Source organism: Streptomyces albireticuli, assembly GCF_002192455.1.
GTDB lineage: Bacteria > Actinomycetota > Actinomycetes > Streptomycetales > Streptomycetaceae > Streptomyces > Streptomyces albireticuli_B.
In genome coordinates this window covers 7,785,975-8,016,660 of record NZ_CP021744.1, presented here as the reverse complement: position 1 = coordinate 8,016,660, position 230,686 = coordinate 7,785,975, and the positions used below count along the sequence as shown (strand labels likewise).

Below are 230,686 nucleotides of genomic sequence, written 5' to 3'. Positions count from 1 at the left end.
TGCGCGACGGGTGGGCACCTGGGCCCGAACCTCGGTGTGGTGGAGCTGTCCATCGCCCTGCACCGGGTCTTCGACTCACCCCACGACACCCTCCTCTTCGACATCGGCCACCAGGGATACGTCCACAAACTCCTCACCGGCCGCGCCGAAGGCTTCGACCGGCTGCGCCAGGCGGGCGGCCCCTCCGGCTACCTCTCCAGGGCGGAGTCCGAGCACGACGTGATCGAGAACTCCCATGCCTCGACCGTCCTGTCCTACGCCGACGGCCTGGCCAGGGCACGCCACCTCGCTGGTGACACAGGCCGGGCGGTGGTCGCTGTGATCGGCGACGGGGCGCTCACCGGCGGTATGTGCTGGGAAGCCCTCAACAACCTCGGCGGAGCCCCCGACCGGCCCGTCGTCATCGTCCTGAACGACAACACACGCTCCTACGCCCCCACCATCGGCGCCCTCGCCGACCACCTCCAACACCTGCGCGCCACTACACCTGACAGCGTGGACTGGCTCCTCGAAGCTGACCAGCGCACGCGTGGACGCACCACCGGCCCCGGCAGCGCCCCCGATACCGACCGAAGTAACGGAAGCCGCGGCAGTCGGAATACCCGTGACGGCCATGGCGGGTCCGGCAGCGCAGGACCCAGTGCCGGCGGGGAGGAGGCCGTGCTGCCGGTGACCCGCAATCTCTTCCATCTGCTCGGTTTCGCCTACCTGGGGCCCGTTGACGGTCATCACCTGCCGTCCCTGGAAGAGGCCCTGGCCATGGCGCGGAACCTGCGCCGTCCGGTGGTGGTGCATGCGGTGACGGTCAAAGGCCGCGGGTACGCCCCGGCCGAGGCGGATACGGCGGACTGCATGCACGCCGTCGGCATCCTCGATCCCGCAACAGGCCGCCCCAGCACAGCCGCCCGCACTCCGTCGTGGACAAGCGTGTTCGCCGGTGAACTGTGTGAGCTGGGGGAACGGCATCAGGAGATCGTAGCGATCACAGCGGCGATGCCGGGCCCCACCGGGCTGGCCCGATTCGCGGAGCGGTTCCCGCACCGGTTCTTCGATGTCGGGATCGCCGAGCAGCACGCGGTCACTTCCGCCGCCGGCCTGGCCCTGGGCGGCCTCCACCCTGTCGTCGCCATCTACGCCACGTTCCTGGGCCGGGCCTTCGACCAGGTCCTCATGGACGTCGCCCTGCACCGGCTGCCGGTCACCTTCGTCCTGGACCGGGCCGGGGTCACCGGACCCGACGGGCCCTCCCATCACGGGATGTGGGACCTGACCCTCCTCGGTGCCGTCCCCGGTATGCGGGTGGCCGTTCCCCGCGACGCCGCCCGCCTGCGCGAGCTCCTGGCCGAAGCCGTCACCCACACCACCGGCCCGACCGCGCTGCGCTTCGCCAAAGCTGCCGTCACCGACGATATTCCGGCCTGCACCCGGCTGGGCCCCGTCGATGTCCTGCACCGGTCCCGTACCCGGGACGTCCTGCTGGTAGCGATCGGCCCACTGGCCGGCCCGGCAGTAGAAGCCGCCCGCTACCTGGAAGGGCAAGGGATCGGTGTCACCGTGGCTGATCCCCGCTGGGTGCTGCCCGTGCCGCCCGGACTCACCGAGCTCGCCACGCAGCACCGGCTGGCGGTGACGGTCGAGGACAACACCCGCGCCGGCGGCGTGGGCACCGCGGTAGCCCGGGCGGTGGCCGACACGGGCTCCCGCGTCCCGGTGCGCATCCTCGGCCTGCCAGGACGGTTCCTCGCCCACGGCACCCGCACCGACATCCTCACCGCCACCAGGCTCACCGCCCAGGGGATCATCCACTCCGTCCTGCGCGCCCGCGCCAACCCCCCCACCCATGACAGCGGGGGGCAGTGATGTTCACCTGTCCCGTCTTCCTCCACACCCCCAGCAGGACCGCCCGGCCACCAGCCCACCGTGATCCCGCACCTGCCCCTGCCGCTGTTGCCGAGGCAGCAAGCACCGCCGCCCCGCTGCACTCCAGGCCGTCCGGCCCCGCGGGCAATGGTGCACAGAGCATGTACGAATCCCTTACCCCCGCGCCTGGGCCCGTGATGCCGGAGCGGGTGCGCCGGAACAGGGCTTCCCAGCCGGTGGCCTCCCGTGTCCTGGGCGGGAACAGCGAGGTGAGGTCGGTCGTGGTCCTGGGTGCGACAGGTTCGGTCGGCTCCCAGGCCATCGACGTCATCGCTGCGTCCCCGAGCCGGTTCCGTGCGGTGGTGCTGGCAGCGGGCGGGGCGAACCCCGGGCTGCTGGCCCGCCAGGCCCTGCGCACCGGCGCCCGCGCGGTGGCTGTCACCGACCCGTCCGCTGTCGAGGCATTCACCGCTGCTTTCGCCGCCCTGGCGCGGGCGGCAGGAACACCGCGTCACCCCTTGCCGGTGATGCTGCCGGGGACAGAGGGGCTGTCGGCGGCGGCAGGGTGGCCGTGCGACGTCCTGCTCAACGCGCTGCCCGGCGCGGCAGGCCTCCCGGCCACCCTCACCGCCCTGGAAGCCGGGAGCCTGGTGGCCCTGGCGAACAAGGAATCACTGGTCGCCGGGGGCCCGCTGATCGCCCGGGCGGCGAGGCCAGGCCAGCTCGTGCCGGTGGACTCCGAACACAGCGCGATCATGCAGTGCCTGCCCGGCTGGGCGTACGGCTGCCCCACCCACGGCATCCAGCGCCTGATCCTGACGTGCAGCGGCGGCCCCTTCCGCACCCACACCGCCGAGCAACTCGCCGCGGTCACCCCCGCACAGGCCCTTGACCACCCGACGTGGCGGATGGGCCCGCTCGTCACCGTCAACTCCGCCACCCTGGTCAACAAGGGCCTGGAGATCATCGAAGCCCAGGCCCTCTTCGCCCTCGGCTACGACCGCATCACCGCCGTCATCCACCCCCACCCCCAGTCCGTGGTGCACTCGATGGCCGAGTACGCCGACGGCTCCACCCTCGCCCAAACCGCGCCACCCGACATGCGCCTGCCCATCGCCACCGCCCTCGCCTGGCCGCAGCGCCCGCCACCCAGTGTGATCGCACCGTGCGATTGGACGGGGTCTCACACCTGGACGTTCGAGCCGGTGGATACGGACCGTTTCCCTGCCCTCGTGCTGGCCCGCCACGCAGGGAGCCTGGGCGGTAGCTCCCCGGCGGTCTACAACGCTGCCAACGAAGAAGCCGTCGCCGCTTTCCTCGCCGGCGCCATTCCCTTCACCGCCATCACCCAGACCATCGAGCACGTACTCACCCACCACGTCCCCATTCCGGATCACGATCTGACGCTTGAAGCCGTGAATGCGACCGATGCCTGGGCGCGCCACCACGCCCGCGAACACCTCCACACCGCTACCCCTGCCCCTGTCCGCCACACCAGGAAGGGGGACTGAAGATGCCCACCATCGACCTCGGCCTCCCCACCCCGTCTCCCACCACTCCGGTGCGCCGCCCCACCCGGCGAATCCACGTCGGCGATGTCCCCGTCGGCGGCGGCGCACCGGTCTCCGTCCAGACCATGACCACCACCAACACCGCCAATGTGGACGCCACCCTCCAGCAGATCGCTGAGATCACCGCCGCCGGGTGCGACATCGTCCGAGTCGCCGTCCCCACCCAGGACGACGCCGACGCCCTCCCCGCCATCACCGCCAAATCCCCGATCCCCGTCATCGCGGACATCCACTTCCAGCCCCGCTACGTCTTCCAGGCCATCGACGCCGGCTGCGCCGCCGTCCGCGTCAACCCCGGCAACATCAAGAAGTTCGACGACAAGGTCAAAGAGATCGCTGCTGCGGCGCAGGCTGCCGGGGTGCCGATCCGGGTCGGGGTGAACGCCGGGTCCCTCGACCCCCGCCTCCTGGCCAAGCACGGCAAAGCCACCCCCCAGGCCTTGGCGGAATCCGCGCTCTGGGAGTGTTCCCTGTTCGAGGAGCACGGCTTTACGGATCTGAAGATCGCGGTCAAGCATCACGACCCGCTCACGATGATCGCCGCCTACCGGCTCCTCGCCGCACGCTGCGACTACCCGTTGCACCTGGGCGTCACCGAGGCGGGCCCCGCGTTCCAGGGGTCCATCAAGTCGGCGGTCGCCTTCGGGATCCTCCTCGGGGAGGGCATCGGGGACACGATCCGTGTGTCTCTTTCCGCACCCCCGGTCGAGCAGGTCAAGGCCGGCAACCACATCCTGGCCTCCCTGGGGCTGCGCCCCCGCAAACTGGAGATCGTCTCCTGCCCCGGCTGCGGCCGCCTCCAAGTCGACATCCACAAGCTCGCCGCCCAAGTGGAAGCCGCCTTCGACGGCTTCCCCCATCCCTTGCGCATCGCCGTCATGGGCTGCGTCGTCAACGGCCCTGGCGAAGCACGCGAAGCCGACCTCGGGGTCTCCTCCGGCAACGGCAAAGGCCAGATCTTCGTCCGTGGCGAAGTCGTCCGCACCGTCCCCGAGTCGAAGATCGTCGACGCACTGCTGGAAGAAGCCCTCCGCCTGCCTTCTCCCACCCCTGTTGATGAGGATCCCGCCTCATGAATGCCTCGCCCCGCACCTCCGCGCCGACCCCGATGCTGGACCTGCGCCGTCTGCTGGAGCCTGTTGAGGACGTACTTGGCCGTTTCCTGGCCCGCAAAACGGAATCGACCGCGGCCGGCAGACACCTGGCACACCTGGTGCAGCCTCTGCAGGGGTTCGTGGATGCCGGGGGGAAGCGGATCCGCCCGCTGCTGGCGATGGTGGGCTGGCACGCCGCCGGTGCCACCGGCCACCCCGCAACCGCCCACCATCTCGCGGCATCCCTGGAACTCTTTCACGCCTTCTGCCTCATCCACGACGACGTCATGGACCACTCCGCCACCCGGCGCGGGCAGCCCACCGTTCACCGTGCGCAGGCCGACCACTACCGCCAGCACCCGCCCGGCACCGGCCTCCGGGACGAAACAGGGCGAGCTGCGGACCGGTTCGGGGAAGGAGCCGCCATCCTGATCGGCGACCTCGCCCTGGTGTGGTCCGACGAACTCCTGCACGCCGGCAACCCCACCCCCGCCCAGCTCCAGCGGATCCGCCCCCTGCTCGACGCCATGCGCACCGAGGTCACCCTCGGCCAGTACCTCGACCTCGTCCACACCGGGCAGGAAACCGCCGACCTTCACAGCGCGCTCACCGTCATCCACTACAAGACCGCGAAATACACCATCGAGCGACCCCTCCAACTCGGTGCCGCCCTCGCAGGCGCCGACCAAGCCCTGCAGGATGCCCTGTCGGCCTACGCGATCCCCCTGGGCGAAGCCTTCCAGCTCCGCGATGACCTCCTCGGCGTGTTCGGCAACCCGCAGACGACGGGCAAACCCGCCCTGGACGACCTGCGCGAAGGCAAAGCCACCGCCCTCATCGCCCTCACCCTCCAACACGCCACACCTGCCCAGGCCGACCAGCTGCGCCTCTTCCTGGGCTGCCCCACCCTCACCGACCACCAGGCCGAAACCGCCCGCCGCATCATTCAGGACACCGGCGCCGACCACACTGTCAACACCATGATCACCGAACGGTACGAACAGGCCCTGACCGCACTGGACAGCGCGCCCATCGCCCCGGCGGCCACGGATGCCCTGCGCCGCCTGGCCGACCAAGCCGTCACGAGGACCTCATGAACGACACCACCCACCACGGCTCCTTTCCCCCGCCGCGTCCTGCTGGCTGCGCCCCGTGGCTACTGCGCGGGTGTGGACCGCGCCGTGATCGCCGTCGAGAGGGCCCTGGAGCAGTACGGGTCGCCGATCTACGTCCGGCACGAGATCGTCCACAACAAGTACGTCGTGCAGACCCTGGAGAAGAAGGGCGCGATCTTCGTCGACGAGACGACGGAGGTCCCCGAGGGCTCGATCGTCATGTTCTCGGCGCGCGGCGAGGCGCCGACCGTGCACGCGGAGGCGGCCGGGAGCGGAAGCTCGCCACCATCGACGCGACCTGCCCCCTGGTCACCAAGGTGCACAAGAAGGCCGTCCGGTTCGTAGGCGAGGACTACGGCACCCTCCTGATCGGCCACGAGGGCCACGAGGAGGTCATCGGCACCTCCGGCGAGGCCCCGACCACATCACGCTGGTCGACGGCCCCGAGGACGTGGCGGGCGTCGAGGTCCGCGACGAGTCGAAGGTCGACTGGCTCTCCCAGACGACGCTCTCGGTCGACGAGACCATGGAGACGGTGGACGCGCTGAAGTAGAAGTTCCCGCTGCTCGTCTCCCCGCCGAGCGACGACATCTGCTACGCAACGCAGAACCGCCAGATCGCGGCGAAGCAGATGGGCGCGGACGCGGACCTGGTCATCGTCGTCGGCTCCAAGAACTCCTCGAACTCGGACCGCCTGGTCGAGGTCGTCCTCGGCGCGGGCGTGCGCGACGCCCACCTGGTGGACTTCGCGGACGAGATCGACGAGGCGTGGCTGAAGGGCGTGACGACGGCCGGCCTCACCTCCGGCGCGTCCGTCCCCGAGGTCCTGGTCGAGGGCGTCCTGGAGTGGCTCGCCCAGAGCGGCTTCGAGGACGTGGAGATCGTCAAGGCGGCCGAGGAGTCGATCACGTTCTCCCTGCCGAAGGAGCTGCGCCGCGACCTGCGCGCCGAGGCCGGGGTACCGGTTGAGGGAAGAATCGGGGAAGGGGTGCACGACGACTGCACAGAGCCCACCGGCGACCAGGGCGTTGAGAGCCATCAGGGGCCGACGGGGGTACGGAAAGCAGTCGAGCGGAGGAGCCGAACGTGCGGAAACTGAGTGACATCGTCCTGCCCGCAGGGTCGGTGCTGAACGCGTCGTCCCTCACCACATCGATTCCGCACCGCGTGCACGAGCAAGCCGACGAACTGGAGCACGCGTGCGCACAGTGGGCGCGGCCCTACCTCCTGCGGTATCTACGTTCCGAGGACAAGACCGAGGCATATCTGCGCCAGCGGCTCACCTTGTGGGGGCTGCTCTGCTACCCGGATACGCCCGCGGACCGGGCCTTCAACCTGATGACCACCATGGTCGTCACCACCTTGGTGGATGACACGTTCAACGATCCGCAGGTGCGAGGAGACAAGCAGCGTGCCGAGCTGCTTCGGGACGCCTACCTCAAGGTCCTCGACGGATCCCCACCACCGCCCTCCAGCCCCGTACTGGAATCCCTGCACGATTCCCTGGCCGTAGTGCTTCCGCAGATGTCGCCGGGCGTTGCCCGCCGCTACCTCCAGTCCTGGAAGGATGTCATCGACGGGTGCGCGCAGGACGCGGACACGCGGCATGCGGACCGCATCCTGGACTGGGAGGAATACCGGAAGATCCGGCTGGCGGACTTGTTCGGCTACTGGGCAGTGATCAACATCGAGTATTCCCTCCAGGCCGACGTCAGCGCCTACCTAGGGCCCGGCACACCCGTCCAGAGGGTCACCGACCTCGCCATCTGGCACATGGTGCTGGTGAACGACGTCTACTCCTTCCCCAAGGAATACGAGCTACGTGAGCCCATGAACAGCATGTGGATCCTCTTGGGCCGGGAGGAGAAGAGCATTGGCGAAGCACTGGAACGGATACGCACCCTGCTGGCCGACACCGAGCAGGAATTCGTGCACCTTTGCGACAACCTTTCCCGCAAGGAGGCCGTTATCGCCCGCTACCTCGGTGGCCTGAGACATATGGTCGGGGGAAACCACGAATTCCACCGCATCACCTCCCGGTACCAGGACCGCGGCTACGTATGGACGGGACACCGCGGCCACACCCTGCGCCTCTCCTGACGAGACCTTTGGATCAGTGGACTGCGGGGGAGCCGTGTTCATGGGTGTCGCGGTGGATTGCCTGCGCCGCCCCACGGGCTCCCCGTGCCGGACCGGCAAGGGCAAAGTGGCCATCCAGTACCACACCGCCCGCTTCCGCCTCGTGCCCCAACTCGCCAAGACACTCAGCGCGCCGACCCCCGCCGTACGTAAGCCGCGATTGGTCTGGACCGAGCCGCCCCGGCGGGTGAGCGCCGGCGCCGAACCGGTCGGACACGTCCGCCTCGGCTACGCCCGTACCTCCACCGCCCGGCAGTCCCTCGACGCACAGGTCGACTTCCTCACCGAGGCCGGAGTGACGCGGGTCTCCTCGGAGTTCTCCACCCGTGCCACCCGGCGCCCCGAGCTGGAGGCCGCCGTGAAGCTCGCCGGAGAGATCCGCTCCTCCGGCGTCGCCGTAACCCTCGTCGTCCACGAACACAAGAGGCTCGGCCGCGGCATCAAACTCGCCACGCTCGCCGAGGAGCTGGAGGCGAGCGACCGTATGTGAGGTCTGGGGAGATCCCACACGGCCACTGACAAGGCGAGTGGGACTGCTGGTCCTGCGGCGCCCTCAACACCACCCCCGACGACTGAACACCCCGCAGCCGCCACGGGCACGGCATACATCCACTACCGGAGCAGGTCCCCTGCCGGGCCGGTCCGGCATGAGGTGCCGACTCGCCTTCGGTGCTTTTGGGAATCCGAGCATTCCAGGCGAATCGATGTCCACTGTCACGATGCCGGGCAGGTAGGCGCTCTCGTTTCCGGTGAGGAGGATCGACATGCCGGTGAACTCGGGGCGTGGCAGTGCGCGGTACAGGGCGTGGCAGGCGTCGGGGCCGCCGTAGCCGTCACGGATCAGGGTGCCGACCGTGACGGCCGCGGCCGTGTCGAGATGTCGATGACGACGGAGGACAGGGCAAGGACACGACGGGAGAGGTCGGCCTGCCACGCCCGCGACTGCGGATGCAGGTACCCGGATCCTCATGCACCGCGAAACCGTGCTGGGCCCCGTCGAGCTCCATCAGCTCGGCCGAACTGTCTGGTGCAGCCGAAGGCTGCGCCGCTGGGGGGGGTGACCAGCGAGGCGAAAAGTGTGTCTTCAGAGCGTGCGTCGAGGTTGTGAAGTCCTACCTGTCGTTTTCGACGGGCGGCGGTTCGGCTCGTTCGCTCTTCCTCTCCAGTGCTCGTACGTGTCACAAGGTCTCGTTGTTGAACCTGGACATGAGATTTCAGCCCTCGTGTCTGTATGAGGCGGACGGGGAGAGGCGGCGGCACTGGGAGGTGCCGCCGCCTTGGGGAACCGGCTTAGCCGGCCCGGTTCTTCGTGTGCTTGGGCAGGAAGAACATCAGGGCCCACATCAGGGTGAGGAGGCTGCCGACCCACCACAGCACGGTGATGAAAGCGTCGCGGTTGAGTCCGGCGTCGGAGGAGCCGTCGGTGGTCGCGAAGAACACCAGGGCCGTCAGCGCGGTACCCAGGGCGATGCCCAGGTGCATGGCGGTGTTGAACAGGCCCGAGGCGGAACCTGCGTCCTCGTGCGGGACCTTGGCGAGGGACATGTCGGCGAGGGGGCCGCTGACCATGCCGAGGCCGAAGCCGATCAGTACCACCGGAGCGGTCATCCCCAGCAGGGTCAGGTCCGCCTGGCTTGCGGCGATCTGGAGTCCGTAGCCGGCCATCGCGGCGACCGTGATGAGGACTCCGGTCTGGGGAAGGCGGCGGGCGAAGCGCCCGGCGCTCTTCGCCGCAATGGTCGCGCCGGCCAGCTCTCCGAGGGAGAGCAGTACGAAGGCCAGGGCCGCGTGGAAAGGGCTCATGCCCAGTCCGCGCTGGAGGTAGAGGGTCCAGGTCATGAAGAACAGCCCGCACAGCAGGCCGTGCATCAGCTGCGCGGCCGTGCCGCCGGAGAACTGCCGACCCTGGAAGAGGGACAGGGGCACGAGAGGTGCGTTGTTCTGCTTGCGCTGCTGGTGGCGCAGGAAGATGACCAGCGTGACGAGACCGGCGGCGAGCACAGCGAAGCACCATATCGGCCAGTGGTGGAGGTGCCCCTCGGTGAGCGGGAAGATGATCAGGACGATGGCCAGTGCGGACAGCGCCATGCCGGTCAGGTCGGGCCGGTCGGCCTTCTTCTCGGTCGACTCGGGGATGAACCTGCGTCCCAGGAGGATGACGGCGAGGCCGACGGGCACGTTGACCAGGAAGACCGGCCGCCAGGAAAGCCCGAACAGGTCGGCCTCGGTGAGCAGGCCGCCCATCACCGGGCCCAGGACGTTGGCGAGGGAGAGGACCGCCCCGTACAGGCCGAACGCCTTGCTGCGGTTCTGCCCCTCGAAGGTGACATGGAGGGTGGCCAGGACCTGCGGAATCATCAGCGCCACTCCCACGCCTTGAAGCGCGCGGGCGCCGGTCAGCACGCCCGGCCCGGCGGCGAGACCGCACAGCAGCGAGGCCGTGGTGAACACGACGGTGCCCATGAGGAGGAGCCTGCGCCGGCCGTAGAGGTCGCCGAGGCGCCCGCCGGTGATCAGCCCGATGGCGACGGGCAGTGAATAGCCGGTGGTCAGCCACTGCAATGCGGCCGGTCCGGCGCCGGTCGATTCCTGGATCGCGGGCAGAGCGGTCAGCACGACCGACTGGTCGAGGATGTCCATGAGCTCGGCGGTCAGCAGTACCAAGAGGGCGATCCGGGCCGCCAAGGCCGATTTCGGGTGGTGAGGTGCTGGGCGGTCTGGGGGCTGGGTGGTGTGCTGAGGCTCGTTGCCGAGCGCGGGGGAAGGCACTGTGGGGCTCCTGCTCCAAGGAGTCGGGGAGCCCTGCCGTCAGCCGCGCCGGGGCCGGAAAACACGAGACCCGGGGCAGTCGGCAGAGCTGCACCCGGAAAATGAAGGGAAATGCGGGGGTGGGTGACGCAACTCAGGCCAGCGCTACGTCCGCCCCCGGACACGCTCAAACGATCAGAACGTGGGGAACTACGGACGGCTACTTGGCCTGGGAGATAAGTCGTCACCTCGAATCACAGCGCCGGGCCCCGGAACGGGCACAGGCGGAACTCGAAACAGGGTAAAGGCCCCTCCGGCGTCCATGCAACGCGATAACTCACACACCCCGCAGCATCCGCCCCGCCCGGGCCCGCACGGCCCGCCGCTCACTCCGTTGCTGTGCGTTCGTTCGAGCTCCTGTCGCTTTCTCGCAACCTCTTGCTTGATGAGGTCGTCGGTGCGGGTGCTGTGCCAGATGGTGCCTTCCCACTTCACGTACCGAGGTTCGGGGTCACGGAGCAGCACGGGCGTGAGACGGCCGTGAAGAGGGAGCGTGCGACCTTGGTCCTTCCGACTGCGGCGGCTGAGCCACAGCGCGCTCTTCTCGTGGCGGGCGAGCCGGTTCACCGCGAGGCCGGGCAGGGTGCCGCGGACCCGGCCGGGTGCGTAGGTGGTCAGGGGCCGGCTGGGTGGCCGCCAGGATTCGGCGGGTGCCCAGTGCGCGATGGCGTCACCGCCGCGGTCGGGCGAGCTGTAGGGATAGGTGATGCGGGTGGCGACCTCCGCGAGGAAGCGGGCCTGCTGGGCTTCGCAGCCGTCGGCCATCCGGTGCCAGTAGGGCGAGGCGATCAGCGGGGAGAGGGTGACGGCTTCGGGATAGATCGCGGCGAACAGCCGGGAGGTGCTGTAGTTGACATAGTCCTGCTTCTCCCGGTCGAAGGGGATCAGGAGGTAGAGGCGGTCGTCCCAGGTGTCCCAGGTGCCGAAGGGCTCCGGGCGCCCGTCCACGGACCAGATGCGCGCGCAGATCATGAGGGCGGTCAGCACCGCGTCGCAGGTGGCGGCCCAGCCGTAGCGACTTTTGGAGGAGCAGGTGGCGTCGACGATCTCCGGGAAGGCGGCGAGATCGACGGTGGGGTGGTCGATGTCGGGCAGGCCGATCCACCGGCCGTGCCGCAGGCAGACGTAAGCGGGTGGGGCAGCAGCCGGAGCACCCGGCCACCGGGGTGACGGGCGTCGCAGAGGTGGCAGCGCCGATCGCCTCGCACAGCGGCGCCAGGACATCGGCCGCGGCTGTTTCGGACAGGTGTGCAGGGGCGACTTCGAGCATCAGCTCCTGATCGCGTGCGTGCTGGCGGTGAGGTCGTCGACGACGCGGTGCAGCGCGGCGATCGCGGGATCCGCTGGTGGTTCGGCGGGCGGTGGGAGCGGGGCGGTGCGGACGTCACGGACGGCCTGGCGGAGCACCGCGCACACCGTTGGCCCATCGAGGGCCTGGAGGCCGCTGTGGGCCGGCGTGGCGAGGCCGCAGGTGAATCAGCTCCGCGACGGCGCTGCTGCGGGCGAAGACGGCGATCAGGGGACGCTGGGACAGGCCGTAGTCAAGCGCGGCCGCAGCGGCCGGATCGGTGTCTCGCACGCGAGACGTCTCGGTGCCGACCGGGACGGCGCCGTGGATCGCGGCCGGGGAACGGGCGACGCCCAGGAGCCGGTACGCCTGTGCGCGGCTGATGTCGAACTGCGCCTCGCAGTACGGCCTTCAGCTGCTGTGCCCGAGAGGGAGCCGGACGCGGGCGGCGTGGGCGTCGCGGACCGGACGGAAAGCACCGCCACCGAGCGCCGGACGTCGACCATCGCCTCGCGCGGCCCGTCGGTGAGCTGCCGGGTCTGCGCCGTGGTGAGCGGCCGGCCACGCCGGTTCAGCGGCGCGCTCCTGGTCTTCGTTGTCCTCGGTGTGCTCGCCCACAAATCCATCGTCCTCCGGCCCGGCGGCCACGACCAAGGCCTAGGGAGCAGGGCCTGCGAGCCGGTACCTCACAGGCTCACAGCTCGCCCCGCCCACCTGGGGACATGGCTTGTGAGCCTGATAGCCCTCACTGGCTGCGTAGGTTGCAAGGCGAGAGCACCTGTCGGCGGATTCCTCCGGCATCACCCGTCGGCTGGGAAGCCGATGAATGTCGGTGAGATGTAAGAGCGCTGGCAAACCGGGTCCTGCCGAGGTTCCCCGACCCCAGACCGTGCTTCAGAAATTGTCGTCCAGCTCGGAGCCGTCCTTCGCCTCTTGGGCGGCGTCCTCGCCCTGCTGCTGAGCCTTCTGAGCAGCCTCCTCCTGAGCGCGCTGCGCCTTGTCGGCCGATTCGCCCGCGGCAGCTTTTGCCTTCTCTGCGGCATTCTCCAAGAAGTCGCCGATGCCCATCACGTTCCTCCTGGCAGTGTTTGCGGTCCCTACTCCAAGGAGCGCACAACACAGACGGAACGTCCTCCCGGAATCGGCCATCCGGGTGAAAAGGGCCATCATCGCCGGACGGCCGACTTCATGGCAGCGCCCGGACCTTCTCATGGCGCCAAGCACACCCGTGGTCCTGATGAATGACATCACCCGCCCGTGGGAGAAGGCGCCCTCCGCGCTGAGCGACAGGTGCTCTCGCGCCCCATCAACAAAGCCACCCTCACAGGCCGGGGCCGCGCGTGACACCTGCGGCGAGGGGGTCTGGCAGGCTGTGGTGCACGGGGAGCCGTCGCGTCTCGCCGCAGGATGGGGGCCCAGGTGGCGGGGATCGAGCGTGAGCCGGCGGAGGTGCGGATACCTCGCATGGCCCTGGACGCCATGGCCGCGGCGCTGAGCGTGCAGACGGTGGCGATGCGCACCTGGCCCGACGGAATCGAGTGGACGTACCCAATGGGGACATGGGAGCAGCCGCACCTGGAGGTGGCGCTCATGCCTGGCGGTGACGAGGTGTGGCTGCGGATGTCCACCGACCGCTCCAGCGTCGTTGTGTGGACCATCCAGCAGTGGTGGGACTTCGCGGGAGAGCTGCCCGGGACGACACCTCCCGGCTGAACTCGCCGTCCGGCGCGCGCCGCTCGTTCGCCGTGGCTATCCGAGCCAGTCACGCTGAGCCGGACAGGCGGCGGAGTGGCCTGTCCACACAGTAGGTGAGGGGCAGCTCAGCCTCTTGTCGTGGTCGATGGCGTTTCGCTGAAGCGCGACAGCTGCGGCCAAGGCGGGGTTGTTGTCACCAGGATCGTCGGAAAGAATGAGGTGGATTGTCCGTCGGGCCGCGCAGCCTCGGATGCTGACGCTACGTGCGCACGGGCAGGTCACCGCTCCACAGAGGCCTGGAAGGCCGCTTCATCCTCACCAGTCGCCGATGCCTTGCACACCGGGGTTGGCCTTGACCGGCTCCCCCTTGCGACCAGCGCTCCCTATGGCCACATCCACAGACCTGATGTCCGGGAGTTCGAATGAGCGGGCCTGCTCGGCCGGAGCCAGGGTTCTCGCCCGAGAGGCTGGCCTTCTTCACGGACGCGATCTTCGCGATCGCGATGACGCTGCTGGCCGTCGAACTGGAGCGCCCGGAGGAGAGGGAACTGGCATCGGCTCGCGCGCTGGGGAGTTTCCTGGTGGACCACCGGGGCTCCTTCCTGGCGTTCGCGCTGGCGTTCGTCCTTCTCTGGTCGGTGTGGCGCCGTCACCACAAGCTGATGGACCGGATCGGCGGGCTGTCGAAGGCCTTCACAGCCTGGCACGCGCCGTTCCTGCTGCTGGTCGCGTTCCTTCCGTTCCCGACAGCGCTCATCGGCGCATCGATCGGCAATCCGCTGGCGCAGACCCTGTTCGCCTCCACCATGGCGGCCATGGTCTTCTGCGAAGCCGCCCTCAAGGAGATCGCCGGCGGCACCGGCCTGGTCACCGGCGACCCCGCGGAAACCCACCGGCACGCCGGCGACTCCTGGGGAGTCGGTCTCTGGTTCGTCCTCAGCGCCGGCGTCGCCTGGCTGTTCCCCTACGCCTTCGTCCTGTGGTGCGTCGCCCCGCTGGCCGCCACGTACGGCGGAGCGCTGATCTCCCGCCTGCGCACCGCCCCCGCGAACCACCCGGACCCGCACGACGAGGGCGTGCCGCGTACCTGAGCGTCCCATCGGGAGCATGCCGGGAAAGGCAGGCGAGACTGCGCCGGTCGGCCCCCACCTGGTAGGTCGCGGTCCAGGCCGTCCCCAGCAGCGGCATGTGGTACGTGGACGCCATGCCAGCCTCGCGGATCTCCGCGGGGTAGGTGAAGGTCCGCGTCATGACGCGCGGGAGGGGCCCGAACCGCTCGTGGGCGTGGACGGTGACCCTGGTGCCGTCGGGGTCCAGGACGTAGCGCTCCCGCAGCAGGTACAGGGGCACACCGAATGCGGAGAGCCTGACCGTGTTGTCGGCCTCGCCGAAGTCGCCCGCGTCCGGCCTCGCGACGATCGTCGAGTCCAGCCGGGACGCACCGGTGACCAGCCGCGTTCCGCACATCGCGACGACGAGCAACCGGTTCAGCCCGCCAAGGCCCCGGGCCCCAGGAACCGCCGCCACGAGGTGACCCGGAACGTGAACGTGCCACGCCACACGCCCGTTCCGACCGCGAAGTAGTAGACATGGCTGGGGGCTTCAGCGGTCATCCGACCCACCCGCCCACTGTTCCCGACACCGGACGGCCGCGTCGTCGCTCACACTCCGGGTGGTGTGGTGACCTCAGCCCGGCCATCGCCGGGGCGGCGGCGTTTCGCCAGCGTGTACGGTCACGTTGAGCAGCGTATGGCCCGTTTTGCACTCTCTGCGGGAGAATCACCAGCCCGGCAATGAGCAGACGTCCACCGATTCCGGGCCGGTGTCACGCGGTGTTCGTCCGCGACGGCTTGACGCCGCCGCAGGTACCGGTGCACATATAGGCGAACGCGGTGCCACAGCCATTGAGCTTGGGTTGGCACCAGCAATCACGGACACAACACACACAGTTGCTGGACGAGCACCAGTCACTCACACAGCTGCACCCGCACCCCGGGAGGGGGGCCGCGGGAACGGGGCCGAGCGTCGCCAGCGCCGCACGGCCCTCCTCCTGGCCGAGTGCCGCGACGGCGTCCTTCCGCAGCGATTCCAGCTCCTGGTGCAGCGTGGCGTCCACGCTGCCGGTGAACGTGGACTCGCGGCCGAAGAGCATCTGGGCCCGGTCCAGGACCCGCCGCTGTTCCGCCGTCAGGTCCGGACGTGAAGCGCGGTACCACGTGAGGTGATCCAGCCACAGACGGCTGCGGTCCGCCGGCGCGAGCGCGGCGAAGATCGCCTGACGGTAGGGCATCTCGTGCGAGGCGAACGCCTCGTACTCCCGGGGCAGGCGGGCCCGGTTCGCCTCCACCCATTTCTCCGCCGGAGACGCGGCCGACGCCTCGGACACCGGCCCCCCGCCCAGCACGGCGGCCACCACGCCCAGCCCGGCCAGCCGGACGAACCGCCCCCGGCCCATGCCCTCCGCCGGTACGTCCGGCGCCCGGCCCTCACTCCCCAGGGCGCGCAGCAGGCGTGCCGTGCTGCGCGGTCCGAGCCTGAGCGCGAGGCGCACCCCCATCGGCCAGCCTGTCCAGGCGCGCACGGGCGCTTCCCGGTCCGCGACCCGGATCAGGGTCGGCGCGTGCGGCGGGCGTGAGCCGAGGGCCTGGGTCCGCCACGCCTGGACGCGCGGATCGTCCAGCGGCATGACGTCGAGCCGACTGCCGGCGTAGCCCTTGACCTCGTCCGCCATCGCCCGGCACCGGCAGCAGGAGGAGTCGAACGCGAGCACCCAGCGCCCAGCAACCATGACCAACCCCCGCAAGACGACTGATTGCCACTTCTTTCACTACCAGTCTGGAACGGGAAGAGTTATCTCAAACGGCGTGCGGGAGCACTCCGGGGGTATCCCGAACGCGCCCCGGCGCGCCTGCCCCAGAGCGGGGAGTGGGCCCCGGATCCCGCGCAGACGCTCTCCGCGCGGATCGAACCCTCCTGGCGGTGGGGCCGCACGAGGTCGAACGGCTCGATCCCGTGGCCGTCCCAGATCCGCCGCGAGGTCTCCTCGGGGTACGGGGCGGTGGTCGAGGCCGGGCCGAGCAGCCGGGTGAGCCGCCGCCCGGGCTCGTAGGCGGGCCAGCCGGGATCCCCGTCGTGCGCGAACGCCGTCCAGGCGCGGCGGAGGCCGTCGGCGAACGCGACGGTCCCGGCGGACGGCGCGCCCTCGCCGAGCAGGCCCCGCCCGGCGGGGCTGCCGAACGTGCCGAACAGCAGCGGCACGTCGAGGCTGTGGCACGCGCCCAGGGCACCGCCCAGCGCGGGCGACCGCCCGCACAGCTCGGCGAGATAGGCCGGGCCACCCGCGGCGGAGTGCGCCTCGGCCAACCGGAGGCCCGGCACCGTCCCCGGTCATCCGTCTAGAGCAATACAGGCGGCGGTCGGTCACCGTGCGACCGTGAGAGGAGGTACAGGCGAGGAACACCCTGATCTGGGAGTTCTCGGTCCGGCCGGCGGTTCCGGAGTACGGGCGCTGGACCCCGGCCGAAAAGCTTCAGCTCACCGGCCCACGCCCGGGCATCTACACGCTCCCCACCAACGAGTTGGCCAACCGCCACGGCGAGCACCGTTGCAGCACTAGCAGGCTTCGCCGGAGTCGCAGTCGCTGTGGTGCCGTTCGGCCAGGGCCGTGATTCCTGCTGCGGCCGTGGTGGCGAGGTCGGTGATCATGGCGTCGTCGACGGGCAGGTTGATGATGTACAGGGCGGACGCCAAGGTGCCGAGCAGCAGCAGGTGGGCCATCGCGGGGGCGACGGTCCCGGCCAGCTCACCGCGGGCCACGGCCTGTTCGATGATTTCGGCGAAGATGGCCTGTTCGGCGGCCAGGAAGGTGTCCTGGAACCGCGTGTCCAGTCCAGGATTGACGGCGATCTCGCTGATCAGGGCCGGTACGAGCTGCCGGGCCGCCGGGGTGGCCATGCGGAGGTGGAACACGCGGACAAGCGCCAGCAGATCCCCGTGCAACGAGCCGGTGCCGGCCAGCGGCGGCAACTCCTGCTCGTACATCGTGGCAGCGAACGCCATCTCGGCCTTGGTCCCGTAGCGGCGGTAGATCGCCGCCTTGCCCACCCCGGCGCGCGCCGCGACCTGATCGACGGTCAGTGCCGGGTAGCCGGCTTCGTCGATCAACTCTCGCGTGGCCCGGAGGATTTTGTCATCCACGCGGCTGTCCCGGGGCCGTCCACCCCGTTGCCTTCTCGCTGTCATGCCTGCACTATACGGAACTACGGTATCGGAACTGTGGTTTCGAATATCACCGGACCCCGCTGCCCGGAGGCGGCCGCGATGAAGCCGCACCGCGTGGCTTCGCGACAAGAACGGAGAACTCGGATGATCAAGTGGGCTGGCTGGATCATCACGTTACTCGGAGCCGCACACACGATCCTCGCCCTGACGGTGGAAGAGGCCGCGCGCCACGCCGGGACATGGTTCAGCGGCGGACTGTGGAGCGAGGACCTTTCCGACATGAGCCCGGCTGGCAGCGCGTACTGGCTCAGCCTGGAAAGCTTCGGCCCACCACTCACCCTGATCGGTCTAACGGTGCTGTGGCTGAACCGCCGCGGCATCACCCCGCCGACGTTCATCGCCTGGGCACTGGGAGCCTGGACCGTCGTCGACGCCATCATCCTCCCGTTCACGCCCTGGCCGCTCTTCGCGCTCGCGTGCGTCCTGCTGCTGATCGGAGCCCGCCGCGACAACCCCGCACCCAAGGCCGGGCTTCCACGAGCGTGAACGCAGGTCACACCAGCGACAGGTGCCATGCCGGTACGAGGCTCCCCAGCAGCAAGCACACTGAACCGGCAAGAACGGCAGCGAGGAGCGGCGGCGCTACCGGAGGAAAGAGCAGCTCAATCGCCGCCCGGACTTCATCTCGGCCAACCGGCTCGCGGCACCGGGCATGGGCAAGCTCACCGTCCACGACACGCCCCTCACCCGCACGTTGTCTGATCACCTGCCGGCCGAGGCGCCCTTCACCCCCGTCTTCGCCTCCCTGACCGCGCCCGCGGGGAACGGGAGCCGGCCGTGAGGGGCAGCACAGGGAGTGTGGTGGTCACGGTCACTGATCGCCACCAGGCTCTGGCCGGGCCTGGGCCCCGCCCGGGTCACCCTTACGCGTCCTGCCGCTGTACGCCTACGCGGACAGGACCCGGCCGGCTTCACCTCTCACTGCTGGCCACTGCCCGGCCCCGGAGGGCGGGCCACTGTGCGATGGACGGCTACGCTTTCGGGCGCGGCGTCCACACGGTCGTCACCTCGCCGGTCATCTCCGGAGAACCAGACGTCCCCTTCCTCCCTCCCCCGTATCGTGCGCGGGATGAGCGACCTCCTCCACATCGGCGCATCCCCCACCGAAGCCGATGTCGACGCCTGGCACTCCGTCGTCACCGCCGCCCACGCCGCCGACCTGGCGCCGACCGTCCCCGCACCCTGCTGGAACGAGACGGCAGGTGGTCTGCGCGTGCCCAGGGTGCGCAGCCGGCACATCAACCTGGCCGTTCCTATGCCCCGTGGGGGCTCCGGGGGGTTCGCCGGGGTCGCCGCGTTGCGGCTGTTCGACGAGGCGGAGAACCGTACGACCGCCTGGATCGAGCGGCTCGCCGTCCGGCCGGAGATGCGGCGGCGTGGCATCGGCAGCCGGTTGTGGGAGGCGCTGCGCGCCGTGCTGACCGAGGAAGGGCGGACATCTGTCGGTCTGGAGATCGAACTCGGAGGTGCGGGCGAGCAGTTCGCTCTTGCGTGCGACTTTCGCTGTGCGTTGTCGCTGAGGGTGTACGTTCTGGACCTCGCCCGTGAGGACGGCGCTCCAGGCCCGTCCCTCCCCGACGGGTATCGGTTCCTGGAATGGACCGGTGCCGTCCCCTCCCAGCACGCCCCTGCCTTCGCGCTGGCACATCAGGCCATGGCGGATGTGCCACGCGGGGACTTGGCGATGAGGCCACGCGCATGGGACGCGGAGCGCGTGCGCGTCCTGCAGCAGGCGGACGTCGATCGAGGAGTGATGCTGCTGACCGTCGTGGCCCTCGCCCCGGACGGTTCGCATGCCGGGTATTCGGTGCTGGGACTGCCGTCGCCGGACGCCGTACGGGCGAAGCTGTACGAAACCGCCGTCGCACCCGCCCACCGTGGGCTCGGCCTCGGGCGCGCGGTATCGCTGCGGAACCTGGAACTGCTGAGGGAACAGCGCCTTCCGGTAAGGGAGATCGCCGGGACCATGGCCGATCACAACGAGCCGATGCGCGCGGTCGGCAAGCCGCTCGGGTACCGGCGCGAGCGGTCGATCAGGTTCTACCAAGCACGGTGGGACGGCTAGCAACCACCCGCCCCACCCACACTGGACACCCGAGACGAGCAGCCCGATCTCGCCCGCAGGCGCACCGCTCGCGAGCCGGGCAATGCCGACATGGAGGAACTCCACGCTCTTGAGGGTCGGGGCCGCTGGACCGGCTCAGGCGGTGTCGGGCCGCGATCGGTCGAACTCCCCTCTGCTCCGGTCGGCTACCGGCCGTTGCGTCCCGCCGACGGGACCGGCGAGCCCTCGTGGAAGGCGGACTATTTATCCGGCTATCTGATATATCCACCCGCCGGGGTGAACCCTCCCTCCTGGCGTTGACCTCCTGGAATCCCTCCCCCACCGTGTGAGGGCGGCTGTTTCCTGGGGAGTCGAAGCGCCGCGCTGCCGGCCGTCAGAGCGGCTGGGCGGAGGCACATCACTGTGCTATAGGAGGGGGAAATGCCATGCGTCTCTCGTACGTCGGCCGGACCGCGGTCGCGGCAGCAGCGTGCCTGCTGGTCCTGGCCGTGACACCAGGAGCAGGGCACGCGGCAGCCGGCACCAGAGTCTCGACGGCGCCGGGCGCCGTGATGCGGCTGGCGCCGAACTACAAAGTCGAGGTCGACAACTTCTCCAGTCAGGCGTTCGACGAGATCGCCCTGGCCTTCACCCGGCACAGCACATCGGTCACACAGATCCTCCACCAGTACAACGTCCCGGCGTCCAGCGTGGTCAGCTTCGACCTGGGACCGTGCGACGACGTGAAGCAATACGCGGTCAGCGGCATCGTCGGGGGCCAGCGCCTGTTCACCACCGGTGATGTCGAAGCAGACCCGGTGGGCTGCGACGACGTCGTGACCATCCGGGACAGGGCGACGGGCGTACAAGCGGAACGAGCCCAGCGGTGAGGCGCGTGACGAGGGCGGTCTGCGCGGTCCTGCTCCTCCTGACGGCCTCCTTCACAGCCGCACCATCCGCCGGGGCCCAGTCACCGCCGGCCGAGCAGAGTTACGTGGTGGACGTGATCAACCACTCCCGCCTCACCCTCGACGAGGTCAACCTGGCCGTCGCCCGCCACAGCGATCCCACCATCCGCCTGATCACCCAGCGCCGCGTCACCCCCGGGGCAACAGCCACCTTCAACCTGGGTGCCTGCTCGGACGTACGCCAGTTCGCGGCCAGTGCGTTCGTCGGCAGCCGCGAGGTGCTGCACACCGGCAACATCAACCCGAGTCCCAGTTGCCGCACGCAGATCGAGATCACGCAAAACCTGACCGTGCACCGAAAGGCGATTTCTTGACCCCTCGCATGAGCGTCCTGCTCGCCCTGCCCGCCGCCGCGCTGATCGCCGCGACCTCGGGAGTGACCTCCACCTCCGCGGCCCCTGCCGAAGTCGCCCAGGGCGAGTTCCTGTTCACCACCGCTGACAGCCACGGCCACCGCATGGCCAACCCGCCGGCCGGAAAGTGCATCAAGCTGCCGGACCAGGGCAGCACGAACGGCACCAACGTAACCAACAGGAAGGCACACATCTTCGCTACGTTCGTCTCGGCCACGGACTGCCGGCAGGAACTCGCCTCCGCTGAGAAGAACAGCGGCCGAGGAACACCATGGAGCACACCGGACTTCCGGCCGACCGCACACGCGGTGCGGTTCGACTGCGAAAACCCGTCGGTGTGCTGAGCAAGGTCGGGTACGGGCGCGGTGGCTGATGTCCCGATCACAGGGGATTCCCCGGACCCGCGCTTCCGACCGACCGGATCTCTCATCGCCGCAGGTCAGTGCTACCCGTTGTTCTCGCGGCTGATGATCCTGGCTGCCCCCTTAGCGGAGCACCCAGGCCCTGCCGGGCGGAAGGAATAGGGAACAGGGAACACGGAAGGAGTCCGGCTCTCCCCGGTGACGGGGAGGGCCGGACTTTTCACCGCCGGGACTGATCACCCCGGTCGAAGATGAGGGTCTACGTTCGCGGAACTCGTGAACAAAGCCACCCCGTCGGTGCCGACCGCGTTGTTCTCCCCGGCGACGATGCGGGCGCTGATCAGCCGCAGCTGGATGCCGTAGGCGGGCGAGTCAGGGCGCAGGTCCAGCTGGCCGGTCTCCGGGGGGCGGTCTGGGCGTGGTCGGGGAGCCGCTGACCCGCTGTCGTGGGTACTGGTCTCCAGGAGCAGGATGGTCAGGGCGCAGGACAGGTCGAGGGCGTTGTCGGTCTGGTGGTTGGTGAGCGGGCCTGGTTTCGTGTTCAGGCGTGTCAGTGCCCTCGCGGCCCTCGCGCACGAATGCCATCGGTACCCGGGTGTGAAGGAGATCGGGCATGGGGTTCCCGAACACCGACCGCGGGCGGGCGCCGCCGTGCCGCGCCGAAGGTCCCAGCAGTCCCCTTCCCTCTTTCCCTTTGTGCTCTTTCCTGTGCGGAGATCTCGATGCGTACATCAGCACATGCACGATGGAAGCGGTCCGAGCCGATGGACGACGACGAGCGCATACTCAAGGATCTCGGCTACACCCAGCAACTGCACCGGCGCATGGGCGCCTTCGGTAACTTCTCCGCTTCCCTGTCGGTCATCTCCATCATGTCCGGGGCGCTGCTGCTCTTCGGCTACGGCCTGAACAGCGGCGGCCCCGCGGTGGTGGTGTGGGGGTGGCTCGCCGTGGGACCGCTGGTGCTGTGCCTGGCCGCGGCGCTGGCCGAGATCACCTCCCGCTACCCCACCAGCGGTGGCCTGTACTACATGGCCCGTCAGCTCGGCGGTGAGCGGTGGAGCTGGTACACCGGCTGGCTGAACCTTCTGGGGCTGCTCGGCGGGATCGCGGCCCAGGACTACGGCATCGCGACCTTCACCGCGGCCTGGGCGAACTTGCAGTTCGGATTCGTGCCGACGCCCGGGTCCCTGCTGGTCCTTTTCGCGGTCGTCCTCGCGCTGCACGCGGTCCTGAATCTCTTCGGCACCCGGCTGATGAACGTCCTGACCTCTCTGAGCGCGTGGTGGCACGTGGCCGGGGCCGTCATCATCGTCGGCACCCTGGCTCTCGTCCCCTCTCACCATCAGCCGGCCGGCTTCGTGTTCTCCGAGTTCACCAACAACACCGGCTGGCCGAGCCCCTTGTACGTGATCCTGCTGGGGATGCTGCTGCCGTGCTTCGCCCTGGCCGGCTACGACACCTCGGCTCACCTGAGCGAGGAGACCCGTGGAGCTTCCCTGGCCACAGCGCGCGGGATCGTCCGCTCGGTGGCGGTGTCCTGGATCGCCGGTGGCATTCTGCTGGGCGCCTTGCTGTTCGCCATCCAGGACTACACCGGGACGCTGGGAAGCGAGACCGGGGTGCCGGTGGCGCAGATCCTCCTGGACGCTCTGGGTGTGGCGACGGCGAAGGCGCTGCTGCTGGTGATCATCGTGGCGCAGTTCCTGTGCGGCTACACCGTGACCGCCTCCGCCAGCCGCATGATCTACGCCTTCGCCCGGGACGGCGCCCTGCCCGGCTCGGCGCGCTGGCAGAAGACCAGCCGCCGTACGGCCGTCCCGGCCAACGCCGTCTGGCTCGCGGTCGGTGTCGCCTTCGTACTGGCCCTGCCGTCCCTGTACTCCGCCACGGCGTTCTCGGCGGTGACCGCGATCTCCGTCGTGGGCTTCACCCCGGCCTACGCCATCCCGGTGCTGCTGCGGCTACGCCACCGGGACCGGTTCACCCCGGGGCCCTGGCACCTGGGCCGCTGGAGCCGGCCGATCGGCTGGGTGGCAGTGCTCTGGGCAGCCGGGGTGACGGTGCTGTTCCTGCTGCCGCAGTCCAGCCCCGTCACCGCCACGAGCTTCAACTACACCTCCGTCGCCTTGCTGGTGGCCCTCACCATGGCCGCCCTGTGGTGGCACTTCGGACGCCGCTCCTACGGAGTGCCCCGCTCCGGCACGGCGAGCGCCCACGACGAAAGGCGCCCCACCACCTCTTCAGGGTCCTCTCCAGACGCGACACGTATGGAGACACCGTGACCGTTGCCCCACGGCGCACCGCCGTCCGGCACCCGCTCCACACCCGCGTACACGAGGTCCAGCACGCGGGTCGTAGCGCGTTCCGGCGCGGGCCACGAACGACGCGCCGGACACGGCACCCCGCCGGCCAGAAGGCCCAGCCGCGGCTACCGGCGGATCTGAGCGGCCACCTATCGCGAGCCTTCACCGGTCCGGTCGGCACGGCAACAGGGGGCGCGGGCAGCGCGACCGGGATCACCGGGGCGGCCTCAGCTGCGCGCCTGGTGAAGACCTGGTGAGGCTGCCACCGGCGGCTGGAGAGCCAGCCCCGGGGCCGGAGGTGGCGTCAGAATGCGAACGTTGCCGATGGCTGGGGCCGGCGTGGGCGTGCTGTCCTGTACGAGATCCCGCGCTCCCCGCCCGAGCTCTTCGGCAACCTCGCCACCGTTGGCTGACCGCCATGACGTCACGCGCGTGCTGCCGCGGCTGCCCCGCTGCGCCCTTTGAGCCAGGGACTGGACGACTTCGGGGCGACGTGGTCAAGGGAGCCGTGACGGAGCCCGCCCCGGCCAAGGCCGGGAACCAGTGCGCTGGTCAGCTCGGGGCAATGGCTTGTGGCCCATGAGGTGAGACGGGGTGCCCAAGGACCCCGTAGCCGCGTGTGGGAGCAGCTGGCGGGTGACGATGTCGCGGGCGAGGGCGTCGACCGGCCGGTTTTCCCGGAGCGCGGTGGCGCAGAGGTGTCGTAGTACGGCCGCGGGTGGCTGGGAGAGGTGCTCGCTGAGCATGCCTGCCGCCTGGTGGACCACCGGCTGCCACCACACCGCTGACGGCCAGGACGCCGAACGGGGAGCCGTCGGCCCGCTGTCGTGAGTGCCGGTTTCCAGGAGCAGGATGGTCAGGGCACAGGCCAGGTCGAGGGCGTTGTTGGCCTGGTGGTTGGTGAGCGGGCCTGGTTTCGTGTTCAGGAGTGTCAGTGTTCCGAAGTGGGCCGCGCCGCAGCCCAGGGGGAAACAGAACACGGCCCCCGCCGGCGGGGTAGCGGTGGTGGGCAGGAGTACGGGCCAGCGGCTCGGCGCGGCGGCGGCGAGGTCGGGGACCAGGACGGGGTGGGACTGCCGGAGCGCATCAGCTCCCGGGCCTTGCCCGAGGGAGATCTGCAACTGGTCGAACGACCCTGCCACAGGGCTGGAAGCCCACCAAGGCTCCAGGCGGCCCGAATCACCAAGGATCGTTGCCGACGCCTCGTCAACGCCTGCCGCCATGGTGACCACCGCTGCCCGGTCGGCAGGGCGAGCGCTGCCCAGCGCCCGTACCGTCTGGTCCAGGTGGGAAGCGATCACCGTACGCCCCTGCCGATCAGCGCCGTGCCCATCGGAGGGAGGCGGCGTGACGGGCGGGGGCAGGAAAGCAGATTTCATCAGGGGACCACTCCCAGCGCATGCCGTACTCAAAAGAGGGTGAATGCGGCTGCCGGGGTCCAGGGCGACCGGCCACCACGATGCCACGCACCCAGATGCACCACCAGACCCCAGAGCCCCTTCGCCATGCTCCCGAGGCTGTGAAGGGGAAGGATGCCTCCACTCGGGCGGCCCTGCCTCGCGCCTCTTCAGAGGGATCCCGGCGAGGGCTGCTCCTCTCCTCCGGATCGCTCCCCCTACTGACACCGCCGACGCAGAGTGGGCGGGCAGCCTTGTGCCCAGTCGATGTTTAATCTCGACAAGCTACCGAAATGACACGAACGGCCAAATAGAGCGGGATAGCGCGTTGGAACGAGGCACTCGCCCACCACGACGCCTGCGGCCCGCCGCACTGGGTCGTTTCGCAGCAGTTCCCCGCCCACTGGTGGCCTCTCGACCGCTCCTGGTTCGTCCTCACCAACTGGGACCTCAGCGCGACCGAGGTCTTCGGAAGCCCGGCTCTGATCGCCGACCTGCTCGCCGACGACGGACTCGACGCCGTGCGTCATCCGAGCATCGCCGAGGTCGAGAACAACTACGCGCAATGGCGCGAGGAGGTGGGCTGAGCCCACCGCACACGCCCTCGCACGCGAGCCTGCCGATGAGAGCGATCAGGGACGCCGGCCGGGTGGGGCACGGGCAGCGAATGATCGGGGCAGTCACGTGCCAGTACCTGAGACTCAGGTGAGAGGCAGGACGGGGGCTGCGCATGGGTCGGATCGGACGGCTTTCACTGGATGTACTTGATGGTCCACTTCTGATTCGGCAGTCCCTGGTTGTCGTTGGTCACGACTGGCGACTGGTTCGCGCCGCCCCAGCCGCGGTCGGGCTCGAGGACTCGGCCGAAGAGGTTCGCGATGCGGGCGGGGCCGGACTGGGTCGCCGGGTCGACGTACCAGAGCTGGTCGACGTTGGTGAAGCTGCTGTCACAGGTCGACAGCCAGGTCGCCCAGCCGCTCGGGCCCTGCGCGTAGCCCGCGAGGCATGTGCCGTTCCTGCGGTTCACCATGTGGTGGCGGCCACGGCCGTCGGCGACCAGGTCCCAGAGCTGGTACGCCTCCGTGGTGCAGTCCCACACGCGCGTGCGGTCGTCACCGTACGGGAAGCCGATGCAGCGGCCGGTGCCTTGGTTTCTGAACTGGAACGGGCCGACCGCAGCCGGGGCCTTCCCCGCGCGTGCCTGTGGTTCGGCCGCCCCCGCACCTGGGACTGCTACCGCGAAGGCGGCAACCAGCGCCGCCGCGAGCACGGCAAGTCGTTTGCGTGGTTTCACGAGCTTCCCCCTGTTCGACTGCCCCGAGGTCGTGAGCGCAGGTTCTCGCGCCGCACCCCACTCGAAAGGGGTTTCGCTCTGAAACACCTCTATCGGGTGAAGCGAGAGCCACTGTGGTGCGTGGCGACTCCCGACGTTCGGCATGCCCCCCGGGCGAAGGGGCGCTCGCGGAAGTGCCGGATGTTCACCGAGGCGGTACTTTCGCGAGTCAGCGGACCGGCCTACCTGCCCAGTTGGATCGATCTGCCGAAGCCCTGACACTCTCCGATCCGAACGTCCCAGCGGCAGACCGCCGGCCGGACCGTCAGTGGCCTCTGCCCAGGAGGCGAGCCGGGGCTTCTCCCGAGAACGACGCCCGGGGCCTGTTCTCAGCGGTCGAATCCCCCGGACGTGGTTCTCGAACCGCCGAGATACCTGGCGATGGGGAGAACATGGGCGCCGATGACCAACGGTCTGCCCGCCGGTGCCGTGGTTTCGAGTCTTGGCCTCCCCTTGTCGAAGTCGGCCTTGTTGGTGGCACCGTCGCCGGTCGGAACGTAGAACGGCCACAGACCGGCAGCCGCTTTGTCTTTGATGACCCGCTGGTCGTCGGAAGGGAACACGGCATCCGAGGTGACCACGCTCGTGAGTCTCTCCACGATCAGCAGCGAGGCGATCGCCCGCTGGAGCCTCCCGGACCTCTCGCCGAAGGCCATGTCCCAGTGCACCTGAGGAGGGGAAGCCCACGGTGGACTCGTGCGCTTCGTGTACGCCTCGTGGAGCTGGCTCGAGTCGTACCAGCGGGGGTCCGGATTGACCGGCCAGACCACATACGCACCCAGTTCGGCTTCGACGGTCACCACGCTTCGGGCGAATCCGGCGGTGATCGCGTCGAGCCGACCGGCGCCGGCCCACAGTCCCGAGAAGTCCGCGTTCACCCCTCCGGTCCAAGTGCCCGACACATCCCCGCTCGTTGTCGCACTGTCGAAGGAGATCGTCGCGGACCGGGAGTTGCCGAGCATGCTCAGCAACTCCCTGCTGCCGCCCAGGTACTCGGCGGGCTTCGGGGGCGGCCCCTGGTAGGAGCGAAGAAGCCTCTGCAAGGCCCTCAGGCGCACGATGTCCCGCAGTGCGGACGCGCCTTCGTTCGCGACCTCCGGGTGGTACGTCATCGCCCAGGCGTGGAAGACCTCGGGCAGCCTGTCCTCGTCCGGCTGAACCGGCAGTGTCTTGAGGTACTTGAGCCATTCCCTATGGACTCCCGCGCCGATCGCCGTCACGAGCGTGCTCTCCGGGGCGGACAGCGACTGGATCACGGCGGCGTACTCGTCGAAGAAGAACGGGCTCTCCCCTACCTGCCGGTTGAAGGTGAGGGACGCGGGCGGGACGGTGTTCTCACGGGCCCACAGGGCGACATCGGACGGCTCCAGCAAGGGCGCGGGCTGGATGAGCTGGGCGGTCGACGGAGAAGCCGGCAAGTCCTTCGACACGGCGTTGTACCAGCGGTTCTGGAGCTCGGTCATCGGGTCGGGCGGTGACGGCGGCACGGTGGGCATGGCGCTGGACCTTTCGCTGGGCGCTCCTGACCGGCCAGGGGGCGGCGGCCCCCTGACCCGTCAGGAGATCGGCGCCGCCCCTGAACAGGCGCTACTGCTCACGCGCCGCCGACGTATAGCCGAGGAAGCGGCCGATCGGCAGTACGTTGACTCCGATCAGCACCGGAACGCCGGGAGTGGATTTGGTGGTGAGCGTGGTCTCGCCCCGGTCGCTGAATTGCGTATTCGTCGTCATTCCGTACTCACCGCTACCGTTGTAGAACGGCCAGAACCCGAAGCCCGACTTGCCCCGGATTATTTGCTGATCCTGCTGGCTGAACGAGGTTCTGGCAGTGACGCTGATCTCCATGGCGTCGGCCACCAGGAGATTGACCGCGACTCGTTGGATATTCCCCGAGGCCCCGAATGTGCTTTCCCAGGTGATCGCACTGCCGCTGCGCCACGGGGGGTCACCCTTCTTGGCGTAGGCAGTGCCGAGGCCGGATGAGCCGTACCAGGCTCCGGCGTTCGTCTGGAAGCTCAGCACGTGCCCGAAGGAGGCTCTGATGGAGATCTCGCTCTGCGCGAAGGATTCGCTCAGACGCTCGGTGCTCTCACTGCCTCTCCACAGGCCGAAGAGGACGGAGCGCCGCCCGGAGGACCATGATCTGCTCACGTCCGAGCTCGTGGTCGAGCTGCGCATCTCGAAAGCCCGCTGGGGCGCTTGCGAGAGGTCCCGCACCAGGTCTTCGTAGCCCCGGGCCCAGTCCGGCGGCGCGGGCGGTCTCTGCATGTAGGGCATCAGGGCCTGTTGGGCGGAGCCGATCGGGTCGAGGATGATCGCCGCGTACGCCGACGCTCCCTGTTGCGCGACGTCGGGCGCGTTCACCATCGCCCAGTTGAAGAAGATGTCGGGGAACTGGTTCACCGGCGGTATCGGCTTCAGCGATTGCAGGTATTTCACGAAATTCTGGAAGTTCTCCTCGCCGACCTCCTGCTTGACGTCGATCTTCGTCGCCGGCCGCAGGGCGGACATGACCCCCTTGTAGTCGGAGAAGAGCTGGTTCCCACCGCTCTGGGTGTAGTTCTGGTCCAGCGAGAACGGCGGGATGTTGTTGAGGAAGGACCAGAGGAATGTATCCCCGCCTTCCGTGGTGAGAGGGGCCGCCGGCTGGAGGAGCTGGAAGGTTTGATTCGACTGGCCCAGCCCTTGGGTCAGCGCGTTGTAGAGCTGGTTCTGTACCGTGATGAACGACATGGGGCGTCTTCCCTTCGCGACGGGTTGGGCGGGAGGCAAGTCCGGAAAGCTTCCTTTTGGGGGCCGTGGTCAGTTCTTTGTCACCTAGAGAACCAGCTCGGACATGATGCTCGCGCGGGTGACGGATAACAACCGTCGTTTTTCAGGATCAGCATGTATTGGCCACGCTCACCGGTGCTCTTTGCCTACCGTGTTCACCGGGCCGCGGTGCATGTGGGCCGCGTTGATCGGGCCCGACGGCGGTCGGCAAAGTGGTGCGGGCGACGCTCGGGCTGTATCGGGTGAGTGCTCAAGAGGAAGATGTGCCGTGAGCGATGGCTGGTTGGCCCCTGGCGGAGACGTCAACAGTGCGGGGAGCAGACGGATGTGACGCCGCGTTCCCGGTGGGCCGAGGCCCGCCCCCCGGCAGTGGTGAGGCAGGCGCGGCCGGCAACCGCCTCTCCTGGCCGGCTTCGTCCGGCTTCCGGGCATCAGCAGCGCAGGCCATGCTGATGGCCGCGGTCGCCGAGGGCGTTCTGTACGGACATCAGCCGGCCGGTGTTGCCGGACGCGTCCTTGAGGTACTGGACGGCCGGGTACCGGGCCGGCTCGGTCAGGGATTCCAGCGGGAGGTCCACGCCCGGCGAAGGGTTGGTGCAGAGCGCGACCGGCTACCGTCCCGGACGGGTCGGACGAGGTAAGGGAAGATGCCGTGCAGGGGCGGAGTGTCCCTCACGGTGTCACCTCCGTGCACCGCGGACCGGCCGACCCTCCGGCACCGCGACAGGGCGGGCCACCCGAGGCGGTACAAGACCCTTCCACGGGCCGTCGCCACGGCCCGGGCACCACGCCGCCCCGCACTCCGGTTGCCGGCAGTCGGCGGTGGGCCGCCCGCCGGCACACGGGAGGCCCGCCGCCCCGGTCAGTCGGTGCCGAACTCCATCGCCGCCCGGTCGAGCATCTGGTCGTCGTCGCCCTCGACCTTGCCCCGGGAAGCGATGACTTCGGCGCCGCCTTCCGGCATCGCGCCGATCAGCCCCGTCGAGGCCGCCTGGGCGGCGCCCATGAGGGTCGCGTGCGTATTGCCGACGATGCCCAGACCCGCGTACTGCTCCAGCTTCGAGCGGGAGTCGGCGATGTCGAGGTTGCGCATGGTGAGCTGACCGATCCGGTCCACCGGACCGAACGCCGAGTCCTCGGTGCGTTCCATGGACAGCTTGTCCGGGTGGTAGCTGAAGGCCAGGCCGGTGGTGTTCATGACCGAGTAGTCCTCGCCGCGCCGCAGCCGCAGCGTCACCTCTCCGGTGACCGCCGCGCCCACCCAGCGCTGGAGCGACTCGCGGATCATGAGCGCCTGCGGGTCGAGCCAGCGGCCCTCGTACATGAGGCGGCCGAGGCGCCGGCCCTCGTTGTGGTACTGCGCGAGGGTGTCCTCGTTGTGGATGGCGTTGACCAGGCGCTCGTACACGGCGTGCAGCAGCGCCATGCCCGGGGCCTCGTAGATGCCGCGGCTCTTGGCCTCGATCACCCGGTTCTCGATCTGGTCGGACATGCCCATGCCATGACGTCCGCCGATGGCGTTCGCCTCCATCACGAGGTCGACCGGGGTGGCGAACTCCTTGCCGTTGATCGTCACCGGGCGGCCCTGGTCGAAGCCGACCGTCACGTCCTCGGCGGCGATCTCGACGTCGGGGTCCCAGAACCGAACGCCCATGATCGGGTTGACGGTCTCGACCCCGGTGTCGAGGTGCTCCAGGGTCTTGGCCTCGTGGGTGGCGCCCCAGATGTTGGCGTCGGTGGAGTAGGCCTTCTCGGCACTGTCCCGGTAGGGGAGGCCGTGGGCGAGCAGCCACTCCGACATCTCCTTGCGGCCGCCGAGCTCGTGGACGAAGTCCGCGTCGAGCCAGGGCTTGTAGATCCGCAGGTGCGGGTTGGCGAGGAGGCCGTAGCGGTAGAACCGCTCGATGTCGTTGCCCTTGAACGTCGAGCCGTCGCCCCAGATCTGCACGTCGTCCTCGAGCATCGCCCGGACCAGCAGGGTGCCGGTGACGGCCCGGCCGAGCGGCGTCGTGTTGAAGTAGGCGCGCCCGCCCGAGCGGATGTGGAACGCGCCGCAGGTGAGTGCGGCCAGGCCCTCCTCGACCAGTGCCGCACGGCAGTCGACCAGGCGGGCGATCTCGGCGCCGTACGCTGTCGCGCGGCTGGGCACCGACGCGATGTCGGGCTCGTCGTACTGGCCGATGTCGGCGGTGTACGTGCACGGGACGGCGCCCTTGTCGCGCATCCACGCGACCGCGACGGAGGTGTCGAGGCCTCCGGAGAAGGCGATGCCGACGCGCTCGCCGGCGGGCAGGGAGGTGAGGACCTTGGACATAGGAAGAGTATGCATGGTTGCGCATGAACATGCAATGGTGTCGTTCGTAAGGGCCCCGGCTCCCCCGCTCGGGGCCCCTACCGCCCGGGCCATACCCGCCCTCGCCCGTTGTCCGCCGTGCGAGCGCAGCCGCCGGCCCCCACCGTGCGGTGGCCGGCGGCGTCAGAGCTGGCTGGTGATGGTGCGGTCCGTAATCTCGGTGTCCCTGGCGAGCATCATCGCCTTGCTGAGGATCACCGAGAGCGTGCCGTCTCCCTCGAAGGGCAGATAACCCTGGTCCGCCGCCGGGGCCGCCTTGGGGACGATGCACAGGTACCGATCGTGCGGGCTGATGAGGATGTTCCCCGAGCCCAGATGGATCTTGTACGTGTGCAGGTCGCCTCTGACGTGCAGGAACCGGCCCTCGATCGTGCAGCGGCCGGCTATCGCCAGGCGCGGCAGGAGCCGGGTGAGCAGCGTGCGGCGGGTCTCCGCGCTCTGGGAGAGTTCGCCGAAGCCGTAGGAGTTCCAGTAGTCCCGGAACCGTCCCCGGGGGCCGCCGTCCTGCCAGGTGGGGTCGTTGCCGACGCTGGCCACCCCCACGAAGAGGTCGACGTCGCGCATGACCTCGCTCAGCGCCAGGGCCGGCACGTCCTCCAGGGGAACCGGCTCGGAGGGGGCCTCGCGCCAGCCGAGCCGGTACTCGCCGGAGCCCGCCTGGGCCATGTGCTGGGGTGCGTCGAGCGGGTAGAAGCGCACCTGATCCGTGCTGACGCGCAGATAGCTGCCGGACTCGGCGATGTCCGTGTCCCAGTCACCTTCGATGCCCTCGATCCAGAACTCCGCGCGCAGGCCCCAGGCGGGCAGTTCCCGGATGGCGGGCGGGTACTGGTCGTCGACAGCGAGGCGCAGCTTGTTGCGCCAGCCCCGGGCCGCGGCCAGCGAGTGGAACTGGTGCTGGCGCAGCACGTGCGAGGCGAAGCGGTTGGAGTAGCCACGGGTGGCCCGTTCCGCGCCGGTGAGCAGGTACACCTCGCGGTGGGCCTGCTTGAACGGCTGGGTGACGGCGTGCCGCTCCAGCCACTCGCGCCACGCGGTGATCGCGGCGATCCCGTGGTCGATGGGGTGCCACAGCTCGACGGTGGCGTCAGGGCCCGGCGTCACGGGTGCGTCGGTGAGGGTGCGCAGCGAGCCGTCCGCGAAGCCGCATGTCCGGCCGTCGACGGTCCACAGCAGGCGGCGGGCGAGGGTGCCGACGAGCGGGTGGTCGAGGTAGCGCTCGCGCCACGCCGCGTAGGGCAGGGTGCGCCGGGTGAGGAAGAAGCGGTCCAGTCGCTCCGCCTGAGCGCTGAGCATCCTGTCGATGTCCTTGGCCGCCGCCTTGAGGTCCTTGACGGCATCGGGGTGATCCCGGCGGACGGCCGCGGGGGCGGCCTTGACCGGCTTGCCTGCCGCGTTGTGCCAGGTGATGACCGCTTTGCCGGCCCTTACCGTCACATCGGCCGCGCAGTCGCCCAGTGTGTGCCGGGCGTGGCCGACCTCGGTCAGCCCGTAGGCGGGGACGGCCAGCTCCTCGATCTCGTCACGGCTCAGGCCCACGGCCTCGGCTCGGGCCTGGAGGGCGGTGTCGATCTGCTTCAGCGTGCCCTTGTAGGTGACGCGGGCGGCGAGCCGGGCCAGCTCGGCGAGGGCGGCGTCACCGTCCGTCCGGGAGAGGGCGAGCACACCGGCGTTGGCGACCTTCGGGCTGCGGGGGCCGGCGCCCGCCACTTTGCGTAGGGAGACCTCCACGAGTGCGCCCAGCGCGCGGGCGGTGTCCGGGTGCGGCGGCAGGCAGGACAGCAGCCAGGCGAGCCCGCGCAGCGCGTCCGCGTTGTACGGGTCGTACTCCTCGTTGACGTCGGGCCCGTACTGCCACCCGATGAGCCGCACGGTACGCGGGTGGCCCACCGGCGCGAGCCAGGACAGCAGTCGCTCCCGCACGGCGTCGGTGTCCGCGCCGAGCTCGGCGAGCAGCGCCCGGCCCTCCTGCTCCCACTTCCCCGACGGCCGCGCGGTGCGCGCGGTCGCGGCGTGCGCCAGCAGCCGCCGCCAGGCATCGTCCAGCGTCGTCAGCTCCGCCAGTACCCGGTCGGACCACGCCTCTCCGTAGTTGACCGCCGGCTCCGTCAACCCGGCGACGAGCTTCTTCTGCCGGGCGTCCGCGGCCCAGGACTGCGTCACCGTGCGCCGGAGCACGGGGACGACGGACCGCGGCAGTGGCCGGCCCGCGGCGAGTTCGACGTCGACCAGGTGCCACAGCTCGTTCACGTCGTGAGGAATGTGGTACCGGGCCAGGTCTTCCAGGTTCTGTGTTCCAGCCGTCTCCGTCATCATCCACCCACCAGTGCCACGAGCTTGAGGAAAGTGATCTCGGTGCCCGACGGGAGGTCGAGCTCCTCGTCGAGCTCCTCGACCTGCCGGTCGCCGACGAGCACGAGGAATCCGTTGCGCGCGAAGGCCGCCACCGCACGCTCGTAGCACCGCTGCGGATCGAGCCGGCGCCCACCGGCCGCCTTCGGTCCGTTGAGCAGCAGTTCGGCCTCGGTGGGCCGGATCAGGCCGCGGAAGCCCGCCGGCTCACGGGCCTGATAGTCCGCCACCTCCTCGAACACCCGACGGCGGATCACCTCACGCAGCGTCAGCCGCTCCTCCGCGATGTCGAGCGTCCGCGCCTCATTGCGGTCCCCTGCTGTCGTCTCGTCGACGAACCTCACCATTCCCATGTCGCTGAGAGTAGGAGCGACCACTGACAATCCGGCGGGACCGGTCGGGGTCGAGCCGTTGTCGCCCGAGCCGTGGGCCGAAGCCGAGTAGGGACCGGCCGCCGGCGTTCCGCAGGAGTGGTAGCTTGGGCGTATCCGACCTACTGCGCCACGCAACCCGGGTCGGGGTGGCTGTGCCTCCTCTTCTCTGCCCCCGCTCCCCTTCGACGGTTGTGGGGCCCGGCACGACGGTCAGCGGCCACCAGGTTCTCCTCGCAAGGTTCCGCATCATGGACCACGCCCTCGACAGGGCCGTACCCACCTCCCCGCCGGGGCCTCGTCCCCGCTCGCGCTCCGGTGAGCTCCCGATCCCGGATCGCCCGACCTCCGCGGCCCGGGTGGCCGGATTCGTCGCGCTGACCAAACCGCGCATCATCGAGTTGCTGCTGGTGACCACCATCCCCGTGATGTTCCTGGCCGCCGGAGGCGTCCCCGACCTGACGCTGGTACTGGCCACCTGCACCGGCGGATACCTGTCCGCGGGCAGCGCCTGTGCGTTCAACATGTACCTCGACCGGGACATCGACGCCCGGATGGACCGCACCGCGAACCGGCCCTTGGTCACCGGAGTGGTCTCCCCGCGTGAGTGCCTGGTGTTCGCCAGTGCGCTCGCTCTCGCGTCGGTCGGCTGGCTCTGGTGCCTGGTCAACCCGCTCTCGGCGGTGCTCGCGTTCGGCGCGCTGCTCTTCTACACGGTGGTCTACACCATGCTGCTCAAGCGGCGCACCTCGCAGAACATCGTCTGGGGTGGCCTCGCGGGTGGCATGCCGGTCCTGATCGGCTGGTCCGCCGTGACGGGCTCGGTGTCGTGGACGGCGGTGGCCCTCTGCCTGGTGGTGTTCTTCTGGACCCCGCCGCACTACTGGCCGCTGTCCATGAAGACCCGGGCCGACTACGCACGCGTGGGTGTGCCGATGCTGCCGGTGGTGGCCGGCATCACCACGGTGACCCGGCAGATCGTGCTGTACAGCTGGCTGATGGTGGCCATGTCGCTCTCACTGGGGCTGCTCGGCCGGGTGGGCTGGTTCTTCACCTGCGTGGCGGCCGGGCTCGGGTGCTGCTGGCTCCGGGAAGCCCACGCGCTCCACACCAGGGCCAAGGCCGGCCTCCGTGGCCCAGGGCTACAGGAGATGCGCCTCTTCCACTGGTCGATCAGTTACATCTCCCTGCTGTTCACCGCCATCGCCGTCGACCCGTTCCTCCGCTGACCGATCCGCGCTCGGCTCTCGTCCTCGTCGAGGCCGCCGGATCGGACACGTGCTCCCCGCCCGGCTGTCACGGGCGTACGACTGCGCGCGGCCTCCGCCGCCGCGCCACCGCTCGGTGCCGGTTCCCGGCTCCGGCCGGCGTCCTCCTGATGGGTCGTCCCCAGCCGGCGCAGCCCGGACAGCACGATCAGGGCGGCGCAGCCCGCCCAGCCGACGGGCACCACGAACGCGGCCTGCGGTCCGAGCCGGTCGACGGCACACCCGGCCACCAGCGTCCCCAGGGACATGCCGATGCTGAGCCCGGACAGCAGCCAGGTCAGGCCCTCGTTCAACCGTGCCGCCGGGACGAGGCGCTCCACCAGGCTGTTCGCGGTGATGATGCTGGGCGAGACGAACACGCCCAGCATCATCAGCACGACGGCGAGTTCGAGCAGGCTGCTCACGAACAGCAGCGGCACCGTGCACAGCGCCAAGGCAGCGGTGACGGCCAGCATCCGCACCGGCAGGCGTGACGTGAGCCGTAGTGCCCCCATGACGAGTCCGGCCAGACAGCTGGTGGCCGCCAGGCCGGCGAGGGCGACGGAGGCCTCGGCCCTGTGTCCGTGCTCGACGGCGAAGGCGACGCAGGTGAGGTCGAAGCCGCCGAAGACGCAGCCCAGGGCGGCGAAGGTGAGCGTCAGTGTCCGCAGGCCCGGGCTCTTGAGCACCGAGTCACCGCGGGCCGCGGTCCTCATGGCGGGTTCGGGCTCGGTGCGGCGCTGCGAGGTGACGGCGATCGTTCCCACCAGGGCGAAGATCATCGCGCATATGACCCCCGCCTCCGGGTAGACGGCCGTGGCCAGGGTGAGGGCAAGGATCGGTCCGATCACGAAAGTCGCTTCATCAGCGACCGACTCGACGGCGAACGCGGTGTGGAGCTTCGGTCCTTCCCCGTACATCGCGGTCCACCGCGCGCGGAGCATGCCGCCGATGTTGGGTATCGCCCCGGCCGCGACCACGCAGGGGAAGTCCGCCCACGGCGTCACCCCCGTGCCACTGCACACCACGAGTCCGGTGAGCCCGAGCAGCGCCACCGCCAGGGTGGGCCGCGCGGCGCGGCACTGCCCTCGGCGGTCGATGCTGCGGGCCACCAGCGGGCCGAACACGGCGATGGACACCGAGAAGGCGGCGCATACGGCGCCGGTCAGTACGTAGTCACCGGTCCGCTGCGAGAGCATGCCCACGATCCCCAGGCCGATCATGGCCCGGGGGGCACGGGCCACCAGCCCGGCCGCGGCGAGCGGCTTGGCTCCGGGCGTCGTGAAGAGGTCGCGGTACGAGCTGAGCACGAGCACCCCCAAAAAAGAGGTCGCGGTCAAGGAGACGACGCTGCCTCGGCGCACGCGGGTATCGCGGCACGGCGGTGCACGGCGACCACGGCGAAGGGCACGGACGGTGTGGCGCTCGCTCCAGGGTCACCGGGGGCGCGAGGGCGCTGCGGCGGAGTGCGCGGGGAAGCGTCTGATGGTCACGGGTGGAGTCGGCCCGGAGCCGCTCACCCACTCCATGCTGACACCGGGCCGCCGGAATGTACGGGCCCCGACGGTCGAGCCGGTGGACGATGTCCTGCCCTCCGATCGGGGGAAGGCGGTGTGGTCCAGGAGGTGCCCGGGAGGATCAGGTCCTCGGCGCGGCCGCGGGCCGCACGACATCCCTGCGGCGGGTCAGGTGTGCCTCACGCCGGGTGCATGGGGTGGGGTCTCCAGGAGCCCGGGGTCAAGTCGTGTTCACGGATTGGTGACGGGCGAATTCTGAGCCTGGTCGTACAGGTCCTCGATACGGTCCCCGAAGTAGGGCGCGAGCTGGTAGTCGAGGTTGTAGCTGTTGCCGATGTCGATGGCGTTGACGATGCCGACGCCGGTCTCCTCGTCGAAACCGAGGAACCAGGGGCTGCCCCATGCCGCGCCGCCGGCCACGGGGCAGTACAGCGCCTGCGGCATGCGCGGTGGCGGATTGGGGTCGTCCACGGAGCGGCCGCTGCAGTAGTAGAGGGTTTTCGGCTGCTGTGACCAGTAGCCGAACATGTACACCTTGGGGTGAGGGTGGATCACCTGGTTGAAGGCCACCCCCTGTCCTCCGACGGTGTCGACGAGTGATTTACCGACCGGGATGCCGACGACGGTGGCGGCACCGACGTCGAAGTTGTCGTCCGCTTTGTCGTGCCATTCGGGCAGTGAGAAGAGCTGTGTCGCCATCCACAGTCCGTACGGCGTGCGCCCGTCGTGGTAGCCGGGGGCGAAGACCCAGCTCGTGATGGACATGTCGATCAGATCGGTGCAGGAGCCTTTGGTCAGCACCACGCTCTTGTTGTGGCTCATGACGGCGACGCCGTCGCAGGCGACCTCGCCGACGACCGCGGGCGAGGTGAGGAAGACGGTGCCTACGGTCCGGCTCACCAGACCGTCGCCCTTCCACGGGCTGCCGCCGTCGGGAAAGTCCCCCGGCGGCCGGCTCCCCTTGGGCGGGTCCGGGGGTGGCGTCCGGGGGACGGTGGGCCGCACCACGACGGGCGTGGCCTGCCCGTCCGCGTGATCCGTCCGGCCGGTCGCTTCAGGGCGCGGGGATCCGGCCTCCCGTGACAGGCGCCTCGCGCCCCGCATCCGCTCGGGGGTCCAGAAGTCCAGCACCTGCTGGGGGTCCTGGTGCAGCTTCTGCACCCGGACGCCGGACACGGCCGCGGCCGGCGTCCCCGTGGAGGCGTCCCCGGCGAGCGGCAGCCCGACAGCAACACCTACCGCCATGACCGGGACGATCCATCGGGAAGCCTGGAGAACTCGCACACCCATGATGTCGGCTGCCACCCGTCTCCGGACGAGAGCCGACCGGGTGTCATCGTTCGGCGGGGCGACCGGAATCGCACTCCGTACGGACTCTCGCCCTCGGCAGCGCGCACCGGCGGCAGCCTCCCGCCATGGGCCGGCAGAGGGGTGAGCGCGTCGCGCGCGCCGTCAAGGGCGCGGCGAAGCAGGCTGCTCCGCCGCATGCCTGTCGGCGGAGTCCTCCGCCCGTTTGCTCGTGATCAGCAGGGAGAGCAGGAGAACAGCCACGCCGCATCCCGCCATGACCGCCCACGCGGGCCGGACCGCGTGGGCGAAGGTGGTGAAGCTGTTGCGGGCGGAGTTGTGGAGGCCCGTGGACAGGATCGCGCCCAGTACCGCGACACCGAGTGAGAAGCCTGTCCGGCCCATGGCCGTGAAGATCCCCGAGGCCAGTCCGGCCCGGTCGTGGGGCATGCCGGCGACGGTCATGGTCATGAGCAGGGGTGACGACAGGCCGATGCCGACGCCGAGGAGAACGTACTCGACCAGGAGAAGGACGCGGGAGGGGTCGTCCGCGAGGGCCGTCAGCAGGATCCCACTGACGATCATGGCCGTACACGCGACCACCAGGGACTTCCTCGGTCCGTAACGGGCGGCCAGCCGTCCCGCGAGGAGCGAGGAACCCCCCAGGGCGAGCGAAGGCGGCAGCATCCACAGGCCTGCCCGCAACGGCGACATGCCGAGCGCGTCCTGTAGGTAGAGCGCGCTGAGGAAGAAGAAGCCGCCGAACGTCCCGAAGAGACACAGCGCGCCGAGGACCGCGCCGCTGAACCGGATGTTACGGAAGAACCCCAGCTCGATCAGCGGTTCGGGGTGGTGACGCTCGTACACCAGGAGCCCGGCGAGGGACGCCGCGGCCACCGCCAGGCAGGTGATGACGATCGGCGAGGCCCAGCCCGCCTGCGGAGCCTCGATGATCGCGTAGGCCAGGGGGCCGAGCAGCGTGATGACCAGCACCTGTCCTACGGGGTCCAGGCCGCGTGGCCGCTCCGCACGCGACTCCGGCACACTGCGGGAGGCCACGGCCATGGCCGCGAGCCCCACGGGAAGGTTGATCCAGAAGACCGAGCGCCATCCCACGGCCGTGACGAGCACACCGCCGGCCACCGGCCCGAGGGCCAGGCCCAGGCTGTAGCCGGTCATCCACGCGCCCAGGGCGCGGGTCCGCTCGTCCTTGTCCGGGAAGACGTTGGCGATGATGGCCATGGTGACCGGGCCGAGCCCGGCCGCTCCCGCGGCCTGGAGCACACGGAACACCACGAGCCACTCCAGGGTGGGCGCGAAGGCGCACAGCACCGACGATCCGGTGAACATCATCAGTCCCACCTGGAAGATCCGCCGGTGGCCGAACCTGTCCCCGGTGGAGCCGGCCAGCAGCATCAGCGCCGCCAGCGCCAAGCTGTAGGAGGCCACGGCCCACTGCATGCCCGAGACGGACGCCCCCAGGTCCCGTTCCATGGAGGGCAAAGCGACGTTGAGGGCCGTGACGTCGATCCCGACCATGAACAGTCCGGTGCAGCAGACCGTCAGGGCGGCTCTCCGGGACCGCAGGCTGGGCAGAGGCATGGGACGACGTCCTTTCGCGGGGCCCCGGCAGTCAACCCTCGGCGGAGCACGTCCAGGATCCACTCCCCCGGCTCACGTTCGTCGCATCGCCACGGCGCGTCTCCGCCTGCGGCATGCCCTGGTCAGGTCGGCGCCACCGTGCCTGCGGAGCGGTCGGGCACGCCCGCGACGCGTTCGTCATCGCCGACGTCGCGCGCTCGACGGCCGAAGAGCTCGCCAGGTGCACGTACGCGAAGACCGTCCTTTGCCGTGGGAGAACTCGGCCACTTGACGTATCTCCCTTCACCGGAAGATCCTCCGATCGTTCCCCTCTCCTGTCCGTTCCTGTCCCCACACCATGAAACCGGAGAATTCTCATGGTACTTCCTGACCAACGCCTGACCACGAAGACGATGTCCCGGCGGGGCGTCGGCCGGCTGTTAGGAGCAGCCGCGGCCACCTCACTGCTCGGTGGTACGGGGCGCGCCGTCGCGTCCTCGTCGGGCACGGCGGACCTGGTGTTCCACAACGGCGATGTGATCACCATGGACCCGAAGCGGCCGCAGGCGACGGCCGTGGCCGTCCGGGCGGGCCGGATCGTCTACGTGGGCTCGGACTCCGGCGCCCGGGCGTTCGCCGGCAGAGGCGCCGAGACGGTCGACCTGCGGGGCCGGACGCTGATGCCCGGCATCAACGACACCCACCTGCACGCGGCGGTGTACCGGCTGAACCTCCCGCCGTACGCGCTCGACCTCGGCCCCGCCACCGCCAAGTCCGTCGCCGACATCGTCGCCGCCGTGGCAGCCGAAGCCGGACGCACCCCGGCCGGGGAGTGGATCCGTGGCTCCGGCTGGAACCCGAACCGGCTGACCGAGAAGCGGGAGCCGAACCGGGACGACCTCGACCGGGTGTCGCCCGACCACCCGGTGTTCCTCCAGGACAGCGGCTATCACGTCAGCGCGGTCAACTCCCGCGCCCTCGACATAGCCGGGATCACCGACGTCGGACCGAACGGGACCAGGAAGCCCGGCGTCGACTACGACGCCGACGGGCGCCCCACCGGCGTACTGCGCTACGGAGCGCAGGCACTGGTCCAGCTGCTGCTGCCGCCCCGCAGCCGGGAGCAGCGCAAGCAGGCGATCCAGGACGCGCTCACCCGCCTGCGGGCGGAAGGCATCACCAGCTTCACCGACCCGGGGCTGGGGCCCGGCGGTGACGGACTCGGCGGCGGCACCCAGGGCATCGAGACCCTCAACGCCTATGCGGACCTGGCCCGGGCCGGCACCCTCGACGCACGGGTGAGCGCGCTGTTCCTGCCCTGCTCCCAGTCCGGCGGATCCGCCGCGGCGGTCGACAAGGCGTTGCGCGAGTTCGCACCGCCGGCCGGTGTGGACCCCCGCCGGTTCGCGGTGCGCGGGGTCAAGCTGTTCTCCGACAGCGGCGGCGACCTGCTGGTCGCCGGCGACACCAACGAGGAGCGGGCCGCCGAACTCGCCGAGATGGTCCGTATCGCCCATGCCGCCGGCTACCAGGTAGGGGTCCACTGCTACCGGTGGGTTCCCACCGTCGTGGACGCGTTCACCGCCGCCCTGCGCCGCCACCCGCGACCCGACGCACGGCACATCGCGATGCACGGCGCGTTCGTCCCCGCGAGCCTCCTGCCCACCATGGCCAGGCACCGCATCGGCCTCGGACCCCAGGCACAGAGCTGGGCCAACGCCATCCACCAGGCGGCGCAGGGACCGGCCGGCGACGCCTTCCTGCCGTGGCGCTCGGCGGTGGACGCCGGTGTGCCGCTCCTCGGCAGTTCGGACGCCCCCGTGAACGCGCCGAACTGGCGCGCGGGTGTCCAGGCGCTGATCACCCGGCGCGGTGCCTGCGGCGACGTACACGGCCCGGAGCAGCGCCTGACCCTCGATCAGGCCCTGGCCGCCTACACCACCGCCGGTGCCTGGCAGGACTTCGCCGAGAGCTGGAAGGGCTCGGTGAGCGTGGGCAAGGTGGCCGACCTGTGCGTGCTCGGCGGCAACCTGCGCACCACGCCGCCGGACGAGATCACCGGTGTGCCCGTGGCCATGACGGTCTTCGACGGCCGGATCGTCCACGCGGCCTGACAGCGGGTACGCCCTGCCCGCCGCTGGTATCACGACCACGGGATACCGCCGGCGGGCTCCCGGGACGGGTGGGGCAGGAGCGTCGTGCGGCACCGGACAGCGTGAACCTGGTGTGTTCACCAGGCGGCCGGACCCGGAGGCCGGTGCCGTGACCGGGGTGCGTTGTCCCGCGCCACCGAGGGCCGGGCGGTGCCGTCATGGAGATCGTGGCATCGTGGCGGCATGAGCCTTGAAGTGCGCCCGGCGTCGGTGTTCGAGGACGTCCGGGCCTTGGTCGGCCCGAAGTCTCCTGGTGCCGACGTCTGCTGGTGCCTGAGCTACCGGCTCCCGTCCAAGCTCAACAACGAACTCCGTGGGCCGGCCCGCGGTGAGTACGTCGACCGGCTGTGCCGCACGCAGCCGCCTCCCGGGGTGCTCGCCTATGACGGCGACGAGCCGGTCGGCTGGGCTGCCGTGGCCCCGCGCTCGGACACGTCCTTCGCCCGCAGCCGCACCATCCCGCACGTCGACGACCTGCCGGTGTGGTCGCTGTGGTGCATCCGCGTGCGCCCCGGTCATCGCAAGCAGGGGGTCTCGCACGCACTGATCGCCGGGGCGGTCGAGTTCGCCCGCTTCCACGGCGCACCGGTGATCGAGGCATACCCTCTGGACAGCGGGGACGCCCGGGTGGACACGACGATGGCGTACGCCGGGATCCGGAAGAACTTCGAGCGCGCGGGATTCACCCACGCTGCCGACACCACCTCGGTGCTGGCCGGACATCCCCGCGTCCTCATGCGACTCGACCTGCGCTGACCCGCCGGAGCCGGCAGCATCACCGCCCTGCGGAAACGCCCTGTGCCGGCACTGCCCCCGTCGGCCAAGCCGTTGCGGCTTCCGCCCCGCCTGCCCGGTAAGCCTGCGGGCCCTGCCGTCCCGACTCCCCGCTCGGAAGACGCCGGAGCGGCCGTCGGGCTGGAGCACTCGGTCGCGATGGAGCCGTACACGGCCCTCGTCGTACAAGGTGGTGCGGGACAGCTGCGCCCAGCCGGACGGCGTGCCGGCGGTCAGCGGTGCCTCCTGGCCGGTCTACTGGCCGTGGCGGGAGCCCCAGATGAAGAGCGTGACGATGACGAGGGCGGCGATCAGGGCCCCGGTGGGCGGCCACGGGCGGGTGTTGGGGGTGTGGATGGTGTCGCCGTCGGGTGGCCCGTCGTCGTGGGCTTCGTGCCGGTGGCGGGTCCGCTCGGCCTCGGCCTTATGCTTCGTGGTCACCTCGTCCCAGGTGATGCCGCACTTGTTGCACCGATACCGATAGCCGGACATAGCACTGCCCCTTTCCGACACGAAAGTCCCGCGTCATGGCCGGGAACCCGTAGGGCTCCCGAACCCTAGTGCTACCTGCGGAGGGGCCGGAAGGAACTTCGGAGGGGTTCCCACGTTCGAGGGAGAACCCGTAACGGCGCCGTGGGAAGGGAGGGGTTCGAGGGTCTGCGGTGACGAAAGGGCAATCCTTCGTTTGAGGGGTTTACTTCTCCAGCGCTTTCCCGGGACAAGCGGTACCCGATAGCCCTAGCGCTATGACTTTCATGAAGGCAAGACATTACGCGGCGGTCGCCATCACAGCGGCGCTGGCCATCGGCGGTCTGGCATCGGCACCGGCCTCCGCCGGCACGACAGCCGCCGCGACCCCGGTCGTCCAGGCGTCCTCCGAGGCCGCTGAGAGGGCGTACGCCGCGGGGTGCGGCTGGAACGCGAGCAAGGGCGGCGAACGGGCCTACTACGAGCACTGCGCCACCAATACCAACGTGTGGATCCAGGTGAAGCGGTTTCCCCGGTCCAACTACCACCGCTGTGCGGGACCGGGCCGCACCAACCTGGACGCCGACGCCACCGGCGCCTGGTACGACAGCAATTACCGGGGCGGGCTCTGCTCCCACCCGGGGGACACCGGGCCCTGACCGGGGCGCCGGCCGTCACGGTCGGCAAGGGCCGCTCGTCCCTGCGGAGTGACGGGCGGCCCGGTCCGGAAGGCCCGCCTGGGGCCCGCGTTCCGTCGGTGTCGGCCCGTCACCTGTAGCGGCTGTGCAGGCAGGAGTCCCTGATCACGTGGGTGCGGGAGGCAGAGGTTTTCCCAGGAGACTGGATTGCCCGGCCGGCGTCGGCCGCGACAGGTCGGCGCGCGTACCTGGGGTCATCCGGGTACGGCACCGGGGTCGACGCCGGTCAGGTCACAGCTTGCGTCCCACAACCGCGCCGCGACGGCGGTGTCGGCGAGGTGGTCCCACAGCGGTTCCTGCCGGGGCTCGCCGCGCAGGCCGAAGACGCGTGGTCCCCACAGCCGGCCTCCCCGCACGGCCGGGTCGAGCACCGCGCGGACTGCGGGCCATGCGCCGGCGTGCTTGCCCTGGACGAGGAGGGCCGCGGGTGCCGCGCCCAGCCGGGCGCCGGTGGTGCGCGTATGGACCGGCGGCCGTGACGGGGTGAGGGAGTCCAGCGCGCCGCCGGGATGGACCACCACGCTCGTCACCGTGCTGCCGGCGGCGCGCAGGCGGCGGTCGAGTGCGACGCCGAAGTACATCTGCGCCAACTTGGAGCGTCCGTAGGCGCGCTTGGGCCTGTAGTCCTTCCGGGATTGCAGGTCGTCCAGATCGAGCCGCTCGGACTTCGCCGCGAAGCTGCCCATGGTCACGACGCGGGCCGCCGGCGCGGCCGACAGCAGCGGCAGCAGTCGCTGGGTCAGGGCGAAGTGCCCGAGGTGGTTCGTGCCGAACATGAGCTCGTGACCGTCCTCGGTCTCCCTGCGCGGCGGGTCGTCGAGCGCGACACCGGCGTTGTGGACCACCGCGTCAAGGCGCTCCACCTCCAGTGATTCCACCGCCGTTCCGAGCGACGAGAGGTCGGCGAGGTCCAGCCGTACGGCGCGTACCCGCGCACCGGCGACGCGCGCACGGATCGAGGCGGTGGCGGCCTCGGCCTTGGCGGGATTCCGGCTGCCGAGTACGACGGTGGCTCCGGTCGCCGACAGCTGCTCCGCGACGAAGTACCCGATGCCGGCGTTGCCGCCGGTGACCAGGAAGACGCGGCCATCGGCACGCGGCAGCCGTTGGACGTTCCACGGCGGGGTGGAGGATGCGGACGACATGGCGACGGGCTCCCTTGCTGGTGAAGGCGGCTGCGACTGCTCCGCCGGCAACTGGGCACCACGGTTCCAGCGGCCACCGACACATCGCCCAAGGATCACCGACAGTCCCGCCAGGCGGCCGACATCCCGCGTATACGGTGCCGTCCCGTCGCCGCACCGCGCGGGTGAGCGGCGCGTCGGCCGGCGGGAGCCGAAGGCGTCGCGACGGACGCCTCTATGGCCGGTGAGTGAGGTGTCCTAGATCACTGAAGAGTTTCGTCAGGAATCCGTCATTCCGGCTTCTATCACCCTACGCTCACCGAACGCGACAGGAGAACCACAGAAACGACACACCACCACAGAAAGCGAACATGAACAGAACCATCAAGAGAGCCGCGAAACTTCTCGCCGCGCCGGCCGCCGCCCTGACCCTCCTCATACCCGCCCTCGCCGCGACCGCGACTCCCGCGGCCGCCGCGACCGACAACTACACCTTCACCAACACCGACGGCACCCTCAACGCGACCGGCAACCGCGACGGCAACCAGATCTCCGTCACCCCCGACGGCACCAACTACACCAACTGGCGCCTCATCAAGCTCAGCGCCCCCGGCACGTTCAACATCGCCAGCACCTCCTCCGGCAAGTGCGTCTACGCCTCCCAGCCCGCCGTGCAGCAGTCCTGCGGCAAGGACGGCGAGCAGTGGCACTTCCGCCCCGTGGACGGCAAGCCCAACGCCTTCGGCATCGTCCGCCGCGACGACTCCACCGGCACCGAGTACTGCATGGACAACCGCGGCGGCCTCCACCTGTGGGGCATCCTCGCCCAGCCCAACACCTGCAACGGCAGCGCGAGCCAGGAATGGACGATCCCTGCGTCCAAGGCGGCCGAGGCCAAGAGCCTCGCCCTCGACTACTACGCCGACCTGTGCGCCAAGAAGACCTCCACCTGCTCGTGGACCCAGAAGTCCGAAGGGCAGCCCGAAGTCCTGCCCCGGCAGCCCGCCTCGTCGGTCTGGTTCAACGACACCAGCGGCACCATGAAGCAGGTCTTCACCACGATCTACCACTCCGGCTGGGCACAGTCGTACTCCGCGGGCCTGTCGTCCTCCGTCGGTGTCTCCACCCCGGTCCAGGCGATGATCGCCAACCAGCTCACCGCGACGCAGACCTACCAGTCCGACGAGACCACCGTGAACGGCATCGCGATCGACGTCCCGTCCAAGAACTACGGCTGGGTCGACTTCGCCGCCGTCGGCAAGAAGGTCACCGGCACGTGGACCTTCAACACCGACAACCAGCCCTGGACCACCGACGCGACCGTGACCGTTCCCGTCATCAACTCGGCGGCCGGCTCCACGATGTACGTCGCCCACACCAGCACGAACGCGCCCGGTAGTGGCACCAGCAGCGACGACATCAAGCCCACCGCTCTCGCGAAGACCGCGTCGAGCACCATGGACGTACCCGCGGGCGGCAAGCTGACCGCCCACAAGGGCGGTGTCCAGGTCAGTGACGCCAACGGCAGCACGATCGCCACGGTGCAGCCCGGCACCGTCACGGACACCAGCGGCACGACCCACAAGGTCAGTCTCGCGGTGAACGGCAACACCGTCACCCAGACCATCGAAGACGTCACCGGCGACACCATCACCGGCACGATCACGCCCCCGACCTTCTCCCTGGGCGGCGGCACCTCCACCGCGGCGGAGAAGACCGTCAAGGGGATGACGGGGGCGAAGTCCTTCATGGCCGCTCCCGCTGCCAAGAACAGCGACGAGCACGACAAGTGCATGGCCAAGAAGATCGGCACCAGCATCGTCGTCTCGGGTGCCATGGGCGCCCTGGCCGGTCCCGAAGGAGTCGCCATCGGCATGCTCCGCGGCGCGTTCACGGGCATCGCCAAGGGCGTCATCGAATGCTGACCGAGCATGTGATCTGACCGCCTGAAACGACTGTGCCCTCTGCTGCGAGCCGGCAGGGGGCACGGTGTTTTTGGCCCAGGCAGACGTGATCACCATCCATCGGCCCTATGCCGGAGCAGGGCACGTCCTCACCTGGAGCCGTGACTGTGAGAAGGTCTCCCGGATCTTGGAATGCGAACGCACAGGAAGGAAGTGAAGGTGGCGAGGGACCGGACGAGCAGCCCGCCAATGAAGGGGGTGGGGCTGAAAAGCCCCGCATTGTTGCCCAGATGGCCCTTCACCCTCGGTCTTGTCGTTCTCACGCCCCTGATCCTGGCGGGTTGCGGGTGGCTCAACCAAGGCGGGTCGGGCCTGCTGACAGCTGCCGGTGTCGTGGTCGTCCTGCCCCTCCTGGTCGTGGCCGGAGCGCTGTGCGGGGCCGGGCCCGGCACCTGTGTGGCGATCCTCGGGTTCGCCTTCGTCCTCTTCGTCGGGCCCGCGATGGACGACTATGTACTGGATCGGCGCGGCACCCGGTACGAGGCGGTGATAGCCGACACCAGCAGCTATCACAGGAAGCACGGCGCGGGGCACACCTGCACCGTCGTCCGGTCGGACGCCGGGCGGAGCCTGACCTACAAGATCGACGATTCCGACGGTTGTCAGGAGGACTTCGAGCCGGGGCGGCGCGTGACGCTGGTGGTGGACCCGGAGGACTGGCTGGCGACGCGACTGAGCAACAACGTCAACGGCCTGTCATCCGGCATGGCCTGGACCTGTGGCGGACTGCTCGCGGCCATGGAGGCCCTCATCCTCTACGGCCGCCTTCGCCGCAGGCCCCGATTCGCCTGACTTGCGGACACTCACCGCGGTCGGCCCTGCGCGCGTCGGCATTGTCCGGCGAGTCGCTCTGGGCGCGGAATTCATCAGCGCCCAGAGGGGCCTTCACTCGTCGCCGTCGTAGTGCTCGTACCGGCCGTGATGGATCACGATGCGCTCAGCCATGGCAGCGCCTCTTCTCCGCACGTGCGGGTGAGTCACGCCTATGGTGCGCCGATACGGCAACAGGCGCATCTGGGCGCTGCCGCACGCGTTCGAACACCCCGTGAGTGGAACGACGTCGGTGTCCGGGACGGCATGAGGGCGGGCCGGCCACCAGGAAGCGGTGCCCAGGGGCACAGAGGACCCGTCAACTCTTCCAGTAGTCACGGAGGGGGAGCTCGACCCAGGTGTCGGGAGGTCCGGTCACTGCGCGTGCGTCGGTGGGGCGAAGTCCCGCCCAGGCACAGGCGTGGGCTACGGCGTGGTGCTGGTGGAGGTAGGCGAGGAGGACCTCTTCGGGTGTGAGTGTGGGCACGGAGCCGTTTGGCCTCGACCGCTGCCGCGCGTTCGGCGGCGTTCAGTCCCCGCTCCCCCTCCGGGACCACGAAGAGGTCCGGCGTGGGTCCGGCCAGGCTGAGCCGTCCAGGCGACCAGCCACCGAGCACGGGGCGCCAAGGGTCGGCTCCGGCGGCCACGAGCTCTTCCACGAACTCGGGCTGACCGTCCATGAGGACTTCCCACCAAGCGATCGTCCCGTCCTTCGGCTCATCGTCGTCCAGGAGGTGATCGGCCAGGTCCGCATGGCCGGCCTGTGGCTCCCCGGAAGGCATCACCAGATGCACGATCCCACTGCTGCCGGTGGCGTCAGCGCCTTGGCTCCGGTCCCGGTGCTGAGGAACCTCCTGGTGACACTGCCGCCGCTCCCGCGCGTCGGCCGTGAACAGCCGCTGCCGCACCGCACAGCGCAGGCAGAGATTCAGCTGGTGTCAAAGCCGGCTGGCGATCCTTCATACCGCCGCCGTGTCAGTGGCGGAGTGTTCTGAAGAAGGCGCGGATGTCGTCGACGAACAGATCAGGAACCTCGAACGCGGGGAAGTGCCCGCCTTCGGCGTGCTCCCGGAAGAAGACGGCGCTGTCGCCGGGGCCGAGGACCTTGCGGACCAACGGGTCGCTGGAGAACAGCGAGGAGGCCGTGGGTACGCCTGAAGAACCGCCCCAGCCCGGGTTGTCGGCGTGGGCCAGTTCCCAGTATCTGCGACCAGCTGCGTTGCGCGGCTTCGAGCCCGGCGTGTTCCTCCGTGCTCAGGCCGTCCGGCACCGGGAAATCCTCGCCGGCCATGCCGAGCTGGAGCCAGTCACCATGAGTGTGCGCGCCGATCACCCGGTCGGCAGCAGCATCGCCACCCGGCCGGTCACTCCCGCGCCGAGGTCCCCTCGCTTTACGCCGAAGCGCTCGTAGCCCAGACGGGTCATCAGCTCTCCGAAGGCGATGGCGGTGCGCGCCAGACGGTCGTGCAGGTCATCGAGATCGGCCTGCGGGATCTGGATCCGGAATGGGCTGATGCCAGCACACATGATCATCAATATATGGCTGTTCCGGGCGGATCGCCATGAAGAGTGCGCAGGCGGCGCCGCGTCGATCAGGCCGCGTGGCCGCGCGGGGACGTCCGTTGAGTGAGCACCGAAGCGGAACCAGCGGAACTAATGGATCACCAGTTCGCGTCCTGAGCCATGTCCTTCCTGCCCGTGGCAAGAGAGAAGAACATGATCCAGGCAACCACAGGGGCTCTCCTGTCCCGCCGCGCGATGCTGGCCCTCGGCACCGGGGCGGCACTGGCAGCTCTCACGGCGAACGCCGGCACGGCCCACGCATCGGCGTCGGGCGAGGGCGAGGTCTCCCTGCGACTCGCGGAGCTTGAGCGGGAGCACGACGCCCGCGTCGGAGTCTTCGGGCACCACGTGCGGACGGGCAGAACGGTCCGTTACCGGGCCGGTGAGACCTTCCCGATGTGCTCGGTGTTCAAGACGCTCGCGGCCGCGGCTGTCCTGCGCGACCTCGACCGGGACGGCGAGTTCCTCGCCAAGCGCCTCCGGTACACCCGGCAGGACGTCGACGAGTCCGGCTGGGCTCCGGAGACGGGCAAGCACATCGCCGACGGGATGACTGTCGCGGAACTGTGCGACGCCGCGCTCACCCGCAGCGACAACGCGGCGGCCAATCTCCTGCTCCGTGAGCTGGGCGGCCCGGCCGCCGTCACCCGCTTCTGCCGCTCGGTCGGAGACCGGACGACCCGGCTCGACCGCTGGGAGCCCGAGCTCAACTCGGCCGAGCCCTGGCGCGTCGAGGACACCACCACTCCCTACGCGATCGGGCGGACGTACGCCCGGCTCGTGCTCGGCAACGCGCTGTCCCCCCGGGACCGAAGGCAGCTCACCGCGTGGCTGCGCGCCAACACCACCAGCGACCACCGCTTTCGCGAGGGCCTGCCCGCCGGGTGGACACTGGGGGACAAGACCGGCACCGGTGACTACGGCACCGCCAACGACGTGGGCATCGCCTGGGCTCCGGACGGCTCCCCTGTCGTGCTGGCGGTGCTCACCACCAAGCACACGCAGGAGGCCAAGGCGGACGACGCCCTGATCGCCGACGTTGCCAGGCTGCTGGCGACGTCCCTCGGCTGATACCCCGCCAGGAGGTCGCACTGTCCGGTTCACCATGCCGGCTCAAGCCGCGCCGGTGGACCGGGCCGCGACGCGCCCAGGCGCGCATGGCCGCACGCAGGTAATCAGCAGGAGTCGACATGTTCATACTCGCGCTCATCGCGTTTCCGTTCGCGCTTCTCGCCGGTTTCGGGCACGGCGGCCGACTCGTCCTGCGCGGCATCAGGGCGGGAGCCTGGTCCGCACCAGGTCTGTGGGGCGGCATCGGGCTGCTGGCAGGCTCCGGTGCCGCGCTGGCGTTCGCCTACGGAATGTTCGCCGGCTTCGGCGGCCTGGACCGGAGCGAAACCTGCGGCGCCTCCTACGACAGCAAGTTCGCGGGGGAGCACGACGGTGATCCGCTCTTCCCCTTGCACAGCTGGTGCGGCGCCACCCACGACCTCGTCCCCTCCTGGGTCAACCCGAGCGTCATAAGCCTCACCGCCCTGAGCGTGGTCAGCCTCGGCGTGGCCGCGGTCACCGGCGTAGCCCGTATCACCCGCACATGGGCCGCCCGACGTGCCGGTCATTCTCCGGGCGTGCACGCCCCGTAGGCGGCGCCTGGAATCGCCCGCCCGGTTCAGCGATCCGCGCCCTTCCCCGGGACCGGCAGGCGCAGGAACCCGGTCAGGAAGGCACTGGTGAGGTAGAGAGCGGCGAAGACCCACATGAGTCCCTCGACACCCAGGGGCCCGAGGAGCAGGGCCACCAGGGCCGGGCCGAGGAAGGTGCTGGCGCCCGCGCCCAGGTTCAGGGCCGACATCGCCTGCCCCTTGTGGTCGGGTGCCAGTGACGGCATCAGGGCGGACAGCGGTACGTATCCGGCGAGCGTGGCACCGAAGAGGCTCACCAGCACCACGGCCACGGGGAAGTCGTCGCCGGCCGCGACCGTCCCGTAGTACAGCAGCAGAGTGGTCACCGCGCAGCCGACGCCGCCGCACCAGGCGACCGTGCGCTGCCAGCCGATGCGGTCACCGACCACCCCGAAGACGAGGTTGAAGAAGATGTTGGTGGCGAACATCGCGGACAGCAGCCGCAGCCACTCGCTCAGGGTGAAGCCGAGCGTCTCGGTGAAGAACACCGGCAGGAAGACGAGAAAGCCGAACTGAGGCGCGGTGTTGACGGCCCGCACGACCGCACCCACCCCGATGCGGGGGCGACGCCAGATGATGGCGAGCGAGCCGGACAAGGTGGCGAGGGGGCGTTCCCCGGCTGGGGCGAGACGGCGGCGGCCGGTGGGTTCGCGGACGAGCAGCAGGGCCAGGGCACCGCCCGCGACGACCAGCCCCAAGGCGAGCCACAGCGTGCTGTAGGCGCCGACGCGCGGCACGGCGAAGCTGGCGACGAGGGAGCCGAGGGTGGGCAGGCCGCCGGTGAAGGCGAACCAGAACCAGCCGACCGCTGAGCCCAGGCGCCGCCGGGGCGTCACGGCGGTGACCCAGATGAGGAAGCCGTAGGCGAACAAGGGATAGCCCAGGCCCCGCAAGCCGTAGCTGATCAGTAGGAGGGGGAAGTCGGTCGTGGGGAGGGCAAAGAGCAGCAGGACGATCTGGAGGGCGACCCAGATGCCGAGGCCGAGCGTCATGACGCGGCGCGGGCCCCACAGGTCGCACAGCGCACCGGAGATCCAGGCGGCGACGCTGGCGGTCACGCCGTAGACGCTGAACAGCAGGGCGACCTGCTGCTTGGACAGGCCCTCGTCCAGCAGGTAGGGCGACAGGTAGCCGGACTCGACGCCGTCTCCGATCATGAAGACGAGGACGCCGACATATCCCCAGGCGAGGGCCCGGGGCAGGCCGGCGCGGTCGGTCCAGTGTCTTCGGGGGGCGCGGTCGGCCGACGATGCAGGGTCCATGACAACGGTCACGGCAACCACCTTCCGGGGGCTGTACGGGGTGGGAGGGGCGCGGCGCGGCACGGGAGGCGAACGCGTCGGTGTGCGCCACGACGAAGCGCCACGATGAAACGGGGCGGTGCGGGCGTCAACGCGGTACGGGAAAACCCTCGCGGCAGCTCAGGACGGTGGCGTGAAATCGCCGTCCGGTCCGCGTCACGCGGGTCCGGATACGGAGCGTCGGCCCTGCTCAGGAAGGTGACTGCAAGGGCCTTGAGCCCGCTCCGGTACGTGAAGTACGCGTGAATTTCACACACGTGGAGTTCACGCTGGGGAAGAGGGACTCCGGCAGTGAGCACGCCCGGCGGTGTCAGCGACCGGGGACGACGCGTACCTCGACACCCTGCTCGCGCAGCCGCCGCACTTCCGGCACGGGGGCGGCGTCGTCCACCAGGACCAGGTCGAAGTCGGTGAGGGGGGCCAGCGCGTACAGGCCCTGGTTGGCGAACTTGGTGTGGTCGACGAGCAGGACGCGCCGGGTCGCGGACGCCATCATCGCCTGCTTGACCTGCACCGTCTCCGGCGACATGTGGTAACAGCGGCCGCCGGTGACGGCGGTCGTCGACATGAACAGCACGTCGGCGCGGTACGCCTGCGCGCTCTGCGCGGCGTGCGGGCCCATGAAGGCGTCGTAGGCCGGGAAATAGGTGCCGCCGAGCGCGATCAGCGAGACCCCGGGTTCCGCGGCCAGCGCGGAGACGACCGGCAGCGCGTTGGTGATGACGGTCAGCGGTGTGTGCCCGGCCATCTGCCCGGTCAGGCCCAGGCACGTCGTGGAGTCGTCGATCATCACGATGCGGCCCGGTGCGAGGAGGTCGGCCGCGGCGCGGGCCAGCCGCTGCTTGGTCCGTGTCATGGACGTCATGCGTTCGCCGACGCTGCCGTGGAACTGCGTCGACGGCAGGCAGCTCGCCCCGCCGCGCACCTTGCGCAGCCAGCCCTGGGCCTGCAACGCGTCGAGGTCGCGGTGCACGGTCATCACGCTGACGCCGAACTCCTCGGCCAGGGCGGACGTCCGGACGAACCCCTTGGCCGTCACCAGGTCACGCAGCCGCCGGCGCCGCTCCTCCTGACCGTCCCCGCCACTCACGCCGCCGCCCCTCCCCCGGCGCACCCCCGTACCGGGTAGTCACGCCGCCACCGTCATGTGAATCTCACACGAACCTAACACGGCGTGTCCCGGCCCTCCCTTGCCCGTGCCGGTCCCGGGAAGGACCTCACATCGCGCGCGTCCCGCGGTGCGGGAAATGCCCTGTGGCTGATTGACGCCCTGCCGGGCGGCGGGTTTCGCTACGTCCGCGAACCGGCCGCCGTCCCTGGTGACGCGGCCACTGCGAAGAGGCAGGTACTCGAAGTCATGTCGGTTCTCACCATCGACGTCGGCACGTCGGTGATCAAGTCGGTCGTCTTCGACGACCAAGGCCAGGAGATCGCGGTCTCGCGCGTCGCCACCGAGGTTCTGCGGCCCGGCCCCGGCCGGGCGGAGCAGGACATGGACGCGGTGTGGGACGGCGTGGTCCGCACCGTGCGCGGCGCCCTGTCCCGGCTCGGCCCGGACGCCGGCTCCGTGTGGCTCGTGAGCCTCACCGCGCAGGGCGACGGCTGCTGGCTGGTCGACGGCCGGGGCCGCCCCACCGGGCCGGCGGTCCTGTGGTCCGACGGCCGCGCCGGCGGTCTGCTGCGGCGCTGGGAGGCCGAGGGCGTCCTGGAGGAGGCGTACCGGCGCAACGGCTCCCTCACGTGCGGCGGCATGCCCAACGCGCTCATCAGCTGGCTCGCGGAGCACGACCCGGAGCGGCTGGAGCGCTCCGCGACGGCCCTGACCGCGGCCGGCTGGCTGTTCCTCAAGCTCACCGGCGTCACCGCGATCGACGAGTCCGACGCGTCCGCGCCCTTCCTCGACCACTCCACCGGCGACTACGACCCGCGCATCGTGGAGCTGTTCGGCCTCACCTGGGCCCGCCGCCTCCTGCCGCGCGTCCTGGGCGAGGACGAACGCATCGCCGAGATCACCACGCGTACGGCCGGTGAACTGGGCCTGCCCGCCGGGCTGCCCGTGGTCATGGCCCCCTACGACATCGCCGCGACCGCCCGCGGCGCCGGCGTGGTCGACCCGGGCCAGGCCTGCGGCATCCTCGGCACCACCTTGTGCACCGAGATCGTCACCCGCGACGTCGACACCGCGGGCGAGCCCTGCGGGATCAACATCGCCTACGGGGGCCGCGAGCGCGTCCTGCGCGCGTTCCCCACCTTGTCGGGCACGGAGGTCCTGGACTGGGCCGCCCGGACCCTCGGCGTCGAGGGCCCCGCCGCGCTCGGTGAGCTGGCCTTCGGCACCGGGCCGGGCGCCGGAGGCCTCGCCTTCCTGCCGTACCTCTCCCCCGCCGGGGAACGCGCCCCCTTCCTCGACCCGCGCGCCCGCGGCACCTTCTGGGGCCTGTCGCTGGAGCACACCCCCGCCCACCTAGCCCGCGCCGTGTTCGAGGGCCTGTCGCTGGTGGTGCGCGACTGCCTGCGGGCCTCCCGCACCGAGGTCCGCGAACTGCGCCTGTGCGGCGGCGGATCGGCCAGCGACGCCTGGTGCCGCCTGATCGCCGACGTCACCGGGGTGCCCACGGCCCGCAGCACCGACACCGAACTCGGCGCCAAGGGCGCGTTCCTGACCGGCCTGGTGCTCACCGGGGCCGAGCCCAGCATGCGCGACGCGGCGGCGAAGTACGTCCGGATGCGCGCCGGCTGGGATCCCGACCCGCGGCGGAGCGCCTTCTACGACGAGCTCTACGCCTCCTTCCTCACCTGGCGCGACGCCGCCCGCTCCCTCGGCTGGTCGCCCGCCGCCGCACCCACGCACGTACCCGCCCAGACGTCGGCACCCGCACCCGTAGGGAACGCCACCCATGCCTGATCACCAGCATCCGCGGCCCGCCCCCTCCCTCCTGATCGACCCCGACGCCGTCCACCTGGGCCTCGACCTCGGCACCCAGAGCGTCCGGGCCGTCGCCGTGGACGGCACCGGCCGGACGATCGGCGCCGCCTCCCGGCCGCTGACCGGCCGGCGCGACGGCGTACGCCACGAACAGGACCCCGAGCAGTGGTGGACGGCCCTCGCCGACGCCTGCCGCGAGGCCCTCTCCGGCATCGCCCCCGAACGGGTGCGCGGCCTCGCCGTCGACGCCACCTCCGGCACGATCCTGCTGACCGACAGCCACGGCACACCGCTCACCCCCGGCCTGATGTACGACGACGGGCGCGCCCATGCCCGCACCGAACGCGTCAACACCACCGGCGCCGCGGTGTGGGAAGCCTCCGGCTACCGCTCCATGCAGCCGTCCTGGGCCCTGCCCAAGCTCCTGTGGCTGCTGGAACAGCAACCGCTGCCCACCGGGGCCCGGCTGCTCCACCAGGCGGACCTGATCACCTGGCGGCTGACCGGACAGCAGACGGCCGCCGACGCCAGCCACGCCCTCAAGACCGGCTACGACCTCGTCGGGGAACGCTGGCCGGAGGCGGAACTGGCCGCGCTGGGCGTCCCGCCTCAGCTGCTGCCCGAGGTCGTACGCCCCGGCACCGTCCTCGGCACCGTGTGCGCCGACGCGGCGCGCGCCACCGGCATCCCCGCCGGCACCCCGGTCGTCGCGGGGATGACGGACGGCTGCGCCGCGCAGATCGGCGCGGGAGCACTCACACCCGGCGCCTGGAACTCCGTCCTGGGCACCACCCTCGTCCTCAAGGGCGTGAGCACCCGCCTGGTGCGGGACCCGGCGGGCGTCGTCTACTGCCACCGAGGGCCCGGCGGTACGTGGCTGCCCGGCGGGGCGTCCAGCAGCGGCGCCGGGGTGATCGCCCGGCACTTCCCCGGAGCCGACCTCGACGCCCTCACCCGGGAGGCCGCCGCCTCCGGTTCGACCGCTGTGGCGTACCCGCTGACCGGCGCGAGCGGGGAACGCTTCCCCTTCCGCGCCCCACAAGCGAGCCCCTTCGTCCTCGGCCGGCCTTCCGGTGAAGCCGAGCACTTCCACGCCTTCCTCCTCGGCGTGGCCTGCGTGGAGCGGCTCTGCTTCGACTACCTGGACCACCTCGGCGCCCCCGTCGACGGCCCCGTCACCTTCACCGGCGGCGGCGCCCGCAACGCCTACTGGTCGCAGCTGCGCGCGGACCTCCTGGACCGCGCCGTCCGGCTGCCCGAGCGATCCGGCAGCGCCACCGGCATGGCGGTGCTCGCCGCGACCGCCTCGGGCGCCACGCTGGAGGACGCGGCGGCCGCCATGGTCCGGGTGCGCACCGAGCTGTACCCCGACCCGGCGCGCACCGCCCGCCTGCTTCCCCGCTACCTCGACTTCGTCGACGAACTGACCCGCCGCGGCTGGCTGGAGCCGGCCGTGGCGGCGCACGCCCGCAGAAAGGCCGAGCAGTGACCGACTTCCTCCTCGTACGCCACGGCGAGACCGAATGGCACGCCGAGAACCGCTACGCGGGCCGCAGCGACGTGGCCCTCACCGACCGCGGACGCCGGCAGGGCGACGCCCTCGGCACCTGGGCGGCCGGGCAGGAGCTGGACGCCGTGATGTGCTCGCCGCTGTCCCGGGCCCGGCTCACCGCCCGGCCGACCGCGGCCGCACTGGGGCTGCCCCTGCACGTCGACGAGCGGCTGACCGAGGTCGACTTCGGCCGGGGCGAGGGCCTGACACGTACAGAAATGGCCGAGGCGTTCCCCGACGAACTGGCCGCCTTCCTCGACGACCCGGTGGCCCATCACCTGCCCGGCGGCGAGGACCCCGCCGCAGCGGCCGCCCGAGCCGTGGCCTGCCTGACGGAGACCGCGCGCGACCTCCCCGGCGGCCGCGTCCTCGTCGTGGCCCACTCCACCCTGCTGCGCCTCGCCCTGTGCGCGCTGCTCGGCATCCCCCTCTCCCGCTACCGCGCCGTCTTCCCGGCCCTGGAGAACGGGGCCCTGACCGAGCTGCGGCTGCGCGAGGGGCAGGCGTCCCTGCTGCGCCTCAACGCGCCGGTCACCGCCGGCGCCCCCACCCTCGCCTGACCCCTCGTCCGATCCTCCCTGGAGCACCACCGTGACCACCACCGTCCTTGCCGCGGGCGACCACTTCGTCCTCCCCCGCCTGCTGACCGAGGAACTCCGCGCCGCCGCGCCCGAGACCCCGCTCGACGTCCGCGAGCTGACCCTGCCCTGGCCGCACACCCCCTTCGGGCAGGTCGCCGACGTCGACGAGGCGTCGGGCACGGAGGACGAGCTCATCGAGGCGCTGCGTGGGGCACGCGTGTGCGTCACTCAAATGGCACCGCTGACGGAACGGGTCCTGCGGGCCTGCCCCGACCTGGAGCTGTTCTGCATAAGCCGCGGCGGCCCGGTCAACGCCAACCTGGCCGCCGCCACCCGCCACGGCGTCGCCGTCAGCTACGCCCCCGGCCGCAACGCCACCGCCACCGCCGAACACACCCTCGCCCTGCTGCTCGCCGCCGCCCGCGGCATAGGCGACGTCCACACCGACCTCAAGCGGGGCACGTGGCGCGGCGACTACTACGACTACGACGCCTGCGGCATCGAGATAGAAGGCTGCGTCGTCGGGCTGGTCGGCTTCGGAGCCATCGGCTCGCGCGTGGCCCGCGTGCTGGTCGCCATGGGCGCGCGCGTCCTGGTGCACGACCCGTACGTGCCGGCGGAGGCGCTCGCCGGCCTGGCCGAGCAGGTCACCCTGGAGGAGCTGCTGCGCCGCTCCCGCATCGTCTCCCTGCACGCGCGCGTGACGGACGAGACCCGGGGCATGATCGGCCACGCACAGCTCGCGGCCATGCCGCGCGGCTCCGTCCTCGTCAACTGCGCACGCGGCGCCCTGGTCGACTACGACGCCGTCTGCGACGCCCTGGACTCCGGTCACCTGGCGGGCGCCGGGTTCGACGTCTTCCCCGCCGAACCGGTACCGGCCGGTGCCCGCCTGCTGTCCGCACCGGGCGTGGTGCTCACCCCGCACATCGCGGGCGGCAGCCGGCAGGTCGCGCACAAGGCGGCCCGGATCGTCGCCGCGGAGGTCGCGCGCTTCCTCGACGGCAGGCCCTTGGCTCACTGTGCCAATCCGGAGGTGAGGGCGGGCTGAGGGCTGCGCGTTCCGGAGTACGGGGGCGGGGGCGGGTGGCGCTGCGCGGGGCTTGTTCCCCAGCCCCGCCCCTTCCCGATACCGGGGCTCCGCCCCGGACCCCGGTCCTCAAACGCCGGACGGGCTGAATCGTTGCCCGGAACCGGGCGAAATCAAGCCCGTCCGGCGCTTGAGGCCACCGCGCGTCAGCGCGGCCGGGCGCCCGGGGCCCTCCCCGGTTTCGGGAAGGGGCGGGGCTGGGGGAAATCGCCCCCACGTACGGCCAGTCGGCACGGTTACGCAAGGTATCCGAAGAAAGCCGCCGTAAGGGGATATTCACTAGCGGAACGGTCATCCGGTCGGCAGCCTTGAGCCATGAACGCCCAGCCCCATGACATGCCCAGCCATTCCGGGCTCGGCGCCCCGATCGATGCCCGCTCCTTGTTCGCCCCGGAGCAGGCCGCGCTGATGACCACGCTGAGAAGCCTGGCACCCGCCGACTGGGGCAAGGAGGCGGTGCCGGGCTGGACCGTCCAGGATGTTGCCGCGCACGTCCTGGGCGACTTCTACGGGCGTCTCGCCCGGGACCGCGACGGCCACCAGGGCGGCCCCGGCTTCGCGCCGGGTGAAACGCTGGAGGCGTTCATCCACCGCATCAACCAGGAGTGGGTCGACGCCCACCGCCGGGTGAGCCCGGCCGCGCTCACCGACACACTCGACCTGATCGGCGGGCAGGTCGCCCGGTTCTTCGAGGCCACCGACCCCGGCTCACCCTCACTGGGGGTGTCCTGGGCCGGGGTCGATCCGGCGCCGATGTGGCTGGACAGCGCCCGCGACCTCACCGAGTACTGGACCCACCGCCAGCAGATCCGCCACGCCGTCGGCCAGGACACCGACCCCGATCCGCGCTTCCTGTCCCTGGTCCTGGACACCTTCATGCGGGCCCTGCCCCACACCCTGCGCGAGGTCACCGCGCCGGTCGGCACGCAGATCCAGGTACGGATCGCCGGCCGGGCCGGCGGCAGCTGGACGGTGACGGCCACCGGGGATCACTGGTCGCTCGCCGAACCGGACGCCGAACGTCCCGCCGCGCTCGTCGGCCTGGAAGCGGAGACCGCCTGGCGCCTGTGCACCCGCGGCATCCAGCCGGACAGCGCCCTGGCCCGCGCCCGCATCGACGGCGACCGCGAACTGGCCGAAGCGGCCTGCCAGATCGTGTCGATCGTCTACTGACGCCGACCGGTTCGGCGGCAGTCATACGTGGCGACGCCTGCATCCCATAGCCGCTGTCGCTGCCCAGGACGAACGTCATGGCGGCTCCCGGCCGGTACGGGTCGGGAGCAAAGAGTGCCGGCCAGGGACTGGAGCCGGCCCTCGCAGGCGAGGGTGGATTCCAGGGGGATGAGCGTACGGGCGGTGGAGTGCGGTGCGCGCAGGGCGGCGCGCACGCGCTCCGGGTCGATGAGCCCGAGCCGTGCTCACCCGAATCGGTGACTGTCGCCATATCGAGCCGGGCCCTGAAGCCTCCGGCGGCAAACTCAAGGGCCGCTCCGTTCAAGCCTGTTCGTAACGTGGCGGCGGGACTAGGCTGGGCATCGCGGCCCCGGCCCTCGGCAGCATCGAGATGTGAGTCGCTCCGAGGAGGTACGTGGTGTCCGTAGAACGCAGCACCGTCCTCACCCCCGCAGAAGCCTCCCGAGGGGCAAGCGCGCGCGTGTCCGCACCGGGCCGTCGCTCCTCGCCTTCCGGCGGGCCACGAGACCACGTGCTCATGGTCCGTGGAAGCCTGGACCTTTCCGGAGTTCCGGTGCTGCGCGAGCGTCTCCTGCGCGTATCCCACAGCCCCGGAAGCCGGCTGGTCCTCGACCTGTCCGGCGTCACCTCCTGTGACGCCCTGGGCCTTGGACTGCTCGTCGCCACCGCCCGCCAAGCCCGGCGCTCCGGCGGCGACCTCTGCCTGCTCGCGCCATGTCCCGCTGTCGCCCGGGCGCTCAAAGCCAGTGGGCTGAGCAGGCTGCTCCCAGCCCTTCCCGGTACTGAGGGGCAGCCCGGTGCCGGAGCGGACGACGGACTCGTCCCGCACCTGGGTGATCACAGACAGAAGAGCGGCCGCATCAGCGGCCGCACTGAACCCCCGGGAAGCTTCCGCGAAGAGCACCCGCCGGAAGCCGCCTGAGACCGGATCCCAGCGAGTCGATCTCCGCGGCCCTTTCCGCTGGGGTAGCAGGGGACGGGCACCAGGTTCGCTGGGACCGAACCAACCTGGACTGTCCGCTCTTCCACCCCGCGGCTTGCTCCGTCTCGTTCCCGCCTGCCCTTGAGAGCTCGTACCCTCGCCGGTGCCTGCCGGGTGGCGCCCACCCAAGTGGGCACCACCCGGGGCGTACGGGGTCAGTGCTTGAAGGCGTCCTTGGCCTTCTCGCCGGACTGCTTCAGGTTTCCCTCGGCCCGGTCCGTCCTCCCCTCGGTCCGCAGCCGCCTGCTGCCGGTGACCCGGCCCAGGGTCTGCTTGATCCTGCCGTGGAGCACCTGCTTCTTGTCCCTGATTTTCTTCGCGAGGCTCATAGAGGGCCTTCTCTCATCCGTAGGGCTCGGCTACCGCGCGTGTGATCTCCGTGCAGCCCGCCCTTCCCCTGGAGGACGGGCCTGGTGCGGATTACCTGCGGCTCCCGGCGTACCGGCGTCCACGGCCCCGGTGGCCTCGACGGTGGCGGGCGAAACCCAGGATCCAGACGATCAGCACGACGGCCGCAGCGATCCACAGCAGGGGCACGACGAAGCCGAACCCGAACAGGACCAGGGCCAGCAGGAGAAGGACGAGCAAAAAGATCATGACCGGGCCTCCAGACGGGGACAGGGAGGATTCCCTGAGTTCCGCGGGGTCCGGGCGAAGCTGGACGGGGGCGCCGCCCGGAGGATGCCCGGGCGTCGTAGCCCTACGCCGTGGTGTTCAGTCAACGCCCGGCGCCCCTGGCTGTCAACGAGCCGGCGATAATGGCGCGTTCCGGTCCCGCGACCGGGACGGGGGCCGGCGAGGTGCTCAAGGCCTCTTCGCGGTGTGGTTCTCCGCCGCGTCGGCCGGCGTGCGGGGCTCCGCACTCGCGCAAGGGGAGGATTCCCGCACCGATGCGCACCGAACGCGCCCCGCCGGGGCGCGTTCGGTGCTCGCTGCCGCCCGGGGACCCGGGTGACACCGTGCAGGCTGGCCCTCCCCGCGTCGTCCGGACAGTCGTCCGGCACCGGCCGGTTCAGGCCCTTTCCCCGGTACATGGCGGACCGCGCCGTACGGTGGCCGTGTCTGGTGGACCGTTGCTGACCGACCAGACCGAAGGCGGGGACGCCGCTCGCGCTCCGCGCGCCTTCGGTGGTACGGAACAGCGGCGCAACCACGCTGGCGACAGCACAGCGTCGGCCGACCCGGAGGCGGCGATGGCGAGTTGGACCGCCGACCCGAGCAATCCGGCGACCGCAGCGAGCGGCCGCACGTCTGCGACTGGGTTGTCGCTCAGCTGCCCGCTGTCCCGTTCCTCGACGTCAGGCCGCGTGCCAGGCGGTGAACCAGGCGACCGGCCTCGTCGCGGACGGCCTTCCTCCTCATCGGCAGTGGACGCACTTCTCGCGCTTGCCGGTGGTCACGGCAGCCAGGCGTTGGTAGCTGCTGAGGAGATGCTTGCAGCACCTTTCGATGGTGAATTGGTCGGCGTCAATGCGTGCTTGGGCGGTGACGTGACCGTTGTCGTCGAGAGCTGCGCGGAGGGACCTGAGGAGTGCGACGGGGTTGTCGGGTTCGAAGAGGTAGGCGTTATGGCCGTCGGAGAGGATGCTGGTGATGCCTCCGCTGGAGGGGTTGACCACAGGGATCCCGGAGGCCATCGCTTCGACGACGGTGCAACCGAAGGTCTCGTAGGGGCAGGCTGTGCAGAACGCGTCGCAGGAGGCGTAGAGAGCGCTGCGGTCGGCGCCGCGGACGAAGCCCAGGAGGTGGATCCGGGGTGAGGCCGCGGCAAGTTTGGCGATCTGGGCGGTGATGTCGGGCGGGCCTTCGCCGGCGATGAAGAGGGAGAGGTCCTCGTTGCCGGGGGTGGTGCTCAGCTTGAGAAAGGCCTCGATGACAAGGTCCAGACGCTTTTCACGGGCAAGCCGACCCAGGTAGAGCACGCGTTTGCCGCGGCCGTCGTAGCGAGGTGCCAGCTTGGAGAGAACGGCGGGGTCGGCGCAGTCGGCGCTGAACGAGTCGACGTCGACGCTGTCGAAGGGGACTTGCTCGATCCGCACGTCGCTGAGGCCGCCCAGAGTGTCTGCGGCGTAAGGGGTCGCGCAAATGGCGGTGTCGAAGTGGCGGTACACGTAACGCATGACGGGCGGGAACAACGAGGTCGCCAGGTGGCGCCAGACCGGGTAGCTACGGGCGAAGTTGAAATGGTCGCCTTGATACTGGGCCACATAAGGCACGCCGTGCCGTCGTGCGTAAGCGTGCCCCGGCAACCCCCACGATCCGAATACGAAGGATCGTTCAGGGTCGATGACGACCACCAGGTCCGGCGCGATCTTCTCCAGTGCGCTGTCGATCTGCGCGAGCGCGGCTCGGCGCGGGACGCGCAGCATCGGATAGGGCAGCCACGGCTTGGCGGCGTAGGAGAACAGCTCCAAACCCTGCGCGCCCGTCGTGACCCGGGTGCTGCCGTCGGTGAGTTCGGGAACCAGCAGGCATAGACGCACGTCCTGCTGCGAGGCGAACCACCGGGCTCGCTCCACATTTCCCAGCGAGATTCCGCTGACCTCAGGCGGAAAGCTCGCGGTGATCCAGGCGACGGTCATCGGGGCTGATTCGGCACGAGGAAGCAACTGAACGACCTTTCCAGCGGTATCAGGGCTCTCCCTGACTCACGGAGGTGAACCACTCCGGGGTCGGTGGAGAGCGATGTGGGGGGTTCAGCGGGCCTGTGCGGCCCCTGGCAAGCAGGGCACCTGACGTCCCGAGGGCCGCCAGGTGCCGTCCCGTTCGATGCTCTCGGTCTCGCAGATCGATCACGGCCTGTACGTGCGCGTCAGCTACCAGGGGTACCAGGCACCGTTGTACCACTGCTCGTTGGCGCTGTCGTTGTGGTGATCCATGTTGAAATCCTCGGGGTAGTTCTTGACGTGGTTGTTCGGGTAGGTCCAAATGCCGGCGGACTCGTCGCAGACGTAGTCCCAGTGGCAGATCGTCTTGACCGGGATGTTGCCGAAGGACCTGTCGGCGCCGGCGAGCGGAGCGCCTATGAGACCACCGAACGGCACGGCTCCACCGTTGGCTCCGGGAGGACCCTGACGCTTGGGGTCCGAGATGAGAATGGCGTTGACGTTGTCGAACGTCCGCCAGTTCTCGGTGACCCAGATGTGGACCACCCCGGCGCCCAAGGAGTACCCGGCCATCTTGACGTGCTGGCCCGGGCACGCGGCGCGCTGGTCGCGGACCAGCCGGTTCAGCTCATTGACGCCTGCCCGGGCGCTCGCACCATTGGGAATCTGGGTGGGGTACCCGACATGCTGCTGGATGTTGCCGTAGAAGCGGTCGTTGTTCCATGAGCTGCCCGTGCCCCCGACAACGATCGTGTAGGTGCCCTCGCACGGAGCAGCCGCTTGCGCTGTGGACTCCTGAACCACGGAAAGCCCCGTTGTCAGCAGAAGAGCGGTCAACGCGGCCGCGATTCTCCCTCGTCTCATTCGATCTCCCCATGTAGTTGGAGTACTCGTCGGCCAAGGTCGCCGAACGACCATGACAGCGGTCGATGAAATCCTGATGACCTGCGGGCACTGACGGAGCACGCGCCAAGGGCGGGCAGGCGGAGGTCCCGGCGACGATCTCGAACCAGTCCGCCCCGTGCCCGGCCACCGCCACCGCCACCGGCGACATCGATCGACTGCTCAGGCGTCGCCCCCTCGTCACTCGTTCGGTAGAAACGTATGCGCTCCCCGGTGTGGTCCGGGATGCTTCGGGCATTTCCGGGCTAGGTGCGGATCTGCACTGTGCACGGACATCAGGGGGTGCTCCATGGATCAGCAGGAGTTGTACGAACCGCCGGTGATGGTGGAGGTCGGTGACTTCGCCGATCTCACGCGCGGCGAGGCCCTCGGGTCGCAGTACGAGGGCGGATTTCCTCCCTATGAGTGGTACCTGGGGCCCAGCTGAGACCGAGGCCGTCGATCCATGGCTGGTGACGTGTGGTTCGTGGTCCTTCCGGACGGTGATTCGGGCTCGGCCGCCGCGCGGCTGCTGAGTCCCTGGGCGACCGAGGCCGTCGCTCACCACTCCGGCCGGCCGTGGGTGCTGGGCAGCTGGCCGGACGGCCATGTGACGGTGGGCGCGGCCGGGGCGCGGCGGCTGGCGGTGATCGGGCGCTGCCCGGTCACCGCCGGTGAGCTGTCCGCGCGGGCCGGCCGGGTCCGTGATCTCGCGGACGTGGAGCGGGCGGCCCGAGATCTGACGGGCAGCTTTCATCTTCTGGCCTCGGTGGACGGCCGGGTCCGGGCCCGGGGCAGCGCGTCCGGGGTGCGGCGGCTCTTCCACGCACGCGTGGGCGGGGCGGTGGTGGCCGCCGACAGAGCTGACAGACTCGCCGCGGCGGCCGCGTCCGCCACGGGGGCCGGGCCCGGCGTGGACGAGGGGATCCTGGCTCTGCACCTGCTGGCCTCGCCTCTTCCGTATCCCTTGGACGAGCGGTGCGTGTGGCGGGGTGTGCAGGGCCTGCGCCTCCGTGACTGCCTGCTGATCGAGGCGGACGGCCGGGCGCGTCCGCGGCGGTGGTGGACGCCTCCGGAGGCGGAACTCACCCTGGCGCAAGGGGTGCCCGCGGTGCGCGAGGCGCTGACCACCGCGGTGCGTGCTTGCACGGCCGGCGGCGGCACGGTGAGCTCGGACCTCTCAGGAGGCATGGATTCCACCAGCCTGTGCTTTCTGACCGCCCACGAACAGGACCGGAGTCGGCCGGAGAAGGCCCGGCTGGTGACCCTGCGCTGGCGGAGCCTCGACCCCGACAACGACGACGACGCCTGGGCGGCACACGCAACCGCCATGCTCCCCGGCGTCGGGCATGTGACACCGTCCCCCCATGAATGGCCCCTGTGGTACAGCGGTTTGACGGATATGACCGGCAGCACGGTCCCTACCGACGAACCGGGTCCCTGGGTACGCGACAGCGCCAGAATCACGACGGCCGCCCGCCTGATGACCGCCCGCGGGTCACGCCTGCACATGACGGGCGGAGGCGGCGACGAATTGTTCTCCGCGCTTCCCCCGCACCTGCACGACTACGTCCGAAGCCATCCGCTGGCGGCGTTCGCCCGCCTCCGCGCACACCGCGACTCCCAGCACTGGCCCTTGTGGCCGCTGCTGCGCCGGCTGGCCGACCGCCGGACCTTCGCCCAGTGGGTGGCGGCCTGGGCGGACAGCCTCACCGAGCCGGAGCCGCCGCCCACCACGCCGAGCCACCGCGCCCCCTCGACGGCGTGGGGCGTGGACCTGCGCATGCCCTCGTGGGCAACTCCTGACGCGGTGCGCGCCGTGCAGAGCCTGCTCCACGAGGCCGCCGGGACCGCCGAGGCCCTCGCACCCCGGCGGGGACAGCACACGGCGCTCGCCTGCGTACGGAACGGTGGGCGCGGCGTCCGCCAGCTGGACCACGTCTTCTCCCGCGAGGGACTGGCGTACGCCGCGCCCTACCTCGACGACCAGGTGCTCGACGCGGCGCTCGCCATCCGTGTGTCCGAGCGCAGCGCACCCGGCCGGTACAAACCGGTACTCGCCGCCGCGATGGACGGAATCGTCCCCGGCTCCGTCCTGCGCCGGCGCACCAAAGGCGAGTACAGCGTCGACTTCCACCACAGCCTGCGCCACAACCGGGCCGCGCTGGTGGAGCTGTTCGACGACTCGCACCTCGCCCGCGCCGGCCTGATCGACGCGGCGGCCGTCCGCACCAGCCTGCTCGGGGTCCACCCCACACCGGACGCACTGCGTTCCCTCGGCCCCAGCCTGGGCAGCGAGATCTGGCTGCGTACCCGTGCCGGAAACGTCCGCCCACCGAGCCCCGCGACCACCCTAGGGGCACCGTGAGCCTCGGCCTCACACAGTGACGGACGTCTGCGCGACGCGCCCGGAGAACGGCATGGTGCCAGGAGTACGGTCCCGGCCCGCTCCGTGGCCGGCCGAGGTGGGAGCGAGGCGGCCGTGGCCGGACGCCCGCATGTGAGCGACCGTGGGGTCCCCTCGATTTCACTCCGCGAAGGGCCTCTACGGTCGAAAGCGTCCGATGTTCCGCCGCAGATGGGAAAGATCATGATTACTGGAGTGAACAGGGCCGTGGTCTGGGTCCTGGACCAGGACTCGGCCTTGGCGTTCTTCACCGACAAGTTCGGCCTGGAGGTGCGCGCGGACGCGCCGTTGGGTGAGGGCATGCGCTGGGTCGCCGTGGGTGCCAAGGCCCAGCCGGAGGTGCAGGTCTCCCTGATGGTCCCGGGGCCGCCGATGATGGACCCCGCCTCCGCCCAGCAGCTCACCGCGCTGATCGAGAAGGGTGTCCTGGTCGGCTGCACGTTCACCGTCGCCGACTGTCACGCGGCCTTCGCCGACCTGTCCGCGCGGGGCGTGACCTTCCTCCAGGAGCCGCAGCCCAGGCCGTGGGGGATCTCCGCGACTCTGCGCGACGACGCCGGAACCGTCCACGAGATCCTCCAGCCCCACCACCAGGGCCAGGAAGCGACCGGCTGGAACCCTGACCGCGGCCGGCACGGCAGCCCGTCGCTCCGGCCGCCGGAAGGGTTCCCTCGTCCTCCCGGGCGCCCGACGGGTGGCCGCACCGACGGCCGGCGGAAACGATGACCACAACCGGGCCCTTCCGGGCCGTCCGGCAACAAGGTGGAGCCATGGCTTACGACGAAGTACTCGCCGAACGCATCAAGGAGCGGCTGGAGCCCGAGGGGGTGGTCGCGAAGAAGATGTTCAGCGGCCTGACCTTCCTCCTCCAGGGAAACGCCCTGGCCAATCTGTACGACGAGGGCCTCATGGTGCGCGTCGGCGAGGATGGAACCGCCGAAGCCCTGGCCCGCCCCGGCGCCGCGCCCCTGGTCATCCGGGGCAAGGAACAGAAGGGCTGGGTCCTGCTGGCGGAGGAAACCCTCGACGACGACATCCTGGACGACTGGCTGACCTGGGCCATGGACGTCACCGCCGAGCTCCCGCCCAAGTGAGCCACCACCGGCCGGGTCCGGAGTCACACCGGCATCACCCGGGAGAACGGCCGGGCCGGCTGTCCCGGCCGAGGCGAGCCCGCCAAGTCATCGCGCGGCGCCGGGCGGACCGCCGACCATGCCGCAGCACGGGGCGCTCCCCGGTCGATTACCGGCCGGGTTCCGCGGACCCGCCCGACCACTCCCCACACACCGGTCGAACGGGCCATGATGGTCCGGATCCGCCTGCCGGGGAGGGGTGTTGGGGATACAGGACGAAACAGCGGGGCAGCCCGTCGGCGAACTCGCGGACCGTGCCCGGGACCTCGTGCGGCGATCCACGGGCGCCCGCGCGTTACCGGCGCCGGAGGAGCCCGCGCAGGGACCGCCCGCCGCCGAACGGGACGCGCTCATCGAGGAGATCCGGCAGTTGCTGCCGGAGCTGACCGACCGGCTGCCCGGCGACGCGGTGCTCCCGGCGGTCCTCGCACGGCTGGGCGCGCTGATCGGCGCCCGCTGGACCGAGACGCGCGAGGAGGCGGACCGTAAGGAGGCCATCGCCCTGCTCCGGCAGGCGCGGGAAGGTGACCGGCTCGGCACCGAGATGCGCACGGACGCGGCACGGGACCTGCTCGTCCTGCTCGCGGGCCGGTTCGGCGCGCGTCGCCCGCTGAGCCTTGAGGCGGTGCAGAACCTCCTGGACGTCTCGGTGCCCGAGCGACTGGACGGACCCGGGTTCATGGAGGCCCTGCCCGAGTTCGAACAGCTCGCCCACGAACTCGCCGCGAGCAAGCGCGAGGGACTGCCGCAGGGCATGGCGGAGATCCTCGCCTTCCAGACGGAGTTCCACGCGGCACTCGCCGCCGGGGACGGCCCGGCGATGCTGCGCCTGGTGGGCCGGATGAACACCCTGGACCAGGGTCTGCTGGGGCCGATGGCACAGTTGGTCCAGCCGCTGATGCGCATGATGCCCGCTTCGGCGGAGGAACTGCCCTCCGCCGGCCTGCGGCCCCCCACCCAGGACGAGCAGCAGGAACTGCGGCCGCTGCTCGGCCTGATGGCCGAGATCGCCCAGCCGGGCTCGCTCTCGGCGGACCAGATCTCCGGCCTGCTCCGGGAGGCCGAGGAGCCCGCGCCGAAGACGGGCCTCCAGGTGTCCGACAGCGTGCTCGCCATGGCCCGCGCGCTCCTGGGTGCCCGTACCGGCGACGCCGGTCAGTACGAGGAGGCCCTGCGCCTGCTGCGCAGAGCCTCCGAGGAGCAGGGGCAGGACGAGGATTTCGCCTGGCTCGTGCGCGGGGTGCTGCCCGGGGTTCTCGCCGGATCCGCGCTGACCGGCGGCAGCAGACTGGACTCCGCCGTGGCCGAGCAGTTGCTCCAGCAGTCGCTCGCGCCCGGCGTCGGACCGCTGGTCGCGCAGCAGCCGCAAGGCCGGCCCGGGACCCTGGACGTACTTCGGTCGAATCGGCAGATGCTGCTGATGACGAAGCTGTCACAGGCCGCCGACGCCGAGGACGTACCGGCCCTTGAGGACCTGATCGGGGAGGCGCTCGACCTGCTGGACGAACTCGACGCCCCGGACGGGCCCGACGCGACCGGCGGGCAGGCCGAGAGCCCCGAGGCGGCGGGCGCGCAGCGGTTCATGCCGCTCTTCCTCCTGGGGTACGCCCATCTGGCCCTCGCGAAGGCCACTTCCGACGCCGACGCCCTGCGCAGCGGGAGCCACCACCTGGACCAGGCGTACACGGCCGCGCAGTCCCAGCCGTTCGCGCGGCGGCTCATGGACGCCCTGTGGGCGCCGCTGATGGCCCTCACTTCCTTCCTCGATCCGGAACCCCAGCGGGTCGCCGCGGCGGTGGAGCGCGCCCGCGAGTCCCTCCGGCACACGCCCGTCGTCGCCGACCAGCGGATCCGCACCCGGATGGGCATCGCCATGGCGCTCACCCTCCGGTACCGGGCCGAGCCGGAGCCGGCCCTGCTGGACGAGGCCCTCGCCGAGCTGGAACGCGCCCGGGGCGAGCTGTCCTCCGGCACCGCTCAGGTCGCCTCCGCGCTGTACTGGGAGCTGGCCGAGGGCTACGCCACGCGGGCCGGCGGCGGCGCCGGGCCCGATCTGGCGCGGGCCGTCGCCGACGCCCGCGACTCGCTGCGCGCGACCGCCGCCGACGTCCTGCTCCAACAGGGTGTCCAGCACGGGCTGGAAGTCGCCCGCGGCGGCGCCGCACGCGGGCTGACCGCCGCTTCCTGGGCCGCTCGGGCTGACCGCCCGGACCAGGCGGTGGCCTGTCTGGAGGCCGGCCGCGCCCTCGTGCTCGCGGCCGCGGCCGTCTCGGCCACCGTGCCGGAACGGCTCGCCGCGCTCGGTGAGGAGGAGCTGGCCCGGCAGTGGCGGAACGCCCGGCCCGGCGCGGGAGGCACGGCCCCCGGCGCGGAACCGTCCACGTTGCTGACGGCCCTGCTCGACGGGCCGCTCGACGGACCCGAACTGCCCAGTGGGCTGCGCCGCCGGGCACTGGAACTCCTGCGCGGACAAGACGAAGGGCAGGACGGACAGGTGCCCGAGGTCACCGATCTGCGGGACGCGCTCGCCCGGTCCGGCGCGGACGCGCTCGTCTACCTGCTGCCCGGTGAGAAGGACGAGGAGGGCTGGGCGCTGCTCCTGGTGCCGGACCGGCCGCCACGTGTCCTGCCGCTGCCGGCCCTGTCCGCGCGGGGCCGCGCCCCGGTCGCCGCCTATCTGGAGGCCACCGGCGTCCGGTTCTCCGCCCCCGGCGGGGCGGAGCGCTGGGAGGCCGCGCTGGACGTCCTGTGCGACTGGGCCGGTACCGGGGTGATGGGGCCGGTCCTGGACGGACTCGGCCTGTGGGAGCGGGGGCTTCACGAGGCCGGCCTGCTCACCGGGCCGGCGCCCGCGTCACCGGCCGCACCGGTCCGGCTGGCCCTCGTCGCCTGCGGGAACCTGGGCGTGGTGCCCTGGCAGGCCGCCCGGCTCACCGTCCCGGAGCGGTGGCGCGAGGCCGGTGCGCCCGCGACCGTACGCGCCTGCGAGGCGGTCGTCATGACGTACGCGGCCTCCGGGCGGGAGTTCCTGCGGGCGGCGCGCACCCGGAGGCTGCCGCTCGCCCGGGGACAGGCGCTGGTCTGTGTGCCGGCCGGTCTCGACATGGCCGAGGACGAGGTGCTCGCGGTGCACGACGCGTACTACCCGCGGGCGGCCCTGTACGGCGAGTTCGATACCCGCGACTTCGAACCGCCACCGCCCGACGGCACGCCGGCCGAGGTGCTGGGGCTGCTGGGCGCGGAGACGCCCGCGGCGCGGCCGGTCGCCGTCGTCCACCTCGTCTGCCACGGCACGGCCGGCGCGGACCCGGGCTCCTCGGTGCTCGAACTGGCCCGGCCCGCCGGCGCCGGCCCCGAGGCCGGCCGGCTGTCGGTGACGGAGCTGCTCGACGCCCCGACGGCCCCGGCCGACGCCGGACGGCCACTGGTCGTTCTCAGTGCCTGCGAGACCGACCTGAGCACCCGCGACCACGACGAGGCGCTGACCGTCACCACCGCGTTCGTGCACGGGCTGGCGGCCGACGCCGTCGGCTCGCGCTGGAAGGTCAGCGACGAAGCCTCGGCCGTCCTGATGACCGTCTTCCACCACCACGTGGCCGCCGGGCTGGCCCCGCCCGACGCCCTGCGGGCGGCCCAGCGCTGGATGCTGGCGCCCGCCGGGGCCCGGCCCCCGGTGCCGGGCCTGACACCGCACCTGCGGCGGACCGCCGCCCGCCCGGAGCTGTCCGGACCCGCCTTCTGGGGCGCCTTCATCCACCAAGGCAACCCCGCACCGGCCCCGCGCACCGACGGGCCGCACCGGCTTCCGCACCGCCCGCAGCCACACCACGGGGAAGGAGAGCCGGCCGCATGACCCCCGACGACCTGGTCGCCCTGCTCGGCGACCACTGGCCGCAGACCCTCGCGGCGCTCGCCCCTGACGAACAGGAGGAACTGGCCGGGCTCCTTCAGAACCTGGCGAGCGCCGCGGACTCCCAGGCCGTGCGGGCGACGCTGCGCCGTCTGCGGCGGCTGCTGCGTGCCCTGCCCGACGAGCACCCGGTGACCCGGGCCCTGCGGGACGGCGTCCGCTTCGCCGGCGCCCCGGACGCCCTGGAGGTGGACCGCGCACCGGTGCTGGCCCTGCTGGCGACGCTGCACGGTCCGCCGGAGCCCGACCCGGTCCACGCCCGGCTGCTGGCCGCGCCCGCCCTGCCCGCCGCCGACGTCGCGGCCGCCCCCGGCGAGCCCGGGCTGATCCGCCTGCGCCACCCGGCACTCGGGGACCGCTACCCGCGGTTCCAGTTCGCGGCGGGCACCACCCGCCCCCTGGCCGTCGTCAGCCGGATCAACCGGCTGCTCATGGCCGACCGGGACCCCTGGGGCGCGGCCGACTGGTGGCTGGGCGGCAACCGCTGGCTGGGCGGCGTACCGGCCGACCTCCTCGGGTCCGTACCCGACGAGGAGCTGGCCCGGGCCGCGCGCGAACTGGTGGAGGGCGACTGATGGCCCGCCAGATCCCGCCCACCGGAATCCCGATGGAACCGCTGACGCACCCGCTGCCGGCCGGTACCCGCCTGTGGCGGCTGCACCTGGACGACTACGAGGCGGCCGAGTTCAACCCGAGGCTCGCCCACGAGTTCTTCCGCGGCAGCCGTTTCGACGCCACCGAGAAGGACCCGTACCCCTACCTGTACGCCGCCCTGGACCCGGTGACGGCGCTGTCCGAGGTCCTCCTGCGTTCCGTCGACTTCGACGACGCCACGGGCACCCGGCTGGTGCCCTGGGCGCAGGCCTCCCGGTACCGCCTGTCGGTGCTGCGGACGACCGCGGAGCTGTCCCTGGTCGACCTCACCACGGCCGAGGGCCTGGCCGCGGTCTGGCAGGACGCCTGGCTCGTGGACTGCGAGGAGGAGGACTACGACAAGACCCGCTACTGGGCACGCCTGATCCGGGAGCACTGCGCGGGGGCGGACGGCCTGCTGTGGCAGTCCAAGCGCTGCCGCCCCCGCACCGCCCTCCAGCTGTTCGGCGACCGCTGCGGCCACGGCCCGCTCCGCGCCGAACCCGGCGTGACCCTGCGCCTGGACGCCGAGGACGACGTGCGGGAGGTGAACGCGATGCTGGAGCCGCTGCGCGCGCGGATCTCGGTCCCCGAGGGCTGACGCGTCAGGTGGACACCGGACAGTCCTCAGTGGTCGAACGTCTCGAAGGTGACGACCGCGGAGTCCTCGCTCTCCCAGCGGACTTTCACCCTCACCTCGTCCGCCTGAAGTCTGCCCGGCGGCCTGAGGATGCCGAGGGCGAGCCCTTCCTTCCGTTCCACCACGCTGTCGGTTTCCGCCCCGTCCGGCTGTATCCGCTCGCCGGAAAGCGAAGCGAGCCAGGGGCGGGCATCGGCGCGCGACATGCGGAAGGTGCCCGACTCGGTGTGGCCCGCGAGGCCGCCGCTGAGCTCGGTGCACCGTTGGTCGCTCGCGTGGTCGGGAAGTACCCAGCCCATGGCGTACATGGCCTCCGAGCAGGCCAGCGGGCGTTCTTGAAAACCTTCGTCAACGGTGTCCTCGGACCCGGTGAAGGCGTACGTCAGACCGCCCAGGGCCGCGGCCGCGGCCAAGGCGACGAGCCACAGCGCCTTACGGCGCTTCGGGCGAGGGGCGGGCGTTGACGTCTCTGCTGCTCTGGACATCAAGAAAGTATGACCCAAGCGGCATCAACACGGTTCCCACCGGACAGTCCCTGACCCTGGAACCTCACACGTTCAGGAGCTTCCAGAGCTGGTTGGGGCCGCCCTCGCACGGCCAGCTGAGGTAGCCCGCACCGTTCCCCAGTCCCCCGCGGGTGTCGAGGCTGAAGCATTTCCCGCTTCGCTTCTCGATCAATTGATAGGTGTCGTTCCCCTGGTACACCGGCCGCCACATCTGGGTGTCCGCGCCTACGCACTGGAACTGGACCACCCTTTGCCCGGTGCCCCCGTCGGCGGCGTTGACCGTGAGGCACTTACCGCTGTGCGCCACCACCAGGTAGAAGTGCGTGCCGTCACCTGTCGGCCGGAACTCCCACCGCTGGTTGGTTCCGCCGTTGCAGTCCCAGTTGAGCACTACCGCGTAGTTGTCGGCGCTGTAACCGTTGACATCTACGCATCTGCCGGACAGGTAGTTCTGGAGGTAGTGGACGCTGTTGGCCGAGGCCGAGGCCACGCTGGGGTGATGGTTCTGGGCCGCTGCGGGTACGGCAGGGGTCAACGCGAACGCGGCGGCTGTCGCGGCTATTGCCAAGCGGTGCTTGATCACGGTCTTCCTCCCGACGGTACTGCGGAGATCTCTCCTGCGGCGCCGCAGAAGCGAAGAGTCACCTGTGACCCGGAACACGATCACACGCTAATCGCGCCCGCGGGCGCCTCCTAGGCGGTGTCCGGCCAAACCCTCGCACCGCCCCCGCCCCCCGCTCAGGCCGGTGCGGGCGGACGGCCCAGCCGGACCACGCAGCTGATCCGGGGGCCCAGCCGCAGCCGGTCCCCGTCGGTCAGCGGGTACGGCACACCGGCCACCAGGTCGGTCCGGTTCAGCCGGGTGCCGTTGACGGCGCCCGGCGGTTCCTCGGTGACGGTCGCGGAACCGTCCGCCGCGACGGTCACGCCCGCGTGCCGTGCCGAGACCGTGAGGTGCCCGGCGAGCGCGACGGCGGTGCGCGGCGCCCAGTCCGGGTCGCGGCCCAGACCGACCCGCGCGCCGGGCGCGACGGTCAGGGTGAGCCCGACCTCCAGGAAGCGCAGCACGGCCGGGCCGACGGGACGGTCCGGTGGGACGGGCACCGGGTCGAGCCGGGGCGGCAGCGCGGAGGAGACCGGCGGCACCTCCTCCCAGTCGTCGAGTCCGGGCGCACTCATCCCTCTCCCGGCAGCGTCTCGATCTCGATCTCCACCTGTCCGTCCTCGGTCTCGCGGACCGCGCGCACCAGCACGGTCGCCCCCGTGCCGACCGCGGGCCGGTCGAACAGCTCGCAGGCCAGCGGGTTGAGCAGGTGCGTCTCCAGCACCATCCCGATGCCCCGGCCGCCGTTCCACAGGTCCCGGGTGCAGTACTCCGCCAGCTGGGCGCGGGCCTCGGCCGCCAGCTCCAGGTGGAGGCGGTGCTCGGCGGCCAGCTGGCGCCGGATGTTGCCGATCTGGAGGTCGAGGATCCGGCCGGCCGTCTCCTCGGTGATGAAACCGAAGACCACGACGTTGCCGCCGATGCGGTTCATCAGCTCGGGCCGGCCCACGACCGCCTCGAAGTGGTGCTTGACGTTGTTCTTCACCCTCCGCGCCAGATCCCGGTAGGGGGTTCCGGGCTCGACGATCCACTGCCGTTCCTCGGTCACCGGGTCCGTGCGCTGGACCCCGAGGTTCGACGTGAAGATCAGTACGCACTCGCTGAAGTACGTCGTGACCCCTTGGCCGTCGGTGAGGCGTCCGTCCTCCAGCACCTGGAGGAACTTGTCCAGGACACCCTTGTCCGCCTTGTCGATCTCGTCGAAGAGGATCACCCTGAACGGGTCGGCCCGCACCGCCGTGGTCAGTTCGCCGCCGGCCTCGAAGCCGACGTAGCCCGGTGGCGCGCCGACGAGCCGGTCGGCGGAGTGAGCGGCGGAGAACTCGCTCATGTCGAAGCGCAGGTAGGCCTGGTCGCTGTCGAAGAGCACCGAGGCGACCGCCTTGGCCAGCTCGGTCTTGCCCGTGCCGGTCGGGCCGGCGAAGAAGAGGGTGCCGCGGGGCCGGTGGCCGGGGCTGCCGGCCTGGGCTCCGGACAGACCCAGCGCCGCCCGTTTGAGGATGGCGAGCGTCATCGAGACGGCCGCTTCCTGGCCGAGGACACGGGCGGGGATCCGCCGCTCCCCCTCGCTGATCCGCTGCCGGATCTCCTCGCGCCGCCACGGGTTCTTCTCCACCCCGAGCCGGTAGACACGCACGGCGTCGGGCATCGCGGTGAAGGGCATGCGGCGAGCCAGCGCCAGGTTGACGCTCTCGCGCATCGCCCGCAGGGTCATCCCCGCCGCGGCCCGTGCGAAGGCGTCCGCGTGGCCGCTCTCCCCCCGCCGGGCGGCCGGCTCCCCGGGATCGGCCCCGGCCCGGCCCGCGTGAACGGTCGCGTCGGCGTGCTCGCGCTCCAGCAGCCGTGCCATCCGGCGCCGCTCGTCGGCGTCCGGCTCGGGAACGGCGATCGCACGGATCCGCTCGCTTCCGGAGACCAGCCAGTTCGGCAGGTCCCGTTCACTGTCCGTGAGCCAGATGACGGGGTTGAAGAGCGCCGGGGCGGTGCGGTCCGCGGACCGCAGCACGGCGGCCGGGCCCGGCTCGACGAGCGGGGCCGAGTCGGCCAGCTTGAGGCAGGCGACGAAGAAGTCCCGCTCGGCCTCGGTGAGCCGGCCCGGGTCGGCCGTCAGCCGCGCGGCGTGGTCGATGAGCAGGGCGACCCGCAGCGGCTCCAGCTCGCGCCCGCCGTTCGCGGGCGCCTTGCGCCGCTCGGCCCAGCCCGTCACGATCTCCCGCAGTTGCGGTGCGGCTTCCAGGAGCTGGGGCGGCCGGTGTCCGCGTCCGGCCCGTGGGAGCGTGGCCGGCCCGCTCTCCGTCAGCAGGTGCTCGACGAGGTCCCGGTCCGGTCCGGCGACGACGCAGAACCCCGAGATCTGGTCGTACTGGACGAGTGCCTGGTAGCCCTGCCCGCGCAGGGAGTTCCACAGCACCTCGACGAGCGCGTGGTGGCGGTCGCCGCCGCGGTGCCGCACCAGGTGCAGGTCGCGGATGTTGCCGTACAGGACGTACTGCGCGTGGACGCTGAGCGTTCCGGTCAGCTCCTCGATGAACAGCGGTACGCGTCGTTCCGCCGCGGCTTCCGGGGGCGGGGCCTCGGCCGCCGCGGGGGACTTGACCATGCGGTCGTAGGTGCTCATCGGCCCGTGCTCCTCCGGTCGTCGTCCACCCGTCGTGCCTTGGCACGCCCGGTCCGGTGGGCCGCGCTCCCTGGGCCGGCCGCCCGCCGCCGCTCCGTTCCCGAGGCGGCGGCGTCCAGGACGACCGCACCGTCCGCGCCCCGCACCCCGGGGACGGCCGCACCGCTCTCCGTGAAGGACACCGGCAGTTCGAGTCCCCACCGGCGTCCGGCCTCCCGCAGTTCCTCCAGGTGCCCGCGTGCCTCGCGGCAGCGCCGGGCGTCGAGGGCCAGGTCCGCCGGGCCGCGCGGGCCGGGGCGCTCCTCGTACATGGTGACCAGTTCGGTCGTGCCGTCGCGCACGGTGATCCGCAGCCAGTGTCCGGGCCACCAGCCTGCCGGTGTCAGGTCGAAGCGCCGTGCTCCGTCCGCGCCGCCGGAGCCGCCGCGGGCCGCCTCCTCCGTACCGGCCGGTGAGACGTCCTTGGTCCCGCCGGCGAGCTGGGTGACGGCCAGTCCGATCAGTTCGCGGGTGTAGCGGCACTCCAGGTCCGAGAGCCGTTCCTCCACCCGCCGGTCCACCGCGCGCTGCTCGTCGGCGTTCAGCGAGCACCCCTCCTCCAGCGCCTTGCGCAGCAGGGCGGTCTCCTCGGCGGCCGGGGCCAGCGGCGGCTCGCCGGGCGGCGCCTCGGTGAGGAGGAAGTCGAGCTGGGTGGCGGCCTTCTCCTGTGCCGCGAGCCGGGCCCGTACCGCCCGGTTGGCGTCGGCGACGAAGCGGCGCGCCTCCCGGAGGTGGATGCGGGCCTTGGCCGGCCGCTCCTCGGCGCACGTGACGGCGTGCCGTACGGCCGCCACGGCCAGTTCCGCGTCCTTGGTGTCGGCGCCCGGCTCCAGCAGGGCCAGCAGTCCGGCGCCCGATTCCTCCGCCTCCCGCCGGCCGAGCCGCTCGGCCGCGGGCGGCTGGGGCAGCGCGGCGGGTGCGGCCTCGGCCGGCTCCGCCTGCCGGTCCCGGACGGCGGCCTCGCGGCGGGAGAGCATGCGCCGGCGCCAGTCCTCGTCCTCCGGGGCATCGGTGGTGTGCAGTGCCTGCTCCATCGTCCAGCGCGCGTGGGCCGCTTCCGCGTTCCGCAACGCCGCTTCCATCGAGGCGAGTTCCCCGCGCAGGGCACCCAACGGGGTACCGGTGCAGGTGAGTGGTGGCGGCAGGTCGGGCAACGGTGGCGGGGGTGTGTCCGGCCGGGTCCGGAAGGCCGTGCGGCGCACGCGGGCCAGCAGCGCGGCGCGGCGGGCGTTGGCCCGTACGGCCGCGAAGGCGGCCGCCTCCCACTGGGCGGTGACGGCCGCGGCGACCCGCTGGCCGCGTTCCAGGCAGGTCTGCTCCTCGGCGGCCCGGACGGCCGCCGCGGCCAGCACCTGGGTGGTGACCAGTGCCGCCCGGCCCACGAGCAGTGCCCCGCTGAGCGCGCCGAGTGCGACGGCGGCCGGCTCCAGGAGTTCCTGGAGGGCGTGGCCGGCGGCGTCGAGGGCATGCGAGGCGCTCTCCTGGACACCGTCGGAGAGCGATCCGACGGTGCGCGCACCGTCCATGAGAGTGCTGTCGACGAAGCTGCCGTCCGGCAGCGAGCCGTCGGTCAGGAATCCCGCCGTCTGCTGGACGGTCCCGTCCGCCGCCGAGACGTCCGTGAAACCGGGGAGGGTGGTCGAGGTGGGGGACGAGTAGGCGACCGTCGGCAGGATGTCGATGATCGAGGGGTAGAACAGGCCGTAGCTCATCCGTTCCTCCGGGTGGGTGCGGCCGGACGCGGTGCGCCGGGCCGTCGGTGCGGACCGCCCGGCCGGGCCGGGCCGGTCGATCGGTGCGGCCGGGCCGGGCCGGGTGCCGCGCCCCGGCCCGCCCGGTGGGCCGCCCGGTCCAGCCGGGCGTCGCGGGTGTGCCGCCGCCACGCCCACCACCGCCGCACGGTCCACACGGTGAGGGCGGCGACGGTTCCGGCCGGCCAGACCCAGGGGGCCCGGGCCACGGCCCAGACGGCCAGGATCCCCCCGGCGGCCAGTACCGCGGCGGCCGCCGCCGTGCTGAGCCGGCCGCGGGAGCGGGCGGCCCGGGCGGGCCGTTCACCGGTGCGGATCACCAGACCGGCCAGGGACCGCGCGGGATGGTAGGTGTGCGGGCCGATGTAGACGGCGATCCACAGCTCCAGCGCGAAGACGGCCGCCGCGGCGGGCAGCGCGAGCATCCAGGCGAGGACGACCTCCCGCTGGTCGGCACGGCCGAGGAGGTCGGCCAGGCCGATGACGAACGTCCACGGCGCGGTGGCCACGGTCGCCCCGAGCAGGGCCCAGCCCAGCGCGGGCGGCCGGTCCAGGCGCCGCAGGACCTCGAAGCGGGCGTCGGTCTCCTGGGCGAAGAGCCGGTCCACCTCACGGTCGCGCAGCTCCGCCTGCTGCTGCTCGGCCTCCAGCCGGGCGAGCCCGGTCAGCAGGGACGCCGCCAGCAGCCGCAGCGGATTGTCGCGGTCGGCGCGCAGCGCGCGGTACCAGTGCGGCGGGGTGTCCCCGCGGCCGCGGTCCCAGGCCGTGCGGCGCAGCAACCGGGCGCTCGTGCCCTCCGGTTCGCGGGCGAGGCGCAGCAGCCGGGCATCCAGGTCGCCGCGGTGGAGCAGCCGGTCGGCGGACCTCCGCTCGCGCGGGCCGCCGCGTACGAAGAGGTCCGCGGTGGCCTGCCGCCAGTTCTCCCGGTAGCCCTGCCAGCGGCGTTGTACCTCGTCGAGGCCCTCGCCGCCGGGCCGGGCGCTCAGCAGGGGCAGCAGCTCGTGGCGGACCAGGTGCGCCACCAGTTCCCGGCTGCGGTCGTCGCCCTGTACCGCGCCCTGCTCCAGTTCCGCGATGCCCAGGGTGTCCAGCGGGACCCCGTGCCAGGAGGCGGGCAGCCGCGGCCCCATCCAGTTGAGCAGGCGCAGCGTGGTCGGGGGGTCCGGGGGGCGGTCGAGCAGGGTGCGCAGCGCCTCCAGTTCCTCGGTGTCCTCCGGGGACCGGCCGGGCGCGCCGGCGAACTGTCCGAGCCAGGCCACCAGCCGTTCGCGGCCGCGGCGGCTGTCCAGCAGGTCGTCGGCGGCCCGCCACTGGAGGTCGAACTGGTGGGCCAGTTCCTCGGTGCTGGTGACGGCGCGGCCCAGGAAGGCGAAGGGTTCGGCGGCGGAGCGCGGCGGCAGGTCGCCGGGCGCGGCGCCGCTGGTGCGCGGGGCGACGGCCGGGGAGTGGCCGGCGAGCCATCGGCCCACCTGCTCGGCGCCCCAGCGGTGTTCGGGGGCCCGGGTCAGCAGGCCGTGGCAGAGCATCAGCAGGCGTGGGTCGGTCACGAGGGGGAGTTCGGGGTCGTGGGTGGCGATCTCCGCGAGCACCTCCTCGTCGCCGCGGAAGTCGACGGGGTGGCGCCCGCCGGCGAGTTCGGCCACGACCATGCCGACGGACCACCAGTCGACGGCCGGGGTGACGGTCTGGCGGTGTGTGCTCGCCTCGGGGGCGAGGTAGAGGGGTTTGCCCTTCCAGTCGCGGCGGCGCGGGGATTCCTCGTCCCGGCCGGTGTGCACGGCCGCGCCGAAGTCGATGAGGACCAGGTCGAGGCGGTCCTCGTTCTGGGTGCGCACCACGATGTTGTCGGGGGTGACGTCCCGGTGGACGACCTCGTGGGCGTGGGCGGCGGCGAGCGCCTCGTGCAGGTGGGCGACCACCGTGCGGACCATGGGCGCGGGCAGGGCTCCGGGGTGGCGGGCGTGGTAGTGGGCCAGTGTGGTCTCGCCGTAGGAGGGGAGCAGTTCGTAGGGGTGGCCGTCGGCGATCCCGTGCTCCAGGACGCGTACGAGGTGGCCGCCGAGATCGCCGGTCAGTACCCGGCGTGCTTCCGGGTCGGGCGCGAAGGCGCGGTGGTACCACTTGAGGACCAGCGGGACCGCGGCGTCCCGGTGGCGGGCCTCGCGGTCCTTGACCCGCAGGACGACTGCCTGGGACGGGCGCCGGACGTCGCTGAGGACCTCGGTGAGGTCCAGTCGCCGGCTCAGCGAGGCGGGTACGCGGTCGAGTCCGCGGCGGGTCTCCTCGGGTCCGGGGTCGCGGTCCGCGCCGAATCCGTCGGGGTCCACTTCCGTGGGCGGCAGCGTCGTCATGGTTTCCGCCTTCCGCCGGTTCTCCCGCCGGGTGTTCCACCGATAGGGGAAATGCGCAGATGCACGGCATTTCCCGGAGTATTTACGACATCCATCCCGGAGAGACTTGGTCCGGATATCCCTTTCGCGCGCCCGGCGGCAGATAATGGGAACTGATCATTCCCAACTGTTCCTCCGCAGAGCGGCCGCCGGATCCGGTCACCGGGATTATCGTGTCGGCCATGAGCCCGGAGACTCCCGCGTCGGCGCCGGACCCGCGATCCCCCGCGGTCCCGGCCGGTGCCGAACTGCCCTCCCACGACCGCCTGACCGAGGAACTGCGCGCCGTGCGCCGCCCCGGCCTCGCCGGCCTCAGACGCGTCCGGCCCGAGGCCCTGGGGCAGGCCGCCGCCGCGGCCGGGTACGCGCTCGGCCACGCGGACGACGCCGCCGGCATCGAGGCACTGCTCCGGGCCGCCGTGCGACGGCTCGCCGCCGCACCCGGCCCCTCGCCCTCCCACGGGCCCCCCGGCCCGCCGGCCGAGGAGGCCGACGACCGGCGGGCCGATCCGCTGGGCCGGGCCGCCGCGCACACCTTCGGGCTCCTCCCCGGCCGGCGCGGCGCCTCGGCCCCCGACCGCCGCAAGGCCGCGGCCGCCGTGTACGGCGTCACCCCGAACGCTTCCGCCGGGGCCAGGAGCAGGAGGTCATCGCCGAACTCGCGGGCGCCGTCCTCGCCCTGGCCCGCGAGGCCCAGGCCGGCCCGGTGACACCCGAGCCCCCGGAGCCGGTGCCCGATCCCCCCGCCCGCGCGGCCGGGCCGACACCGCCCCCGGCCGCACTGCGCCGCATCACCGTGCACGTGTCCTCCGTGGAACTGCTGCGGGACATCGACATCCTGGTGTCCTCGGAGAACACCCACATGGAGATGTCCAAGACGTTCCGCCCGACCGTCTCGGGCGCGCTGCGCCGGGCCGCCGCGATACGCAACGCGGGCGGTGAGATCACCGACGACGTACTCACCCGGGAGCTCGCCGACTGGATGCGCGCCCACGGCCGCACCGGCCTGCCCGTGCGGCCCGGGATCGTCGTTCCCACCTCCGCCGGCGCCCTCGCGGAGCGCGGGGTGCGCCGCATCTACCACGCGGCCGTCGTGCGGCCACTCGGCGACGGCATCCGCTACCGCGTCGACCCGCAGACACTGGCCGATGCCGTCTCGGCCGTCTTCGCCAGGGCGAACGCCGAACGCGACGCGTACGACCCGCCCCTGGCTTCGATCTGCTTCCCTCTGCTCGGCGCCGGGCAGGGCGGCCTCACCCCCGTGAAAGCCGCCCGCTGGCTCCGCTGGGCAGTCCAGGAGGAGCTGAGCCGGCACCCCGGCTGGACGGTGCACTTCGTGGCCCGCCAACCCGAGCTGGCCCGGCTCCTCACGGACGCCAGCTCCGCTCCCTGAGTCGCAGCCCACGCTCTCCCAACCACCTTTCGTAGAAAGTGAGTTCCCCTCTGGCCGGCACACCCATGAGGTGGGCGGCCGGAGCCTCGCCGGGCTCCCGCCCCGCCTCCACCACCACCTGGACGGCCGGGCCCGTCACCCGCCGGCGCAGATGGGGTGCGTAGCGGGCCCGGCCCAGCGCGGTCCGCGGCAGCAGCCGCTGGTTCGCCGAACCGCGCCAGACCAACGCCGTCGGCTCGGCGATCCGGAACCGCCCCGCGACCACCGCGTCCGCGTGCCGCAGGGCCCGCAGCCTGGGCGGATCCCACTCGTCCTGTTCGTAGCCGGTGTAGACGAGGAAGTCGGCCCGCGGACCCCGTCGCGCTCCCCCGGCGCGCTCCGCCACGCTGCGCAGCAGGGCCGCCCCGGCCAGGAACCCGGCCAGGGCCGGTGCCTGTTCGAGGGGTTCCCCGCCGCTGACGGTCAGTCCGTCAGCGCCCCTGTCCAGCGCTTCGCGCCACAGGTCCAGCAGTTCGCGCACCGATGACTCCCGGCCGCCCTCCGCCGCCCAGGTGTGCCGCGACATGCATCCCGCGCAGGCCAGCGGGCAGCCCTGGAACCACACGCCGAGACGCCGGCCCGGGCCGAGCGTCTCCAGCGGGAAATGCGTCCCGTTGATTTTGATGCGCATCGCACCCTCCCCCGGTGGACGGGAATCGAGTATCAACGGAATTACCCGCTCACCGCAAACGCTTCCGGAAAATAAGCCGGTTGTTTTCCGGGCGGCAGCCGGGCGACTTCGGCGGGAGGATGTCCGGAACCGGAAAACCGTCGAATTACGGGTCCCTTTCTGCTTTCCTTCGGATACCCTCCTCCATCTGGAGCGAGGGCAGCGGAGAAGGGGGAATCCTTCATCATGATCACCACGGACCAGATCAGAGGCCCCGCGCGCCGGGCCCGGCTCGGGCAGGTGACCGCCTTCCGGGCCCGGCGGCGCGGCCGGCTCGACGCGCCCGGTCTGCGCCCTCTGCTGCCGGCGCTGCCGGAACCCGGCCCGCTCCGGGACCTCCCGGAGATCGTGACCCCGTTCGTGATGGAGGCCCGGGCGGGCACCCTGCGCGCGGTCGGCCAGTTACGCTCCCGCCTGCTACGGAACGAGCGGCGGGCGATCATCAGGATCCAGGCGGAGTCGGTGCGCGTGGTGACCCAGTACGACGTACGGGCCGAGCCCTCACCGGCCGCGCTCGCCCGCTACGGCGAGATGGTCGGGGCCTGGCGGGCCGACGCCGAAGTGTGCCGCGCCCGGGCCGTGTCCCTCACCCACGAGGCCAACCAGCGGCTGACCTGCTACTGGGACGCGGTGTGGCTGACCGTCCAGGCCGCCCGGGCCGAGGAGCGCCGGCGCGCGACGGAACCGCGCCGCGCACGACAGCGCCGGCGGCACCCACCGGGGGCACGGACACCGGAGGCGACCGGCGAGCCTGCCTGGGCGGAGCCGGACGCGCCGTCCTACCCACCGTTCACCGCCCGCCCCGCGCACTGGCTCCCCGGCCGCGTCACGCTCGACGCCACCTGGGACGACGTCGACGCGTGGCTGCTCACCGGGGGCACCCCGGCGCAGGCCCCGTCGGTGCACGCGCGCACGCCCGCCGTGGCCCGGGCGCTGGAGATCCTCGACACGCAGCCCCGGCGGGGCGGGCCGGGCGTCCCGGCCGGAGACCGGCCGCGATCCACCGCCGGCCAAGGGAGGAGAGCCCGTTGACGCCCCCTCACACGCACCCGCTCCGCGCCCGGCGCCCGGCGCGGACGGTCGCCGCCCTGCCGCTGGCCGCCCTGCTGCTCGCCGCGGCCGGCTGTTCCACCGAGAAACCCGAATCCCTCGATGCCCCCTGCGCGGTCGTCCTGGACGGTTCGGGTTCCGGTTCCGCCAAGGACGGGTTCGACGCGAAGGCCAAACTCGACGCGACGATCGTGCCGTTCATGAAGAAGCAGGGCTGCGCCACGATGGCCTTCGCACCCATCACCCGCTCGTCCAAGGCCTCCCGGTGCCAGGTCAACGACGTGGACCTCGACCCGCCCGCCAAGAGCACCGACGACGTGGCGGCCGTCCGCCAGGAGGCGATGGTCCGGGCCGTGGCGGGAGCCCGCACCATGCTGAAATGCGCGCAGGAGACCGAGAGCGGCTCCGACATCCTCGGCGGACTCGCGCGGGCCGCCGAGGCGATGCCCTCCGGGGGCGGCCGCGCGGCCCTGCTCGTGGTCAGCGACTTCGAACAGGCCGACCCCGAGTTCTCCCTGACCCCGGAATCCATCGCCACCCCCGAGGCGCGCAAGGACGCCGTCGAGGAACTGGTCGGCCCCCGAGGGGTGCCGAAGCTCTCCGGCATGGACGTCTACCCGGTCGGCTACGGCATGAGCCGCGAGGCGAAGCCCAGCGAGTACGAGCCGTTCGACGCCTTCTGGACGGAGATCATGGAGGGGAGGGCCAAGGCCCGTGTCCACGACGACTACCGGCGCTGACCCCGGGCCCACGCCCCGCCGGGCACGGTTCGCCCGCCCGTTCCGGCGCGGACCCGGCACCACGGCGGGCGACACCCGCCGCGCTCCCTACCCGACCGGGCCGCAGCGCGTTCCCCTCGTCCCGGAGAGGCCGGACCAGCTGCGCCTGTTCCGTGCCGCCCGCCGCCGCGGCACCAGGATGGCCGAGGCCGGCGCCCTGGATCCCTGGGTCCTGGGCAGCGGGGACCGCGTCCCCTACTTCGCCCAGCTGGCCTCCGTACGCGACCTCGTGCGCACCCGGCTGGCCGAGGAGCACGCGGACGAGGAGGCCCGCGAGCGCGCCCGGGAGGCGAACACCCTCTCGGCCGCCGCCGGAGCCGAGGCCGAGGTCCGCCGGCTGGAGGAGCGGCTGGCCGAGAACCTGCGCTGGCTGGACACCAACCGGGCGCAGCTGGACCGGCTCGCGGCCCGGGCCGTGCGCTGGGAGCGGTTCCGGGACGGCGTCCGGGAGCGGCTGGAGGAACGCTGGCTGCGCGCCCGGTTCGGCGACCTGGACCTCGACGAGGACACGGAGGGAGACGGCCGGAGGGACGGCCGTACGCCGGGCACCGGCACCGGTCCCGGGAGCGACGACGCGGACGACGACGGGACGGGCCCGGCACCGCCCAAGGGCCCGGACGACGAGGACTGGCAGACCCTGGATCCGAGTCCCGCGGCCGACGCCACGGCAGGCCCCGGCGCCCGCCGGGACCCGGCCGGCCACCGCCCGGCGGACCCTTACACCGACCTGCACCGGCAGGCCGACGCCGCCCAGTGGGAGGGCCTGCCCGTACGGCCCGGGCTGCCCCGGTGGATGGTGTGGAGCCTGCTGCTGGTCATCGCGGCCGTGGAGGTGCCGATCTACTGGATCGCCTTCCAGCCCTTCCACGGCTCCGGCAGCACCGAGTCGGACGCCCTGTCGGGCATGCTCGCCATCTCGGCGGCCGTCGTCATGGTGACCATCCCCCATCTCGCCGGCCGCGCCCTGCGCAGCCGGGGCGCCACCGCCTCGGCGAAGGGCATGAGGCTGCCCGCGGTGGCGCTGATCGCGGTGTGGGGGTTCGCCACCTGGGCCCTCGGCCACCTGCGCGCCAAGCTGGTCTTCCGGCACCGCGATCCGCAGCCGCTCCCCAAGGACCTCGAAGGCGTCGCCGGAATGGAGGATCTCCGGCCTACTCCGACGCTGGTGGACAGCCTGCATCTCGAACCGACCACCGTGACCTGGATGTTCGTCGCCCTGCTCCTGCTGTCCGGCGGGATCGGCCTGCTGCTCGGGCTGCTGCGGGAACACCCTTACCTCGACTCCTACCGCTCCCACCTGGAACTGCGCGCCCGTCTGGAGCGGGCCCGGGAGGCCGCCGTCGCCTCCGCCGAACGGGCCCGGGCGCTGGAGTCGACGTCCGCCGAGCGCGCCGAGCTGCGCCGGGAGGCGACCGCGGCGCGGCTGCGGTCGACGACGGAGCTGTACGAGGCCGCGGCGCACGCGTTCCTCCAGAAAGTGGCCGAGAAGTCGGCCGACCCTGCGGTCACGGAGTCCGCCATGCGCCTCTCCAACACCTGGCCACTGCTCCCCCTCCCGTCCGCCGCGCCCTGAGCCGACCGTCGCCGAAAGCGGCCGAGGGGCCGTTCCGTATCACTCCGGAACGGCCCCTCGGCAAGCCGGGCCGTCCCCGGTGCGGACGCGGCGACCGCGTCTCCTGGCCGACGAGGATCCCGCTTTCTCAGACGGGCCTGGCCGCCGTCCCAGGGACGGGCAGGCGCCGGTAGACCGAACGCTGCACGTGGTCCTTGGCCGGGCCGGTGGTACGCCAGCACACCCGCCACTCGTCACGGGAGACGACGTCGAACCGCCCTTCATAGCTGTCCGCCGCACACGGGTGGGAGACCGTCCAGTGCCCCGTACGCAGGTCCAGGTCGTGGAAGAACCGGCCGTCGGAGAACAGGACCTCACAGGTGCCGTCGGAGGCCGGTACCCACACCAGCGTGCGCCCCGCCGGGCTCGTCGAACCCTCCCAGCGCAGCTCGCCGGCCTCGGTGTGCGTCAGCCGGCCGTCGTCCGCCGCCCGGAACACCGCCGTACCGTGGAACGCTCCCTCGCGGTCCGCCGCCAGGTCGGACAGGACGCGTTCGACGGTCCACTCCCCGGTCAGATAGCCCGCCGCGTCGGGCACCGGATACAGACCTGCCTCACTCACCGGCACCGGGGCCGGAGCCTGGGCGGAAGAGCGGTCGGGAACAGAAAACTGCATCCCCTATTACACCACCCGCCTCTTACGCCATCGTGCCAGGTGAGCGAGGGGCGAAGGCCGGCGGGCGCGGTCCGGCGGCGATTTCCGCCTCACCCACATGGGCGAATCCACCGGATCCGCTGTCTGATGATCCGGTGGCACCGCTTGCATGGACGCGTCACCCAAGAGTCGCGTCCGTCAGGAGAGCACCGTGGATCGCCGCGCCTTTCACCGCCGACTGATGTCCCTGGGCAGCCTCGCGGCAGCCGGAACGCTGCTCGGAACGCCGGGCACCGCGACAGCGGGGTCGCGGTACAGAGACGCCGCCGCTCCACCGGCGGGGGCTTCCCGGCGGACGGTGGTGGAGTACGAGCTGCCGCCCGCCGAGGAGACCCACGAGATCATCAAAACGCCGGGTCACCCGATGGTTCTCGTGTCCCAGATGTCCAACAGCCGGCTGGTGAAGCTCCAGCTGGACCCCCGCACCGAGCAGGTGACGGCCGTCAAGGCGTTCCCGCTCGGCTCCTCCGACGCGATGCTGCACGGGCTGGCGGTGTCCTCGCGCCATCCCGGACGGATCTGGGCCACGCACGAGGGAGCCGACCGGCTGCTTCTGGTGGATCCCCGGGCCGATTCCCTCGACGCGGCCCCGCGCGTCGAACGTGAGATCGCCGTTCCGGACGGCGGCCGGGGGCCGCACTACGTCAGCGAGTACGGCGACACCCTGTGGGTGACCCTGAAGGGAAGCGACCAGGTCCTGGCCCTGGACCACACGCGTCCCGGCCGTCACCGCCTCTTCGATGCCAAGCCCCACCCCATCTTCGCCGCACGGCACCCGGGCAGTGGCGACTTCTACGTCAGTCAGGACGGCGCGAGCTCACTGCTGCGCATCGACCCGCGCACCGGACGCACCTCCCAGATCCCCGTCCCGGTGGAGCAGGGCAGCACCCCGGTCGGCCTGATCAACGGCCCCGGCGGCATCTGGGTGGTGCTCCTCGGCACCGCGAAGGCGGGAACCGGCGTCTTCGGCCGGATCGACGCGGACGGACGGATCGTCTGGCACCGGCTGGCCGACCCGTTGGGCCGGTCGGCGTCGCTGTTGCACCTGGCCTTCGACCCTCCGGGCACGGCCCGGGAGCCCGGACTGTGGCTCCTGGCGTCGACGATCGTCTCCGAGCAGGCCCGCGACCTCATCATCCGGGTGCGGTTCGACCCGTCCTGGGCACGCGTCACCGGCGAGGAGTACGCGGCGCTGCCGACACAGCTGTGCAAGGCACACCGCCTGCTGCCGCTGGAGAACAGCGTGCTCGCCACCGAACTGACGAGTGCCGGGGTGGCCCAGCTGATCGGCGCCCGGCACTGACAGCCGCGCTCTCGGAAGGTTCACGTCTCTCGGGGAAGGGGCGGCTGTGCGCCCCCTCCTCACGGCTTGTCCAGCGACGTCGATGACGTCAGCCGGGCGACCTCCGCGGCGCTGAGGACGAGATCCGCGGCGGCCGCGGAGTCGCGGATCGACGCCGTGCGGCGCGCTCCCGGTATGGGGACGACGGCCGGGGAAAGGGCCAGCAGCCAGGCGAGACAGACCTGTTGGGGGCTCACGCCGTGATCGCGGGCGACCTCGTGGAACGGCTCGTACGTCCCGTGCCCGGTACCGCAGTCGTCCGCCACGGGCATCTCCAGAACGCTTCTGGAGATGCCTCCGAGGGGGCTCCACGGCAGGAACGCCACCCCGAGTTCCTCGCACAGCCGCAGCTCGGGGGCGCTGTCGCGGACCGCCGGGGAGAAGCGGTTCTGTACGGATGCCAGGCGGCCGCCGAGGACGGCATGGGCCTCGCGGATCTGATCGGCGTCGACGTTGGAGACGCCGGCCGCGCGGATCTTTCCCGCGTCGAGGAGTTCCGCGAGGGCACCGACGGACTCGGCCCACGGGACCCGCGGGTCGGGCTTGTGGAGCTGGTAGAGGCCGAGCGTGTCGGCGCCGAGGCGCCGGCGTGACGCGTCGCAGGCGTTCTTGAGGTGTTCGGGCGTGCCCGTCACGGTCCATGAACCGTCTCCAGGCCTGCCGCGCCCGCCCTTGGTGGCGACCAGGACCGCTGCGGTGTCGCCGCCGTAGCGGGCCAGGGCGCGTGCGACGAGGGACTCGTTGTGGCCGGTCTCACCCGCGTGCCAGTGGTAGGAGTCGGCGGTGTCGATGAGGGTGACCCCGGCGTCGAGGGCGGCGTGGATCGTGGCGACGGCCGCGTCCTCGTCGGGCCGGCCTTCGACGGACAGCGGCATGGCGCCGAGGCCGATCGCGCTGACGTGGACCTCACCCAGGCGGCGTGCGCGCATGGCGGAAACCTCTCTCTGCAAGGGGGGCGCGGGGCGTTCGCCTCGCTGTGTGCACGAGCCTGCCGGAATGCGATCATCAGCAGAAGTAGTGACGTGCTTAACCCGTATGAAGGACAGCTGATGATCGACGTCCAGCGGCTCCGTACGCTCCGCGAGGTCGCCCGGAGCGGCAGCTTCAACAAGGCCGCGGCCGCCCTGCTGCTCACACCGTCAGCCGTCTCCCAGCAGATCGCCGCACTGGAACGGACGCTCGGCACCCAGGTCGTCGAACGCAGCACGCGGGGCGTCTCCCTGACCGAGCCGGGACGGCTCCTCGTCGAGGCCGCCGAGGCGATCTCGGCCGAGCTGTCCCATGCTCGCGAGCAGATCGACCGGCTGGCGGCGGGGCGTACGAAGCTGACCGTGGCCACGTTCACCAGCGGTGGCCACCGGCTGCTGCCGCCGGTGCTGACCCGGTTCGTGGCCGAGCACCCCGAGGTGGAACTGACCGTGCTCCAGAAGGAGCCGGAGCACAGCCTGCCGTTGGTGCGCGAGGGGCGGGCCGACCTCGCGCTCGCCTATCACTTCGACGGACCGCTGCCGGTCCGGCCCGGTGACCGTTCCGGGCTGGACTGGACGCCGCTGATGGACGACCCGATGTCGGCCGTGCTGCCGGTGGGTCACCCTCTCGCCGGCCGGGTGAGCCTGGACCTGTCCGAACTCGTGCGGGAGCGCTGGGTGATGGGGTGCATGAAGGCCCAGGCCTTCATGCACCGCTACGCCGAACTCGCGGGCTCCGAGTTGCGTGTCGCGGCCGCCACGACCGACTTCTTCTTCGCGCAGACCCTGGTGGCCGCGGGCGTAGGTGTCTCCCTCGTCCCGCGGATCGCCCTGGACCCGTCGGTCAGCGGTGTGGCCGTGATCCCCATCGACCCTCCGTGCCCCGCGCGCTACATCGGTGTGGCCACCGCCGCCCGGCGTCGCGACCGGCCCCGGCCGCACGTCGAGGCGTTGTTGACCGCCCTGGTCGGGTCGGTGTCGTAGCCGCGCCGGCCCCGCGCGGAACCGCCGCGACGAAGACCGCCGGCACCGCCTGCCTCGCCGCGCCGACGACGAGGGCCGGGAACCGTGTGCGCCGACGGTCAGGAAGCACGACCGGCCCCCTTGGCCCCAGCCGCCCCAACCGGCCGGGGGCGATATCGCGACGTCCGCGGACATCGATCAGCCCCGCCGCCCTGCGGGGCTCGCCCCCTTGCGCCGCCGAGGTGCCCGTTGCGGGGCCTGGACCGCCTCCCACAGAGGCGCCCTTTATACGCTGATTCGACCATTGGCCAGATGTATTCACTTCAGTTCAGGTGTTGTCGGCATATGCATGAAGGCCTGTCCCGCGCATGCCATGATGCCGCCCGGTTCCACGCCCACTCGTCGCCCATGTCCGGGGAGAAGAACCCATGGCGATATCGCTCGACGAGCTGCTCGGCCTGTTCCCCGACTCCGGTGAGGACTTCCTCCTGCCCGTCGACCGGCTCGGGGAGATCCCCGGCATCGGCCCGCTGCTGGAGACCTGGCTGGCGTCGTCCGACCTGACCGTGGGCGGCGCCGTCCCCAACCGCGGTGAAGTGACCGTCCAGGGCACGTACTCCTTCACCGTGGTCGAAGGCCCCTGCCCCGTCCGCGTCTCCTTCACCGTGGACGCCGCCCTGCTGGTCACAGGGATGGCCCTGGACTTCACGCTTCCGGCGACGGAGGACGACGCCGGTGAAGAGGACTCCTTCGCTCCGCACCTGGTGCTGTCCGCGAGCGGCCAGGGGCTGTCCGCCGCGCTGGTGCTGAAGTTCTCCGACGCGGACGACAAGCCCAAGGAGATGGCGTTCACCGCCACCTTGGACGGCACGACGGTGATCGGCGACTGGTCGTCCGACGACGGCCTGTCCTGGAACGACGTCGCGCACGCCATCGGCTCCGCCCCCGCCGACCTGCCGGACCAGCTGGTCCCCGTGCTGAAACAGGTCGCGTTCGCCTACGACAAGCACAAGCGGGCGTTCGTGTTCTCGGCCGCCACCGAGTACGTGCAGCTCGCCTACGCCTCACTGCCGCACCGGGCCGGAACGGGCGCCGCGGGGCCCCGGATCCGCGTCGTCCTGCTCCAGGGGAAGTACGAAGCGGGCCTCGCCGACCTGCCCTCGATCGGTGACCACGCCCCGGTCGAGGACGACCTGGTCTTCGCCGGGCTCCAGGCCTTCCACCTCTCCGCCGCGCTGAAGGCCTACAAGGTCAAGGCACTCAACGACCTGATGGCCAACACCGGCGTCAACCTGGGCCTGCCCAGCCGCAACCTCACCGCCGGCGCCTCGCTGGCCGTCACCGCCGGCGTCGCCACGACCGTCAAGAACTACGCCCTCGTCTATCCGCTGCGCCGCAGGCAGCCGGTGCCCGGTCCGGGGCCGGTACCGGCGCCCCCGCCCCGCCCGCTCGCGGTGGTGAAGGAGGAACCGGACGACATCCCCGCACAGGCGAGCGTCCCGGTCGGCGCGACGTTCGGCCCGCTGCGGGTGTCCGAGCTCGGCCTGTCCTACGCGAACGGCACGGCGCGGATCACCATCGACGCCACGGTCGACGCCGGCGGCATCGAGCTGAGCGCCTCCGAACTCGGCTTCACCATCGGCCTGGACCACGGCGACTGGACCTTCCGGCCCACCCTCAGCGGCCTGGGCCTGTCCTACGACCGCCCGCCCGTCAGGATCGGCGGCGCCTTCCTCGTCAAGGAGTCCGAGCCCCCCTACGACATGCTGTTCGCGGGCATGGCCGTGATCGAGGCGCGGTTCGCCGCCGTCAAGGTCCTCGGCGCGTACGCCCGGGCCGAGGACGGCTACCCGTCGCTGTTCCTGTACGGAGTACTCGCGGGCCGCAAGGGGCTCGGCCCACCCCCGTTCCAGGTACGCGGGATCGCCGCCGGCTTCGGCTACAACAGCTCCGTCCGGCTCCCCGCGCCCAGCCAGACCCCGGAGTTCCCGTTCATCTCCGAACTCGGTCACGGCGGTGTGGAGCGCCCGCCCCTGGAAGTGCTGGACGACCTGCTCGACGGCAGCAACGGCCGGCCCCCGTGGCTGAGCCCGGCGGCCGGTCAGGTGTGGTTCGCCCTCGGCATCGACTTCACCGTCTTCCAGCTGGTCTCCGGCCAGGCACTGGCGATCGTCGAGTTCGGCGACGACTTCACCGTCGCCGTCCTGGGCCTGGCCACGGCCGCGTTCCCCGTCCGGCGCAACTCCGGCGGCAAGACGTACGCCCAGGTCCAGCTCGCGATGCAGGCGCTGTACACCTCGCGGGACAGCATGCTGGCACTGGCGGCCGAGCTCACGCCCGAGTCGTACGTCCTCGACCCCGAGTGCCGGCTGACGGGCGGCCTGGCCTACCGCACCTGGTTCGGCGGCCCGCACAAGGGCGACTTCGTCTTCGCCCTCGGCGGCTACCACCCCGACTTCGAAAGGCCCGACCACTACCCCGTCGTGCCGCGGCTCGGCTTCACCTGGGGCATCTCCGACGTCGTCACCGTACGCGGCGAGGCGTACTGCGCGCTGACCCCGTCGGCGTTCATGGCCGGCGGCCGGCTGGAGGTGTCGTTCCACTCCGGCATCGTCGAGGCCTGGCTGGTCGCCCGGGTGGACGCGCTGATCCAGTGGAAGCCCTTCTACTTCCGCTTCGGCATCGGCGTCCGCATCGGCTTCGCGGTCGACCTGTGGCTGTTCACCGTACGCGGCGAGGTCGGCGTCGACCTCGACGTCTGGGGCCCGCCCGTGGGCGGCGTCGCGACCGTGCACCTGTGGTGCATCGACTTCGACGTGTCCTTCGGGGCGAGCGGCGAGCGCAAGCCCGATCCCGTCTCCTGGACCGACTTCCAGGAGCAACTGCCCGCACGCGACCAGATGCTGCGCATCACACCGCTCACCGGCATCCTCCCCGAGGACGAGGGCACACGCGCCCGGCGTGCGAACGCCGGCGACGACCGCTGGGTCGTCTCCGCCGACGGCTTCTCCTTCACCACGTCCACCGCCCTGCCGGCGTCGCGGGCCACGGCGGGCTCACAGCAGGTGAACGGCAAGACCCTCGACATCCGGCCCATGCGGGCCACCGGGCAGTCCTCCGTCCACCGCCTCACGGTGCTCCTCGGCGGCGACCCGTTCGACCCCTTCGACCCGGACGTGCCGGAAGAGCGCCGCTGGCGGCTCGACCCGCTCAAGGACAACGTCCCGCAGGCGCTGTGGGGCACGGGCGACCCCGACGACGAGGGCCTCCCGCCGGACCCGCTCGTCAAGGACCAGCTCACCGGGCTCGGCGTCACCGTGCCCAAGCCCGTGGACGGGCCGACACCGGGCAGGATGACCGACGTCTCCCTCGGCTTCGAGAGGCTGACCCCCAGCGACGCCCTGCCGATCAGCCCCGCGGACCGGCCCACCGGCCCCGTACCCACGCCCTGGCGGCCGGGTGACCCCACCAGCATCGGCACAATCGCCGCCGGGATCGCCACGACGACCGTGCCCGCCCGCGACGCGCTCCACGCCGAGCTGACCGCGCTCGGCGTCGCCCCGCCCTCGCACGACCGCCTGGACGGCTTCGCCGGCCTCGCGGACAACACCTTCACCGCCGAACCCATGACGCTCGGCCCCGCAACGCTCTGACACCCCCAACCGCGCGAGGGAATCCGCCATGACGCAGCCCGACGCTGCCGGGACCACCGGGGACGAGACCGAAACTCCCCGTTTCGACATCCACTTCCACGACGACCACATCGCGCCCGCCCCCGGCGGCCTCTACCGGCTCACCCTCGAACACGAGGTGTCCGGCGACAAGGTCGGAACCGACAAACTGCCGCCCGTCCAGCAGGATTTCGAGATCCGGACGCCGCAGTTCACCATCGACGCGTCCTTCGTCCACGCCCTCCACCCCGCCCCCGCGGAGGTCGGCGCCTTCGACCGCGTCCTGCCCCACCTCACGCTCAACCGGCTCATCCTGCCCTGGGAACGTGCCATCAGCCCGGACCTGGCGGGCCTGCCCTGGCTCGCCCTGCTCCTCTTCGCCGAGGAGGAGCTGCCCGGCGACCCCAAGGCCCAGGGGCGCACCGACACGAGGTCCGTCCGCGAGTTCCTCACCCCCGCGGACAGCGACGTCCTCCTCCCCCGCGTCGACCTCGACGACGTCCCGCCCGAGCTGTGGGACAGCACGTGCACCACCGTCGACGTCCCGGCCGCCCTCTTCAAGGACCTCGTACCCCGCCGGGCCGACCTGCCGTTCCTGTGCCACGTACGCAAGGTCCGGCCGTGGCAGCCGCCCGGCGCGGCGCCGGCCTCCGCCGAACTCCTGGAGACCGGCGACTACTCCGTCGTGGTGGCCAACCGCTTCCCCCGCACGGCCGGGCGCTACGCCGCCCACCTCGTCTCGCTGGAGGGGTTCGCCGACCACCTCGGCGGGGAGCAGCCCACCCGGCCCGTCGTGCGCATGGTCTCCCTGTGGTCGTGGTCCTTCGAAGCACGGCCCGACCCCACGGGCCATTTCGACGCGCTGATCCGGCACATGGCCGAGGACCCCGCGGGCCTCGGACTGCGCCTCCGCCCCCAGCGGACCGCCGCACGGTCCGCCGCCACCGACCGCCTCGATCTGGGCTACGCGCCCGTGGACTACGTCCTGCCCTCCGGGGAGCGGACGTTCAGCTGGTACCGGGGCCCCTTCACCCCGGTCGTGGCCCCGGCCGTCCCCCGCCCCGCCGAGGGTTACCGGCAGGCGGACGAGGCACTCGTCTACCTCACGGACACCGGCGTCTTCGACGTCAGCTACGCCGCCGCCTTCACCCTCGGCCGGTCCCTCGCCCTCTCCGACGACACCCTGGCGGGCGCGCTGTCGGCGTTCCGCTCCCGGGCCCGTCATATCGCCGGACGCGCGCTGATGCGGACGAGGACACCGCTGGACGCAGTGCCGGGGCCGGCGCACGAGCGCTTCCACGAGCTGATCGCCGGCGGACTGGGGAACCGGGTGCACGCCGCGGCCACCACCACGGCCGCCGACGCGGACACGCGCGGCGCGCCGGTGTCACGGCTCCGGGCCGGCGGCGTCCCCCGGCCCCCGGCCGTCGAGGCCCTCCTGGACCGGTCGCGCGACGACCGGGCACGGCAAGGGCTGCGGGCCGCGCTGTCCGCCCACCTCGCCCCGCTGATCAGCGCCGTCGACCAGGTGAAGCTGCTGATGGCGGCGCCGCTGAGCCACCTGGTGCCCGACGCGCGCATGCTGCCCCCCGAGAGCCTGCGCCTCTTCCACGTCGACCCGCAGTGGTGCACCGCCCTGCGCGACGGCGTGCTGAGCACGGGCATCGGCACCTCGCTCGACGCCGCGGTCGACGAGCTCGCCCGCGAGGCGCTGGACGAGCCGCGGCCGCTCACCGGGCTGCTCATGCGGTCCGCGCTCGTACGGAACTGGCCCGACGTCGTCATCGAGCCGCGCGTCACCGGCGGCGACGGCGAGGCGGAGCCGCTGACCGCCGTCCACCGCGTGATCATCGGACCGGATCTGCTGCTGTGCCTCTTCGAGGGTGTCCCCGACGAGGTGCGGTTCCGCGAACCGCACGAGGGCATCCACTTCGGCGTCGACGAGGGCGACCGCGTCGGGCTGCGCAGGCTCACCGAGCCGGTCGGCGAGTCGCTGGAGGGAGGGACGTTCCCGCCCGAGGGCGAGGAGGGCATCACCCGCTTCCTGCGGGCCGCCGCCGGCGGCGGACGCGAGATCCTCGACCTCGCCGCGGGCGACGACCCCCTCGTCCCCGCCATGGCCGTGGCCCTCCGGGCCGCCGGGCAGCTCGGCCCGGACGATCCGCTCTCCCCCGGCGCGTTCGCCGTGGAGCTCGTCAACGCCCCGCAGTGCATCACCTTCTCCCCCTCCGCCTCCGCCCCAGCCCTCGACCGGCCCGGCCGACAGTGAGGACCCGCACGATGAGCTCCCAGCCGCCCCTGATCGTCCCCGTCCAGGTGGACGCCTTCCTGGTCAACGACCGTGTACGAGCCATCGAACCCCCCGGTCGCTGGTACGCCGACTTCGAACAGCTCGAGGACCGGCAGCCGCCCGAGCCCGACCCCTTCGACGACGCGCCCGGCAAACCGGGGCTCGGCGTTCATGTGCAGTGGCTGCTGCCCGACGCGCTGCGGCGCGGCTTCCAGGACGGCCCGGCCGCGAAGGTGGAGTTCCCGGTCGTTCCCAACCGCTGGCTCGTGGTGCGCTACAGCCGCCCGGCGGACCGCCCCGAGGAGACGCCGGCCGCGGCGGGCTGGGTCGTCGACAGCGACTTCCTCGACGAACTCGACGGCACGAGCGCCTTCCTCGACCCGGATCCGGCCGCGGACCGCCCCCGGCCCACGCTGATCGGCCGGGCCCACGACCTGGCCGACGCTCCCTGGACCGAGCCCGAGGGACGCCGGAAGTTCCTCACGGCGATCGGGCCGGGCCTGCCGACCTTCGCCACGTACCAGCCGTACAACGAGAACGTCTTCTCCTTCCACGACAGGCTGACCGACCTCACCGGCCCCGCCCTGCTCGGCTACGCCGTCATCGGCTGGTACTCCGATCCCTCCTGGGACATCCTGCACGCACCCCCGGAGGGCGACGTCCGGGCACTGCTGGACTCCCTGCGCTGGTCCACGACCGGCACCTCGGCGGCCCCGACCCGCTCGTTCTACGCGGGGACCGCCCTCGGCCTGCACTGGGACCGCGCGGGCGCCCCTCCCCTCTCCGCCAAACCCGACATCGAGGTGGACAAGATCGATGTGGCCGTCGGCCACATCGTCACCGACGCCGAGACCGCCCTGCACCCGGCCGCGCTCGACGACCCCGAGGCGTCCCTGCTGTGGGAGGCGTTCACCTACGACCTGCTGGACGCCCTGGACGACGGCGGCGAAACGGCCCTCGACCAGGCCACCCGCCGCACCTGGTTCGACGCCGAGCACGGCGGCTACTCCTGGCGCATCGTCGACCGCCCCGCCGTCGGCACCGCCTGGCCGGCGCGCACACCGGAGCAGGCCGACGAGGAACGGCAATGGCTGGCCGAGCTGAACCAGGTGCAGGAGGAGCACGACGCCGCCTCCCGCGAGCTCGCCCACCTCCAGCGCCGCCTCTACGGCCTCTGGTGGCTGCGCGGCGGGAGCAACCGCCGGCCCGACGGCTGGGACGCGGCGTGCGATGCCGAACTCGACCCGCGGCAGGAGGGCACCCTGGCCCGGCGCGTCCAGCAGCAGCTCGACACCGTCTTCGGCACAAACGGCCTGCGCTCCCGCATCCCGTGGGGCGACACCGCCGGTGAGCTCGCCGAGGCCGTTCAGGCCTACGCCGAGGAACGCGGCCTGGCGCCGGGCCGCGAGCTGCAACGGTGCGCCGACCCCGCCTTCCACAGCACCCCCGACCCGTCGCTCATCGTGCGCGGGGCGAGGCTGGACCGGCCGCTCACCGACGAGGACGCCCTGCCCTGCCGGGCCCCCGGCGAGACCGTGACCGGCATCCGCATCGGTGACGGGACGGTCCGGCCGCCCGAGGCCCTCCCCGCTCCCCCGCTGCCCCAGCTGCCGGAGTCCGGTGTGCTGACCGCGCTCCTCGGGGAGTTCTTCCTCCTCGACCGCGCCGCCGTCACTCCCGGCGCGGCACCCGGTACGACGGCCCTGGAGGAGGCGCTCGCCCACCAGGACACCCACGTCGAAGGCACCGTGGCCCGCTGGACGCGGCCGTGGGAGCAGCCCTGGTCGCCGCTGCTCCTCATCTGGCGGACGACGTGCTACCCCACCCCGTACCGCAGCGGCGACGAGGAGAACTGGTACTTCGACGGCACCCGCTACCGCTGGAAGGGCGAGAACGTCGCTCCCGACGGGTTGGTCGGCGGGCGCGCCCTGCTCACCCCGCTGCCTCCCTTCAACACCCGCGCCCGCCTGGCGCAGCACGCCCGCACGTACCGCGGCGGACCGGTGGCCGAGCTGCGCGAGCTGCGCGACCGGGCCGAGGAATGGGACGAGCTGTCCCAGCGCATGGAAGGCGTCAACAACTGGCTGGCCCAGCACACGCCCGCGACCGGCATCGCCCCCGCCTCGGACGACGCACTCGCGCGGCTGGTCGACAACAGCCGGACCCGTGTCCCGCTGAGCGAGGTGCCCGACCCCGGCCCGGCGTCCGGCTCCGGAACGCCCCGCGAGTTCCGCCCGGTCAGGGCCGGGCAGATCGTCTTCGAGGAACTCCGTGTGATCGACCGCTTCGGCCGGTCGCTCGCCGTCATCAACGAGAACAACAAGGAGTCGGTGAAGCCGTACCGCGCCGACAGCGTCACTCCGCGGAAGACGGTGAGCCCCCAGAACCCGTACCGGTACGTCGAGCTGCCGCCGCGCCTGCTCCAGCCCGCCCGGTTGCGCTTCGACTTCGTCTCGGCCGGCGACGACCACCACCGCGTCGACGTGGACGCCGGTCCCCGGGAGGCCGCGGGCGAGAGCCCGGTGTGCGGCTGGCTGATCGCCAACCACCTGTCCGGGTCCCTGCTCGTCCACGCCCCGGACGGCGGCGGGCTGGGCGAGATCCGGATCGTGCTCGACACCGCGCACCGGCCGGTGTCGACCTGGTACCCGCTGCCCGGCTCCGCCTATCCCGATCCCGACCCGGCGACGGACTCGGGGCGGGCCTTCGCCGCGGCCCTGCCCCACCTGCACGGCTTCGTCACCGGGCTCCTGCACGGCGGGGCCCCGGCCTTCGCCCAGCTGCTGTCCGTCGTCGACAAGGCCATGTCGGCGACCGTGCCCGGCGGGGACGACGACAGTCTCGCCGCCCTGGTGGGGCGTCCGATGGCGCTGCTCCGTTCGCGGCTGCGGTTCGAGCTCAACGGTCCGGCGATGACGCCCTCGTCCTGGGAGAACGTCCTCAGCCCGCCGGAGGTGCCGGAGGTCAGCGGCTACCTGTGGAACGTCCGGCTGGGGGCCGGGGACATGCTCGGCGACGGTCTGGCCGGGTTCTTCCGCGGCTCCGACTACACACGGCTGCACGCCGTCCCGGAGCCGGGGGCCGCGGACGTGGAGTACGTGTCCCCCATCGACGGCAGCGAGATCGCGCTGCCCGCACGGCCGGCGGCCGCTCCGTCGCCGGAGGCCCGCGCCCGGGACGAGGAGACCGCCGCCTGGGTGACGCTCCTCGCCGACCCCTGGGCGGCCGTCCACGCCGTGACCGACATCCTGCCCGTCAGCCGGCTCCTGCTGCCGCCGACCTGGGTGCGCGAGCCCCTGTCCCGGATGAAGCTGTCGTTCCGTACGGGCCCGCTGCTGGCGGGGACCCGCCTGGTGACGGACCAGCAGGGCAGCACGCCCACCGAGCACATGGTCATGCCCGGCCCGACAGGCCGGCGCGGCACGTGGACCTGGGCCGAACCGGCCCCCGCCGAACCGGCGGCACCGGCCGGAGGCCCGGGAACGTGGACCGTCCGGCCCCTCACCACCCCTGACGCGGCCCTCGCGCTGTCGGATGCCGCGCCTGCCGCCCGTACCGGCTTCCTCCAGCTCAGCGGTGCGCTCGGCGAGACCGACGAGAGCCGGCAGCGCCCGCCCGCGCAGGGCCCGGCCCCGACCCATGGGAGCACGTCATGACCACCACGGCCACCGCGCTGGCCTACAGCGTCCACACCAGCCCGGCCCCGCTGCGGGTCGGCACGGAGGAGACCCCCGCCCACGCCACCGTGCGCATCACCCTGGCCAACTCCGGCCCGGATCCCGTCTCCTGCGGCACGATCGCCTTCGCCGTCCCGGTCGGAAAGGAAGCCGACGCTCTCACGGCCGCGCCGGACACCATCAGGGCGTCCACGGACGACGCCGGCTGGTCGGCCGAGCACCAAGGCGGCGGGATCTTCCACGTACGCCCGGCCGCGCCCGGCACCGAGCTCAAGCCGGGTGCCCGGATCGTGGTCACCCTCGCGGACGTCACGGTGAACCACACGGTCGGCGCGGTCACGCTCGGCATCAGCGAGAGCGGGGGAACGGACGGCGGCACGGAGAGCCTCCGGCCCGCACCCGGCGGACTGCGGCTGGCCAAGGCGTCGCCGACCGCGATGCTGGAGGACTTCCGCCCGGACCAGGTCGACGTCCCCCACGGCGGGACGGTGAAGCTGACCTGGAAGTGCGAGGTGGGCCCCGAATACGAGCTCTTCTACGGTGACCAGCGGCGTCCGGCCAACGGCTTCATCGACGCCGACGGCAACGGCGAATGGACCTCGCCCGGCCTCACCAGCGCCACCGCGTTCATGATCCTCGGCACGACGGTGCGGGACGGCTCCCCCGTCACCTACGGCCTCACCACCGCCGTCACCGTCACCGTGCCCGACCTCGAGGTCGGCGACCTCGACGTCAACGGCTCCGTGCGCCTGTTCGGCCAGGCCGCGGAGATCGCCGGGGGCACGGAGAGCAGTCCGGCGGAGTACGAGGCCGACACCGACGGTGTGATCACCGGCTACATCAAGACCACGCAGGACCAGGTGCCGGCCGAGCTCAAGGTCTTCGTCACTCCCCCGGGACTCAGGCGGCAGCAGTTCGCGACGCAGTCGTGGGACGCCCGGGGCGGCACGCTCAACCAGGAGGCGAGCCTGTTCGTCCCGGTGCCCAAGGGCTCGCGTGTGCGAGTGGTCCAGAAGGGCGAAACGAGCTTCAGCGCGGCCCTGACCTGGTTCCCGTTCGGGGCGGGCGCCCTGACCACCCCTCCCCCTCAGTGATCCGTTCCGTCCCTGCCCGGCGACCCCTGGAGTTCCCGTCATGACCGAGAGCACCGACACCACCGACCTCACGCCCCCGGGCGTCAACGCGGCGTTCAGCATCCCGGACTCGGGCGAGTCCCGGGCCTCCGTCTTCATGGTCCGCGGCAGCTGGGCCGTGCGGCACGAGGCGGCGGCGGTGGCCCCGCCGGCCGAAGGAGGCGCTGTGCGCGACCTGTGGCCCGGACTCCCCAGCACGTACCGGAACGGCTTCGACGCCGCCTGTTCGACGGACTCAGCGCGCGTGTACCTGTTCAAGGGCGCGACCTGTGTGCTGTACGACTTCGCGCAGAACGCGACGGTGCCGCCGAACGCCTCCCCGGCGCCGATCGGCGACAGGTTCCCCGGGCTGCGCAAGGACGCGCCGGACTTCGCCGAGGGCATCGACGCCGGCCTGCCGGCACCCGACGGCACGGTCTACTTCTTCCGCGGAAACCGGTGCGTCAACTACGACATCGACGGCGACGAGGTCCTGGAGCAGGGCACCATCGCCGACTTCTGGCACAACCCCGACCACCCCGACCCCGGCATCGCCGACGGCATCGCGGCCGCTTTCAACCACCCGGCCACCAGCAACGGCTACCTCGTCACCCGGGACGGCAAGCGCTACGTCGAATGCGACACCGACCCCGCCCGGCACCGCGTCACCTCCGGCGCCAAGACGCTCCGGGACCGGTGGCCGTACCGCGCGTTCCTGACCGTGCTCGACGGGTTCAACGGCCGGCTGTGGGTCTTCGACTCCGACAGCGGGCAGACGATCAGGCAGAGCCAGACCGGCCGCGAGTCCGGTGGCGTCGTGGTCTCCCCCGACGGGTTCCGCGTCCTGGCGACCACCCTGGGGGGCGGCGGAGGCGCGGGGAGCCTCACCCTCCTCGACATCACGGCGGGCACCGTCAAGACGGTGGGAGCGGGTACGGCGCCGTACCGGGTGGCGGCCCTGCCGGACGGCTCCGCGGCCTACGTCACCGACCCCTCGGACGAGGCGGTGTACGCGGTCGACCTCACCACCGGCGACGCGCGTCGCATCGACATCGGCCCCCGGCCCGAGGGCGTCGTGGCCTCGCCGGAGGGCGACCGCGTCTACGTCGGCCGCGAGTCCGACCCCGCCGTGGCGGTCGTGGACACCGCGCAGCACGCGGTCACCGGCGGGTTCGGCGGCGACACCATGGCGTCCTGCCTGGCTCTCACCCCCGACGGCACCACCCTGGCCTTCGGCATCGTGCCCGTGAACATGGTGGCCGTCGCCAGTACCGCGGGCGGCGGCGAGCCTCCCCTCGTCCCGGTCGGTCAGTCCCCGGAGCAGCTCGTGGCGTCACCGGACTCCCGGTACGTGTACGTCGCCAACCGCGGCGCGGAGGTGAAGGTGATCGACGTCGCCGCCATCCGCGAGGTGACACCCATCCGCGTGCGCGACCGCTCGAACGCGATCGCGCTCTCACCGGACGGCGAGCACCTCTACGTGACCAGCCAGGGCGCCGACTCCGTGCAGAAGCTGCGGGTGTCCGACGGCGAGCAGGTCGGGGAGTTCGCGCTGGGATCGGCGCTGGACCGCTACGCCTACATGGCCATCGGCCCCGCCTGGGGCTGACGGAGCGGCGGAGACCGGAGAGACGGAGCGAACCAGGCCATGGAAGTACGACGCCCTCAAGACAGCGCCCTTGTGCTGACCTGCGTTGTGGAGACCGACCCGGCACCGGCCCAGATCTCCCAGGGACCGACACCGGCGACCGTCGCACTGCGGATCACCCTCACGAATCACCAGCGGACCGCGGTGCACGTCGACAAGGTCCGTATCTCCTTCCCGGTGGGAAGCGGACCCGGCGACCTGACCACGAAACCGGACAGCGGTGTGCCGTACCTCGACAACGGCCAGCACTGGCGGTTCCAGCGTGATGCCGAGACCGGGGAGTTCGTCCTCACGCCGAGGCCCCTGAGCCGGCGTTTTCCCCCCGGGGACCAGGTGGAGCTGACGATCGCCGGTATCGAGGTCAACTCGGCGGTCGGGACCAGCGAACTGACCATCGACGAGGCCGTCCACGAGGGTGGTGAGCCGCGGCAGGAGGAATGGCCGCTGGCGAAGGTCCCCGTCGGGTTCGGCGTGGGTGACTTCCGTCCCAGGCACATCCTCGTGCAGGGCGGTTCGCCGACCGCTCTGACCTGGCGGGGCGACAGCCGGCCCGGGGCCACGTACACGATGGTGCACGCCGGGAAGACCGAAGACGTCACCGACGTCCGTAACTGGCCCACGCCGGACCTGCACCGCGACAGCACCTTCGTGCTCGCGGTGGAGGTGCGGGAGGACGGCGGCGTCGCCGAGTACGCGCTGACGACCACGGTCACGGTCGCCCGGCCCGACCTCACCATCGGCGACCTCACCGTCCACGGGAAGACCACACTCACCCACCTGCCCACGGAGTTCGGCCTGGGAGAGGCGGACGAGCTCACGTACACGGCGGAGACGGACGGCTTCCTCACCGGGCAGCTCGTCAGCGAGGAGGACGCACCGGGCGACGACGCCCCCACCCTCACGGTCACGGTCTCGGCCGACGGCACGGACCGGCTCACCAGCGTCCAGGCACGGCAGGCACCGCCGGACCCCGAGGATCCGCGGTTCCCGGGCTCCCGGCTGACGGCCGTCGTCCCCAGGGGAGCCCGGGTGACGATCGGCCGGTCGGGCACCGCTCCGAGCCGGCACCTTCTTTCCTGGCAGCCCTTCGGTACCGGCGAGCTCAAGCCCGTGGGCTCCTGACGGCGGTGTGCCGCCGGACGCCCCGGCGGCACACCGCTCCCGGCGGAACGCGTGGCAGCCGTGCACCGCGGCCCGGAGCGGCACAGATCGGGGTCAGCCGTCGCAAGTCGACAAAGCCCTTTCGTCACACGCCGGTTGTTGTAGATCATGAGCGGCGTACCGGTGGCGGCGGTCGGCCGAACGCACGGACTCCGCTCAAGGCCACACGTTCTGTTCCGAAGGAGAGCAATCCGGTGAAGCAGGCTTCAGGAAGTCTCCCGCGAGTCCGCCTGTCGGCCGTCCTGGCCGGTTCCCTCGCCCTGCTGGCGGTGTCCCTCGCGCCCGCGCCGGCGCAGGCCGCCGCCGGCGCGGGGTCCGGTCCCGTGGAGCCCGGCGTCCCCTACTACCTGGTGGCCACGAAGCTCGACCGCGGGCTCACCGCGGAAGGCGACTCGGTCCGCTACACGAACAGCGCGGGAGACCGCGGGATACCCGTCGTCTTCGAGAAGGACGACAACTCCACATGGGGTGAGGGGTATCAGATCAGAATGCAGCGGCGGGGCGGTACGCCCATGCTGTGTCACTCCTACGAGCGCCGGATCGTCCTGATGGACAGCTGCCGGCAGAATCCCTGGATGCTGGTCTCCACCGGGGACTCGTTCCGTGTCAAGACACGCTGGGACGGCTCGTACCTCTTCTTCGCGGCATCCCCCGCCTTCCCGAACGACAAGGCGCTGTACTGGAAGGACCAGTACGGCGCGGGTGACCTCGACGTCATGGAGTTCAAGGCGGTCAAGGCGCGATAGGGCGCCGTGCCCGGGTCACGCGTGAGCGGCCCGGCACCTCGCGGTCGGACCCGCCGGGCCCGCTCGTGGAACCGGCGGGCCCGCCCACTCGGCGGTGCCGCAGCTTCGCGAAGGCCGCTTGTCAGGCGGACGCGGGCAGGTGGATGTCCAGGAGGCACACGTCGTCGCGCTGTTCGTCCGGGAGGAGACGGGACAGCAGGGTGTCGAGCGGGCCGGGGCCGTCCGCGGACAGTTCGGTCCCGGCGGCGCGGGCGAGGCGGCCGAGTCCCTCGTCCAGGTGTTCTCCGGGGCGTTCGACCAGGCCGTCGGTGTACAGCAGCAGGTGGTCGCCGGGTTCGATCCGGCACACGGCCTCGCCGAAGGAGGGTTGCAGCGTGGCGCCGAGCAGTATGCCCTCGGGCGGGGAGAGGAACTCCGCCTTCCCGTGGCGTACGAGCAGGGGCGGCGGATGGCCCGCGTGGACCCAGGTCAGGCAGCGGTCGGCGGGGTCGTAGCGGCCGAGCACGAGGGTGGCGGTGGCATGGTGGTCGCGGGTGTGCAGGAGCAGGGTGTTGAGCCGGTGCAGCGCGCCGGTGAGCGACGAGCCGGTGACGATCATGCCCTTGGCGGTGAAGCGCAGCTGGGCCATCGTCGCCACCGCGTCGATGCCGTGTCCGGCGACGTCGCCGACCGCGAAGAGCATGCCGCCGCCGGGCATTTCGAGGGCGCTGTACCAGTCGCCGCCCACGTTGAGGTCGTCGTGGGAGGGGAGGTAGGCGACGCCGACACGCAGGTCGCCCAGGTTCAGCGACTGCTCGGGCAGCGGCAGGAGGGCGTGTTGCAGGCGGGCGGCGACCGTCCGTTCCGCCCGCAGGACGTCGCGCTGGGCCAGGACGGCCTGCCGGCTCTCCGTCAGGGCCAGTTCGGCGGTGCGCTGCGCTGTGACGTCCTGGACGAAGCCGTGCACTTCGACGGGCGTGCCGTGGGCGTCGGGCACCGCCTCGGCGACGACCCGCAGGTGCCGGACACCGCCCCGCGTCGTGATGCGGACCAGGTGGTCGACGCGGGCGCCCGTGCTCAGGAGCTGCCGGCGCGCGCGGGTGAAGTCCGGGGCGTCCTCGGGCAGGACGTCCCCGGGGAAGGCGTCGAGGGGCAGCGGGCCCGATTCCGGGTCGCGGTCGAGGACGGCGTGGACCTGGGGTGACCAGGTGATGGCGCCCGTGACGAGGTTCCAGTCCGTCCAGCCGAGGTTGCCGAGCCGCTGGAGGTCGGCCAGCAGGGCCTGTTGCCGGGCGATGTCGCCGTGACCCGTCCAGGTGACCACGAGGGCGTCACCGAGTTTCGCCGCTCGGACGGAGTAGGTGGAGCGCTGCGGCAGGCCGGCGACGACCTCCTCGTAGGTGAAGGGCTCGCCTTCGTACGGTGTCCCCGTGGTGAGTGTCCGCAGGTAGCCCTGCCAGGCGTCGGCGCCTGCCACGGTGGGGTAGCACTCCAGGACCCGCAGTCCGACCAGTTGGCGGCCGCGCCGGCCGGCGACGTCGAAGGATCGCGGCGCGGCGGCGTCGATGCGGAAGTCCTCGACGTCACCCGCCGGTGACCGCAAGGGGGTGAGGAGGACGGCGGGGCCGGGGAGGACGTCGAGGACGGCCTGGACGAGTGCGGCCGTGCTGTCTTCGGGCCCTTCCGGGCAGCCGGGCCGCGCGGGACGCGCGGCCGACGCGCACCATCCGGACGGCTCCGGGGTCCCGGACCTCCCGGACCTGGTGGACGGCCCGGGTCGTCCGTTCAGCCGGAGTGCCCCCGGGCGCGCACCCCCTGTGCGGAGGCTCCCGGCGCACAGCCGGGCTACGGACCGGAGCAGCTCGCGCACGTCCTCGTCGAAGGGGGCGTCCACGGTGCGCAGGACGCCGAGGGCCGCGGTGACCCTGCCGCCGGTGGTGACCGGGAGCCAGGCGCGGGTGCGCCACTTCTGCGGCGGCTGCCCGATCAGGTGGTAGCGCTGTGCGTCCTGTACCGGGTCCTCCAGCCATACGGCTTCGCCGCGGCGGACGGCGTCCAGGGCGGCGATGCCGCCGACGGGCGGCACGGACCGCCACTGGGCGGCGACCGCGGCCCCGGCGCCGGCGTGCCCGGCGAGCTCCAGGGCGTCGTGCGGGGTGCGGGAGAAGAGGAGGACGGCGTCGGCCCGGACCGGGGGCCCGGCCAGGTGGTCCAGCAGCCGTTCCGCGACATCCTGCGGGCAGGTGGCACCGGTGAGCGCCCCGCTGAGGTCGCCGAGGAGTGCGGTGCGGGAGGGCGTGCGCGAGGTCGTGCCGGATTCCCGCACTTGCCCGGCCCGCCCGGCGGCGGGGGCCGGGCCGCGGCGTGTCGCCGGCCGGGACGGCTCCGGGGAGCACTGGTCCGGGACACGGGGAACGTCCGTGACGCCCTGGGCGGGGAGGAAGAGCGGCTGGGCCGCCTGCGGGATGTCACCGAGGGCGATCCAGCACTCCTCGGTCAGCGTGCGGCCGTCGGCTCGCGCCCGCCGCGCCAGTTCCTCGTGCGCTTCCGTGGCCGAGCACCCCGACCGTGCCATCAGAAGACCTTTGGCGCGCTCCAGCACGGCCGCGGTGGACGCCTGGTGGCGAAGGCGCTCGTTTTCGGCGCGTAACGCGGCCACGACCTTGGCCAGCGCGACGACGTCGGCTGCGACGCCGGACTCCTTGTCCTTGACAGGTTCGCTCGTCACGTCACCGAGGATGTCACAGGCGGCAGCCGCAGGAGCCTCGCGCGCGGGTGCCGGTGGCCGACCGGGCGGAGGAAGCCACGTCCCGGCCGTGTCCCGCGTGCCTCAAGTTTCCTACCGCTCACAGCGGCACAAGAGGCTAGGGCCGGTACTCGTCGTGGAACTGCTCGAACACCAACTCGTAGCCGTCCAGGTCCTGTCCCACGAAGATCCGGGCCCAGGCCGTGACTTCCGGTTCACTCACCACGGGGAGCCCCTCGCGCCGCCACAGGTCGTACACGGCGTCCAGATCCGACGTCGGCAGGGCCAGCGCGAAGCCGAGCCCCAGCGGCCCGGCCTTGACCATCTGTTCCTCCTCCGGCCGGTTGTACTCATGGGCATGCATGTCCGACAGGATGAGCCAGGTGTGGCCGAAGGTCAGGTAGCGCAGATTCGGCTGCTCGTCGTTGGGGATCTCACGGAATCCCAGCCGGCGATAGAGATCGCCGGACGCTTGCAGATCCCGGACCCGTAATCCCACCTTGACCTGCTTGGCGCCCATCATGTTCGGGTTCCCCTCCGTTGGCTCGGCCGCGGCGACGGCGCAGGCAATCCAAGCACCGAAACCTCCGTCCCACAACGCCTGGGCCGCGCGAGACCCGGTCCTTCAGCCGCTCGCGCCAATGGCACGATGTCCTTCCCGCACCATGCGAAACAAGCGACGGAAGCGACGGACATGACCCACGCCCACGCGGTTCGACAGCTGCGCGTGCTCGCTCGCGAGCGCGGGTTCGGGTGCACGGTCGGATCCGACCGGCTCGTCCAGGCGGGCCTCGACGCCCTCCTGGCCGGCGTCGAGTCGCCCTCGCTCCCGCTCCTGGCAGGCCTCGGCCGCAAAGAGGAGTCGGAGGCGCGAGAGCTGTTCGACACGGTCCTGGAGGAACTGGGACTCGGCTTCCGGGCCCCCGCCGACCCGGCGGCCGCCCGGTGGGCTCTCGCCTACTGGCTGGCCTCGCGGATCGCTGACGGCTCGCTCGACCCCTTGACCGGCGCCGACCGGATCCGGGCCGATGCGGCCACCGAGCTCGACCACCCGGAAGCGCTGGAACCGATCGTCCGCCTGGCCAGGCACGCGGCCGACTGGAACGAGAACTGGGACCCGCCCCTCGCCGAGCTCAGCGACGGAGTCCTCCAGGCAGCCCGCGAACTGCTCGGCACCCGATCGTCAGCGGATCTTGAGCTCTGACGGGCGGACAGGGCTCACGCTGCCGGTCGTTGCCGCGCCGGGCGCGGCCGGGCCCGCCGGCGCAGGTCCCGGCCGCTTCGGTCAGGTCATCCCATCGGCCCGAAGACGACAGGCGGGATGATGACTTCCTTGCGTCCGCCGGTCTTCAGGTCGAAGGTCTTGTCGATACCGCCCGAATCCTTGGCCAGCCATACCCCGTTGACGGTCACCTCGGTGGGAAGGCCGAAGAGGCTGCCGTCCACCTTCACCGACACCTTCCCGGTCACCGAGCCGAGCTCGGGCCACCACGTCTGCGACGTTATCTTCGGGGCCACGCCCACGCTCTCCTCGTGGCTCCAGCTGATCGAGAGGGCGCCCAGGCACCAGCCGGGCTGCATTCCGCCGTTGTTGTGGAACAGGCGGACCTTCTTCAGGTCGCCGATGTCGTCGATGGTGATCTGATAGATGTCGAAATCACCTTGCTCGAAGTCGTTTCCCGGCTTGTCCAGCTCGATCTCCGGGCTCTTGCCCTTCTCGCCTATGAGCTGGATCTTCACCGCCGCGTCGGTACCCGCGTCCGTGATGTTGGCAGTGGCGATGTTGAGGCTGTAAGTGATCTTCCCGGACATGACGCTCCTTCACATGTGGAGTGCTTGCCGTAACCGCCCCCGCACGCTAAGCCACCATTGATCACCGGTGCCAGTGAAGATCGCGCCATACCCGTCAGGCCTGCGGCCTCCCGGGAGACCAAGCCCCCGGGAAGGACTCGGCCTCCCCTTCCGGCGGCAGCAAGTGGCCGAGCCCCTGCGCGGTGCCTGCGGCCAGCTCCGCCGCGCGCGGCAGCATGATCTCCTCGTAGGCCCGTACCGCGGCGTCGGTCTCCGGGTGGGCGACGAGGGCCAGGGCGAGTTCGGCGCCGTCGAGGAGGGCCAGGTTGGCGCCGACGCCGAGCGGCGGCATCAGGTGGGCGGCGTCGCCCACCAGCGTCAGGCCGGGCACATGGTCCCAGACAGGGGGTACGGGCAGGGCGTACAGGGGCCGGTTGACGAAACCGCTGTCGCCGGCCCGCAGCAGGTACAGCAGGCTGTCGTGCCAGCCGTCGTACATCTCCAGCAGGTGGGCGCGTACGGCGGCGGTGTCGGCGAAGTCGAGCCCGGCGGTGACGTACCAGTCCTCCGGGGCACGGAACATGGCGACAGCGTCGAGGTGACCGCCGCTGTTGCGCTGGGACGTCAGCCCCTTGCCGCCGGACCGGGCGGACATGGTGCCTTCGCCGACCAGCCGGGCGAACGCCGGATGACGGCTGTCGGAGTCGTGGAATCCGGTCCCGACGAAGGTGACGCCCGTATAGCGCGGCACGGCGTCGGACAGCGCCGGACGGACGCGCGACCAGGCGCCGTCGGCGCCGACGACCAGGTCGAAGTCCTCCCCCGTGCCGTCCTCGAACAGCAGCCGGTGCGTGCCGTCGCCGCGGGGGACGACGCGGCTGACCGGACGTCCCCAGCGCACGGTCCCGGTCGCGAGGGAGTCGAGCAGCAGCCCGCGCAGTTGCCCGCGGTCGATCTCCGGCCGGGTGGCGTGGCCGTCGGCGGGCCGGTCGACCTCCAGGACCTCGGCGGTGAAGGGGTCGAGCCGTCGCCACACCTCCCCCTCCGGGCGCGCCAGTGCGTGGAACCGGTCGAGCAATCCGGCCTCGCGCAGCGCCTGCTGGCCGGTGGTGGAGTGGATGTCGAGCGTGCCGCCCTGCGTACGCGCCGCGGGGGACGCCTCGCGCTCGAAGACGGTGACGGACCAGCCGTGCAGCTGGAGGATGCGGGCGCAGATGAGCCCGCCGGGGCCGGCCCCGACGACGGCGATGCGAGCGGAAGTGGCGTTCACGAAGGACCCCTTCGACGGCGGGAGGGTGTGGAAATGCGCGCAGGACGCGACACTCTCACGAAAGCACACCCACTATGAAAGTGCAATGACTTAACTTTTTGCCTGACTCAACCTGAAGGGCGGCCGGCGGGGTATGGTGAGCCGGTGAACGCACCGACCGGACGCCGCGAGCGCAAGAAGGCCCAGACCCGCAAGGCCCTGGCCGACGCCGCCCTGGAGCTCTTCCTCGACCGCGGCTACGACCAGGTCGGTGTGAAGGACGTGGCGGACGCCGCCGACGTATCGGTCACCACGTTGTTCAAGCACTTCCCGTGCAAAGAGGCCCTGGTCTTCGACCTGGACCAGGACATCGAGGCGGCCCTCGTCGCCGCCGTGCGCGAGCGCGCGCCCGGCGTCTCCGTCCCGCAGACCCTGCGGGAGCACCTGCTGACGACGGTGGGCCTGCACACCCTGGCGCTGAGCCCGCACACCCCGATCCCCCATCCGCCGGGCGAGCAGCCCTCGGGGTCGCTGCTGGCGGAGTTCAGCCGCATGGTGGAGGAGACTCCGGCGCTGCGCGAGTACGCCCACCGGATGTGGATGCGTCACGAAACGGCCCTGGCGCGGGCCATCGCCGAGGAGACCGGCGCCCCCGAGGACGACGCCGCCTGCGCCGCCCTGGCCCGCTTCGCCCTGGACACTCCCCTCCTCGCCCGCCGCCACCTCGACCCGCACCGTGCCCTGCACGAGATCTTCGCCCTGCTCGAACGGGGCTGGGACGGCCCGGGCGGCCGCTGACGGCCCTTCACCACCGGCCTCCGGGACAGTCCGGGCTCCGGCTGCCCCGGTCCGCCGCGCCGGGGTCTGGCCGCGCCGATCGACGCGTGCTACGAAGAGGCATGGCGCCTTCGAGGGACACACCTGGGCCGATCCCGGCCGCCGCCCACCGGACAGGAGCCCGCCACGGGGCCGGGCAGGCCACCGGAACGTACGACGCGGTGATCGTCGGTGGCGGTCACAACGGTCTGGTCGCCGCCGCGTATCTGGCCCGTGCCGGACGCCGCGTGATCGTCCTGGAACGCCTCGGCCGGACCGGCGGCGCGGCCGTCTCCACGCGCCTCTTCCCCGGCTTCGACGCCCGCGTCTCACGCTACGCCTATCTCGTCGGCCTGCTGCCCCGGAAGATCGTGAAGGACCTCGGGCTGCGCTTCGCCGTCCGCGGGCGCGCGGTCTCCTCCTACTCCCCCAGCGTGCGTGCGGGGCGGCCCACCGGCCTTCTGGTGGAGCGCGACCGGTCCCGTACCCGCGCCTCGTTCGCCCGGCTCACGGGATCGGACAAGGAGTTCGACTCCTGGCAGCGGTTCCACGGCATGACCCGGCACGTGGCCGAGCGGGTCTTCCCCACCCTCACCGAACCGCTTCCCACCCGGGCCGGACTCCGCGCCCGTATCGACGACCGGTCCGCCTGGGAAGCCCTTTTCGAGCGCCCCCTCGGCGAGGCCGTCGAGGCCGCTTTCGACGACGACCTCGTGCGCGGCATGGTGCTCACCGACGCCCTCGTGGGTACCTTCACCCACGCCCAGGACACCACGCTGCGACAGAACCGCTGTTTCCTCTACCACGTCATCGGTGGCGGCACGGGCGACTGGAACGTCCCCGTGGGCGGCATGGGGGCACTGACCGACGCCCTCGCCGACGCGGCCCGTTCCGCCGGCGCGCGCATCCTCACGGAGTGCGAGGTGACGCGCATCGCCACGGACGGCCGGACGGCCGAGGTGACGTCCACGCGGGGTACGTTCGCGGCGCGGCACGTCCTGGTCAACGCCTCCCCTCACGAACTGGCCCGGCTCCTGGGTGAGCGGCCCCCACCGCCGGCCGAGGGCTCCCAGCTCAAGGTCAACATGCTGCTGCGGCGCCTGCCCCGGCTGCGCGACACCGGCGTCGAACCGCACACCGCCTTCTCGGGGACCTTCCACATCAGCGAGGGGTACGAGGAGCTGGAGACCGCCTACCGACAGGCGTCCACCGGCCGGATCCCGTCCGCCCCGCCCTCGGAGATCTACTGCCACTCCCTCACGGACCCCTCCGTCCTCGGCCCCGCACTGGCCCGCGAGGGCTACCACACCCTCACCCTCTTCGGACTCCACGCACCGGCCCGGTTGTTCACCACCGACCACGACGCCACCCGGGAGCGACTGCTCCGGGCCACGCTGGAACAGCTCGACTCCCACCTCGCCGAGCCGCTCGCCGACTGCCTGGCCGTCGACAGCGACGGCCGCCCGTGCATCGAGGCCAAGAGCCCTCTGGACCTTGAGCGGGAACTGTGGCTGCCCGGCGGCGACATCTTCCACTCCGCACTCGAATTCCCCTGCACGGACGACGGTGACGAGCTCTCGGCGGCTGCGCGGTGGGGCGTGGGGACGGCCCACTCCAACGTCCTGCTGTGCGGGTCGGGCGCGGTACGCGGTGGCCTGGTCAGCGGCATCCCGGGCCACAACGCGGCCATGGCCGCACTGGGCCACTGACCTCGCCGGGACGGCTCCTTGAGGATGCCCTCAGCCTCCCTCCGGCCGAAAAGTGGGGATCGCCAGCGTGGTCACATGTGGTCAGGGGCCGGGGTGTGGTGGTCCAGCAAGCGGGTGAGCAGCCGCGCGAGCTGGTCGCGTTCGGCCGGGTTCAGCGGCGCGAGCAGTTCGTCGTGGAGGTCGTCCAGGACCTTGTCGAGGCGGCGCAGGTGGCGGCGGCCTCGGGGGGAGATCGTGATGATGTTACGGCGCCGGTCGCCGGGATCCGGCGCCCGGTCGACGAGGTCGCGCTCGGCCAGTTCGTTGAGCACGCCGACCATGTCGCTGCGGTAGATGCCGGTGCGCTCGCTCAGCGCCGCCTGACTGCCCGGCCCGTGATCCTGTAGCGAGGCGAGCACGGCGTAGTGCCACTTGCGGGCGTCGACCCGCGCCAGCCCGTCGTTGATCAGCCGGTCCGACCGCGCGGTCAGCTGCGACAGCTGCCGGCTCGTCTGCCGGCGCAGTCTGTCGGGCGTTCTGCGCCCGCCGTCGTCTGGCACGTCCGCGGCTTCGGCTCCGGTCATGGCACTCATCCTACCCATTGCGTTAGTCCGACTAACGATGTACGGTCATCCGCGCCGGAAACGTTAGTGACACGAACGTTAATTCGGCGAACCAAGGAAGGAAGATCCGCTATTCCCACCAAGATGTTGCAGATCCCCACCCCGGACGGCCAGGCCGACGCCTTCGCCGCCTTCCCCGGCCACGGCGAGCGGCACCCAGGGGTGCTGATGTACGCGGACGGCTTCGGCCTGCGGCCCGTGCTGCGGGAGATGGCCCGCGAACTGGCCGGGCACGGGTACTACGTGCTCGTCCCCAACCTCTTCTACCGGCACGGCCCGGCACCGGTGATCGAGCTTCCCGAGTACATCGGAGAAGAGGCACGCCCCGCGGTCTTCGCCGAGCTGATGCCCCTGATCGAGGCGCACACCACCGAACGGGTCCTGAGCGACGCCGCCGCCTACCTCAGCTTCCTCACCGCCCAGCCCGAGGTCAGCACCGGCCCGGTCGGGGTGACCGGCTACTGCATAGGCGGCCTCCTGGCGATGCGCACCGCCGCGGCACACCCCGGCCAGGTGGCCGCCGTCGCCGGATTCCACGGCCCCGTGGGCGCCGACGGACCCGACGGCCTGCGCCGCCTCCTCTCCACGCTCACCGCCCAGGTCCACCTCGGCCACGCCGAGACCGACCTGACGCCCGCGGCCCTCGGCGAGCTCAACCGGGCCCTGGACGCCGCGGGTGTCGACCACACCTCCGAGATCTACCCCGGCACGGTGCACGGCTTCACCATGTCCGACACCGACGCCTACGACCCCGCAGCACTCCAGCGCCACTGGGACCGCCTGCTCCCCCTCCTCGGCCGCACCCTGACCAACGGCTGAGGCTCCGGCCACGTGGTGATCGTCCGTCAGCGCGTGGTGCGCGCCGCGTCGCGCAGCTTGCGCCACGTGCGGCTGACGGGCGCCAGCCCGGCGCGCCTGGTGCCGGCGCCGGCGTCCTCCCATTTCCGGGCCGTCTCGGCGAGCGTCTCCGCGCTCGTCGCCGCGGCCGGCCGCCGCGCCTGCGCGGCTCGTGCGGCGAGCCGCAGGTCCTCCGGTCCGATCGTGTCGAGCCTCGCCCGGACGTGGTCGATCAGCGTGGCGCAGGCGTCGGCGATCGCGGCCTCGCCCAAGGGTCGCGCCGGGAGGTCCAGTCCTTCGGACAACTGCTGCTCCAGAGCTGTGCGCAGGTCCTGGAGGGAGGTGTCGCGGATCGTCAGCGACAGGTGGGCGGACAGCCCGCCGGCGCCCACCGCGCGGTGGGCGAAGCCACGCGGGACGTAGAGCACGCTGCCGGGTTCGAGGACGCCGCGCAGGAGCAGCGGGGAGTGCTCGTCGTCCGGGAGCTCTCCCAGCGACCAGTCGGCGACCGCCGGTGCGTCGTGGACGTACCAGGTCTTGCGCCCGGCCGCCTGGAGGACGAACACGTCGGCGTCGTCACGGTGCACCGCGAGGCCCTGAGCACCGGCGGGTGTGACGAAGAAGAACGCCTCCACGCGCCGGCCGAGCTCCTCGGACAGCCTCGCCACCAGATCGCCTGTCGGGCGGTGCCACTGGTCGACGCACCGCAGGAGCAGCGTCGCCCCGGAGTTCAGGAGGGCGACGACCTTCCCGCGGTCGGCGAAGCCGTGGTGCGTGGTGCCGTTGACCACGCGTGAGGTGGTGTAGGCATCGGGCGGGACGGTGACCTTGTCGGAGCGGACCATCTCCAGGTAGGGCGTGCGCAGCAGCCCTCCGTCGAAGGCGGCGTCCAGCTCGTCGAGGTCGAACGGCGAGGCGAGGGTCTCCGGCGTGAAGACCGCGGGCCGGCGCTGCCACTGGTGACCGGTGAAGCCTTCGAGGTCGCCGACCCAGGCGGCCAGCGTGGGCGATTCCATGGTGTTTCCCGTGGTGTCAAGGGTGTTCGGTGCTCACGGCCGGCGGCGTCTGCCCGGTGCGGCCGTGGGGGGCGGGTTCCGCCGCGGGAGGGTTCCGCGGGGTGCTCACGCTGTCCTCGCCGGGACCGGCGGGCGGTGCAAGGGCGCGACGCAGCGGGTCACGACCCGGCTTCCGCGTCGAACCGGACGGAGAGCAGGGAGCGCAGGGGGACCTCCGCGTCCCGCCGGGGGCCGCGGATGGCGAGTCCGTTGTCGAGGCCGACGGTCAGCAGGCGCTCGGCCAGGGGGACGACCAGGTGCTTGGCCCAGCAGCGGGCGCCTTCGAACCCGAACGGCATGAACGCGGGCGTCTTCTCCGGGTCCGCCACCCCGGCCCATCTCTCGGGCCGGAACTCCAGGGGGTCGGTCCAGTAGTCGGGATGACGGTGCATCAGGAGCGGGAAGAGCGCGACGTTGTCCGTGGGACGGATCTCGGGGTGCAGTGCGGTGTACGCGTCCCCGCCCTTGCGGTACAGCATCCACGCGGGCGGCAGCAGCCGCAGTGTCTCCCACAGGACCGCGGTGAGGTCGGCGCGGGCTCCTCGCTGTTCCCGTGCCGGCCCCATGAGCCACAGGGCGTTGCCGGCCAGCGCGGCCACGCCGTCGCAGAGGGTGGCCGTCGCACGCCGGTACAGCGCGACGGCCTGCTTCCTGTCCTGGGTGCCGGACGCGTCGCGGATCTGCTCCGCCAGCGCGGTGCCCCCGCCCTCGGCGCCCGATCCCGGCCAGACGGTGACGGCGCGGTCGACGACCCGGGAGAGCGTGTCGGAGCGCGTGATGCCGCGTTTCGACAGCAAGGACACCGGCAGGGGGTCGGACGCGAAGAGCCACCGGCGCAGGTAGGAGGTGGCCGCGTAGGGCCAGGAGCCGGAGAGCCCGCGCGCCGGGGGCGGCGGAGTCCGGATGCCCGCCATGACGTCCTGCCCCAGCGCGCGGATCGTCCGTGTCGCGCTGTCGTGGTGGATGTCGGCCCCCGCGGCGGGCTTGAAGACCGAGCGCTCCGTCGCCAGCACGGGGCGCGCCGCGACGACTTCGGCCATCAGATGGCAGTCGGAGACGCCGACCGTGGTCGCGTCGATCCGGAACACCTTCTCTTCCCTGGCCAGCAGCTCCTGTATCCGCGGGGCGTACACGACGGAATGGTCGCGCACCGCCGCCGGCGCCATTTCTTCCACGAGAATCCCGCCTCCATTGGAATGGCGATGAAATGCGTTCCCCGCGGCAGGCGGAGAACTCCGGACGGGGAACGGGCGGGACCGCCGCTCCGCGCCACGGCCCGGCCTACGGCGGAATCCGACACGGTCGTGGCCGCCGCGGACCGCGGCAGCCAGGGGTTGCTCTGCGGCGTCGGCGGAGGGCAGTAGTGCGACTGCCCTCCGCCGACGACGGTGCATCAGATGACGTGCAGGACCCACGCGTGGTTGGCGAGGTCCTCGTCCTTCTTGAACCGCTTCACGATCGCCTTGACCATCTTCATGACTACTCCATTCACAGGATTGCGGGCACGAGGAAACAGGGGGCGCCCACGCCATTATTGGAATTCGGCGTTCCGGTCCGGAAATCCGAATGCCTCATCTAAACCCGGACCCCGATCGAACGCGAGTGTTTCTGACATTCTCCTGACGTAAAACGATCAGGACTAGGTGAATCCCTATGCCGGGGTGACCGCGGGTACGGACACGGTGCTCCCCCTTCCCGCCGGCTTCTCCCCCTCACCGCCCGGAGTCCGCCCGGGTCGCGCCCAGATCGGCCCGCATCTCCCGACGCAGCTCCCGCAGCCGCTCCCACAGGGCATCGATGCCCTCCTGTACGGCGGCCGGCGCGTCCCCCGGCCGCGGCAAACCGTCGTCCAGCCGCCGGACCATGCCGTACACCGCCCCCAGGCCGCGACCGAAGGTGCCCGCGTGGTCGAGCACCCGCTCCGGCATCCGCATCTGCGCCTTCGCGTAGACCTCCCGGTGCTGGTCACGCGCCTCGGTGAGCCGCTGTCGCACGTACGGCAGGTCGGCGTCGCGCCCGAGGGCGTACAACTGGTCGGTGAGCGCGGCCAGGTAGTGCCGGGCCGCGGCGTTGAGCTCCACGTAGCACGACCGCAGTTCCTGCGCCTCGCTGCGCCGCCCCCACAGCTCCTCGACACGCTCCCGCTCCCGCTGCCGGCTGCGGTCGGCCGCCCGCTGGACCAGCAGCGCGGACAGCAGCGTCCCGAGGACTCCCACGACCGCGACCAGCAGAGCGGTCGTCACGTCGATGTCCACGCCACCTCCTCCCTCTCCCCTTCACGACCAGCGAATCAGCGAACGGCGTGCCGCGTGAAGGCCGGCCCCGGACGTCGCCCGGTGTTCGACCCGCCGACGCCCACCGGGGCAGCGGAATCGGGGTGGCCCTTGGCCGCACGGGCATTCGGTGGAATGAACGGCACCGCGTGCGGGGGATCTCCCGCGCCGCTCATGCGCGGACGCTGCGTCAGCTTCGGTCCTCGTCGCCGATCGCCCCTCGGGAATGGGCCGGGAACCGGAGAATTCTTCCGTCGTCAGTGGCCGGTCGCGATCGGGAAAGGACGGGAAGCGGATGGGCATGGGGCACAGGTGGGGCAAGGCGTGGGGGTACGCGGGCGTGGCCGTGGTTCTGGTGGCCGCGGGTCCGGCGGCGCTTCCCGCGGCCGCGCACTCCGAAGAGAGAGCGAATGCCGTCCTCAGCTGCGTAGGAATCAACTCCATCGCGTTCTCACCAGGATTGACCTTCCTGACGAAGCCCACACGGATCACCGGCCGTGGTGATTACCGCTGTGCGTCGACGGATCCTTCGGTGACGACGGCGAAGTCCGTGATCAAGGGCGAAGGCGAGAACAGCTGCCTGTTGTCGCGTTCGGTCACGGAGGAGCACATCACCTGGAACACCGGTGAACGGAGCACGGTCGTCTACGACGTGGGAATCGTGCCGCAGCCCGCCGGTGAGGCCGTGGTGCTGGTCGCGGGCAAGGTGACGTCCGGCAGGTTCGCGGGCCGGAGGGTCGCTTCGCCCGGTGTTCAGCTCACGGCCGATCCGTTGAAGTGCGCCGGCGGCGGGGTGAAGGTGATCGGGGGCCCGTCGGGGCTGGTGTTCTCCTGAGCATGGCCGGGCGACCGTTCCTCGTCAGGGCTCACGGCCCTGACGAGCGACCGATTCCAGGACGGCCTCGACGTCCGCCCGGGTGCTGGTGGGGTTGATGGTGCACATCCGCAGCACGGTGGCTCCGCGCACCCGGGTGGTCAGGATCAGGGCCTGACCACCGGCGCAGACGTCGCGGCTGACACGTTCCTGGGCGGCGTCGGCGTCCCAGTCCTCCGGCGCGTCGGCCGGGTGGTAGCGAAAGGTGAGGACGGCGAGGCTGGGCGGGGTGACCAGCCTCAGATCGGGGTGGGCGGCGATGAGCGCGGCGGCGTGCTCGGCGAGGTCCATGCCGTGCTCGATGGCCTGCCGGAACGCCTGGGCGCCGAAGGTCTTGAGCGAGAGCCAGAGCTTGAGGGCCCGCAGACCTCGGCTCTGCTGCGGCCCGTGGTCCGAGAGGTTGACCTCGTCGCCCCGGGATGCGGTCGGCTGGAGGTAACCGGTGTCCAGGGCGTGGCGTCCCAGCGCGAAGGTGGCGGGCAGCAGCCCGGGGCGACGGAGCAGGACGCAGCCGGCCTCGTAGGGCTGGAAGAGCCACTTGTGCGGGTCGACGGTGAGGGAGTCGGCCCGCCGCAGGGCGCCGCGCAGATGGTGACCGCGGGGAGTGGCGGCGGCCGCCGCACCGTGGGCTCCGTCGATGTGGAGCCACAGCCCCTCCCGCTCGCACAGGCCGGCGAGTTCGTCGAGGGGGTCGACGGCGCCGGTCCCCGTGGTGCCGAGGGTGGCGACGACGGCGAAGGGGCGCAGGCCCTCGTCCCGGTCCCGGGCGATCCGCCGGGCGACGGCGGAGGTGTCCAGGCGCAGGTTCTCATCCGCGGGGACGGCGGAGAGCTGGTCACGCGTGAGACCCAGGAGGTGCGCCGCGCGCGGGACGGACGGGTGGGCCTGGGTGGAGCAGTACAGGCGGGCGTGTGCGCGGTCGGCGCCCAGGTGGTGGTCGCGGGCGACGGCCAGGGCGGTGAGATTGGCCAGGGAGCCGCCGCTGACGAACAGGCCACCGTGGCTGTCGGGCAGGCCGAGCAGTGCCTTGAGCCAGCCGAGAGTGGTGAGTTCGAGCTGGGTGGGCCCGGCGCCGACGAGCCAGGCTCCGGGGACGGACAGGTGGGCGGCGGCGAGCGCGTCGGCGAGTACGGCCGGGAAGTTGCCGGTCGAGGGGACGAAGGCGAAGCAGCGCGGGTGGTCCAGGCGGGTCGCCTCGCCGAGTGCCCGGTGGGTGACGTGGTCGAGGAGTGCGGGCAGGTCCGAGGTGCCGTGCTCGGGAAGGGGCTCGTCCAGGGCGGTCCGGAGGGTGTCGGGCGAGGGTACGTGGAGGGGCGGCCGGTCATCTGTCGTGGTGAGCCGTTTGATGATCAGTTCGATGGTGTGGTGGCCGGCTTCGCGCATCCGCTGTTCGTCCAGCCGCAGGGGCGGGAGTCCGGCTGCTGGTGGCGCGCCTGCTGGTGACGTGTGCGGCAGGTCCTGGCCGGGGAAGCCGGAGGGGCCTTCGGTGCCGATCCGGGACCGCCGGAGGAACGCGTCGATCCACGCCAGTGCGTCCGGTCCCGGGCGCGGGCGTGGTTCGAGGGCCGCGACGGGCCGCCCGAACTGGGCGAGCGCCAGCTCGTCGCCGGCACGGACGGGTCCGGGGCGGGCGATGCCCCACCACAGGGCTTCGTCGGCGGCGATGCCGACGGTGGCGGGGAGCGGGCCGGTCACTTCATGGCCGGCTTTTCGGTAGCGCCCCGAGGGGGCGAGGTCGTGCACGGTGGTGTCCGTGGCGGTGTGCACCACGAGCTGGCTGGGGTGCGGGCCCGGTGGGAGTTCCCGTGCCACCGGATCGGGAAGGGCGGGGAGCAGGAAGGACAGGATGTGCAGGCCCAGGGACGGCAGGAGTCCCGCGCCGCGCTCGACGGCCTGGACGAGGGAGACGACGGTCTGGAACCGGGGGTTGACTTCGACGGCCGTCAGCCGGCCGGTGTCCTCGACGAGGTCCAGGCCGAACACTCCGCGGAAGCCGCGTCCGCGGAGCACTTCACCCACGCGACGGGCGGCCTCGCGGGCCTGCCCGTACCAGCCCGCGGGCAGGTCGTCGGGGTGTACGAGCTGGTTGCCGCAGTGGGTGCCCCAGCCGGCGGCCAGTTCCGGGAGCCCCACGAGTTGGTGGGAGACCGCCGAGACAATGGTGCGGTCCGGTCCCGCGCAGGCGGTGACGGTCAGGGAGATCCCGGGGGCGTAACGGCTGAGCTTGACCGGCTCGCCCGGCCAGGTGTCCAGGAAGTCCTGGAGGTCCGACGGGGAGTCGACGAGGACGGTCCCGCGGCCGATGAGGTTGTTCTGCCTCCTTTGGGCGACCGCCCGCGGCCAGCGGTCGTTCCAGTACGTCCCGGCCGGTGCCCGGCCCGTCGCGGGGACGATCCGTGACGGCGGCGTGGGTACGCCCGCCCTCGCGAAGAGCTCGACGGCATGGATCTTGTCCGCGGCCCAGGCCGTGACACCGGGATCCGGGGCGAGCAGCCGGTATCCGTACGTGCGGGCCCAGGTACGGGCGTTGGTGCCGTGTTCGGGGGCGAAGGACACGCACAGCCGGCGGGGGTCGGGCGGGGGCGGCCGATGGCCGGGTGGGGGCTCGGGCAGCGGCTGGAACGCGGAGACCCGCTCATGTCTCAGCCAGGACGGCGCCGGCTGGAACGACGCGCTCAGGAAGGGGCAGTGGTCCAGCCACACGACCTCGTCGACGGACTCGGCCAGCAGGCGCAGCCCCGCCTGCCCGTCGACGCCCTCGATGTCCCCGGCGGCCCGGGAGGCACCGCTCCGGAACCCGGTCAGCTGTGGCACGGCGGTTCCTCCTTGACCGATGCTCCTGCCAGGGTCTCCACCCGGGAGTGCAACCGCTCCAGGTAGAGCTCGCTCTCCGGTTTCATCAGCACACTGCGCAGGATGTGGGTGTGATCACGGTCCGCGGCGGCTGCCTCATGGCGGGCGGTGAAGTCGGCGGCGCCGATGCGGGCGACACTGAGGAAGACGGGGTCTTCCTCGGCCGTCATACCTCGGCGCATCACCTCGTTGCTCGCGAAGCCGATCCGGGACAGCGTGGCGGGTGTGGTGCGCGGGTGGCAGGTGACGATGTCGAGCTCGGGCGGCTGGTACAGCTCCAGGACGGGCGACGCGTCGATCATTTCCGCCCAGCGCAGTGCGGCCCTGCGCCCGGCCGCGAGGACAGCGCCGAGCCCCTGGCGCGTCAGCGGCAGCAGCTTGAGGGTCAGCCACAGGGCGGCCGCGGAGGCACCGGAACGTGAGCACTCCAGACTGATTTCCCCGAGGTGCGGCCGCTGGGACGTGAAGTAGGTGTACGGGGAGTCGTGCCGGTAGAAGCGGGCGACCGCCGGGTCGCTGAAGAGCACCGCCCCGCAGCCGTACGGCTGCAAGCCGTGCTTGTGCGGATCGATCACCACCGAGTCGCAGTGGGCGATGGCCCGCCAAGGATCCCCCGCCACCAGAGCCCCCGAGGGCTCCTCGTCGGCGAGGAGCGTGAAGAAACCACCGTAGGCGGCGTCCACATGGACGCGCGCACCATGCCGCCGGGCCAGCGGCACGATGAGGTGCAGGGGATCGACGGCCCCCAGCGCCGTGGTCCCCGTGGTGGCGACGACCGTCCCGACCTCCCCGGTGGACAGCAGCTGCCCCAGCGCACCCGTATCCATGCGCCCGCGGACGTCGACGGGCACCGTGTGCACCCGCATGCCGAGCAGGTGGCCCATCCGGGCATGGGTGTAGTGGGCTTCGGCGCTGACGGCGATCCCCTGGCCGGGGTGACTCTCACGGGCGACGAACAACGCCTCCAGGTTCGCCAGGGTGCCACCGCTGGTGAGGTGCCCCAGGTGCGTCCGCAGGCCGAACATGGCCGCGAGCCGCTCGACGGTCTCCTCCTCCATGGCCGAGGTGGCCGGACCGCCGTCCAGGGCGTGGTTGTTGGAGTTGACGAGCATGGCGGCCAGATAGCCCGCGACGGCGACGGGGTGCGGCGGCTTGAGCATCTGCCCGGCGTAGCAAGGGTGGAAGAACGGATAGCTGCCGCGCAGGCGAACGTCCAGCTCCGCGAACGCCGACGCGCAGGCGCCCTCGTCCACCGCCATGGCGGGATGGGCCGCGTACGCCTCGTACTCCCCGGCCCATGCGTGAAATGCCCCCACAGCCCGCTCAAGCCACTGCTCCAGCGCCATCCCGCCCCCAGCCACCCGGCCGCCCCTGGCCAAGTGACCCTAGTCCAAGCGAAAACCCCGGGCGGGGAATCATCGGGGCAAGTACATGAACTGGTTGAGTGTCGGCGTCGTGGGGTTGCTCCGGAGGGGCCGGGTCGCAGCCGGTTCCCGTCGGCCTCCTCCCCCGCGGCGGGGCGAACGGTCTCAGACGACCGTACTCAGCGCCGCGGCGACCGCGAAGCCGGTCACGGAGAGGACGGACTCCAGAACCGTCCAGGACTTGAGGGTGTCACGCTCCGAGATGCCGAAGTACTTCGCCACGATCCAGAAGCCGCCGTCATTGACGTGCGAGGCGAAGATCGAGCCGGCCGAGATCGCGATGATCACCAGGGCGAGGTAGGCCTGGGAGTGGCCGGCGCCTTCGACCAGCGGGACGGTGATGCCCGCGGTGGCGACGATGGCGACCGTGGCCGAGCCCTGGGCCACGCGCAGGACCAGGGATATCAGGTAGGCGAGAACGATCACGGGCAGTCCCATGCCACCGAAGGTGTCGGCGAGGGCGCCGGCGATACCGGACCCCTTGAGGACGGCGCCGAAGACACTGCCGGCGCCGACCACGAGAAGGATGTTGCCGACGGGCTTCAGGGAGGCGGTCGAGACCGTCTCCAGGGACTTACGGGACCAGCCGCGGCGGATGCCGAGCAGGTAGTACGCCATGAGGAGGGCGATCGTCAGGGCCACGAACGGGTTGCCGAGGAACTCGACGAGGGACCGCGGTGTCGACGGGTCGAGCGTGATGGAGGAGAAGGTGGCGGCCAGGATCAGCAGCAGTGGCGTCCCGATGATGCTGAGCACGACGGAGAGGGAGACCGGCTTCCCGCGCGGTGCGACGCCTCCCTGCGCCTGTTCGGCGGCGATCGCCGCCTTGGCCTCCTCCGCGGCTTCGGCCATGTCCTGGGGGACGGCGACGAAGAGGCGCTTGCCGATCCAGGCCGCGTAGGCCCAGGCCGCGAGGACGGCGGGGATGCCGCAGACGATGCCCATGACGATGACCCAGCCGAGCGATACGTCGAACAGGCCGGCGGCGGCGACCGGGCCGGGGTGCGGGGGCAGGAACGCGTGGGTCATCGACAGGGCGGCCAGCAACGGCATCGCGTACAGCAGGATCGATCTGCCCGACCGTTTGGCGGTGGCGTAGACGATCGGCGCGAGGACGAAGATGCCGACGTCGAAGAAGATGGGGATGCCGAAGATCAGGCCCGTGAGACCCATGGCGAGGGGGGCGCGCTGCTCCCCGAAGAGGCTCAGCAGCCGGTGCGAGAGGACCTCGGCGCCGCCCGACACCTCCAGGATCGCGCCGAGCATCGTGCCGAGGCCGATGATGATCGCGATGTGCCCGAGTATGCCGCCTATGCCGCTCTCGATCATCGAGACGGCGTCGGACTTCTGCACGGTGCCGAAGAGCTCGGTGACCGACAGCCCGGCGGACAGGCCGACCGCGATGGAGACCGTGAGCAGGGCCACGAAGGGCTGAAGCCTGACCTTGATGATCAGGAAGAGCAGAAGGGCGATACCGAGGACCGCCACGGTCAGCAGACCGCCGGTGCCGCCGATGAGGGCCGGCAGCCCGCCGGTGTGGGGTGTCGGTGGGGGTGCGGCGACATCGGAAAGCATGGGAACTCCATTGTTCGCACGGGGACCCGCACTGGAGGAGCGGGAGAAGGCTGTGGGGAAAGGTGCGGGCGCACCGGCTCGTCGCTCACCGCGGCCGTCAGGGGCCGCGCCGCACCCGGTGCCTCTCGCGTGAGACCGGATATTAGGCACGGTGCAGCACCACACGCAATGATCGTTGCACATAGCGCAACACCTCATGGCGGTAAGGGAGTTCCTCCACGGCCGCCGCCCCGCCACACCTCACCCGGACGGGCGCGCACGAACACGGCCGATTCGCCGATCGCCGCCTCACCTCCGGTTCGCCGGGCACCTTTCCGCACAACGGGCGTTCGCGCCGGCGCACCCTTGGCCGCCTGTCGAGCGCTGCGCGCCGTTTCGTGCGCCGTGCAAGCCGTGAGAAGTACCAACCCGGCACACCGCGCGCCGCCGACGCACTACAGGAGCGCCGTCCCTCCGCCCCCCGCAACTCCTTGCCCCGGTCACCTACCCGCACCTAGCCTTGCGAGGGCGTGCGGAAGCGCAATTCGGTCAACACCTGCGCATAGAACCGCAATCCGCTTCGATGCCTCTAGATGCCTGCGCCGAATTCGCGTGACGCTCCGCAACCGATGGCTGTCCCGGGCCGCGCCCCCTTGTCGGCCGCCCGCACGACAGTGCCGCCCTGATTCGTCGGAGGAGATGCCCGCATGGATGCCGAGCCCATTGCCTTAGTAGGAGTCGGGTGCACACTCCCCGGAAAAGTCCACGGGCTGGAAGACATGCACACGGTCCTGCGCGAAGGGCGGGACTGTGTCGAGGAGATCCCGTCCAGCCGGTGGGACGTGGACGCGCTCTACGATCCCGATCCCCTGGCCCTGGGCAAGACCTATGTCCGCCACGGCGGATTCGTCGACGACGTCGACCGCTTCGACGCGGCGTTCTTCGGCATCTCGGACGCCGAGGCCGCCCGCATGGATCCGCAGCAGCGCCTGCTCCTCCAGACCGTGTGGCACGCCCTGGAGCACGCCGGGCAGAACCCCGACGAGATCAGGGGCAGCAGCACCGGCGTCTTCATCGCGATGATGAACAGCAACAACTACGCCTTCCTCAAGCACGACCTAGGGGGCCTCACCGGGATCACGGCCTACGACTCGATGGCCGACGAGATCAGCATCAGCGCCGGCCGCATCGCCCACTTCCTCGACCTGAAGGGGCCGTGCCTCACCGTCGACACCGCCTGCTCGGGTTCGCTGACCGCGCTGCACCTGGCCCGGCAGTCCATCCTCACCGGCGAGTGCGACTCGGCGATCGTCGCCGGGGTCAATCTGATCCTCTCCCCCGATGTGCACATCTCCTTCTGCAAGCTGGGCCTGTTCTCCCGGGGCGGGCAGTGCCGGGCGTTCGACGCGAAGGCGGACGGCTACGTCCGCAGCGAGGGCTGCGTGGCCGCGCTGGTGCGCCGTGAGTCGCTCGCCGAGGAGCGCGGCGACCCCATCCTGGCCAGCGTCCTCGGCACCGCGATCAACCACGACGGCCGCACCCCCGCGCTGACCGCGCCCAACGGCCGCACCCAGGAGCAGGTGATCCGGGCGGTGCTGTCGCGCACCGGCGTCGATCCCGCCGGGGTCGACTACGTCGAGGCGCACGGCACCGGGACCCCGGTCGGCGACCCCATCGAGATGAACGCCATCGCCGGCGCCTACGGCCACGCCCACACCGCGGACCGGCCGCTCTACGTCGGGTCGGTGAAGAGCAACTTCGGCCACACCGAGGCCCCTGCCGGCCTCCTCGGTGTCGTCAAGGCCGCTCTCTCCCTGCACCACGAGACCATCTACCCCAGCATCCACCTCGACCACCTGAACCCCAAGATCGATCTGACGGGCGCCGCGGTGGAGGTGCCCGGAGAGGCCGTGCCCTGGCCCCGGGGGGACGTCCCGCGCCTGGCCGCCGTCAACTCCTTCGGCTACAGCGGCACCAACGCCCACGCGATCCTGCGGGAGGCACCACTGCCCCGGCACAGCGCCGGGGAGGGCGCGCGGCCGCGCCCCGCCGAGCTGCTGGTCCTGTCGGCCAAGTCCCCGGAGAGCCTGGACGCGCTGGCCGACCGCTGGGCGGATCACCTGGCCAGGACCGATCAGGAGGCCCTGCCGGCGGCCGTGTTCACCGCCGCCGCCGGGCGTGCCGCGCACCGCCACCGCCTCGCGGTGACCGGGCGGGGCGCCCTCGGTATCGCCAACGATCTCCGGTTGTGGCGGACCCGCCGGGCACCCGCGTCGGTCAGCGGCGGGCATCCGGCCAAACCCGTCCGGACGGCCTTCGTCTTCACCGGCCAGGGCGTGCAGTACCCCGGGATGGGCCGCGAACTCCACGACAGCGAGCCGGTCTTCGCCGCCGCGATCGAGCGGTGCGCCGAGGTGCTCGACGCGGAACTGCCCGTGCCGCTGCGGCAGCTCCTCTTCGACGAGCGCTCCCCGGAGGAGCTCGACGACACACGGCTCGCCCAGCCGGCGCTGTTCGCCGTCGAGTACGCGCTCGCCGCCCTGCTGCGTTCCTGGGGGGTCGTCCCGGACGCCGTGACCGGGCACAGCATCGGCGAGGTCGTCGCCGCGTGCGTCGCCGGCATGCTCTCCCTGGAGGACGCCGCCCGCTTCAGCGCGCTGCGCGGCCGTCTCATGGGCGAACTGCCGCGCGACGGAGTGATGCTGGCCGTATCCGCGACCCCGGAGACGGTGCGGGACTGGATCTCCGGGCGCGAGGCCGACGTCTCCCTCGCCGCGGTCAACGGCCCGCGCGCCGTGGTCGTCTCCGGCCGGGCGGAGGCCGTGGACGACGTGGCCCGCCTGGCCACGGCCGCGGGTGTCCGGACCACCCGGCTGCGCACCTCGCACGCCTTCCACTCACCGCTGATGGACCCGGCCCTGCCCGAGCTGGGCAAGGCGGCCGCGGCACTCCGCCCGGCGGCTCCGGCCGTCCCGGTGCTCTCCAATGTGACGGGCGAGCCCCTGACCGGCGCCGAGGGCCCGGAGTACTGGAGCCAGCAGCTCCGCCGGCCGGTCCTGTTCCACGACGGCATGCGCGCGGTGGCCGCCCTGGGCTGCACCGCGGTCGTCGAGATCGGCCCGCACCCCGCCCTGCGGGCGCACATCCCGGAGGCGTTCGGCACCACGGACGTCACGGTGATCCCCACCCTGCTGCGCGACCGGAAGGACGTACGCAACCTCCTCACCGCCGCGGGCGCCCTGTTCACCGCGGGGGCCGCGATCGACATGCCCGCGCTCTACCGCGGTCCGCGTCACCGCCGCACCTCGTCCGCCCCGCGGTACCCGTTCCGCAAGGACCGCTACTGGCTGACGCACACGCCGGACGCCGGACGCGGTGAGCGGGCCGAACCGGCCCCGCGCCGGCAGCCCACGGCCCCGGCGGTCCCTGCCGGGCCGGGGCCCGCCGCCCGGACCGTCCACCGGCACGAGGTGCGGCCGGGCACGCCGTGGGCGGACCACCGCATCCTCGGTGCGACCGTCTTCCCGGCCACCGGCTACCTGGGCCTGGCCGTGGACGCCTACGCCTCGGTCAACGGCCACGGCTCCGCGCCGGTCGAGCTGACCGACGTCGGCTTCGTCCGGCCGCTCCTCCTGGCCCCCGCCAAGGCCAGCGGCGTCCAGGTCGGCCTGGAGGGCGACGGCCCCGCGGCGGACGGCCGCTTCCGGTTCACCGTGGCCGGAGCGGAGGGCTCGCCCCGGTACTGCCAGGGGACGGTCGGACCCGCCGCGCGGCAGGACTCCTCCGTGACCCGTCCCGAGGAACTGCGCACGGCGATGTCCGCGGAGCTCGCGCCCGGGCGGCTGTACGGGCTGCTGCGGGAGGACGGCATGGAGTACGGCGCGAGCTTCTCCACCGTCCGCGAGCTGTGGCTGGACGAGGCGGGCGGCCAGGCGCTGGGCCGGATCACGGCCGCTCCCGACGGGGCGTCACGCGTGGGCCACGAGCACCGGTTCGCCACCATGCTCGACGGCTGCCTGCACCTGACCGCCGCGGCGGCGCGCGACGGCGCGGCGGTCAGGGGTACCTACCTCCCGGTCGGCGTGGGCCGTATGGTGCTGCGGGGCCCGCTCCCCGACCAGGTCTGGGGTCACGTCCGGCTGCGGCCCAACGACGCCCGGACGGCGTTCACGGCCCGGCTGCGCGTCCTGGACGACGCCGGGACCGTCGTCGCGGAGATGGAGGACGTCGAGTTCCGGCGCATCGCCTCGCTGACCGACACCTCGGCGGTCCCGGCCGCACCGGCCGTACCCGACGGCCGCTCCGCGGAGAGCGGCGACTCGCGACAGGAACTGCGGGAGCGCGTCGAGCCCCTCCCGGCCGAAGAGCGCCGGCAGGTGGTCATCGGCTGGCTCACCGACGAGATCATCGAGACCCTCGGCCGGATGTCGGCCGAACTGGCGGTGGACATCCACCACCTCGATCCTTCCCTGGCCCTGCTGGAGATCGGCCTGGACTCCCTGAGCATCACCGAACTCCAGCGGCGCATCCAGGAAAAGCTCAACTTCCGCTTCAAGGCGATGGAGGCCCTGGAGTACCAGAGCATCGAGGAACTGGCGGAGTACCTCCTCCAGCGGGTCATCCTGGCGGAGACGGCCGACACGGCACCCGCCCCGGCCCACTCCTGAACCGCTCCTCCCACCGCACCCGTCGGACCACCCGGCAGATCCCACCAGAGGGGAAGTGCCATCCACCGTGTTGAGCCCCGACTTCGTCAACAACTACCTCGACAGCCATCTGGCCGAACGCCAGGTCAACAAGATCCAGCACGGCTTCCCGTCGCCGCGGTTCTGGAACGAGCTCTCCGTGCCCGTCGACGAGATCGGCGAGGACCGCCGCCGCCTGCGCGAAGCGCACAGCCAGTCCCCGGTGTTCCTGTACATCGGCGTGCCCTACTGCATCAAGACCGACCCCGGTAAGTGCGGTTACTGCCTGTTCCCCGTCGAGGAGTTCCAGGGCAACGCCGCGCTGGAGAACTACTACGGCTACGTGGAACGCGAAGCCGAGATGTACCGGGAGCAGATGGAGGGCACCCTGCTCGCCGGGGCGTACTTCGGCGGGGGCACCTCGAACCTCTACCGACCCGCCGTCTACCACCGGATCATGGACATGGTGCGCCGCCTCTTCCCCGAGATCTCGGACCAGGCGGACCTCACCCTGGAGGGCATTCCCCAGCTCTTCACACGGGAGAAGATGCAGGCGATCGCCGACTCCGGGATGAACCGGATCAGCATGGGCGTCCAGCAGATCAACGAACGGCTCAACAGCCTCAGCGGGCGCAAACAGACCACCAAGCACGTCATCCAGAGCCTGGAATGGGCCCGCGAGCTCGGGCTGGCCGCCAACGTCGACCTGATCTTCGGCTGGCCCCAGCAGACGGTCGACACCCTGCTGGAGGACCTGGAGACGCTGATCTCCTGGGACGTCTACGACATCACCCACTACGAGCTGAACGTCGGCGGCCCGACCGACTTCGCGCTCAACCGCTACCACGAGCTGCCCAGCACGCTGGCCAACCTGGAGATGTACCGGGCGGGGCGCGACTTCCTGCTCGACCACGGCTACGAGCAGCTGTCGACCTACAACTTCCGCCGCCCCGGCGACCCCACGAGCCGGGACTTCCGCGAGGGCTACACCACCCGCTTCGACCACGTCGACAGCCTCGGGCTCGGCTACGCGGCGATCACGTTCTTCGGCAACCCCGCGCTCCCGCCGGGCCGTTCGTGGTCGTTCATCAACCACCGCAGCCTGCCCCAGTACAAGGCGGCGATCGACAACGGCCGGTTCCCCGTCGAACGGGGCTTCCGGCACACACCCGACGACTGGCTGCTGATGCTGCTCTTCCGCAGCCTCATCAGCACGGAGGTCGACCGGACCCGGTACCGCGCCGCCCTGGGCCTCGACATCTACGAGAAGTTCGCCACCATCTGGGACACCCTGGCCGAGCGGGGCCTCGCGGAGATCACACCGGAGCGCATCACGCTGGTCGGCGACGGCGCGTTCTACGCCCCCATGATCTCCACCCTGGTCGCGGAGGAGCGCTACCGCGAGCTGCGCGAGGAGGCCGCGCGGCACAGGAAACAGGCCCGCCGGCCCGTCGCCGCGACGGGCGTGACCCTGCCGGTACCCGGGGTGGGTAATGGCGGATGACCTCCCCCTCGCGGGGCGCGGCGTCATCGTCACCGGCGGATCGCGGGGCATCGGCGCCGCGATCGTACGCCTGGCGCTGGCACAGGGAGCCGATGTCGTGTTCGGCTACCACCACGGCGAGGACCGGGCCCGCGCCCTCGCGGACGAGCTGTCCGCCGCCCATCCCGGGCAGCACTGCTCCCCGCTGTACGCGCACGTCGCCGACGCCGAGGAGGCCGAGCGCTTCGCCACCGCGGCCCTGGGCCGCCTGGACCGGTTCGACGTCCTGGTCAACAACGCCGGCGTCACCCGTGACACCCTGTTCGCCCGCATGGCCCCGCAGCAGTGGCACGAGGTCATCGCCACCAACCTCGACAGCATGTACACCGTCACCAAGCCACTGCTGATGCCCCTGGTGAAGCAGCACAGCGGTGCCATCGTCAACATCGCCTCGTCCTCCGGGCTGCACGGCATCCCGGGCCAGACGGCCTACTCGGCCGCGAAGGCCGGGGTCATCGGATTCACCAAGGCGCTGGCCAAGGAGATCGGTGCCCGGGGCGTCACCGTCAACGCGGTCGCCCCCGGGCTGATCGAGACGGACATGACGGCGGCGATACCTGAGGACAAGGCCGAGTTCCTGAGATCCCTGATCCCCGGGCACGCCTTCGGATCCCCCGAGGACGTGGCGCACCTGGTGTGCTTCCTGGCGTCCGACCGGGCGCGTTACATCACCGGGCAGGCCGTCGAGGTCTCCGGCGGCCTGGTCGCCTGACCGTACGGGCGTGGCGGGCGGAGAGGCATCCGGCGACGGGTCGGGGGCCAGGCGGCCACGAGGCCCTCAGCCGGGGGTCCCGTGACCGCTGCTCACCCGGATCAGACCCTCCTGGGCCAGGGTGGCCACGAGCACCCCGTCACGGGTGAAGACCCGGCCCAGGACCAGTCCCCGCCCTCCGGCGGCCACCGGGCTCTCCAGGGCGCACAGCAGCCAGTCGTCCGCGCGGAAGGGGCGATGGATCCACACGGTGTAGTCGACGCTCCGGCCGTGGGCGTGGAACCACGAGATGCCGTGCCGGACCAGGACCGTCTCCAGCATGGTGACGTCGCAGACGTACACCAGCAGGCAGGAGTGGAGCAGGCGTTCACCGTCGGCCGTCGCCCCGTCCGGCAGGCCTGCCTCGGCACGCACCCACACCTGGGTCCGGGGGGAGGCCAGCGAGGGGTCCTTCTCCGCGTCGAAGCTCAACGGGCCGACGAAGCGCAGCTCGTACGGTTTCCCGAGGGGCTGCATCACCGCGCCGAACGCTTCGGTCAGCCGTTCCTCGTAGGCCGGCAGGGTCTCCGGGGCCGGCACGGGCGGCATGGGGTCTTGATGGCCGAGGCCCGGCTCGGGGCGGTGGAAGGACGCGGTCATGGCGAACACCTCCCGGCCGCGCTGGGTCGCGAGCACCCGCCGCGTCGCGAAGGAGGCGCTGTCCCTCACCTCCTCGACCCGGTAGTCGAAGGGCTCGCTGGGCAGGGCGGGCCGCAGGAAGAAGCCGTGCGTCGAGTGCACGGGCAGCCCGGCGGACACCGTGCGACCCGCCGCGGCCAACGCCTGGGCGGCCAGGTGCCCTCCGTACACGGGGACGGACGGCTCCACGGGTGGGGGCCCGACGAAGTGGTGCCCGCCTCCCTCGCCCGGGGCGAGATCGAGCAGGCCGAGCAGGTCCGGCAGCGCGCGTTCCCGATCCATGGGCCCCACTTCGTCTCGGCCTCACCGCACGAGAGCCAGTATCGCCACCGCGGACCCCGGCCATCAACCGAATGACCGGAAGAAGAAGCCGAGTTGGGCCGCCGAGAGGACACTGGTCCGGTGCGCCGGAACCACGCGCGGCGGAAAGCCGCCGCGCACGACGGCGGCTCCGTACGACCGTCAGGCCCACGTCTCGGCAGAGCACTCGACCGGGGAGGTCCCGTCCATGTCCGACCGCTTGAGCGCGGCGCTGTACCGACGGCGCGCCACCGTGCTGTGGATGAGCGCGCTCGCCCTCGTCCTGGCCGCGATAGGCGGTCTGGGCGTGGAGAACCGGCTGATGCACGGCGGGTTCGCCGATCCCCACGCGCAGTCCACCCGCGCCGGACGCCTGGTCTCCGAGCACTTCCCCGGCGCCGACGGCGACCTGACGGTGCTGCTGAGCGGCCCGGGCCCGGTCGACTCACCGACGACGGCCTCCCTCGGCACCGCCCTCACCCAGCGCGCCGAGCGGACCCCGGGGGTACGGGCGGCCACCTCGTACTGGACGACGGGGCGCCCGGCCTCGCTGCGTTCGCGGGACGGCTCCATCGGCCTGGTGTCGCTCTCCTTACGCGGTGACCAGGATGCCCAGGCGAAGACCGCCGAGCGGCTGGTACCGGACATCCGACGGCACGCCCAGGGGCTGACGGTCATGGCGGCCGGCCCCGCGCAGGTGCAGTCCGAGGTCGGCGAGCACACCGCGCACGACCTGCTGCTCGCCGAGGCGATCGCCATGCCGATCACCCTCGTCCTCCTCCTGCTGATCTTCGGCAGCGCCGTCGCCGCCGCCCTGCCGCTGGTCATCGCCCTGCTGTCGGTCCTGGTGAGCCGGGCCGTGCTCAACGCCCTGGCCGGCACCGTGTCGATCTCGGTGTACTCGATGAACTCCACCACCGCGCTCGGCCTCGGTCTCGGCATCGACTACAGCCTCTTCGTCCTCGCCCGCTTCCGGGAGGAGCTGCGCGACGGCGCCACGGTGCGCGAGGCCCTGGGCCCCACGGTGCGCAGGGCCGGGCGGACGGTCGCGTTCTCCGGGCTGACGGTGGCCCTGTCCCTGATCGCCCTGCTGGTCTTCCCCCAGTACTTCCTGAGGTCCTTCGCCTACGGCGGCATCGCGGTGGTGCTCTCCGCGGCCGCGGCGGCGGTCTTCGTGCTGCCCGCGCTGCTGGCCGTCCTGGGCCACCGGGTCAACCGCTACGACGTCTTCGCCCGGCTGCGCGGCCCGGCGCGGCGGGCCGCCTCCGCGACAGCGGTACCGGCGACGCCCGAGAACGGCCGCTGGTACCGGTTCACCATGGCGGTGACGCGCCACCCGGTGCTCTACGGAGCCGGCGCGGTGCTCGTGCTGGCAGTCCTGGCCTCCCCGTTCACCCGGGTCTCCCCCGGCCTGTTCGACGACCGCACACTGCCCGCCGACTCCCAGGTGCACCGCGCGACACAGCTGCTGCGCGACCGGTTCGACGCCGACGTGCTGCGCACCGTCCCCGTGGTGGTGGAAGGCGTGGGGAACGGCCGGCCCCAGGCTCTGGAGCCCTACGCCCGCGCCCTGTCCGCGGTGCCCGACGTCCGCCGGGTGACCGCGGCGCCGGGCACCTACGCCGCCGGGCGCCGGGTCCAGGGGCCGGGCCCGGCCGGTGCCACGCTGGTGAACGGTGACAGGGCGCTGTTCTCCGTGGTCTCCTCCGTGGATCAGGACTCCGCCGCCGGCGCCCGGCTCGTCGACCGGCTGCGGAAGGTGACACCGCCGGACGGGGGCGCGGTGTCGGTGGGCGGGCGGGCCGCCGAGGTCAGGGACAGCACGTCCGCCATCGCCCGGGCCACCCCGGCGGCCGTCGGCATCGTCGTGGGTTCGTCCCTGGTGCTGTTGTTCCTGTTCACCGGCAGCGTCCTGATGCCGGTGAAGGCGCTCGCGCTCAACACCCTGAGCCTCAGCGCCACATTCGGGGCGATGGTGTTCGTCTTTCAGGAGGGCCACCTGTCGGCCCTGGTGGGCAGCCCGCAGCACACCGGCACCCTGGACCCGACCATCCCGATCCTGACCTTCTGCGTGGCCTTCGGTCTCTCCATGGACTACGAGGTGTTCCTGCTCTCCCGGATCCGCGAGCGCTACCTGCGCACCGGGGACAACACGGAGTCGGTGGCCTTCGGCCTCCAGCACACCGGCCGCATCATCACGGCCGCGGCGCTGCTCGTCGCCGTCGTGCTGTTCGTCTTCGCCGTGTCGGGGGTGACCCTGCTGAAACTCCTCGGCGTCGGCCTCGCACTGGCGGTGGTGCTGGACGCGACCCTGGTCCGCGCCGTGCTCGTGCCGTCGTTCATGCGGCTGGCCGGACGGGCCAACTGGTGGGCGCCTGGCCCGCTGCGGCGTCTGCACGACCGTGTAGGGCTGCGCGAGGACGGCGACGAGGCTCGCGGAGAGGGAGCGGTTCCCCTCTCCGATCAGCGATCCGCCGGCCGCTGAGCGCTCCCACGGCTTGTCCGCCCGTGCTCTCGCCGGTCAGGCGCGCGAGGTCACCCGGCCGAGGGCCCGCTCGATACGTACGGCCACATCGTGCCAGGGCCGGCACGGCACGACAGGCATCCCGTGGAGCGCGGCCTGTTCGGCGAGCCAGTGTGAGTACCGGGCGCCGACGTGGGCCCGATGGGTCTGGAGACCGCTGTCCGGCTCGCGGGCGGCGTAGTTGGCGGCGATCTGCTCCGGATCGTCCTCGTGCAGGAAGACCGCCCGTACGTCACGGCCGGTCACCGCGCCTTCCTGTACGGCGCGGGCGGCGGCGGCCGGGGTGAGGTAGTCGCCCTCGATGACCGCCGGCACGTCCACGGTCGACCGGTTGCCGACGACGCCGAGGAGGGCGGGCTCCAGGGCGTCGGCGGTGGCGATCTGGAGTTCCACGACCCGGTCGACGCCGAGCACGGAGGTGTCGGGGGTCCGGTCGAAGAGGTGCAGGCCGGGGTGCTGTGCGGCGGTGGTGAGGCGCTGGACCGCGCTGACCACGTCGTCGAACTCGACCACGAACGCGCCGCGCGACCGGGCCAGCTGGGCGGCGGCGCGGCTCTTGCCCACGCCCGAAGCGCCGCCGAGGAGAAGGACGTCCCACGATGAGTCGATCATGATCAGACCGTAGCCGTAGCCCTTGTACGACCTCCAGCCTCACCGTCCGACGACCTCACCTTGAAGCAATCAAAGCAATTCTTATGGAGGTGAGACATGCCCATCCTCTGCCTTATGGTGATCGCGACCGGTGACGTACGAGAAGCGGGAGCACGAGTGTGGGCACGGGCATGAGGACGATCGGGCTCATCGGCGGGATGAGCTGGGAGTCGACGGCGGAGTACTACCGGATCCTGAACGAGCGGACGCGCGAGCGGCTCGGCGGTCTCCACTCGGCCCGTTGCGTGCTCTACTCCGTGGACTTCGCGGAGATCGAGCGCTTGCAGGTTCACGGCCGCTGGGCGGAGGCCGGCGAGATACTGGCCGGCGCCGCCCGGTCGTTGGAGGCGGCCGGCGCCGATGTACTGCTCCTCTGCACCAACACCATGCACAAGGTCGCGGACTCCGTCGAGGCGGCGGTCTCGGTGCCGCTCCTGCACCTCGCGGACGCCACCGCGGCCGCCGTCCGCGCCGCGGGGCTGCGCCGGGTGGGTCTGCTGGGCACCGCGTTCACGATGGAGCAGGACTTCTACCGGAGCCGCCTCGCGGCGGGCGGGCTCGATGTGCGCGTACCGGACGCCGAGGGCCGCGCGCTGGTGCACCGGGTGATCTACGAGGAGCTCTGCCTGGGCGTCGTCCGCGACGATTCACGGGCGGCCTACCGCCGGGTCGTCGAGGAGCTCGTCGCCGGGGGCGCCGAGGGCGTCATCCTGGGGTGCACCGAGATCGAGCTCCTCATCGGCCCCGAGGACAGCCCCGTGCCGCTCTTCCCCACCGCCCGCCTGCACGCCGAGGCGGCCGTAGACGTGGCCTTGGCGGAACAATCCGGTTGAGCCGTCCGTCCACGGCCGCCGCTGGTCCGCCCAGGCCCTCGGCCGACGGCTCGGGCGGACAGGGAAGTGTTCCGACGGGTGGTCAGCCGAGGGAGAGCCATTCGGGCCGGCCCGAACCCCGCGGCATCAGGACGGTGCGGAACGCGCCGGGCGTCCGGGACATGACGACCTGGTCGGTTACCCCCTGGTAGTGGCCGCACGGGGTGTCCGCGGTGAAGGTGTCCGGGTCGAGGTACGCGTGCCGCTCGCCGGTGCCGGCGGTGGCGTGGGCGTAGTCCTTGTCGAGGATGCCGAGGCTGAGGATCCACAGGGCGACCCGGGTGAGCGAGACGTGCACCCGGTAGCTGCCGCCCTCGGTGGCGCGCCGCATCAGGGCGGCGATGACGCCGGTGGTGGCCAGCCAGGGCACCAGGTAGTCGTTGACCACCTTGATCGGGGGCAGCGCCGGGTTGTCGTCGGTGCCCTCGAGGTTCATCATGCCCGCCACGCAGCCGGCGGTCTGGTCGAAGCCGACGCGGCCCGCCCACGGGCCGTGCTGTCCGTGCAGGCTGACGGTGGCGTGGATGATGCCGGGCCGTTTCCGGGCGGCCTCCTGTGCGGTCAGGCCCATGCGCTCCAGGTAGCCGGCGCGGTGGTTGGCGTAGAAGACGTCGGCGCCGCGCAGCAGCTCGTCGAGCTTGGCGGCGGCCTGCGGGTCGCGGGAGTAGGCGAGTGTGGCCGAGCGGACGCCGACCTGGGCCGTGTTGTAGAGGATGTCGTTCTCGAACTGGCCGGGCCGCCAGATGTTGAGGGCGTCGGCGCCGTGCTGGGCCATGGTGCGGCCGATGGCGGCGCCGGCGATGACATGGCCGAGTCCCAGGGCCCGTACGCCGTCCAGGGGCTGGGTCGCGCCCGGCGGCAGGGGCTCGGGGTCGCTGTCGCCGATCTTCTCGATCTCGATGAGCGGCAGGTCCGCCAGGACGTCGCGGTACTGGCGGGTGCCGAGGAACTCCCGGGTGCCGCGCAGCATCGGCATGACGACGCCGGCGTCCGCGCCGGCCCGCTCCAGCTCGGCCCCGTCCCAGCGGGCGATGGCGTTGGCTATGGCGGTGGCGTCGTCAGGGACGCCCAGGAGCTTCAGGGTGCGGGACTTCAGCGCCGGGTAGACGTTCAGCGGCATCACCCAACGGCCGTCGCCGGCGCGGTAGAAGGAGAGCGCGAAGGGGTCGTCCGGGGCGACGACCGGGTAGCCGTTGAGCTTCTCCCATGTGGCGTCGTAGAAGGGGCACAGCCGGTGCGGGGCCTTACGCAGGTCCATGGAGATGTCCTGGCCGGGGCCGCCGCGGTGCTGCCACAGCTTGGCCAGGGCGACGGACTTGGCGGTCAGGCCGAGGGCGGGAGCGGCGGCCAGCCGCAGGGCGGAGGGGACAACCGGGTCGGCGCCGGTGAAGGCGACCGTTCCGCCGGCGTCCTGTTCGCTCATGCCGACGCCGCCGAGGACGTCGTCCAGCGCGGCGTGGATGTCGAAGTCGTCCTCGGCCTCGCCGGCGACCGGCTTGTCGAGCGCGGACTTGATCTTGTCGGTGAGCATGGTGCTGTCCTTCCGGACGGACGTCGGTGGGGCGGTCGTCAGGCTCGGTCGGCTTCGAGGGCGCGCATCAGGGCGATCTGCGCGCGGTCGCGCCGGGCGGCGAGTTCGCCGACCGGCACGTCGCCGAACGCCTCCTGGGCCTGCCCGGTCAGCCGGGCGACGGTGGGTTCGTCGAAGGTGGGGTTGCCGAGGCCGGGCCAGGTGCCCTCCATGGCGCGGCCGAGGTGCTGGATGAAGTGCGGCAGACCGCCGGGGCCGCCGCCGAGGTGGAAGGTGCGGAAGGGTCCGGCGACCGCCCAGCGCAGGCCGATGGAGGCAGTGACGATCTCGTCCAGCTCGGACTCGGTCACCACGCCCTCGGCCACCAGGTGCACGCACTCGCGGAAGAGCGCGGACTGGAGGCGGTTGGCGACGAAGCCGGGGATCTCCTTGCGCAGGATCTGCGGCTTCTTGCCCAGCGCCGCGTAGAAGTCCCGGGCCTGCCGGAGGGTCCGCGCGGAGGTCTTCGCACCGGGCACGACCTCCACCAGCGGCACGAGGTGCGGCGGGTTGAACGGGTGGCCGACGACCAACCGCTCCGGCTGCCGCATGGCCTCGGCGATCGCGCTGGCCGGGATCCCGGAGGTCGAGGTGGCCAGCAGCGCGTGGGCCGGGGCGGCCCGTTCGACGGCCTGCCAGATCTCCTGCTTCACGGCCAGGCGCTCGGGCCCGTTCTCCTGCACGACATCGGCGCCGGCCACCGCGGTGGCAAGGTCGGCCTCGAAGCTCAGGCGCCCCGCGAGGTCACCGGTGGGCAGGCCGAGCGCCGACAGGGCCGGGACGATCTCGTCGAGGCCGGTCAGGACCTGGTCCCGCACGTCGGGGCGCGGGTCGCTGACGACGACGTCCAGGCCGTGGGCGAGGAACAGACCGGCCCAGGAGATGCCGATCACTCCGCCGCCGATGACCGCGGCTCGCCGGTAGCCGGCCAAGGGGTTCGCCGACGCGGGTACCGGTCCGGTGCTGTTGTCCATGATTGTCGAGCTCTCTCGAATAGCGCGAATGTGCGATACGTGGGCGGTAGTTGCCGTTGCCGTACGCGCCGGAGACCGTGGGCACCGCTTCCGTGGTCCCACGGGTCCCACGGGCTCCGGCGCGGCCTCAGCGGGCGAGGTAGTCGTGGACGACCTCGGCCGGGTTCAGGGTGAGGTCGGTGACGATGTGGCTGGCGGAGACGACCTCCAGGACCGGCAGGTCGGCGAGCGGCGCCAGCGCGTGGGCGGACAGCTCCAGGCGGGCCGGACCGCGGAAGGCGCTCTTGACCGTGATGTCGGTGATCTGCGTGCGGACCAGCTCGCAGATGCGCGGCCGTCCGTCGTAACCGGGCACCGCCTTGACCATGAAGGTGGGTACACAGATCTCCGCGCGGGCGGCCGCCGGGTCCATCGGGTCGTGCTTGTAGCCCATGGTGGCGGTGGCGACCCGCAGGGAGCCGTAGTCGAGGGTGCCGACCAGGGTGTCGGAGTCGACGTAGAGCCTGGGCGAGCCGGCCTTCTTCGGGTACGCGCTGAGCTCCCGTCCGCTGGAGATCGCCGGCACGCTGTCGACGTACATCGCCAGGTTGAACTCCCCGGACTCGCCCTCGTGCTCGACGGCGATGACCTGGCCCGCCTCCGTGTAGCCGCCCAGCCCCGTCACGTCGGGCATCCGCATGACCTCGAAGCGCACCAGCGGCTCGGGGACCGACAGCGGCTCGGGGACGATCCGCCGCAGCGCCGCGGGATCGGTGCGGTAGGTGATGTTCAGGTACTCGCGGTCGGTGAACCGGTACCGGGCCGGGGCGTAGGCGGGCGAGTCCAGCGGGGTGGTGAACAGCCGCGCGACGTCTTGCGTGTGCATCTTGGCCTCCTTGGAGACCCCGTGCCCGTACCACCCCGGCATACGGCGGTGCGCGGGCACGCGAGGTCTCCCGGATCAGGTTTCACGGGAGGGAGGGGGCTGAGCCTTCGGCGGAGCACCCGCACACCATGGGACGCCACAGGGCGCATGTCTGTCCAATATATGGATCATGCGATTCCGATACCCTTGACCATATGGACTTCACCACACGCCTGCTCCAGCAGTTCCTGGTCCTGGCCGAGGAACAGCACTTCGGCCGCGCGGCGGAACGCCTCTCGATGAGCCAGCCGCCGCTGAGCCAGACGATCAAGCGACTGGAGCACGGTCTGGGGGTGACCCTCCTGGAGCGCGGGCCGGGCGGCGTACGCCTGACCCCCGCGGGCGCGGCCTTCGCCGCGGAGGCTCAGCGGATGCTCGACGTCCGGTCCGCCGCGATCGAGCGGGTCCAGCGCGTCGCGCACGGCCTGGAGGGAGACGTACGGGTGGGGTACGTGAGCATCCTCAGCTACCGGCACCTGCCCGGGCTGCTGCGAGCGGCCGCCCGGGAGCTCCCCGGCCTGCGCGTCCGGCTGCACCAGGAGTCCAGCGTCACGCTCGCCGAGATGATCCGCGCCGGCACCCTCGACCTGGCGTTCATCCGGGACCCCTCGCCCGTCTCGGAGGAGCTGGCCGTCCACGGCTTCCTCGTCGAACGCATCGTCGCGGCGCTGCCGCACGAGCACCGGCTGGCCGGGGCCGACGCGATCGACCTGGCGGACCTCCGCGACGACGACTTCGCGCTCCCCGGCGCGACAGCCCTGCCGGCACTCGCCCAGCAGGCCCAGCTCGCCTGCCGGGCCGCGGGGTTCACCCCCCGGGGGCGCGCCGAGGCCGACGACCTCACGGGCCTGCTCAGCTATGTCGCCGCCGGTCTGTGCGTCAGCCTCCTCCCCCAGGACCTGCACGACTTCCCCATCCCCGGTATCGCCTTCGTCCCGATCCGGGGATCGTCGCCCTACCTGGAGACGACCGTCGCCGCCGTCCACCGCCCCGGGGCGGACGCCGCCGTACGCCGCCTCCTGGACCTGTGCATCCGCCACACACGCCCCGGGTCCCCGGAAGACGCCTGACCACGGGCAACGAGCCCGGCGGCGACGGCGGTCAGTCCTGGGCGGCGTCCAGCAGGTTGTCGAACGCGGCGGCCACCGCGAGGCTCTTGGTGATGTCCTTGGGACTGGCTTCCGGGTTCGGGCCGCCGTACCAGACGTCGGCCTGCACCTGGTACTTCGCGATGTACGGGATGGCGTCGTCGGAGGCCAGGCCCGGATAGCCGACCGCGACGTCGTTGAACATGTGGTCGATCCAGGGGGTGGCGAAGCGGATGACGTCGACCACGTAGGGCTTGAACTCGTCGCTGTAGGTCGCGCAGAAGAGGATCTGCTGGTCATCGTTGACGAGCGCGACCCGGAGATCGTGGACGGTCCCGATGCGCCCCTCCCAGTAGGGCGCTTCGACGCAGGCCTTCTCGGCGCGCTCCCGGAAGACGGCGGGCCCGGTGGGCTGGATGACCGGTGCGACCAGGGTGAACTCGGACCGGTTCACCGCTCGCAGGCCGACGCCGTCGGTCTGCGGGCGGGGGCTCTGGAAGTGCTTGGCGATCTCCTCAACCGGTACGTCCGGGGAGATCGGCCGGTAGGTCGACGGGTCGAAGTCGTACATCTGGGTTCCCTTTCGGCGGGAGACGTCAGGACCGGCCGGGAAGCACGTCGGCCGCGGCGGCCGGTTCGGCGCGGTGCTGGCCGTTCAGTTCGTGGCGCAGCACGGACGAGCGCCGGTACACCTCCTTGCGGACGGCCTGGATCGGGCCGATCGGTACGTGCTCCGGCGGGCAGCGCCACGGTGTGAACGAGAGCCCGTCGGCGGCGGCGAGGTTGTCCTCGCCGCCGATGTCCTGGCGGGGGAAGCGGAGTCTGGCGACTGTCACGAAGGGGGATTCGTGCTCCTCCCATTCGACGGTGAGGTCGTCGACGGGCATGGTCTCCAGGGACGCGCACAGCTGCACCTGGAAGTCGAACTCGTACGCGGACCGGGCGAGCTCGCTGACCAAGGCCGGCCGGAAGACCTCGTCCCGGCTCGCCGGGTCGAGGTCGCGGGCCGCCACGCCGGCCGCCGACCCGTCCGTGGGACGGATGCGCAGTTTGGCGATGTAGTCGCCGTGACGTACCGCGCCCATGGAGAAGAACGAGCTGAGGAGGAGGTTCTGCCAGCGGGCCCGCGCGCCCAGCCGCAGGAGCGCGCCGAGCTCGTCCCAGGCCCACTCCTCCGGCGGCAGCGTGCCGTACCCGGTCACCCAGTCGTAGTACATCCGGTGGTTGCCCCGGCGGCCGTCGAGCCGGTACTTCGGCATGTCGATGAAGAGCTTCGACAGGAAGGTGTAGTGGGCCGCGGTGTTGCAGAAGAAGATGGGCCCGTTGATCATGTTGAAGTCCATGGTGCGGCTCGCGGCCTCGTCCGGCAGGGTGGTGGTGGAGTCCATCCCGAAGACCTTGGTGGCCATGCCCACCACGTTGCCGAGCATCCGGTCGGCGCCCAGGTGGGACAGCCCGTTGGAGTAGCGGACCAGTGCGTCATGTGTCCCGGGCCTGCCGTAGACGCCCTGGGCGTACTCGGGCGGGACGCCGTCGAGGATCTCGAACGTGCCGCGCACCAGGCCGTACGCCTTCGCGTGGGCGAAGCGGACCGCGCGGTTCTCACCCTCGCCCTGCACCGAGCCTCTCTCGAAGTCCTCGATGACGTCGATGGCCCGCTCCAGGTGGCGGTCGAAGTCCGGCTCCGGTGGGGCGACATCGGGTGAGTACCGCACGGGGGTGAAGTTCCTCTTGGATGGCGTCACCTGTCGTCCTCCGGTCGCGGTGAGGGTGGCGTGGTGGGTGGGTCCCCGGCCGGGTCGGGCAGCGTGGTGAGCCAGTCGAGCGCGGCGAGGCCGGGCAGGAAGAAGTACTCGCCACCGCGCATGGTCACGAACCGGGGCAGGCCGGTGAGCCTGCGGCGGACCGGCCGGGCCGGGATGGTGTGCACACCGCCGCCCTCACCGTTGCCGACCAGCGGGTCCTGCTCGGTGCCGAGGCCGGCGAAGTCACCGCCGTTGAGCCACACCTGCTGCACGAACTCGAACTGACGGGACAGGCTGGCACCCATGAAGACGAAGATGATCCCGCGCTCCGCACCGTCGTCCTCAAGGACACCGTCGGGCAGCAGCGGGCCGTACGCGGCGCCGCGCCGCAGCACACGGTGGATGCCGGTCTCGACCACCGTGTCCGTGAGGCTGTCCCTCGGGTTGGCGCGCCGGATGTGGGCGCCACGCGGCACACACAGGCCCCGGGGGTCGTCGTGGTAGCGGAAGTCGTTGTTGCGCATCGGGTCGGCGCCCAGCTCCGGATCGTCGTGGTCCGGTGCCAGCGCGAGCGGCGCGCCGCTGCGCCAGCGACCGACGATCTTGGCCGCGAGCAGTTCCTCGTCCTCCGGTGAGCGCGCGTTGTCGCGCAGGTACCGGCGGAAACCGGCGACGTCCGCGTGCAACTGCCGGAAGGCCAGATAGCAGCCGTTGCGGCCGAGTACGTCCGGGGCAGGCCCCTTCGGCGGCGTCCCGGACTCGTCCGGGTAACCGAAGAGGAACTCGCCGGGCTGGACGGCGTCCTGACCGGGCAGCGGCTGGTCGGCGCTGCCGACCAGGTACGGGCTGGAGATGCCGTCCCGGAACCCGAAGTGCTCGCGTCCGGTGACCGGGACACCGACGTCGAGCCGGTAGATCAGGCTCACCCCGGCCAGCCGCCCGGCCGCGTCCACCGGCTCGCGCAGCCCCTCGGGGGCCCTCGCGATGATCATCACCCCGATGTGCACGTCGGGGCCGCCCATCGGGGGGATCCAGTCACCGGGGTCGTTGGCGCCGAGGTCGCCGAGCACCTCCTTGCGGGCGGCCATGCCGGCCCGGAACTCCTCGGAGAAGGAGGCGAGCGATTCCTCCGGCACGCCCAGCCGGGCCAGCCCCTGATAGCTGAAGGCGACGTTGAGGGTGAACGGGCGCGGCCGCTCCCAGTCCACCGCGCTGGTGATCTCCGGCAGGACCTCGCGCAGCGACCGCTTCGTCGCGGCCGGGTCGTCGATCCGGTACAGCAGGTAGACGCCGTGGTAGTCGTCCGGGCGGCGGCGCAGCACGGTGCCCTGGATGTCGTCCAGCTCCAACGCCGGCACCGCGCCCCGGCCGGGCCCGCTCACCCCTGCGGGTCGAACTGCCGGATGATCACAGACATCGAAGGCCTCCTCCACGGCGCACAAATATGGGCATATTGTGCGCTGTGGATGCTGCCGTCGACGGGAATCCGCTCACCGTGTCGCGAAGGCCGGCCCTGCCCGCCGGCGCCTGGCAGGTCGTACGCGGGATCAGGCGGTCTCGCGGACCGCACGTGCCAGGATCCGCAGTCCCTCGTCCAGTTCCCCGGGGGTGATGGTCAGGGACGGCAGCAGCTTGACGACCTCGCACTCCGGCCCGGAGGTCTCGACGAGCAGTCCGAGCTCGAAGGCCCGGCGTGCCACCGCGGTGGCACGACCCCTGTCCTGGAACTCCATGCCCCACACCAGGCCGCGGCCGCGTACGTCCGCGACCTCCTCGGGGTGCTGGCGGGCGATGGCGCGCAGCACGGGTTCGACCTGCTCGCCGCGGGCGAGAGTCTGCTTCTCCGTCTGCGCGTCGTTCCAGTAGGTCTCCAGCGCGGCGGTGGCCGTCACGAAGGCCGGGTTGTTGCCGCGGAAGGTGCCGTTGTGCTCTCCCGGCTCCCAGATGTCCAGCTCGGGCTTGAACAGCGTCAGCGCCAGCGGCAGGCCGTAGCCGCTGATGGACTTGGAGAGGGTGATGATGTCGGGCTGGATGCCCGCTTCCTCGAAGGAGAAGAAACCACCCGTGCGGCCGCAGCCCATCTGGATGTCGTCGACGATCAGCAGCATGTCGTGCCGGCGGCACAGCTCCGACAGGGCACGCAGCCACTCGGCGGAGGCGACGTTGACCCCGCCCTCGCCCTGCACGGTCTCCACGATCACCGCCGCCGGCTTGCTCAGACCCGACCCGGAGTCCTCCAGCAGCCGTTCGAACCATATGAAGTCCGGGGTGAGCCCGTCCAGGTAGGAGTCGAAGGGCATCAGGGTGCTGTGCACCAGCGGGACGCCGGCGCCGGAGCGTTTGAAGGCGTTGCCGGTGACGGCGAGCGACCCCAGCGTCATGCCGTGGAAAGCGTTGGTGAAGGAGACGACCGACTCGCGGCCCTTGACCTTGCGGGCCAGCTTCAGTGCCGCTTCGACGGCGTTGGTGCCGGTCGGGCCCGGGAACATCACCTTGTGGTGCATGCCGCGCGGCTGGAGGACCGTCCCCCGGAACGCCTCCAGGAACGTCCGTTTGGCGGTGGTGGACATGTCCAGGCCGTGGGTGACGCCGTCCCGCTCGATGTAGTCGATCAGGGCGCGCTTGAGGACCGGGTTGTTGTGGCCGTAGTTGAGGGTGCCGGCGCCGGCGAAGAAGTCGAGGTAGGTGTGGCCGTCCTCGTCGTACATCCGGCTGCCCCGGGCCCGGTCGAAGACGGTGGGCCAGCCACGGCAGTAGCTGCGCACCTCCGACTCCACGGTCTCGAAGACGCTGAGGTCGGGCTGGGTGATGGTCACGGCTTGCTCCTTGGGGGGTCACGATGCGACGTGCGGGTGGAGGGGAGCGACGAGGGGGTACGCATGTCCGAACAGCGCGAAGCCGACCGCGGCGGTTCACGGTGGTCCGCCTCAGCGCGAACGGTCTGCCTCGGCCGACCGGGTGGGGACCTCCGCGGGCTCGGTGAGATGCTCCACGCGGCCCCCCGGTCCCTTGGAGCTCAGCCGTACGAAGCCCGGCCGCGCGGCCAGCAGGCCGCACACGAGTTCCGGCACCACCAGGAGGAGCAGCAGCCAGATCGACACCTCCCAGCCGCCGGTGGCGCTGTGCAGCACACCGAAGGTCAGCGGGCCGGACGCGGCGAGGAGATACCCGCCGGACTGGGCCATGCCCGAGAGCCGCGCCGTGATCGCGGCATCGGGTGAGCGCAGGTTGAGGAGCGTGAGGGCGATCGGGAACGCGCTGCCCGTGGCGACCCCGAAGATCGCGACCCAGACCCATCCGGCCCCCGGAGCCAGGAGCAGGCCGCCGAGTCCGATCGCCATCAGGGCGACGACCCCGAGGACGAGCGGCCGCTGGTCGCGCAGGCGGGCGGCGACCACCGGCACGAGGAAACCGAGGGGGATGCCGATGATGATGATGACCGAGTTCATCATCCCGGCGGTGGCGGGCGCGAACCCGTGATCATGCATCATCTCGGGGAGCCACGCCGTCAGTGTGTAGAACATCAGCGACGTCATGCCCATGAAGACCATCACGGACCACGCCAGCGGCGAGCGCAGCAGCGACCCCTTCGCCGCGTGCGCCTCCGCGCGGGTGTCCGCCGGGGCCTGCGCCTGAGCGGGGGACGTGGCCACGGAGGCGGGGGCGGCCGGCCGTTCCGGCTGCCGCTTCCGCCCGCGGAGCGCGAGCGGGCCCCACACCAGGGCCGCGATCACGGACGGGACCGCCCACAGGGCCAGAGCGAGCCGCCAGCCGCCCATGTGGTCCAGCGGGACGGCCAGGCCCGCCCCCGCCGCGCCCCCGACCGACAACAGCATCATCGACAGACCGGTGAGCGTTCCCACGCGGTGCGCGAACACGCGCTTGATGACCGCCGGCACCAGCACATTGCCCGTGGCCATCCCGGCTCCGGCCAGCGCGGTGCCGGTGAACAGCGCCACCTGGGCGGGGACCGCGCGCAGCAGGAGCCCGACGGTGATCACCACGAGCGCTACGGTGATCGCCGCCTCGGTGCCGATCCGGCGGGCGAGCACGGGTGCGAGCGCGGAGAAGATGCCCAGGCAGAGCTCCGGCAGGGTGGTGAGCACGCTGACCTCGACGCCGGTGAGCCCGAACTTGTCCTGGATCTCGCCCAGGAGCGGGGGGACGCCGGTGATGGCCGCCCGCAGGTTGAGGGTCAGCAGCACCAGACCGATGAAGGTCCAGACCGCCGTGAAACGAGTGATACGAGGAGTGGGAGTCATTTCGCCTTCGTCCTGCGCGGCGGAGTGTCGGTCGTCGGGCGCGGGCGGTCGGAGGAGAGCCGCGGTCTCACACGGGGAACTCACGGTTCCCGAGGTGCTGCGGACGCGGCTTCGGCGCGGCGAACGGGGCCTCCAGCGTGTTCTCCACACTGTTGTAGACGATGAAGATGTTGGAGCGCGCGAAGGGCGTGATGTTGCCGCTGGAGGCGTGCAGCAGGTTCGAGTCGAACATCACCGCGGTCCCGGCGGGGCCGGTGACCTGCTCGATGCCGTGCCGCTCGGCCATCCGTGACAGATGCTCCTGGCCCGGGGAGCCGACGGGAAGGCGCTCCACGCGCAGCGACTCCTTGTGGAAGTCGGGCGGCGTCTCCCCCACCGTGGGAATGAACGTCTTGTGCGTGCCCGGCATGACCATGAGCGGGCCGTTGAACGGGTGGTTCTCGCTCAGCGCGATGGAGACGCTGAACGCACGCGGCCGGGGCATGCCGTCCTCGGAGTGCCAGGTCTCGAAGTCGGAGTGCCAGTCGAACTGGGCGCCGCCGAAGCCGGGCTTGTAGTTGACCCGGCTCTGATGGATGTAGACATCCGAGTCGAGTACCTGCCGGGCGACGTCGGTGAGCCGGGGCGAGTGAAGCAATTCGGCGAAGAGCTCGCTCACCTTCTCGACCTCGAACACGGAACGCACCCGGTCGGACTCCGGCTCCAGGATCACGCGTTCACTCGCGCGCAGCACCGGATCCGTGCCGAGCCGCCGCAACTCGGCGCGGTACGCCTCCACTTCCCGCGGGGACAGCAGCTTGTCGAGGACCAGGTAGCCGCTGGACTCGTAGCGATCCAGCCGCTCCCTGCTGAGCGGTCCCGAAGCGTCGCCCCACACGGTGGGGTCGACACGCGGCCGGGGAACGGCCTCGCCGGTGACTCGGGTGGGATACAGGTCGGGACGTACGGTGGTATTCATGCGACGGTGTCCTCCACATCGGTGAGGAGCGGGTAGGTGCCGTTCTCGTCGTGGTCCTCCCGGCCGGTCATGGGCGGGTTGAAAACGCAGATGTAGCGGGAGTCGGTCTTGGGGCGCAGGGTGTGCCGTTCGTTGCCGTCGAGGAGGTACATGGTCCCGGGGGTGATCCAGTGCTTTTCCCCGGTCTCCTCATTGGTCAGCTCGGACTCCCCTTCGACGCACAGCACCGCCTCGACGTGATTGGCGTACCACATGAACGTCTCGGTGCCGGCATAGACGGTGGTCTCGTGCAGGGAGAATCCGACCCGCTCCCGGGCGAGAACGATCCTCCTGCTCTCCCAGGTTCCGGACTTGGACTTGACGACCCGGTCGGTTCCCTCGATGTCTTTGAATGAACGAACGATCACGGTGTGATACCCCCTTGGTCGCTGGTGGGTGAGCGGTCTCGCGCGTGGCGCGGGCGACGGTATTCAGGGCCCTCACCATTCGTGGGGCGTGAGGGTCAGGGCCGCCGACGACTTGACGGCCTCGAACTCGGCGTCCAGGTCGGCAAGGAAAGGCGGAATCCCATGCCTTTCGCCGATCGCCGCTCCGACTCGGCCGGCACGCCAGGCGCTCGCCCTCGACGTCGGCAATCCATTAGATCAGCCGGACGCCCGGCCATCAACCATGCGCCGATGTGCCGGCATACCGCGAAAAGAGGGCGCTATTCGCCGAGTTGGGCGCTGCGTTCGGCATGCTCGCCACGACCGCGTGGCGCGGTACGCCGGCGAGACCGTGGCCCTGCCGGCCACCCCGGCCTCCCGCTCAGGCGATCCCCCCCTGAAGATCATTTTGACGCCCGGTGAAGCACGGCCGCTTGACGAAATGATCTTTGAGGGAGTAAAACCTGCTCCCTTGATTCAACCTCACGGCAGGGGGGCACACGCAGATGGCAGCAGACCGCATCAACCGCATCAGGGGGCCCTTGAGAACTACCCATCCGATCGACACGGACAGACGGTACGCAAGGGACTTGCGCACCGCACACCGTTACATCGTGAACGCTTCACGGAGTAAACGGACAGGTTGTCGAGCACGGCGTGAAGTCGGGGTACGGCGCGCCGGCAGCTTTCCCCACTGCGATGAGGACGTACCGGCTGGGGGCCGATATGGAAGCTCAGCTTGACCGCAGCGATCAACCGCAAGACCTCGAATCGAGCGAACCAGTGCTTGACCTGGTTCCCATAGATCAGCTTCAGCCGGCCGATTCACCTCGCCGCGCAGGAGAAGACGAGCAGCACGCTCAGAGGCTGGCCGAGAGTGAAACCGAATGGCCGCCCATACTGGTCCGCAGGTCCACGATGCAAGTGATCGACGGGATGCACAGGCTTCGCGCGGCCAAGGAAAAGGGCTGTCATTCCATCAAGGTCGAATTCTTCGACGGCAGCGAGGAAGCGGCTTTCGTCGAAGCCGTGAGAGCCAACATCAGGCACGGTCTCCCGCTCTGCCTGGAGGACCGGCGTTCGGCGGCCGAGCGCATCGTCGCCGCGCAGCGGAACATGTCGGACCGGGCGATCGCCGAGTGCACGGGGTTGTCCACCAAGACGGTCGGCGGTATCCGACGACGACTGGATCAGGACTCCTCGCCACAGGATGTGCGGGTGGGCAAGGACGGTCGCCGCCATCCGCTCAGCGCCGCCGACGGCCGGCGGCAGGCAGCCAAGGCGCTGACGGCCGAACCCTTCGCTCCGCTCAGGCAGATCGCCAAGGCCGCGGGGGTTTCCGTGGGCACCGCGCACGATGTCAGGGAACGGATACGCCGCGGCGAGGATCCCGTCGTGCCCAGGGATCGCGGTAAACGGCCGAAGCCCGACGTTCGCAAGGGATTGACGGCGCCGGTCACGGACACCGTTGTCACCGCTCCGGAAAAGGGGCGGAAAATGAAGAACATGCAGGCGCGGCTACAGTCGTTGAGAAAAGATCCTTCACTCAGATTATCAGAGTCGGGCAGGGAGTTACTACGGTGGCTGCACCTGCATCACCGGGCACAGGTGAAATACCCGCATGTTGTCGACAACATCCCGCCGCACCTCGCGGCAATCGTGGCCGAGTTGGCCACCCAGTGCTCGGAAATGTGGCGGAACCTTGCCCAGGAACTCGAGGAACGCGCGAGTCAGCAGGACTAGAGGGCGTCGGGAGAGCAGCCTGTTCGAACACTGAAGGAGCCTCCGTCCGCCGCCGTCCTCCCGTGAACGCCGCGACAGGAGGACCGTGTTCAACTGAGGAAGACCCACAGTTGAACACGGCCCTCCTGAGCGGGTGACCAGCGCGGTAGGGAGCCCAGGCACGTAACCGACTCCCCCGGCCGCCCCCTAGGCCGAAGCGCTGTTCATGACGCAGCAGAGCCCCTTGTCGCCGGGTCGTCGATCGCAACTCGACACCGCCGACAAGGGGCTCTGCCTGTTCCGTCTGCCCTTACGTTGCCGCATGATTTTGCCGACGCATTCGAGCGGCTTCGTAGCTAAGCTCTCAAAGCCCATTTCCCCGTTACCTTCGACGCCGTTGGGTCCTTTCGAGTGGAGGAAACGTGCTTTTCTCGTTCGCGCCGACGGCGGTCACGCCGCTCGCCGCTCATGAACTCCTGGTCTTTTGCTCCAGGTGGCGTTGCTCCTGGTCCTGGCGCTGTCCTTCGGCAGACTCGCCGCCCGTTCAGGCCTGCCCGCCGTCGTCGGTGAACTCCTCGTGGGTGTCGTTCTCGGACCCTCGGTGCTGCTGCGCCTGGCCCCCGGCCTCTCGGACTGGCTCTTTCCCGGTCATCAGGAACAGATGCACTTGCTGGACGCGGTCGCCCAGCTCGGTGTGCTGCTGCTCGTGGGTGTCACGGGTATGCACCTCGATCTGGGCCTGGTCCGCCGGCGCGGCAGGACGGCCGTGCTGGTCAGTGGCGGCGGCCTGATCGTCCCGCTCGGCCTCGGCATCGGGGCGGCGTTCCTGCTGCCCGCCGCGCTGGTCCCGGACGGCACGGACCGAGGTGTCTTCGCGCTGTTCCTCGGTGTCGCGATGTGCGTGAGCGCGATCCCCGTCATCGCCAAGACACTGATGGAGATGCGGCTGCTCCACCGCAATATCGGGCAGCTCACCCTGACCGCCGGAGTGATCGACGACGTCTTCGGCTGGTTCATGCTCTCGATCGTCTCGTCGGTCGCCGTCACCGGTATGAGCGGTGCGCCGGTCTTCGAGGCGCTCGCTTCGGTAGCGCTCGTGGCATGTGTGGCGCTGACCGTCGGACGATGGGTGGTCCGTCACACCTTTCGGCTGGTGAACAAGAGCCGGGAGCCGGGGGTGACGGCCGCCGCGGCGTTCGCGCTGATCCTCCTCGCGGCGGCCGCCACCCACGCACTGCGCTTGGAGCCGATCCTGGGGGCCTTCCTCGGCGGTATTCTCATCGGGCGCGAAGGGAAGGTCGAGCCGGCAAAACTGGCCCCTCTGCGCACTCTCGCGCTGTCCATATTGGCGCCTGTCTTCTTCGCGACCGCGGGCCTTCGCATGGACCTTGGCGCTCTGCTCGACGGAAGCGTCGCCCTGGCCGGACTGAGTATGCTCGTCATCGCGGTCACCGGTAAGTTTCTCGGCGCCTGGGCCGGCGCGAGCCTCAGCGGCCTCAATCGGTGGGAGGCCCTGGCCTTGGGGGCCGGTCTCAACGCGCGGGGAGTCATCGAGATCGTCGTGGGCATGGTGGGACTGCGGCTCGGAATTCTCAGCGTGGCCGCGTACACCATCGTGGTGCTCGTCGCGGTGGTCACCTCCCTCATGGCTCCACCGATCCTGCGGATGGCGATATCGCGCGTGGAGAGAACGGCCGAGGAGGAGATCCGGGAGGCCGAGCACAGGGAGTGGAGCAGGCTTCCTTAAAGCCGATGCATGTCAGGGGCATGACAGCAAACTCTTCGGTGACGTATCCCCTACCGAACACACCCCCACCCGAAAGCGCGCCCACCACACATCGGGAGGTATCTCGACCATGAACGACCGACTTCTCACCCTCGTCAAAGACGTCGTCGAAGAGGTCAACGAGCGGAGGGACGAGAAGATCCCCACCGCGGAACTGCCCTCCCTCGCCCTGTACGGGGACAACGGAGTCTTCGACTCCATGCAGCTGGTCAACTTCCTCACTCAGGTCGAAGAGGCCGTCGAGGACGCGTACGACGAGGAGATATCGCTGACCTCGGAGAAAGCCGTGTCCCAGAGGGTGAGTCCGTTCAGCAGGGTCAGCCGGCTCATCGACTTCATCGAGGCGGAGCTGGTCGAGGCCGGCGTCACGACCTCCGATCCGGTGTGACCGGCTACGGGCCGCTCCGATGATCGCCTTGGTGACCGGGACCCGGACCGGGATAGGAAAGGCTCTGGCCGAGCACTTCCTCGAACGCGGGGACACAGTGATCGGCTGTAGCCGGAGGCCTTCGAGCATCCACCATCCCGAATACCACCACCACGAGATCGACCTGACCGACGCCGCGCAGACGCGGTCCATGTTCCGTGCGGCCCGCCGGGAGTTCGGGCACTTGGACGCGCTGGTCAACAATGCCGGCACCTCGGTGATGAACCACTTCATGATGACGCCGGAGAAGACGGCCCGCGAGGTGTTCGACCTCAACTTCTTCGCGCTCCTGAACTGTTGCAGGGAGGCCGCCAAACTGCTCCAGAAGAGCCCGGAGGGTACGGCGACGATCCTCAACGTCTCGACGGTCGCCGTGCCGTGGGCGCTGGACGGCCAGCTCGTCTACTCGGCGAGCAAGAGCGCCGTCGAGCAGCTGACCCGTGTCATGAGCAAGGAACTGGCCGTGTTCGGAATACGGGTCAACGGGATCGGTCTGCCGCCGGTCCGCACCGTCCTCACCCGGACCCTCGCGCCGGAGACCCTCGACGCCGTCATCGACCGGCAGACGATCGGGCGGATGTGCGAGATGGAGGACATCGTCGGCCCGGTCGACTTCCTGACCACGGGCCAATCCGACTTCGTCACCGGCGAGACGCTGTATCTGGGAGGAGTCCAATGAGGGACACCCTCATCGACAGGCTGGAGCGGTGGGGAGACCGCACCGCCGTCGTCCACAAGGAATCGAGCCGCACGTACACCGAACTGGCCGGGGAGATCCGGCGCATCGAGACGTTGCTCGACCAGGCGGGGGTGAAGCCGCACGACGCCGTCGTCCTCAGAGGAGACTTCTCGTTCTCCCACATCGCCGCGCTCTTCGCGCTCTACCGGCGGAAGGCCGTGGTGGTGCCCGTCGTGGCGTTCACCGAGACGACACTGGCGGCTGTCCGCGACGCCTGCCGGCCCCGATATGTCGTGGAGGTGGGCGGAGAGGTCGCGGTCGAGCCGTTCGACTCGCCTCCGGGCGAGACCGCAGAGCTCTACGGAGGGCTGGTCGAATCCGGCTCGGCGGGGCTCGTCCTCCTCTCCAGCGGATCGACGGGGACGCCGAAGGCGGTCCTGCACAACTTCGACGCGCTGGTGGCGGAGAAGATCGGCACGGGTGAGCGCGTGGGCAGGAAACCCCCGCACATCCTGCTGTTCCTCCTGGCCGACCACATCGGGGGGATCAACTCGCTGCTGGGTGTCGTGCGCGGCGCGGCGACCGCCGTCGTGCCGGCGAAGCGCACGCCGGAGGAGATCTGCTCACTGGTCGAGCGGTACGGCATCCGCCTCCTCCCGACCAGCCCGACCTTCCTCAACCTCGTCCTCATCGGTGACTTCCACGAGAGGTTCGACCTCTCCAGCCTGCGGCTGATCACCTACGGGACCGAGCCCATGCCGGAGGAACTGCTCAAACGCGTCCACGCGGCCCTCCCCCGCGCCCGCCTCCTCCAGACCTTCGGGACCAGCGAGACGGGCATCTCGACCACGCAGAGCGAGTCGTCGTCCAGCACGTACTTCAAGATCTCCGACCAGGGCGTCGAGTACCGGGTGGTGGACGGGGAACTCCAGCTGCGCACCAGGACGCAGTTCATGGGCTACCTCAACCACTCCGACGAAGCCGTCACCGAGGACGGATGGTTCCGCACCGGCGACCTCGTGGAGGAGAACGAGGACGGCTACATCAAGGTCAAGGGCCGCGCGAAGGAGATCATCAACGTCGGCGGCGAGAAGGTCCTCCCGCTCGAACTCGAGTCGATCCTCATGGGCAGCCCCCGCATCGCCTACTGCACCGTCTACGGGAAACCGAACTCGATCACAGGGCAGGCCGTCCACGTCGACGTCAAACCCGATGGCGAGATGGGGAAGTCCGAAGTCCGCCGGCATGTCCGTGAGTTCCTCGACGGCAAGGTCGAGGCGTTCAAGATGCCCGCCAAGATCACTGTGATCGACGAGATACCTGTTCCGGCCCGGTTCAAGAAGAAGAGGATCCAGCGATGACTTCCGTGGTCGTCATAGGAGCGGGCAAGTTCGCGCTGGAAGTCGCGCGCTATGCCGAGGACTCCGGTTTCGGTGTCGAGCGCTTCCTCGCCGTCGAGGGCGAGGACGTCCACGCGCCGGACGGGCAGTGGTCGAAGCTCACCGAGTACGAGCCGGACGAGGGGGCGAAGGTCGTCCTCGCCGTGCCCGGCATGGAGCCGCGGCGCGAGTCGATCGAGGAGTACATCACGCCGCGGAAGCTGGAGGCGGTCAACATCGTCCACCCCTCCTCCCGCGTCGACCCCGCCGCGGTCGACGGCGTGGGCAACATCATCGGACCGGACAACTACGTCGGCGTGAACACCGTCCTCGGAAGCTACAACGTCGTCAATTACCGGTGCACGTTCGGGCACCACTCCCGCATCGGGTCGGGCAACTTCTTCTCCCCGAACTTCCACGGCGGCAACAGCGTGGAGATCGGGGACCGGAACTTCTTCGGCCTCGGCTGCACCGTCGCCCCGGAGGTCGCCATCGGCGACGCATGCCGCTTCCAGGCGGGGATCACCATGTTCGAGAACGCCGCGAGCGGCTTCTCCTACCTCTCCCCGAGCCGCGTCAAGTCCATCAAGTCCCTCCAGTCGTGAAGGAAACGCCCATGAACCGATCGACCGTCGCCATCATCGGGGCCGGACCCGCCGGCTGCACCGCCGCCCTCACGCTGCACAAGCTCGGCCACGAACCGGTCGTCTTCGAGCGCGACAGCTTCCCCCGCTACCGGATCGGGGAATCCCTCCTCCCCGGTTCGCTGTCCATCTTCGACCGGCTCGGCCTTCAGGACAGGATCGATGCCGCCGGCTTCGTCGAGAAGCCCTCGGCCACTTTCCTGTGGGGCCAGGACGAGGCTCCGTGGACCTTCTCCTTCACCACTCCGAAGACGTCGCCGTGGGTCTTCGACCACGCCATCCAGGTCAAGCGTGAGGAATTCGACCAGCTCCTCCTCGACGAGGTGAAGGAGCGCGGCATCGAGGTGCACGAGAACACGCCGGTGTCCCATGTCGACATAGCGGATCCCGGAAAGGTGTCGCTCACCGCGGGCCAGGGCGGTGACGCGAGGCAGGTGGAGTGCGACTTCGTGATCGACGCCGGCGGCGCCAACGGGCCCCTGGCCCGGAAGCTCAAAGTGCGGCGCTACGACGAGTTCTACAAGAGCTTCGCGATCTGGTCGTACTTCCGCTGCCCCGACCCCTTCGAGGGCGATCTCAACGGAACGACTTACTCCATCACCTTCGAGGACGGCTGGGTGTGGATGATCCCGCTCAAGGGCGACCTCTACAGTGTCGGACTGGTCGTCGACCGCTCGAAGTCGAGCGAGGTGAAGGAGAGGGGCCCCGACCGCTTCTACCGTGAGTCCCTCGCCAAGGCCGTCCGGGCCAAGGAGATCCTCGGTGACGCCGAGATGGTCGACGAGGTCCGGGTGGTCCACGACTGGTCGTACGACTCCGAGGTGTACTCCGGCGGCCGCTACTTCCTCTCCGGCGACTCGGCCTGCTTCACCGACCCGCTGTTCTCCCAGGGCGTGCACCTGGCCACGCAGTCGGCCGTCTCCGCGGCCGCCGCGATCGACCGGATCACCAGGCGGGAGGAGGAGACCGAGGAGGTCCACGCCTGGTACAACCGCGCCTACCGTGAGACCTACGAGCAATACCACGAGTTCCTCGCCTCCTTCTACACCCTGGCCTCCTTCACCGAACCGGAGTCGGAGTTCTGGGTCAGGCGGCGCATCAGTGAATCCGACGACGGGCGGCTGAACCGCAAGCGCTGGTTCGAACGCCTGGCCGCTTCCAGCAAGGACGGCACGTGGTCGGTGACCGACTTCCGGGACCGCGCGACGACCATGATGAGCATCGGACGCCACCAGCGCATGGAGCTGAGCGACGAGTTCACCGACGACGAGCTCAACCCCGCCCGCGTGCGCTGGATCAGTCAGCTGACCAAGCGGCTCAACCGCATCAAGCGTCTCCAGTGGAACGGTAAGGAGGTGGCCCTCAAGCCGTACTACAAGGTCGATCCGGAGACGTTCAGGCTGGAGTCCAAGCAGGTCCTCGCCAATGAGGAGGGCCGCGACATGATCAAGTGGCCGCTGGAGGAGAAGCACCGGCAGATCTTCAGCCGCCTCCTCAAGGAGGAGGTCGGCTACAAGGAGCTCATCCGCGAACTGAGCGAAGCCGACCAGCAGGAGCTGAGCTCCCAGATCGTCATCCGCCTCATGGAGGCAGGCCTCTTGACCGGCTACGACAAGAACGGCGAGGAGGTGTTCATCCAGGACCGCCTCCGCTTCGACGGCGTCGGAACCGAGTACGAGGTCTGATCCCGGCCTTCGTCGCTCGCGGCCCCGGCGACCGGGTCACGCGAGCGACCTGCCGGGGCCGCGGACGACGAATTCGGAACCGTACCGGGAAGGGAGCGAAGCTGTCCGCCGTCGACGCCCTGCCCGCCGCCGGCGAGTGCCACCTCTGGTCGGTGCCCGTCCGCGCGCGACCCGGCTGGGAAGGACTGCTGGCACCCGACGAGGCGGCCCGCGCCGAGGCGATTCCCGAGGGCGGGCGACGAGATCTCTTCGTCACCTCGCGAGCGACTCAGCGTCTGATCGCCTGCCGGTACACCGGCAGCCCTCCCCGCCAGGTGCGCGTCGAGCGCACCTGTGAACGCTGCGGCGCCGGCCATGGCCGCCCTCGCGTCGTCGGAGCCGGGTACGAGTACTCGGTCGCGCACACTCGCCACCGGGTTCTGGTCGGGGTCGTGGCGTACGGGCTCGTGGGCATCGACCTCGAAACGATCGCGGGCCCCGGCGTCCCGCAGGGTCTCCTCGCGCGCACCACGACACCGGACGAACGCGTGGCCCTGTCCCAGCTGCCCCCGCATGAACTGCCCGGGGCCTTCACGAGGCTCTGGTCCAGGAAAGAGGCCACCGTCAAGCTCACGGGACACGGCCTGGCGGCCCGGCTGGACCGTATCGGGGTGCGGGGTGACCTGGCCCTTCCCCACGGGAGTCCCGCCGAGGACTGGCCTTCGTCCGAGGTCCACCTCCTGGACGTGTTCGTGGAAGGGCACGCCGCCGCGATCGCGAGCACACACCGGATCACCGATGTGCGCGCGATCGCCGGCCGCCCCGGACCCCACCGATTGACGCTCTGATCCGCCTGACGCGAAGGGAAGAACGATGACCGGCTCACTGTCGGAGAAGACCGAAGTCCGCTACCGCACACCTACCCCGAAGGACGCCGTCCCCGTGTGGCGGATGGTCGTCGACGAGCCGATGCTGGACGACAACAGTTCCTACCACTACACGCTCTGGTTCCGGGACTTCGCCAAGACCTCCATGGTGGCCACCGCGGGCGACGACATCGTGGGCTTCATGACCGGATACCGCCGCCCCGACGAACCGGATACGTTCTTCATCTGGCAGGCGGCGGTCAAGCCCGGCAGCGGCATCTCTGGGCTCGGAATCGACATCCTCGCGAACGCGATCGACCTCCAGCTGGCCGCGGGGGCGAAATACGTCGAAACCAGCGTCTCCGAGCAGAACAAGCCGATCACCATGCTGCTGCGTATGGTCGCCAACGCATACGACGCCGACATCCACACCGAACCGCTGTTCCTCGCGGAGGAGCTCCCGGGCGGCGACCATGACGAGATCCTCTACCGCATCGGGCCACTGAACCCTCGCGCCTGAAGCCGGCGGTACTGGTCCACGGCCGACACGACATGGGCAGCCCGGTACCGACGGCGTGGGAGCTGGCGAAGGTGTGGCCGGACGCGCGGCTCCACATCTTCGAGGACTCCGGGCACGCCGGAAGCGACGCGATGCAGCATGCGGCCAGGGCGGCCATCGAGGAGTTCAAGAATCGGTGACCCGCGGGGCGGGTAGGGATCTCAAGGCCGACCCGCGCGGCCGCCCGGCCCGGCCTCGGTCAAGCGCGGGCGCCGGTGCCTGCTTCAGGGGCATGTGCCGTGTCCCGCCGGGCGGCCGGTGCCTGCCACTCCCGCTGGAGCATGGCGTACACCAGGTCGTCGCGCCATGCCCCCTTGAAGAACTCCGTCCCGATGAGACGGGCCTCCCGGCGCATGCCCAGCCGTTCGAGGAGACCGGCGGAGGCGGTGTTGTCCGCGTGGCAGCGGCCGATCACCCGGTGCAGCCCCAGTTCCTCGAAGCCCAGGCGCAGGACGGCGGACGCGGCCTCGGTGGCGAAGCCCTTGCCCTGGTGAGCGGGGTGGAAGACATAGCCGAGCTCGCCCTGGCGGTGTTCCGCGCTGAGCAGGACGAGTTCGACCTGTCCGACGACCTTCCCCGTGCCCGGCTCGACGACCGCCAGGCTGAGGCAGTCCCCGTCCGAGACCAGCCCGGTCTCCCGGGTCATCTGCTCCACCGCCACCCGGACGTCCTCCGCTCCGCGCGGCTCCCACCGCATGAATCGGGCGACGTCGGGCCGGCCTTGGTAGTCGCCGACGTCCTCGGCGTCCTCGGGCCGGAACGGACGGAGTGTCAGCCGGGTGGTGGCGATGGGGAAGTCGATACGCAGCATCGGGTGACTGTACCCGGCCGCTCCGCCGACCGGCCGTCGGTCGCCGGGCGCCAGCGGACCGGTGTGGTCACGGCACCAGTGTGTCCGACGGATCGGTGCACGATGCGCGCACGAGCCGTCAGCCCGCCCCCACAAACGCGCGTATCGGTGACATGACCGATGTGCGCGAGGCAAAAGCGCGGTCATAGTCCTCGGGAGATCGCTCGCGGGCGGCCGTGGTGCCGCCCGCTTCCGAAAGGACCTTCTATGGGCACGTACGCGGATCTGGTGTTTCTCGGCGGGCGGGTGGTCACGGTCGATGCGGGGTTCTCCCTCGCCTCGGCCCTGGCGGTGACCGGTGGGGTCATCAGTGCCGTCGGTGGGCGGGACGACGTCGCACCGCTCGTCGGGCCCGGCACCCGCGTCGTCGACCTGCGGGGAGCGACGCTGCTTCCCGGTATCAACGATTCCCATCTGCACGGGTGCGCCTTCGGCATGGCGACGCCGCCGCTCTCCCTCGACCTCGGCCATCCCGCCGTGTCCTCCCTCGCGGACGTGGCCGAGGCGGTGCGGGAGGCCGCCGGGCGGCTGCCCGGCGGGCAGTGGATCACGGGGCACGGCTGGGACACCGGCTACCTCGACGAGTGCGTCTCCGAACCTTCGCGGCTGCCCTCGCGGCGCGATCTCGACGCCGTGAGCCCGGACCACCCCGTCGTCCTGTACTCCTTCTCCGGGCACGCCACCTGGGTCAACTCCAAGGCGCTGGAGCTCATCGGGATCGACCGGCACACCGTCGCGCCGCCCGGCGGAGCCATCGTCGCGGACGAGGCCGGGGAGCCGACCGGGCTGCTCCACGAGGGGGCCCAGGCCCTCGTCCAGAACGCGCTGCCGCCGCTCAGCCGGCAGGAACGGGCCGACGCGATCAGGTCGGCCCTCGCCACGCTCGCCCGGCTCGGCGTGACCAGCTACACCGAGCCCGGGCTCGGCCCCGGCGGCGCCGGCATCACCCGGGGCACGCTGGGCACGGAGACCCTCGACGTCTACCGCGAGCTGCTGGCCGAGGGCGAGCTGACCGCACGCGTCGGCGTCCTGCTGCTGCCCACCGGCATGACGAGCACCGCCGAGGAGTTCGCCCGCACCCTCGACGCTCTCAGCGTGTCCGGCGACGCCGATCCGCGCCGCCTCGCGATCCACGGGGTCAAGGTCTTCGCCGACGGCGTGGTCCCCAACAAGACGGCCTGGATGCACGAGCCGTACGTCGGCGGCGGCTGCGGCTCCCTGTGCGTCGGCGGCGGGAGCGACACCGAGCGGGCCGCCGAGATCGGGGCCGTCATCCGGCACGCCCACGCCGCCGGGTACCAGCTGGGCGTCCACGTCACCGGCGACCGGGCCTGCGACACCGTCGCGGACGCCTTCGCCGCCGCCGTGGCCGAGCACCCGCGGCCCGACGCCCGCCACTACGTCATCCACGGCGACTTCCTCACCGCGTACAGCATGAAGGTGCTGGCCGCGCACGGCTTCGGCGTCAACATGAACCCCACCATCAAGTGGACCGTCGCCGACATGGAGGAGGATTTCGTCGGCGCCGAACGGGCCGCGTACGCATGGCCCTACCGCGATGCCATCGACGCCGGCGTACGGGTCGCGAGCGGCTCCGACGCCCCCGTCACGTACCCGGACTGGCGCCAGGGCGTCGCCACCATGATGCTGCGCGAGTCGAAGGCCACCGGCCGGGTCAGCGGCCCCGGGCAGCGCATCGGGCTCGCCGAGGCGATCCGTACGTACACGATCGACGCGGCGTGGCAGGACTTCGCCGACGACTGGAAGGGCTCCCTTGAGCCGGGCAAGGTCGCGGACCTCTGCGTGCTCGACGGGGACCTGCTCACCGCCGACCCCCACGACATCCCGGAGATGCCCGTCGTCCTCACCGTCATGGACGGGCGGGTCGTGCACGACACCCTCCGCGATTGACGTATTCCAGCCACATGATCATCCTTGGGGAATGGCAACGGAGCGGAGCACGGCGGACATCCTGGACGCGGCCGTCCACGTCCGCGAGGCCGCCAGGAGCGCCACGAGCGGCGCGACCGGCGTCGACACGGTCCTGGCGGCGCTGTCGGAGGTGATGGAGTACGACCACGCCTCCCTGTCCCGGTGGGATCCGCTGCGCCGGCGCCACACCACGCTGGCCGGGAGCTACCCGGACGACGCCACGGCCTACATCGAGACCCGCCTCCACCACGACCCGGTGTTCCCCGTGCTCCGCAGTCCGGCCCGGGGCGGCCTCTGGCTCAGGGACGTCCCCCCGCGGCTCCTGGCGGCCTCCCCGGGCTTCCAGGACGTGCTGTCTCCCCTCGGCATCGAGGACGGCGTGGCCCAGTGCCTGTTCGCCGCCGACGGCCGGTACGTCGGCATGCTGAACGTCAGCACCCGCCGGCCGCGGCGCACGCCCGATCCGGCGCGCGCCGTGGTCACCCTGCTCACCGAGGCCCTCGCCGCGGCCGTGGCCCGTCACGCGGGTCCGCGGCCCGAGGAGGCCGTCACGGCCGGCCCCGCCGCGGACGCGCGGCACCCTGGCACAGGGCGGCCCGGCGGGCTCTCACCACGTGAGCTCCAGGTGCTGGCCGAACTGACAGCCGGCCGCACCAACCGGGAGATAGCCGAGCGGCTGTACGTCACACCGCGCACCGTGGGGACCCACATCGAGCACATCCTCACCAAGCTCGGCGTCCCCAACCGCGCGGCCGCCGCCGGCCGGGCCGCCGCCTGGGGCATCGAACCCGCCGCCGGCTGACGCCGGTCCGACGGTCACGACGTTCCTCATCCGCCCGCGGGGAGGACGTGGTCGCCGATCCTGTCGGTGCTCAGGCACAGGGAGCAGACCACGGCGTCGTGGGTGCGGCAGGCGGCCACGTCCGGGCGCTCGAACTCCTGCCGGCACACGTGGCACTCGTAGAGCGTGGCGCTCGGGTTGCCGTCGGCGTCGAGCAGGGGTTCGTCGATCCCGTCCGTGGTGCGGCGCAGGTAGTAGCGCCCCTTGGTCAGTACGGCCATCAGCGGGGTGAGGACGAAGGCGATCAGTGCCGCCGCGACCGGCGAGTAGGGCTGGAGCGTGTCGCCGAGGGCGTGGAAGTACAGGGCGATCGACAGGCCGGAGGCGGCGACGAAGGCGACCGTGCCCACGGGGTTGACGGCGTACAGCATGCCGCGCCGGAACTCGGGGGCGTGCGGGGAGAGTTTCAGCAGGTACTTGTTCACGATGATGTCCGTGGCCACGGTGACGACCCAGGCGATGGCGCAGTTGGAGTAGAAGCTCAGGACGCGGTTGAGGAAGCTGAACATGTCGGCCTCCATCAGCGCCAGCGCGAAGGCCAGGTTGAGCAGGACGAACACCATGCGGCCCGGGTAGCGCCCGGTCAGCCGGGTGAAGGAGTTGGTCCAGGCCAGTGAGCCGGAGTAGGCGTTCGTCACGTTGATCTTGATCTGGCTGATCACGACCAGGACCACGGCCAGCGGAACGACCAGCCACGAGGGCATCATCGCGTCGAAGGCGGCCTTGAACTGCTGAACGGGCTCGGTCGCGGCCGCCGGCCCCACCGAGGCGATGACGTAGACGGCGAGGAAGACTCCTGTCGCCTGTTTCAGCGCACCGAGCACGACCCAGCCGGGACCGGCCACCACGACCGCCGTCCACCAGGCGCGGCGGTTCGCGTCGGTACGGGGAGGCATGAAACGCAGGTAGTCGATCTGTTCGCCGATCTGCGCGATCAGTGACAGGCAGACGCCGGAGCCCAGCAGCACCGAGGCGGTGTTCACCCCTCCCTGGCCGTCGGTGCCCGCGTAGGACAACCAGCGGTCCACGGTGCCCGGGTCGGTGGCCACCAGGTAGACCAGCGGTCCCACCATCAGCAGCAACCAGACGGGTGTCGTCCACACCTGAAGCCTGCTGAGCGCCTTCATCCCGTAGACGACCAGGGGGATCACCATGAACGTCGAGACCAGATAACCGAGCCACAGCGGCAGCCCCAGGCCCAGCTTCAGCCCCTGCGCCATGATCGATCCTTCGAGGGCGAAGAAGACGAAGGTGAAGCTGGCGAAGATGACGCTGGTCAGGACCGAACCGTAGTAGCCGAAGCCGGAGCCGCGGGTGATCAGGTCCAGGTCGATGTTGTAGCGCGCCCCGTAGTAGGCGAGAGGAAAGCCGGTGACGAAGATGACCACGGCGGCGACGAGGATCGCGGCGAGGGCGTTCCCGGTGCCGTGCGTGAGGCCGATGCCGGCGCCGATCGAGAAGTCGGCCAGGTACGCGATCCCGCCCATCGCCGTGGTCGCCACGACCATCGGCGTCCAGCGGCGGTAGCCGCGCGGGGCGAAGCGGAGGGTGTAGTCCTCCAAGGTCTCCCGGGCCGCGTGCCCGGCCCTGGCGTGCGGAGTCTCTTCGCGGACGGCGGGTTCCTTCGATCGTTGCTCGGTACTGCTCATGCGGTCTCCTGGGCGTGCGGTGGCTGCGACGGCCGGCAGCCGGCCACGGGGCACGCTAGGCAGGGCGTATTTCCTGCCGCCGCCTCGAACGTGAAGGCGATGTTTCCGTGTTCACGTCCAGGTGAGCCGGGTTTCCCGGTGAGCCGCCGCGGTCAGCGGCGGGCCGCGCCCAGGCAGGTGCAGGAGAGGTCCCGGGTCAGGCGGGTCCGGAAGCTGCCGTCGGGACGGCGGCCGACCACGAACAGACCGGCCATCCGGCCCAGTGGGGCCCGGCGACCGGTCGGCCTCGTCTCCTTGAGCAACGAGAACCGGCCCCGCACGGCAACGGATCGCGGGGACCGAAAGCGATGGGCCGCGTAGCGCCCCCACCCGCTCGTGACGTCCTCCGGCAGCTCGCTTGTCGGTTCACTCGGAACAGCGAGCGCCGCTGCCTCGGAGGACCGCCTCCGTCAGAGGCCCAACGGCATCGTCGCCAGTGAGACCTGACCTTCCGTGTCGAAAAGGTGCTCGCCCGGGGAGACCGGGGAGGCGCCCAGTACCTCCGTGAACAGGGCGGCTCCCTCATCGGTCAGCGTGACCGGGAGTTTCGCCGTGAGCCGGCCGGAAGTCAGCGACAGCGCCTGCGGGTCCAGGCGGAAGGCGAGCCAGGGCACTTCGCGCCCGGCGACGGTGGCGCAGTAGCGCGAGGTCGCCGCGTCCGCCCAGTGGTCGCGGATCTCCAGCCTCCGGCCGTCGCTGTGGGTGAAGTCGAATCCGCCCTCGCAGTGAAGCTTTCCCCGGGAGAGATCCGGGTCGATGTCCCCGCCGGTGATGGGCAGCGACACTCCCCCGTTCCCGTTGCTGTGCGCTTCGCCGGGCGACAGCGCCTTCAGGACGATCCCGGCCTCTTGGAGGGCGGTGGCCGCAGGGGAGGTCAGGTGGTATTCACCGCGCCCTTCACCGAAACGGACGAGTTCCCCAGGGTTCAGTTTGTCTCCCAGCATGCCGGTTTCCTTTCTCGAAGTGCGCCTGTCGCGGCTCTCTGAGAGGTCTCCCGCCCCGTTTCCCCGTACGCGGGATGCGCGCGAAGCCACCCGAATGCGCCAACGGCGGCGGACCGGGGCACGCGGGCCGGGCCCACCCGGCGTGGGATGCGGCCCCTGACGTGGGCGTTGCGTCACCATTTCCCCATCGGACTGCGATCTTCGGAATGCGTCATCGGGACGGTCCGCCCCGCCATGGAGACCCCACCAGACCCACGAAGACCCCACGGAGCCCCATGGAGACCGAACCCCCTTTTCGCACGCTCCCCTACACCGGACAGTGCGGGCGCCACCTCATGGCGGCCGAGCACGCCCTGATCGGTCTGTCACCGTGGAACGGCTACTTCACGGCGCGGCGCGTCGAGACGCTGGTGGAGTGGGCCGCCGGCGCCTTCCGCAGGGTGGACGTGTTCATTCCGAGCTACGAGGCGGCCTACACGCTGATCGCGGCCGGAGTGGCACCGGCCGTGGCGGTCGGGCGGGCGCGCCGGGCGGTCAAGAAGCTCCGCGGGCCGGCGCAGCGCGCGCTTCTGCGGGCCGGGTGCGGTGAGGGCAGGGTCCATACGGGCACCTCTCTGGCGGCACGGCCGCGATACCTGCGGCTTCGTCGCACGGTGGAGCGCACGTACCACCAGGACCCGGGCGTCCGGGCGGTGTGCCGGGCCGTTGGCCGTTCCGCCGTCGCCGGAGCGCTCGCCGCGCACGCGCGGACCGCGTCGCGGCCCGAGCCGGAGCGGGAACCGGGGCTGTCCGAGGAGCGACTGGACACCGCGGCCCGGTATGCCTGGGCGGAGCTGCCGGTCATGCTCGACTCGCCCGGGATCTTCGGCGTCTCCTCCTCGGTCCTCGTCTACCACCGGCGCACACCGCTCATGGAGTCCCTCCTCCAGGACGACTCCGCGCTGCGGCCCGCCCCGGGGCAGGGCTTCGTCGTCGTCGCACCCGCTGGGCGGGCGTCCCCCGGCGACGCGGCGGGAGACGCACGGGGCGCACGGCGTCGGAGGGCCGCGGCTCTGTGACCGTCCTGCCGATGCCGTCGACCGCGCCTTCCCTGCCGCTGCGCTACCCGTTCGCCCTCGGCCCCATGGGCACGCCGCCGCCCGTCGTCCACTGGGCGCGGGCCCACCGGCCGGTCTGCCCCGTCCTGTTGCCGTCGGGGGCACGGGCCTGGATGCTCACGCGCGGGGACGACATCCGCTCCGTCCTGGCCGACCGGCGCTTCTCGCGCGGGCTCGCCTTCGCGGGGGCTCCCCGGGTGGTCGGCGAGGACGTCACCGCCGTGCCCGGTTCCCTCTTCAACCTCGACCCGCCCGACCACACCCGGGTCCGCCAGGTGCTCGCCCCCTACTACACGCGCACGGCGGCCGCGCGTTGCCGGCCGGTGATCCGCGCGCTGGTCGGCGAGGCTCTCGACAAGGTGGCCCGCGGCCCCAACCCCCGCGACCTCATGGAGGCCTTCGCCGCGCCCCTCCCACCCATGCTGGCCTGCGCGCTCCTGCGGATTCCCCGGCAGCTGTGGGAAGAGGCCGCGGCGGGGTTCGCCGCGCAGATGAGCTTCGCCGACGACAGCGCGGACGTGGCCGCCGCGACCGCGGCCGTCAGCGACTTCACGCGGCGGGCCGTCGGCCTTCGCCGCGCTGATCCGTCCGGCCGCGACGACCCCCTGGGCGCGCTTCTGACGGCCTACGAGGCCGGCGTCATCACCGAGGAGGAGCTCCACGGGACGGCCTCCTACCTCCTCGTCACCGGCGTGGAATCGCTGGTCTCCCCCATGGCCACCGGCCCCCTGACGCTCCTGCTCCACCGTGGACAGCTCCTGCGCTGCCTCGCGGACCCGGCCCTGTGGCCGGGCGCGGTCGAGGAGGTGCTGCGCTACCACCACAACGGCGTCCTCGGGCTGCCGCGCGTCGCCGTGGAGGACGTCGAACTGCACGGCACCCTCATCCGGGAGGGCGACGCCGTATGCGCCACGATGCTCGGCGCCACCTGGGACCCCGCCCACTACCGCGACCCCGCCCGGTTCGACGTCCAGCGGCGGGAGAACGCCGACCCCACCTTCGGGGCGGGCCCCCACTACTGCCTCGGCGCCGCCCAGGCACGTACCGCTCTGACCCTCGCCTACCGCGCCCTGTTCGAGCGGCTGCCCGGCCTGGAGCTCGCCGTGTCGCCCCGGGAGATCGCCTGGGACACCACGTCCATGTTCGTGCGGCCCGCCGCCCTCCCCGTCGTCTGGAGGTGAACCCCTTATGGCCGACCCGAGCACAAGCCACCTGAACCCGGTGGTGGACGCGACCGAGGAGACGGACGCCTTCGACGCCCTGGGCGGTCTCTACGAGGAATCCGCCCGGCTGCCGTTCCGCGAACACCTGGAGCACCACTCGGTCCGGAAGGCCGTCGGCGACGTCACGGGCCTCGACGTCCTCGACCTCGGATGCGGCTCGGGGCTCTACACCCGCCGCCTGGCGGCCTGGGGCGCGGCCCGCGTCACCGGCGTCGACTGCTCCGCGGGCATGCTCGCCACGGCACGGGCCGTCGAACGAGCACGACCGGTCGGCGCCCGGTACGTGCGCGCCGACGCCACCCGGCCGGTCACGGACGGCGCCGAAGGCACCGCCGACCTCGTCCTGAGTGTCTACGTCCTGTGCTACGCCCGCTCCGAGCGGGAGCTGACCGCCGTCCTCACCACGGCACGCCGCGCGCTGCGTCCCACCGGAGGCCGCCTCGTCGCCGTCACGCTGAACCCGGACTACGGGCGGGGCACCGCCTACTACGCCCCGTACGGCTTCACCCTGACGCAGCCGGACGAGCGGGAAGGCGCCCCCGTCACCCTGGACGCGACCCTCCCCAGCGGCGGCCGGTTGCACGTCACCGCGCACTGGTGGTCGCGCGACACCTACGAAAGAGCCGCCCGCGCGGCAGGGTTCGCCGGCACGGCCTGGACACCTATGGCCGTGTCACCCCGAGGCCGGGAACTCCTCGGGGACGCCTACTGGTCCGCGTACCTCCGCGCACCGCAGGCACTGATCCTGGAAGCGACCGCGCTGTAGCCCCTCCTGTGCGCCGGTCTCCCCGCCGAACGCGGCGACCGGCCTTCAGCGGCTTCGCGGTCTCGGCGCGACCGCCCACCTCCAGGAGCTCGCGCTGCCGTAACCGACAAGGATCGGGAAGCCCTTGCCGAAATGGTGGTGTGATCACGGCATCGACCCGCCCCGGGCTGCCAGGCCGTTCACGGGCCGGCCTCGAAGCGGGAGGACGGTGGTGAGAGTGACGGCCGCCCGTCCGCGGGGGCGTGTCCGTCCGCGAGAATATCGATGATCATTTAAGGGTGCCTGCCCCCTCGGCAGCCGCACCGCACGCGAAGGAGCACCATGGGCCGGATCACCGTCACCGTCGAGGACCCCGTCTTCGGGGACCTCACCATCGTCCTGGACACCGGTGAGGGCTCCGTCGAGGTCAGTGGTGGCCGGCTGCCCCGGACGACGCTGCGCCGTGTCCCCGGCACAGTGCCCACGTCATGGCCGCCCATAGGCACCACCGACCCCGACTCGCTCGCCCTCACCCTCGACGGCGAGGGTGAGCCGCCGGCCCTGAGCAGGGGGTACGTGAACCGCCGCACCTACACCGTGCGCTTACCCGAAGGCGGGCGGACGTACCGTCTCGTCCCCGACGACGAGACGCGTAGCCGTCTCATGCGGGACAAGGTCCTCCTCGGCAGACTCCGCGTCTCCCCCGGCGGCGGACACGTCACCCCGGTCACGTGGCGCAGCGCCTCCAAGGTCCTGCCCGCCGAGGCCGCCCTCGGCTACGTGTTGGCCGTGGGCCTCGGCACGGGTGGGAAGCAGTCGGAGAGCGGCGGCGGTGCCGGGACGGCGGCGGATGCGGTGCTCGACATCCTCGCGGTCTGGTCGTAGAGGTCACTCGACGCGAGTCAACCGGCATCCGGCCCCCGTGCCGGAATCGGCTGCGACTTCCCTCCCAGGCGCGGAAGGGAAGTCGCAAATACACCTCGGCTCAGAGATCAGCTGCCCTGGAGGCCGATGTCGGGGAGCAGGTTGATCTGGTGCAGGACGCCGTCGGTCCCGCCCAGTTGGGGGTACGCCGCCATCAGCTTCGGATCGGTGCACAGGGAGATGAGGTCCTCCTTGGGCTTCGGGCCGAAGGGGTAGTAGCCGAACGTGGGGGCGGCGTTCTTCCCGTCACCGACCGGGGTGCCGACGAGGATGCCGGCGACGGAAGAGAGGACTCCTTGCATCGCGGCGACGAAGCCCCGCTCCAGGGCGTACCTCTTGGAGGTGGGATTCGGCGTACGGGGGGCGGGGTCGTCCGCCGGGGTGGCGTAGAGCTGGTCCAGCAGTGCCAGGACGTAGCTGTAGGCGGCGTCCGAGAGCTGGGCCAGTGTCTTGAGCGGACCGGTGAACGAGTCCGCCGTGGCATCCGTCGTCACGGGCCAGACGGCCTCGTCCCCGTCGATGGTGAACTTCTGCTGACCGTTGTCGTCCACGACGACGCCGATGCCGTAGAGGCCGTCCCGGACGCGGGTGAACTTCTGGTAGTGGGAGTCCTCCTGCTCGTCGGGGGCGCCCTCGCCCTGCTCCACGATGACGTAGAGGGCGTCCAGGGCGCTCCCCTGGTCGATGACCGGGAGGGGCTTGGGCGGGCCGCCCCACTGGTTCCAGTAGCCGCGTAAGTACTGCCGCTTCCAGGCTTCGCCCTGGTTCCACGGGATCTGGTCGTTCAGCGTGACGATGCCCTTGCCGATCTCGTCGTACAGTTCGCTGAGCGTGTGGTACGTGTCCCCTTCCGTCTTGGAGCCCCGCGTCACCATGCTCTCGGGGAGTTCGACCTCCATGAAGCCCTCCACGGCGGCCGTCGAGACGCGCTGCTTGTGCAGGGTGAGCTTCGGGACGCGATGGAGCATGTCACCGGGGTAGACGGGAATGTTGTGCTGGTCGTAGAAGCGGAACGGCTGTCCGTCGACCTTTTCGCAGCCGGTGCCGGCCATGACGTTCCGCACCAGGGCCATGTGCAGCATTTCCTCGATCGCGATGCCGATGAGGGTGCGCTGCGCCGAGAGGCCCTGGGCCCACTGGGAGTAGCCCGACGTCTTGATGGAGTACGCGGCGGTGAGGCAGGGCGGGATGGTGGACAGTTCGATGCGGGCCGCGTCGGCCAGGTGCTGGGCGAGTTCGTCGAGGGTGGTGATGCCGTCGGCCGTCCGGACGGCCGAGCGCTTCGTGAGGTGGGGCATGGAGATCCTCCAGTACGGACGTCAGGCGGCCGTGGACGGCCGGGCCGTCGCGCGCGGGGCCCGGTGGCCGGCGTCGGTCAGGTCGTGGACGACGACGGTGCCGTCGCGGCGGGTCAGCGAGAGCCGGACCGGCTCGGCGCCGGGCGGTTCCGGGTCCTGCCCGTGGCGGACGGCGGCCGCGTACCGGTGGACGGGGAAGCGGGCCTCGAAGAGCCGCGCGCCCCCGCCGTCACCGCTGCCGGTTCCGCCGACGGGACCGTCGTCAACGCTGTCGGGCCCGTCGAGGACGGCGGTGAAGTCGCGCTCGAACCGGGCCAGATCGATCAGCAGGTCGATCCACACCTCGGGCGGCCCGCCGTCGCCGGTGTCCGGGCGGGTACGGGCCAGGTGGTCCGGGAAGTCGTCGCCAAGGGTGTCCAGGACCGGGGAGCGCGAAGGGTTCGCGTCCAGGTAGTCCAGGGCGAACCGTTCGAAGAGCTCCCGGCCCAGCAGGTGCGACATCGCGGGGTACCGCTGCCGCAGGCAGCGCAGCAGCCGGAGGCGGTAGCCGCGGTGGTAGACGCGGAAGCGCTCCTCGGCCGACTGCGTGGCGGACGCGGTGAACACCTCGGCCAGGTGCGGGGCGCGGCCCGGCGACAGGAGCGCGGCCTGCATCCACTCCTGTATCTCCACGAGTGAGCGCGGGACGTCATCCACGGCGACCGGCCTCCGTCCCGGCGGTGGCCGCCACCGACCTCGCCCGGTCGAGTTCGGCCTCCAGGACGCGGAAGGGCGGGAGGCCGTCGTCGCGTTCGATGACGGTGGCGGCTCCTCCGGTGAGCCGCACGGCGAGCCGGTACAGCTCCCAGACCCGGCCGGGTACCTCGGCGTCGTGGGTGTCGATGAGGTGCGTCCCGTAGTCGGTGTGCCCGGCCAGGTGCATCTGTGTCACCCGGTGGTGCGGCAGGGACGTGAGGTACGTCTCCGGGTCGAAGCCGTGGTTGACGGCGGAGACCTGGACGTTGTTGACGTCCAGCAGCAGACCGCAGTCGGCCTCCTCCGCCAGCCGGCCCAGGAACTCCCACTCGGTGAGGGTCGACGCGCGGAACTCGACGTAGCTGCTGGGGTTCTCCAGGACGAGCGGGCGCTCCAGGGCGTCCTGGACCGTGCGGGCGCGCCGTACGACGTGTGCCAGCGCCTCCTCGGTGAAGGGGATCGGCAGCAGGTCGTGGGTGTGTACACCGAGCACGCCGGTCCAGCACACGTGGTCCGACACCCAAGGGGTGTCCACCGCGTCCGCCAGTCGCTTCAGCCGGCTCAGGTAGTCGCGGTCGAGCGGGTCGGTGCTGCCGATCGACAGCGACACCCCGTGCAGGACGATCGGGTAGTGCTCGGCGATCTCGTCCAGGACGCGGCGGCGGTCGGAGCGGGGGTCGAGGTAGTTCTCGGAGATGATCTCGAAGAAGTCGACAGGCGGCCGGTGCGCGCGGACATAGGGGATGTGCGGCCCGCGGAGGCCGAGCCCGAACCCGAGGTGCGGGGCCGTGCCACCGGTCCGTACCACCGTTCCGGCCGCCTCCCGCGGCGCTATGACGTCTCCTCGGGCGCCAGGACCGTCACGTGGAAGTCGCACGTCGCCGTGTCGGCCGGGGGCGGGGCGGGGGTACTGGCGGTGACGGTCACCCACTGGTCCGCGGGGCTGGTGTGACCGGCGTAGAGCGGTGCGGCGGTGGCCACGCCCTTGTCGTCGGTCAGGACTTTGCAGGTGCTGCCCGGTTTCTGCCCCTCCGGCTTGAAGTACAGGACGGCCGACGCGTCCGCCGGAATGGTGAACGTGACCTGGACACCCGGAAGGTGCCTGCCCGCGCTGTTCCGCGCGATGGCCTGGAGGTCGGGGAAGCGTACGTCCGCGTGGCAGCGGGGGTTGTCGCCCGACGAGCGGAACAGGCTGGCCGCCTTGTCGGAAGCACCGGGCCGCGGGGCCACGAGGCGGTCGTACTCGGGGAAGTAGGTGTCGTGGACGCCCTGCCCGGGTGCCGGGCCGAACGCCTTGCCCGCCGCGTACATCCTGGCCTCGAAGAGGTGGCGCGCCTGCTGCCAGACGCTCCTGCCCTTCAGCGGGCCGCCGGAGAAGACCCGGCTCTCGTTGATGGGGCTGGCGCAGCTGCCGTTGTACCGGCACGCCTGTTCGCCCGGGTGGAACTGTTCGAAGTCGTCTCCCGCGTACCCGCATCCGCCCTGACCGCGGCAGGCTCCCTCGCCGTGGCACACGTGCTGCACCGTGGCGCACTCGCCCGTGCCGGCCATGGTGGCGTTCCCGCTGACGTCCTGGCCCGCACAGGAGTTGAGGCCCATGCAGACATGGAGCTCCTCGTCCTTGCCCGGCCGGCCGCAGGAGTTCTTCTCGGCGGACGGTCGCGGTCCGGCAGCCGGCTGCCGCCCGGTCCGAGGGGTCTTCTTCACCGCCATGGTGTCCTCCCCTCCTATGCCTTGGTCTTGGGCGCGAAGGCTCGGGCGATCTGTCCGTTGACCTGGATCGGGTGCCCGCTCTCCATGTCACCGGTGTTGTCCGGCACGGTGAACTCGTCGATGGCGCCCTTCTGGAACAGCAGACACATGCTGGAGCCGCCGTAGTTGAAGTAGCCCAGCTGGTCGCCCTTGGTGACGTGGTCGCCGGGGCGCACCGTCAGCGTGACGGAGGAGATCTCCGTCATGCCGAGGGGCATGACGCACACCGTGCCGATGGGCGCGGGGCTCTCGATGAACACCAGCCCCCGGGTGTTGACCGAGGCCCCGTAGACCTGGGACTCCGTCCCGGAGCTGGGCTCCCACACGCCCTCCAGCTCGGTGAACATGAGGGCCTCGACCACGCGGGCGCTGCGGACGATGCCGGTGACGGGCGCGTGCCAGCGGTGGTAGTCGGCGCCGGAGAGGAAGGACTGGAAGACGTCACCACCGATGAACGAGTCGGTGAGGTCGCTGCCGTCGAGCATGTCGTGGAGGGAGTATTTCTGGCCCTTGGCCCAGAAGTCGTCGCTGCGCTGGATGTTCCTGCGGATCCGCACGACCCGGCCGTCGTTGGCCGCGACGACGACGCGGGCGTCGCCCTCGCCGCCGATCGGGCGCTCCCCCTCCCTGAGCCCGCGGTGGAAGAACGTGTTGTAGGAGGCGAACCCACCGTGGGGGGCGAGCCAGTCGATCTGGAACTGGTCGAGCTTGAACTCGTCCTTGGCGGCCTGCGACAGCCAGCCGTGTTCCTCCTCGTTCAGGACGTCCCGGCTGTCGGGGCTGTCCAGGTGCGCGCACCACTCGCGCAGGATGCCCAGCAGCGCCCGGTTGAACTCCTTGTCGCGGAACACCGCGTAGCCGGGCTCCGTCATCATCATGTAGCAGAACAGGGACGACAGGGGGAAGAAGTTCCGGTCGGGGTCGCCCTTCGGGTAGTACCTGGGGGTGCTGGTGACGATACAGTCCAGGTGGTCGAGCAGATCCGGGATGTTCCGCACCGTGTCCTTGGCGTCGGCGTTGACGACGCGGGCGTCGGCGATCATCCGGCTCACGTACATGCGGATGATGCCGTCCCGCTCGATCAGCCGCTGGAGGTCGTCGACGGACCGGCGCCGGACGATGGCGTCGCGGGAGCGCTTCTCGTGGACGTCCCGGCTGAACTGCTCCAGCCACGCGTCCAGTGCCGCGCGGTTCTTCGGCAGGTAGCCGGCGGCGCGGCCGAACGAGTTCTGGTAGCGCGCTTCGATGTGCTGCGCGGTACGGACCTGATGGGTGGGCAGGGTCATGAGGGTCCCCTCCTTCGAACGAGGGGCTCAGGTTCCCGGACGCCGCCGAGACCGCTCAACACCCCCCTCAGGGCATGACGCCGGGAACAGGACCCGGATCGGTGGCGCGAACTGTGTGTCGGGATACGGCGGTTCCGAAAGGGCCGCTCCTCTTCCGCCTGTTCAGTGCGGCTGTTCGGCGCGGCGCCGATGGGCGGTCGGCGGGCGACACGCAGGACTTGAAGACACTTCGTCCCCTGAAGCTTGGCCTGTAAGTCGCCGCCGGTCGCGCCCCCGTGAGCGGCCTGTCGCCCCGCGCGGGCCCGGGTGCCCGAGATGGCCGGGTGCGTACCCGATACCACCACACTCACGCGGCTGCACCCCCGTACCAGCCGCGTGAGTGTGCGGCGCGACGGGCGGTGGATGGTACCGCCCGCGCGGGCCAAATGGCCGGAGTATCCGGAACGTTACCTAGCGGACCTAAACCCGTCAAGGCATCCGCTATAGCGGATAACGAAATCGCCGGACCGCACGCGGCACCCTCAACAGCCTCCCCACTGGCCGAAGTTCCTCGTCGGGCGCGCCGGGCGCGACGCGTACCGGGGTGTCACCGCGAGATCGTCCCGTGACGGACCCCGCCCTGCCCGACCCGTGTCACTTCCGGCTCGCGCGGCTCCGCTGCCGCGCGCCCTCCTGGATGGCGTGGCCGGCCACCGCATGGCCCGCGCCACGTCCCTCCGCGCGGGCCACGATCAGACCGCCGAGGGTCCGGATCGCGACCTCGGTGGAGTCGTCGACCGCGTCCCGGCCGATGGCGGCGGAGACCGTACCGGTGTCGTCGAAGACGACGCGTGACCGCGGCAGGTCCTCGTGCACGAAAACCCGTCGCAGACAGGCGATGAGGTCGGTGACCCGGAGGCTGGCCAGGCGGCCGGTCTCGCCCGGGTCGCCGGTCACGACGACGAACGTCAGCTTGTCGCCCGGCCGCGCCGAGCGCATCGCCTCCTCGGCCGCGGACAGGCGTCCGACGCCCAGTACGACCACCACGCCGTCGTCGTCGAGACCGATCCGACCGCCGGTGATCTCGTCGTGGAGTTCGCCGGGGGCCGTCCACGCGTCCCGCGTCGGCCGGGCAGGACCGACGAAGGGCAGGTGGGGCGGGTCCGCGTCGTCGACGACGGGAACGCCGGCCAGGTGCTCGGCGGCGCGGGCCAGATCAAAGGGGTCGCCGGCTCCGGGAGCGTGCTCGGCGAGGCTCGCCGCGCCGTGGAGCAGGGTCAGGGCCAGCTCGGCCCGTCGTACCGTCCCGGTGCGCAGCGCGGTGTGCGGTTCGAGTGCCTGGGCGAGCAGCAGAGCCTCGAACCGGAGGAGTTCGCCCATGGCCGTCCGGGCGGGGCCGGTGTCGAGGACCCCGGTCAGCGAGCGCAGCCGGAGATGGCCGCTGCCCGGGGTGTCGGCGGCGAAGGGCAGGCGTTCGAGCCAGAGCCGGGCGAAGACGCCGAGCGCCTGTCCGGCGGTGCCCGGTGACGTCGGCGGCGGTTCGGCGGCGGCCCGGGCCTGTTCGGCGTCGTCGGCCAGCACCGCGAGGTAGAGCGCGCGCTTGCCGGTGAAGTTGGAGTAGACCGCGCCCCTGGTCAGTTCGGCGCGCTCGGCGATCCGGTCGACCTTGGCCTCGGCGTATCCGTACTCGGCGAACTCCTTCCGGGCCGCGACCAGCACGGCCGCGCGTGTCCGCTCCTGCTGCTGAGCGCGGGTCAACCTCGCCATCCCTGGCCCCTTTCACTTCCGCCGTGTCATAGTACAGACGGCATCCAGATGATGACGTCATCGGAATGCTGTGGGCATCGGAATGGAGGCATGGACATGTACGGGCAAAGGGTTCGAGCTTCCGTCCACTCGCGCTCCGCGCCTACGGCCCGCCCCGCCCGGAGTGACGATGCCGTCCGCTCCTCCCACCAGAAGGGCAAGACGTGAACCGGCCCCGAACCCCTGCCACGGACACCGGCCTGCTGGTGCTGCACGCCCTGCGCTGCGCCGGCGCCGCCGGCCTCACCCGCCTCCACCTGGTCACAGGGCTCGACGAGTCCGACGTCGAGTCCGAGCTCATCGACCTCGGCGCCGCCGGATTCGTCACACGGAGGTCCGGCGACTTCCCCGGCTGGAGCCTCACGGGCGCGGGCCGCGCCGCCGGCGCCGAGCGGATCGCCGGCGAGCTGGCGTCCGCCGGTGCCCGCAAGGCCGTGGCGGCGGCGTACGGCCGGTTCCTCGTGCTCAACCCGGAGCTGCTCGACCTCTGCACCGCGTGGCAGCTCCGCACCGTCGACGGCGTCCTGGGCGCCAACGACCACCGCGACCCCGCCTACGACGCCCAGGTCCTCGACCGGTTCACCGATCTCGACCGCCGCGCCACCCCCGTGTGCGCCGAACTGGCCGCCGCGCTCCCCCGGTTCGGCCGGTACCGCGTCCGCCTCGCCGAAGCCCTCGGCCGCGCCGCCTCCGGCCGGCTGGAGTACGTGGCCGACAGCACCGCGTCGTACCACACCGTGTGGGCGGAGCTGCACGAAGACCTCCTCACCACGCTCGGGATGCCGCGATGAGATGGATCCGTACGATCTCCGCCCAGGCCGAGGAGACGGCGGAGACGCTGGGCGGCAAGGCGCACGGCCTCGTCCTCCTGCACCGCCTCGGGCTGCGGGTGCCGCCCGGGTTCGTCGCCACCACCGAGGCGTGCCGCGCCTTCCTCCGGGACGGACGCCGTCCCGACGGGTTCGACGACGAACTCGCGGCGGCCGTCGCCGGCCTGGAGCGCTCCACCGGGCGCGTCCTCGGCGGTCCGCGCAGGCCGCTGGCGGTGTCGGTCCGCTCGGGGGCCGGTGTGCCGATGCCCGGCATGATGAGCACGGTCCTCGGCCTCGGCCTCACGACCGAGGCCACCGAGGGCCTGGCCGCCGAGACGGGCGACCGGTCGTTCGCCCTGGACTCGCGGCTCCGCTTCCTGTCGAGCTTCGCCTCCGCGGTCACGCACGCGGACGTGGACGGCGCGGCGGCCGCCCACGCGGGGGACCCCGCCGCCGCGGCGAAGGCGGTCGAGGACCTCGTACGGGAGCACTGCGGCCGGCCGGTCCCCGACGACGTGACCCGTCAGCTGGAGTGGGCGGTGGAGGCGGTGTTCTCGTCGTGGGACACGCCCCGCGCGCGGACGTACCGCACGCTGAACGCCATCCCGCACGACCTCGGCACCGCGGTGATCGTCCAGCGGATGGTGTTCGGGAACCGCGACGCCCGCAGCGGCACCGGCGTCGCCTTCAGCCGCGACCCCAACACCGGCGCGAACACCCCGTACGGCGAGGTCCTGTTCGGTCATCAGGGAGAGGACGTCGTCTCCGGCAGGTCGGCGACCCGGCCGCTGGGCGAGCTCGCCGAGCGGGAGCCGGGTGTGTGGGCGGAGCTGCTCGACGCGTCGCGCCGGATCGAGGGGTACTACCGCGACGCCTGCTACGTCGAGTTCACGTTCGAGGCCGGCGAGCTGTGGATCCTCCAGGTCCGGCCGGGCCGGTTCGTCGGCGGTGCCGCCGTCCGTGTGGCCACCGAACTCGTCGACGAGCGGGTCATCGAACGTCACGAAGCGCTGCTCAGGGTCTCGCCGCAGCACCTCCGGCACGTCCGCACGCCGCGCATCGCGCCGTCCGAGGGGAACGACGTCCTCGCCCGGGGGATCGGTGCCTGTCCCGGCGTCGCGGTCGGCCGGATGGTCACCACGCCGGAAGGTGCCATGCGCATGGCCCGGGACGCCCCGGTCGTCCTTGTGCGGCCGGAGACTTCCCCGAACGACATGCACGGCCTCGCCGCCGCCACCGGGATCGTCACCGCGCGGGGCGGGCCGGCCAGCCACGCCGCGGTCGTCGCACGCGCCATGGGCAAGCCCGCGGTCGTAGGCGCCGCCGGCCTCGTCGTCGACGCGGCCAGCGGCTCCGTGACGGCCGGTGGCCGCACCGTCGGCGACGGCACCCTCGTCACCATCGACGGGACCAGCGGCGAGGTCGTCCTCGGCGCCCCCTCCGTCGTCACGAACGCGGCCGACGAGCACCTGCACCGGCTGCTCGCCTGGGCGGACGACGTCTCGGGCGACCGCTCCGCACGCGACGAGGCCCGGCGACTCGACGCGGCCCATGCAGCGCTGCGCCGGCGCTGACCGGCGCCCGACCGTTCCGAGATCGACTGATCACCGGCCCGACCTGCGAGGAGATCGGCCATGGCGACCCGTCATGTGTACCTGGTACGGCACGGAGCGGCGGACCCGTTCGGCGAACTGACCGACGTCGGGCGGCAGCAGTCGGACCTGATCGGGCAGCGCCTGGCCGGCCTTCCGATCGACGTGGTGTGGCACTCGCCCCTGCCCAGGGCGGTGCGATCCGCGGGGATCATCGGCGCCCACCTGCCGGAGGCCGCCGTACGGGAGTCGCCCGAGCTGATCGACCACGTACCGTACGTACCGGAACAGGCGCCGCCGGACTGGGCGCCGTTCTTCGACGGGTACGGCGCCGAGGAGAAGGCGGAGGCGGAACGCCGTTCCTCCGCCCTGACCGCCAGGTTCGCGCGGCCCGCCGACACCGAGACGCACGAGGTCCTGGTCACCCACGCCTACCAGGTGGCCTGGCTGGTCCGGGACGCCCTCGACGCGCCTCCCGTGCGCCGGCTCGGTCTGAACTGCGGGAACACGGCGCTGACGGTCGTCGAGTACCGCGACGGTCCGGCGCCGGCGGTGCTGCTCTACAACGACATGGGGCACCTCCCGGCCGGTCTGCGGTGGACGGGGTTCGGGGCGGGCGTACGGCCGTGAGGCGGAGGTCGGCCCTACGCCGCCGCCCTCACCGCAGGTCGTTCACGCCCGTCCGCTCACCGCGCCGGACGTGGGCGGGTGACGTCCTGCGTCCGCGGCGGGAGGATCTCTTCCAGGAACGGGACGATCGCGTCGACGAAGTGCTCGTTCCGGTCCCCGGCCACCATGTGCCCCGCGCCGGCCACATCGACCCGCCGCGCGCGGGGAACCCTGTCGCAGAACTGCTCGGCGACGTCTTCGCGCACCACGTCGCTCATCCCACCGCGGACGAGCAGGATCGGCGCGTCGGCGTGGCGTGCGGCGTGGAGGAGGCGCTCCGCCATGCCGGGCGGGTCCGTGCGGTGCTCGAAGCTGTCCAGTATCCGGGGGTCCCAGTGCCAGACCCAGCGATCGCCGCGGCGTCGCAGGTTGTTCCGCATCCGTGTCGCCTCGGGGTCGTCCGGACGTGTGCGATGCGGCAGGTAGGCGGACACCGCCGCGGCCGCCTCCCCCACACTGGCGAACCCGTCCGGTCGGCCGCGCATGAACTCGACGATGCGGCGGACCCCGCGGGGATCCGGTCGATGGGCGACGTCGACGAGCACGAGAGCGCGAACCGCCGTCTCAGGTGCCTCTCCGGCGGCGAGCAGCGCGCTCAGGCCGCCGAGCGAGGCACCGATGAGCACCGGCCGGTCGTCGAGTGCGGCGGCGATCGCCCGGACGTCGTCGGCGAACAGGCCGAGGGCGTAGTCACCGTCGGCCGACCATGCGCTGGTGCCGTGCCCGCGCAGGTCCGGGGCGACGACCCGCCATCCCAGCGCGGCCAGTCGAGGGCCGGTCCGGCCCCAGGCGTGTCGCGTCTGGCCGCCGCCGTGCAGCAGGACGAGAGGGGGTGAGGACGCCTCGCCCCACACATCCGCCGTGAGCAGGGTCCCGTCGCGGCCCACGAAGCGCCGGGGCCGTGGCAGCGCGTCGGCCGTCATCCCGCGCCTCGCGTCCGCAGCGGTGCCAGCAGCTCGTCACGGTGGGGATCCGCGGCCACCGCGGCGAGGGCGACGTCCAGCGCGAACAGCGCACGCGCGAGGAACCGGTCGTCGTCGATCAGTGCGGCGACCCACTGGTGCAGCGCGCCCACGCACGCTGTCGCGACACCGGCGGCCAGCGCGTCGGTGTCGATGTCCGCACGCAGGAGACCCCGCGTCCGTGCCTCCGCCATCGCCCGGCGGAGCTGGGTGAGCGGGCTGCGGACGAGTACGAGGCCGCTGTCCTCCCACTCACGCACCATGCGACGCGAGACGACCGGATCGCCCACGAACAGCAGGACGGTCGACTTGACGACCTCCCGCGGGTCGCCTGCTTCCAGCGCCGCCAGACGGTGCTCGAGTTCGTCCATGAACCCGACGGCGAGCGCCTCCCAGATCTTGTCGCGCGGTCCGATCAGGTTGTACACGGTGGCCGGGGCGACCTGCGCCCGCTCGGCGATCCGCTCGGTACTGATCACCGATTCCGGGCTCTCCCGCAGGAGTTCGCGCGTCGCGTCGAGGATCCGGGTCCGCCGCCGGGCCTTGTGCTGTTCACGCAGGCCCCCTTCGACCGTCTGCATGCGTACACCCCTCAGCCAGACTTTAGAGAGCTCTCTAAAATTAGAGATGCCTCTGCACAGGGTCAAGAGGTGGGGCAGCACGGGGGTCCCTGACCTGGTCAGGCACCCCGGTGACGGGGCGGGACCGGGGTATGTGAAGGTGGCCTCTGCTGAGCCGGCCATGGATATGGGGGTTGTCGTGAGCCAGGTGCTCTATAGCGAGCGGTCATGGAATCCGCTGGCACGGACCGTGGAGCTGACCGAGGACCGGCTGCGGAAGGGCGGCGTGACCACGCCGCTGAGCGAGCTGAACCTAGGCGCCATGGCCGAGGCGTTCCAGCGCTCGTGCTGGCTCGGGGGCGGCGGGGCGGAGCGCCCGCTGGACCGGCTCGATGACGGACCCGGGGTCGTCCCGGTGACCCGCGTCACCGGCACCACCACGCCGGTGAAGGTACGTCAGGCCGCCACGTTCGCCACCGAGCTGGGGCAGCTGGCGGTACGACAGTGCGGCGGACCGGAACAGGTGGCCGCCCTGGCGGCCCGGGCCCGGGCCGAGGACGTACCGCTGTGGATCGCGCGCCGGCACGCGCCGGGGCCGGCCGGCCCGGTCACCGTCGCCGTGGACCGGCGCTCGGTGCGCGTGGACGTCTGGGGGCCCGGCGCCCCCGTCGTGCGGATCCGGGCGCCGCACGGCTTCGCCCGCGACGCCTCCGAACCGTCCAAGGGCCTGCGGCTCACTGTCGGCGACATGACGGCGGAGCTCACCCTCAAGAAGAAACTGCGCAGGTCGAAGAGCTTCACGGAGGTGCGGCTGCCCGGGCGGCAGTGGGTGCTGCGGCGGGAGAACGTGGTGAGTTCCTGGCTGCTGCGCGACGACCAGCGTGTCGCCCTGCTGACGCGTCCCCCGCGCCGGCCGGTGCTCGAACCCGGCACGGTACTGCTGCCGCTGACCCCCGTGCGGTACGAGAGCCCCGACCCGCTGGACGCCGTCATGGCGCACGTCTTCGCCGTCGCCTTCGGACTCGGTGACACCACGGGCTACGCGCGGTTCCGGCCGGAGCGGCGCCCGGCGAACGGGGCCGAGCCGGTCGCCCCCGACGCGGGGTGGGACCGTCCCTGGTTCAGCAACCTCGGGAAGGGCGGCGAGGACAACGAACCCGGCGGCAGTGACGGCTGGGGCGCGGACGGCGGCGACAGCGGGGACTCCGGTGGGGGCGACGGCGGGGACAGCGGCGGGAGCAGTGACGGTGGTGGCGGCGACTGACGTGATCGAGCCGTGGACCTCGCCGGGTGGCCCGGCTCAGGAGATGTGGAGTTCCGTGCACGCCGGCCCGCGCTGCGTCTCGGCTTCGCATCTCTCCGGCTCGGACTCGTCCGGATTGACGGCCGAGATCGCCACCACCGATGTTCCGGCCGGCGGCGAGAGCGGGATGTCGATCTGCTGGGTGATCTCCCCTTGGTCGTCAGGTCTGAGCACACTCCAGTAGAGGTCTCCCGATTTCCCGGCGGGAGGGTTCTCGGGGCTCACGGACACCTCGATGTGTGACCACTTCTGTACGCCGTCGGCCCGCACCCCGAAGCGCAGTCGCATCTGGGAGCGAGGTCCGTCGAGCCTGACGTCCGTGATGGTCGGGCGGCCGTTCCCGCCCGCGGCCTGGGCAGCGCCGACCACGGCGATGCTCAGGGACGCCATGTAGAAGATGACGCCCAGGACGAGCACGCCCGTTTCCCACAGGACCCCGCGTCGCGTGGGGCGGATGAGCAGGGCGGAGATGCTACAGACGATGGAGATGATGGCGCAGAGGGAGGCCACGTAGATGGGCCACGACCGGTTGTTGAGCGCGACGAACACGAACTTGCTGTTGAGCCCGAGCGTGGTCATGATGCCGGCCACCGCGACGAGGGCACCGGCCAGGATCTTGGCCACGTCGTCCAGGCGCTTTCCCAGCGTGGCCTGAACCTCCCCGGTGACCGGAGGCGGAGATTCTGCTGGTTTCGAAGGCTCTCTCGCACCGCCCATTGCGCTTCCCGATCGTCGAGCCCTGACGGGCAGGAGAATTGCTGGTCAACGTCAGGTTCGCACCCAGCCCAGGGGAGGCCGGAGATTGCGGCTGCGGGAAGCGGGCCCGGCTACGGGCCTTCCCTCGGTCGGCCCAGACCGCGACGCCCGGTCGGCCCAGGCGGTGTCCGACGGGCATGCTGTTCCGCACCGTCCGTCGCAGAAGAATCGAAAGAGGCTGCGACGCGTCCTCCGTCCCGGCAATGCGATTCGCGGCCCGTCCCATCCCGGCCCGGGCTGGGCGACGATAGTTCCATATGGTTGCGGAAACCGCCGGGCGACGGCGTCTCCCCGGAATGACCCCCGCGTGGGCCGTGTTGCGTGTGCTCCTGGTCGTAATCCGCCCCCGGGGCTGGCGCCTGACCGGCTTCCGTCTCGTCACCGCCGACAAGCACTACACCACCACCTACGGCGACAAGTCCCTCGAACACGGCAGTACTTACAACCGGGTCCGTATCCAGGTCGAACTCGAACGCTCCGACCCCACCGCCTTCTGGAAGCTCACCACCCCGCTCTACCTGGCCGTGCTCATCGCCACCTCCACCTTCCTCGTCTCCTCCCACCGCGAGGAGCTGGCGACCGCCGAGCGTCTGGAGGGGCTGCACAGCCGGCTCGGGGTCCTCGGCGGAGGACTGTTCGTCGTCGTGCTCAACATGCAGCAGGCGGACACGGTGATCACCAGCGCCGTGGGGCTGACCCTCATCGACCGGCTCCATCTGACCACCCTCGTCTTCCTCCTCCTGGCCGTGGCCGGCACCGTCCTCTCCTGGCGCTGGACCACCCGGGGAGGCAGCATCGTCCGCGCGGAACGGGTGAGCCACCGCGGCGCCTGGGCGGGGCTCGCCGCGTACGCGCTGGCCTGTGGCGGACTGGTGCTCCTGGCCGCCTGGAGATGACCGTGGGGGTTGGACGGAGGGCGCACGGGAAGGCTGCCGCTGCCCGCTGTCCATCGTGAGTGGAGGGGAATGCCGTGGTGCGCAAGGGTTCACGTACGACCGCCCAGAAGGGGCATCCGTTCGGCCGACGGCCCACCGGCGGGCTGGCCGACGTGTTGTGGGACTGGTCGAAGTCCGGCACCCGGAACGCCGCCCGCAACCGGCTGTTACGTCGGCTGCCCGGCGTCGGCTCCGCCGCGGCGTACCGGTTCGGCCTGGTCGAACGGCCGCACTACGCCTACGGCGTGCGCCGGGCCACCGAGCTGGCCGCGCGGCTGGGGCATCCCGGTGTCACGGTGGTGGAGTTCGGGGTGGCCGGTGGCAACGGGTTGCTGGCCCTCGCGGAGCACGCCCGGTACTACGCCGCCGCCACGGGCGTGGTGGTGCGCGTGGCCGGCTTCGACAGCGGCGCGGGGATGCCCGCCGCCAAGGACCCCCGGGATCTGCCCTACTTGTTCGGTCCCGGCTTCTACACCATGGACCACGAGCGGTTACGTGCCCGCCTGGGCGCGGCCGAGCTGGTGATCGGCGATCTCGCCGAGACGCTGCCCGGCTACCTCGACAGCCACGCGGACCTGTTACGCGATCACCCCGTCGGCTTCGTCGGCCTCGACCTGGACTACTGCTCCTCCACGGCGACCGCCCTGGACCTCTTCCGCGGCCCGGCCCACGACCACCTGCTGCCCCGGGTCACCTGTTACCTCGACGACCTGCCGGGAACCGTCGAGCGGATCGGCGAGGCCGCCGCGGTCGCCGATTTCAACGCCGCCCACCCGGACAGACCGACCGGCCGGGTCCTGGGCCTGCGCGCGTTCACGCCTTTCGACCCGCCGTGGGCCGACCAGATCTATGTCCACCACCGCCTGGACCACCCTGACTACGCCCGCTTGGAGATCGGCGCCACCGGGGACCAGCTTCCCCTGGAGCGCTGACGCCTCCCGGCGCGGGTGTACCGCGTGAGCCACTCGCCGCCCCCTCGAAACCGCACCCACCAGGCTGACCGCCCGGCAGTCGACCCGTGTGATCCAATATGCGGATGACTGACTTAAGCGCGTCTCTGGGGCCGCTGGAGCGGGTGGACAGCCGCTGGGTGGTGGGCGATTGCCGACCGGGCGGCACCTGGGTGGAGTTCCGCGCCGACGGGCTGTACCAGCACGCGCGGAACTCCGAGGGGGAGCTGATTCCCTGGTCCAGGGTCATGCTGGCCACCCGCGTCACGCTGGGTGCGAAGTACCCGAGGGACTCGTACGGCGGATGGGCGCTGCTGGACGGTTTGCCGGGCCCCTGGCGGGGACGCGGTCGCGGCTATCTGCATCTCACGCTGCGCCACCCGTACGAGGACCGGCTGGCCGCCTTCGACCGCCATCCCCGCAGGTACAGGTCCATCGAATTCCTGTTGCTGGAGGAGCTGCTCACGCAGGCCGCCGACGCGGGCGAGGCGCACAGGCTCGGCGACCCGGACTGGCTGGGCCGCGCGGTCGAGCGGCTGGCGCGGCAGCGGCCCAAGACGATCCGTGGGATACGCCAGGCGGTGACGGAGGCCCGCCAGGGTGTGCCTGCCGCACTCGCCGGTACCGGCGAGTGCGGCTGAGCGGGGCCCGACGGGGCCGGGGGCTCCGCCTGCCGCCGCCTCCGTCATCCGCGCACCAGCTGGACGAGGCCCGCCAGGCCGACGCCCACCACGATGACGCGCAGCGCGGTGGCCGAGAGCCCACGCCCTACGCGGGCGCCGATCTGTCCGCCGGCCGTCGCGCCGGTCGCGAGCAGCAGGACCGCGGTCCAGTCGACGTGAGCGGTGCAGGAGAAGACGATCGCCGAGACGGTGTTGTCGACTGCCTGGAGCGTGTTCTTCAATCCGTTGACCTGCTGCAACGGCTCGCGCATGAGGATGCTCATGCACGCGAACAGCAGGACTCCCTGGCCGGCTCCGAAGTAGCCGCCGTACACGCTGGTGAGGAGTACCGCGACCGTCAGCGGGACGGCCGCGCGGGCCGACGGGGCGGCCTTCCGGGCCAGGAGCGCCCGGTTCAGCCGTGGCTGGAGCGCCGCCAGGAGTACGGCGAGGCCGATCAGCGCCGGTGCGACGGCCCGGAACACGATGGAGGGCAGCACGAGCAGCAGCAGCGCGCCGGCGACCGCGCCGAGGCCGGCCGCCGCTCCCAGGACGAGGGTCCGGCGGAGCGGTGGCGGCACCTGGTCGCGGTAGCCGACGGCTCCGCTGAGCGAGCCGGGGGCCAGGCCGATGTTGTTGACCACGTTCGCGGTGACCGGGGGCAGCCCGGCCGCCAGCAGCGCAGGGAAGGTGATGAGCGTTCCGGAGCCCACCACCGTGTTCATGACGCCCGCCGCCAGCCCGGCCAGGACGAGCAGGAGGTCCTGCCCCGCGGTCATTTCCGCTCGTGCGGGGAGAAGTAGAAGCGCCGCTCCTTGTGGAACCTGATCCTGGACTCCAGCTGCTGCCACGGTACGTAGGCGGTGATGAGGTGGCGGACGCCGGTGCGAGGGTCGAAGGCGTTCCGGCCGTGCAGGATCCGGTCGTTGCGGAACACCGCGCACTCGCCGCCGGCGAAGCGGTGGGCCCAGCGGTAGCGGTCCTCGCCCAGCTGGCGGACCAGTCCGTGGTACGCGCGGTAGAACTCGCCGCAGAGTTCGGGCTCAATGTCCCAGGCCCAGGCGTGGGAGTGGCCCAGGTGGATCGCCTTGACCGCGCCGCGGGCGTCGAGCGTGACGACGGGGCGCCGGACGCGGTACAGGTAGCGCCATGAGGTGTAGACCTGCTCGAACTCCACGGGTGTGGAGACCAGCAGGTCGAACCAGTGGGGGTGGTCCCGCCGGAAGTCGTCCAGCGCCTTGAAGCCGTCGACCAGGAAGAACTCGCCTCCTGTGGCCCGGTTCTCCGCGTAGTAGCAGAACTGGGTCAGCGGGCCCGTCACCTTGTACGGGTAGTCGGTGTGGGCCGGCAGCGCGCTCTCCGTCTCGGCGAGGTCCTCGGCGCCCGGCACCGCTTTGACGTCCGCCTGCCGGCCGTACTCGGTGTGGAAGACCGGGGCGAGCCCGGTCAGCAGCCGCTCCAGCCCGTGCGGTGTGAGGCCGGTCAGCAGCGCGAATCCGACGGACCGGAGGTCGTCGAGCCATGGGCCGCCGTCGGGGCCGCAGGCGTCCGCCTCGTGCCACCGCACGCCCCGGGCGCGCAGGGTCCGCGCGTCCCAGCGGACGGTGTGGTCGAGGTCCTCCGCCCGCTGTTCTCCCGCGCTGTGCAGGAGCAGCCAGTCCAGCGGGTAGTGGCTGCGGTGCGCGGGCTGTTCGCTCCAGTCGACACGGAGTTCGTTCGCCTCGGTGTCCAGCTCGACGTGGGCGGCCACGGGGAGCTCCGGGCGGCTGCTGAGGTCGGAGACCTTCTGGAACGACTCGGGGTGACGGCACCGGGCGCACGGGCAGCTGTAGCGCAGCCAGGCCGGGTGGAACTTCCGTCCGGAGACGTCGATGAGGTGGGCGTCGTCCTTCGCCGGCAGCGTGGTCATGCCGTCGCCTCCCCGTACTTCTCGAATGCCAGGACCGACATGGGCGTGTCGTCGAACACGGTGATGGGGGTGCGGGACCTCAGCCGCAGCGGGAGGCCCTTGATCATCCGTTCGATCTCCGGCTCGCTGTCGAGGTAGTCGTCCCGGAAGGTGACCGCGAGGATCCCCCCTTCCCGGAGCTGGTCGGTGATGTGCGCGAGCGCCGGAGGGCGGGCGTGGCCGAAGGTGAACACTCCGCTCGCCACGGCCGCGTCGAACGAGGCTTTCGCCCACGGGAAGGGCTGCTCGATGTCGTGCCGTACCAGTTCGCGGTAGACGTGCTTGTGCGCCGCCTGCCGCAGCATGCCGTCGGACAGGTCGACAGCGGTGACGTCCCGGAACCCGTGGTCCGCCAGCGCCGTGCCGCACAGGCCGGTACCGGCGCCCACGTCCAGCACCCGGGCGCTCCGGTCGCCGAGCAGGTCGGCCAGGCGGGAGGCGGCGGTCCGCGGGCAGTCCTGGTAGGAGCCGGGAAGGTCTTCCTCGTAGGTCGCGGACCAGGCGTCGTACTTCTCCTGGAGCGTGAGGTCCCCGGAGGCCTCGTAGACCCATTCCAGCCGGTCGGTGACCTTGCTCGCCACGAAGGCGGACCAGCCCACGTCATGGGCGTCGATCGCGGACGTGACCTGCCGGTAGGCCGCGGTGTGCTCCGGGAAGGCGGCTTGGGCCCGTTCGGCCAGCAATTCGTAGCTCTTGCGCAGGTGCGGGGTGAGGTCGGAGCCGTCGAGGACCGCGAAGCCCCTCTCGCGTAACGCCCGCTCGTACTCCTGGTGGCTGGGCCCGGGTTCGAACATGAGGCGTTCGTACACCACGCGCCGCCCCGTGTCGGTCACCCGGGGTGTGGGGGTGACGAGGTCGTCCAGGACGAGCGTGCCGCCTTCGGCCAGGACCCGGTGGATCTCGTCCAGGGCCCGCTCCCGGTCCGGGACGTGGTACAGCGTCGCCTGGCTCCACACGTGGGTGAATGCGCCGTCGGCGAAGGGGAGCAGCGCGGCGGACGCCTTGCGGAACTCGACGTTCGGCAAGGCGCGGGCCCTGTCCCGGGCGTGGCCGACACGGACACCGCTGATGTCGATGCCGGTCACCCGGCAACCGGTCCTCCGGGCCAGGTAGGCGGCGGTGGTGCCGTTGCCGCAGCCGATGTCCAGGACGTACGAGCCGGGACCGATCCCGCTCCTGTCCAGCAGGAGGTCGGTCCATCGCCGGCTCGCTTCGGGGAACGCGTCCGGGTCCGTCTGGGACAGGTCGGAGAAATACCCCCAATGCAGCGATCCTGAGCTGTCCCAGAAAGACCGGTAGACGTCGTCCTCGTGATCGTAGAACGCTTCGACCTGCGCTTCCTGATGCTGATGTGGCTCGGGCATGGGCAGATCCCTCTGGTGATGGCGTGACGGCCGTGGGGTCCCGGCCGCGCCCGGCCGGGTACCCCGGTGCCGGAGTGCATGGGGTGTTGTTCTCGCCAAACGAGCCTCGCGCGCATGAGCTGTGCGCGAGGCGGCCCGGGGTGCGGAGATCCAGGTGATCCCGCCAGGGCTCCTCGCGCCCGGAACCGGGCCGGTCGGCCCCACCGGCAGGGACTCCTGGCCCTGGTCCTCCCGCCAGGTGGTGGAGGGACGATGGTTGCGGGCCCCTCCAACGGGCCCGCAACAGGTGGAAGGGAGTTTCCCGTGACCGCACCACTCACGATGGATGATTCGCGTGTGACGGAGCTGGTCCGTGACGCCGCCGCCGCTCCGTCCATGCACAACGCGCAGCCGTGGCGCTTCCGCTATGCGAGAAGCCGTCACGCTTTCCGGCTCCACGCCGACTTCGACCGCGTCATGCCGCACACGGACCCCGACGCCCGCGCGCTGCGCCTGGGGTGCGGTGCGGCCCTCTTCAACCTCCGTGTCGCCCTCGCGCACGCCGGCCGGCACGCGAAGGTCACGCTGCTGCCGGACGCCGGCGACCCCTCCCTGCTGGCGACCGTGGAGGTGACCGGAACCGGCGCCGAGGACATCGGGCCCGGACCGCTCCACCCGGCGATCGCGCGCCGCCGCACCAGCCGGCACCCCTTCGCGGAGACGGCCGTCCCCGAGCACCTGCGGGTGGCCCTGATCGACGCCGCCCACCGGGAGGGCGCCGTGCTGTCCTTCCCCGCCGGCTGGCACCTGGACTGGGTGCGGGAACTCGCCGACGAGGCCGAGGCCCGCAACCTCACCGACGGCGGCAGCGCGGCGGACCTGGCCCGCTGGACGCGGTTCGGTCCGGCGGAGGCCCGTACGGCCGCCGACGGGGTGCCGGAGTACGCCTTCGGGCCCCGCAAGCACGGCGGGAAGGCCCCCGTGCGCGACTTCGCGGGCGGAAGGCCGGCCGGCGGCCTCGCCACGGCTCCGTTCGAGGACGACCCGCACCTGGCACTGCTCACCACGGAAGGCGACCGGGCTCCGGACTGGGTACGGGCGGGCCAGGCCATGGAACGTGTCCTGCTCCTGGCCACCCTGAAGGGGCTGTCCACCTCGTTCGCCACGCAGGCTCTGGAATGGCCGGACCTGCGCTGGTCCCTGCGGGACCCCGGTTCGGGGACGGGCCACGTCCAGATGATCCTCCGCCTGGGATACGGCCCGGAGTGCCCCGCCACCCCTCGCCGCCCCGTTTCCGACGTCCTGGAGTTCGCGCCCTGAGTCCGGCCGCGGGCCCCACGGCCTGACATCCGCGGCCCCGCCGCCCTACCGAGCTGATCGTGTCCGCCCAGTCGGTGAACTCGCCGACGTGGTCACGGCCGTCGCCGCTCCGGCACGAGCCGCCGTTGAGCGCGCACCGGGCCCGGCGTCACTGCGGCCGGCTCTGCCTCCCGGCCCCGCTCCCGACCATCCTCACCGCCCGGGCGCCCCCGCGCGCAGCCCGTCCATGACGAGGTCCAGCAGCCGGGTGGCGCGCGGCTGCCAGTCCGACCGCGGGTCGATCTGCCAGAGGCCGGCGATGGCGAGGAGGAAGTCGTCCGGGGTCACGCCCGGGCGGATGGTGCCGGCCTCCTCGTTGGCGCGGAGCAGGAGGTCGGCCGCGGAGGTCACGGGGGCGTGGCCCGGCTTCGGCGGTCCTCCGGGGGTGCTGGTGGCCATGCGGATGGCGTCCGCCAGGCCGGCCTTGGTCATCGCGAACCGGGCGAGGCGGTCCATCCATTCGCGCAGGGCCCGGGCCGGCTCCCGCGTGCCGAGCAGGTGGGCGGCCGCGTCGGCGACCTGCCGCATCTCGTGGCGGTAGATCTCGAGGACGAGCGCCTCGCGGTTGGGGAAGTTGCGGTAGAACGTGCCCTGCCCGACGCCCGCCTTCTTGGCGATCGCGCTCAGCGGGGCGTCCGCGGAGCGCGTCAGCTCGGCCACCGCCGCTTCCAGGATGCGCTCGCGATTCCGCCTCGCGTCCGACCGCAGGGCCGCGCCCTTCTCCTCTTGCACTCGTCCTCCCGGCGGCACGTGCCCGAATCCCACCCTTGTTAAGCGGACAACTGTCCACTACGCTCCGCAGAGCGGACAGTTGTCCGCTTGTGCTCACCATAGCGGCGGATCCGGTCGGCCGGTGGCCCTTGACCCCGGCATGACGATCCGGGCCGTCGGCAGTGTTCCCGAACCCGTGCCGCCACGAACAGCACCACCCCCGCACGTTCCCGCGCGACGTCCCCCGTACGTCTCCTGATTCGTCCGCCTGCCGGTCCGTCCCCCCGCGACGCGCCCCGGACACGCGAAAGAAGGCTGACCATGGCCCCGGCCCCCTTACCGACGCACAGCTCCATCACCTTGCACATCAACGGCGACAAGCACACGCTGACCGTCGACCACCGCACCACCCTGCTCGACGCCCTGCGCGAGCGGCTCGGCCTGACCGGCACCAAGAAGGGCTGCGACCAAGGGCAGTGCGGCGCTTGCACCGTCCTGCTCGACGGCCGCCGGGCCGTGGCCTGCCTGCACCTCGCGGTGGCGGCCGAGGGGCAGGCCGTCACCACCGTCGAAGGGCTCGCCGACGAAGACCAGTTGCACCCGGCCCAGCAGGCCTTCCTCGACCTGGACGGCTACCAGTGCGGCTACTGCACCCCCGGGCAGATCTGCTCGGCCGTCGCGATGATCGAGGAGCACGCGGCGGGCTGGCCGAGCGCCGTCACCGACGACGTACGTCCCGAAGCGGGGCCGCCCCCGCTGACCCCCGAGGAGATACGGGAACGGATGAGCGGCAACCTGTGCCGCTGCGGCGCCTACGTGTCGATCGTCCAAGCGGTCGCCCGGGCGGCCGCGATCCGGGCGCGCACCACGGCCACCACGACGACCGCACAGAGCGAGAGGGCGCCCGCGTGAAGGAGTTCGCCTATCAGCGCGCGTCCGACGTCTCCGGCGCGCTCGCGCTGCTCGACGCCGATTCCCGCTTCCTCGGCGGCGGCACCAACCTCGTCGACCTGATGAAGGCCGGCGTCGAACGCCCCGCCCGCCTCGTCGACGTGCGCGCGCTGCCCTTGGACCGCGTCGAGCCGACCGCGGACGGCGGCCTGCGCGTCGGCGCCACCGTCACCAACAGCGACCTCGCCGCCCACCCCGAGGTCCGCCGCCGCTACCCGGCGCTGGCCCAGGCCGTACTGGCCGGCGCCTCCGGGCAGTTGCGCAACATGGCCACGGTGGGCGGGAACCTGCTCCAGCGCACCCGCTGCGGCTACTTCACCGACGTGACCCGGCCGTGCAACAAGCGCGACCCCGGCAGTGGTTGCCCCGCCGTCGAGGGCGAACACCACAACCACGCGATCCTGGGCGCCTCCGGCCACTGCGTGGCGGTCCACCCCTCGGACATGGCCGTGGCGCTGACCGCCTTCGACGCCGTCGTCTCGTACGAGACCGCCGACGGGCCGGGCACGCTGCCGCTCACCGGCCTCTACGTGCCCGTGGGCGACACGCCCCACGTGGAGACCGCCCTGCCCCAGGGAGCGCTGATCACCGGCGTCACCCTGCCACCCGCCCAGGTCGCCGCCCGCTCCCGCTACCGCAAGGTGCGCGAGCGCGCCTCGTACGCGTTCGCGATCGGCGCGGTCGCCGCCGCGCTCGACGTCCAGGACGGCGTGATACGCGACGCGCGCCTGGCCTTGGGGGCGGTGGCGTCCCGCCCCTGGCGGGCCCGGGCCGCCGAGCGGGCGCTGACCGGGGCACGCGCCGACGGCGAGACGTTCGCCGCCGCCGCGGACGCCGAACTGGCGGCCGCGGAGCCGCTGCCGCACAACGGATACAAGGTGGCACTGACCCGCAACCTCGTCGTGGCGGTGCTGACCGGACTCGCCGAGGAGGCCGCCCGATGACCACCGCCCCCACGGCGCGCGAAAGCTCCGTAGGCACCGCGCACACCCGGGTCGAAGGCCGCGACAAGGTCACCGGGGCGGCCCGCTACGCCGGCGAGGTGCCGTTCGCCGGCCTCGCGCACGGCTGGCTGGCACTGTCCACGATCGCGCGCGGCCGCATCCTCTCGGTGGAGACCGCCGGGGCCCTCGCGATGCCAGGAGTCCTCACCGTCCTCCACCACGGGAACGCCCCGCGGCTCGACACCGACTACATCGGCCTCCTGGGGGTACCGCCGGACCCGACCTGCGCCGTCTTCCAGCACGACCGGGTGCCGCACCTGGGATGGCCGGTGGCGCTGGTCGTCGCCGGGACGCCCGAGCAGGCCAGGGAGGCCGCCGAAGCGCTCGTCGTGTGCTACGAGGAGGAACCGCACGACATCGCGTTCACCGGCGAGCACCCGGACGCGTACCCCGTGGACGGCCACGTGCCGGCCGTGACCGGGAAGGGCGACCTGGAGGCCGAACTCGCGGCGTCCGACGCCGTCGTGGACGCGGAGTACACCACCCCCGAGGAGCACCACAACCCGATGGAGCCGCACGCGGCCACCGCCCGCTGGGAGGACGGCCGGCTCGAAGTGGTCGACTCCAACCAGGGTGCCACCTGGGTCGCGGGCGACCTCGCCAAGCTGTTCTCCCTCGACCCCGCGTCGGTGCGGGTACGGTCCGAGCACGTCGGCGGCGGGTTCGGGAGCAAGGGGATCCGCGCCCACCAGGTGGCCGCCGTGATGGCCTCGACCGCCCTCCGGCGGCCCGTCCGGGTCGTCATGACACGCCGCCAGATGTTCTCGCTCGCCGGCTACCGCAGCCCCACCGTCCAGCGGATCAGGCTCGGCGCCGACGCCGGCGGACGGCTGCGCGCGCTGGAACACCGCTCCGTGAGCCTCACCTCCACCGTGTTCGAGTTCGTCGAGCCGAGCGCCTCGGTGGCGCGGGTGATGTACGACGCGGCCGCCCATCACACGGCCAACCGCGTCGTACGGCTCGACGTGCCGACGCCGACGTGGATGCGCGCCCCGGGCGAGGCACCGGGCTCGTTCGCACTGGAGTCCGCGCTCGACGAACTCGCCGAGAAGTGCGGCATCGACCCGATCGAACTGCGCGCGCGCAACGAGCCCGAGCGGGGACCGGTGTCCGGGCTCCCCTTCAGCGGCCGCGGCCTGCTCGCCTGCTTCCGCGAGGGCGCCCGGAGGTTCGGCTGGGCGGACCGCGACCCCCGCCCCGGCCTGCGCCGCGAAGGGCGCTGGCTGCTCGGCACCGGCACGGCGGCGGCCTCCTTCCCCGCCGGGGCCGCGCCGTCCACCGCGGCCGTGACGGCGGAGGCGGACGGCACCTTCACCGTGCGGATCTCCGCGGCGGACATCGGGACCGGCGCGCGGACCGCGCTCACCCTGGTGGCCGCCGACGCGCTGGGGACCCGGCCGGACCGGGTGCGGGTACGGATCGGGGACAGCGACTTCGGGCCGGCGATGATCGCCGGAGGCTCGATGGGCACCCGCTCCTGGGCGTGGGCGGTCACGGCCGCGGCGGACGAGCTGCGCGAGCGGCTCACGCCGGGCACCCCCGTACCGCCGGAGGGCGTCACGGTACGGTCCGACACCACCGAGGCCATCGGCGCCCTCGCGCGGAAGGAACGTCACTCCTTCGGGGCGCAGTTCGCCGAGGTGGCCGTGGACGTGACCACCGGCGAGGTCCGTGTACGGCGCATGCTCGGCGTCTTCGCGCCGGGCCGGATCGTCAACCCCCTCACCGCCCGCGGCCAGTTCGTCGGCGGGATGGTCTGGGGCATCTCCATGGCCCTGCACGAGGAAGCCGTCCGGGACCCGGCCTCCGGCGGCCACTACGGCGCCGACCTCGCGGGATACCACGTCGCCACGCACGCCGACGTGCCGCACGTCGAGGCGGACTGGATCGAGGATCCGGACCCGGACGACCCGGTCGGGATCAAGGGCATCGGCGAGATCGGCATCGTGGGCGCCGCGGCGGCCGTCGCCAACGCGGTCTGGCACGCCACGGGCGTACGCCACCGGAGCCTGCCCATCCGGCCGGACCGCGTCCTGCTCGCGGGGGCACCGGGTACGTGACCTCGCCGAGGAATCGGGGCGCCGGGCCGAGCGGGGCCGGGACGTCGCCGTCGCCACCGCCGTGGCCGAGTGGCCGCACCGATACCTGCGCCGCACCGTGGTCCACGGGAGCACGGTGCTGTGCGTACTCACGCAGACGCCAGGTTCGGCGTACCCCTGCCGAGGGAGGCCCTGCGGACCCCGGCGGCTCCCGTAGGGTCGCCTCCAGGCCGAGATCATCCCCATGCCTCTTTACGGCTTATCCCTACCGGACCCGTGACGCCTGGGTCATGAACACTGCCCCGGCAATTCTCCGCGCCCGGTCAGGACATGATCCCTTTCCCGCGTCCGGCCCGCGCAATGCCGTGCGGCGGAGGTTCCCAACACCCCCGGGCCTCCCATTGATCGCTCGCAGAATGACCAAAACCGCTGCGCTGAAATCCATTCATCCGATGTCCGCACTGCTACAGTTTTCTTTCTGTACAACCTCCGGCTACCAGGCTCTGGCAGCGCCGGCTTCCTGTCTGGCCGTCCGGATCCGACCACGCCGGTGGTGAACGGGGGATCCGGCGCGGATCCGGTTTTTCCTGCGCCATGCCCGCTCCCGAGGCCCGCACGGACCGCAGTGCTCCGTCTCAGCACGTCAACAGGGCGATCCCCGTGGATGCTGACGCCTGCCCGAGGGGCGACGCCGCACGCTCGCGCACCGCCCCTCCCCCGGACTTCGGAGGAAATGCCCTTGTCCGTTCAGAAGCGCTCCCGCTCCATGCTCGCGCGCGGCCTGAGCATTCTGCGCTGCTTTCGGCCAGGCGAATCAGAGCTCCCGCTCTCCGAAATAGCCCGCCGGGCCGACATGCCCAAAGCGACCGCTCACCGGATCATCACGGAACTCCTCATGGAAGGCATGCTGGAGCGAGGCGAGAAAGGACTGCGGCTCGGCATCTCCCTTTTCATGATCGGCGCACGCGTTCCCCGGCAGCTCGAACTCCGCTGTCTGGCCTTTCCCTACGCCGAACAACTGCACCACCTCACACGCGGAAGCACTTTCGTTTTTATTTCCGACGCGCTCGGGCCCGACGCCGCGCTGGTCGACGCGGTACGCCGCGCGTACGGCGCCGGCGCCGAGCAGGAGACCCGGGCCTCGGCCCAGGCCGCGACCAAGGTCTTCCACGCCTTCGGCGCGTGCGCGACCCTCCCCTCCCGGGGCGCGCGGGTGACGGACGAGGAAGCCGCGCGGGCGCAGCACCAGGGGTTCGTGGCCGTCCGCAGCGTGACCGGGGCCGTCGGCATCGCGGCGCCGGTGCTGACGGCGTCGAACACGGCGGTGGGAGCGCTGGCCGTCGCCGGCCCGCACAGCCGGTTGCACGTGGTCAAGGCCGCCTCGCACCTGCGTGCCGCGTGCGCCGCCGTCTCGCGTGCCCTCCAGCGGACCCCGGAGCCGGTGCTCGTCCAGTGATCCTCGTGCGGCGCGGGCCGGGTGCCGGTGCGGCGGCCGCCGCGGCGCCCGGTCAGCTCCGCCGCGCCGAGAACAGGGCGGGCAGCAACCGCCCCGCCAGGTACTCCTCGCGGGCCGCCGTGAGGGTGTCCCGGATGAGGTCGGCCGGTTCGGTCCCGTAGATCCCGGCGACGCTGCCGCGGAAGATCCGCACGACCTTGAGCCGCTCGGCGAGCAGCGCCGCGGCCCACTCCGTCAGGTCGCGCCGCACCACGTCCGTGAAGCCCGCGCGGGCGAACTGGCGCAGGCGGTCGGCGAGGGCGGTGGTGAAGAAGACGTCCCGCGGATGGGTCGCGCGGAACGCGGCGGACGGCTCCCGGCCGCCGGGCGTCAGGCTGACCTCCTCGGTGAGGACCAGCAGTCCGCCGGGGCGCAGCAACCGCCCGGCCTCGCGCAGGACGTCGCCGGGCTCGGGGAAGTGCGGCATCGACCCCGTCACCAGGACGACGTCGAGCGCGGCGTCGGGCAGCGGGACGGCGGTGGCGGAGGCGCAGATCTCCGTCACCGCCTCGCGCCCCTGCGCGCGGCTGATGCGCCGGCTGACCGCGCAGTGCTCGGCGACGAGCTCGACGCCGTGGGCGCGCCGTACGGCGACGCCGCGGGCGGTGAGCCGGTCCACCGTGTACCGCAGCGCGCCGCCGAATCCGCTGCCCAGCTCGCACAGGTCCACGGCGGACCGGCCGGGGACGGGGGTGTACCCGGCGACGACGGCGTCGGCGGCGAGGTCGCAGCCCTGCGGGCCGAAGTGGCCCATCTGGTCGAGGCCGAGCAGGCCGGAGGGGCCCTCCTCGCCGGTGAACCCGACGATGGACCGCTCGGTGCGCTCCCAGTCGTGCAGCGCGGGGAACAGCCCCCGGTGGTAGCCGTACTGGACGTCGCGCTGCCCGTGCGTTCCGGTGTCCGTCACGGCGGGGCTCCTCTGTGCGTACGGTCCCGTGCTCTTCCCGGACCGGGCGGGGTGGCCCAGGACCGGCTCATGGCGTCGCCACCGGGGCCGGGGGGCGGAATTCGTCGGGCACCGCGGCGCAGACGAGGTCCAGGACGGCGAGCGCCTCCTCGGCCTCCTCGTCGGTGGCGACCAGCGGCGGGAGGAGCCGGATCGCCTCCGGCCGCCCCAGGCAGGGGGAGACCACGAGGCCGTTGCGCCCCAGTTCGGTCAGGACGTCGCCGGCCACGGCGGGGGTGGCGAACTCCAGGCCCCACAGCAGCCCCCGGCCGCGTACCTCCGTGATCAGGGCGGGGTGGCGCCGGGCGAGGCGGGCGAGGCCGGCGGCGAACAGCTCCGCCAGCCGCTCGCCGCGCGGGGCGAGTTCCTCGACCGCCGTGAGCGCGGCGACGCCGGCGGCGGCGCCGAGCGGATGTCCGGAGAAGGTCGTGGTGTGCACGAACGGATCGGCGTCCAGCGGTGCGTACAGCTCGGGCGTGGCCACGACGGCGGAGACCGGCTGCACACCGCCGCCCAGGGCCTTGCCGAGCAGCACCGCGTCGGGCCGTATCCCGGCGTCGGCGCTGACCGTCCGGGGCCCGCATCTGCGCAGTCCGGTCTGGATCTCGTCGGCGATCAGGAAGGCGCCGTGCCGGTGCGCGGCGTCCGCGAGCGCGCGCAGGAAACCGGGTTCCAGGGGCCGTACGCCGCCTTCGCCCTGCACCGGTTCGACGAGGACGGCGGCCACGTCGCCGGCCGCGAAGGCGCCGGGTATCGCGGACGCGTCCGCCGGTATGTGGGTGACGCCGCCGAGCAGCGGTTCGAGCGAAGTCCGGTAGCGCGCGTTCCAGGTCGCCGCGAGGGCGCCGAGCGACTTGCCGTGGTAGGCGCCCTCGACGGCGAGGACGCGGGTGCGGCCGGTGGCCAGGCGGGCCAGTTTGAGCGCCGCCTCGACGGCGTCGCAGCCGTTGAGTCCCAGCCACACCTTCGTCAGCCGGCCCTGGTCGGTCCAGGCCGTCAGCGCGCCCGCGAGATCGGTGGTCGCGCGGTTGCCCAGGACGCGGGTGGACACCGGCATCGTGTCCAGCTCCCGGCGTACCGCGGCGACGACGGCGGGGTGGCGCTGGCCGAGCAGGGTCACGGCGTAGCTTCCGAAGTCGAGGGCGCTGCGGCCGTCGGAGAGCCGCACGCGGGCGCCCTCGCCGCTCATCTCGATCGCGCCGGAGCCGTTCATGCCGTAGACGAGGGCCAGTTGGGACGAGAAGTGTCTGCGGGTCGCGTCGAACACGCTGCGGGCGGTCCCATGCCTTGCGGTCGCGGCCATGCGGGGCCGTCCTCTCCTCGTCCTCGTCCGGCGGGTCCGGTCCCGGGCCGCTCCCGGGCCACGGGTCGTACGAGTCGTCACGGGCGTCCGGTCAACTTGTAGTCCCCCGGCCGCCTCGGTGGGAAGTCGCGTTCCGGCTGCCGGAACGCTCGTTGGTCCCGGGCGGCGGCGCTTGAGAGGCTCGGCCGGGCAGCGGCATCGAAGGGGCCCGGAGAGCGTCGCGGCGCGGCCCCGGGGAGAGCCCGCCAACGCCGTCGCCGTCCGCGTCCGAAAGGTGCACCGACCGCATGGAGACCAGGTCAGCCAGTGCCGGCGCGTTCCCGGATTCCAGCACCCTGGAGAAGCGTCTCGATACGTTCCTGGAACAGCGCGGAGTCAGCAGGGAGGCGGTGCTCAAGGAGGCCGACCAGGGCATGGGGACACCGGCGCTCGCGGTGGCCGCCGGGTCGGTGCTCGCCGGTTTCGGCAACCACCGCAGCGATCTCGACCTGCTCGTCCTCGTGGAGAACGACAGGCTCACCCGCTTTCCCATCCAGTCCCACGAACACGGCACGCTGATCGACGTCGGCATCCGCCGGGCGAGCACCGTGCGCGACAGCACGGCCGAGCTGGCCGCCGGCGCGTGGCCCCGGTTCGCCACGGTCACCGAGGACGCCTGGAACCACCGGCGCCGTGCCCTGAACACCGCGAACCGGCTGGCGCTCGGACTGCCGCTGACCGCCTCGCCGCCGTGGGACGACTGGCACGCGCGGCTGCGCGGCCCGTGGCTGGCGGAGGCGGTGGAGCAGTGGTGGACCGTGGAGGCGCACCGGCTCGCGCAGGCCGCGCGCTGGCTGCTCGACGCCAGGCCCATGGCGGCGGCGGTCCGTGCCCGGGAGGCCGTGGTCGCCGCGCTCAACGCGCGGGCCGCGGTGGGCGGGGAGCTGTACTTCGCCGCGAAGTGGGTGGGCGAGAAGCTCAAGGCGCTCGGGGACACCGAGGGCCTGGCCCTGCTCCGCGACGCGCTGGCGCCACCGCTCGCGCCCCGCGAGCACGTCGCGCACCACCTCGCTGCCGTAGAGCGCCTGACCGGTGCCGCGGCGCCCCTGCACGCGGTCCTGCGCTGGTCCACCGGCGTCGGGGCGACCGTACTGGACGACCGTACGGTCGTGGACCGCTGGCAGCTGCGCGCTCTGGAGGTCCCCCGCCGGGACCTGCCGCCCGGGGACAGCGGCGCGGTCGTCTGGTCGGGCCCGGCCGGCGCCTTCCCTCCGGACGACCTGCTGACCCTGTTCGTCCACGACATGGTGTGGCTCGGCCTCGCACACCCCGACCCGGAGGTGCCGGCGTGACGCGCCCCAGCACACCCGCCACACCGCTCCAGGCCCCGGCGCCCCCGCCCGACCTGCGGCGGCTGCTCGCCTTCCGCGCCCACGGCGCGGCCCGTCTGCTGCTCGGCTGCCGGGCCCGCCTGGAGGACATCGAGGGCGCCGTGGGCGCGGGGCAGACCGAGGTCGCGGTCCTCATGGCCTACGACCTGGTGCAGCTCTCCCTGTCCGTACGCGGGCTGCGGACCGAGGGCGAGCTGGTCTACGGGCGCGACGAGGCCGGCTTCGACCCCTTCGCCGGGGTCCCGGCCGAGGAGGTCGCGGCCGGGCTGGCCCTCGCCGCCGAGGGCCGGGACGCCGTGGGCGGGCGCGGCGAGGAGTGGCTGGCGCGCCTGCGCGGCCACCTGCGGGACACCGAGGCGCTCCTGGGCTACGCCGAGCCGCTGCCCGACGTACGGTCCGGGAGCGGCCTGATGAAGGGCTTCAAGCTGGCCCGCACCTGGCAGCCGCTGCTGCTGCGGGTGGGCCTGCCCGACCTGCTGCCGGACGCCTGGACGCGCCGTGCCGACTGACCGGGGACCGCACGGGGCGCCGGCGCTGGCCCTGCGCGGAGTCACCAAGCGCTACGGCGGCACGACCGCCTTGGAGGATGTCGCCCTGCACCTCGCCGAGGGCGAGATCGTGGGCCTGCTCGGACACAACGGCGCGGGCAAGACGACCCTGATGTCCCTGGTCGCGGGGCTTCTGCGACCGGACGCCGGGGAGATCGAGGTACGCGGCGTCTCCCCCGTCCGCGACCCGCACCGGGCCCGCCGCGAACTGGGCCTGGCCCCCCAGGAACTGGGGGTCTACCCGCCGCTGACCGTGCGGCAGAACCTGCGGTTCTTCGCGGAGCTGGCCGGTCTGCGCGGCCGGGACGTCCGGCTGCGCACCGCGGAGGTGGCCGGACCGCTGGGCCTGACCGGCCTGCTCGACCGCCGCGTCGCCCGGCTCTCCGGCGGTGAACAGCGGCGCGTGCACACGGCGATGGCCCTGCTGCACCGGCCGAAGCTGCTCCTGCTCGACGAGCCCACCGCGGGCGTGGACGTGGAGACCCGGGCCCGGCTCATCGCGTTCGTCCGGGAGCTGGCCGCCGGGGGGACGGCCGTCTGCTACTCCACGCACTACCTCGCCGAGGTCGAGGCCCTCGACGCGAGCGTGGCCATCCTGGACCACGGCCGTATGATCGCGCGCGGCACGCTCCGGGAGCTGGTGCACCGCCACGGGGACAGCGCCGTGGAGCTGACCTTCTCCGGCGGCCCGCCTCCGCCGCGCCTCCCCTGGCCGGTGGCCCACGAGGCGGGTGTGCTGCGCGTCCGCGTCGAGCAGCCCCATCTGGCGGTGCCTCACGTGCTGTCGGCCCTGGGCGACTCCGCACGGCGGCTGGTCAACCTGCGGGTGGTGCAGCCCAGTCTGGAGACCGTCTTTCTCCGCCTGACCGGACGCCGGTACACGGACGGGCCGGACCCCGCGGGCGCTCCGGACGCCGCGGACCCGGCGCGGGACGCACCGGGAACGGACGGGGACGAGCGGGCCGGGGAACCCGGCGGCGGCCCGGTGCCGTCCGGGGAACGGACCATCGAGGCGGGGCGCCATGGGTGACGGCTCACCGGGCCGGATCGCCGCGCTCGTCCGGCAGGACGCCAGACTGCTGGTGCGCGATCCCTCGCCGCTGATCGTGCGTACGGTCATGCCGCTGCTCATCATGAGCTTCATGCAGCCGCTGTTCCGCGCGGCGCTGCGGGCCGACGACGTGCGCGGCGCCACCGGTGCCGAACAGGCCGTGCCCGGCATGGCGGTGATGTTCCTCTTCTTCCTCGTGAACATCGTGGGCTTCGCGATGTTCCGGGAGCACGGCTGGAACACCTGGGACCGGCTGCGGGCCGGGCCCGCGCGGCCGTTCGAGCTGGTGGCCGGCCGTCTGGTGGTGCCGCTGGCGGTCGCGGTCGTCCAGCTCGCCGTCGTCTTCGCCGCGGGCGGGCTGCTGTTCGGGCTGCGGGTCACCGGCTCGTACCTGGCCCTGGTGCTGGTGGGCGTGCCGCTCGCGCTGTGCGTGGTGCTGGTGGGCATGGCGCTGGTGGCGCTGTGCCGGACGATCTCCCAGCTCAGCGTCTTCGCCAACCTTCTGGCCCTGCTCTTCGCCGGGCTCGGCGGCGCGCTGACCCCGCAGTCCGCGCTGCCGGACTGGGCCCGCCCGCTCGCGCCCGGGGTGCCCAGCTACTGGGCGATGCGCGGCTTCACCACCGTCATCCTCGACGGCGGCGGCGTGGGGGCGGTCCTGCTGCCGGCCGGTGTGCTGTGCGCCTTCGCCGCGGGCCTCACCGCCGTGACGCTGGCCTTCTTCCGTACCGAGCACCGCAAGCTCTCCTGGTCCTGAGGCGGCCGGGCTCCACCGCGCGCCGGCACCCGCCGGCGGCGCGCGCCGACAGCGGTCGCGCGACACCGGCCGCGCGACTTCAGAGGGGGACGGCCATGCCCGCCGCCGTGGTCTTCGACTGCTTCGACACGCTCGTCCTGTCCGGGCCGCTGCCGGGCCCCGAGACGTTCACCGCCTGCCTCGCCGACGTACTGGCGCTGGACCGGCGGTGCGCGGGCGAGGTCGTGCACCAGGTCTTCACCACCGTATTCACGGCCATGTCGGACCGGTCGGCGCTCCAGCCGCCGACCATGGGCCTGCTGGACGCCGCCCTGCGGGAACGGAACGAACCGCGGGACAGGGCCGATCTGGAGCGGGCGCTGTGGCACGCGCTCGGCTGCGCGGACCCGGGCCAGTACGCGCTGTGCGAACCGGCGGCGGACGCGATGCGCCGGACCGCCGCCGCCGGCCACACCGTCCGGGTGATGTCCAACTGCTATCTGCCGGGCAACCTGATGCGGCGGCTGATGCGCGGCCTGAAGGTGCCCGAGGTCTACGACCGGACGCTGTTCACCGCGGACGGCGGGCCGAAGAAGCCCGACCCCCGTGCCTTCCGGCTGATCGGGAAGGGCGACTTCGCGCGGCGCGTGATGGTCGGCGACTCCGAGGAGATCGACATCGCGCCGGCCGCCGCGCTCGGCTGGGACACCGTGCGCGTGGATCCGGCCGCCCCCGATCTGACGGGACTCCTCACTCTGCTGGAGCTGTGAGGACCGGCGCTCCTCCCCCGGCGCGCGCACCCGGGGCGATCCGGTGTTCCGCACAAAGAAACACTCGCTGATTCGGCCGCCCGATCCGCCTAGGGTCGTCCGGTACCACCCGCCGGTCCCCGCGGGCACCCGTTCCGCCGTCTTCACCGACCGGCCCGGAAGGGAGAGGCATGACCGCCGCCATGGACGGAGCCCGGCACCCCGGCGACGGCGGGGCCCCGCACCGGGCCCTGCTCGACGCCGGCTGGAGCACGGCCTGGAGGCCCGCCCCCGCCCGCGAGGGCGCCACCGGGGCCGAGCGCATCCGCGACCTGGCCGCCGGCGGTTACGCGGCGCTGCCGATCCCGGAGGAGTTCGGCGGCGCGGGCGCGAGCCTCGTCGAAGTGGCCTCCGCGCAGCGCGCGCTGGGCACGGCCGACCCCTCGGCCGCCGTCGCCCTGAACATGCACGCCTTCACGGTGGGGCTGATGGCCGACTACTGGCGACGGCACCGGGACACCACCTGGATGCTGCTGGAAGGGATCGCCCGCACCGGCGCCCTGGTCGCGTCCGCGTTCGCCGAGCCGGGCGGCAGCCCCAATTTCATGAGCAGCCGCTCCGAGGCCGTCCAGACCGCCAAGGGCTACCGCGTGACGGGGACGAAGTACCCCTGCTCGCTCGCCACCACGGCCACCCTCGTGTGCCTGACGGCCCGCGTCGGCGGGACCGACGAGACGATCCTCGCCCTGTGCCCCCGTTCGTCCCCGGGCCTCACCGTCGAAGGGGAATGGCCCTCGCTCGGCATGACCGACTCCGACACGGCCCGGCTGGTCCTGCGTGACGTGGAGCTGGACGACCGGCTCGTCTTCCACCGCGGGCCCGCCGACGTCATCGACGACAACGTCGTCTCCGGCATGGCGTGGTTCGCGGTGCTGCTGAGCGCCACGTACCACGGCGTCCTCAGCGCCCTGCTGGACGTGGCCTACCGCCAGGTGACCGGGGCGGGCACGTACGGGCCGCGGACCGCGCTGCTCGGCCGCGCCACCCGGGAGCTGCTGACGCTCGGCGGTGCCTGCCGCCAGCTCGCCGCGGACGTCACCTCGGGCGCGCTCGCCGGGCGGGCGGCGCTGGCCGCGGCGGTGGGGCTGCGCGCCTCGCTCAGCGACACCCGCGACCGGGTGCTGGCCGCCGTCACCCCGGTCGTCGGCAGCCGGCTCTACGGGCGCGGGCAGCGGGCCGCGCACCTCCTGGTCGACTCACTCGCCGTCCACCACCACCCGCCGTCACTGCTGACCTGCGACGAGGCGGTCGGCGCCTTCTGCACGGGGCGTGAGATCAGCTTCGACCCGGCCGGCTGAGCCGCCCGGGCCCACCGCACGCTTAAAGGAGACACACAGCCATGCCCCATGTCGAGGTCAAACTGCCGATCAAGGCCCCGGCGGCCGACGCCTGGAAGGCCGTCACCCGCCTGGAGGACTACGCCGCCTACATGGAGAACGTCGAGTCGGTGACCGTGCTCGGGGAGACGGCGGCCGGCACCCGGACCAGCGAGTGGTCGGTGCTGCTCAAGGGCTCCGTACTGGAATGGGTGGAGGAGGACGAACTCGACGAGGACAAGCGCGTCATGACCTTCACCCAGGTCTCCGGCGACCTCGACGAGTTCAAGGGGTACTGGCAGGTCGAGGACCGCGGGGACGGAACCGCGGTGGTCGTCTTCTCGGTCGACTTCGAGATCGGCATACCGCTCCTGGCCGACATGCTCAACCCCGTGGCGACCAGGGCGCTGCGCGAGAACTCCGAGCACATGCTCAGCGCCATCGAGCGGCGGATCACGGCGGTCTCGTGACAGCGCCGGCCCGCGTCCTGGTGACCGGCGCCACCGGCGCCGTGGGCAGCGCCGTCGTGCGCGCGCTGGACGCGGCGGGCCACCAGGTGCACGGGGTGAGCCGGCGCGGCGGGGCGGGGCCGCGGCAGTACGCCTGGCGGGCCGGGCAGGAGGAGCCGCCGGCCGGGCTGCGCGGCCCGTGGGGCGCGGTGGTGCACTGCGCCGCCGACACCCGCTGGAACCTGCCCGACGGGCAGGCCGAGGAGGCGAACGTCGCCCCGCTGCGCGCCGTGCTGTCCCTCAGCGGCCCCGGGACGCACCTGGTCCACCTGTCCTCCTCCTACGTCACGGGCCTCAAGGGCGACATCACCTCGCACTCCCCGGACGCCTACCGCAACTCCTACGAGTGGTCCAAGGCAGCGGCCGAACGCCTGCTGCACGCCGAGCGGGACAGCGCCGACATCGTCCGCTTCCCCATCGTGATGGGGAGCAGGGCCGACGGCTCCCTGGACCGCTACAGCGGCTTCTTCTGGCTGCCCTCCTCACTGTGCACCGGCGCCGTCCCCGCCCTGGTCGCGGAGAAGAAGGCGCTGCTGGACATGGTCAGCACCGACGACGTGGCCGGCCATGTGGCACGGCTGGTCGCCCTCGGGCCGCCGGCGGGCCGGAGGCTGTCGGTCCTGGGGCGCGGCGACCGGGCCCAGCGGGTGGACGAGGCCTTCGACACCATCCTGCACGCCCTCAACTCCTGGCGCGCCGAGCACGGGGTGCCCCCGCTGGAGCGCCTCCCCTATGTGACGCCCCGGCAGTGGAACCGCTTCTACCTGCCGTTCGCCGAGGAGCACCTGGACCGGGCGCAGCTGCTGCGGGTCACCGCCTTCCGCGCCTACCAGGGCTATCTGTCGGTCACGGAGCCGTTCGACGTCACCGACCGGGTGGCGGACACCGCGCGGTTGCTGTTCCGCTCGATCCGTCGCTGGGCCGAGACCCACGAGACCTTCGCCCGCCGGGTCCCCCGGCCGTGGAAGCCCTGACGTGCCGCGCGCGCCCGAGTAGCTGGTGTCCGCCGAGAAGAAGGAGCCATCTGTCATGACATCGATACGTGTCGCGCTCGCCGGCGCGGGGAACTGCGCGTGGAGCTTCACCCAGTTCGTCGCCCTGGCCCAGGCGGACCCCGACACCCGGCTCCCGGGCCTGATGTGCCACACGGTGGGTGGCTACCGGCTCGCGGACGTACGGGTCGTCGCGGCGTTCGACGTGGACGCGGCGAAGGTCGGACGGCCCCTGGCCGAGGCGTTCACCGCGCCCGCCATCGCCGCGACGGCCTTCACCGAGCTGGGCGACGACCGGAACGCCCCGGTCCTGCCGGCGCCCGTCCTCGACGGTCTCACGGGGCCGCTCGGCTCGGTCGTCGAGCCCGCCACCGCGGCGCACGACGCGACCCCGGAGGACGTCGCCAAGGCCCTCGTCGAACACGACGTGGACGTCCTCGTCATCGCCCTGCCCACGGGTGCCTCCCAGGCCATCCGCATGTTCGCGGACGCCGCCCTCGCCGCCGGGGCGGCCGTCGTGAACTGCACCCCCGAGGAGCTGGCCCGGGACGAGGACGTCACCCGCAGGTTCGCGGACGCCGGTGTCGTCCTGCTCGGTGACGACCTGCGCAGCCACCTCGGCGCCACCTGCCTGCACACCGCCCTCATCGAGCTGATGCTCAGCCGCGGCCTGGAGCTGACCAGCACCTACCAGCTCAACGTCGGCGGCAACACGGACTTCCTGAACCTGGCGGACGCCGGCCGCTCGGCCTCCAAGTTCACCTCGAAGGCCAACGCGCTGCGCGCGGCGGGCATGACCGACGTCGACGGGGTGGCCGGCCCCACCGGCTTCATCGGGCACCTCGGTGACAGCAAGGTGTGCTTCGCCAACGTCAGGGCCAAGTCCGTGCTCGGCTCCGAGGTGCGCATCGACATCAAACTCACCGTGGAGGACAGCCCGAACGCCGCCGGCGTCATCGCCAACGCCGTGCGCGCCGCGAAGACCGCCACCGACCGGGGCCTGTCCGGCAAGGTGCACGCACCGTCCCCCCTGCTCTTCAAGAGCCCCCCGCGCGGCCTGCCCGAATCCGAGGCGAGGGCCGCGTTCCTGGGCTTCGCCTCCTGACCCCGCCGCCCACCGAACGCCGCCCACCGAACGGAGAGCCGGTCGATGCTGTCGATACAACGGGACGCCCCCTCGGTCGAGGACCTGCCCTACGAGCTGGTCGAGCGCAAGGGCGTGGGCCACCCGGACACCATGTGCGACGCCATGGCGGAGCGCATGTCCCGCTACTACTCCCTGCACTGCCTCAAGGAGTTCGGTGGGGTCGCCCACCACTGGTTCGACAAGGTGACGCTGTACGGCGGCGGGGCGGACACCGGCTACGGGCGGGGCGAGCTCACCTCGCCCTACCGGGTGAAGGTCTTCGGGAAGGCGGCCTTCCGGGTCGGCACCGCCGTGATCCCGGTGCACGACCTCATGTTCCGCGCCGCCGCGGACGTACTGGCGGAGGTCACCACGGGCTTCGACGCCGGCCGCCACCTGGTCGTCGAACTGGGCGTGGTGGACCACCAGGGCTCGGGCCGCGGCCGGTCGCGGTACCAGCCGGCCTCCCCCAAGGATCTCGTGCCGCTGCGCTCCGGCGGGCTGGTCTCCAACGACACCAACCTGCTGCACGGCTACGCTCCGCTCTCCCGCCTGGAGAACGCGGTGCTGGGGCTGGAGCGGCACATCAACGGCCCCGGCTTCAAGCGGCGGCACACGGACACCGGCTGGGACGTCAAGGTGTTCGGCAGCAGGCGCCGGGACGCCTTCAGCCTGGTCGTCAACATGCCCTTCCTCGCGGGCCGCATCGATTCGATGGACCACTACCTGACCCGCAAGGCGGTGATCCAGAAGGAGCTGGAGGAGCTCGTCGGCTCGTTCGGCGTCCGCGACTTCCGCATGCTGATGAACGCCACCGACCGCAACGGGCGCCCCTACCTCACCGCCCTGGGCTCCGTCGCGGACACCGGTGACGTGGGCGTCGTCGGGCGGGGGAACCGGGTCAACGGGCTCATCACGCCCATGCGCCCGATGAGCATCGAGGCGCCCGCGGGCAAGAACCCGCTGGACCACACCGGCAAGATCTACAACGTCATGGCCATGCGGCTCGCCCGGCAGGTGCACGAGCGGTTCGGCGGACCTGCCCAGGTGCACATCTTCACTTCCAAGGAGGCGCCCCTGGACCGCCCGGACGAGGTCGTGGTGACGACCCCCGACGCGGCCGAGGCGGACCTGAAGGCCCTGGTGGAGGCCACCGTCGCGGGCTCCGGCGAGCTGACGGTCGAGCTGATCGAGCAGGGGATCACCCTGTGGTGACAGGAGACGTGGCACGCGCCCTCGTCGTACGGGCGCGTGCCACGGGCCGCCGCGCGGACACCGGTCCCGCACCGGTGCCACACGCCGTCAGCCACGTCGTGGTGCTGGTCAAGCCCGAGGTCATGACCGCGGGCAGCGCGGCCGACGCCCTGGCGGAAGCGGTACGGGTGCTCGGACAGGGGGATGCCGGCGTCCTGCGCGCCGCCGTGATGCCGGCCGGGGACTTCCTCGGGCGCGGGTATCTGCTCCTGCACTACCCGCGCCTGCACCGGGTCGCCGCGGACGGCCCCGAGGCGCTGTCCTCCGGTGCCCGCGAGGAACTCGGGGCGCTCCTGGCCGCGTCGGGGACCGGCGGCGCGGTCGGGGCGTACGAGGCGATGACCCGTGAGGCGGACCTGTCCCCGGCGGCCCTGGACGAGCGCTGCCGGGCGGCGGGCATCCGCAAGCTCGGCTCCGGCTCGTACGCCTCGGTGACCGAGCTGAACGGGCGCCCGGCCACGGTGCTCAACGGATTCCTGCCGTCGCTGGCCGCGGGATACACCGGCCCCGGCGCACTGGTGGGCCTCCTCGAATGCCACAGCCACCGCGAGATCGACGCGCTGCGCGGCGAACTCCTGGGGCCGCTCCACCCCTTCCACGCGCCCCCGGCGTCCCTGAGAGGTGCCCTGGGCGCCCTGGCCCGGGAGCACGGGACCGGCCTCTCCGAGGGCCGCAACGCCGTCCATCTGTCGGCGGGCCACCTGGAGGGGATGTTCCAGGCCTGGCGGTACTTCGCCGCTGCCGACGGCGAAGGCGTCGGGAGCACCGCCTTCGGCCGGTCACTGGCCGAACGCGGGGTCTCCCCGGCGGCGGTGGCGGCACTGGCCGCCGACCACAACCTCGCCGAAGACTCCGGGGAGACGGTGTCCCCGCACGGCGCGACCGAGAACCTTCCCCGCGCCGCGGTCCTCGACCGCGTCCTGCGCTGGGCCGCCACCGGAAAGGGGCTGGGGACGTGAACGGACTCGCCGGGCGCACGGCCGTGGTCACCGGCGGCGCCCAGGGGATCGGTGCCGCGGTCACCGAACGGCTGTGCGCCGAGGGCTGCCGCGTCCTGGTCTACGACAAGAGCGCTGAGCACGGGCGGGCCGCCGTGGACGCGTGGCGGGCGCGGGGCCACGAGGTGGGGCTGGCCGTGGGCGACGTGTCGGACGGCGCGGCGGTGACGGCGGCCTTCGCGGGCCTCCCGGCCGGCTGGCCGCGGCCGACACTGCTGGTGAACCTCGCCGCGGGCTTCGTCTTCAAGGGCCTGGACGCGACCCCCGAGGAATGGCACGCCGCGCTGGACCCCACCCTCGTCGGCCTCGCCCTGGTCGTCCGGGAGTTCGCCGCCGGGCTCCCGGAGCGCGACGCCGGCGCCGCGATCGTCAACATGGCCTCCATCTCCGCGCACATCGCCCAGAGCGGCTACCTGACGTACAACACGAGCAAGGCCGCCGTGCTCGGCTTCACCCGGTGCGCCGCCGAGGAACTGGCGCCGCGGGGCATCCGGGTCAACTCGGTGAGCCCCGGCACCGTGTGGAACGCGGGCAACGAGCGGTACCACCGCGAGGTGCTCGGGCTCGACCGGGCGGCGGCCGAGGCGGCCCCGGAGCACGGCGGCAAGTTCCTGCTCAAGCGGTTCGCGGACCCGGCCGAGGTCGCGGCGCCGATCGCGTTCCTGCTCTCGGCCGAGGCGAGTTTCATCACCGGTGCCGACCTGCCGGTCGACGGAGGGTACTTGGCGGTATGACATCATGATCGATCTCCATACGCACCACAGCCGGTGCGGGCACGCCACCGGCTCGCTGCGCGACTACGTCACGGCGGCCCTGGACAAGGGCGTCAAGGTCCTGGGGCTCTCCGACCACACCCCGATGTTCGCGGCCGAGGAGGACCACGCGCTGCCGCGGGTGGCGATGCCGAAGTCCGCGTTCCCCTCCTACATCGCCGAAGCCCTGGCGCTGAAGGAGGAGTTCGCCCGCAGCATCGAGATCCTCGTCTCCACCGAGGCCGACTTCTTCAGCGGCCGCATGGACCCGTACACCGAGGCGCTGGGCCGGTACCCGCTGGACTACGTCATCGGGTCGGTCCACATGTTCGAGGGCCGGGACATCTTCGACGTCACCCGCTGGGAGACCGTCGAGGACGACGACCTGCCCGCCGTCAAGGCGCGGTACTTCCGGGCGATCGCCGAGTGCGCCCGGTCCCGGCTCTTCCACGTCATGGGGCACGTGGACGCGCTGAAGGGCAACTACCCGAAGCTGGGGGCCGTCCCCGCGCCCGCCGCGGCCGACGAGATGCTGCGCGCGATCCGCGACTCCGGCGCCGTGATGGAGATCAACACCTCGGGCGGCACCAAGAAGTGCGGCGGCTGGTACCCCGAGTTCGACCTCCTCGAACGCGCCCACCACTTCCGGGTCCCGATCACCTTCGCCTCCGACGCGCACGTTCCCGAACGCGTCTGCGACCAGTACCCGGAAGTGGTCAAGGTGCTCGGTGACATCGGATTCCGCACCTGGACGGTCTTCCGCCGCGGTACCGCACGAGCCTGCCCCCTGTTCTGACCGACCGGACCACGGCGTCCGGAGTCTGGAGCCCCCATGCGCGTGAACGAACTCGCCGGCGGCGACCCCGCCGGCGCGACCGACCGGTACCTGCTGGTCCGGGACCACCCGCTGCGGATCGTCACCACCTCCGCGGGAGCCGGCGCCCTGGTGTCGGAGACCTTCTGGCCACCGGGGATGCTGGGCGTGACCGAGACCGCGCACGCCTCCGGGCCCGACCTCACCGTGGCCGACCTGACATCCGGACCGGCCGGGATCCACGAGCTGCTCGACGAGGCCGCCGCCACCGCCGTGCGGGGCGAGTACGAACTCACCCGGAACCACCGGCTGCCGCGCTTCGACGGCGACGGGTGGACGGTGTTCACCCTCAAGGACGTGAACTCCGACGAGGTCGCCGCCCTCGTCCGCACGGAGGGCCGCCTCACCGTCGTACGCCCCCGGTCGGTGCTGGGCGACCGGTGGCTGACCCGGATCGTCCGCGACGTGGCCACCCGGATCGCCAAGGCCGAGGGCTCCCTGGTCCTGCACTCGTCGGCGTTCGTCCACGACGGCGGCGCCTACCTGGTGATCGGGGACTCGGGGGCGGGCAAGTCCACCACGGCCGTCGCACTGGCCCGGCTGCTGCCCTCCGCCGGCTGGATGGGCAACGACCGCATGCACCTGGACCGGCGGCCGGACGAGCACCGGGGCTACCGGGTGACGGCCTGCCCGCTGCCGCTCGCCGTCAACAAGGGCTCGCTCGACGTCATGGGCGTCACCGACTTCGCCACCTGGTCCGTGCGCGCGGGATTCCCGCCCCCGGGGTCGGACTGGGACCGCTTCCACGGCGAGGACAAGCTCAAGCTGAGCTCCCGGGAGGTCAACCGGTACCTCGGCGTCCGCGTCGTGCCGGACGCCCCGCTCGCCGGCGTTCTCCTGCCCCGGGTCGACCTCATGGCGGGCTACTCCCTGGAACCCTCGACGCCCGGCCACGCCGCCGAGGTGATCAGGAGGAACTGCTTCTCCCTCGACGACAACCTCTACGGCGAGGACTGGCTGAACGTCCCCGTCCGGCGCCGCGCCGAACCCCCGTCGGTCGACGCCTTCCTGGAGCACCTCGCGGAACTTCCCGTGCTGCGCTGCTCCGTGGGCAGCGCCTCCGACGTGACGAAGCTGGCCGACGGGTTCCAGGACGCCGTGCGGAGGTGACCGGGCCCGGGGCGGTACGGGCGGCCCGGCGGCCCCGGTCCTGACCGCGGTCCGGTCACGCGCCGAGCGCCGCCGCCGTCCCGGCGAGCAGGTCCATGTTCCGCCGGTAGCGGTCCCAGAAGCGCGAGACCCAGCCCAGGTACCACGGTCCCAGGCTCGCGTCGCGCCGCCCGAGCAGCGTCACATGGCCGTGCCTCGGCAGGAACCACAGGGCGCCGAGCCGCGCCAGGTCGCAGGCGCTCGCGTACGGCACGCGCAGGCGCGTGCGCAGGTGCGTGAGGAAGCGGCGGAGCGCCCACGGGTCCAGGAGGAAGTCGCCGCGGCCGAGGCGGCAGGAGAGCCACAGCGCCTTGCCCGCGTCGGCCGGCCGGCGGGAGAGACCGGCCTCGTCCCAGTCGATCACGGTCAGCGGCCGCGGGCCGCCGTGGATCAGGTTCCGGCCGTGCAGGTCACCGTGGTGGATCACCAGGGCGTCCGGCCGCGTCAGCCGCGCGGCGCCGGCCCGGAGCCCGCCCAGGTGGTCGTCCAGGGCCCGGGCGAGGCCCCGCCACTCGCCGGTCAGCAGCGGGTCCACGAGCGCGCGCTCGCGCTCCGCGCCGGACATCCACGGCGAGGCGTAGTCCCCGACCAGCTCCTCCCCGGCGCTCACCCCGCCGGCCCGGACCGCCAGCTCCGCGAGCACCTCGACGACCTGGGCGATCTGCCGCCGCGCGTCGTCCGAGGGCTCCCCCGGGACGTACGGCCGGACCACCACCAGGCGGGGCCGCTCCACTGTGTGGAAGCCCATGTCGACCACCGGCGGGTACCAGGCCGCGCCGCGCAGCGCCGCGTCCACGCACCGGATGCGCCGGAACTCCGTGTCCGAGGAGCGTTCGGCGCAGTGCACCTTCACGGAGAGCGTCCCGCCGCCGGGCCCGGCGACCCGGTAGGACGTGTTGAGGCCGCGGCCTTCGAGCGCCTCGGCGGCACCGGCCGCGACGAGCTCCATGGCGCGCCGGACCGTGGGGCGCGCGGAGCCGGTCATGGCCTGCGACCGCCGGCGGTCACTTCCTCGCCGCACCAGTCGGTCACCGCCTTGACCAGCAGGTCCAGCGGCCGGGTGCTGTCGAGCCGCAGGACCGGACAGGTCAGCCGGGCCAGCCAGCGCTCGTCCTTGGAGCGGCGGCCGGGGACCTCGGTGTCCTCGTAGCCCCGCGCCCAGTGCATGAAGTCGTGGTGGGCCGCCTCGTGGGCGCCGCCGTTCTCGATGCTCTCGCCGTACCGGACGTACTCGCGGCGCTTGAGCCGGTCCATGCGGGTGTCCGCGTCGATGGTCAGGAAGACGACGCCGTCCGCCTGCGCGATGACTCCGTCGCCCCAGCCCCGCAGCGATCCGGACAGCACCCAGGCGGCGCGCGGCACGAACAGCGCGTGCATCAGCGCGAGGCGCTCCTCGACGGGGCGCTTGTGGGTGTAGGGCGGGGCGGTCGGCAGCCAGAGGTAGTCGTCCACGTCCGCGTGGGGTACCGCCCACAGGGTCGCGAGCGAGCGTCCCAGTGTCGTGCTTCCCGCTCCGCTCGGTCCCGTGACGAGCAGCCGGTGCCCGCGCATCCGCCGCCTTCCCTTCCTCGGGTGCCTGGGTCAGTTCCAACCACCTTATACAGCAGTCGTGTTGAGCGGCACGAGGCGCGCGGCGGCACGAGGCGGGAACCCGCTGCCGCGCCACCGGTTCCGCCCGCAGACATCTCCCGGCGGACGGGTTACGCTCGCCGGCATGCCGAGCGCGTTGGTGACCGGCGTCTCCCGCGGCCTGGGGGCGCACCTCTGCCGTGCCCTGAAGGAGGCCGGATACCGCGTGCTGGGGGCGGGCCTGGCGGCCTCGCCCCGGAACGGCGCCCTCGACGACTACCAGGTGGCCGACCTGCGCGAACCGCTCGCGGACGACCTGTTCGCCGGCGAGGACGTCGACGTGCTCGTCAGCAACGCCGGGGTCTACCTGGACGACCCCCGCCGCGGCTACGGCGACCTCTTCTCGCTCTCCGTGGCCGATCTGCGGGACACCTTCGAGGTCAACCTCTTCGGCACCGCGCGCCTGGTCCTGAGGTACGCGCCGCGCATGCTCGCGCGAGGGTCGGGGCGGATCGTCTGCGTCTCCTCGGGGATGGGCAGGCTCCAGGACGCCGACGGGGCGTCGTTCGCCTACCGCTCCTCCAAGCTGGCGGCCAACTCGCTGGTCCTCACCGTGGCCCGGCACTTCGCGGCCGGCCCGGGGGACCTGTCGGCCTTCTCCTACTGCCCGGGCTGGATCCGGACCGGCATGGGCACCGAGGCCGCGCCGCTCGAACCCGGGCCCGCTGCGGACGATCTGGTGCGCCTGCTGGACCTTCCCGCCACGCGGTCCAACGGCAGGTTCTTCCGTGGCCTCGGGGAACTGGGATGGGACACCCGCGGCCCGCTGGTGGGTGACGAGGACCCGGGCACTCCCTGACCGGCGGCCGGGCCCCGAGGCCGTTCCGCCCAGCGGAATCGCTCCGGACAGGGCACGGAAACCTTGTCATGATCGACCGAGCGGCCGACGTCCGGTCCGTACGCCGACACGGGGGTGACGCACCCGATGGGATCGAGCAGCCCGACGCACCGGTACACCGTCCGCTCGCACTTCGCGAGCACCGGCCTCGCGTGTACCCGGTCCGTGGCGGAGCACATCGGCCGCCTCGCCGGCCCCTATCTGACCCTGGAACCGGGCTCCTCGGACCCGGGTACGTGGCAGATGACCGCGGGCGCCGAGCCTCCGGAGGGCGCCGTGCGGGAATCGGTCACCGCACAGGGTGAGGTGACCGTGGACTACGCCGTCGACCATCCCCGCAAGACGCTCTACCACCTGGCCCCCGAGGCGAGGAGTGGGTCACCCAGTCCCTCCTGCGGGCCACCCGGGCGGCGCACCGCTCGGCCGCGAGCCGGCAGGGCGTGCTCTTCCTCCACGCCGGACTCGTCGAACTCGACGGCCTCGGCGTCGCCCTGGTCGGCGGCAGCCGGGCGGGCAAGACCTCCTTCATCATGGCCGGCGTGCTGGACGGCTCGGGCGTCATGGTGTGCAACGACGACGTGAGCCTGACGGCGGAGCCGGACGGGAACGGGGTCCTGGGCGTCGGCTGGCCCCGGTCCGTGTCGGTGCGGCTGGACACCCTGGACCTGCTGTTCGGGCGGGAACGGGCGCGGGCCGTCCGGGCCTCGCTGACCCACCCCGCCAACCGGACGCTGCTGAGCCTGCGGGAGTCGGGGGCCGAGGAGCACGGGACGGCTCTCGTCTACCCCTGGGAGTACGCGGACCTGCTGCACACGAGGATCGGGCGGTCCACCGGGGTCGACGCGCTCGTGCACCTGAGCCTCGCCGACGACCCTTCGGAGGCCGGATTCGCGCCCGTACCGCCCGCCGAGCGGGACGGGCTGCTGGAGAAGCGCCTCCTGGGCCTGCCGAACAAGCACCTGAACATCTTCGGCCACGAACCCGAGGGCGGGGCGTCGGAGCGCACCCGTGACGCCCTGACGGCGCTGCCGACGTTCCGTTTCCGGTACGAGTTCCGCGACGTGCGCCGGCAGGTCGGACAGCTGTCCGGTCACCTCCGTGCCCGCGTGCCGGGGCCGGACCGCGGGCGGGAGCACCGGGTCACAGGCCGAGCCGCACCGGCCGCTCCGGAACCCCTCCGGTGAGCAGCGCGGTCAGCGGGGTGCCGAGGTCGCGGGGCGAGAAGAGGTCCGGACCGCGGTGGTCCACGACGTCCCGCGCCCGCCACCAGCGTGTGCCGGTGATGTTCTCGGCGGCGAGCTCCTCCTCGGTCAGCTCACCGCGCGGGGTGAACGACGCGGCGCGGACGAGGTAGTAGTCGTTGACGACGCCGTCGTACCCCCGGCTCATACCGGGATCGACGATCTCCTGGTGCCACACATGAGGCGGATCGGAGGCGAGCGCGAGGCCCACCTCCTCCCGGAGCTCCCGCCGCAGAGCCCCGAGCGGAGTCTCCCCCGGCGCGACGCCGCCGCCGGGAGCGGCCCACAGCACGGTCGTCCCGGCCGCCTCCCGGAGGGCGAACCGGCAGAGCAGCACGCGGTCCCGCTCGTCCAGGACGAGCGCGCGCACCGAGTGGCGAAGACGGGGCGAAGTCACCGGGACACGGTATCCGGTCGGCCGGATCACCGCTTGAGGCAAGGCGATCGGACCACATACGTTGAGCCACCCACTCCGCAGAGAGGGGCAGGGCGATCATGCTCTCCTTCCGCGCACACGTCTCCTCGGTCGACGGCATGGACGACTTCGACGAGGAGGCCGTACTCGCGAAGATCCACCTCGTCGGGAGCGACATCCTGATGCTGTCCGGCTCGCTCGTCGACGGCTCGGGCACCCCGTCGTCGGACTTCGACTTCAGCGTCATCGCGCGGTCGGAGGACGAGAGGTTCCACCGCGACACCTTCCCCCGCGAGAGCCACATGAGGTACTACACGAGCGGCGACCGGGTGAGGGCCAGCTTCGACTACCTCCCCGAGAGCCTGCTCGGGGTGGACGTCGAGTACTGGACGGTCCAGGAGATCTCCGACATGCTCGCCGCGCACACGCGGCTGTACGCCCAGCTGAGGGGCCGCGCCCGCAAGTCGTCGGGCTTCGCGTCCTCGGCCGTGGACTTCCGCCTCCTCTCCCGGCTCACGTACGGCGTCCCGCTGACGCGCGCCGACGAGTTCGAGAAGCTCACCGCCGAGGTGCGCCCGGGGGAGGTCGCGTACACGGCGTTCCGCACCGCGGTCGGCAGCTACCCGGACTTCCGCGACCTGGCCGGCATGTGGGCACAGGGCGACCACGAGTCCGCGCTGATCGCGGCCCGCAAGCTCGGTGCCGACACCTTCCGGGGCCTGACCCACGCGTACGGCAACACCAACCGCAACCCGAAGTACCTGGCCCGTTTCCTGACCCGGCTCCCCCGGCAGTTGTCCGGGCTCACCGGGCGGTTCCGCCACCTCAACGCGTACGGCGTGGCGGACCCGGCCGAAGCGGCGGACGCCGTCCTGGAGTGGCTCGACCTCATCGACCTGGCCTTCGCCGAGATCCGCCGGGTGCGCGACGGCGCCGACGCCTTCGTCGGCCGGCAGGAGTTCCTCGGCCTGCTGAAGGGCGAACTCCACGGGACGATGAGCTGGAACGCCGAGATCTCCAACGAGTACTGCTTCCGCGCCCGCGAGGCCGAGGCCGACGTCCCCTCCCTGCGCGAGCTCCTGACCGCCATGACGGCGCGGCGCCCGGCCGAGCACGGCCTGCCGCTCCGGGAATGGGCCGCCGGCCGGAAGGCACCCGCCGGGGAGAACAACAAGTCCGCCTGAGAGGCCACCCCGGCCCTCAGCGATCGCCAGGGGGAGACGCCCTTGTGCCGGATCTACGGCTACTTCGGAGCGGGTACCGACGAGACCGCCCTGCACGCCGCGCGGGACGCCCAGCTGCCGGGCGGCCCGGACCAGCAGCACTGCGCCCGGGGTGAGGACTGGGGCCTGGGGTGCAACCGCCTCTCGATCCAGGACCCGTCCCACGGCCGCCAGCCCTTCACCAACGCCGGCGGCTCGGTGCACGCGGTGTTCAACGGCGAGATCTACAACTTCCGCGCCATCAGGGCGGAGCTCGCCGGACACGGCGTACACATCGATGGCGACTCGGACGGGTCGGTCCTGATCCCGTACTACGAGCTGCACGGCGACCGCTTCGCCGACAGGCTCGAAGGGATGTACGCGATCGCCCTGGTGGACCTGCGCTTCGGGCGCCGGCTCAAGTTGTGGTGCGACCCGCTCGCCGTCAAGAGCCTGTACTACGCGGCCACCGGGGACGGCGTCGTCTTCTCATCCGAGCTGAGCGGTATCACCGCCCTGCGGCCGAAGCCTCTCTCCGTCGACCCGCTCGCCGTCGACCACTACATGAACTGGCAGTGCCTGCCCAACGGCACGTCCTGGTACGCGGGAGTGTCGTCCCTGCACCCGGGTGAGCAGCTGGTCCACGACGTGAGGACCGTCGTCAAGCGCCGGCGGCGGGACGCCCGTCCGCGGCCCGCGGACGACGCCTGCACGCCCGGGAGCCTCGCCGCCTTGCTGACCCGGGAGGTGGAGCGGATGTCCCTCCAGTCCGCGCCGGTGGCCGTCCAGGTCTCGGGCGGCCTCGACTCCGCCGTCCTCGCCACGCTGCTCCGGCGCCGCCGTGCCGACGTCACCGGCTTCCACGTGACCCACGAGGGCAGCCACGACTCGGACGAGGAGGGCTACGCGCGCCAGGCCGCGGCGCACGCCGGCATCCCGCTCGAAGTGGTGGAGATCAGGGAGGCGCGGCTGCCCGAGCTGATACCGGCCATGGTGACGGCGCTGGGCACCCCGAACGCGACACCGCACGCCCTGAGCGCGTACGTCCTCTTCCAGGAGATCGCGCACGGCTCCTTCCGGGTCTGCTTCGTCGGCGACGGGGCCGACGAACAGTTCGGCGGCTACCGCCGCTACAGCACCGCACTCGCGGCGGACGACGGGACCTGGCAGGCCCGCTACCTCGACCGGCTGTCGCTGGTCCCGGAGGCGCGCTACCGGCGGCTCTACACCCCCGAGTACCGCGCGCTGATCGACTCCGGTGCGAGCAGCCGGCAACGGTCCCTGGAGCTCCTCGGCCGGCCGGCTCCCTCACGCCTGGAGCAGCTGCTGACCTTCGACCGGCTGCACAAGCTGCCCAGCCTCAACCTGCGCAAACTCGATCACCTCGGCATGGCGCACGCGGTCGAGGGCCGTGTGCCCTACTGCCAGCCCTCCGTCACCGCCTTCGCGCGCCGCACCCCCGACGACCTGAAGGTCGACGGGTCCCGGCGCAAGGGCATCCTGTGGGACGCCGGAAGAGGGCTGATCCCGCGGTCGGTCCAGAAGCGGGCGAAACAGCCCTTCACGTTCCCCGTGGACGCCTTCATGACCCCGGGCACCAAACTCTGGGACTTCACCACCGACGTCCTGGCCAGGCCCCGGCTCTGCGACGCCGGGTTCCTCAGCGGGGCGGCCGTACGGAAGGTGTTCGCGGAACACACGGCGGGACGGGACCACGCCCGGCTGCTGTGGGGCCTGATGGTCCTGGAGCTGTCCCTCCCGTGAATCCCCCGCGCGCCGTTCCTCCCGTGCGGTACGGTCCGGCGTCAGGCAGCTACCCCTCCAGCGGAAAGGCACGCGCCGGTGCGCAGTATCCACGTCGTCACCCACCCGGAGGCGAGCCACCACGTCGAGGGGCTCGTCGGCGGGTGGCACGATTCCCACCTCACCCCCACCGGCCTGCGGGCGGCGGCCGCCATCGCCCAGGCGCTGCGGGCCGAGATCCCCGAGGACGCCGAGGTCGAGCTGATCTCCTCGGACCTGCTGCGGACCCGGCGCACGGCCGAGGAGATCGGCGGGCTGTTCGGCGTGGAGCCGGTCCTGGACCACCGGCTGCGGGAGAAGTCCTACGGGGAGGCGGAGGGGCGGCCCCAGGAGTGGCTGGACAAGCGGTTCGTGCCGCCGCCCGCCACCGGGGACCGGATGGCACACGACGAGGGCGTGCCGGGGGCCGAGACGAAGGCGGACCTGGCCCGGCGCGTCTACGCGGCCATGGACGAGATCGTGCAGCGCCCCTGCGAGCACCAGATCATCGTGACCCACGGTTTCGCGCTGACCTTCGTCGTGGCGTCCTGGATCAGGATGCCGGTCGAGTCCCTCGGCTACGTCAACCTCCGGGCGCCCTCGGGCAGCATCACCCATCTGCGCGAGGACGACTTCTTCCACAACCGCCAGATCGTCCGCCTCGGCGACACCCGTCACCTGGAGGACTGACAGGGGCCGCCCCGGCCGTCAGGTGCGCTTGAAGAACTCCACCTCGGCCAGGGCGATGTGCCGGCCGGGCTCCAGGCCCGCCGCCGCGCGTACGACAAGGGTGGCCTTGACCGCGTCGCTGACGCCGAGCCGGACCGTCTGCGGGCCTGGCTTGTCGTTGAAGGTCAGAGCGGTGCTGTGGACCTTGCCGTCCGCCGAGGCCACCACGAGATCCACCCGGACGGGCCGCGCCTGGTGCCGGAAGTCCTCCGGCTTCGCCGAGGTGCCGGTGTGCACCACGAGGGCCACCAGCCGGAACGGCGCGCCGAAGGTGAACGAGACCGAGTCGCCGAGCCCAGGGGCTCCCCAGTACCTGTTGGACAGCCCGTCCGCGGCCTGGGCCGCGGGGTGGCCGGGCACCTCGGCGCTCGCCGTGACCGCGGCCGGGCCGACCTCCGCGGCCTTGCCCAGTTTGTCCCGGGTGTCCTCGAAGAGGGCGCGGCCGGCCGGTACGAGCAGGAACCCGGCGACCGCTAGGGCGATCACCACCAGCACCGCGAGGAGCCGCCGGAGCCCTTGGCCGGAGCCGCCGCGCACCCGGCGCCGGAAGGGCCACCGCGTACGCCACCACGGCAGCGCCACCACGTGCCGAGGCGGCGTCAGCCGTGCGGCACAGCGCCGGCAGAACCGCCGCTCGGGCAGGTTCGGCGTTCCGCAGGAGGGGCACGGCGGGCCGCCGCCCGAGGGCTCGGTCACCGGTACGGGGCGTACGACAGGGCGGCGCGCGACGGGTTTCGCGGGCTGGACGGGGACCACCGGGTCACCCGCGGGCGTCTCCGGGCGCGCGGGGCCGGGCGTGTCCGGTCCGGCGGTGCCGCCACGGTCGTACGGGGCCGGGGCCGTCGGGGCGGGTGTCGCCCTGTCCTCGGCGGCGGGCTCCGTGGGCGAGGCGGGGCCGGACGGCTTCGCGGGACCGGCCGGGGGCCTCGCCGTGGGGCCGGCCACCTCCGCGGAGGGCGTGGCGGGCGGCTCTCCGGTCCGGGCGGCGGCGGGTGCCGCCGACGGCTCGGACCAGCCGAGGTAGGAAGCGCAGTTCCCGCAGAAGTCGTCGGTCTCGCCGTTGGCCGCCTGGCACACCGGGCATGAGCGCACGGGGTCACCTTCCTGCGCTGTCGGGCGGGCCGGGCAGGATCTCGACCCGGCAGGTGAGATGGACCGGGCAGGACGCCCGGACGACGTCGAGGACCTGGGCCTTGTCCAGCCGGTCGGTGCGCACCGGCCAGGCCCGCACCAGGAGTTCCCCGGCCGGCTCCGGGGGCGGTTCGGAGTCCGCGGTGGTGGACCAGCGCGCGCCTCCGCCGTCGGAGATCTCGGCCCGCGCTCCGAGGCACAGCCACAGCCGGTCGGCCAGTCCCCGCCGGGTGCCGCGCCGGCGGTGCAGTTCCACGGCTCGCGCCACGGCGGCCCGGCGCAGCGCCTCCGGCCACGCCGGGTCGAGGCCGGCGTCCACCCAGGAGGACAGCCAGCCGAGGAAGTCCGCGGGCGTGAGTTGGGGGTCGAAGTAGGCGGGGAGGTTGTCCAGCGTGGAGAGGACGGGGGCCAGCACGGTGTCGAGTCCGGCGGTGAACCGCTGGGCGAGGTCGTCGTCCGTGTACAGGCCGGGCAGCAGGGTGCCGAGGGGGTGACGGCCGGTCAGTCCGGGTATCGCGGCCCTGGTCATGGGGTGGCCCCGTTCGTGAGGTGCCCCCGCGTCACGGGGAGCCGTCCGGGTCGGTGACGATGACCTGATGCTGATAGGAGAAGACCAGGGCGTTGTCCGCCACGTCGATCCGTTCGGCCGCCGCGCCGCGCCGCCCGGTGATCGGGTCCGCGGGGAAGAGCCGTAGCCCTTCGATCAGGCCGGCCCCGGTGGCCCGCTGGAGCACGGCGAAGACCTCCCCGTACTGCACGGGCCTGCCGAACGCCCAGCCGTCGCCGTCGGCTCCCCCGCGCAGGGGGTCGAGGTAGCGGAACAGCGCGGCGAGCGCGTCCTCGCGCACCCGGTCCGTGTCGCCCGCCGCCACGATCCGGGCGACGACGGTCACGCCCTGGTAGGCGGGCGGTTCCACCACGAGCCTGGTGCCCAGCAGCCGCCGCTCGTCGAGGCGCGCGGTGATCGCCGACAGCACCTGCTCGGACGGGATCAGTTGCTCGAAGCGCAGCCGGTCCCCTTCGTCGGCGACCGCGTCGGGCACGATCAGGACGCGTACCGCGCCGCCCTCGCCCGCCACGGCCGGGAGGCAGCGCACCCGGCGCACCGAGGGGGCCGCCTGCCGGGCGATGAACTCGTGGTCCCGCGCGGTGACGGCCCGTTCCTGCACGCGCAGTTCGTGGGGTGCCCGCTGCTTGGCGTCGGCCACGGTCTCGCCGTCCACCCCGCCGCGGGCCGCCTCGCGGTTCTCCACCCTGGCGACGTAGGGCACGGAGCTGCGCAGGACGGAGATGGCGGCGCGGGCGACGTTCCCCGCCGCTCCCCCGCCCGTCCGGTACCGGGGGACCCGGAGGTACGCCCCCTTCCCGGGCACCGCGCCGTAGGCGCGCAGCGTCCCGTCCGGTTCCCGCACCGCGGGCGGGAAGGCGAACTCCCCCGTGGTGGCGTCGAGCACGACGTGGCGGTCCTCGGGTGAGCCACCGCCGAAGTGGTCGACGACGGTCCAGGTCTGCCATCCCTCGGCCGAGGACACCTCGACCACCGGAGGCCGGCCGTCGAGGAGGACCGGTGGGTGGTCCAGGAGGAACCGCTGGCCCGCGACGCCTTCGGAGACGCCCAGCGGCGCATCGGTCAGGGTCTCGGCGTGCTCGACGGTCGCGGTGCCGCCGACCGTGAACACCTCGGCCTCGCGGATCGTGGGTGACTCGGAGTAGAACGGCTGACCCGGTTCCGGTGGGGTGACCCGGCAGCGCAGCCATCCCGCGCGGGTGCCGGCGACCACCGACGCGGTGTGGCCGGCGGGTACGTGCACGAGGACTTCGCCCGGCCGGTTGAGCCCGCCGGTGGTGTCGGTGCCGGTCTCGCAGGCCTTCCAGCGCGCGCCGTCCCAGGCCTCCCACGCCAGGGGCGGCTGGCGCGGGTCCACGCCGACGCCTTCGACGCGGCTGTCCAGGCGCACGGCGACGACGCAGCGCGGTACGGCGGCGGGCAGGCCGAACAGCATCGCGTCACCCGGCTCGGGGCGGGCCTGGAAGCAGGGGATGTCCCGGCCCTCCGCCAGCTCGGTCGTGCGGTCGGCCCGCTCGCCCGACACCGGTGCCGTCACCAGCCGTTCGAGGGAGCTGGGGACGATCGGCAGGTCCTCGGTGGTGGTGAAGACCACGGCTTCCTCGGTCTCGCCGCGGGCGGTGGCGACCTCGGTGCCCGACCGGAGCGTCACCGTCTCCGGCTGGGGGGCGGAGAGCCAGAAGTCGACGTCGGCGGTGGCCGCGGCGGGCGGGAACAGCCGGATGCCCAGCAGGTCCAGGAACGCCGAGTAGTTCTTGTCGGGTACCCGGTTCAGCCGGTAGATCAGCTGGTCGACCATGTAGGCGAAGGTCTCGATGAGGGTGACGCCGGGGTCGGAGACGTTGTGGTCGGTCCACTCCGGGGCGCGCTGCTGTACGTACCGCTTGGCCTCGTCGACGAGTTGCTGGAAGCGGCGGTCGTCCAGGTTGGGCGAGGGGAGCGCCATCAGCCCGCGCCTCCGTCCGGGGCGCCTTCCGTGAAGGGGATCGTGTAGAAGGGGAAGACGAGGTTGCGGCGGTCGTTGGTGGACCGCACGGTGTAGCGGACGTCGATGTAGAGGGTGCCGTCGTCGACCGCGTCGAACGCGACCAGCACGTCGGTGACCTCGACGCGCGGTTCCCAGCGCTCCAGTGCCGACCGGACGTGGTGCGCGACGCGGCCGGCGGTGGCGCCGTCGCCGGGCGCGAAGACGTAGTCGTGGATGCCGCAGCCGAAGTCAGGGCGCATCGGCCGCTCTCCCGGGGCGGTGCCCAGCACCAGGCGGATCGCCTCCGCGATCTCCCGGTCCCGCTCGACCATGCCGATGCCGCCGGTGGGCCCCACCCGCAGCGGGAAGGCCCAGCCGCGGCCGATGAACCGCTCGCTCACACCGGCCCTCCGATCAGCACGTCCGGGGCGCCGCTGGTGATCAAAGCGCCGCACGTGGTCCTGTCCCGCATCCGCGCGGCGGGCAGCCCCCCGATCAGGACCGGGCCGGTGGCCGCGGCGGCCGGGTCGGGCAGGATGACGTTCCCCGGACCGAGGTACGCGTGCGGTACGCAGGCGTGCAGGCTCCCCGTGACGGCGGCCGGCCTGCCGCCGATCAGTACGGTGGCGACCTGGACGGCCCCCGGTGGCGGGGTGCCGATGACGCCGCCGTGGGCGGTGATGTCACCCGTACGGGCTGCGGGAGGCATGGTCGTCTTCTCCTTGCTCGCTTGGGGCTCTCCTGTGGGGCGCTCGCGTGGTGGACGACGCGTCGGACCCCTGGATTCCCGGCTAGTTGATGCGGATGAGCCTGGCCTTGAGGATGCCGAGCAGACCGCCGTTCACGACGACCTGCTGCGTGCCGTTGACGAGTACGGAGCGCCCGCGCACCTTCACCTCACCCGTACCGGCGTCGAGGGTGATGCCGGTCGGGGTGAGGGTCACCGAGCTCAGCGGCCGCCTGCCGCCCGGGCCGAGCACCTTCAGCTCCAGGCGGTTCCGGCGCTCGTCGAGGTGGACGACCAGCTGTTTGTCACCGGTGGTCAGCCGGACGCCGGACGGGCCGCGCGGGGCGTCGAGCAGCTCGATCCGGTTGCCCGAACGGGACACCAGGGAGCGGCGGTTGACCTTCCCGCTCGTCCTGTCGACCAGCGGCACGTCGTGCGGCGAGGGCTTGTCGACGCCGTTGTAGAGCCCGCCCAGGACGTACGGGCTGTCCAGCAGCCCCTGCTCGAACCCGACGAGCACCTCGTCGTTGACCTCGGGGCCGAACACCCCTCCCCCGCCCTGGCCGCCCCACTGCACGGTGCGGACCCAGTCGGTGACGTAGGTGTCGTCCAGCCACGGGAACCTCAGTCTCACCCAGCCGCGCTGGCCGCCCTGTTCGCGGATGTCGGTGACCACGCCGATCGCGAGACCTGGCATGCGCGGGCCCCGGGACGGCGCGTTCGCCCCGGCCGCCAGGCCCGCGAGGGAGCGGTCGGGCGCGGTGCTGACGGTGACGGTCGTCCGGTATCCGCGGTACGGCTCCAGGACGTGGTGCACGGAGGTCGCCGTGTAGCGCCCGGAGAACGCGGGACCGACGTTGCCCAGCGCCACCGGCGTGCCCGCGCGCAGCCGGGGATGCCCTTCGACGACCGCCTCGATCTCGCCGATGCCGGAACTCACCGAGGCCGCGAGGGACCCGGCCACGGCCATGGCCTCGGCCTGGGTGCGGTAGGGGGTGTCGGCGACCGTCAGCCGGGCGGGGGCGCCGAACGCGGCGCTGACCACCCCCGGGCTCAGCCCCGGGTTCACCACCTTGCTGATCACGGACCGCTCCTTGGCCACCAGCGGTTTCTTCGTGCGTACGTCCCAGCCCCGGACCTCGACGCTGCCGGCCTGCTCGGCGCTGGTCAGCGCGGCCCGCAGGGCGAGGAGGTTGCGCCCGTACTCCAGGACCATCGGGTTCACGGTGGCGGGGGTCGAGGGCGGCGGCGCCGACGCGGCCGGCGTGGGCCGGGTGAACTGGAGCAGACCGTCGTCGTCCACGCTCACCCGCGCCCCGCTCTCCCCCGCGAGGTACTGGAGGAACTCCCAGTCGGAGACGTTGGCCTGCGACAGCTGCTGATGGGTGACCGGCGCGGCGTCGATCCTGCCGCACCTCAGCCCCGCGCCCGCGGCCACCTTGCGGACGATGTCCGCCGTCGACATGTTCCGGAACGCCACCACCTTCCGGCCGCGCCGCAACCGGTGCGCCTTCGAGTACGCCCTGACGACGGTGAACGAGCCGGTGGTGTCGGAGTCCAGTTCCAGCGCGGTCACCTCGCCGCCGAACAACCGCTGCCGGGCGCCGCCCCGCACGGTGACCACCGAGACCTTCAGAGGGGTACCGATGGTGATGGCCGTCTCGGTGAGCATCGTGTGCTGGGGGTCCCGGAAGGTCAGCTCGGCGCTGCCGGGCAGGCCCACGTTCTCGTCCACCACGCAGCTCACCAGCTGGGTGGCCCAGAACCGGGGCAGTTCGCCAGGAGCCTCGACGATCGGGTCGGCCGCGAACGAACGGCCGCCGCCCGCCTGCGCGCCGCTCATCGCCACCCCCCGGGAAGGGCACGGGCCGGCCTCGGCACTCCTGCCGCGCCGTACGTTCCGTGATCCCCAGCGGTCGTCCGAGCCGGCTCCGCCGCTTCTGCCGTCTCCGTTCCGCCGACGTCCTCCGCCGTCCGCGCCTCGTCCATGCCCGGCACGATCAGCTCCGTGCCCGGGGTGAGGGACATCGGGTCGTCGATGCCGTTGGCCCGCGCGATCACCCGCCACACCGTGGGGTCGCCGTACTCCTGCCAGGCCAGCAGCGGCAGGCTGTCACCGGCGACCACCCGGCGGGTGCTGCGCGCCTCCCGCGCGCCGGAGGTGGGGTTCTGGCCGGGAGGGTCGACGGTGGCCTCCTCGATGGAGAGGCCGCAGGTGGCGCGCAACGGCTTTCCGTCGACGTCGAAAAGGGTGTAGCTGACGGTGAGGTTCGACAGCACCCCGTCGAAGGACGTCGTCCTCGCGCTGCCCCAGTCGAGCCGCACCCAGGGGCTCGCGGGCGCCTTGCGCGCCAGGCTGGCCGGGGTGGGCACACAGGCCCGCATCAGCTTCTCCACCGCTTCCTCCACCGAGTTGTCGTGCTTCGCCGTCGCGTCGAGGAAGACGTCCAGCGACAGCGACCGCGGACCGCTGCCGACGAACTCGGGCAGGGCGGACTGCCCGGCCATCCGTGACGGGGTGCGCCGCCACTCGGTGCTCTTGCTGAGTGACAGGCCGGCGGGGTTGAACTGGAGCTTGAGGCGGACCAGCGTGGCGCCGGGCCTACCGCCGACCTTCGTGGGCGGCTCCATGATCGTCAGCTGGGCGCGGGCGCGGTTCGCGCGGGCGGCTGCCATCCCGTTCCTCCTTCCGGCGGGGCGCGGTGTGTTGTCGGTGGTGGGCGGGTGGTGGGCAGTGGGTACGGGCGGGAGGCGGTCAGGCGGGGCGCAGTCCCTCGTGCGCGATCTCCAGGGTCTCGGTCGCGGCCCGGGAGCTCGACGGGTCGAAGGACGGGCCCTGCCAGCGGACGGGCACGATGCCGAGCACCTGCCAGCTGACGATGCGGCTCAGGTCCGGCTTGAGCGCGACGATCTCGCCGTTCTTGGGCTCGACCCGCCGGACGAGTTCGTCGAGCCATCGCGCGATCTTGGCGGTGTCCGAGGTGACCGGGCGGGTCAAGATGATGTTCGACCACGTGACGCGCCCCGGCAGCTGCCAGGAGAATCCGTTGTTGCCGCCCTCGGCGTACGTCTCCACCTCCACCTGGGCACCGAGCCCGTCGCAGGTGTGGAACGCCCCCAGGTCGTTGCCGCCGATCGCGAGCGTGAAGAACACGCTCGTCGCGAAGATCTCGTCCGTCATCCGTGTCTCTCCGTCACCTGTCGTCGCGGGGCCGCCGGTCGCCGTTGCGGGGGCCGCCCGTCAGCGGCGGCCGTCGTAGAGCCGCCCGGCGCGCTCCCGTCCCCGCCGCAGATCGGCGCGCAGCAGCCGGCTGAGCGGGTCGAGCAGGCGCCGGGCCAGCTCATCGGTGTCGATGCCGTCGGTCCCGGCGGTGGCCCGGTCGCCGGTCGCGCCCGTCCCGCCACCGCCGGACGGCGTCTCCGGGCGCTGGGCGGGGGTGCGCGCGGGGGTGGTGGTCACCGGGATGCCGGCCGTTCCGGCGCCGGGCGCGGACCGCTGGAGGGCGTGTGCGGCGGGCACCGCGGGCGCGGCCGGCCGGGCGCGGGAAGGCGGAGAGCCGGTCGCCGCGGGGCCGTGGGCCACCTGCGCCTGATGGGCGGATGGCTGCGGGCGGAACACCATCGGCAGAGGTGTGTGGGGCATGGGCGGGGCTTCCGTGCCGGACGACCGCACGCGCCGCACGGCGTGGACCGGCGGAGCCGTCACGGGATCGTCGGCGAAGGGCGCGGGTCCGGACACCGGAGTCATGAGGAACGCCTGGGATTCCTCACGGGCCGGGGATGCCGAAAGCCCGGCGCCCATGACCGGTCCGGGAGGCGCGGGACGCACGACGGGCGGGGAGGAGGGACACCCGGGAGGCGCGGGGAGCGCCGGGCCGGGCCCGGTCGTCGGTCCGCCGGACACCCGGCGCTGTACCGGGGGAAGCGGGACGGCGCCTGGAGCAGCCGTATCCCTCGGATGGTCCGTCCCGCCACTGGCTTGACGGTCTATCACGGCCGGGGAGGCCGGGTGAAGTGAGGGAGTGTGCGCGGCCGTTCGGGCGGATCCGTCCGGGTGCGACCGGCCTCGCTTCGCGGGAGCGGCATCGCGGCGCGGCGCGGCCGCCTGCGGCGGCGTCCGGCCCGTGTCCCCCGCGGGTGGCGGATCGCGCCGCCAGGTCGCGGGTACGACCGGACGGCCGGGCGCGGCAGCCCGCCGGGGAAGCGAAAAGCCTTCTGCCGTACCCGTCTTGACCGTCAAGGGCCTGGCCGGGAGGAGCCCCAGGGTTCGCTGGACAGCGGGAACCACGCGTCCGCCGCCGGTGGGCGAGGGGTACGGGTTCGGCGGAGTCGACGTGACGGGCCGTACCGGCGCCCGGGAGCTGTGGCCGACGGCCCGCGTACCGGTGGAGTGCTCCACGTACGTTCCGCCGCCCGGCGTGGTCTTCACGGTATCGGGCCGCTGAGGGGAACCGGGGGAACGCAACGGCAGGGCAGGCGTACCGGCCTCCGGCGTCGCGGCGGACGGGTGCCGGGCGTCACCCCCGGCGGCCGGCTCCGGGTCCCGCCGCGCCTTTCCCCGCGTTCGGTCAGGCTCGCCGAGCAGCGGTGCGGTCGGAGGTGGGCCGGACATGGCTGGTGCCGGTACGGGCGAGGGGACGGCGCCCGTACCGCTACCGCGCGTCGCCCTCCGCTGGACCGGCGTGCCGTCAACGGCATCGGCGGGGGCTGGAGTCACGGGCATGACTCGGGGAGCAGCGATCTGCCCCGGTGCCGGTGCGCCTCTTCCCCGCGACAGGCCGGAGCCGTCGGGCAGGGGCCGGGCGGTAAGCGGTAGTTCCGTGGACGACGTGGGGGCGGGAGCCGTGGGCACGGACCGGGGAACAGCGGCTGGTGCCTGTGCCCACACCGGACCGGAACCGTCAGGCAGGGGCCGGGCGGTGGGCGGCAGTTCCGTGGACGAGGTGAGGGCGGGAGCCGTGGGCACGGACCGGGGAACAGCGGCTGGTGCCTGTGCCCACACCGGACCGGAGCCGTCGGGCAGGGGCCGGGCGGTGGGCGGTAACTCCGTGAGCGGGACTCCGATCCCCCCATGGGCCCGAGGCCGACGCGCCGGGCTGTCCGGCCGCGGCGGCTTCGGCTGTCGCGGCAGTGGCGCGCTCGGGGGCTCCGCGCCGTCCGTGCGGACCGGGCCCGTCAGCGGCTGCGGGGTGCCCGACCGGTCCGTCGGGCCTGGAGCCGCTCGTTGGAGTACGGGCATCGAGCCGGTCTCCGGCGCCGGGGCGGGGCCGGGAGTGCTCACCCGGCCCTGGCCTTCCGGCGGTACGGCGCTGTCGGGCAGCCGTCGGAGCGGTTCCCCCAGCGCCGGGCGTACGTGTGGGCGCGAGCGTCCGGTGTCCCGCCGACTGTCCGGCACCGCCTGAGCGGCAGCGGAAGCGGCCGGACCGGCGCCCGCCGGAGCCGGTCCGGCCTGCGCGGAGGCAGCGGGTTCCCTTGTAGGAACGCGTCCATCGGCCGAGGGCACCGCGCCCTTGGCGCGTCCTGCCGACGGGTGGGTGGCCGCCGCCGGGATCGCGGGGATCCGGCGCACCGGCATTGCCGGGCGCCGCGCCACGATCCGCGAGGGGCCGAGTGGCCTCGGTCGTACCAGGGCGCGCGGGAGCGGCAGCGGATCTGGGGGCTGTGGGTCGGTCGATGGGGGCACAGGGGTCCCTGGTGTGGCCGGTGGGTGCTTCCTCGGGGCGGATGGAGGCGGCGTCGATGCGGTGGAGCTCTTCGCTCCGGCCTGGGCTTTCGCCCCCGGGCCCGGATCTGACCCCGGCGTGGCTCGACGCTGCGAACCAGCGTCCCTCACCGACCGGGGAGCATGTGCCGGCCCTGACGCGGAACCCGGCCCTGACGCCGAGGCCGTTCCTGACACCGACGGCCTCACCTCCGGCCCGGGCGCTGACGCCCGTCGCACCGGCATCAGAGGTCCTGACACCGGGCCCGGCGCTTCCGGCGACTCCGAACCCGGCCCCGCCGCCGAGCCCGTCGCCGACTCCGTCCCTCCACCCGCCCCGCCATGGGCCCGCTCCCGTCGCTGAACAGGCAGGCCCCCGGTCCTGGTCCCGGTCCCGGCTCCCGCCGCGCTCCCGCCGGAAAGCACCTGCCCCTCGGGCTCCGGCCCGGCGGCGGGCAGCAGCAGCGGGCCGCCACCGAACGTCGTGCCGGGAGCAGCCGGACGCGCGACCCCGTGGATCAGTCCGGCCGGCGCGGACGGCAGCACCGCGTGGCCGAGCGGCGCGCCGAACACGGTTCGCTGCCAGGCGGCCAGGCCCGAGCGGAAGCGGAGTCCATCGCTCACGCCGGTCGCCGACCGGGCGACGGTCACCTCCGGTGGCGCGACCCGCCGCCAGCCGCCGTCCCAGCCGGGCGGCGTGCCGTACCGGCCCGTGGCCGGTGGCCGGGCGGCGGCCGACGCCTCCGCCGGGAGCCCCTCGTCCACGGCCTCGCGAGCCGTAGGGCGGTCGGGGACCGGCGCCGCCCCGCCCCGCCGCCCGGTACGCGACCGGCTCCCGCGCCTGCGCAGCGCGTCCCGCATTCCCATGCCGTCACCCGCCTTCGTTGACGCGGGTATTGATCCGCGCGATTTCCCGCACCCATTGCAGGCGCTCACCGTGGGGCAGGTCGAGGATGTCCTCGAGCCGCCAGTGGAAGTGGTAGGCGACGTACGCGATCTCCTCCCGCAGCCGGGGAAGGGCGTACGTCACGATTCCCCCAGGCGCCCGCCCGAGAGGTCCACCTCGAACGAGCCCTCGCACATCGGACAGGTCACAGCGGCACGCGTGTGCCCCTCGCTGTTGATCCGCCGGTAGAAGTCCTGGAGGAACGCCACGTCCGTGGCGTACATCCGCTCCACGACGCCGGCGTGCACGTCCCTGAGGGTGCCGAGCCTGGTGATCACCTGGCTCAGCAGCACCACGCTCAGGTACGCCGGGTTCTCCTTCACCCGCAGATCGATCTGCGGGCGCAGCTCGTCGCGTGCGGTGGCCAGCCGCATGGCGCCGTCGCGATGCAGATCGCCGTCCTCGTCGACATATCCACGCGGCAGCTCGAAGGGGAACTCCGTGCGGTGTTCCTGGTGCTGCCGTGCCCCGGCGCGCGGTGCGGGGGCGGTCTCTCGCTCGGCCGGTTCGGTGCCCTCGTGGAGGTCCTCGGGACTGCCGGCCGTCACGGTCCGGCGCCTCATTCGACCACGATCTCCTCGAATGTGATGGTCACGGATTCGGTGGCGCCCGAGGATTCCCGGGCGCTGAGCGAGGGGCCCTCCCATTTGCTCGCCCAGCCCTGCATCAGCTGGATGCGGCGGACGGTCTCGCCCGTGGAG

General features: G+C 71.9%; 199 protein-coding genes and 4 pseudogenes (2 of these 203 only partly in view). 109 read left to right on the top strand and 94 right to left on the bottom strand.

Annotated features, from left to right (window positions below; genetic code table 11):
• From SMD11_RS34070 to SMD11_RS34040, 7 genes and pseudogenes are all read left to right on the top strand, one after another.
• Positions 1–1,860, top strand: the 3' portion of a protein-coding gene (locus SMD11_RS34070; RefSeq protein WP_087930109.1) for a 1-deoxy-D-xylulose-5-phosphate synthase. The gene continues 228 nt to the left of window position 1, outside the view; only the last 1,860 of its 2,088 coding nucleotides appear in the window; its start codon lies off the left edge, out of view; its stop codon occupies positions 1,858–1,860.
• Positions 1,861–2,021: 161 nt separating this feature from the next.
• A complete protein-coding gene (gene dxr / locus SMD11_RS34065; RefSeq protein WP_234366309.1) occupies positions 2,022–3,371 on the top strand; it encodes a 1-deoxy-D-xylulose-5-phosphate reductoisomerase in 1,350 nt (449 codons plus the stop codon).
• Positions 3,372–3,373: 2 nt separating this feature from the next.
• The gene (gene ispG / locus SMD11_RS34060; RefSeq protein WP_087930108.1) at positions 3,374–4,507 is read left to right on the top strand and encodes a flavodoxin-dependent (E)-4-hydroxy-3-methylbut-2-enyl-diphosphate synthase; all 1,134 of its coding nucleotides are present in this window, start codon (positions 3,374–3,376) and stop codon (positions 4,505–4,507) included.
• On the top strand, positions 4,504–5,622 hold the full coding sequence (locus SMD11_RS34055) for a polyprenyl synthetase family protein (protein ID WP_234366308.1): 1,119 nt from the start codon (positions 4,504–4,506) through the stop codon (positions 5,620–5,622). The genes ispG and SMD11_RS34055 overlap by 4 nt, the downstream gene beginning before the upstream one ends.
• Positions 5,623–5,694: 72 nt before the next feature.
• Positions 5,695–6,595 (top strand): annotated as a pseudogene (locus SMD11_RS34050) (4-hydroxy-3-methylbut-2-enyl diphosphate reductase); the annotation flags it as partial.
• A gap of 131 nt (positions 6,596–6,726) precedes the next feature.
• Entirely contained in the window at positions 6,727–7,740 is a 1,014-nt protein-coding gene (locus SMD11_RS34045; RefSeq protein WP_087930107.1) for a terpene synthase family protein, read from the top strand.
• Positions 7,741–7,780: 40 nt separating this feature from the next.
• A complete protein-coding gene (locus tag SMD11_RS34040) occupies positions 7,781–8,269 on the top strand; it encodes a recombinase family protein (protein ID WP_234366307.1) in 489 nt (162 codons plus the stop codon).
• Positions 8,270–9,069: 800 nt separating this feature from the next.
• Here SMD11_RS34040 and SMD11_RS34030 read toward each other — a convergent pair.
• The 4 genes from SMD11_RS34030 to SMD11_RS35125 form a co-directional block, all read right to left on the bottom strand.
• Entirely contained in the window at positions 9,070–10,443 is a 1,374-nt protein-coding gene (locus SMD11_RS34030; protein WP_234366306.1) for an MFS transporter, read from the bottom strand.
• Between the two features lie 294 nt (positions 10,444–10,737).
• Entirely contained in the window at positions 10,738–11,811 is a 1,074-nt protein-coding gene (locus SMD11_RS36055) for a hypothetical protein (RefSeq protein ID WP_199844016.1), read from the bottom strand.
• A gap of 45 nt (positions 11,812–11,856) precedes the next feature.
• Positions 11,857–11,994 (bottom strand): hypothetical protein, encoded by a 138-nt coding sequence (locus SMD11_RS36050; protein WP_199844015.1) that lies wholly within the window; start codon positions 11,992–11,994, stop codon positions 11,857–11,859.
• A 775-nt stretch (positions 11,995–12,769) separates the two neighbouring features.
• On the bottom strand, positions 12,770–12,943 hold the full coding sequence (locus SMD11_RS35125) for a CsbD family protein (RefSeq protein ID WP_107421995.1): 174 nt from the start codon (positions 12,941–12,943) through the stop codon (positions 12,770–12,772).
• 351 nt (positions 12,944–13,294) lie between these two features.
• Between SMD11_RS35125 and SMD11_RS34020 the strand changes: the two genes are divergently transcribed.
• Together SMD11_RS34020 and SMD11_RS34015 are read left to right on the top strand one after the other, a co-directional pair.
• A complete protein-coding gene (locus SMD11_RS34020) occupies positions 13,295–13,588 on the top strand; it encodes a hypothetical protein (RefSeq protein ID WP_234366305.1) in 294 nt (97 codons plus the stop codon).
• Between the two features lie 404 nt (positions 13,589–13,992).
• Complete coding sequence (locus SMD11_RS34015; RefSeq protein WP_087930104.1) at positions 13,993–14,661, top strand: TMEM175 family protein; 669 nt, start codon at positions 13,993–13,995, stop codon at positions 14,659–14,661.
• A 396-nt stretch (positions 14,662–15,057) separates the two neighbouring features.
• Here SMD11_RS34015 and SMD11_RS36955 read toward each other — a convergent pair whose 3' ends face one another.
• From SMD11_RS36955 to SMD11_RS34005, 5 genes and pseudogenes are all read right to left on the bottom strand, one after another.
• Complete coding sequence (locus SMD11_RS36955) at positions 15,058–15,183, bottom strand: hypothetical protein (RefSeq protein WP_267896883.1); 126 nt, start codon at positions 15,181–15,183, stop codon at positions 15,058–15,060.
• A gap of 212 nt (positions 15,184–15,395) precedes the next feature.
• On the bottom strand, positions 15,396–16,358 hold the full coding sequence (locus SMD11_RS34010; RefSeq protein ID WP_159395459.1) for a bacteriocin fulvocin C-related protein: 963 nt from the start codon (positions 16,356–16,358) through the stop codon (positions 15,396–15,398).
• A gap of 62 nt (positions 16,359–16,420) precedes the next feature.
• Positions 16,421–16,933, bottom strand: a complete 513-nt coding sequence (locus SMD11_RS35120) for a hypothetical protein (protein ID WP_159395458.1) — start codon at positions 16,931–16,933, stop codon at positions 16,421–16,423.
• A pseudogene (locus SMD11_RS36725) lies at positions 16,933–17,093 on the bottom strand (IS701 family transposase); the annotation flags it as partial. The gene SMD11_RS35120 and the pseudogene SMD11_RS36725, both read right to left, overlap by 1 nt.
• 89 nt (positions 17,094–17,182) lie before the next feature.
• Positions 17,183–17,767, bottom strand: coding sequence for a TetR/AcrR family transcriptional regulator (locus tag SMD11_RS34005; RefSeq protein WP_087930102.1), 585 nt, complete (start codon positions 17,765–17,767; stop codon positions 17,183–17,185).
• Positions 17,768–17,935: 168 nt separating this feature from the next.
• Between SMD11_RS34005 and SMD11_RS34000 the strand changes: the two genes are divergently transcribed.
• The 7 genes from SMD11_RS34000 (at position 17,936) to SMD11_RS33975 (ending at position 23,863) form a co-directional block, all read left to right on the top strand.
• Positions 17,936–18,337: a DUF6463 family protein gene (locus tag SMD11_RS34000; protein ID WP_087930101.1), complete on the top strand. Its 402-nt coding sequence runs from the start codon at positions 17,936–17,938 to the stop codon at positions 18,335–18,337.
• Between the two features lie 166 nt (positions 18,338–18,503).
• Positions 18,504–18,632 (top strand): hypothetical protein, encoded by a 129-nt coding sequence (locus SMD11_RS36950; RefSeq protein WP_267896882.1) that lies wholly within the window; start codon positions 18,504–18,506, stop codon positions 18,630–18,632.
• Between the two features lie 288 nt (positions 18,633–18,920).
• Positions 18,921–19,916 carry a GNAT family N-acetyltransferase gene (locus SMD11_RS33995; RefSeq protein WP_159395457.1) on the top strand — a complete coding sequence of 332 codons (996 nt, stop codon included), beginning with the start codon at positions 18,921–18,923 and terminating at the stop codon, positions 19,914–19,916.
• Positions 19,917–20,341: 425 nt separating this feature from the next.
• Positions 20,342–20,785: a hypothetical protein gene (locus SMD11_RS33990; protein ID WP_087930099.1), complete on the top strand. Its 444-nt coding sequence runs from the start codon at positions 20,342–20,344 to the stop codon at positions 20,783–20,785.
• A gap of 107 nt (positions 20,786–20,892) precedes the next feature.
• Positions 20,893–21,177, top strand: a complete 285-nt coding sequence (locus SMD11_RS33985; protein WP_159395456.1) for a hypothetical protein — start codon at positions 20,893–20,895, stop codon at positions 21,175–21,177.
• An 8-nt stretch (positions 21,178–21,185) separates the two neighbouring features.
• Entirely contained in the window at positions 21,186–21,560 is a 375-nt protein-coding gene (locus tag SMD11_RS33980) for a hypothetical protein (RefSeq protein WP_087930097.1), read from the top strand.
• A gap of 740 nt (positions 21,561–22,300) precedes the next feature.
• Positions 22,301–23,863: an amino acid permease gene (locus tag SMD11_RS33975; RefSeq protein WP_087930096.1), complete on the top strand. Its 1,563-nt coding sequence runs from the start codon at positions 22,301–22,303 to the stop codon at positions 23,861–23,863.
• A 2,169-nt stretch (positions 23,864–26,032) separates the two neighbouring features.
• Here SMD11_RS33975 and SMD11_RS35680 read toward each other — a convergent pair.
• From SMD11_RS35680 to SMD11_RS33945, 7 genes are all read right to left on the bottom strand, one after another.
• Positions 26,033–26,719: an RICIN domain-containing protein gene (locus SMD11_RS35680; RefSeq protein WP_234366304.1), complete on the bottom strand. Its 687-nt coding sequence runs from the start codon at positions 26,717–26,719 to the stop codon at positions 26,033–26,035.
• 224 nt (positions 26,720–26,943) lie between these two features.
• The gene (locus SMD11_RS35675; protein ID WP_159395454.1) at positions 26,944–28,110 is read right to left on the bottom strand and encodes a hypothetical protein; all 1,167 of its coding nucleotides are present in this window, start codon (positions 28,108–28,110) and stop codon (positions 26,944–26,946) included.
• 91 nt (positions 28,111–28,201) lie between these two features.
• Positions 28,202–29,347 (bottom strand): hypothetical protein, encoded by a 1,146-nt coding sequence (locus SMD11_RS33960; RefSeq protein WP_087930094.1) that lies wholly within the window; start codon positions 29,345–29,347, stop codon positions 28,202–28,204.
• A 470-nt stretch (positions 29,348–29,817) separates the two neighbouring features.
• Positions 29,818–29,964 carry a hypothetical protein gene (locus SMD11_RS35670; protein WP_159395453.1) on the bottom strand — a complete coding sequence of 49 codons (147 nt, stop codon included), beginning with the start codon at positions 29,962–29,964 and terminating at the stop codon, positions 29,818–29,820.
• 284 nt (positions 29,965–30,248) lie between these two features.
• On the bottom strand, positions 30,249–31,700 hold the full coding sequence (gene argG, locus SMD11_RS33955; protein ID WP_087930093.1) for an argininosuccinate synthase: 1,452 nt from the start codon (positions 31,698–31,700) through the stop codon (positions 30,249–30,251).
• Between the two features lie 162 nt (positions 31,701–31,862).
• Positions 31,863–33,989: a DUF4132 domain-containing protein gene (locus SMD11_RS33950; RefSeq protein WP_234366303.1), complete on the bottom strand. Its 2,127-nt coding sequence runs from the start codon at positions 33,987–33,989 to the stop codon at positions 31,863–31,865.
• Positions 33,990–34,051: 62 nt separating this feature from the next.
• A complete protein-coding gene (locus SMD11_RS33945; protein ID WP_087930091.1) occupies positions 34,052–34,444 on the bottom strand; it encodes a hypothetical protein in 393 nt (130 codons plus the stop codon).
• 269 nt (positions 34,445–34,713) lie between these two features.
• Between SMD11_RS33945 and SMD11_RS33940 the strand changes: the two genes are divergently transcribed.
• On the top strand, positions 34,714–35,691 hold the full coding sequence (locus SMD11_RS33940; protein ID WP_087930090.1) for a heme o synthase: 978 nt from the start codon (positions 34,714–34,716) through the stop codon (positions 35,689–35,691).
• Here the strand turns inward: SMD11_RS33940 and SMD11_RS33935 are convergent.
• From SMD11_RS33935 to SMD11_RS33925, 3 genes are all read right to left on the bottom strand, one after another.
• Entirely contained in the window at positions 35,640–37,049 is a 1,410-nt protein-coding gene (locus tag SMD11_RS33935; protein WP_159395452.1) for an MFS transporter, read from the bottom strand. The genes SMD11_RS33940 and SMD11_RS33935 overlap by 52 nt on opposite strands.
• A gap of 408 nt (positions 37,050–37,457) precedes the next feature.
• Positions 37,458–38,471: a trypsin-like serine peptidase gene (locus tag SMD11_RS33930; RefSeq protein WP_087930088.1), complete on the bottom strand. Its 1,014-nt coding sequence runs from the start codon at positions 38,469–38,471 to the stop codon at positions 37,458–37,460.
• Positions 38,472–38,678: 207 nt separating this feature from the next.
• Positions 38,679–40,115 (bottom strand): MFS transporter, encoded by a 1,437-nt coding sequence (locus SMD11_RS33925; RefSeq protein WP_087930087.1) that lies wholly within the window; start codon positions 40,113–40,115, stop codon positions 38,679–38,681.
• 356 nt (positions 40,116–40,471) lie between these two features.
• On the opposite strand from SMD11_RS33925, the gene SMD11_RS33920 reads away from it, so the two are divergent.
• Together SMD11_RS33920 and SMD11_RS33915 are read left to right on the top strand one after the other, a co-directional pair.
• Positions 40,472–42,208, top strand: a complete 1,737-nt coding sequence (locus SMD11_RS33920) for an amidohydrolase (protein WP_234366302.1) — start codon at positions 40,472–40,474, stop codon at positions 42,206–42,208.
• Between the two features lie 222 nt (positions 42,209–42,430).
• Positions 42,431–43,003 (top strand): GNAT family N-acetyltransferase, encoded by a 573-nt coding sequence (locus SMD11_RS33915; protein WP_087930085.1) that lies wholly within the window; start codon positions 42,431–42,433, stop codon positions 43,001–43,003.
• A 273-nt stretch (positions 43,004–43,276) separates the two neighbouring features.
• Here SMD11_RS33915 and SMD11_RS33910 read toward each other — a convergent pair whose 3' ends face one another.
• On the bottom strand, positions 43,277–43,513 hold the full coding sequence (locus tag SMD11_RS33910) for a hypothetical protein (protein ID WP_087930084.1): 237 nt from the start codon (positions 43,511–43,513) through the stop codon (positions 43,277–43,279).
• Positions 43,514–43,776: 263 nt separating this feature from the next.
• On the opposite strand from SMD11_RS33910, the gene SMD11_RS36720 reads away from it, so the two are divergent.
• On the top strand, positions 43,777–44,148 hold the full coding sequence (locus SMD11_RS36720; protein WP_234366301.1) for a DUF6355 family natural product biosynthesis protein: 372 nt from the start codon (positions 43,777–43,779) through the stop codon (positions 44,146–44,148).
• Positions 44,149–44,381: 233 nt separating this feature from the next.
• Here the strand turns inward: SMD11_RS36720 and SMD11_RS33900 are convergent, their stop codons facing one another.
• A complete protein-coding gene (locus SMD11_RS33900) occupies positions 44,382–45,332 on the bottom strand; it encodes an SDR family NAD(P)-dependent oxidoreductase (protein WP_087930083.1) in 951 nt (316 codons plus the stop codon).
• Between the two features lie 350 nt (positions 45,333–45,682).
• Between SMD11_RS33900 and SMD11_RS33895 the strand changes: the two genes are divergently transcribed.
• Both SMD11_RS33895 and SMD11_RS33890 read left to right on the top strand, forming a co-directional pair.
• On the top strand, positions 45,683–47,236 hold the full coding sequence (locus tag SMD11_RS33895; protein WP_087930082.1) for an RICIN domain-containing protein: 1,554 nt from the start codon (positions 45,683–45,685) through the stop codon (positions 47,234–47,236).
• Positions 47,237–47,497: 261 nt separating this feature from the next.
• Complete coding sequence (locus SMD11_RS33890; protein ID WP_159395451.1) at positions 47,498–48,067, top strand: hypothetical protein; 570 nt, start codon at positions 47,498–47,500, stop codon at positions 48,065–48,067.
• Between the two features lie 993 nt (positions 48,068–49,060).
• Here SMD11_RS33890 and SMD11_RS36715 read toward each other — a convergent pair.
• Entirely contained in the window at positions 49,061–49,201 is a 141-nt protein-coding gene (locus SMD11_RS36715) for a hypothetical protein (protein ID WP_234366300.1), read from the bottom strand.
• Between the two features lie 213 nt (positions 49,202–49,414).
• Positions 49,415–49,612, bottom strand: coding sequence for a hypothetical protein (locus SMD11_RS36710; protein WP_234366299.1), 198 nt, complete (start codon positions 49,610–49,612; stop codon positions 49,415–49,417).
• A gap of 189 nt (positions 49,613–49,801) precedes the next feature.
• Here SMD11_RS36710 and bla point away from each other — a divergent pair, with 189 nt between their 5' ends.
• Entirely contained in the window at positions 49,802–50,719 is a 918-nt protein-coding gene (bla, locus tag SMD11_RS33875) for a class A beta-lactamase (RefSeq protein WP_087930080.1), read from the top strand.
• A 119-nt stretch (positions 50,720–50,838) separates the two neighbouring features.
• Complete coding sequence (locus SMD11_RS33870) at positions 50,839–51,291, top strand: hypothetical protein (RefSeq protein ID WP_087930079.1); 453 nt, start codon at positions 50,839–50,841, stop codon at positions 51,289–51,291.
• Positions 51,292–51,317: 26 nt separating this feature from the next.
• On the opposite strand, the gene SMD11_RS33865 is transcribed toward SMD11_RS33870, so the two are convergent.
• The gene (locus SMD11_RS33865; protein WP_087930078.1) at positions 51,318–52,592 is read right to left on the bottom strand and encodes an MFS transporter; all 1,275 of its coding nucleotides are present in this window, start codon (positions 52,590–52,592) and stop codon (positions 51,318–51,320) included.
• A gap of 349 nt (positions 52,593–52,941) precedes the next feature.
• Complete coding sequence (locus tag SMD11_RS33860; RefSeq protein ID WP_087930077.1) at positions 52,942–53,721, bottom strand: DeoR/GlpR family DNA-binding transcription regulator; 780 nt, start codon at positions 53,719–53,721, stop codon at positions 52,942–52,944.
• A 267-nt stretch (positions 53,722–53,988) separates the two neighbouring features.
• Between SMD11_RS33860 and SMD11_RS33855 the strand changes: the two genes are divergently transcribed.
• From SMD11_RS33855 to SMD11_RS37410, 6 genes are all read left to right on the top strand, one after another.
• Positions 53,989–55,536 (top strand): FGGY-family carbohydrate kinase, encoded by a 1,548-nt coding sequence (locus SMD11_RS33855; protein WP_087930076.1) that lies wholly within the window; start codon positions 53,989–53,991, stop codon positions 55,534–55,536.
• Positions 55,529–57,046, top strand: a complete 1,518-nt coding sequence (locus SMD11_RS33850; RefSeq protein ID WP_087930075.1) for an FGGY-family carbohydrate kinase — start codon at positions 55,529–55,531, stop codon at positions 57,044–57,046. The genes SMD11_RS33855 and SMD11_RS33850 overlap by 8 nt, the downstream gene beginning before the upstream one ends.
• Positions 57,043–57,669: a histidine phosphatase family protein gene (locus tag SMD11_RS33845; RefSeq protein ID WP_087930074.1), complete on the top strand. Its 627-nt coding sequence runs from the start codon at positions 57,043–57,045 to the stop codon at positions 57,667–57,669. The genes SMD11_RS33850 and SMD11_RS33845 overlap by 4 nt, the downstream gene beginning before the upstream one ends.
• A gap of 31 nt (positions 57,670–57,700) precedes the next feature.
• Positions 57,701–58,741 carry a 2-hydroxyacid dehydrogenase gene (locus tag SMD11_RS33840; protein ID WP_087930073.1) on the top strand — a complete coding sequence of 347 codons (1,041 nt, stop codon included), beginning with the start codon at positions 57,701–57,703 and terminating at the stop codon, positions 58,739–58,741.
• Positions 58,742–59,095: 354 nt separating this feature from the next.
• Complete coding sequence (locus SMD11_RS33835; protein ID WP_087930072.1) at positions 59,096–59,953, top strand: maleylpyruvate isomerase family mycothiol-dependent enzyme; 858 nt, start codon at positions 59,096–59,098, stop codon at positions 59,951–59,953.
• A gap of 538 nt (positions 59,954–60,491) precedes the next feature.
• Positions 60,492–60,896, top strand: coding sequence for an STAS domain-containing protein (locus tag SMD11_RS37410; protein WP_418952545.1), 405 nt, complete (start codon positions 60,492–60,494; stop codon positions 60,894–60,896).
• 215 nt (positions 60,897–61,111) lie between these two features.
• Here the strand turns inward: SMD11_RS37410 and SMD11_RS33825 are convergent, their stop codons facing one another.
• The 4 genes from SMD11_RS33825 to SMD11_RS33810 all read right to left on the bottom strand — a co-directional run bounded on the left by SMD11_RS33825 (position 61,112) and on the right by SMD11_RS33810 (position 64,426).
• On the bottom strand, positions 61,112–61,285 hold the full coding sequence (locus tag SMD11_RS33825) for a CsbD family protein (protein ID WP_087930070.1): 174 nt from the start codon (positions 61,283–61,285) through the stop codon (positions 61,112–61,114).
• 91 nt (positions 61,286–61,376) lie between these two features.
• Entirely contained in the window at positions 61,377–61,553 is a 177-nt protein-coding gene (locus tag SMD11_RS33820) for a hydrophobic protein (RefSeq protein WP_199844014.1), read from the bottom strand.
• A 761-nt stretch (positions 61,554–62,314) separates the two neighbouring features.
• Entirely contained in the window at positions 62,315–63,538 is a 1,224-nt protein-coding gene (locus SMD11_RS33815; RefSeq protein ID WP_087930069.1) for a glycosyltransferase, read from the bottom strand.
• A 234-nt stretch (positions 63,539–63,772) separates the two neighbouring features.
• The gene (locus tag SMD11_RS33810) at positions 63,773–64,426 is read right to left on the bottom strand and encodes a cutinase family protein (protein WP_087930068.1); all 654 of its coding nucleotides are present in this window, start codon (positions 64,424–64,426) and stop codon (positions 63,773–63,775) included.
• 328 nt (positions 64,427–64,754) lie between these two features.
• On the opposite strand from SMD11_RS33810, the gene SMD11_RS35110 reads away from it, so the two are divergent.
• From SMD11_RS35110 to SMD11_RS33780, 7 genes are all read left to right on the top strand, one after another.
• Entirely contained in the window at positions 64,755–64,892 is a 138-nt protein-coding gene (locus SMD11_RS35110; RefSeq protein ID WP_107421993.1) for a lasso RiPP family leader peptide-containing protein, read from the top strand.
• Positions 64,893–64,910: 18 nt separating this feature from the next.
• A complete protein-coding gene (locus SMD11_RS33805; RefSeq protein ID WP_087930067.1) occupies positions 64,911–66,812 on the top strand; it encodes an asparagine synthase-related protein in 1,902 nt (633 codons plus the stop codon).
• Positions 66,813–67,046: 234 nt separating this feature from the next.
• Complete coding sequence (locus SMD11_RS33800) at positions 67,047–67,577, top strand: VOC family protein (protein ID WP_199844013.1); 531 nt, start codon at positions 67,047–67,049, stop codon at positions 67,575–67,577.
• A gap of 44 nt (positions 67,578–67,621) precedes the next feature.
• Positions 67,622–67,945 carry a TfoX/Sxy family protein gene (locus SMD11_RS33795; protein ID WP_087930066.1) on the top strand — a complete coding sequence of 108 codons (324 nt, stop codon included), beginning with the start codon at positions 67,622–67,624 and terminating at the stop codon, positions 67,943–67,945.
• A gap of 241 nt (positions 67,946–68,186) precedes the next feature.
• A complete protein-coding gene (locus tag SMD11_RS33790) occupies positions 68,187–71,837 on the top strand; it encodes a CHAT domain-containing protein (RefSeq protein WP_087930065.1) in 3,651 nt (1,216 codons plus the stop codon).
• Complete coding sequence (locus SMD11_RS33785) at positions 71,834–72,469, top strand: hypothetical protein (RefSeq protein WP_087930064.1); 636 nt, start codon at positions 71,834–71,836, stop codon at positions 72,467–72,469. The genes SMD11_RS33790 and SMD11_RS33785 overlap by 4 nt, the downstream gene beginning before the upstream one ends.
• Positions 72,469–73,128, top strand: coding sequence for an RES family NAD+ phosphorylase (locus SMD11_RS33780; RefSeq protein WP_087930063.1), 660 nt, complete (start codon positions 72,469–72,471; stop codon positions 73,126–73,128). The genes SMD11_RS33785 and SMD11_RS33780 overlap by 1 nt, the downstream gene beginning before the upstream one ends.
• A 26-nt stretch (positions 73,129–73,154) precedes the next feature.
• On the opposite strand, the gene SMD11_RS33775 is transcribed toward SMD11_RS33780, so the two are convergent.
• The 6 genes from SMD11_RS33775 to SMD11_RS33755 form a co-directional block, all read right to left on the bottom strand.
• Positions 73,155–73,652 (bottom strand): hypothetical protein, encoded by a 498-nt coding sequence (locus SMD11_RS33775; RefSeq protein WP_159395450.1) that lies wholly within the window; start codon positions 73,650–73,652, stop codon positions 73,155–73,157.
• A gap of 64 nt (positions 73,653–73,716) precedes the next feature.
• Positions 73,717–74,163: an RICIN domain-containing protein gene (locus SMD11_RS33770; RefSeq protein ID WP_159395449.1), complete on the bottom strand. Its 447-nt coding sequence runs from the start codon at positions 74,161–74,163 to the stop codon at positions 73,717–73,719.
• Positions 74,164–74,411: 248 nt separating this feature from the next.
• Positions 74,412–74,852: an FHA domain-containing protein gene (locus SMD11_RS33765; protein ID WP_087930060.1), complete on the bottom strand. Its 441-nt coding sequence runs from the start codon at positions 74,850–74,852 to the stop codon at positions 74,412–74,414.
• A complete protein-coding gene (locus tag SMD11_RS33760; protein WP_234366298.1) occupies positions 74,849–76,894 on the bottom strand; it encodes an AAA family ATPase in 2,046 nt (681 codons plus the stop codon). Before SMD11_RS33760 ends, SMD11_RS33765 begins: the two co-directional genes overlap by 4 nt.
• Entirely contained in the window at positions 76,891–78,645 is a 1,755-nt protein-coding gene (locus SMD11_RS35665) for a hypothetical protein (RefSeq protein ID WP_159395448.1), read from the bottom strand. The genes SMD11_RS33760 and SMD11_RS35665 overlap by 4 nt, the downstream gene beginning before the upstream one ends.
• Positions 78,642–81,035, bottom strand: coding sequence for a protein kinase domain-containing protein (locus SMD11_RS33755; protein ID WP_087930059.1), 2,394 nt, complete (start codon positions 81,033–81,035; stop codon positions 78,642–78,644). The genes SMD11_RS35665 and SMD11_RS33755 overlap by 4 nt, the downstream gene beginning before the upstream one ends.
• Before the next feature lie 221 nt (positions 81,036–81,256).
• Here SMD11_RS33755 and SMD11_RS36705 point away from each other — a divergent pair, with 221 nt between their 5' ends.
• Both SMD11_RS36705 and SMD11_RS36700 read left to right on the top strand, forming a co-directional pair.
• Positions 81,257–81,784, top strand: coding sequence for a hypothetical protein (locus SMD11_RS36705; protein WP_234366297.1), 528 nt, complete (start codon positions 81,257–81,259; stop codon positions 81,782–81,784).
• A 20-nt stretch (positions 81,785–81,804) separates the two neighbouring features.
• Entirely contained in the window at positions 81,805–82,467 is a 663-nt protein-coding gene (locus SMD11_RS36700; RefSeq protein WP_234366296.1) for a macro domain-containing protein, read from the top strand.
• On the opposite strand, the gene SMD11_RS33745 is transcribed toward SMD11_RS36700, so the two are convergent.
• Positions 82,442–83,137, bottom strand: coding sequence for a 4Fe-4S single cluster domain-containing protein (locus SMD11_RS33745; protein ID WP_087930058.1), 696 nt, complete (start codon positions 83,135–83,137; stop codon positions 82,442–82,444). The genes SMD11_RS36700 and SMD11_RS33745 overlap by 26 nt on opposite strands.
• Before the next feature lie 225 nt (positions 83,138–83,362).
• On the opposite strand from SMD11_RS33745, the gene SMD11_RS33740 reads away from it, so the two are divergent.
• Genes SMD11_RS33740 through SMD11_RS33730 form a run of 3 tightly spaced genes read left to right on the top strand, consistent with a single transcriptional unit; the run spans position 83,363 to position 86,578 of the window.
• Positions 83,363–84,208: a hypothetical protein gene (locus SMD11_RS33740; RefSeq protein WP_087930057.1), complete on the top strand. Its 846-nt coding sequence runs from the start codon at positions 83,363–83,365 to the stop codon at positions 84,206–84,208.
• The gene (locus tag SMD11_RS33735) at positions 84,205–84,966 is read left to right on the top strand and encodes a hypothetical protein (protein WP_234366295.1); all 762 of its coding nucleotides are present in this window, start codon (positions 84,205–84,207) and stop codon (positions 84,964–84,966) included. The genes SMD11_RS33740 and SMD11_RS33735 overlap by 4 nt, the downstream gene beginning before the upstream one ends.
• Positions 84,941–86,578 carry a hypothetical protein gene (locus SMD11_RS33730; RefSeq protein ID WP_087930056.1) on the top strand — a complete coding sequence of 546 codons (1,638 nt, stop codon included), beginning with the start codon at positions 84,941–84,943 and terminating at the stop codon, positions 86,576–86,578. The genes SMD11_RS33735 and SMD11_RS33730 overlap by 26 nt, the downstream gene beginning before the upstream one ends.
• Positions 86,579–86,705: 127 nt before the next feature.
• On the opposite strand, the gene SMD11_RS33725 is transcribed toward SMD11_RS33730, so the two are convergent.
• Entirely contained in the window at positions 86,706–87,179 is a 474-nt protein-coding gene (locus SMD11_RS33725; protein ID WP_234366294.1) for a DUF6314 family protein, read from the bottom strand.
• Positions 87,180–87,453: 274 nt separating this feature from the next.
• On the opposite strand from SMD11_RS33725, the gene SMD11_RS33720 reads away from it, so the two are divergent.
• Entirely contained in the window at positions 87,454–88,575 is a 1,122-nt protein-coding gene (locus SMD11_RS33720) for a hypothetical protein (RefSeq protein WP_159395447.1), read from the top strand.
• A 59-nt stretch (positions 88,576–88,634) separates the two neighbouring features.
• On the opposite strand, the gene SMD11_RS33715 is transcribed toward SMD11_RS33720, so the two are convergent.
• Entirely contained in the window at positions 88,635–89,543 is a 909-nt protein-coding gene (locus SMD11_RS33715; RefSeq protein WP_087930054.1) for an aldo/keto reductase, read from the bottom strand.
• A 120-nt stretch (positions 89,544–89,663) separates the two neighbouring features.
• Between SMD11_RS33715 and SMD11_RS33710 the strand changes: the two genes are divergently transcribed.
• The 8 genes from SMD11_RS33710 (at position 89,664) to SMD11_RS33675 (ending at position 104,850) form a co-directional block, all read left to right on the top strand.
• Complete coding sequence (locus tag SMD11_RS33710; RefSeq protein ID WP_087930053.1) at positions 89,664–90,566, top strand: LysR family transcriptional regulator; 903 nt, start codon at positions 89,664–89,666, stop codon at positions 90,564–90,566.
• Positions 90,567–90,973: 407 nt separating this feature from the next.
• Entirely contained in the window at positions 90,974–94,198 is a 3,225-nt protein-coding gene (locus tag SMD11_RS33705; RefSeq protein WP_087930052.1) for a DUF6603 domain-containing protein, read from the top strand.
• Between the two features lie 28 nt (positions 94,199–94,226).
• Entirely contained in the window at positions 94,227–96,485 is a 2,259-nt protein-coding gene (locus tag SMD11_RS33700) for a hypothetical protein (RefSeq protein ID WP_087930051.1), read from the top strand.
• A gap of 11 nt (positions 96,486–96,496) precedes the next feature.
• On the top strand, positions 96,497–100,162 hold the full coding sequence (locus SMD11_RS33695; protein WP_087930050.1) for a hypothetical protein: 3,666 nt from the start codon (positions 96,497–96,499) through the stop codon (positions 100,160–100,162).
• Entirely contained in the window at positions 100,159–101,277 is a 1,119-nt protein-coding gene (locus SMD11_RS33690) for a hypothetical protein (RefSeq protein ID WP_087930049.1), read from the top strand. The genes SMD11_RS33695 and SMD11_RS33690 overlap by 4 nt, the downstream gene beginning before the upstream one ends.
• Positions 101,278–101,317: 40 nt before the next feature.
• Positions 101,318–102,904, top strand: coding sequence for a cell surface protein (locus tag SMD11_RS33685; protein ID WP_087930048.1), 1,587 nt, complete (start codon positions 101,318–101,320; stop codon positions 102,902–102,904).
• Between the two features lie 39 nt (positions 102,905–102,943).
• Positions 102,944–104,065: a hypothetical protein gene (locus SMD11_RS33680; RefSeq protein ID WP_087930047.1), complete on the top strand. Its 1,122-nt coding sequence runs from the start codon at positions 102,944–102,946 to the stop codon at positions 104,063–104,065.
• A gap of 233 nt (positions 104,066–104,298) precedes the next feature.
• On the top strand, positions 104,299–104,850 hold the full coding sequence (locus tag SMD11_RS33675; RefSeq protein WP_087930046.1) for a hypothetical protein: 552 nt from the start codon (positions 104,299–104,301) through the stop codon (positions 104,848–104,850).
• A 121-nt stretch (positions 104,851–104,971) separates the two neighbouring features.
• On the opposite strand, the gene SMD11_RS33670 is transcribed toward SMD11_RS33675, so the two are convergent.
• Positions 104,972–107,557, bottom strand: coding sequence for a SpoIIE family protein phosphatase (locus tag SMD11_RS33670; RefSeq protein WP_087930045.1), 2,586 nt, complete (start codon positions 107,555–107,557; stop codon positions 104,972–104,974).
• Between the two features lie 136 nt (positions 107,558–107,693).
• Entirely contained in the window at positions 107,694–108,098 is a 405-nt protein-coding gene (locus SMD11_RS33665; protein WP_199844012.1) for a VOC family protein, read from the bottom strand.
• Positions 108,099–108,269: 171 nt separating this feature from the next.
• Here SMD11_RS33665 and SMD11_RS33660 point away from each other — a divergent pair, with 171 nt between their 5' ends.
• Positions 108,270–108,779 carry a hypothetical protein gene (locus tag SMD11_RS33660; protein WP_087930044.1) on the top strand — a complete coding sequence of 170 codons (510 nt, stop codon included), beginning with the start codon at positions 108,270–108,272 and terminating at the stop codon, positions 108,777–108,779.
• Positions 108,780–108,865: 86 nt separating this feature from the next.
• Here SMD11_RS33660 and SMD11_RS33655 read toward each other — a convergent pair whose 3' ends face one another.
• Positions 108,866–109,387: a PLAT/LH2 domain-containing protein gene (locus SMD11_RS33655; RefSeq protein ID WP_087930043.1), complete on the bottom strand. Its 522-nt coding sequence runs from the start codon at positions 109,385–109,387 to the stop codon at positions 108,866–108,868.
• Positions 109,388–109,481: 94 nt separating this feature from the next.
• Positions 109,482–110,636: an FAD-dependent oxidoreductase gene (locus SMD11_RS33650; protein ID WP_087930042.1), complete on the bottom strand. Its 1,155-nt coding sequence runs from the start codon at positions 110,634–110,636 to the stop codon at positions 109,482–109,484.
• A 144-nt stretch (positions 110,637–110,780) separates the two neighbouring features.
• Between SMD11_RS33650 and SMD11_RS33645 the strand changes: the two genes are divergently transcribed.
• The gene (locus tag SMD11_RS33645) at positions 110,781–111,413 is read left to right on the top strand and encodes a TetR/AcrR family transcriptional regulator (protein ID WP_087930041.1); all 633 of its coding nucleotides are present in this window, start codon (positions 110,781–110,783) and stop codon (positions 111,411–111,413) included.
• A gap of 101 nt (positions 111,414–111,514) precedes the next feature.
• Entirely contained in the window at positions 111,515–113,140 is a 1,626-nt protein-coding gene (locus SMD11_RS33640) for a phytoene desaturase family protein (RefSeq protein ID WP_087930040.1), read from the top strand.
• 71 nt (positions 113,141–113,211) lie between these two features.
• Here SMD11_RS33640 and SMD11_RS33635 read toward each other — a convergent pair whose 3' ends face one another.
• The gene (locus SMD11_RS33635; protein ID WP_087930039.1) at positions 113,212–113,703 is read right to left on the bottom strand and encodes a MarR family winged helix-turn-helix transcriptional regulator; all 492 of its coding nucleotides are present in this window, start codon (positions 113,701–113,703) and stop codon (positions 113,212–113,214) included.
• A gap of 111 nt (positions 113,704–113,814) precedes the next feature.
• Between SMD11_RS33635 and SMD11_RS33630 the strand changes: the two genes are divergently transcribed.
• Positions 113,815–114,561, top strand: coding sequence for a dienelactone hydrolase family protein (locus SMD11_RS33630; RefSeq protein ID WP_087930893.1), 747 nt, complete (start codon positions 113,815–113,817; stop codon positions 114,559–114,561).
• Positions 114,562–114,587: 26 nt separating this feature from the next.
• On the opposite strand, the gene SMD11_RS33625 is transcribed toward SMD11_RS33630, so the two are convergent.
• The 3 genes from SMD11_RS33625 to SMD11_RS33615 form a co-directional block, all read right to left on the bottom strand.
• Complete coding sequence (locus SMD11_RS33625) at positions 114,588–115,595, bottom strand: JmjC domain-containing protein (protein ID WP_087930038.1); 1,008 nt, start codon at positions 115,593–115,595, stop codon at positions 114,588–114,590.
• Positions 115,596–115,753: 158 nt separating this feature from the next.
• Complete coding sequence (locus SMD11_RS33620; RefSeq protein ID WP_107421992.1) at positions 115,754–116,800, bottom strand: cytochrome P450; 1,047 nt, start codon at positions 116,798–116,800, stop codon at positions 115,754–115,756.
• Between the two features lie 546 nt (positions 116,801–117,346).
• On the bottom strand, positions 117,347–117,889 hold the full coding sequence (locus SMD11_RS33615; protein WP_234366293.1) for a hypothetical protein: 543 nt from the start codon (positions 117,887–117,889) through the stop codon (positions 117,347–117,349).
• 358 nt (positions 117,890–118,247) lie between these two features.
• Between SMD11_RS33615 and SMD11_RS35660 the strand changes: the two genes are divergently transcribed.
• On the top strand, positions 118,248–118,742 hold the full coding sequence (locus SMD11_RS35660) for a hypothetical protein (RefSeq protein ID WP_159395445.1): 495 nt from the start codon (positions 118,248–118,250) through the stop codon (positions 118,740–118,742).
• Between the two features lie 24 nt (positions 118,743–118,766).
• Here the strand turns inward: SMD11_RS35660 and SMD11_RS33605 are convergent, their stop codons facing one another.
• The 3 genes from SMD11_RS33605 to SMD11_RS33595 form a co-directional block, all read right to left on the bottom strand.
• Positions 118,767–121,595 (bottom strand): pyridoxal-dependent decarboxylase, encoded by a 2,829-nt coding sequence (locus SMD11_RS33605; RefSeq protein ID WP_087930035.1) that lies wholly within the window; start codon positions 121,593–121,595, stop codon positions 118,767–118,769.
• The gene (locus SMD11_RS33600; protein WP_087930034.1) at positions 121,583–122,980 is read right to left on the bottom strand and encodes a pyridoxal phosphate-dependent decarboxylase family protein; all 1,398 of its coding nucleotides are present in this window, start codon (positions 122,978–122,980) and stop codon (positions 121,583–121,585) included. Before SMD11_RS33600 ends, SMD11_RS33605 begins: the two co-directional genes overlap by 13 nt.
• A gap of 183 nt (positions 122,981–123,163) precedes the next feature.
• Complete coding sequence (locus SMD11_RS33595) at positions 123,164–124,633, bottom strand: GntP family permease (protein ID WP_087930033.1); 1,470 nt, start codon at positions 124,631–124,633, stop codon at positions 123,164–123,166.
• A 686-nt stretch (positions 124,634–125,319) separates the two neighbouring features.
• Here SMD11_RS33595 and SMD11_RS33590 point away from each other — a divergent pair.
• From SMD11_RS33590 to SMD11_RS33580, 3 genes are all read left to right on the top strand, one after another.
• Positions 125,320–129,279 (top strand): type I polyketide synthase, encoded by a 3,960-nt coding sequence (locus SMD11_RS33590; protein ID WP_087930032.1) that lies wholly within the window; start codon positions 125,320–125,322, stop codon positions 129,277–129,279.
• A gap of 67 nt (positions 129,280–129,346) precedes the next feature.
• Entirely contained in the window at positions 129,347–130,801 is a 1,455-nt protein-coding gene (locus SMD11_RS33585; protein ID WP_087930031.1) for a coproporphyrinogen-III oxidase family protein, read from the top strand.
• Positions 130,791–131,552: an SDR family oxidoreductase gene (locus SMD11_RS33580; RefSeq protein WP_087930030.1), complete on the top strand. Its 762-nt coding sequence runs from the start codon at positions 130,791–130,793 to the stop codon at positions 131,550–131,552. The genes SMD11_RS33585 and SMD11_RS33580 overlap by 11 nt, the downstream gene beginning before the upstream one ends.
• Before the next feature lie 66 nt (positions 131,553–131,618).
• Here the strand turns inward: SMD11_RS33580 and SMD11_RS33575 are convergent, their stop codons facing one another.
• Positions 131,619–132,512: an acyl-CoA thioesterase gene (locus SMD11_RS33575; protein WP_087930029.1), complete on the bottom strand. Its 894-nt coding sequence runs from the start codon at positions 132,510–132,512 to the stop codon at positions 131,619–131,621.
• Between the two features lie 226 nt (positions 132,513–132,738).
• Between SMD11_RS33575 and SMD11_RS33570 the strand changes: the two genes are divergently transcribed.
• The gene (locus tag SMD11_RS33570; RefSeq protein ID WP_159395444.1) at positions 132,739–135,015 is read left to right on the top strand and encodes an MMPL family transporter; all 2,277 of its coding nucleotides are present in this window, start codon (positions 132,739–132,741) and stop codon (positions 135,013–135,015) included.
• A gap of 36 nt (positions 135,016–135,051) precedes the next feature.
• Here SMD11_RS33570 and SMD11_RS33565 read toward each other — a convergent pair whose 3' ends face one another.
• Positions 135,052–135,666 (bottom strand): AAA family ATPase, encoded by a 615-nt coding sequence (locus SMD11_RS33565; RefSeq protein ID WP_087930027.1) that lies wholly within the window; start codon positions 135,664–135,666, stop codon positions 135,052–135,054.
• Between the two features lie 170 nt (positions 135,667–135,836).
• On the opposite strand from SMD11_RS33565, the gene SMD11_RS33560 reads away from it, so the two are divergent.
• The gene (locus tag SMD11_RS33560; RefSeq protein WP_087930891.1) at positions 135,837–136,538 is read left to right on the top strand and encodes an aspartate/glutamate racemase family protein; all 702 of its coding nucleotides are present in this window, start codon (positions 135,837–135,839) and stop codon (positions 136,536–136,538) included.
• Positions 136,539–136,620: 82 nt separating this feature from the next.
• Here SMD11_RS33560 and SMD11_RS33555 read toward each other — a convergent pair whose 3' ends face one another.
• The 3 genes from SMD11_RS33555 to SMD11_RS33545 all read right to left on the bottom strand — a co-directional run bounded on the left by SMD11_RS33555 (position 136,621) and on the right by SMD11_RS33545 (position 139,986).
• Complete coding sequence (locus tag SMD11_RS33555) at positions 136,621–138,108, bottom strand: CoA transferase (protein ID WP_087930026.1); 1,488 nt, start codon at positions 138,106–138,108, stop codon at positions 136,621–136,623.
• A gap of 38 nt (positions 138,109–138,146) precedes the next feature.
• Positions 138,147–139,121, bottom strand: a complete 975-nt coding sequence (locus tag SMD11_RS33550) for a 3-hydroxyacyl-CoA dehydrogenase NAD-binding domain-containing protein (RefSeq protein WP_087930025.1) — start codon at positions 139,119–139,121, stop codon at positions 138,147–138,149.
• A gap of 127 nt (positions 139,122–139,248) precedes the next feature.
• On the bottom strand, positions 139,249–139,986 hold the full coding sequence (locus tag SMD11_RS33545) for an acetoacetate decarboxylase (RefSeq protein WP_087930890.1): 738 nt from the start codon (positions 139,984–139,986) through the stop codon (positions 139,249–139,251).
• Between the two features lie 194 nt (positions 139,987–140,180).
• Here SMD11_RS33545 and SMD11_RS33540 point away from each other — a divergent pair, with 194 nt between their 5' ends.
• Positions 140,181–141,095, top strand: coding sequence for a LysR family transcriptional regulator (locus tag SMD11_RS33540; protein ID WP_087930024.1), 915 nt, complete (start codon positions 140,181–140,183; stop codon positions 141,093–141,095).
• A 31-nt stretch (positions 141,096–141,126) separates the two neighbouring features.
• Here SMD11_RS33540 and SMD11_RS33535 read toward each other — a convergent pair whose 3' ends face one another.
• The 7 genes from SMD11_RS33535 to SMD11_RS33505 form a co-directional block, all read right to left on the bottom strand.
• On the bottom strand, positions 141,127–141,684 hold the full coding sequence (locus tag SMD11_RS33535; RefSeq protein ID WP_087930023.1) for a hypothetical protein: 558 nt from the start codon (positions 141,682–141,684) through the stop codon (positions 141,127–141,129).
• A 25-nt stretch (positions 141,685–141,709) separates the two neighbouring features.
• A complete protein-coding gene (locus SMD11_RS33530; RefSeq protein WP_234366292.1) occupies positions 141,710–142,858 on the bottom strand; it encodes a catalase family protein in 1,149 nt (382 codons plus the stop codon).
• Positions 142,855–144,216, bottom strand: a complete 1,362-nt coding sequence (locus tag SMD11_RS33525) for a Dyp-type peroxidase (RefSeq protein ID WP_199844116.1) — start codon at positions 144,214–144,216, stop codon at positions 142,855–142,857. Before SMD11_RS33525 ends, SMD11_RS33530 begins: the two co-directional genes overlap by 4 nt.
• Positions 144,217–144,405: 189 nt before the next feature.
• Positions 144,406–145,674, bottom strand: coding sequence for a diaminobutyrate--2-oxoglutarate transaminase (ectB, locus tag SMD11_RS33520; RefSeq protein WP_087930020.1), 1,269 nt, complete (start codon positions 145,672–145,674; stop codon positions 144,406–144,408).
• A 111-nt stretch (positions 145,675–145,785) separates the two neighbouring features.
• Positions 145,786–147,120 (bottom strand): CynX/NimT family MFS transporter, encoded by a 1,335-nt coding sequence (locus tag SMD11_RS33515; protein ID WP_087930019.1) that lies wholly within the window; start codon positions 147,118–147,120, stop codon positions 145,786–145,788.
• A gap of 67 nt (positions 147,121–147,187) precedes the next feature.
• Positions 147,188–148,078 (bottom strand): ectoine hydroxylase, encoded by an 891-nt coding sequence (thpD, locus tag SMD11_RS33510; protein ID WP_087930018.1) that lies wholly within the window; start codon positions 148,076–148,078, stop codon positions 147,188–147,190.
• Positions 148,075–148,485, bottom strand: a complete 411-nt coding sequence (locus SMD11_RS33505) for an ectoine synthase (protein ID WP_087930017.1) — start codon at positions 148,483–148,485, stop codon at positions 148,075–148,077. The genes thpD and SMD11_RS33505 overlap by 4 nt, the downstream gene beginning before the upstream one ends.
• 744 nt (positions 148,486–149,229) lie before the next feature.
• On the opposite strand from SMD11_RS33505, the gene SMD11_RS33500 reads away from it, so the two are divergent.
• The 10 genes and pseudogenes from SMD11_RS33500 to SMD11_RS33455 all read left to right on the top strand — a co-directional run bounded on the left by SMD11_RS33500 (position 149,230) and on the right by SMD11_RS33455 (position 158,369).
• Positions 149,230–150,246, top strand: a complete 1,017-nt coding sequence (locus SMD11_RS33500; RefSeq protein ID WP_087930889.1) for a ParB/RepB/Spo0J family partition protein — start codon at positions 149,230–149,232, stop codon at positions 150,244–150,246.
• Between the two features lie 472 nt (positions 150,247–150,718).
• On the top strand, positions 150,719–151,972 hold the full coding sequence (locus SMD11_RS33495) for a cation:proton antiporter (RefSeq protein WP_199844011.1): 1,254 nt from the start codon (positions 150,719–150,721) through the stop codon (positions 151,970–151,972).
• A gap of 109 nt (positions 151,973–152,081) precedes the next feature.
• Positions 152,082–152,399, top strand: a complete 318-nt coding sequence (locus SMD11_RS33490) for a hypothetical protein (protein ID WP_087930016.1) — start codon at positions 152,082–152,084, stop codon at positions 152,397–152,399.
• A 31-nt stretch (positions 152,400–152,430) separates the two neighbouring features.
• A complete protein-coding gene (locus tag SMD11_RS33485; RefSeq protein ID WP_234366291.1) occupies positions 152,431–153,117 on the top strand; it encodes an SDR family NAD(P)-dependent oxidoreductase in 687 nt (228 codons plus the stop codon).
• Positions 153,114–154,478: a class I adenylate-forming enzyme family protein gene (locus SMD11_RS33480; protein ID WP_087930014.1), complete on the top strand. Its 1,365-nt coding sequence runs from the start codon at positions 153,114–153,116 to the stop codon at positions 154,476–154,478. Before SMD11_RS33485 ends, SMD11_RS33480 begins: the two co-directional genes overlap by 4 nt.
• Positions 154,475–155,101: a hypothetical protein gene (locus tag SMD11_RS33475; protein WP_087930013.1), complete on the top strand. Its 627-nt coding sequence runs from the start codon at positions 154,475–154,477 to the stop codon at positions 155,099–155,101. Before SMD11_RS33480 ends, SMD11_RS33475 begins: the two co-directional genes overlap by 4 nt.
• Before the next feature lie 2 nt (positions 155,102–155,103).
• A pseudogene (cmlS, locus tag SMD11_RS33470) lies at positions 155,104–156,825 on the top strand (chloramphenicol-biosynthetic FADH2-dependent halogenase CmlS); the annotation flags it as partial.
• A gap of 152 nt (positions 156,826–156,977) precedes the next feature.
• A complete protein-coding gene (locus tag SMD11_RS35655; RefSeq protein WP_159395443.1) occupies positions 156,978–157,652 on the top strand; it encodes a 4'-phosphopantetheinyl transferase family protein in 675 nt (224 codons plus the stop codon).
• Positions 157,653–157,677: 25 nt separating this feature from the next.
• On the top strand, positions 157,678–158,190 hold the full coding sequence (ectA, locus tag SMD11_RS33460) for a diaminobutyrate acetyltransferase (protein WP_087930010.1): 513 nt from the start codon (positions 157,678–157,680) through the stop codon (positions 158,188–158,190).
• Complete coding sequence (locus SMD11_RS33455) at positions 158,187–158,369, top strand: hypothetical protein (protein ID WP_418952544.1); 183 nt, start codon at positions 158,187–158,189, stop codon at positions 158,367–158,369. The genes ectA and SMD11_RS33455 overlap by 4 nt, the downstream gene beginning before the upstream one ends.
• 59 nt (positions 158,370–158,428) lie before the next feature.
• Here the strand turns inward: SMD11_RS33455 and SMD11_RS33450 are convergent, their stop codons facing one another.
• Positions 158,429–159,040 carry a GNAT family N-acetyltransferase gene (locus tag SMD11_RS33450; protein WP_087930009.1) on the bottom strand — a complete coding sequence of 204 codons (612 nt, stop codon included), beginning with the start codon at positions 159,038–159,040 and terminating at the stop codon, positions 158,429–158,431.
• A 246-nt stretch (positions 159,041–159,286) separates the two neighbouring features.
• On the opposite strand from SMD11_RS33450, the gene SMD11_RS33445 reads away from it, so the two are divergent.
• Entirely contained in the window at positions 159,287–160,990 is a 1,704-nt protein-coding gene (locus SMD11_RS33445) for an amidohydrolase (protein WP_087930008.1), read from the top strand.
• 31 nt (positions 160,991–161,021) lie between these two features.
• Positions 161,022–161,813: a helix-turn-helix transcriptional regulator gene (locus SMD11_RS33440; RefSeq protein WP_087930007.1), complete on the top strand. Its 792-nt coding sequence runs from the start codon at positions 161,022–161,024 to the stop codon at positions 161,811–161,813.
• A gap of 26 nt (positions 161,814–161,839) precedes the next feature.
• Here the strand turns inward: SMD11_RS33440 and SMD11_RS33435 are convergent, their stop codons facing one another.
• Both SMD11_RS33435 and SMD11_RS33430 read right to left on the bottom strand, forming a co-directional pair.
• On the bottom strand, positions 161,840–163,501 hold the full coding sequence (locus tag SMD11_RS33435) for a purine-cytosine permease family protein (RefSeq protein WP_234366290.1): 1,662 nt from the start codon (positions 163,499–163,501) through the stop codon (positions 161,840–161,842).
• Between the two features lie 449 nt (positions 163,502–163,950).
• Positions 163,951–164,484: a hypothetical protein gene (locus tag SMD11_RS33430; protein ID WP_087930006.1), complete on the bottom strand. Its 534-nt coding sequence runs from the start codon at positions 164,482–164,484 to the stop codon at positions 163,951–163,953.
• A 275-nt stretch (positions 164,485–164,759) separates the two neighbouring features.
• Between SMD11_RS33430 and SMD11_RS33425 the strand changes: the two genes are divergently transcribed.
• The 4 genes from SMD11_RS33425 to SMD11_RS33410 all read left to right on the top strand — a co-directional run bounded on the left by SMD11_RS33425 (position 164,760) and on the right by SMD11_RS33410 (position 168,434).
• The gene (locus SMD11_RS33425) at positions 164,760–165,542 is read left to right on the top strand and encodes a tRNA-dependent cyclodipeptide synthase (protein WP_159395442.1); all 783 of its coding nucleotides are present in this window, start codon (positions 164,760–164,762) and stop codon (positions 165,540–165,542) included.
• A gap of 11 nt (positions 165,543–165,553) precedes the next feature.
• Positions 165,554–166,762 carry a cytochrome P450 gene (locus SMD11_RS33420; RefSeq protein ID WP_159395441.1) on the top strand — a complete coding sequence of 403 codons (1,209 nt, stop codon included), beginning with the start codon at positions 165,554–165,556 and terminating at the stop codon, positions 166,760–166,762.
• A 7-nt stretch (positions 166,763–166,769) separates the two neighbouring features.
• Positions 166,770–167,570 carry a class I SAM-dependent methyltransferase gene (locus tag SMD11_RS33415; protein WP_087930003.1) on the top strand — a complete coding sequence of 267 codons (801 nt, stop codon included), beginning with the start codon at positions 166,770–166,772 and terminating at the stop codon, positions 167,568–167,570.
• A gap of 321 nt (positions 167,571–167,891) precedes the next feature.
• Positions 167,892–168,434, top strand: a complete 543-nt coding sequence (locus SMD11_RS33410; protein WP_087930002.1) for a hypothetical protein — start codon at positions 167,892–167,894, stop codon at positions 168,432–168,434.
• A 107-nt stretch (positions 168,435–168,541) separates the two neighbouring features.
• Here SMD11_RS33410 and SMD11_RS33405 read toward each other — a convergent pair whose 3' ends face one another.
• From SMD11_RS33405 to SMD11_RS33385, 6 genes are all read right to left on the bottom strand, one after another.
• Positions 168,542–169,771, bottom strand: a complete 1,230-nt coding sequence (locus SMD11_RS33405; protein ID WP_087930001.1) for a ferritin-like domain-containing protein — start codon at positions 169,769–169,771, stop codon at positions 168,542–168,544.
• A 21-nt stretch (positions 169,772–169,792) separates the two neighbouring features.
• Positions 169,793–170,467 carry a DNA-binding domain-containing protein gene (locus SMD11_RS33400; protein WP_087930000.1) on the bottom strand — a complete coding sequence of 225 codons (675 nt, stop codon included), beginning with the start codon at positions 170,465–170,467 and terminating at the stop codon, positions 169,793–169,795.
• On the bottom strand, positions 170,460–171,314 hold the full coding sequence (locus tag SMD11_RS36045; protein WP_199844010.1) for a DUF692 domain-containing protein: 855 nt from the start codon (positions 171,312–171,314) through the stop codon (positions 170,460–170,462). Before SMD11_RS36045 ends, SMD11_RS33400 begins: the two co-directional genes overlap by 8 nt.
• A gap of 23 nt (positions 171,315–171,337) precedes the next feature.
• The gene (locus SMD11_RS36040) at positions 171,338–172,219 is read right to left on the bottom strand and encodes a hypothetical protein (protein WP_199844009.1); all 882 of its coding nucleotides are present in this window, start codon (positions 172,217–172,219) and stop codon (positions 171,338–171,340) included.
• 14 nt (positions 172,220–172,233) lie between these two features.
• Positions 172,234–173,544 (bottom strand): phosphatidylserine decarboxylase family protein, encoded by a 1,311-nt coding sequence (locus tag SMD11_RS33390; protein ID WP_087929998.1) that lies wholly within the window; start codon positions 173,542–173,544, stop codon positions 172,234–172,236.
• Positions 173,545–174,177: 633 nt separating this feature from the next.
• Positions 174,178–175,290: a TetR/AcrR family transcriptional regulator gene (locus SMD11_RS33385; protein ID WP_087929997.1), complete on the bottom strand. Its 1,113-nt coding sequence runs from the start codon at positions 175,288–175,290 to the stop codon at positions 174,178–174,180.
• Between the two features lie 203 nt (positions 175,291–175,493).
• Between SMD11_RS33385 and SMD11_RS33380 the strand changes: the two genes are divergently transcribed.
• Genes SMD11_RS33380 through SMD11_RS33370 form a run of 3 tightly spaced genes read left to right on the top strand, consistent with a single transcriptional unit; the run spans position 175,494 to position 178,363 of the window.
• Positions 175,494–176,120 (top strand): transcriptional regulator, encoded by a 627-nt coding sequence (locus tag SMD11_RS33380; protein WP_087929996.1) that lies wholly within the window; start codon positions 175,494–175,496, stop codon positions 176,118–176,120.
• On the top strand, positions 176,117–177,715 hold the full coding sequence (locus SMD11_RS33375) for a pyruvate, phosphate dikinase (RefSeq protein WP_087929995.1): 1,599 nt from the start codon (positions 176,117–176,119) through the stop codon (positions 177,713–177,715). Before SMD11_RS33380 ends, SMD11_RS33375 begins: the two co-directional genes overlap by 4 nt.
• 60 nt (positions 177,716–177,775) lie before the next feature.
• Complete coding sequence (locus SMD11_RS33370) at positions 177,776–178,363, top strand: histidine phosphatase family protein (protein ID WP_087929994.1); 588 nt, start codon at positions 177,776–177,778, stop codon at positions 178,361–178,363.
• A gap of 56 nt (positions 178,364–178,419) precedes the next feature.
• On the opposite strand, the gene SMD11_RS33365 is transcribed toward SMD11_RS33370, so the two are convergent.
• Together SMD11_RS33365 and SMD11_RS33360 are read right to left on the bottom strand one after the other, a co-directional pair.
• A complete protein-coding gene (locus SMD11_RS33365; RefSeq protein ID WP_087929993.1) occupies positions 178,420–179,325 on the bottom strand; it encodes an alpha/beta fold hydrolase in 906 nt (301 codons plus the stop codon).
• Complete coding sequence (locus SMD11_RS33360; RefSeq protein WP_087929992.1) at positions 179,322–179,945, bottom strand: TetR/AcrR family transcriptional regulator; 624 nt, start codon at positions 179,943–179,945, stop codon at positions 179,322–179,324. Before SMD11_RS33360 ends, SMD11_RS33365 begins: the two co-directional genes overlap by 4 nt.
• A 178-nt stretch (positions 179,946–180,123) precedes the next feature.
• On the opposite strand from SMD11_RS33360, the gene SMD11_RS33355 reads away from it, so the two are divergent.
• Entirely contained in the window at positions 180,124–181,188 is a 1,065-nt protein-coding gene (locus tag SMD11_RS33355; RefSeq protein WP_087929991.1) for a hypothetical protein, read from the top strand.
• Between the two features lie 36 nt (positions 181,189–181,224).
• Here the strand turns inward: SMD11_RS33355 and SMD11_RS33350 are convergent, their stop codons facing one another.
• Positions 181,225–181,851 carry a hypothetical protein gene (locus SMD11_RS33350; RefSeq protein WP_087929990.1) on the bottom strand — a complete coding sequence of 209 codons (627 nt, stop codon included), beginning with the start codon at positions 181,849–181,851 and terminating at the stop codon, positions 181,225–181,227.
• Positions 181,852–182,306: 455 nt separating this feature from the next.
• On the opposite strand from SMD11_RS33350, the gene SMD11_RS33345 reads away from it, so the two are divergent.
• From SMD11_RS33345 to SMD11_RS33335, 3 genes are all read left to right on the top strand, one after another.
• Positions 182,307–182,879, top strand: coding sequence for a hypothetical protein (locus SMD11_RS33345; protein WP_159395440.1), 573 nt, complete (start codon positions 182,307–182,309; stop codon positions 182,877–182,879).
• A gap of 74 nt (positions 182,880–182,953) precedes the next feature.
• A complete protein-coding gene (locus SMD11_RS33340) occupies positions 182,954–183,850 on the top strand; it encodes a hypothetical protein (protein WP_234366289.1) in 897 nt (298 codons plus the stop codon).
• Between the two features lie 104 nt (positions 183,851–183,954).
• Positions 183,955–184,509 carry a hypothetical protein gene (locus tag SMD11_RS33335; protein ID WP_234366288.1) on the top strand — a complete coding sequence of 185 codons (555 nt, stop codon included), beginning with the start codon at positions 183,955–183,957 and terminating at the stop codon, positions 184,507–184,509.
• A gap of 44 nt (positions 184,510–184,553) precedes the next feature.
• Here the strand turns inward: SMD11_RS33335 and SMD11_RS33330 are convergent, their stop codons facing one another.
• The 3 genes from SMD11_RS33330 to SMD11_RS33320 are packed head-to-tail and all read right to left on the bottom strand — an operon-like array spanning position 184,554 to position 187,842.
• Positions 184,554–185,309, bottom strand: a complete 756-nt coding sequence (locus SMD11_RS33330) for a sulfite exporter TauE/SafE family protein (RefSeq protein WP_087929988.1) — start codon at positions 185,307–185,309, stop codon at positions 184,554–184,556.
• Entirely contained in the window at positions 185,306–186,439 is a 1,134-nt protein-coding gene (locus SMD11_RS33325) for a TauD/TfdA family dioxygenase (protein ID WP_087929987.1), read from the bottom strand. The genes SMD11_RS33330 and SMD11_RS33325 overlap by 4 nt, the downstream gene beginning before the upstream one ends.
• Positions 186,436–187,842 carry a class I SAM-dependent methyltransferase gene (locus tag SMD11_RS33320; RefSeq protein WP_087929986.1) on the bottom strand — a complete coding sequence of 469 codons (1,407 nt, stop codon included), beginning with the start codon at positions 187,840–187,842 and terminating at the stop codon, positions 186,436–186,438. Before SMD11_RS33320 ends, SMD11_RS33325 begins: the two co-directional genes overlap by 4 nt.
• A 321-nt stretch (positions 187,843–188,163) precedes the next feature.
• Between SMD11_RS33320 and SMD11_RS33315 the strand changes: the two genes are divergently transcribed.
• A complete protein-coding gene (locus SMD11_RS33315; RefSeq protein WP_087929985.1) occupies positions 188,164–189,141 on the top strand; it encodes an Acg family FMN-binding oxidoreductase in 978 nt (325 codons plus the stop codon).
• A gap of 192 nt (positions 189,142–189,333) precedes the next feature.
• On the opposite strand, the gene SMD11_RS33310 is transcribed toward SMD11_RS33315, so the two are convergent.
• Positions 189,334–189,912: a TetR/AcrR family transcriptional regulator gene (locus SMD11_RS33310; RefSeq protein ID WP_087929984.1), complete on the bottom strand. Its 579-nt coding sequence runs from the start codon at positions 189,910–189,912 to the stop codon at positions 189,334–189,336.
• 300 nt (positions 189,913–190,212) lie between these two features.
• On the opposite strand from SMD11_RS33310, the gene SMD11_RS33305 reads away from it, so the two are divergent.
• The 4 genes from SMD11_RS33305 (at position 190,213) to SMD11_RS33290 (ending at position 195,341) form a co-directional block, all read left to right on the top strand.
• Complete coding sequence (locus SMD11_RS33305) at positions 190,213–190,803, top strand: 2Fe-2S iron-sulfur cluster-binding protein (protein WP_087929983.1); 591 nt, start codon at positions 190,213–190,215, stop codon at positions 190,801–190,803.
• Positions 190,800–191,786: an FAD binding domain-containing protein gene (locus SMD11_RS33300; protein WP_087929982.1), complete on the top strand. Its 987-nt coding sequence runs from the start codon at positions 190,800–190,802 to the stop codon at positions 191,784–191,786. Before SMD11_RS33305 ends, SMD11_RS33300 begins: the two co-directional genes overlap by 4 nt.
• Positions 191,783–193,906: a xanthine dehydrogenase family protein molybdopterin-binding subunit gene (locus SMD11_RS33295; protein ID WP_087929981.1), complete on the top strand. Its 2,124-nt coding sequence runs from the start codon at positions 191,783–191,785 to the stop codon at positions 193,904–193,906. The genes SMD11_RS33300 and SMD11_RS33295 overlap by 4 nt, the downstream gene beginning before the upstream one ends.
• Positions 193,907–194,618: 712 nt before the next feature.
• Positions 194,619–195,341: an IclR family transcriptional regulator gene (locus SMD11_RS33290; protein ID WP_324614792.1), complete on the top strand. Its 723-nt coding sequence runs from the start codon at positions 194,619–194,621 to the stop codon at positions 195,339–195,341.
• A 52-nt stretch (positions 195,342–195,393) separates the two neighbouring features.
• Here SMD11_RS33290 and SMD11_RS33285 read toward each other — a convergent pair whose 3' ends face one another.
• Both SMD11_RS33285 and SMD11_RS33280 read right to left on the bottom strand, forming a co-directional pair.
• The gene (locus SMD11_RS33285) at positions 195,394–196,287 is read right to left on the bottom strand and encodes a class I SAM-dependent methyltransferase (protein ID WP_087929980.1); all 894 of its coding nucleotides are present in this window, start codon (positions 196,285–196,287) and stop codon (positions 195,394–195,396) included.
• Positions 196,288–196,354: 67 nt separating this feature from the next.
• Complete coding sequence (locus SMD11_RS33280) at positions 196,355–197,629, bottom strand: aspartate aminotransferase family protein (protein WP_087929979.1); 1,275 nt, start codon at positions 197,627–197,629, stop codon at positions 196,355–196,357.
• A 287-nt stretch (positions 197,630–197,916) separates the two neighbouring features.
• Between SMD11_RS33280 and SMD11_RS33275 the strand changes: the two genes are divergently transcribed.
• The 14 genes from SMD11_RS33275 (at position 197,917) to SMD11_RS33215 (ending at position 211,071) form a co-directional block, all read left to right on the top strand.
• Positions 197,917–198,960 carry a hypothetical protein gene (locus SMD11_RS33275; RefSeq protein WP_087929978.1) on the top strand — a complete coding sequence of 348 codons (1,044 nt, stop codon included), beginning with the start codon at positions 197,917–197,919 and terminating at the stop codon, positions 198,958–198,960.
• On the top strand, positions 198,957–199,508 hold the full coding sequence (locus tag SMD11_RS33270; RefSeq protein WP_234366287.1) for a hypothetical protein: 552 nt from the start codon (positions 198,957–198,959) through the stop codon (positions 199,506–199,508). The genes SMD11_RS33275 and SMD11_RS33270 overlap by 4 nt, the downstream gene beginning before the upstream one ends.
• Positions 199,498–200,577 (top strand): ABC transporter ATP-binding protein, encoded by a 1,080-nt coding sequence (locus SMD11_RS33265; RefSeq protein ID WP_087929977.1) that lies wholly within the window; start codon positions 199,498–199,500, stop codon positions 200,575–200,577. Before SMD11_RS33270 ends, SMD11_RS33265 begins: the two co-directional genes overlap by 11 nt.
• Positions 200,570–201,352: an ABC transporter permease gene (locus SMD11_RS33260; protein WP_087929976.1), complete on the top strand. Its 783-nt coding sequence runs from the start codon at positions 200,570–200,572 to the stop codon at positions 201,350–201,352. Before SMD11_RS33265 ends, SMD11_RS33260 begins: the two co-directional genes overlap by 8 nt.
• Before the next feature lie 95 nt (positions 201,353–201,447).
• Entirely contained in the window at positions 201,448–202,101 is a 654-nt protein-coding gene (locus SMD11_RS33255; protein WP_087929975.1) for an HAD family hydrolase, read from the top strand.
• A 170-nt stretch (positions 202,102–202,271) separates the two neighbouring features.
• On the top strand, positions 202,272–203,438 hold the full coding sequence (locus SMD11_RS33250) for an acyl-CoA dehydrogenase family protein (RefSeq protein WP_087929974.1): 1,167 nt from the start codon (positions 202,272–202,274) through the stop codon (positions 203,436–203,438).
• A 41-nt stretch (positions 203,439–203,479) separates the two neighbouring features.
• A complete protein-coding gene (locus SMD11_RS33245; RefSeq protein ID WP_087929973.1) occupies positions 203,480–203,926 on the top strand; it encodes a type II toxin-antitoxin system RatA family toxin in 447 nt (148 codons plus the stop codon).
• Positions 203,923–204,939, top strand: a complete 1,017-nt coding sequence (locus SMD11_RS33240) for an NAD-dependent epimerase/dehydratase family protein (protein ID WP_087929972.1) — start codon at positions 203,923–203,925, stop codon at positions 204,937–204,939. Before SMD11_RS33245 ends, SMD11_RS33240 begins: the two co-directional genes overlap by 4 nt.
• Positions 204,940–204,994: 55 nt before the next feature.
• The gene (locus tag SMD11_RS33235) at positions 204,995–206,062 is read left to right on the top strand and encodes an inositol-3-phosphate synthase (protein WP_087929971.1); all 1,068 of its coding nucleotides are present in this window, start codon (positions 204,995–204,997) and stop codon (positions 206,060–206,062) included.
• Between the two features lie 45 nt (positions 206,063–206,107).
• Positions 206,108–207,298, top strand: coding sequence for a methionine adenosyltransferase (locus SMD11_RS33230; RefSeq protein ID WP_087929970.1), 1,191 nt, complete (start codon positions 206,108–206,110; stop codon positions 207,296–207,298).
• Between the two features lie 8 nt (positions 207,299–207,306).
• Positions 207,307–208,296 (top strand): hypothetical protein, encoded by a 990-nt coding sequence (locus SMD11_RS35650; protein WP_159395439.1) that lies wholly within the window; start codon positions 207,307–207,309, stop codon positions 208,294–208,296.
• Positions 208,293–209,069: an SDR family NAD(P)-dependent oxidoreductase gene (locus SMD11_RS35645; RefSeq protein ID WP_159395438.1), complete on the top strand. Its 777-nt coding sequence runs from the start codon at positions 208,293–208,295 to the stop codon at positions 209,067–209,069. The genes SMD11_RS35650 and SMD11_RS35645 overlap by 4 nt, the downstream gene beginning before the upstream one ends.
• A 4-nt stretch (positions 209,070–209,073) precedes the next feature.
• Positions 209,074–209,883, top strand: coding sequence for a histidinol-phosphatase (locus SMD11_RS33220; protein WP_087929969.1), 810 nt, complete (start codon positions 209,074–209,076; stop codon positions 209,881–209,883).
• 36 nt (positions 209,884–209,919) lie between these two features.
• Complete coding sequence (locus tag SMD11_RS33215; RefSeq protein ID WP_087929968.1) at positions 209,920–211,071, top strand: hypothetical protein; 1,152 nt, start codon at positions 209,920–209,922, stop codon at positions 211,069–211,071.
• A 55-nt stretch (positions 211,072–211,126) separates the two neighbouring features.
• On the opposite strand, the gene SMD11_RS33210 is transcribed toward SMD11_RS33215, so the two are convergent.
• A complete protein-coding gene (locus tag SMD11_RS33210) occupies positions 211,127–212,095 on the bottom strand; it encodes a phosphotransferase (RefSeq protein WP_087929967.1) in 969 nt (322 codons plus the stop codon).
• Positions 212,092–212,661, bottom strand: coding sequence for an AAA family ATPase (locus tag SMD11_RS33205; protein ID WP_087929966.1), 570 nt, complete (start codon positions 212,659–212,661; stop codon positions 212,092–212,094). The genes SMD11_RS33210 and SMD11_RS33205 overlap by 4 nt, the downstream gene beginning before the upstream one ends.
• Before the next feature lie 163 nt (positions 212,662–212,824).
• Here SMD11_RS33205 and SMD11_RS33200 point away from each other — a divergent pair, with 163 nt between their 5' ends.
• Both SMD11_RS33200 and SMD11_RS33195 read left to right on the top strand, forming a co-directional pair.
• Positions 212,825–213,538, top strand: coding sequence for an SDR family NAD(P)-dependent oxidoreductase (locus SMD11_RS33200; protein ID WP_087929965.1), 714 nt, complete (start codon positions 212,825–212,827; stop codon positions 213,536–213,538).
• Positions 213,539–214,017: 479 nt separating this feature from the next.
• Entirely contained in the window at positions 214,018–214,761 is a 744-nt protein-coding gene (locus tag SMD11_RS33195; RefSeq protein ID WP_087929964.1) for a hypothetical protein, read from the top strand.
• Here SMD11_RS33195 and SMD11_RS33190 read toward each other — a convergent pair.
• On the bottom strand, positions 214,718–215,215 hold the full coding sequence (locus SMD11_RS33190) for an NUDIX domain-containing protein (RefSeq protein WP_087930884.1): 498 nt from the start codon (positions 215,213–215,215) through the stop codon (positions 214,718–214,720). The genes SMD11_RS33195 and SMD11_RS33190 overlap by 44 nt on opposite strands.
• Before the next feature lie 98 nt (positions 215,216–215,313).
• Between SMD11_RS33190 and SMD11_RS33185 the strand changes: the two genes are divergently transcribed.
• From SMD11_RS33185 to SMD11_RS33175, 3 genes are all read left to right on the top strand, one after another.
• Positions 215,314–216,417, top strand: coding sequence for a hypothetical protein (locus SMD11_RS33185; protein ID WP_087929963.1), 1,104 nt, complete (start codon positions 215,314–215,316; stop codon positions 216,415–216,417).
• 42 nt (positions 216,418–216,459) lie between these two features.
• Positions 216,460–218,199, top strand: coding sequence for an asparagine synthase (glutamine-hydrolyzing) (gene asnB / locus SMD11_RS33180; RefSeq protein WP_087929962.1), 1,740 nt, complete (start codon positions 216,460–216,462; stop codon positions 218,197–218,199).
• A 78-nt stretch (positions 218,200–218,277) separates the two neighbouring features.
• Positions 218,278–218,907, top strand: coding sequence for a histidine phosphatase family protein (locus SMD11_RS33175; protein ID WP_087929961.1), 630 nt, complete (start codon positions 218,278–218,280; stop codon positions 218,905–218,907).
• A gap of 18 nt (positions 218,908–218,925) precedes the next feature.
• Here SMD11_RS33175 and SMD11_RS33170 read toward each other — a convergent pair whose 3' ends face one another.
• The 12 genes and pseudogenes from SMD11_RS33170 to SMD11_RS33120 all read right to left on the bottom strand — a co-directional run.
• A complete protein-coding gene (locus tag SMD11_RS33170; RefSeq protein ID WP_087929960.1) occupies positions 218,926–220,038 on the bottom strand; it encodes an NADase-type glycan-binding domain-containing protein in 1,113 nt (370 codons plus the stop codon).
• Positions 220,039–220,042: 4 nt separating this feature from the next.
• Complete coding sequence (locus tag SMD11_RS33165) at positions 220,043–220,606, bottom strand: phage tail protein (protein WP_087929959.1); 564 nt, start codon at positions 220,604–220,606, stop codon at positions 220,043–220,045.
• 31 nt (positions 220,607–220,637) lie between these two features.
• Positions 220,638–222,590 (bottom strand): putative baseplate assembly protein, encoded by a 1,953-nt coding sequence (locus SMD11_RS33160; RefSeq protein ID WP_087929958.1) that lies wholly within the window; start codon positions 222,588–222,590, stop codon positions 220,638–220,640.
• Positions 222,590–223,012 carry a GPW/gp25 family protein gene (locus SMD11_RS33155; protein WP_087929957.1) on the bottom strand — a complete coding sequence of 141 codons (423 nt, stop codon included), beginning with the start codon at positions 223,010–223,012 and terminating at the stop codon, positions 222,590–222,592. Before SMD11_RS33155 ends, SMD11_RS33160 begins: the two co-directional genes overlap by 1 nt.
• On the bottom strand, positions 223,009–223,320 hold the full coding sequence (locus SMD11_RS33150; RefSeq protein WP_087929956.1) for a PAAR domain-containing protein: 312 nt from the start codon (positions 223,318–223,320) through the stop codon (positions 223,009–223,011). The genes SMD11_RS33155 and SMD11_RS33150 overlap by 4 nt, the downstream gene beginning before the upstream one ends.
• A gap of 82 nt (positions 223,321–223,402) precedes the next feature.
• On the bottom strand, positions 223,403–225,181 hold the full coding sequence (locus SMD11_RS33145) for a VgrG-related protein (RefSeq protein ID WP_087930883.1): 1,779 nt from the start codon (positions 225,179–225,181) through the stop codon (positions 223,403–223,405).
• Positions 225,182–225,318: 137 nt separating this feature from the next.
• Positions 225,319–226,014 (bottom strand): annotated as a pseudogene (locus SMD11_RS33140) (peptidase M23); the annotation flags it as partial.
• 79 nt (positions 226,015–226,093) lie between these two features.
• Positions 226,094–226,519, bottom strand: coding sequence for a phage tail protein (locus SMD11_RS33135; RefSeq protein WP_087929955.1), 426 nt, complete (start codon positions 226,517–226,519; stop codon positions 226,094–226,096).
• 60 nt (positions 226,520–226,579) lie between these two features.
• Positions 226,580–226,981, bottom strand: coding sequence for a hypothetical protein (locus SMD11_RS33130; RefSeq protein ID WP_159395437.1), 402 nt, complete (start codon positions 226,979–226,981; stop codon positions 226,580–226,582).
• Positions 226,982–229,910: 2,929 nt separating this feature from the next.
• Positions 229,911–230,069, bottom strand: coding sequence for a DUF6760 family protein (locus tag SMD11_RS36035; protein WP_199844008.1), 159 nt, complete (start codon positions 230,067–230,069; stop codon positions 229,911–229,913).
• Positions 230,066–230,548 (bottom strand): hypothetical protein, encoded by a 483-nt coding sequence (locus SMD11_RS33125; protein WP_087929953.1) that lies wholly within the window; start codon positions 230,546–230,548, stop codon positions 230,066–230,068. Before SMD11_RS33125 ends, SMD11_RS36035 begins: the two co-directional genes overlap by 4 nt.
• On the bottom strand, positions 230,545–230,686 hold the 3' portion of the coding sequence (locus tag SMD11_RS33120; RefSeq protein ID WP_087929952.1) for a phage tail protein. The gene runs 299 nt beyond the window's last position; the window shows 142 of its 441 coding nt (coding positions 300–441); its start codon lies beyond the right edge, outside the window; the stop codon is at positions 230,545–230,547. Before SMD11_RS33120 ends, SMD11_RS33125 begins: the two co-directional genes overlap by 4 nt.

Excerpts from the sequence above, each read along its gene's own strand:
- SMD11_RS36950 (WP_267896882.1), top strand. The coding sequence starts at position 18,504 with ATGGGCAAGCTCACCGTCCACGACACGCCCCTCACCCGCACGTTGTCT.
- SMD11_RS33365 (WP_087929993.1), bottom strand. The coding sequence starts at position 179,325 with ATGACGGCCGACGCGCTGCCACGGCCCCGGCGCTTCGTGGGCCGCGAC.
- SMD11_RS33765 (WP_087930060.1), bottom strand. The coding sequence starts at position 74,852 with ATGAGTGCGCCCGGACTCGACGACTGGGAGGAGGTGCCGCCGGTCTCC.
- SMD11_RS33975 (WP_087930096.1), top strand. The coding sequence starts at position 22,301 with ATGCGTACATCAGCACATGCACGATGGAAGCGGTCCGAGCCGATGGAC.
- SMD11_RS33135 (WP_087929955.1), bottom strand. The coding sequence starts at position 226,519 with ATGACGGACGAGATCTTCGCGACGAGCGTGTTCTTCACGCTCGCGATC.
- SMD11_RS33215 (WP_087929968.1), top strand. The coding sequence starts at position 209,920 with ATGCGCGTGAACGAACTCGCCGGCGGCGACCCCGCCGGCGCGACCGAC.
- SMD11_RS33315 (WP_087929985.1), top strand. The coding sequence starts at position 188,164 with ATGGATGATTCGCGTGTGACGGAGCTGGTCCGTGACGCCGCCGCCGCT.
- SMD11_RS33540 (WP_087930024.1), top strand. The coding sequence starts at position 140,181 with ATGGACTTCACCACACGCCTGCTCCAGCAGTTCCTGGTCCTGGCCGAG.
- SMD11_RS33825 (WP_087930070.1), bottom strand. The coding sequence starts at position 61,285 with ATGAGCCTCGCGAAGAAAATCAGGGACAAGAAGCAGGTGCTCCACGGC.
- SMD11_RS33760 (WP_234366298.1), bottom strand. The coding sequence starts at position 76,894 with ATGAGCACCTACGACCGCATGGTCAAGTCCCCCGCGGCGGCCGAGGCC.
- SMD11_RS33125 (WP_087929953.1), bottom strand. The coding sequence starts at position 230,548 with ATGAGGCGCCGGACCGTGACGGCCGGCAGTCCCGAGGACCTCCACGAG.
- SMD11_RS36710 (WP_234366299.1), bottom strand. The coding sequence starts at position 49,612 with ATGTGTGCTGGCATCAGCCCATTCCGGATCCAGATCCCGCAGGCCGAT.
- SMD11_RS33945 (WP_087930091.1), bottom strand. The coding sequence starts at position 34,444 with ATGGGAATGGTGAGGTTCGTCGACGAGACGACAGCAGGGGACCGCAAT.
- SMD11_RS33720 (WP_159395447.1), top strand. The coding sequence starts at position 87,454 with ATGTCCCTGGGCAGCCTCGCGGCAGCCGGAACGCTGCTCGGAACGCCG.
- SMD11_RS33250 (WP_087929974.1), top strand. The coding sequence starts at position 202,272 with ATGACCGCCGCCATGGACGGAGCCCGGCACCCCGGCGACGGCGGGGCC.
- SMD11_RS33805 (WP_087930067.1), top strand. The coding sequence starts at position 64,911 with ATGGCTGGTGACGTGTGGTTCGTGGTCCTTCCGGACGGTGATTCGGGC.
- argG (WP_087930093.1), bottom strand. The coding sequence starts at position 31,700 with ATGTCCAAGGTCCTCACCTCCCTGCCCGCCGGCGAGCGCGTCGGCATC.
- SMD11_RS33220 (WP_087929969.1), top strand. The coding sequence starts at position 209,074 with ATGATCGATCTCCATACGCACCACAGCCGGTGCGGGCACGCCACCGGC.
- SMD11_RS33995 (WP_159395457.1), top strand. The coding sequence starts at position 18,921 with ATGAGCGACCTCCTCCACATCGGCGCATCCCCCACCGAAGCCGATGTC.
- SMD11_RS35665 (WP_159395448.1), bottom strand. The coding sequence starts at position 78,645 with ATGAGCTACGGCCTGTTCTACCCCTCGATCATCGACATCCTGCCGACG.
- SMD11_RS33260 (WP_087929976.1), top strand. The coding sequence starts at position 200,570 with ATGGGTGACGGCTCACCGGGCCGGATCGCCGCGCTCGTCCGGCAGGAC.
- SMD11_RS33895 (WP_087930082.1), top strand. The coding sequence starts at position 45,683 with ATGAACAGAACCATCAAGAGAGCCGCGAAACTTCTCGCCGCGCCGGCC.
- SMD11_RS33150 (WP_087929956.1), bottom strand. The coding sequence starts at position 223,320 with ATGCCTCCCGCAGCCCGTACGGGTGACATCACCGCCCACGGCGGCGTC.
- SMD11_RS33435 (WP_234366290.1), bottom strand. The coding sequence starts at position 163,501 with ATGAGCAGTACCGAGCAACGATCGAAGGAACCCGCCGTCCGCGAAGAG.
- SMD11_RS33335 (WP_234366288.1), top strand. The coding sequence starts at position 183,955 with ATGACTGACTTAAGCGCGTCTCTGGGGCCGCTGGAGCGGGTGGACAGC.
- SMD11_RS33960 (WP_087930094.1), bottom strand. The coding sequence starts at position 29,347 with ATGTCGTTCATCACGGTACAGAACCAGCTCTACAACGCGCTGACCCAA.
- SMD11_RS33450 (WP_087930009.1), bottom strand. The coding sequence starts at position 159,040 with ATGCTGCGTATCGACTTCCCCATCGCCACCACCCGGCTGACACTCCGT.
- SMD11_RS33275 (WP_087929978.1), top strand. The coding sequence starts at position 197,917 with ATGGAGACCAGGTCAGCCAGTGCCGGCGCGTTCCCGGATTCCAGCACC.
- SMD11_RS33440 (WP_087930007.1), top strand. The coding sequence starts at position 161,022 with ATGGCAACGGAGCGGAGCACGGCGGACATCCTGGACGCGGCCGTCCAC.
- SMD11_RS33870 (WP_087930079.1), top strand. The coding sequence starts at position 50,839 with ATGTTCATACTCGCGCTCATCGCGTTTCCGTTCGCGCTTCTCGCCGGT.
- SMD11_RS33625 (WP_087930038.1), bottom strand. The coding sequence starts at position 115,595 with ATGGAATCGCCCACGCTGGCCGCCTGGGTCGGCGACCTCGAAGGCTTC.
- SMD11_RS33200 (WP_087929965.1), top strand. The coding sequence starts at position 212,825 with ATGCCGAGCGCGTTGGTGACCGGCGTCTCCCGCGGCCTGGGGGCGCAC.
- SMD11_RS33375 (WP_087929995.1), top strand. The coding sequence starts at position 176,117 with ATGAGATGGATCCGTACGATCTCCGCCCAGGCCGAGGAGACGGCGGAG.
- SMD11_RS33810 (WP_087930068.1), bottom strand. The coding sequence starts at position 64,426 with ATGAGACGAGGGAGAATCGCGGCCGCGTTGACCGCTCTTCTGCTGACA.
- SMD11_RS33385 (WP_087929997.1), bottom strand. The coding sequence starts at position 175,290 with ATGGCGAGGTTGACCCGCGCTCAGCAGCAGGAGCGGACACGCGCGGCC.
- SMD11_RS33515 (WP_087930019.1), bottom strand. The coding sequence starts at position 147,120 with ATGACTCCCACTCCTCGTATCACTCGTTTCACGGCGGTCTGGACCTTC.
- SMD11_RS33320 (WP_087929986.1), bottom strand. The coding sequence starts at position 187,842 with ATGCCCGAGCCACATCAGCATCAGGAAGCGCAGGTCGAAGCGTTCTAC.
- SMD11_RS33295 (WP_087929981.1), top strand. The coding sequence starts at position 191,783 with ATGACCACCGCCCCCACGGCGCGCGAAAGCTCCGTAGGCACCGCGCAC.
- SMD11_RS36705 (WP_234366297.1), top strand. The coding sequence starts at position 81,257 with ATGAGCCCGGAGACTCCCGCGTCGGCGCCGGACCCGCGATCCCCCGCG.
- SMD11_RS33915 (WP_087930085.1), top strand. The coding sequence starts at position 42,431 with ATGAGCCTTGAAGTGCGCCCGGCGTCGGTGTTCGAGGACGTCCGGGCC.
- SMD11_RS33690 (WP_087930049.1), top strand. The coding sequence starts at position 100,159 with ATGACCACCACGGCCACCGCGCTGGCCTACAGCGTCCACACCAGCCCG.
- SMD11_RS33990 (WP_087930099.1), top strand. The coding sequence starts at position 20,342 with ATGCGTCTCTCGTACGTCGGCCGGACCGCGGTCGCGGCAGCAGCGTGC.
- SMD11_RS35680 (WP_234366304.1), bottom strand. The coding sequence starts at position 26,719 with ATGCCGAACGTCGGGAGTCGCCACGCACCACAGTGGCTCTCGCTTCAC.
- SMD11_RS33425 (WP_159395442.1), top strand. The coding sequence starts at position 164,760 with ATGGAGACCGAACCCCCTTTTCGCACGCTCCCCTACACCGGACAGTGC.
- SMD11_RS33755 (WP_087930059.1), bottom strand. The coding sequence starts at position 81,035 with ATGACGACGCTGCCGCCCACGGAAGTGGACCCCGACGGATTCGGCGCG.
- SMD11_RS33680 (WP_087930047.1), top strand. The coding sequence starts at position 102,944 with ATGGAAGTACGACGCCCTCAAGACAGCGCCCTTGTGCTGACCTGCGTT.
- SMD11_RS33930 (WP_087930088.1), bottom strand. The coding sequence starts at position 38,471 with ATGGCGGTAGGTGTTGCTGTCGGGCTGCCGCTCGCCGGGGACGCCTCC.
- SMD11_RS33910 (WP_087930084.1), bottom strand. The coding sequence starts at position 43,513 with ATGTCCGGCTATCGGTATCGGTGCAACAAGTGCGGCATCACCTGGGAC.
- SMD11_RS33500 (WP_087930889.1), top strand. The coding sequence starts at position 149,230 with ATGGAAGCTCAGCTTGACCGCAGCGATCAACCGCAAGACCTCGAATCG.
- SMD11_RS33580 (WP_087930030.1), top strand. The coding sequence starts at position 130,791 with ATGGCGGATGACCTCCCCCTCGCGGGGCGCGGCGTCATCGTCACCGGC.
- SMD11_RS33590 (WP_087930032.1), top strand. The coding sequence starts at position 125,320 with ATGGATGCCGAGCCCATTGCCTTAGTAGGAGTCGGGTGCACACTCCCC.
- SMD11_RS33445 (WP_087930008.1), top strand. The coding sequence starts at position 159,287 with ATGGGCACGTACGCGGATCTGGTGTTTCTCGGCGGGCGGGTGGTCACG.
- SMD11_RS33325 (WP_087929987.1), bottom strand. The coding sequence starts at position 186,439 with ATGACCACGCTGCCGGCGAAGGACGACGCCCACCTCATCGACGTCTCC.
- SMD11_RS36040 (WP_199844009.1), bottom strand. The coding sequence starts at position 172,219 with ATGGCGGTGAAGAAGACCCCTCGGACCGGGCGGCAGCCGGCTGCCGGA.
- SMD11_RS33600 (WP_087930034.1), bottom strand. The coding sequence starts at position 122,980 with ATGGCGCTGGAGCAGTGGCTTGAGCGGGCTGTGGGGGCATTTCACGCA.
- SMD11_RS33475 (WP_087930013.1), top strand. The coding sequence starts at position 154,475 with ATGACTTCCGTGGTCGTCATAGGAGCGGGCAAGTTCGCGCTGGAAGTC.
- SMD11_RS33815 (WP_087930069.1), bottom strand. The coding sequence starts at position 63,538 with ATGACCGTCGCCTGGATCACCGCGAGCTTTCCGCCTGAGGTCAGCGGA.
- SMD11_RS33490 (WP_087930016.1), top strand. The coding sequence starts at position 152,082 with ATGAACGACCGACTTCTCACCCTCGTCAAAGACGTCGTCGAAGAGGTC.
- SMD11_RS33940 (WP_087930090.1), top strand. The coding sequence starts at position 34,714 with ATGGACCACGCCCTCGACAGGGCCGTACCCACCTCCCCGCCGGGGCCT.
- SMD11_RS33820 (WP_199844014.1), bottom strand. The coding sequence starts at position 61,553 with ATGATCTTTTTGCTCGTCCTTCTCCTGCTGGCCCTGGTCCTGTTCGGG.
- SMD11_RS33660 (WP_087930044.1), top strand. The coding sequence starts at position 108,270 with ATGACCCACGCCCACGCGGTTCGACAGCTGCGCGTGCTCGCTCGCGAG.
- SMD11_RS33785 (WP_087930064.1), top strand. The coding sequence starts at position 71,834 with ATGACCCCCGACGACCTGGTCGCCCTGCTCGGCGACCACTGGCCGCAG.
- SMD11_RS33330 (WP_087929988.1), bottom strand. The coding sequence starts at position 185,309 with ATGACCGCGGGGCAGGACCTCCTGCTCGTCCTGGCCGGGCTGGCGGCG.
- SMD11_RS33245 (WP_087929973.1), top strand. The coding sequence starts at position 203,480 with ATGCCCCATGTCGAGGTCAAACTGCCGATCAAGGCCCCGGCGGCCGAC.
- SMD11_RS33230 (WP_087929970.1), top strand. The coding sequence starts at position 206,108 with ATGCTGTCGATACAACGGGACGCCCCCTCGGTCGAGGACCTGCCCTAC.
- SMD11_RS33835 (WP_087930072.1), top strand. The coding sequence starts at position 59,096 with ATGAACGCCCAGCCCCATGACATGCCCAGCCATTCCGGGCTCGGCGCC.
- SMD11_RS33185 (WP_087929963.1), top strand. The coding sequence starts at position 215,314 with ATGCTCTCCTTCCGCGCACACGTCTCCTCGGTCGACGGCATGGACGAC.
- SMD11_RS33370 (WP_087929994.1), top strand. The coding sequence starts at position 177,776 with ATGGCGACCCGTCATGTGTACCTGGTACGGCACGGAGCGGCGGACCCG.
- SMD11_RS35675 (WP_159395454.1), bottom strand. The coding sequence starts at position 28,110 with ATGCCCACCGTGCCGCCGTCACCGCCCGACCCGATGACCGAGCTCCAG.
- SMD11_RS33410 (WP_087930002.1), top strand. The coding sequence starts at position 167,892 with ATGGGCCGGATCACCGTCACCGTCGAGGACCCCGTCTTCGGGGACCTC.
- SMD11_RS33415 (WP_087930003.1), top strand. The coding sequence starts at position 166,770 with ATGGCCGACCCGAGCACAAGCCACCTGAACCCGGTGGTGGACGCGACC.
- SMD11_RS33665 (WP_199844012.1), bottom strand. The coding sequence starts at position 108,098 with ATGATGGGCGCCAAGCAGGTCAAGGTGGGATTACGGGTCCGGGATCTG.
- SMD11_RS36055 (WP_199844016.1), bottom strand. The coding sequence starts at position 11,811 with ATGTCCTGGCGCCGCTGTGCGAGGCGATCGGCGCTGCCACCTCTGCGA.
- SMD11_RS33865 (WP_087930078.1), bottom strand. The coding sequence starts at position 52,592 with ATGGACCCTGCATCGTCGGCCGACCGCGCCCCCCGAAGACACTGGACC.
- SMD11_RS33390 (WP_087929998.1), bottom strand. The coding sequence starts at position 173,544 with ATGACCCTGCCCACCCATCAGGTCCGTACCGCGCAGCACATCGAAGCG.
- SMD11_RS33290 (WP_324614792.1), top strand. The coding sequence starts at position 194,619 with ATGCCCTTGTCCGTTCAGAAGCGCTCCCGCTCCATGCTCGCGCGCGGC.
- SMD11_RS33555 (WP_087930026.1), bottom strand. The coding sequence starts at position 138,108 with ATGCTCACCGACAAGATCAAGTCCGCGCTCGACAAGCCGGTCGCCGGC.
- SMD11_RS33925 (WP_087930087.1), bottom strand. The coding sequence starts at position 40,115 with ATGCCTCTGCCCAGCCTGCGGTCCCGGAGAGCCGCCCTGACGGTCTGC.
- SMD11_RS33780 (WP_087930063.1), top strand. The coding sequence starts at position 72,469 with ATGGCCCGCCAGATCCCGCCCACCGGAATCCCGATGGAACCGCTGACG.
- SMD11_RS33745 (WP_087930058.1), bottom strand. The coding sequence starts at position 83,137 with ATGCGCATCAAAATCAACGGGACGCATTTCCCGCTGGAGACGCTCGGC.
- SMD11_RS33635 (WP_087930039.1), bottom strand. The coding sequence starts at position 113,703 with ATGACCGGAGCCGAAGCCGCGGACGTGCCAGACGACGGCGGGCGCAGA.
- SMD11_RS33430 (WP_087930006.1), bottom strand. The coding sequence starts at position 164,484 with ATGCTGGGAGACAAACTGAACCCTGGGGAACTCGTCCGTTTCGGTGAA.
- bla (WP_087930080.1), top strand. The coding sequence starts at position 49,802 with ATGATCCAGGCAACCACAGGGGCTCTCCTGTCCCGCCGCGCGATGCTG.
- SMD11_RS33640 (WP_087930040.1), top strand. The coding sequence starts at position 111,515 with ATGGCGCCTTCGAGGGACACACCTGGGCCGATCCCGGCCGCCGCCCAC.
- SMD11_RS33480 (WP_087930014.1), top strand. The coding sequence starts at position 153,114 with ATGAGGGACACCCTCATCGACAGGCTGGAGCGGTGGGGAGACCGCACC.
- SMD11_RS33855 (WP_087930076.1), top strand. The coding sequence starts at position 53,989 with ATGTCGGTTCTCACCATCGACGTCGGCACGTCGGTGATCAAGTCGGTC.
- SMD11_RS34010 (WP_159395459.1), bottom strand. The coding sequence starts at position 16,358 with ATGGTTGCTGGGCGCTGGGTGCTCGCGTTCGACTCCTCCTGCTGCCGG.
- SMD11_RS33545 (WP_087930890.1), bottom strand. The coding sequence starts at position 139,986 with ATGCACACGCAAGACGTCGCGCGGCTGTTCACCACCCCGCTGGACTCG.
- SMD11_RS33705 (WP_087930052.1), top strand. The coding sequence starts at position 90,974 with ATGGCGATATCGCTCGACGAGCTGCTCGGCCTGTTCCCCGACTCCGGT.
- ectA (WP_087930010.1), top strand. The coding sequence starts at position 157,678 with ATGACCGGCTCACTGTCGGAGAAGACCGAAGTCCGCTACCGCACACCT.
- SMD11_RS33130 (WP_159395437.1), bottom strand. The coding sequence starts at position 226,981 with ATGCCCCACACACCTCTGCCGATGGTGTTCCGCCCGCAGCCATCCGCC.
- SMD11_RS33620 (WP_107421992.1), bottom strand. The coding sequence starts at position 116,800 with ATGGCGCCGGCGGCGGTGCGCGACCATTCCGTCGTGTACGCCCCGCGG.
- SMD11_RS33550 (WP_087930025.1), bottom strand. The coding sequence starts at position 139,121 with ATGGACAACAGCACCGGACCGGTACCCGCGTCGGCGAACCCCTTGGCC.
- SMD11_RS33980 (WP_087930097.1), top strand. The coding sequence starts at position 21,186 with ATGAGCGTCCTGCTCGCCCTGCCCGCCGCCGCGCTGATCGCCGCGACC.
- SMD11_RS33165 (WP_087929959.1), bottom strand. The coding sequence starts at position 220,606 with ATGACCAGGGCCGCGATACCCGGACTGACCGGCCGTCACCCCCTCGGC.
- ispG (WP_087930108.1), top strand. The coding sequence starts at position 3,374 with ATGCCCACCATCGACCTCGGCCTCCCCACCCCGTCTCCCACCACTCCG.
- SMD11_RS33900 (WP_087930083.1), bottom strand. The coding sequence starts at position 45,332 with ATGTCGTCCGCATCCTCCACCCCGCCGTGGAACGTCCAACGGCTGCCG.
- SMD11_RS33145 (WP_087930883.1), bottom strand. The coding sequence starts at position 225,181 with ATGAGCGGCGCGCAGGCGGGCGGCGGCCGTTCGTTCGCGGCCGACCCG.
- SMD11_RS33795 (WP_087930066.1), top strand. The coding sequence starts at position 67,622 with ATGGCTTACGACGAAGTACTCGCCGAACGCATCAAGGAGCGGCTGGAG.
- SMD11_RS37410 (WP_418952545.1), top strand. The coding sequence starts at position 60,492 with ATGGTCCGTGGAAGCCTGGACCTTTCCGGAGTTCCGGTGCTGCGCGAG.
- SMD11_RS33740 (WP_087930057.1), top strand. The coding sequence starts at position 83,363 with ATGATCACCACGGACCAGATCAGAGGCCCCGCGCGCCGGGCCCGGCTC.
- SMD11_RS33565 (WP_087930027.1), bottom strand. The coding sequence starts at position 135,666 with ATGATCGACTCATCGTGGGACGTCCTTCTCCTCGGCGGCGCTTCGGGC.
- SMD11_RS33420 (WP_159395441.1), top strand. The coding sequence starts at position 165,554 with ATGCCGTCGACCGCGCCTTCCCTGCCGCTGCGCTACCCGTTCGCCCTC.
- SMD11_RS33205 (WP_087929966.1), bottom strand. The coding sequence starts at position 212,661 with ATGCGCGGGCACCGGCTGCTCGTCACGGGACCGAGCGGAGCGGGAAGC.
- SMD11_RS34040 (WP_234366307.1), top strand. The coding sequence starts at position 7,781 with ATGGGTGTCGCGGTGGATTGCCTGCGCCGCCCCACGGGCTCCCCGTGC.
- SMD11_RS33210 (WP_087929967.1), bottom strand. The coding sequence starts at position 212,095 with ATGACCGGCTCCGCGCGCCCCACGGTCCGGCGCGCCATGGAGCTCGTC.
- SMD11_RS33570 (WP_159395444.1), top strand. The coding sequence starts at position 132,739 with ATGTCCGACCGCTTGAGCGCGGCGCTGTACCGACGGCGCGCCACCGTG.
- SMD11_RS33695 (WP_087930050.1), top strand. The coding sequence starts at position 96,497 with ATGAGCTCCCAGCCGCCCCTGATCGTCCCCGTCCAGGTGGACGCCTTC.
- SMD11_RS33575 (WP_087930029.1), bottom strand. The coding sequence starts at position 132,512 with ATGGATCGGGAACGCGCGCTGCCGGACCTGCTCGGCCTGCTCGATCTC.
- SMD11_RS34015 (WP_087930104.1), top strand. The coding sequence starts at position 13,993 with ATGAGCGGGCCTGCTCGGCCGGAGCCAGGGTTCTCGCCCGAGAGGCTG.
- SMD11_RS33920 (WP_234366302.1), top strand. The coding sequence starts at position 40,472 with ATGGTACTTCCTGACCAACGCCTGACCACGAAGACGATGTCCCGGCGG.
- SMD11_RS33700 (WP_087930051.1), top strand. The coding sequence starts at position 94,227 with ATGACGCAGCCCGACGCTGCCGGGACCACCGGGGACGAGACCGAAACT.
- dxr (WP_234366309.1), top strand. The coding sequence starts at position 2,022 with ATGTACGAATCCCTTACCCCCGCGCCTGGGCCCGTGATGCCGGAGCGG.
- thpD (WP_087930018.1), bottom strand. The coding sequence starts at position 148,078 with ATGAATACCACCGTACGTCCCGACCTGTATCCCACCCGAGTCACCGGC.
- SMD11_RS33715 (WP_087930054.1), bottom strand. The coding sequence starts at position 89,543 with ATGCGCGCACGCCGCCTGGGTGAGGTCCACGTCAGCGCGATCGGCCTC.
- SMD11_RS34055 (WP_234366308.1), top strand. The coding sequence starts at position 4,504 with ATGAATGCCTCGCCCCGCACCTCCGCGCCGACCCCGATGCTGGACCTG.
- SMD11_RS33850 (WP_087930075.1), top strand. The coding sequence starts at position 55,529 with ATGCCTGATCACCAGCATCCGCGGCCCGCCCCCTCCCTCCTGATCGAC.
- SMD11_RS36720 (WP_234366301.1), top strand. The coding sequence starts at position 43,777 with ATGAAGGCAAGACATTACGCGGCGGTCGCCATCACAGCGGCGCTGGCC.
- SMD11_RS33535 (WP_087930023.1), bottom strand. The coding sequence starts at position 141,684 with ATGTACGACTTCGACCCGTCGACCTACCGGCCGATCTCCCCGGACGTA.
- SMD11_RS33560 (WP_087930891.1), top strand. The coding sequence starts at position 135,837 with ATGAGGACGATCGGGCTCATCGGCGGGATGAGCTGGGAGTCGACGGCG.
- SMD11_RS33775 (WP_159395450.1), bottom strand. The coding sequence starts at position 73,652 with ATGTCCAGAGCAGCAGAGACGTCAACGCCCGCCCCTCGCCCGAAGCGC.
- SMD11_RS33280 (WP_087929979.1), bottom strand. The coding sequence starts at position 197,629 with ATGGCCGCGACCGCAAGGCATGGGACCGCCCGCAGCGTGTTCGACGCG.
- SMD11_RS33655 (WP_087930043.1), bottom strand. The coding sequence starts at position 109,387 with ATGTCCGGGAAGATCACTTACAGCCTCAACATCGCCACTGCCAACATC.
- SMD11_RS33255 (WP_087929975.1), top strand. The coding sequence starts at position 201,448 with ATGCCCGCCGCCGTGGTCTTCGACTGCTTCGACACGCTCGTCCTGTCC.
- SMD11_RS36955 (WP_267896883.1), bottom strand. The coding sequence starts at position 15,183 with ATGACCGCTGAAGCCCCCAGCCATGTCTACTACTTCGCGGTCGGAACG.
- SMD11_RS33235 (WP_087929971.1), top strand. The coding sequence starts at position 204,995 with ATGACATCGATACGTGTCGCGCTCGCCGGCGCGGGGAACTGCGCGTGG.
- SMD11_RS33595 (WP_087930033.1), bottom strand. The coding sequence starts at position 124,633 with ATGCTTTCCGATGTCGCCGCACCCCCACCGACACCCCACACCGGCGGG.
- SMD11_RS33405 (WP_087930001.1), bottom strand. The coding sequence starts at position 169,771 with ATGCCCCACCTCACGAAGCGCTCGGCCGTCCGGACGGCCGACGGCATC.
- SMD11_RS35125 (WP_107421995.1), bottom strand. The coding sequence starts at position 12,943 with ATGGGCATCGGCGACTTCTTGGAGAATGCCGCAGAGAAGGCAAAAGCT.
- SMD11_RS33685 (WP_087930048.1), top strand. The coding sequence starts at position 101,318 with ATGACCGAGAGCACCGACACCACCGACCTCACGCCCCCGGGCGTCAAC.
- SMD11_RS33160 (WP_087929958.1), bottom strand. The coding sequence starts at position 222,590 with ATGGCGCTCCCCTCGCCCAACCTGGACGACCGCCGCTTCCAGCAACTC.
- SMD11_RS34000 (WP_087930101.1), top strand. The coding sequence starts at position 17,936 with ATGATCAAGTGGGCTGGCTGGATCATCACGTTACTCGGAGCCGCACAC.
- SMD11_RS33360 (WP_087929992.1), bottom strand. The coding sequence starts at position 179,945 with ATGCAGACGGTCGAAGGGGGCCTGCGTGAACAGCACAAGGCCCGGCGG.
- SMD11_RS35110 (WP_107421993.1), top strand. The coding sequence starts at position 64,755 with ATGGATCAGCAGGAGTTGTACGAACCGCCGGTGATGGTGGAGGTCGGT.
- SMD11_RS33710 (WP_087930053.1), top strand. The coding sequence starts at position 89,664 with ATGATCGACGTCCAGCGGCTCCGTACGCTCCGCGAGGTCGCCCGGAGC.
- SMD11_RS33305 (WP_087929983.1), top strand. The coding sequence starts at position 190,213 with ATGGCCCCGGCCCCCTTACCGACGCACAGCTCCATCACCTTGCACATC.